Origin of the sequence: Streptomyces sp. CHD11, assembly GCF_018638295.1 — a bacterium.
Taxonomy (GTDB): Bacteria; Actinomycetota; Actinomycetes; order Streptomycetales; family Streptomycetaceae; genus Streptomyces.
In genome coordinates, this window is the sequence record NZ_JABTTS010000003.1 from 1 (window position 1) to 226,039 (window position 226,039).

194 protein-coding genes, 35 pseudogenes and 2 riboswitches (1 of these 231 cut by a window edge) are annotated in these 226,039 nt (G+C 69.2%); of the genes and pseudogenes, 114 read left to right on the forward strand and 115 right to left on the reverse strand.

Features of this window, described 5'->3' with window-relative positions:
• Positions 1 to 78: 78 nt before the first annotated feature.
• The 7 genes and pseudogenes from HTV45_RS03560 to HTV45_RS03595 form a co-directional block, all read left to right on the forward strand.
• Positions 79 to 284, forward strand: a pseudogene (locus tag HTV45_RS03560) (transposase); the annotation flags it as partial.
• 248 nt (positions 285 to 532) lie between these two features.
• Positions 533 to 1,825: a helix-turn-helix domain-containing protein gene (locus tag HTV45_RS03565; protein ID WP_215204116.1), complete on the forward strand. Its 1,293-nt coding sequence runs from the start codon at positions 533 to 535 to the stop codon at positions 1,823 to 1,825.
• A 12-nt stretch (positions 1,826 to 1,837) separates the two neighbouring features.
• Positions 1,838 to 2,593, forward strand: coding sequence for a TIR domain-containing protein (locus HTV45_RS03570; RefSeq protein ID WP_215204117.1), 756 nt, complete (start codon positions 1,838 to 1,840; stop codon positions 2,591 to 2,593).
• Positions 2,590 to 4,572 (forward strand): hypothetical protein, encoded by a 1,983-nt coding sequence (locus tag HTV45_RS03575; protein WP_215204118.1) that lies wholly within the window; start codon positions 2,590 to 2,592, stop codon positions 4,570 to 4,572. Before HTV45_RS03570 ends, HTV45_RS03575 begins: the two co-directional genes overlap by 4 nt.
• On the forward strand, positions 4,569 to 5,603 hold the full coding sequence (locus tag HTV45_RS33895; protein WP_251691216.1) for a hypothetical protein: 1,035 nt from the start codon (positions 4,569 to 4,571) through the stop codon (positions 5,601 to 5,603). Before HTV45_RS03575 ends, HTV45_RS33895 begins: the two co-directional genes overlap by 4 nt.
• Before the next feature lie 48 nt (positions 5,604 to 5,651).
• Positions 5,652 to 6,095: a hypothetical protein gene (locus HTV45_RS03590; protein ID WP_215204119.1), complete on the forward strand. Its 444-nt coding sequence runs from the start codon at positions 5,652 to 5,654 to the stop codon at positions 6,093 to 6,095.
• A gap of 74 nt (positions 6,096 to 6,169) precedes the next feature.
• The gene (locus HTV45_RS03595; RefSeq protein WP_215204120.1) at positions 6,170 to 6,421 is read left to right on the forward strand and encodes a hypothetical protein; all 252 of its coding nucleotides are present in this window, start codon (positions 6,170 to 6,172) and stop codon (positions 6,419 to 6,421) included.
• Between the two features lie 940 nt (positions 6,422 to 7,361).
• On the opposite strand, the gene HTV45_RS03600 is transcribed toward HTV45_RS03595, so the two are convergent.
• Positions 7,362 to 7,682: a hypothetical protein gene (locus tag HTV45_RS03600; RefSeq protein ID WP_215204121.1), complete on the reverse strand. Its 321-nt coding sequence runs from the start codon at positions 7,680 to 7,682 to the stop codon at positions 7,362 to 7,364.
• Positions 7,683 to 7,836: 154 nt separating this feature from the next.
• Here HTV45_RS03600 and HTV45_RS03605 point away from each other — a divergent pair, with 154 nt between their 5' ends.
• Positions 7,837 to 8,319: a hypothetical protein gene (locus HTV45_RS03605; protein ID WP_308309098.1), complete on the forward strand. Its 483-nt coding sequence runs from the start codon at positions 7,837 to 7,839 to the stop codon at positions 8,317 to 8,319.
• Here HTV45_RS03605 and HTV45_RS03610 read toward each other — a convergent pair.
• From HTV45_RS03610 to HTV45_RS03620, 3 genes and pseudogenes are all read right to left on the reverse strand, one after another.
• Positions 8,311 to 9,139: pseudogene (locus HTV45_RS03610) on the reverse strand (IS5 family transposase). The gene HTV45_RS03605 and the pseudogene HTV45_RS03610 overlap by 9 nt on opposite strands.
• A 402-nt stretch (positions 9,140 to 9,541) precedes the next feature.
• Complete coding sequence (locus tag HTV45_RS03615; RefSeq protein WP_215204122.1) at positions 9,542 to 10,474, reverse strand: hypothetical protein; 933 nt, start codon at positions 10,472 to 10,474, stop codon at positions 9,542 to 9,544.
• Positions 10,475 to 10,477: 3 nt separating this feature from the next.
• A complete protein-coding gene (locus HTV45_RS03620) occupies positions 10,478 to 10,834 on the reverse strand; it encodes a hypothetical protein (protein ID WP_215204123.1) in 357 nt (118 codons plus the stop codon).
• A 210-nt stretch (positions 10,835 to 11,044) separates the two neighbouring features.
• Here HTV45_RS03620 and HTV45_RS03625 point away from each other — a divergent pair, with 210 nt between their 5' ends.
• Positions 11,045 to 15,049: a CHAT domain-containing protein gene (locus tag HTV45_RS03625; protein ID WP_215204124.1), complete on the forward strand. Its 4,005-nt coding sequence runs from the start codon at positions 11,045 to 11,047 to the stop codon at positions 15,047 to 15,049.
• A gap of 186 nt (positions 15,050 to 15,235) precedes the next feature.
• Here the strand turns inward: HTV45_RS03625 and HTV45_RS03630 are convergent, their stop codons facing one another.
• Complete coding sequence (locus tag HTV45_RS03630) at positions 15,236 to 15,877, reverse strand: hypothetical protein (protein WP_215204125.1); 642 nt, start codon at positions 15,875 to 15,877, stop codon at positions 15,236 to 15,238.
• Here HTV45_RS03630 and HTV45_RS03635 point away from each other — a divergent pair.
• A pseudogene (locus tag HTV45_RS03635) lies at positions 15,877 to 16,035 on the forward strand (IS701 family transposase); the annotation flags it as partial. The gene HTV45_RS03630 and the pseudogene HTV45_RS03635 overlap by 1 nt on opposite strands.
• Before the next feature lie 308 nt (positions 16,036 to 16,343).
• Positions 16,344 to 16,505: a hypothetical protein gene (locus tag HTV45_RS03640; RefSeq protein ID WP_215204126.1), complete on the forward strand. Its 162-nt coding sequence runs from the start codon at positions 16,344 to 16,346 to the stop codon at positions 16,503 to 16,505.
• A gap of 76 nt (positions 16,506 to 16,581) precedes the next feature.
• Here the strand turns inward: HTV45_RS03640 and HTV45_RS03645 are convergent, their stop codons facing one another.
• Together HTV45_RS03645 and HTV45_RS03650 are read right to left on the reverse strand one after the other, a co-directional pair.
• On the reverse strand, positions 16,582 to 16,974 hold the full coding sequence (locus HTV45_RS03645) for a hypothetical protein (RefSeq protein WP_215204127.1): 393 nt from the start codon (positions 16,972 to 16,974) through the stop codon (positions 16,582 to 16,584).
• Between the two features lie 4 nt (positions 16,975 to 16,978).
• Positions 16,979 to 17,278 carry a hypothetical protein gene (locus HTV45_RS03650; protein ID WP_215204128.1) on the reverse strand — a complete coding sequence of 100 codons (300 nt, stop codon included), beginning with the start codon at positions 17,276 to 17,278 and terminating at the stop codon, positions 16,979 to 16,981.
• Between the two features lie 318 nt (positions 17,279 to 17,596).
• On the opposite strand from HTV45_RS03650, the pseudogene HTV45_RS33905 reads away from it, so the two are divergent.
• Both HTV45_RS33905 and HTV45_RS03655 read left to right on the forward strand, forming a co-directional pair.
• A pseudogene (locus HTV45_RS33905) lies at positions 17,597 to 17,795 on the forward strand (IS5/IS1182 family transposase); the annotation flags it as partial.
• Between the two features lie 426 nt (positions 17,796 to 18,221).
• Entirely contained in the window at positions 18,222 to 20,219 is a 1,998-nt protein-coding gene (locus tag HTV45_RS03655) for a polyprenyl synthetase family protein (protein ID WP_308309099.1), read from the forward strand.
• Between the two features lie 59 nt (positions 20,220 to 20,278).
• Here HTV45_RS03655 and HTV45_RS03660 read toward each other — a convergent pair whose 3' ends face one another.
• Both HTV45_RS03660 and HTV45_RS03665 read right to left on the reverse strand, forming a co-directional pair.
• Positions 20,279 to 21,094, reverse strand: a complete 816-nt coding sequence (locus tag HTV45_RS03660; RefSeq protein ID WP_215204129.1) for an ABC transporter permease — start codon at positions 21,092 to 21,094, stop codon at positions 20,279 to 20,281.
• 8 nt (positions 21,095 to 21,102) lie between these two features.
• Positions 21,103 to 21,708 carry an ABC transporter ATP-binding protein gene (locus HTV45_RS03665; protein ID WP_215204130.1) on the reverse strand — a complete coding sequence of 202 codons (606 nt, stop codon included), beginning with the start codon at positions 21,706 to 21,708 and terminating at the stop codon, positions 21,103 to 21,105.
• Between the two features lie 372 nt (positions 21,709 to 22,080).
• Between HTV45_RS03665 and HTV45_RS03670 the strand changes: the two genes are divergently transcribed.
• The gene (locus tag HTV45_RS03670; RefSeq protein ID WP_308309169.1) at positions 22,081 to 22,629 is read left to right on the forward strand and encodes a transposase family protein; all 549 of its coding nucleotides are present in this window, start codon (positions 22,081 to 22,083) and stop codon (positions 22,627 to 22,629) included.
• Between the two features lie 256 nt (positions 22,630 to 22,885).
• Here HTV45_RS03670 and HTV45_RS03675 read toward each other — a convergent pair whose 3' ends face one another.
• Positions 22,886 to 23,356, reverse strand: coding sequence for a hypothetical protein (locus tag HTV45_RS03675; RefSeq protein ID WP_215204131.1), 471 nt, complete (start codon positions 23,354 to 23,356; stop codon positions 22,886 to 22,888).
• Positions 23,353 to 24,603, reverse strand: coding sequence for an IS256 family transposase (locus tag HTV45_RS03680; protein ID WP_215204132.1), 1,251 nt, complete (start codon positions 24,601 to 24,603; stop codon positions 23,353 to 23,355). Before HTV45_RS03680 ends, HTV45_RS03675 begins: the two co-directional genes overlap by 4 nt.
• Positions 24,604 to 25,020: 417 nt before the next feature.
• Between HTV45_RS03680 and HTV45_RS03685 the strand changes: the two genes are divergently transcribed.
• Positions 25,021 to 26,013 (forward strand): IS110 family transposase, encoded by a 993-nt coding sequence (locus tag HTV45_RS03685; RefSeq protein ID WP_215204133.1) that lies wholly within the window; start codon positions 25,021 to 25,023, stop codon positions 26,011 to 26,013.
• Positions 26,014 to 26,252: 239 nt separating this feature from the next.
• On the forward strand, positions 26,253 to 26,618 hold the full coding sequence (locus HTV45_RS03690; protein ID WP_215204134.1) for a DUF6221 family protein: 366 nt from the start codon (positions 26,253 to 26,255) through the stop codon (positions 26,616 to 26,618).
• 118 nt (positions 26,619 to 26,736) lie between these two features.
• Here the strand turns inward: HTV45_RS03690 and HTV45_RS03695 are convergent.
• A pseudogene (locus HTV45_RS03695) lies at positions 26,737 to 26,952 on the reverse strand (IS630 family transposase); the annotation flags it as partial.
• Positions 26,953 to 27,602: 650 nt separating this feature from the next.
• Here HTV45_RS03695 and HTV45_RS03700 point away from each other — a divergent pair.
• Positions 27,603 to 28,667 carry an ISL3 family transposase gene (locus HTV45_RS03700; RefSeq protein WP_251691270.1) on the forward strand — a complete coding sequence of 355 codons (1,065 nt, stop codon included), beginning with the start codon at positions 27,603 to 27,605 and terminating at the stop codon, positions 28,665 to 28,667.
• 30 nt (positions 28,668 to 28,697) lie between these two features.
• Here HTV45_RS03700 and HTV45_RS03705 read toward each other — a convergent pair.
• Positions 28,698 to 29,336 (reverse strand): annotated as a pseudogene (locus tag HTV45_RS03705) (transposase); the annotation flags it as partial.
• Positions 29,337 to 29,455: 119 nt separating this feature from the next.
• Positions 29,456 to 30,061: a TetR/AcrR family transcriptional regulator gene (locus tag HTV45_RS03710; protein ID WP_251691218.1), complete on the reverse strand. Its 606-nt coding sequence runs from the start codon at positions 30,059 to 30,061 to the stop codon at positions 29,456 to 29,458.
• 87 nt (positions 30,062 to 30,148) lie between these two features.
• Between HTV45_RS03710 and HTV45_RS03715 the strand changes: the two genes are divergently transcribed.
• Complete coding sequence (locus HTV45_RS03715; protein ID WP_215204136.1) at positions 30,149 to 31,081, forward strand: zinc-binding dehydrogenase; 933 nt, start codon at positions 30,149 to 30,151, stop codon at positions 31,079 to 31,081.
• A 382-nt stretch (positions 31,082 to 31,463) separates the two neighbouring features.
• On the opposite strand, the gene HTV45_RS35165 is transcribed toward HTV45_RS03715, so the two are convergent.
• The 5 genes from HTV45_RS35165 to HTV45_RS03740 form a co-directional block, all read right to left on the reverse strand.
• The gene (locus tag HTV45_RS35165) at positions 31,464 to 31,796 is read right to left on the reverse strand and encodes a TetR-like C-terminal domain-containing protein (protein WP_215204137.1); all 333 of its coding nucleotides are present in this window, start codon (positions 31,794 to 31,796) and stop codon (positions 31,464 to 31,466) included.
• Between the two features lie 147 nt (positions 31,797 to 31,943).
• On the reverse strand, positions 31,944 to 32,780 hold the full coding sequence (locus HTV45_RS03725) for an alpha/beta fold hydrolase (RefSeq protein WP_215204138.1): 837 nt from the start codon (positions 32,778 to 32,780) through the stop codon (positions 31,944 to 31,946).
• Between the two features lie 687 nt (positions 32,781 to 33,467).
• Complete coding sequence (locus HTV45_RS03730) at positions 33,468 to 34,424, reverse strand: DUF5996 family protein (RefSeq protein WP_215204139.1); 957 nt, start codon at positions 34,422 to 34,424, stop codon at positions 33,468 to 33,470.
• 30 nt (positions 34,425 to 34,454) lie between these two features.
• The gene (locus HTV45_RS03735) at positions 34,455 to 35,180 is read right to left on the reverse strand and encodes a flavodoxin family protein (RefSeq protein WP_215204140.1); all 726 of its coding nucleotides are present in this window, start codon (positions 35,178 to 35,180) and stop codon (positions 34,455 to 34,457) included.
• Positions 35,181 to 35,417: 237 nt separating this feature from the next.
• On the reverse strand, positions 35,418 to 35,705 hold the full coding sequence (locus HTV45_RS03740) for a hypothetical protein (RefSeq protein WP_215204141.1): 288 nt from the start codon (positions 35,703 to 35,705) through the stop codon (positions 35,418 to 35,420).
• Between the two features lie 225 nt (positions 35,706 to 35,930).
• Here HTV45_RS03740 and HTV45_RS35170 point away from each other — a divergent pair.
• From HTV45_RS35170 to HTV45_RS35175, 6 genes and pseudogenes are all read left to right on the forward strand, one after another.
• Positions 35,931 to 36,314: pseudogene (locus tag HTV45_RS35170) on the forward strand (NAD(P)H-binding protein); the annotation flags it as partial.
• Positions 36,315 to 37,837: 1,523 nt separating this feature from the next.
• A complete protein-coding gene (locus HTV45_RS03750; RefSeq protein WP_215204143.1) occupies positions 37,838 to 39,607 on the forward strand; it encodes a carboxylesterase/lipase family protein in 1,770 nt (589 codons plus the stop codon).
• 911 nt (positions 39,608 to 40,518) lie between these two features.
• Entirely contained in the window at positions 40,519 to 42,258 is a 1,740-nt protein-coding gene (locus tag HTV45_RS03755) for a pyruvate dehydrogenase (protein ID WP_215204144.1), read from the forward strand.
• Positions 42,259 to 42,442: 184 nt separating this feature from the next.
• Positions 42,443 to 43,066, forward strand: coding sequence for a hemerythrin domain-containing protein (locus HTV45_RS03760; protein ID WP_215204145.1), 624 nt, complete (start codon positions 42,443 to 42,445; stop codon positions 43,064 to 43,066).
• Positions 43,063 to 44,049 carry a hypothetical protein gene (locus tag HTV45_RS03765; protein WP_215204146.1) on the forward strand — a complete coding sequence of 329 codons (987 nt, stop codon included), beginning with the start codon at positions 43,063 to 43,065 and terminating at the stop codon, positions 44,047 to 44,049. The genes HTV45_RS03760 and HTV45_RS03765 overlap by 4 nt, the downstream gene beginning before the upstream one ends.
• A 141-nt stretch (positions 44,050 to 44,190) precedes the next feature.
• A pseudogene (locus HTV45_RS35175) lies at positions 44,191 to 44,316 on the forward strand (TetR family transcriptional regulator); the annotation flags it as partial.
• Between the two features lie 478 nt (positions 44,317 to 44,794).
• Here HTV45_RS35175 and HTV45_RS34765 read toward each other — a convergent pair.
• From HTV45_RS34765 to HTV45_RS03805, 6 genes and pseudogenes are all read right to left on the reverse strand, one after another.
• Positions 44,795 to 45,408: pseudogene (locus tag HTV45_RS34765) on the reverse strand (DNA-binding response regulator); the annotation flags it as partial.
• A gap of 61 nt (positions 45,409 to 45,469) precedes the next feature.
• Entirely contained in the window at positions 45,470 to 45,682 is a 213-nt protein-coding gene (locus HTV45_RS03785) for a hypothetical protein (RefSeq protein WP_215204147.1), read from the reverse strand.
• Positions 45,679 to 46,965, reverse strand: coding sequence for a sensor histidine kinase (locus HTV45_RS03790; RefSeq protein ID WP_251691226.1), 1,287 nt, complete (start codon positions 46,963 to 46,965; stop codon positions 45,679 to 45,681). Before HTV45_RS03790 ends, HTV45_RS03785 begins: the two co-directional genes overlap by 4 nt.
• A 482-nt stretch (positions 46,966 to 47,447) precedes the next feature.
• On the reverse strand, positions 47,448 to 47,597 hold the full coding sequence (locus HTV45_RS03795; RefSeq protein WP_215204148.1) for a hypothetical protein: 150 nt from the start codon (positions 47,595 to 47,597) through the stop codon (positions 47,448 to 47,450).
• Positions 47,598 to 47,803: 206 nt separating this feature from the next.
• A complete protein-coding gene (locus HTV45_RS03800; protein WP_215204149.1) occupies positions 47,804 to 48,523 on the reverse strand; it encodes an ABC transporter permease in 720 nt (239 codons plus the stop codon).
• 84 nt (positions 48,524 to 48,607) lie between these two features.
• Positions 48,608 to 49,495, reverse strand: a complete 888-nt coding sequence (locus tag HTV45_RS03805) for an ABC transporter ATP-binding protein (RefSeq protein ID WP_215204150.1) — start codon at positions 49,493 to 49,495, stop codon at positions 48,608 to 48,610.
• Positions 49,496 to 49,697: 202 nt separating this feature from the next.
• On the opposite strand from HTV45_RS03805, the gene HTV45_RS03810 reads away from it, so the two are divergent.
• The 5 genes and pseudogenes from HTV45_RS03810 to HTV45_RS35180 all read left to right on the forward strand — a co-directional run.
• The gene (locus HTV45_RS03810; protein WP_215204151.1) at positions 49,698 to 49,916 is read left to right on the forward strand and encodes a hypothetical protein; all 219 of its coding nucleotides are present in this window, start codon (positions 49,698 to 49,700) and stop codon (positions 49,914 to 49,916) included.
• A gap of 80 nt (positions 49,917 to 49,996) precedes the next feature.
• The gene (locus tag HTV45_RS03815) at positions 49,997 to 51,052 is read left to right on the forward strand and encodes a sensor histidine kinase (protein ID WP_215204152.1); all 1,056 of its coding nucleotides are present in this window, start codon (positions 49,997 to 49,999) and stop codon (positions 51,050 to 51,052) included.
• On the forward strand, positions 51,049 to 51,651 hold the full coding sequence (locus HTV45_RS03820; RefSeq protein ID WP_215204153.1) for a response regulator transcription factor: 603 nt from the start codon (positions 51,049 to 51,051) through the stop codon (positions 51,649 to 51,651). Before HTV45_RS03815 ends, HTV45_RS03820 begins: the two co-directional genes overlap by 4 nt.
• Before the next feature lie 155 nt (positions 51,652 to 51,806).
• Positions 51,807 to 51,934 (forward strand): annotated as a pseudogene (locus HTV45_RS03825) (IS5/IS1182 family transposase); the annotation flags it as partial.
• Between the two features lie 59 nt (positions 51,935 to 51,993).
• Positions 51,994 to 52,314 (forward strand): annotated as a pseudogene (locus HTV45_RS35180) (transposase); the annotation flags it as partial.
• Positions 52,315 to 52,684: 370 nt separating this feature from the next.
• Here HTV45_RS35180 and HTV45_RS03835 read toward each other — a convergent pair.
• The 8 genes and pseudogenes from HTV45_RS03835 to HTV45_RS03870 all read right to left on the reverse strand — a co-directional run bounded on the left by HTV45_RS03835 (position 52,685) and on the right by HTV45_RS03870 (position 57,982).
• Positions 52,685 to 53,022, reverse strand: a pseudogene (locus HTV45_RS03835) (GNAT family N-acetyltransferase).
• A 22-nt stretch (positions 53,023 to 53,044) separates the two neighbouring features.
• Positions 53,045 to 53,218: pseudogene (locus tag HTV45_RS03840) on the reverse strand (pirin family protein); the annotation flags it as partial.
• Positions 53,219 to 53,490: 272 nt separating this feature from the next.
• Positions 53,491 to 53,688 (reverse strand): annotated as a pseudogene (locus HTV45_RS03845) (IS630 family transposase); the annotation flags it as partial.
• A gap of 83 nt (positions 53,689 to 53,771) precedes the next feature.
• The gene (locus HTV45_RS03850) at positions 53,772 to 54,353 is read right to left on the reverse strand and encodes a hypothetical protein (RefSeq protein ID WP_215204155.1); all 582 of its coding nucleotides are present in this window, start codon (positions 54,351 to 54,353) and stop codon (positions 53,772 to 53,774) included.
• Between the two features lie 14 nt (positions 54,354 to 54,367).
• Positions 54,368 to 55,756, reverse strand: a complete 1,389-nt coding sequence (locus HTV45_RS03855; protein ID WP_215204156.1) for a hypothetical protein — start codon at positions 55,754 to 55,756, stop codon at positions 54,368 to 54,370.
• Positions 55,753 to 56,598: an ABC transporter ATP-binding protein gene (locus tag HTV45_RS03860; RefSeq protein ID WP_215204157.1), complete on the reverse strand. Its 846-nt coding sequence runs from the start codon at positions 56,596 to 56,598 to the stop codon at positions 55,753 to 55,755. The genes HTV45_RS03855 and HTV45_RS03860 overlap by 4 nt, the downstream gene beginning before the upstream one ends.
• Complete coding sequence (locus HTV45_RS03865) at positions 56,595 to 57,425, reverse strand: zf-HC2 domain-containing protein (protein ID WP_215204158.1); 831 nt, start codon at positions 57,423 to 57,425, stop codon at positions 56,595 to 56,597. The genes HTV45_RS03860 and HTV45_RS03865 overlap by 4 nt, the downstream gene beginning before the upstream one ends.
• Positions 57,422 to 57,982, reverse strand: a complete 561-nt coding sequence (locus HTV45_RS03870) for an RNA polymerase sigma factor (RefSeq protein WP_308309106.1) — start codon at positions 57,980 to 57,982, stop codon at positions 57,422 to 57,424. The genes HTV45_RS03865 and HTV45_RS03870 overlap by 4 nt, the downstream gene beginning before the upstream one ends.
• A 194-nt stretch (positions 57,983 to 58,176) precedes the next feature.
• On the opposite strand from HTV45_RS03870, the gene HTV45_RS35185 reads away from it, so the two are divergent.
• The 3 genes and pseudogenes from HTV45_RS35185 to HTV45_RS33925 form a co-directional block, all read left to right on the forward strand.
• Positions 58,177 to 58,500 (forward strand): transposase family protein, encoded by a 324-nt coding sequence (locus HTV45_RS35185; RefSeq protein WP_368860776.1) that lies wholly within the window; start codon positions 58,177 to 58,179, stop codon positions 58,498 to 58,500.
• Positions 58,467 to 58,865: pseudogene (locus HTV45_RS03875) on the forward strand (transposase); the annotation flags it as partial. The gene HTV45_RS35185 and the pseudogene HTV45_RS03875, both read left to right, overlap by 34 nt.
• 125 nt (positions 58,866 to 58,990) lie before the next feature.
• Positions 58,991 to 59,378: pseudogene (locus HTV45_RS33925) on the forward strand (transposase); the annotation flags it as partial.
• A 163-nt stretch (positions 59,379 to 59,541) separates the two neighbouring features.
• Here HTV45_RS33925 and HTV45_RS03880 read toward each other — a convergent pair.
• Genes HTV45_RS03880 through HTV45_RS03895 form a run of 4 tightly spaced genes read right to left on the reverse strand, consistent with a single transcriptional unit; the run spans position 59,542 to position 62,792 of the window.
• A complete protein-coding gene (locus HTV45_RS03880; RefSeq protein WP_215204159.1) occupies positions 59,542 to 59,931 on the reverse strand; it encodes a (2Fe-2S) ferredoxin domain-containing protein in 390 nt (129 codons plus the stop codon).
• On the reverse strand, positions 59,912 to 60,733 hold the full coding sequence (locus HTV45_RS03885; protein ID WP_215204160.1) for an ABC transporter ATP-binding protein: 822 nt from the start codon (positions 60,731 to 60,733) through the stop codon (positions 59,912 to 59,914). The genes HTV45_RS03880 and HTV45_RS03885 overlap by 20 nt, the downstream gene beginning before the upstream one ends.
• Entirely contained in the window at positions 60,730 to 61,743 is a 1,014-nt protein-coding gene (locus HTV45_RS03890; RefSeq protein ID WP_215204161.1) for an iron ABC transporter permease, read from the reverse strand. The genes HTV45_RS03885 and HTV45_RS03890 overlap by 4 nt, the downstream gene beginning before the upstream one ends.
• Positions 61,740 to 62,792, reverse strand: coding sequence for an ABC transporter substrate-binding protein (locus tag HTV45_RS03895; RefSeq protein WP_215204162.1), 1,053 nt, complete (start codon positions 62,790 to 62,792; stop codon positions 61,740 to 61,742). Before HTV45_RS03895 ends, HTV45_RS03890 begins: the two co-directional genes overlap by 4 nt.
• A gap of 53 nt (positions 62,793 to 62,845) precedes the next feature.
• A riboswitch (cobalamin riboswitch) is annotated at positions 62,846 to 63,024 on the reverse strand.
• Positions 63,025 to 63,071: 47 nt separating this feature from the next.
• Between HTV45_RS03895 and HTV45_RS03900 the strand changes: the two are divergent.
• Positions 63,072 to 63,383: pseudogene (locus HTV45_RS03900) on the forward strand (3-hydroxyacyl-CoA dehydrogenase family protein); the annotation flags it as partial.
• Positions 63,384 to 63,556: 173 nt separating this feature from the next.
• A riboswitch (cobalamin riboswitch) is annotated at positions 63,557 to 63,780 on the forward strand.
• A 162-nt stretch (positions 63,781 to 63,942) separates the two neighbouring features.
• Entirely contained in the window at positions 63,943 to 66,261 is a 2,319-nt protein-coding gene (gene metE / locus HTV45_RS03905) for a 5-methyltetrahydropteroyltriglutamate--homocysteine S-methyltransferase (RefSeq protein WP_215204163.1), read from the forward strand.
• Between the two features lie 162 nt (positions 66,262 to 66,423).
• On the opposite strand, the gene HTV45_RS03910 is transcribed toward metE, so the two are convergent.
• The 8 genes and pseudogenes from HTV45_RS03910 to HTV45_RS03935 form a co-directional block, all read right to left on the reverse strand.
• The gene (locus HTV45_RS03910; RefSeq protein ID WP_215204164.1) at positions 66,424 to 67,062 is read right to left on the reverse strand and encodes a hypothetical protein; all 639 of its coding nucleotides are present in this window, start codon (positions 67,060 to 67,062) and stop codon (positions 66,424 to 66,426) included.
• Between the two features lie 221 nt (positions 67,063 to 67,283).
• Positions 67,284 to 67,451, reverse strand: a pseudogene (locus tag HTV45_RS03915) (transposase); the annotation flags it as partial.
• Between the two features lie 311 nt (positions 67,452 to 67,762).
• A pseudogene (locus HTV45_RS33930) lies at positions 67,763 to 67,870 on the reverse strand (IS30 family transposase); the annotation flags it as partial.
• 388 nt (positions 67,871 to 68,258) lie between these two features.
• Positions 68,259 to 68,585, reverse strand: a complete 327-nt coding sequence (locus HTV45_RS35190) for a DUF6420 family protein (RefSeq protein WP_368860777.1) — start codon at positions 68,583 to 68,585, stop codon at positions 68,259 to 68,261.
• 271 nt (positions 68,586 to 68,856) lie between these two features.
• Positions 68,857 to 69,234: a fic family toxin-antitoxin system, toxin component gene (locus HTV45_RS03920; RefSeq protein WP_215204165.1), complete on the reverse strand. Its 378-nt coding sequence runs from the start codon at positions 69,232 to 69,234 to the stop codon at positions 68,857 to 68,859.
• Positions 69,234 to 69,473: a hypothetical protein gene (locus tag HTV45_RS03925; protein ID WP_215204166.1), complete on the reverse strand. Its 240-nt coding sequence runs from the start codon at positions 69,471 to 69,473 to the stop codon at positions 69,234 to 69,236. The genes HTV45_RS03920 and HTV45_RS03925 overlap by 1 nt, the downstream gene beginning before the upstream one ends.
• 293 nt (positions 69,474 to 69,766) lie before the next feature.
• Positions 69,767 to 70,312 carry a hypothetical protein gene (locus tag HTV45_RS03930; protein ID WP_251691228.1) on the reverse strand — a complete coding sequence of 182 codons (546 nt, stop codon included), beginning with the start codon at positions 70,310 to 70,312 and terminating at the stop codon, positions 69,767 to 69,769.
• A gap of 514 nt (positions 70,313 to 70,826) precedes the next feature.
• A complete protein-coding gene (locus HTV45_RS03935) occupies positions 70,827 to 71,735 on the reverse strand; it encodes a LysR family transcriptional regulator (RefSeq protein ID WP_215204167.1) in 909 nt (302 codons plus the stop codon).
• Between the two features lie 148 nt (positions 71,736 to 71,883).
• Between HTV45_RS03935 and HTV45_RS03940 the strand changes: the two genes are divergently transcribed.
• Positions 71,884 to 72,894, forward strand: a complete 1,011-nt coding sequence (locus HTV45_RS03940) for an aldo/keto reductase (protein WP_215204168.1) — start codon at positions 71,884 to 71,886, stop codon at positions 72,892 to 72,894.
• A 29-nt stretch (positions 72,895 to 72,923) separates the two neighbouring features.
• Entirely contained in the window at positions 72,924 to 73,337 is a 414-nt protein-coding gene (locus tag HTV45_RS03945; RefSeq protein WP_215204169.1) for an SRPBCC family protein, read from the forward strand.
• A gap of 1,109 nt (positions 73,338 to 74,446) precedes the next feature.
• On the opposite strand, the gene HTV45_RS03950 is transcribed toward HTV45_RS03945, so the two are convergent.
• The 3 genes and pseudogenes from HTV45_RS03950 to arsB form a co-directional block, all read right to left on the reverse strand.
• A complete protein-coding gene (locus HTV45_RS03950; RefSeq protein WP_215204170.1) occupies positions 74,447 to 75,010 on the reverse strand; it encodes a snapalysin family zinc-dependent metalloprotease in 564 nt (187 codons plus the stop codon).
• A 152-nt stretch (positions 75,011 to 75,162) separates the two neighbouring features.
• Positions 75,163 to 76,219 (reverse strand): annotated as a pseudogene (locus HTV45_RS03955) (ArsO family NAD(P)H-dependent flavin-containing monooxygenase).
• A pseudogene (gene arsB, locus HTV45_RS03960) lies at positions 76,216 to 77,022 on the reverse strand (ACR3 family arsenite efflux transporter); the annotation flags it as partial. The pseudogenes arsB and HTV45_RS03955, both read right to left, overlap by 4 nt.
• Between arsB and HTV45_RS03965 the strand changes: the two are divergent.
• Both HTV45_RS03965 and HTV45_RS03970 read left to right on the forward strand, forming a co-directional pair.
• Positions 77,018 to 79,054 carry a DEAD/DEAH box helicase gene (locus HTV45_RS03965; RefSeq protein WP_251691230.1) on the forward strand — a complete coding sequence of 679 codons (2,037 nt, stop codon included), beginning with the start codon at positions 77,018 to 77,020 and terminating at the stop codon, positions 79,052 to 79,054. The pseudogene arsB and the gene HTV45_RS03965 overlap by 5 nt on opposite strands.
• A gap of 345 nt (positions 79,055 to 79,399) precedes the next feature.
• Entirely contained in the window at positions 79,400 to 82,423 is a 3,024-nt protein-coding gene (locus tag HTV45_RS03970; RefSeq protein ID WP_215204171.1) for an NACHT domain-containing NTPase, read from the forward strand.
• A gap of 125 nt (positions 82,424 to 82,548) precedes the next feature.
• On the opposite strand, the pseudogene HTV45_RS33935 reads toward HTV45_RS03970, so the two are convergent.
• A pseudogene (locus HTV45_RS33935) lies at positions 82,549 to 83,066 on the reverse strand (transposase); the annotation flags it as partial.
• Positions 83,067 to 83,253: 187 nt separating this feature from the next.
• Between HTV45_RS33935 and HTV45_RS03975 the strand changes: the two are divergent.
• On the forward strand, positions 83,254 to 84,210 hold the full coding sequence (locus HTV45_RS03975) for an IS481 family transposase (RefSeq protein WP_215204172.1): 957 nt from the start codon (positions 83,254 to 83,256) through the stop codon (positions 84,208 to 84,210).
• A 96-nt stretch (positions 84,211 to 84,306) separates the two neighbouring features.
• The gene (locus HTV45_RS03980) at positions 84,307 to 85,185 is read left to right on the forward strand and encodes a MerR family transcriptional regulator (RefSeq protein WP_215204173.1); all 879 of its coding nucleotides are present in this window, start codon (positions 84,307 to 84,309) and stop codon (positions 85,183 to 85,185) included.
• A 217-nt stretch (positions 85,186 to 85,402) separates the two neighbouring features.
• Here HTV45_RS03980 and HTV45_RS03985 read toward each other — a convergent pair.
• From HTV45_RS03985 to HTV45_RS03995, 3 genes and pseudogenes are all read right to left on the reverse strand, one after another.
• Positions 85,403 to 86,757, reverse strand: a pseudogene (locus HTV45_RS03985) (NF041680 family putative transposase); the annotation flags it as partial.
• 498 nt (positions 86,758 to 87,255) lie between these two features.
• Positions 87,256 to 87,489: a hypothetical protein gene (locus HTV45_RS33940; RefSeq protein ID WP_251691232.1), complete on the reverse strand. Its 234-nt coding sequence runs from the start codon at positions 87,487 to 87,489 to the stop codon at positions 87,256 to 87,258.
• A gap of 72 nt (positions 87,490 to 87,561) precedes the next feature.
• Positions 87,562 to 88,164, reverse strand: coding sequence for an ABATE domain-containing protein (locus tag HTV45_RS03995; protein ID WP_215204174.1), 603 nt, complete (start codon positions 88,162 to 88,164; stop codon positions 87,562 to 87,564).
• Positions 88,165 to 88,257: 93 nt separating this feature from the next.
• Here HTV45_RS03995 and HTV45_RS04000 point away from each other — a divergent pair, with 93 nt between their 5' ends.
• Positions 88,258 to 89,049, forward strand: coding sequence for an MBL fold metallo-hydrolase (locus HTV45_RS04000; RefSeq protein WP_215204175.1), 792 nt, complete (start codon positions 88,258 to 88,260; stop codon positions 89,047 to 89,049).
• On the opposite strand, the pseudogene HTV45_RS33945 reads toward HTV45_RS04000, so the two are convergent.
• Positions 89,050 to 89,268: pseudogene (locus tag HTV45_RS33945) on the reverse strand (HAD family hydrolase); the annotation flags it as partial.
• A gap of 357 nt (positions 89,269 to 89,625) precedes the next feature.
• Here HTV45_RS33945 and HTV45_RS04005 point away from each other — a divergent pair.
• From HTV45_RS04005 to HTV45_RS04015, 3 genes are all read left to right on the forward strand, one after another.
• Positions 89,626 to 90,462: an AraC family transcriptional regulator gene (locus tag HTV45_RS04005; RefSeq protein ID WP_215204176.1), complete on the forward strand. Its 837-nt coding sequence runs from the start codon at positions 89,626 to 89,628 to the stop codon at positions 90,460 to 90,462.
• A gap of 83 nt (positions 90,463 to 90,545) precedes the next feature.
• Positions 90,546 to 90,998: a cupin domain-containing protein gene (locus tag HTV45_RS04010; RefSeq protein WP_215204177.1), complete on the forward strand. Its 453-nt coding sequence runs from the start codon at positions 90,546 to 90,548 to the stop codon at positions 90,996 to 90,998.
• Complete coding sequence (locus HTV45_RS04015; protein ID WP_215204178.1) at positions 90,995 to 91,714, forward strand: GDSL-type esterase/lipase family protein; 720 nt, start codon at positions 90,995 to 90,997, stop codon at positions 91,712 to 91,714. The genes HTV45_RS04010 and HTV45_RS04015 overlap by 4 nt, the downstream gene beginning before the upstream one ends.
• A 633-nt stretch (positions 91,715 to 92,347) precedes the next feature.
• Here the strand turns inward: HTV45_RS04015 and HTV45_RS34965 are convergent.
• Positions 92,348 to 92,488 (reverse strand): hypothetical protein, encoded by a 141-nt coding sequence (locus HTV45_RS34965; protein ID WP_308309111.1) that lies wholly within the window; start codon positions 92,486 to 92,488, stop codon positions 92,348 to 92,350.
• A 1,738-nt stretch (positions 92,489 to 94,226) separates the two neighbouring features.
• Between HTV45_RS34965 and HTV45_RS04025 the strand changes: the two genes are divergently transcribed.
• From HTV45_RS04025 to HTV45_RS04055, 7 genes are all read left to right on the forward strand, one after another.
• Positions 94,227 to 95,327 (forward strand): ATP-binding protein, encoded by a 1,101-nt coding sequence (locus HTV45_RS04025; RefSeq protein WP_308309112.1) that lies wholly within the window; start codon positions 94,227 to 94,229, stop codon positions 95,325 to 95,327.
• Between the two features lie 20 nt (positions 95,328 to 95,347).
• Complete coding sequence (locus tag HTV45_RS04030) at positions 95,348 to 96,169, forward strand: roadblock/LC7 domain-containing protein (protein WP_215204463.1); 822 nt, start codon at positions 95,348 to 95,350, stop codon at positions 96,167 to 96,169.
• Entirely contained in the window at positions 96,162 to 96,548 is a 387-nt protein-coding gene (locus HTV45_RS04035) for a DUF742 domain-containing protein (RefSeq protein WP_215204180.1), read from the forward strand. Before HTV45_RS04030 ends, HTV45_RS04035 begins: the two co-directional genes overlap by 8 nt.
• 5 nt (positions 96,549 to 96,553) lie before the next feature.
• Positions 96,554 to 97,114 (forward strand): ATP/GTP-binding protein, encoded by a 561-nt coding sequence (locus tag HTV45_RS04040; protein ID WP_215204181.1) that lies wholly within the window; start codon positions 96,554 to 96,556, stop codon positions 97,112 to 97,114.
• A gap of 11 nt (positions 97,115 to 97,125) precedes the next feature.
• Entirely contained in the window at positions 97,126 to 98,499 is a 1,374-nt protein-coding gene (locus tag HTV45_RS04045; RefSeq protein WP_215204182.1) for a cytochrome P450, read from the forward strand.
• An 89-nt stretch (positions 98,500 to 98,588) separates the two neighbouring features.
• Positions 98,589 to 99,836, forward strand: a complete 1,248-nt coding sequence (locus HTV45_RS04050) for a cytochrome P450 (RefSeq protein WP_215204183.1) — start codon at positions 98,589 to 98,591, stop codon at positions 99,834 to 99,836.
• Positions 99,833 to 100,648, forward strand: a complete 816-nt coding sequence (locus HTV45_RS04055) for an enoyl-CoA hydratase/isomerase family protein (RefSeq protein WP_215204184.1) — start codon at positions 99,833 to 99,835, stop codon at positions 100,646 to 100,648. Before HTV45_RS04050 ends, HTV45_RS04055 begins: the two co-directional genes overlap by 4 nt.
• Positions 100,649 to 101,292: 644 nt before the next feature.
• On the opposite strand, the gene HTV45_RS04060 is transcribed toward HTV45_RS04055, so the two are convergent.
• The 3 genes and pseudogenes from HTV45_RS04060 to HTV45_RS33950 all read right to left on the reverse strand — a co-directional run.
• The gene (locus HTV45_RS04060) at positions 101,293 to 103,017 is read right to left on the reverse strand and encodes an acyl-CoA dehydrogenase family protein (protein WP_215204185.1); all 1,725 of its coding nucleotides are present in this window, start codon (positions 103,015 to 103,017) and stop codon (positions 101,293 to 101,295) included.
• Between the two features lie 89 nt (positions 103,018 to 103,106).
• A complete protein-coding gene (locus HTV45_RS04065; RefSeq protein WP_215204186.1) occupies positions 103,107 to 103,664 on the reverse strand; it encodes a PadR family transcriptional regulator in 558 nt (185 codons plus the stop codon).
• A 314-nt stretch (positions 103,665 to 103,978) separates the two neighbouring features.
• Positions 103,979 to 104,122: pseudogene (locus HTV45_RS33950) on the reverse strand (RNA-guided endonuclease TnpB family protein); the annotation flags it as partial.
• Between the two features lie 239 nt (positions 104,123 to 104,361).
• Here HTV45_RS33950 and HTV45_RS04070 point away from each other — a divergent pair.
• Entirely contained in the window at positions 104,362 to 105,174 is an 813-nt protein-coding gene (locus tag HTV45_RS04070) for a MerR family transcriptional regulator (RefSeq protein WP_215204187.1), read from the forward strand.
• 16 nt (positions 105,175 to 105,190) lie between these two features.
• On the opposite strand, the gene HTV45_RS04075 is transcribed toward HTV45_RS04070, so the two are convergent.
• A protein-coding gene (locus tag HTV45_RS04075) for an IS5 family transposase (protein ID WP_215204188.1) occupies positions 105,191 to 106,053 on the reverse strand; the annotation gives its coding sequence in 2 pieces (ribosomal slippage) (positions 105,191 to 105,516 and positions 105,516 to 106,053; 864 coding nt in all).
• Positions 106,054 to 106,192: 139 nt separating this feature from the next.
• Here HTV45_RS04075 and HTV45_RS04080 point away from each other — a divergent pair.
• The 3 genes from HTV45_RS04080 to HTV45_RS34770 all read left to right on the forward strand — a co-directional run bounded on the left by HTV45_RS04080 (position 106,193) and on the right by HTV45_RS34770 (position 108,699).
• On the forward strand, positions 106,193 to 107,239 hold the full coding sequence (locus tag HTV45_RS04080; protein ID WP_215204189.1) for an SPFH domain-containing protein: 1,047 nt from the start codon (positions 106,193 to 106,195) through the stop codon (positions 107,237 to 107,239).
• Entirely contained in the window at positions 107,236 to 108,135 is a 900-nt protein-coding gene (locus tag HTV45_RS04085; RefSeq protein WP_215204190.1) for a hypothetical protein, read from the forward strand. Before HTV45_RS04080 ends, HTV45_RS04085 begins: the two co-directional genes overlap by 4 nt.
• A gap of 429 nt (positions 108,136 to 108,564) precedes the next feature.
• Complete coding sequence (locus HTV45_RS34770) at positions 108,565 to 108,699, forward strand: hypothetical protein (protein WP_285899613.1); 135 nt, start codon at positions 108,565 to 108,567, stop codon at positions 108,697 to 108,699.
• Positions 108,700 to 108,874: 175 nt separating this feature from the next.
• On the opposite strand, the pseudogene HTV45_RS34970 reads toward HTV45_RS34770, so the two are convergent.
• Positions 108,875 to 109,114: pseudogene (locus HTV45_RS34970) on the reverse strand (hypothetical protein); the annotation flags it as partial.
• A 90-nt stretch (positions 109,115 to 109,204) separates the two neighbouring features.
• Between HTV45_RS34970 and HTV45_RS04090 the strand changes: the two are divergent.
• Positions 109,205 to 110,611 carry a S9 family peptidase gene (locus HTV45_RS04090; protein WP_215204191.1) on the forward strand — a complete coding sequence of 469 codons (1,407 nt, stop codon included), beginning with the start codon at positions 109,205 to 109,207 and terminating at the stop codon, positions 110,609 to 110,611.
• Between the two features lie 118 nt (positions 110,612 to 110,729).
• Positions 110,730 to 110,918 carry a hypothetical protein gene (locus HTV45_RS04095; RefSeq protein WP_215204192.1) on the forward strand — a complete coding sequence of 63 codons (189 nt, stop codon included), beginning with the start codon at positions 110,730 to 110,732 and terminating at the stop codon, positions 110,916 to 110,918.
• 103 nt (positions 110,919 to 111,021) lie between these two features.
• On the opposite strand, the pseudogene HTV45_RS33960 reads toward HTV45_RS04095, so the two are convergent.
• A pseudogene (locus HTV45_RS33960) lies at positions 111,022 to 111,176 on the reverse strand (IS5/IS1182 family transposase); the annotation flags it as partial.
• A 339-nt stretch (positions 111,177 to 111,515) separates the two neighbouring features.
• Positions 111,516 to 111,737 carry a hypothetical protein gene (locus HTV45_RS04100; RefSeq protein WP_251691234.1) on the reverse strand — a complete coding sequence of 74 codons (222 nt, stop codon included), beginning with the start codon at positions 111,735 to 111,737 and terminating at the stop codon, positions 111,516 to 111,518.
• A gap of 439 nt (positions 111,738 to 112,176) precedes the next feature.
• Between HTV45_RS04100 and HTV45_RS04105 the strand changes: the two genes are divergently transcribed.
• Positions 112,177 to 113,784, forward strand: a complete 1,608-nt coding sequence (locus tag HTV45_RS04105; RefSeq protein ID WP_215204194.1) for an alpha/beta hydrolase — start codon at positions 112,177 to 112,179, stop codon at positions 113,782 to 113,784.
• Between the two features lie 424 nt (positions 113,785 to 114,208).
• Here the strand turns inward: HTV45_RS04105 and HTV45_RS04110 are convergent, their stop codons facing one another.
• Positions 114,209 to 115,609 carry an SMI1/KNR4 family protein gene (locus tag HTV45_RS04110; protein WP_215204464.1) on the reverse strand — a complete coding sequence of 467 codons (1,401 nt, stop codon included), beginning with the start codon at positions 115,607 to 115,609 and terminating at the stop codon, positions 114,209 to 114,211.
• Positions 115,610 to 115,995: 386 nt separating this feature from the next.
• Between HTV45_RS04110 and HTV45_RS04115 the strand changes: the two genes are divergently transcribed.
• Positions 115,996 to 116,901 (forward strand): tetratricopeptide repeat protein, encoded by a 906-nt coding sequence (locus HTV45_RS04115; protein WP_251691235.1) that lies wholly within the window; start codon positions 115,996 to 115,998, stop codon positions 116,899 to 116,901.
• A 605-nt stretch (positions 116,902 to 117,506) separates the two neighbouring features.
• Complete coding sequence (locus HTV45_RS04120; protein WP_215204195.1) at positions 117,507 to 118,277, forward strand: isocitrate lyase/phosphoenolpyruvate mutase family protein; 771 nt, start codon at positions 117,507 to 117,509, stop codon at positions 118,275 to 118,277.
• A 235-nt stretch (positions 118,278 to 118,512) separates the two neighbouring features.
• Here the strand turns inward: HTV45_RS04120 and HTV45_RS04125 are convergent.
• A pseudogene (locus tag HTV45_RS04125) lies at positions 118,513 to 119,096 on the reverse strand (MerR family transcriptional regulator); the annotation flags it as partial.
• A gap of 105 nt (positions 119,097 to 119,201) precedes the next feature.
• Between HTV45_RS04125 and HTV45_RS04130 the strand changes: the two are divergent.
• The 3 genes and pseudogenes from HTV45_RS04130 to HTV45_RS33965 all read left to right on the forward strand — a co-directional run.
• Complete coding sequence (locus tag HTV45_RS04130) at positions 119,202 to 119,807, forward strand: dihydrofolate reductase family protein (protein WP_215204196.1); 606 nt, start codon at positions 119,202 to 119,204, stop codon at positions 119,805 to 119,807.
• Between the two features lie 135 nt (positions 119,808 to 119,942).
• Positions 119,943 to 120,572 (forward strand): class I SAM-dependent methyltransferase, encoded by a 630-nt coding sequence (locus HTV45_RS04135; RefSeq protein WP_215204197.1) that lies wholly within the window; start codon positions 119,943 to 119,945, stop codon positions 120,570 to 120,572.
• Positions 120,573 to 120,575: 3 nt separating this feature from the next.
• Positions 120,576 to 120,788 (forward strand): annotated as a pseudogene (locus HTV45_RS33965) (phosphotyrosine protein phosphatase); the annotation flags it as partial.
• Between the two features lie 347 nt (positions 120,789 to 121,135).
• On the opposite strand, the pseudogene HTV45_RS33970 reads toward HTV45_RS33965, so the two are convergent.
• Positions 121,136 to 121,297: pseudogene (locus HTV45_RS33970) on the reverse strand (IS630 family transposase); the annotation flags it as partial.
• Positions 121,298 to 121,418: 121 nt separating this feature from the next.
• On the opposite strand from HTV45_RS33970, the pseudogene HTV45_RS33975 reads away from it, so the two are divergent.
• From HTV45_RS33975 to HTV45_RS04150, 4 genes and pseudogenes are all read left to right on the forward strand, one after another.
• Positions 121,419 to 121,646, forward strand: a pseudogene (locus tag HTV45_RS33975) (HNH endonuclease); the annotation flags it as partial.
• A gap of 401 nt (positions 121,647 to 122,047) precedes the next feature.
• Positions 122,048 to 122,767, forward strand: a complete 720-nt coding sequence (gene uppS, locus HTV45_RS04140; protein WP_215204466.1) for a polyprenyl diphosphate synthase — start codon at positions 122,048 to 122,050, stop codon at positions 122,765 to 122,767.
• Positions 122,764 to 124,233, forward strand: a complete 1,470-nt coding sequence (locus HTV45_RS04145; RefSeq protein WP_215204198.1) for an oxygenase MpaB family protein — start codon at positions 122,764 to 122,766, stop codon at positions 124,231 to 124,233. Before uppS ends, HTV45_RS04145 begins: the two co-directional genes overlap by 4 nt.
• Before the next feature lie 322 nt (positions 124,234 to 124,555).
• Positions 124,556 to 125,077 (forward strand): hypothetical protein, encoded by a 522-nt coding sequence (locus HTV45_RS04150; protein ID WP_215204199.1) that lies wholly within the window; start codon positions 124,556 to 124,558, stop codon positions 125,075 to 125,077.
• 246 nt (positions 125,078 to 125,323) lie between these two features.
• Here HTV45_RS04150 and HTV45_RS04155 read toward each other — a convergent pair whose 3' ends face one another.
• On the reverse strand, positions 125,324 to 126,463 hold the full coding sequence (locus HTV45_RS04155) for a CdaR family transcriptional regulator (protein WP_215204200.1): 1,140 nt from the start codon (positions 126,461 to 126,463) through the stop codon (positions 125,324 to 125,326).
• Positions 126,464 to 126,549: 86 nt separating this feature from the next.
• On the opposite strand from HTV45_RS04155, the gene HTV45_RS04160 reads away from it, so the two are divergent.
• The 6 genes and pseudogenes from HTV45_RS04160 (at position 126,550) to HTV45_RS04180 (ending at position 135,745) form a co-directional block, all read left to right on the forward strand.
• On the forward strand, positions 126,550 to 127,605 hold the full coding sequence (locus HTV45_RS04160; RefSeq protein WP_215204201.1) for a ferredoxin reductase: 1,056 nt from the start codon (positions 126,550 to 126,552) through the stop codon (positions 127,603 to 127,605).
• A gap of 7 nt (positions 127,606 to 127,612) precedes the next feature.
• Positions 127,613 to 128,731 carry an acyl-CoA desaturase gene (locus tag HTV45_RS04165; RefSeq protein ID WP_215204202.1) on the forward strand — a complete coding sequence of 373 codons (1,119 nt, stop codon included), beginning with the start codon at positions 127,613 to 127,615 and terminating at the stop codon, positions 128,729 to 128,731.
• A gap of 1,642 nt (positions 128,732 to 130,373) precedes the next feature.
• Complete coding sequence (locus tag HTV45_RS04170) at positions 130,374 to 132,422, forward strand: TerD family protein (protein WP_215204467.1); 2,049 nt, start codon at positions 130,374 to 130,376, stop codon at positions 132,420 to 132,422.
• A 259-nt stretch (positions 132,423 to 132,681) separates the two neighbouring features.
• A pseudogene (locus HTV45_RS33980) lies at positions 132,682 to 133,077 on the forward strand (hypothetical protein); the annotation flags it as partial.
• A gap of 342 nt (positions 133,078 to 133,419) precedes the next feature.
• On the forward strand, positions 133,420 to 134,250 hold the full coding sequence (locus tag HTV45_RS04175) for an AraC family transcriptional regulator (protein WP_215204203.1): 831 nt from the start codon (positions 133,420 to 133,422) through the stop codon (positions 134,248 to 134,250).
• Between the two features lie 67 nt (positions 134,251 to 134,317).
• Positions 134,318 to 135,745, forward strand: coding sequence for a tryptophanase (locus HTV45_RS04180; protein WP_215204204.1), 1,428 nt, complete (start codon positions 134,318 to 134,320; stop codon positions 135,743 to 135,745).
• A 78-nt stretch (positions 135,746 to 135,823) separates the two neighbouring features.
• Here HTV45_RS04180 and HTV45_RS04185 read toward each other — a convergent pair whose 3' ends face one another.
• From HTV45_RS04185 to HTV45_RS04205, 5 genes are all read right to left on the reverse strand, one after another.
• On the reverse strand, positions 135,824 to 136,381 hold the full coding sequence (locus tag HTV45_RS04185) for an XRE family transcriptional regulator (RefSeq protein WP_215204205.1): 558 nt from the start codon (positions 136,379 to 136,381) through the stop codon (positions 135,824 to 135,826).
• Positions 136,382 to 136,393: 12 nt separating this feature from the next.
• The gene (locus tag HTV45_RS04190; RefSeq protein ID WP_215204206.1) at positions 136,394 to 138,625 is read right to left on the reverse strand and encodes a DNA-binding transcriptional regulator; all 2,232 of its coding nucleotides are present in this window, start codon (positions 138,623 to 138,625) and stop codon (positions 136,394 to 136,396) included.
• A gap of 347 nt (positions 138,626 to 138,972) precedes the next feature.
• Positions 138,973 to 139,680: an ABC transporter ATP-binding protein gene (locus tag HTV45_RS04195; RefSeq protein WP_215204207.1), complete on the reverse strand. Its 708-nt coding sequence runs from the start codon at positions 139,678 to 139,680 to the stop codon at positions 138,973 to 138,975.
• Between the two features lie 6 nt (positions 139,681 to 139,686).
• A complete protein-coding gene (locus HTV45_RS04200; protein WP_215204208.1) occupies positions 139,687 to 141,069 on the reverse strand; it encodes an ABC transporter permease in 1,383 nt (460 codons plus the stop codon).
• A 73-nt stretch (positions 141,070 to 141,142) separates the two neighbouring features.
• Entirely contained in the window at positions 141,143 to 142,429 is a 1,287-nt protein-coding gene (locus tag HTV45_RS04205; protein ID WP_215204209.1) for an ABC transporter permease, read from the reverse strand.
• Between the two features lie 171 nt (positions 142,430 to 142,600).
• Here HTV45_RS04205 and HTV45_RS04210 point away from each other — a divergent pair, with 171 nt between their 5' ends.
• Both HTV45_RS04210 and HTV45_RS04215 read left to right on the forward strand, forming a co-directional pair.
• Positions 142,601 to 143,263 (forward strand): response regulator transcription factor, encoded by a 663-nt coding sequence (locus HTV45_RS04210; protein ID WP_215204210.1) that lies wholly within the window; start codon positions 142,601 to 142,603, stop codon positions 143,261 to 143,263.
• Positions 143,254 to 144,495, forward strand: coding sequence for a HAMP domain-containing sensor histidine kinase (locus HTV45_RS04215; RefSeq protein WP_215204211.1), 1,242 nt, complete (start codon positions 143,254 to 143,256; stop codon positions 144,493 to 144,495). Before HTV45_RS04210 ends, HTV45_RS04215 begins: the two co-directional genes overlap by 10 nt.
• A gap of 163 nt (positions 144,496 to 144,658) precedes the next feature.
• Here HTV45_RS04215 and HTV45_RS04220 read toward each other — a convergent pair whose 3' ends face one another.
• The 5 genes from HTV45_RS04220 to ureA all read right to left on the reverse strand — a co-directional run bounded on the left by HTV45_RS04220 (position 144,659) and on the right by ureA (position 149,546).
• A complete protein-coding gene (locus HTV45_RS04220; protein ID WP_308309170.1) occupies positions 144,659 to 145,444 on the reverse strand; it encodes an urease accessory protein UreD in 786 nt (261 codons plus the stop codon).
• A 119-nt stretch (positions 145,445 to 145,563) separates the two neighbouring features.
• A complete protein-coding gene (gene ureG / locus HTV45_RS04225) occupies positions 145,564 to 146,262 on the reverse strand; it encodes an urease accessory protein UreG (protein ID WP_215204212.1) in 699 nt (232 codons plus the stop codon).
• 50 nt (positions 146,263 to 146,312) lie between these two features.
• Complete coding sequence (locus HTV45_RS04230) at positions 146,313 to 146,987, reverse strand: urease accessory protein UreF (protein ID WP_215204213.1); 675 nt, start codon at positions 146,985 to 146,987, stop codon at positions 146,313 to 146,315.
• 74 nt (positions 146,988 to 147,061) lie between these two features.
• Positions 147,062 to 148,900, reverse strand: coding sequence for an urease subunit alpha (locus tag HTV45_RS04235; protein ID WP_215204214.1), 1,839 nt, complete (start codon positions 148,898 to 148,900; stop codon positions 147,062 to 147,064).
• Complete coding sequence (gene ureA, locus HTV45_RS04240; RefSeq protein ID WP_215204215.1) at positions 148,884 to 149,546, reverse strand: urease subunit gamma; 663 nt, start codon at positions 149,544 to 149,546, stop codon at positions 148,884 to 148,886. The genes HTV45_RS04235 and ureA overlap by 17 nt, the downstream gene beginning before the upstream one ends.
• 636 nt (positions 149,547 to 150,182) lie before the next feature.
• Here ureA and HTV45_RS04245 point away from each other — a divergent pair.
• On the forward strand, positions 150,183 to 151,052 hold the full coding sequence (locus HTV45_RS04245; protein ID WP_215204216.1) for a triacylglycerol lipase: 870 nt from the start codon (positions 150,183 to 150,185) through the stop codon (positions 151,050 to 151,052).
• Between the two features lie 469 nt (positions 151,053 to 151,521).
• On the opposite strand, the gene HTV45_RS04250 is transcribed toward HTV45_RS04245, so the two are convergent.
• The 4 genes from HTV45_RS04250 to HTV45_RS04265 all read right to left on the reverse strand — a co-directional run bounded on the left by HTV45_RS04250 (position 151,522) and on the right by HTV45_RS04265 (position 155,666).
• A complete protein-coding gene (locus tag HTV45_RS04250; protein WP_215204217.1) occupies positions 151,522 to 152,208 on the reverse strand; it encodes a response regulator transcription factor in 687 nt (228 codons plus the stop codon).
• Positions 152,209 to 152,213: 5 nt separating this feature from the next.
• The gene (locus HTV45_RS04255; protein ID WP_215204218.1) at positions 152,214 to 153,431 is read right to left on the reverse strand and encodes a sensor histidine kinase; all 1,218 of its coding nucleotides are present in this window, start codon (positions 153,429 to 153,431) and stop codon (positions 152,214 to 152,216) included.
• Positions 153,432 to 153,459: 28 nt separating this feature from the next.
• Positions 153,460 to 154,338, reverse strand: a complete 879-nt coding sequence (locus HTV45_RS04260) for a CPBP family intramembrane glutamic endopeptidase (protein WP_215204219.1) — start codon at positions 154,336 to 154,338, stop codon at positions 153,460 to 153,462.
• A 362-nt stretch (positions 154,339 to 154,700) separates the two neighbouring features.
• The gene (locus HTV45_RS04265) at positions 154,701 to 155,666 is read right to left on the reverse strand and encodes an NAD(P)-dependent alcohol dehydrogenase (protein ID WP_215204220.1); all 966 of its coding nucleotides are present in this window, start codon (positions 155,664 to 155,666) and stop codon (positions 154,701 to 154,703) included.
• Between the two features lie 102 nt (positions 155,667 to 155,768).
• Between HTV45_RS04265 and HTV45_RS04270 the strand changes: the two genes are divergently transcribed.
• Positions 155,769 to 156,443 (forward strand): TetR/AcrR family transcriptional regulator, encoded by a 675-nt coding sequence (locus HTV45_RS04270; RefSeq protein ID WP_215204221.1) that lies wholly within the window; start codon positions 155,769 to 155,771, stop codon positions 156,441 to 156,443.
• 120 nt (positions 156,444 to 156,563) lie between these two features.
• On the opposite strand, the gene HTV45_RS04275 is transcribed toward HTV45_RS04270, so the two are convergent.
• Positions 156,564 to 157,658, reverse strand: a complete 1,095-nt coding sequence (locus HTV45_RS04275) for a winged helix DNA-binding domain-containing protein (protein WP_215204222.1) — start codon at positions 157,656 to 157,658, stop codon at positions 156,564 to 156,566.
• 198 nt (positions 157,659 to 157,856) lie between these two features.
• On the reverse strand, positions 157,857 to 158,279 hold the full coding sequence (locus HTV45_RS04280) for a VOC family protein (protein WP_215204223.1): 423 nt from the start codon (positions 158,277 to 158,279) through the stop codon (positions 157,857 to 157,859).
• A gap of 156 nt (positions 158,280 to 158,435) precedes the next feature.
• On the opposite strand from HTV45_RS04280, the gene HTV45_RS04285 reads away from it, so the two are divergent.
• On the forward strand, positions 158,436 to 159,425 hold the full coding sequence (locus HTV45_RS04285) for a YafY family protein (RefSeq protein WP_215204224.1): 990 nt from the start codon (positions 158,436 to 158,438) through the stop codon (positions 159,423 to 159,425).
• Positions 159,426 to 159,520: 95 nt separating this feature from the next.
• Here HTV45_RS04285 and HTV45_RS04290 read toward each other — a convergent pair whose 3' ends face one another.
• Together HTV45_RS04290 and HTV45_RS04295 are read right to left on the reverse strand one after the other, a co-directional pair.
• Complete coding sequence (locus tag HTV45_RS04290) at positions 159,521 to 159,859, reverse strand: GNAT family N-acetyltransferase (RefSeq protein WP_215204225.1); 339 nt, start codon at positions 159,857 to 159,859, stop codon at positions 159,521 to 159,523.
• 21 nt (positions 159,860 to 159,880) lie between these two features.
• Positions 159,881 to 160,870 (reverse strand): pirin family protein, encoded by a 990-nt coding sequence (locus HTV45_RS04295; RefSeq protein ID WP_215204226.1) that lies wholly within the window; start codon positions 160,868 to 160,870, stop codon positions 159,881 to 159,883.
• Positions 160,871 to 160,987: 117 nt separating this feature from the next.
• Between HTV45_RS04295 and HTV45_RS04300 the strand changes: the two genes are divergently transcribed.
• Positions 160,988 to 161,476: a carboxymuconolactone decarboxylase family protein gene (locus HTV45_RS04300; RefSeq protein ID WP_308309120.1), complete on the forward strand. Its 489-nt coding sequence runs from the start codon at positions 160,988 to 160,990 to the stop codon at positions 161,474 to 161,476.
• A gap of 294 nt (positions 161,477 to 161,770) precedes the next feature.
• On the opposite strand, the gene HTV45_RS04305 is transcribed toward HTV45_RS04300, so the two are convergent.
• Both HTV45_RS04305 and HTV45_RS04310 read right to left on the reverse strand, forming a co-directional pair.
• Positions 161,771 to 162,181, reverse strand: a complete 411-nt coding sequence (locus tag HTV45_RS04305; protein WP_215204228.1) for a (4Fe-4S)-binding protein — start codon at positions 162,179 to 162,181, stop codon at positions 161,771 to 161,773.
• A 32-nt stretch (positions 162,182 to 162,213) separates the two neighbouring features.
• Positions 162,214 to 162,522, reverse strand: a complete 309-nt coding sequence (locus tag HTV45_RS04310; protein ID WP_215204229.1) for a GNAT family N-acetyltransferase — start codon at positions 162,520 to 162,522, stop codon at positions 162,214 to 162,216.
• A 210-nt stretch (positions 162,523 to 162,732) separates the two neighbouring features.
• Between HTV45_RS04310 and HTV45_RS04315 the strand changes: the two genes are divergently transcribed.
• Positions 162,733 to 163,200 carry a MarR family winged helix-turn-helix transcriptional regulator gene (locus HTV45_RS04315; RefSeq protein ID WP_215204230.1) on the forward strand — a complete coding sequence of 156 codons (468 nt, stop codon included), beginning with the start codon at positions 162,733 to 162,735 and terminating at the stop codon, positions 163,198 to 163,200.
• Here the strand turns inward: HTV45_RS04315 and HTV45_RS04320 are convergent.
• The gene (locus HTV45_RS04320; RefSeq protein WP_215204231.1) at positions 163,197 to 163,592 is read right to left on the reverse strand and encodes a nuclear transport factor 2 family protein; all 396 of its coding nucleotides are present in this window, start codon (positions 163,590 to 163,592) and stop codon (positions 163,197 to 163,199) included. The two genes, HTV45_RS04315 and HTV45_RS04320, sit on opposite strands and share 4 nt — an antisense overlap.
• Before the next feature lie 452 nt (positions 163,593 to 164,044).
• On the opposite strand from HTV45_RS04320, the gene HTV45_RS04325 reads away from it, so the two are divergent.
• The 4 genes from HTV45_RS04325 to HTV45_RS04340 all read left to right on the forward strand — a co-directional run bounded on the left by HTV45_RS04325 (position 164,045) and on the right by HTV45_RS04340 (position 168,251).
• The gene (locus HTV45_RS04325) at positions 164,045 to 165,115 is read left to right on the forward strand and encodes an LLM class flavin-dependent oxidoreductase (RefSeq protein WP_215204469.1); all 1,071 of its coding nucleotides are present in this window, start codon (positions 164,045 to 164,047) and stop codon (positions 165,113 to 165,115) included.
• Positions 165,112 to 165,780 carry an NADPH-dependent F420 reductase gene (locus HTV45_RS04330; protein ID WP_215204232.1) on the forward strand — a complete coding sequence of 223 codons (669 nt, stop codon included), beginning with the start codon at positions 165,112 to 165,114 and terminating at the stop codon, positions 165,778 to 165,780. Before HTV45_RS04325 ends, HTV45_RS04330 begins: the two co-directional genes overlap by 4 nt.
• A gap of 302 nt (positions 165,781 to 166,082) precedes the next feature.
• Positions 166,083 to 167,399: a glutaminase gene (locus tag HTV45_RS04335; protein WP_215204233.1), complete on the forward strand. Its 1,317-nt coding sequence runs from the start codon at positions 166,083 to 166,085 to the stop codon at positions 167,397 to 167,399.
• 105 nt (positions 167,400 to 167,504) lie between these two features.
• Complete coding sequence (locus HTV45_RS04340) at positions 167,505 to 168,251, forward strand: GPP34 family phosphoprotein (RefSeq protein ID WP_215204234.1); 747 nt, start codon at positions 167,505 to 167,507, stop codon at positions 168,249 to 168,251.
• Between the two features lie 487 nt (positions 168,252 to 168,738).
• Here HTV45_RS04340 and HTV45_RS04345 read toward each other — a convergent pair whose 3' ends face one another.
• Positions 168,739 to 169,395, reverse strand: coding sequence for a hydrolase (locus HTV45_RS04345; protein ID WP_215204235.1), 657 nt, complete (start codon positions 169,393 to 169,395; stop codon positions 168,739 to 168,741).
• Positions 169,396 to 169,904: 509 nt separating this feature from the next.
• Between HTV45_RS04345 and HTV45_RS04350 the strand changes: the two genes are divergently transcribed.
• The gene (locus HTV45_RS04350) at positions 169,905 to 172,688 is read left to right on the forward strand and encodes a SpoIIE family protein phosphatase (protein ID WP_215204236.1); all 2,784 of its coding nucleotides are present in this window, start codon (positions 169,905 to 169,907) and stop codon (positions 172,686 to 172,688) included.
• Positions 172,689 to 172,744: 56 nt separating this feature from the next.
• On the opposite strand, the gene HTV45_RS04355 is transcribed toward HTV45_RS04350, so the two are convergent.
• The 5 genes from HTV45_RS04355 to HTV45_RS04375 form a co-directional block, all read right to left on the reverse strand.
• Positions 172,745 to 173,623, reverse strand: coding sequence for an ABC transporter substrate-binding protein (locus HTV45_RS04355; RefSeq protein WP_251691238.1), 879 nt, complete (start codon positions 173,621 to 173,623; stop codon positions 172,745 to 172,747).
• 103 nt (positions 173,624 to 173,726) lie between these two features.
• Complete coding sequence (locus HTV45_RS04360; protein ID WP_215204238.1) at positions 173,727 to 174,779, reverse strand: PP2C family protein-serine/threonine phosphatase; 1,053 nt, start codon at positions 174,777 to 174,779, stop codon at positions 173,727 to 173,729.
• A 284-nt stretch (positions 174,780 to 175,063) separates the two neighbouring features.
• Positions 175,064 to 176,152 (reverse strand): polyprenyl synthetase family protein, encoded by a 1,089-nt coding sequence (locus HTV45_RS04365; protein WP_215204239.1) that lies wholly within the window; start codon positions 176,150 to 176,152, stop codon positions 175,064 to 175,066.
• A 193-nt stretch (positions 176,153 to 176,345) separates the two neighbouring features.
• The gene (locus HTV45_RS04370) at positions 176,346 to 176,936 is read right to left on the reverse strand and encodes a dihydrofolate reductase family protein (protein WP_215204240.1); all 591 of its coding nucleotides are present in this window, start codon (positions 176,934 to 176,936) and stop codon (positions 176,346 to 176,348) included.
• Positions 176,937 to 177,018: 82 nt separating this feature from the next.
• Positions 177,019 to 177,252: a hypothetical protein gene (locus HTV45_RS04375; RefSeq protein WP_308309126.1), complete on the reverse strand. Its 234-nt coding sequence runs from the start codon at positions 177,250 to 177,252 to the stop codon at positions 177,019 to 177,021.
• Positions 177,253 to 177,446: 194 nt separating this feature from the next.
• Here HTV45_RS04375 and HTV45_RS04380 point away from each other — a divergent pair, with 194 nt between their 5' ends.
• The 4 genes and pseudogenes from HTV45_RS04380 to HTV45_RS04390 all read left to right on the forward strand — a co-directional run.
• A complete protein-coding gene (locus HTV45_RS04380; protein ID WP_215204241.1) occupies positions 177,447 to 178,094 on the forward strand; it encodes a TetR/AcrR family transcriptional regulator in 648 nt (215 codons plus the stop codon).
• A gap of 184 nt (positions 178,095 to 178,278) precedes the next feature.
• Complete coding sequence (locus HTV45_RS33985) at positions 178,279 to 178,710, forward strand: hypothetical protein (protein WP_251691240.1); 432 nt, start codon at positions 178,279 to 178,281, stop codon at positions 178,708 to 178,710.
• Between the two features lie 15 nt (positions 178,711 to 178,725).
• The gene (locus tag HTV45_RS33990) at positions 178,726 to 178,962 is read left to right on the forward strand and encodes a hypothetical protein (protein ID WP_215203467.1); all 237 of its coding nucleotides are present in this window, start codon (positions 178,726 to 178,728) and stop codon (positions 178,960 to 178,962) included.
• Positions 178,963 to 179,005: 43 nt separating this feature from the next.
• Positions 179,006 to 179,224 (forward strand): annotated as a pseudogene (locus tag HTV45_RS04390) (GMC oxidoreductase); the annotation flags it as partial.
• Between the two features lie 177 nt (positions 179,225 to 179,401).
• On the opposite strand, the gene HTV45_RS04395 reads toward HTV45_RS04390, so the two are convergent.
• The 7 genes from HTV45_RS04395 to HTV45_RS04425 all read right to left on the reverse strand — a co-directional run bounded on the left by HTV45_RS04395 (position 179,402) and on the right by HTV45_RS04425 (position 185,440).
• Positions 179,402 to 179,935, reverse strand: coding sequence for a GNAT family N-acetyltransferase (locus HTV45_RS04395; RefSeq protein ID WP_215204242.1), 534 nt, complete (start codon positions 179,933 to 179,935; stop codon positions 179,402 to 179,404).
• A 240-nt stretch (positions 179,936 to 180,175) separates the two neighbouring features.
• Positions 180,176 to 180,517 (reverse strand): STAS domain-containing protein, encoded by a 342-nt coding sequence (locus HTV45_RS04400; protein WP_215204243.1) that lies wholly within the window; start codon positions 180,515 to 180,517, stop codon positions 180,176 to 180,178.
• 230 nt (positions 180,518 to 180,747) lie between these two features.
• On the reverse strand, positions 180,748 to 182,091 hold the full coding sequence (locus tag HTV45_RS04405) for an APC family permease (protein ID WP_215204244.1): 1,344 nt from the start codon (positions 182,089 to 182,091) through the stop codon (positions 180,748 to 180,750).
• A 187-nt stretch (positions 182,092 to 182,278) separates the two neighbouring features.
• Complete coding sequence (locus HTV45_RS04410) at positions 182,279 to 182,632, reverse strand: STAS domain-containing protein (protein ID WP_215204245.1); 354 nt, start codon at positions 182,630 to 182,632, stop codon at positions 182,279 to 182,281.
• Complete coding sequence (locus HTV45_RS04415) at positions 182,629 to 183,897, reverse strand: PP2C family protein-serine/threonine phosphatase (protein WP_215204246.1); 1,269 nt, start codon at positions 183,895 to 183,897, stop codon at positions 182,629 to 182,631. Before HTV45_RS04415 ends, HTV45_RS04410 begins: the two co-directional genes overlap by 4 nt.
• Positions 183,897 to 184,709: an alpha/beta fold hydrolase gene (locus HTV45_RS04420; RefSeq protein WP_215204247.1), complete on the reverse strand. Its 813-nt coding sequence runs from the start codon at positions 184,707 to 184,709 to the stop codon at positions 183,897 to 183,899. The genes HTV45_RS04415 and HTV45_RS04420 overlap by 1 nt, the downstream gene beginning before the upstream one ends.
• Before the next feature lie 197 nt (positions 184,710 to 184,906).
• Positions 184,907 to 185,440 (reverse strand): 2'-5' RNA ligase family protein, encoded by a 534-nt coding sequence (locus HTV45_RS04425; RefSeq protein ID WP_215204248.1) that lies wholly within the window; start codon positions 185,438 to 185,440, stop codon positions 184,907 to 184,909.
• A 224-nt stretch (positions 185,441 to 185,664) separates the two neighbouring features.
• Between HTV45_RS04425 and HTV45_RS04430 the strand changes: the two genes are divergently transcribed.
• From HTV45_RS04430 to HTV45_RS04445, 4 genes are all read left to right on the forward strand, one after another.
• Complete coding sequence (locus tag HTV45_RS04430; protein ID WP_215204249.1) at positions 185,665 to 185,874, forward strand: DUF2945 domain-containing protein; 210 nt, start codon at positions 185,665 to 185,667, stop codon at positions 185,872 to 185,874.
• A gap of 56 nt (positions 185,875 to 185,930) precedes the next feature.
• Positions 185,931 to 186,458 carry a DUF488 family protein gene (locus tag HTV45_RS04435; RefSeq protein WP_215204250.1) on the forward strand — a complete coding sequence of 176 codons (528 nt, stop codon included), beginning with the start codon at positions 185,931 to 185,933 and terminating at the stop codon, positions 186,456 to 186,458.
• A 487-nt stretch (positions 186,459 to 186,945) separates the two neighbouring features.
• A complete protein-coding gene (locus tag HTV45_RS04440) occupies positions 186,946 to 188,661 on the forward strand; it encodes a VanW family protein (protein WP_251691242.1) in 1,716 nt (571 codons plus the stop codon).
• A gap of 49 nt (positions 188,662 to 188,710) precedes the next feature.
• Complete coding sequence (locus tag HTV45_RS04445) at positions 188,711 to 189,601, forward strand: TIGR03620 family F420-dependent LLM class oxidoreductase (protein WP_215204252.1); 891 nt, start codon at positions 188,711 to 188,713, stop codon at positions 189,599 to 189,601.
• Between the two features lie 15 nt (positions 189,602 to 189,616).
• Here HTV45_RS04445 and HTV45_RS04450 read toward each other — a convergent pair whose 3' ends face one another.
• Positions 189,617 to 190,285: a helix-turn-helix domain-containing protein gene (locus HTV45_RS04450; protein WP_251691243.1), complete on the reverse strand. Its 669-nt coding sequence runs from the start codon at positions 190,283 to 190,285 to the stop codon at positions 189,617 to 189,619.
• A 237-nt stretch (positions 190,286 to 190,522) separates the two neighbouring features.
• On the opposite strand from HTV45_RS04450, the gene HTV45_RS04455 reads away from it, so the two are divergent.
• From HTV45_RS04455 to HTV45_RS04465, 3 genes are all read left to right on the forward strand, one after another.
• Complete coding sequence (locus HTV45_RS04455; protein ID WP_215204253.1) at positions 190,523 to 190,861, forward strand: hypothetical protein; 339 nt, start codon at positions 190,523 to 190,525, stop codon at positions 190,859 to 190,861.
• 134 nt (positions 190,862 to 190,995) lie between these two features.
• Positions 190,996 to 193,497: a discoidin domain-containing protein gene (locus HTV45_RS04460; protein ID WP_215204254.1), complete on the forward strand. Its 2,502-nt coding sequence runs from the start codon at positions 190,996 to 190,998 to the stop codon at positions 193,495 to 193,497.
• Between the two features lie 188 nt (positions 193,498 to 193,685).
• Positions 193,686 to 196,970: a GH92 family glycosyl hydrolase gene (locus HTV45_RS04465; RefSeq protein WP_215204255.1), complete on the forward strand. Its 3,285-nt coding sequence runs from the start codon at positions 193,686 to 193,688 to the stop codon at positions 196,968 to 196,970.
• Between the two features lie 385 nt (positions 196,971 to 197,355).
• On the opposite strand, the gene HTV45_RS04470 is transcribed toward HTV45_RS04465, so the two are convergent.
• From HTV45_RS04470 to HTV45_RS04480, 3 genes are all read right to left on the reverse strand, one after another.
• Positions 197,356 to 198,183, reverse strand: coding sequence for a phosphotransferase enzyme family protein (locus HTV45_RS04470; RefSeq protein ID WP_215204256.1), 828 nt, complete (start codon positions 198,181 to 198,183; stop codon positions 197,356 to 197,358).
• A 249-nt stretch (positions 198,184 to 198,432) separates the two neighbouring features.
• A complete protein-coding gene (locus HTV45_RS04475) occupies positions 198,433 to 198,903 on the reverse strand; it encodes a hypothetical protein (RefSeq protein ID WP_251691321.1) in 471 nt (156 codons plus the stop codon).
• Between the two features lie 674 nt (positions 198,904 to 199,577).
• Positions 199,578 to 200,411 (reverse strand): alpha/beta fold hydrolase, encoded by an 834-nt coding sequence (locus HTV45_RS04480; RefSeq protein WP_215204258.1) that lies wholly within the window; start codon positions 200,409 to 200,411, stop codon positions 199,578 to 199,580.
• Between the two features lie 109 nt (positions 200,412 to 200,520).
• Between HTV45_RS04480 and HTV45_RS04485 the strand changes: the two genes are divergently transcribed.
• Positions 200,521 to 201,123 (forward strand): TetR/AcrR family transcriptional regulator, encoded by a 603-nt coding sequence (locus HTV45_RS04485; protein ID WP_215204259.1) that lies wholly within the window; start codon positions 200,521 to 200,523, stop codon positions 201,121 to 201,123.
• 74 nt (positions 201,124 to 201,197) lie between these two features.
• Positions 201,198 to 201,553 (forward strand): annotated as a pseudogene (locus HTV45_RS33995) (helix-turn-helix domain-containing protein); the annotation flags it as partial.
• 89 nt (positions 201,554 to 201,642) lie between these two features.
• Here HTV45_RS33995 and HTV45_RS04490 read toward each other — a convergent pair.
• Together HTV45_RS04490 and HTV45_RS04495 are read right to left on the reverse strand one after the other, a co-directional pair.
• Positions 201,643 to 202,482, reverse strand: a complete 840-nt coding sequence (locus tag HTV45_RS04490) for an endonuclease/exonuclease/phosphatase family protein (RefSeq protein WP_215204260.1) — start codon at positions 202,480 to 202,482, stop codon at positions 201,643 to 201,645.
• Between the two features lie 242 nt (positions 202,483 to 202,724).
• Entirely contained in the window at positions 202,725 to 202,892 is a 168-nt protein-coding gene (locus HTV45_RS04495) for a hypothetical protein (RefSeq protein ID WP_181007202.1), read from the reverse strand.
• Positions 202,893 to 203,163: 271 nt separating this feature from the next.
• Between HTV45_RS04495 and HTV45_RS34000 the strand changes: the two are divergent.
• The 5 genes and pseudogenes from HTV45_RS34000 to HTV45_RS04515 all read left to right on the forward strand — a co-directional run.
• A pseudogene (locus HTV45_RS34000) lies at positions 203,164 to 203,360 on the forward strand (alpha/beta fold hydrolase); the annotation flags it as partial.
• A 257-nt stretch (positions 203,361 to 203,617) separates the two neighbouring features.
• Positions 203,618 to 204,334 (forward strand): two-component system response regulator CseB, encoded by a 717-nt coding sequence (gene cseB, locus HTV45_RS04500; protein ID WP_215204261.1) that lies wholly within the window; start codon positions 203,618 to 203,620, stop codon positions 204,332 to 204,334.
• Positions 204,335 to 204,349: 15 nt separating this feature from the next.
• Entirely contained in the window at positions 204,350 to 205,627 is a 1,278-nt protein-coding gene (locus HTV45_RS04505; RefSeq protein ID WP_215204262.1) for a HAMP domain-containing sensor histidine kinase, read from the forward strand.
• 159 nt (positions 205,628 to 205,786) lie between these two features.
• Positions 205,787 to 206,761, forward strand: a complete 975-nt coding sequence (locus tag HTV45_RS04510; RefSeq protein WP_215204263.1) for a D-alanyl-D-alanine carboxypeptidase family protein — start codon at positions 205,787 to 205,789, stop codon at positions 206,759 to 206,761.
• 6 nt (positions 206,762 to 206,767) lie between these two features.
• A complete protein-coding gene (locus HTV45_RS04515; RefSeq protein ID WP_215204264.1) occupies positions 206,768 to 207,832 on the forward strand; it encodes an endonuclease/exonuclease/phosphatase family protein in 1,065 nt (354 codons plus the stop codon).
• Positions 207,833 to 207,894: 62 nt separating this feature from the next.
• On the opposite strand, the gene gap is transcribed toward HTV45_RS04515, so the two are convergent.
• The 3 genes from gap to HTV45_RS04530 all read right to left on the reverse strand — a co-directional run bounded on the left by gap (position 207,895) and on the right by HTV45_RS04530 (position 211,961).
• Positions 207,895 to 208,893: a type I glyceraldehyde-3-phosphate dehydrogenase gene (gene gap / locus HTV45_RS04520; RefSeq protein ID WP_215204265.1), complete on the reverse strand. Its 999-nt coding sequence runs from the start codon at positions 208,891 to 208,893 to the stop codon at positions 207,895 to 207,897.
• 110 nt (positions 208,894 to 209,003) lie between these two features.
• On the reverse strand, positions 209,004 to 209,960 hold the full coding sequence (locus tag HTV45_RS04525; RefSeq protein WP_215204266.1) for a GlxA family transcriptional regulator: 957 nt from the start codon (positions 209,958 to 209,960) through the stop codon (positions 209,004 to 209,006).
• Positions 209,961 to 210,242: 282 nt separating this feature from the next.
• A complete protein-coding gene (locus HTV45_RS04530; RefSeq protein ID WP_215204267.1) occupies positions 210,243 to 211,961 on the reverse strand; it encodes a SpoIIE family protein phosphatase in 1,719 nt (572 codons plus the stop codon).
• 326 nt (positions 211,962 to 212,287) lie between these two features.
• On the opposite strand from HTV45_RS04530, the gene HTV45_RS04535 reads away from it, so the two are divergent.
• The 5 genes from HTV45_RS04535 to HTV45_RS04555 all read left to right on the forward strand — a co-directional run bounded on the left by HTV45_RS04535 (position 212,288) and on the right by HTV45_RS04555 (position 216,519).
• On the forward strand, positions 212,288 to 213,259 hold the full coding sequence (locus HTV45_RS04535) for an alpha/beta fold hydrolase (RefSeq protein ID WP_215204268.1): 972 nt from the start codon (positions 212,288 to 212,290) through the stop codon (positions 213,257 to 213,259).
• Between the two features lie 159 nt (positions 213,260 to 213,418).
• Complete coding sequence (locus HTV45_RS04540) at positions 213,419 to 214,045, forward strand: cyclopropane-fatty-acyl-phospholipid synthase family protein (RefSeq protein ID WP_215204269.1); 627 nt, start codon at positions 213,419 to 213,421, stop codon at positions 214,043 to 214,045.
• Positions 214,046 to 214,072: 27 nt separating this feature from the next.
• Positions 214,073 to 214,573, forward strand: a complete 501-nt coding sequence (locus tag HTV45_RS04545) for a DinB family protein (protein WP_215204270.1) — start codon at positions 214,073 to 214,075, stop codon at positions 214,571 to 214,573.
• Positions 214,574 to 214,845: 272 nt separating this feature from the next.
• Positions 214,846 to 215,364 (forward strand): lytic polysaccharide monooxygenase auxiliary activity family 9 protein, encoded by a 519-nt coding sequence (locus HTV45_RS04550; protein ID WP_215204271.1) that lies wholly within the window; start codon positions 214,846 to 214,848, stop codon positions 215,362 to 215,364.
• Positions 215,365 to 215,616: 252 nt separating this feature from the next.
• Entirely contained in the window at positions 215,617 to 216,519 is a 903-nt protein-coding gene (locus tag HTV45_RS04555) for an NAD-dependent protein deacetylase (protein ID WP_215204272.1), read from the forward strand.
• Positions 216,520 to 216,684: 165 nt separating this feature from the next.
• On the opposite strand, the gene HTV45_RS04560 is transcribed toward HTV45_RS04555, so the two are convergent.
• From HTV45_RS04560 to HTV45_RS04570, 3 genes are all read right to left on the reverse strand, one after another.
• Positions 216,685 to 217,170 carry a VOC family protein gene (locus HTV45_RS04560; RefSeq protein WP_215204273.1) on the reverse strand — a complete coding sequence of 162 codons (486 nt, stop codon included), beginning with the start codon at positions 217,168 to 217,170 and terminating at the stop codon, positions 216,685 to 216,687.
• A 111-nt stretch (positions 217,171 to 217,281) separates the two neighbouring features.
• Positions 217,282 to 217,437: a hypothetical protein gene (locus HTV45_RS04565; protein WP_215204274.1), complete on the reverse strand. Its 156-nt coding sequence runs from the start codon at positions 217,435 to 217,437 to the stop codon at positions 217,282 to 217,284.
• A 190-nt stretch (positions 217,438 to 217,627) separates the two neighbouring features.
• Positions 217,628 to 217,999, reverse strand: coding sequence for a helix-turn-helix domain-containing protein (locus HTV45_RS04570; RefSeq protein ID WP_215204275.1), 372 nt, complete (start codon positions 217,997 to 217,999; stop codon positions 217,628 to 217,630).
• A gap of 79 nt (positions 218,000 to 218,078) precedes the next feature.
• On the opposite strand from HTV45_RS04570, the gene HTV45_RS04575 reads away from it, so the two are divergent.
• The 5 genes from HTV45_RS04575 to HTV45_RS04595 all read left to right on the forward strand — a co-directional run bounded on the left by HTV45_RS04575 (position 218,079) and on the right by HTV45_RS04595 (position 220,594).
• Positions 218,079 to 218,489, forward strand: a complete 411-nt coding sequence (locus HTV45_RS04575) for a RidA family protein (RefSeq protein WP_215204276.1) — start codon at positions 218,079 to 218,081, stop codon at positions 218,487 to 218,489.
• Positions 218,490 to 218,624: 135 nt separating this feature from the next.
• Positions 218,625 to 218,975: a hypothetical protein gene (locus HTV45_RS04580; protein ID WP_215204277.1), complete on the forward strand. Its 351-nt coding sequence runs from the start codon at positions 218,625 to 218,627 to the stop codon at positions 218,973 to 218,975.
• Positions 218,972 to 219,586, forward strand: coding sequence for a class F sortase (locus tag HTV45_RS04585; RefSeq protein WP_215204278.1), 615 nt, complete (start codon positions 218,972 to 218,974; stop codon positions 219,584 to 219,586). The genes HTV45_RS04580 and HTV45_RS04585 overlap by 4 nt, the downstream gene beginning before the upstream one ends.
• Before the next feature lie 101 nt (positions 219,587 to 219,687).
• The gene (locus HTV45_RS04590) at positions 219,688 to 220,179 is read left to right on the forward strand and encodes an RNA polymerase sigma factor (protein ID WP_215204279.1); all 492 of its coding nucleotides are present in this window, start codon (positions 219,688 to 219,690) and stop codon (positions 220,177 to 220,179) included.
• On the forward strand, positions 220,163 to 220,594 hold the full coding sequence (locus HTV45_RS04595) for a hypothetical protein (RefSeq protein WP_215204280.1): 432 nt from the start codon (positions 220,163 to 220,165) through the stop codon (positions 220,592 to 220,594). The genes HTV45_RS04590 and HTV45_RS04595 overlap by 17 nt, the downstream gene beginning before the upstream one ends.
• 143 nt (positions 220,595 to 220,737) lie before the next feature.
• Here the strand turns inward: HTV45_RS04595 and HTV45_RS04600 are convergent, their stop codons facing one another.
• From HTV45_RS04600 to HTV45_RS04615, 4 genes are all read right to left on the reverse strand, one after another.
• A complete protein-coding gene (locus tag HTV45_RS04600; protein ID WP_215204281.1) occupies positions 220,738 to 222,177 on the reverse strand; it encodes a GH1 family beta-glucosidase in 1,440 nt (479 codons plus the stop codon).
• A 76-nt stretch (positions 222,178 to 222,253) separates the two neighbouring features.
• Positions 222,254 to 223,174, reverse strand: a complete 921-nt coding sequence (locus HTV45_RS04605) for a carbohydrate ABC transporter permease (protein WP_215204282.1) — start codon at positions 223,172 to 223,174, stop codon at positions 222,254 to 222,256.
• Positions 223,175 to 223,186: 12 nt separating this feature from the next.
• Entirely contained in the window at positions 223,187 to 224,182 is a 996-nt protein-coding gene (locus tag HTV45_RS04610; protein WP_215204283.1) for a carbohydrate ABC transporter permease, read from the reverse strand.
• Positions 224,183 to 224,270: 88 nt separating this feature from the next.
• Positions 224,271 to 225,578, reverse strand: a complete 1,308-nt coding sequence (locus HTV45_RS04615; RefSeq protein ID WP_215204284.1) for an ABC transporter substrate-binding protein — start codon at positions 225,576 to 225,578, stop codon at positions 224,271 to 224,273.
• A 302-nt stretch (positions 225,579 to 225,880) separates the two neighbouring features.
• On the opposite strand from HTV45_RS04615, the gene HTV45_RS04620 reads away from it, so the two are divergent.
• Positions 225,881 to 226,039 carry the start of a LacI family DNA-binding transcriptional regulator gene (locus tag HTV45_RS04620; RefSeq protein WP_215204285.1) on the forward strand. The gene runs 855 nt beyond the window's last position, so the window shows 159 of its 1,014 coding nt (coding positions 1-159); it begins with the start codon at positions 225,881 to 225,883; its stop codon lies beyond the right edge, outside the window.

Genomic DNA, 226,039 nt, shown 5'->3' on the forward strand with positions numbered 1-226,039 from the left:
GCGGGACGACGTGGCCCCCCGGCGCCGGGCCAGAGGTCCGTTCCAGCGACTCATCCGGCTTCCTCCCACAGTCTGTTCACGCGGTCGGTCGACGACCTGGTCGAGGCCCTCGGCGCGGAGACCGGGATATCCAAGAGTGAGGTCTCGCGGTCTGCCAGGACCTGGACGGCCCGCTGACCGCGCTCCGTGCCCGGCCCCTGGACCACGTCCGATTCCCGTACGTCTATCTGGACGCGACCTACTGCAAGGCGAGGGTCGAGCACCAGATCGCCTCCCACGCCGTCGTTCGACCAGACCAACGACCACACCGATAGTCACATGATCAACAACTTCTGTTAGGACCTCTTAAATCCGCTCCGCGCCAGGCCTGGCTGGCGCCCGATCTGGCGGTCCCTCTCGTCGCGAGTAGCGCCTCCCGTCTGCGGAGAGGAAACGGGAAACAGTGCCATTTACCTTGTCCGTCCAGTCAGGGGTGCCGCACTCTTTCTTGCAGCACCCCTCTGCACCTGGATGGACGGTCCTGGAGGTTTCCATGCCACAGCCGTCCATCGAGTTCGGCGCAGAGCTGAGGAAGCGGCGCTTGGGCGCCGGATTGAGTCTCACAGCACTATCCGCGGTCGTGCACTACAGCAAGGCACAGTTGAGCAAGGTCGAGCGAGGCATCAAAGCGCCCAGCCGTGATCTGGCTCGGTTGTGCGACGCCGCCCTCCACGCCAGCGGAGCGCTGATCGCTCTGGTCGCCCCGCCCGCTACTGACGTACCGAAGGAACCGGCTCCCTACGGGGTCAACGAGGAGGAGTGGGTGATGCAACTGTCACCGGATGGTTCGAGCGGCTTTCAGCCCGCAGGTCGGCGGCAGGTCGTTAGCGCCGGGGCAGCCTCGCTGATGAACTGGCGTACGGGCGGCCAGAGCCGCGTATCGCAGAGTGGGGGCGTGGGGATGCTGGATGCATCCCGTTCGCTGTTCACGCACTACCGGCGGCTCGGTCAGAGCGTTGAGCCCGGCTTCCTGCTGCCCGGGCTGATAGCGCAGACCCATACGCTGCGGGAGTTGTCCGCACACGTGGATTCCCGCACCCGCCAGGAGTTGCTGGCGCTGGGCTCCCGGTATGCCGAGTACGTCGGCTGGCTGGTACAGGAGACGGGTGACGAGCAGGCGGCGCTGTGGTGGACGCAGCGCGCGGTAGACCTTGCTGCAGCCGGTGGCGACCGGGCACTGGCCGGGTATGCACTGGTCCGGCGGGCACTGGTCACGCTGTATCAGGACGATGCCGAGCAGACCGTTGCTCTGGCACGTCGGGCGCAGAGCGGCACGCTCCCGCCGCGGATCCGGGGTCTTGCCGCGCAGCGCGAGGCGCAGGGGCACGCTCTCGCCGGCGACGGTGAGGCGTGCTTACGCGCTCTGGACCGGGCCCGGACACTGCTGGCCCGCCAGAAGAGCGAGGGCGACGCTCCCGTCATCGGCAGCATGCATCTGCCTGACTCGGTCGGCATGATCACCGGGTGGTGTCTGTTCGACCTCGGCCAGATGCGGAAGGCGGCCGAGGAATTGGACCGCCAACTTGCGCTGGTGTCGCCTGATGCGGTGCGTACGCAGGTGCGTTACGGCGTACGCCGGGCGCTGGCTTATGCGTCGCACGGTGAGATCGACCACGCGTGCGCATTGTCGGCGCCGCTGCTCGATGGAGTGGAGGCTGTCCGGTCCGCGACCGTGACGATCGACCTCCGTCGCCTCTCGCGCGTCTTGGCCCGCCAGTCCGGCCACGCCCTGGTGCGCCGGCTGGAGCCACGCCTGGCAGTGCTATCCCGACTCCCTGTCTCCTGAGAGGAACCTGGCATGCCCGACGTGTTCATCAACTACCGCACGGGGGACGGCAATGACATCGCCGCCCTGATCGACAACGAGCTTGCCAACCGTTTCGGCAAGGACCGGGCGTTTCGCGCCTCGAGGTCCATCCCTCCGGGCTCCACCTACCCCGACGCCCTCCTCATGAGCGTGCGCCGCAGCGCACTGGTGCTGGCGATCATCGGGGCCGACTGGCTCAACTTCCAGTCCAGGCTGCGCGACCCGGAGGACTGGGTCCGCAAGGAGATTGTGGAGGCGTTCAACTGCGGAGTGCCGGTGGTGCCCGTCCTCGCAGGCAGGGGGACGGAACGCCTGCGCAAGGAAAGACTGCCGGACGAGCTGGTGAGGCTGGCCGAACTGCAGTCCGTGCGGCTGGACACACAGAACAGCGAGGCGGACCTGAAGCGCCTGGGCGACCTGGTAGCCGAGATGGTTCCCGGGCTGTACGACCTCGAGCACGCCGGGGTACCGGCGCCTGGCCCCGGCTCCGTCTCCAATTCGGCCGGCGCCGTCAGCGGAACGGCCGTGCAGAGCCGTGACTTCACCGGGGATGTCGGCAATACCGTGATCAAGGGGTCGACCGGTCCCGTGCATTCCGGCCAGGGAAGCATCTACCAGGACTCGCGCCATGTTTCGGGTGATCGGCACTACTCGGGCGACGGTATGACGAGTATCGAGGGTGATCAGCGTGGTGACATCCGCCACCGGTTCGGTGACTCGGGCCAGCCCGAGGACGACGAGCGGTGAGCGATACGTTCACCACGCGCGTCGAGCAGCCCGGCGGGCCGGTGCACGCTGGCTCGGGTGACTTTTACAGCTACACCGTCAATGTGGGCCTTGGTGACCAGGAGGCGCCCGGCCGAAGTCCGCGCCGCATCGCAGATGACCAGCTCCGCCTTGTTCGGCAGCAGTTCGTCGACCCCGCCGGGATGGGCATGGCACGCCGGGTGCGCGACGGCAGCAGTACCGTGATCCTGCACGGCGCTCCTGGCAGCGGCAGGACCGCGGCAGCCTGCGTCCTGCTGTACGAGGTTCACCAGGGCGCCGGTATCTTCCGCGAGCTTCTGCCCGGGGAGGAGGAGGGGGCCCTCACCGATCCCAGTCTGGTCGGCGTCGGTGACCGGCTGCTGCTGAACCTTGCCGAGGCGGACGTCTCCCAGTGGGCTCAGACGCGCAGGGACCTGTCTGCTCTGCGCAAGGCCGTGCAGGAACAGCAGGCGCATCTGGTGGTCGTCATGCCGCATGATGGCGCCTTGGAGTCTCACCTCCAGCCCTACCGAGCCGATATTGCGCGCCCGCCGGCCATGGAGGTCTTCCGTCGGCATCTGCGGCTCCACCAGATGCCGTACGAGGAGTACCTGGTTCCCGCCCCGGCGCTAGATGAATTCCTGGCAGAACAGCCGCCGATGGAGGAGATCGCGCACTTCGCCGACCGCGTGCGCCGAGCTCGTGCCGCGTCTCCGGTTCGTGGTGGGTTCGCCGCTTGGTGCGAGCAGTCCCGCGACGCACGCACGCAGTGGCGCAAGGAGGTCGCCGAACTCGTCTCGACGAAGTGCGCCGCCCAACAGCGGGCGCTGGTGTTTGCCGCCGCCATGCTCCACGGCGCGCATGCTGACCTCGTCCACCGCGGCGCCGCACTCCTGCTCAGCACCCTCAATACGCCTCGGGACGGGGCCCCTTTACTCGAAGGCAAAGACCTGGCCGAGCGCTTGGCGGAGATCGGTGCAGCAGCCGGGCCGGATGGCCGCGTACGGTTCGCCAGGCTGGACTACGACGCCGCGGTCCGCGCCCACTTCTGGGACCACATGCCTGACCTGCGGCACCTGTTCAGCACCTGGACCGCCCAGAGTGCGGAGCTGGACGATCCGCACATCACTTCGGACCTACGCAAGCGACTGGTGGGCCGACTCGCCGACCAGTACTTGCGCACCGGACGGGGAATCGATTTGGCATTCCTGGCGGAGGAGTGGAGCGCTGCGCCCACGAGCCGTGCCCGGCTGGAGGCCGCTGTCAACACATTGGCCTGCGGTCTATACGACCCGCGGTACAGCCGAAGCCTGCGGATGCTCGTCTACAACTGGTGTAAGGGGAAGCAACTGACGGGGAACCTCGCGCATGTTCTCCTACGCACCTGCACTGACGTGATCGCCCCCACTCACCCTGACCAGGCCGTGACCCGCTTACATCACCTGGCCCGCCGGGAACGCGGCGCCACCCCCGCTCTCGATGCCTTGTGCCGCCTGGCAGCGACCAGTGCCCGACTTCGCCGCCGCATGCTCGACCGCCTCACCTGTCATTCGGCCGCACCAACCGTCGACGCCCGCCTCTTCCTGCGGATCTGCGACCCCGTGGCACTCACGGACCCAACTGGCGCACTTCGCCCGCTCATCGACGAAAAGGGCGTCCAGGACTGCGTGGTAGCAGGCTGGGCGGAGGCACTCGCCCGACTACCGCAGCCGCACTGGCAGCCGTACGCCGAACGATGGCTGCACAGAGCCTGCACTGCCGACAAATATCGCGACCGGCTGCTCGCTCTGTTGGTCGATGCCGCAGGCCGAAACGGCAGCACCCTCGCAGCGCTGTACTCGGCCGCCCGCGCCGCAGAGCCCGCCGCCCCGGGTGGACGGGCATCCGGCGCCGCAACCACCGAACACCTACTCCAGAAGATCTCCACGGCCCAGGGCCTACGCCCGCCGGCCGCACCGCCCAGGGGGACCACACGATGACCACTGGCCGCAAGACGACGATCGTTTTCCTCACCGTCCTGTGTGCCCTACTGCTGACCATCCTCGGCCTGGTGCAGGAATGGCCCACATGGGCGTGGGCCGCCCTGGCCTTCGCCGTCATCGGCGCTCCTGCGGCAGCCTTCAAGGTCGCAACGATGCGCCGCGGTTCTCTACCCTCCGACTTCACGAACTTCCTCCCCGCCGCCCCGATCGAGCGTAGGGAACACCACGTCAGCCGCGTCGCACTGCCCAGTAAATGGACCGACTACGACTTCGTGTTCTCCGCCACCGTACGGTGGCACCCTCTCGAAACCCACGGCGACGACCCCGTCCTCAACCCGGCAGGCCTCGCCGTCGAAGCGGTGCTGGACCGCGCCCGCACACTCACCGAACAGCGGGAGCCCGGCCGGGCCTCACTCGTCCAGCACGAACTGAGCGGTGCCCTCAGCAGAATGCGCCCGGACCACACCGGCCACCTCCAAGTCATGGCAGAAAACGTCACGCTCACCTTGCACGAACCCGACCAGGAACGGCTGGCCAAACTCGCTGAGATCCGCAAGGACAAGGCTGTCTGGGAACACCAGCGCACATACGAGCAGAGCAAGCGCGAATATCTGGGAGACGACGTACTCAAGGACACTGGCAGCGCGGTGGTCTGGTGGCTGGCCAAGAACGACAACCACATAGAGAAGACCGTGGCAGACCTCGGTCTCCTTGCCCAGCTCACATCCGCAGCCAACGACGCCGATATCCCCGAGCGGCTTCAGGACCGCATCCCCACGTCCAGCGAGACCTCCACGCCTGCCGAACGGGAACCGACAGCTTCTGACCACTTCGATGCCTTCCTCACCGGCATGGGCTTCACCATCGGAGATGACCGACGGGGAATGCTCACCAAGCAGATCGCCGACATCATCAGAACGCAGGACAAACACGAGACGGCTGATGAACTGCTGCGCCGCTACGACCCGCCAGCAGCCTTCACTTCCAACGCGGACGACCAGCCAGAAGAGCCAGAACACCCCAGATGACGCAGACGGCCGAATACTCGAAAGCCCAGATCTACTTGAAGGAGAACCATGGACAGCGAGTTGGCCGCGTTGACCGCGTCAGGAGCGACCACCCTGGTCTCACTCATGGTCACCGATTCCTGGACGTACGCCCGCGAACTCCTGCGGCGGTTCCTCTCACGCAACGATCCAGGCAACTCCACGATCGCCGATCTGGACGTCGCGCGGGGCAGGCTCCTCGCCTCCCAGTCCACTGGCCATCCACACGAGGCCGCCGAGACCCTCGAACAGTGGGACGCATACCTACGACACCTGTTGGAGGCCCGCGCCGTCTCCAGCGCCGAACTGCGCGAACTGCTCACGTCGTTGCAGCACCTCCAGAGCGGAGCGGCGCGGCCGGGCACCGTACGCAACCACGTCAAAGGCGGTGTACACCACGGCCCAGTCATCCAATCAGGCCGGATCACCGGACTGACCATCCACGGCCACAACCCCGACCCGCCACAGGACTGAGTTCTGCACACACAGGCTGTCGTGGGCGATCCGTGAGGCAGAGGGAAGCGGTAGCTACCGGCACCGTGGACGGAGTGGAGCTGGTGCGTCCGCCGCCCAACTCAGCTCCGTACCGCACCTTCCGTGAGTACCTGGTCGAAGTTCAGGAAAGAGGGTCGCCCTCCGGCCAGCAGGCCATTTATGGACAGCCGTCGCAGGAGTTGTCAGCGGTCACGCTTTTACCCACGATCTACATGATCAGCGTCATGCAATTCGGCTCTGGCGCTGATCTTGTGACTGGTTGCCCGGCCATTGTAAGCGGCTGGGAAACTGGGCAACTGCCGTGACGATGGCTGATGGGGCCCGGTGGGGTTGTGATCTTCGGTTGGCGGAAGCCACCCGGAGTCCCCCTGAGGCTGTGCCGACACGATGAACCCCGACGACACTCCCGCACGGCTCCGACTCGACTGTGCTCTGGACTGCTTGGACGTCACTTTTCGCGGAATGACCGCCCCCAGCGATGAGACCCAGTGTGACTGCCACTGGGGCAGCGAAGAAGAGCTTGCGCAATTGAAGATCCCGGACGTGGTGCTCGACCCGGACCTTCTGCGTCGCACCTGGGATGCCCCCGACTGGAACGACCACGGCGCGGTGCTGCGCCGTATCCTGCCTCAATTCGCCAGGGCGCTGGTCAGTGCCCTCGTGGAGCCCATGTTTGGCATGCACGAGGTCGGACGTTCGTTCATTCGCGGCCACTGGCGGCATGGCCTGAGCACCAGAGCGCGGCGGTGCGGGAGTTCCTGCGTGCCTGGTGGGCTCACACTCTCGCCGCATCGGAGCCGGCCGTCCCCGTGCATGAGGTCCTCGCGCTGTGCGCCGAGGCATCTGCCACGCTCAGCCCTTGGCTCAACACCTGGGAGGCACTCGAAGACCGCGTTGCCGACCGGCACCTGACCGAAGCGGCTGCCCACTGGGAGTACGACCTTCTGGGCGATCAACTTCCATGGGACGCGTGGGACAACGCAGATGACCTGCGCACCGACCTCGCGGCCTGGTTGGTCCGTCACGCCCCTACGCGGCTTCAAGCCCAGGACGCTCCCGAGGAACTGCTTCACCGCTACGACTCATCGGACTCACCGGCCCCGTCCGCTGGGAGGACCCACACTGGCCCAACCACCGCTATTGAGCCGGCTTCACGGCGCAGCCTTCCCTGGTATCAAGGCCGTCTTGACCTGCTGGAGCAGCCTCAGGGCGTGAGGAGTACACGCTTGCGGAGGAAGTCAAGGTTTACTCGTCCACATCCTTGCATTTTGAGTAGTTTCGTCCTTGTGGCCAGCCCTTCGACCTGGCCGGAGCTCCAGGGGTGGAGGGTCCGGCGGTGACGGCGTCGATGTCGCGGCTCAGCCCGTTGATCAGGGAGTGGAGAGCGGGCAGGTCATCGGCGAGGACGCGCTCCATCCAGGCGGGCGGTTGGTCGCCCCGCAGGTCACGCATCATGGCGGCGAAGTCGCGGACGTGGTGGGTGACGGCGTCGAGTTCGGGGCAGTTGGTCCGGAGCTCCTTGAGGTCGGCGGCATCCTGGGCGGTCAGGTTGCCGGGGTCGGTCATGATCCAGCGGACGATGCGGCGGGGCCGTGGAGCCGGGCGGTGTGTGGGTGGCGTGGCGGTGACGGCCTTGAACGGGCGGAGGTAGCGGCGGACGGTCTAAGACGTCGTTTCTAATGGTGGTTCTTTGGGGCCCGAGCTGTGCAGGGATACTGCGGTGGTGCTGTTGACGTGGATCGCTGAGGTGGCGGACGAGCCCCTGGTACTGGAGCCTGCTGACCGACGGATGGAGTGGGAGAGCAACACCTGGTCGCTGGGTGCGACAGACGAGGACAGGACGTCGTTGTCCGTCTCCAAGGTGGTGGCTGCCTTCGAGCGGACTGCTTCTGCCACCCGGGGGCGCGTTCGCGAACTGGGCTTTCCCGGGGTGGCGACGTTCTATGTGTGGCATGACAAGCAGGCCGGGCAGCTCCGGTGCGCAACCGGTTCTGTGCCCCCGGATGTGTTGCCGTTCGGCGGTACCTATGTGGCTTCCGAGGACCTCGGTCCGGTCGTCGAGGGGTTTCTGGCCGACAACGAGCCGGGCGTCATCGCCTGGTCGGAACTGGACGACGTGCAGAGTCCTGCGGAGCAGACCGAGACCGAGCCGGAGGTCATGCCTTTCCGTGTCTGGATCTACAGCGTCGGAGCCTCACACTGACTGGTTCTGCCCGTCCATGCGGACGAGTCTGCGGTGGCAGATGAGGGCCGCGGCTATGCCGGCGAAGGCAAGGAAGTGTTCAGCCTTGCGTTCGTAACGGCGGTGGAGTCGGCGGCAGCCGGCCAGGACACTGTCCTCTCGACGACCCATCGGTGGCGCCCGAGTCGCTGTGAGGACTCGATCCCTTTGCGGGCGATGCGGTGGCGGATGCCGCGTGTGCGGAGCCATCTGCGCCGGTGGTCATAGTCGTATCCTTTGTCGGCGTGCAGCTTCGCCGGACGGCGACGACGGGGTCCGCGGTGGGAACGAATGGGCGGGATACCCCGCACTAGCGGCTCAAGCCCCTGGCTATCGTGCGTGTTGGCGGCCGAGATGCCCATCGACAGTGGCAGTCCGTTCCGGTCCGTGACCAGGTGGATCTTCGATCCCAGCTTGCCGCGATCGGTCGGATTCGGTCCCGTCAGAGGCCCCCTTTTGCAGCCCGGAGGCTGACAGAGTCGATCGCGCGCCGCGACCAGTCGACCTCGCCGCGGGCGCCGAGTTCGTCGAGGATGACGCGGTGGAGCCGGGCCCAGACGCGGGCTCGGCTCCACTGAGCGAAGCGTCGGTACACCGTCGGCCAACTCGGTCCGAACACCGGTGGGGGCTGCCGCCAGGTGCAGCCTGACGTGGCCACGAAAATGATCGCGGCCAGGGCCTCGCGGTCACCGGCCCGCCGCCGGCCCCCGCCCTGCGGACGTATCACCGCCGTCGGCGGCACCACCCGCCGAAACAGCGCCCACAATTCGTCTGGCACCAGCCGCTCAACCAGATCCGTCATGCTTACGGTTCAACGAACGATCACGCCATAAGAGACGACGCCTAAGACCGTGTCCTATGTGGTGAGTCAGACGAGTCGTTTGTAGCAGCATAGCCAGACTGCCGCGCCTCGGCGTCGTCGGCCGAGCGCTCGAATCGCGCCCGTGTATTCGGTGCGAGGCCGTAGCAGTCCCGTCCGCTCTTCGCGAAGGCCGGCATCGTGCAGAAACCGACGAGGCCGGGGTTGGCGGCCCGTGCCATCCGTGCGCTCAGCAGTGGGACCTCGACAACCGGATGGGGGCGGACCGACACCCCGTACTCCTTGGGAGTCTCGCGGGCCCGTACACCCGCGAGACTGCCCACTCCCATGATCACCGGCAGCAGTACGCCAAGATCCCCGACATAGTCAGGCTGTGCCAGGAGGCTACGGCAGTCGGGGTGTGCTTGGCACCAGAAGACGGGTCAGGGCGTCACCGGCCTCAGCAGTGAGAGGGCCGGTGGCGTCCAAGCCGAGTCGGTCGGCGAGGTCACGGGCGTGGACGCGAGTAGCGGCCTCCAGCAGCGTGGCGTAGGTGTCAGTGGCGGTGCGGGTGCGCCGCCAACTGGTCAGGGTGAGGGTGGCGGTCACCGCTGCGGCAGGCCACCACCAGATGGTGAGGGGCAGATAGAGCAGGGCCCAGGCGGCCAGGACCATGGCTCGGGCGAGGGCCTGGCGGCTGGCGTTGATCTCGACGCGGTTCTCCTCGGGCAGGAGCAGCCATATGTGTGGCCAGGCCGCGGCGAAGTCGAGGTGGTGGTCGCGATCCATGCGCACAGCCACGGCATGGATGCGGTCCCCGCTCCAGGAGGGACGGTCGGGGTATTCGGGGGCCACACGGGTCATCGCCGCGTAGGCGGCGCGGCGTTGGGCCGGATCCAGCCGTTCACCGCGGGTACGGACGAGGGCGGCTTCTTCTCGGTGACGATGCCAGTCCGAGGCTGCCGCGCGCCAGAGGCGCTGTCGTCGGACGGTAAGGCGGTGGGCGAGGCGGCGCAGCACGGGCGGCCAGGTGTACCAGTCGGCGGCCAGGTGCAGTCGTTCCACCAACGATCCGATGCCTTGGGCGACGATCCCGGCGGTGGCCGACCCGGCCAGCACGGCGGCCAGCAGCACTGCCTGGCCCCCGAGAGTGGTGGCGACGGAGGTCTGGGCCCAGACGGTGATCCGGTCGGTGAGGCGGCCGACGTCGAGGGCGTGGCGGTGACCCAGGGTATGCGCAACCGTGGCCGCGGCGAGGTACAGGGTGCCAGGCAGCACCAGCAGGGAGATCCACCGCTCGGCGAGCCTCTTGCCCAGCTCTGTCAGCAGGCTGCCCATGGTCTACAGCCGCTCCCGGCGGAGTGCCGCACCGCTGATCGCGCAGTGCGGTACCGAGGCGGGCCCATCCGGCCACCAATAGCGCGCGCAACGGTCGGCCGGGCACACGTATGCGGTCTCGCCCCCGTAGCTGCCTGACGAGGTGCCGCTGATCCCCGCTGGACGCAGGCTGCGCACGCCGGTGCCCGCGTCGGCGTAGCCATACAGTCCCAGGGCGTCGCCATCGGCCCGCAATGCGGCATGCAGTACCTCCAGCGCGTCGGCTATCTGGCCATCGGCCTGCACGGCGGCGAGCAGGCCTTCCAGGGGGCCGTCGCTCCCGTCCGAACTGGTGAGCAAGTCCCTACGGATCAGCTCCATGTTGACGCATACGATGGCTAGTTGCTCAGCTGTGCGCCGAGCCGTTCCACTGGGGTCGCCGACCACTCGTCCTCCGTTGTTCCGTCGGTCACCGTTCTTCCGCCGCTGCGGGTCCGGTGGGGAGCGTAGTCGAGTAACTGACCATGCGCTGCATGGGTTTGAGGATCTAACATCGCTCCCGGTCGGGTGATCACACAGGGGTGACGTGGTATGGACTTGCTGGCCGCAGTACGGGCGCGTGTGCAGCGGATTCGCGAGACCGGCGATCTCTTGCCGGCGCTGGAACGGCAAGGAGTACGTGAAGCCCGGCAGCTCGCCGGTGTCCTCCAGGGCCACGACGGCGACCTGAACGTCCGCTTCACGCTCGGCTGGTTTCACTGGTATCGCTACCAGGCCCTGCTCGAAACGCAGGGTCATGCGGACCCGGAGCTCGAAACCGCCGTCGATGTGTTCACACGGTGTTTCACCGCGGGAACGGAGGGCCTGCCGGAGCCGTTGCTGCCCCTTCTCGCCGATGCGGTGATCCCCGATGCTCGTCGGGTCCTCGAGCATGCACAGGATTCACTCGAACCGGAAGAGGTCTTTGCCGCCGCGGCGATGTGGCAGCGAATCAGTGGGGCCACACCCACGGAACACCCCAAACGCGCGGCAACGCTGACCAGTCTGGGGTGGGCTCTGCATCTCACATTCGGTCAGACACAGTCGCTGACGGACTTGAATGCAGCCATTGATGCTGACCGGGAGGCGGTGCTCTCCACACCGGGTGATGACCCCGACTGTGCGGAGCGTCTGGGCCATCTGGGGCGAGGGCTGGGCGGCCGGTTCAATGTGACCGGGTTGATCTCGGACATCGACGCGGCTGTCGACTGCTACCAGGAGGCTGTGCTCGCCACTCCTCCGGACCACCCTGCCCGCGCGGACCGTCTGTACAGCCTGGGGCTCGCGCTGGACACCCGGTTCGCGTGCACGGGGGTACCAGCGGACCAGGACGCGGCTGTCGGTCTCTTCCTGGAGGCTGTGGAGGCCACTCCTGGCTGCGACCCTTCCCGCGCGGAGCGCTCGTACAGCCTGGGGCTCGCATTGATTGTCCGGCTCGGTCGGACCCAGGTGATCGAGGATGCCTCCCTGGCCATCGACCATCTTCTGGAGGCTGTGGAGGCCACTCCTGCTGACGATGCCGACCGCGCGGACCGTCTGTACAACCTGGGGCTCGCGTGGGAAGCCCGGTTCGATGAGGCAGGAGCGGTGGCGGATCTGAACGCGGCCCTCGACTGCTACACGGAGGCGGTGCATGCCGCCGCGATGGAGGACCCTGATCGCGCAACGTACCAGTACAGCGTGGCGATCGCGTATATGTCCCGGTTCGATGTGACGGGGGTGACAGCTGACCTGGACGCTGCTATCGACCTATTGCAGGGGCTCGTGCAGGAAGCCGACGGCGACAACCCTGAGCGGGCGACGTACCTTTCGGGGCTGGCCGGTGCGCTTTCCACCCGATTCCGTCATACCGGGGAGATGGCACACCTGGATGCGGCCGTCGACTACCACCAGATGGCCCTGCGCACGCCGGCTGTCGCGGATGACGACCGGGCGCTGCACCTGGACAACCTGGGGTTCACGCTTGTCGTCCGCTTCTGGCGGACCGGGGATGTGCAGGATTTGGATGCGGCCATCGACTGCCACCGGAAATCCGTGGCGACCACTGCCCCGGATGGCATGCAGCTCCCAAATCGTCTTGACAGCCTGGGAGTGGCGTTGTGTGCGCGCTTCCGTCGATTCGGGTCGACGGTAGACCTGGATGCGGCCACCGAGTATCACCGCGAAGCGGTGCAGGCCACACCTGCCGACTATCCCAAGCGCGCGGCGTACCTGGCCAACCTGGGGGACGCGTTGCGTGCGCGCTTCGGCCGGTTCGGGTCGGCGGCGGACCTGGATGCGGCCATCGAGTATCACCGCGAAGCGGTGCAGGCCACACCTGCCGACTATCCCAAGCGCGCGGCGTACCTGGCCGACCTGGGTAACGCGTTGCGTGCGCGCTTCGGCCGGTTCGGGTCGGCGGTAGACCTGGATGCGGCCATCGAGTATCACCGCGAAGCGGTGCAGGCCACACCTGCCGACCATGCCGCGTACGCGGGCTCCCTGTCGAACCTCGCGAACGCGCTAAGTGACCGCTTCAAGGAGGACGGGGCGACGGCCGACCTGGACTTGGCTGTCGGTCTTTTCCGGGAGGCTGTGCAGGCTACCCCCGCCGACCACCCCGAACGGGCAACGTACCTGTCGAACCTGGGCAACTCGCTGCGCGACCGCTTCGAGGAAAGTGGTGCGTTGATGGATCTGGACGCGGCCATCGAGTGCCATCGCGAAGCCGTGCACGCCGGCCCCGCCAATCATGCCGGGCGTTCGGTATCGCTGTTCAACTTCGGGATCGCCCTGCAAGACCGATTCCGGCAGACCGGAAACGCGGCAGACCTGGACACAGCTGTGTCCGCCTGGACCGAGGTGGCGGAAGCCGAGCCGGCCGTACCCTGGATCCGCGTCAAAGCAGCGTGGCTCGCGGCGGGTCTGCTGGCGGCGCACGACACGGGGCGGGCAGCGGATCTGGCGGAGGCTGCGGTGCGACTCATGCCCGCGGTCACACCGCGCCGGCTCGCGCAGGGTGACGTACACCATGCACTGATCCAATTCGCCGGACTCGCTGATGATGCCGCCGCCCTGGCGCTCTCCGACACGGCGGGGAGCGCCAGCGAGCGTGCGACGCGAGCTCTGCGACTACTGGAAGCGGGACGTGCCACGATCCTCAGCACGGCGCTGGACGCCCGCAGCGACCTGACCGAACTACGCGAACGGCACCCGGAACTCGCGGAACGGTTCAGCGCACTACGTGATCAGCTCGATCAGCCCGAAGACACGTTTGCCCCAGGCAAGGAAACCAAGGAAGAGCCCTCGGCAAGGCGGGATCGCCTGTCACAGGACCGACATCGCCTGGCAGCGGACTTCACCGCGACCCTGGCTGAAATCCGCGGTCTTGACGGCTTCCATTCCTTCGCTAGCCCACCCACAGTCGAGGAGCTCCTGGCCGAGACCTGGCAGGGACCGGTGGTGGCATTCGTCATCAGTGGACACGGAAGCGCTGCTCTGCTCCTGACCTCCACGGCCATTACCCATCTCGAACTTCCGCAGCTCACCGTTGACACCGTGATCGAGAAGGTCACCTCTTTCCAGGACGCACTGTCGATGGCGATATCGGGCGAAGGCAAACCCCGACGGCAGCAAGGGCAGGCTCAAGTGGTCACCGTGCTGGAGTGGCTGTGGGACAGCGCCATGGAACCGGTGCTGGACGCTCTTGGTCACACCGGCCAACTGGCAGCCGACGACGGATGGCCCCGGATCTGGTGGGCACCAGGTGGACTGCTGGGGCAGCTGCCACTCCATGCTGCCGGCCACCACACTGCCCCACCTGGCGACCGACGCAGTGTCATGGACCGGGTCATCTCCTCCTACACCCCCACCGTGCGCGCGTTGCGCTCTGCCCGCGAGCACATCCGGCGCTCGACAACGGCGCCGTCGGCGTCCGCCCGGGGGCTGATCGTCTCCATGCCCACCACCCCTGGCCTTCCCCACGAAGGCCGACTGGACTTCATCCGCGACGAGGTCGCCACAGTGCAGGGGCATCTGTCCGAATGCGTACTCTTGGAGGAAAGCGGCACCGGTGGAGAAATCCCTGAGTCTCGACTGCCCACCAAGGCAAATGTCCTGTCGGAACTGCGGAGTTGCTCGATCGTGCACTTCGCATGTCACGGAGACAGTCATCCCATCGACCCGTCCCAGAGCCTGCTCCTCCTCCACGACCACGCTGATGATCCGTTCACCATTGCCAGCCTCGGCGCCGTTCAACTCGGTGGGGCAGAGCTGGCCTATCTGTCCGCCTGCCGTACAGCGGCCATCGATGTCCCCGCGTTGGCCAACGAAGCCATCCACCTGACTACTGCCTTTCAGCTTGCTGGCTTTCCCCAGGTCATCGGCTCCCTCTGGGAAATCAATGACGAGAGCGCGGTCATCGTGGCCGACAGCTTCTACACCCAGCTGCACACCAGCGACAACGTACTCGATACACGTAGGGCCGCCGAGGCGCTGCACAATGCGGTACGAGCGGTGCGGGACGCAAATCCGCGCATCCCGTCATTCTGGGCTGCCTACCTTCACAGCGGTGCCTGACCTTATTCTTAGTACTCCCGCAGCACTTTGACGTTTTCCCTGTTCAGGGGCGGTTCGGGCGAGTGTCGTGGGCCGGGTGCCGGCCCGTGTTCTCTTTCCCGAACCGCCCCTCGATCGTGTGCAGCCGCCGCTGATACTGGCAGCGGCGGGCGACGGCTTGGCGTCGTCTGTGCCACTGTGACGATCTCAGTGCGCGTGCCCTGATGAGGGACTGATGAGCGCGTGTGGCGGGCGGGTGGCCAGTTGCCAGGAGCCGCCGAACTTCTGCCACGGTGAGGGGCGCGAGGCAGGAACCGTTTCTGCTGCCCCTTTTGCCGCGGCGTCGGCGGCCATGACCACCAGGAAGGCGTGGGCCAGCATGGCCAGGGTGACGTGCCGCATCCAGCCGGTGTAGCGGCGGACCTCGTACTGGTCGAGGCCGCACTCGTTCTTGGCAGCCTGGAAGGCTTCCTCGATGGCCCAACGTGTTCCGGCGACACGGACCAGGTACTCGACCGTGGTGCCGAGCGGTGCGTAGGCGAGGTAGTAGGCGATCTCCTGGGGCTTGATGACGCTGCGGCGCGCCAGTGCCCACCGCTGGTGGGTGGGCAGTTCGTCGTCGAAGTCCTCGATGGAGGTGATCTGCAGGGCGGCCCAGTGGTAGACGCGCGGGCCCTTGGCGCCGTCACCGCACGAACGTCTCTCCCACGCTTCGTCGGGAGCCTGGGAGAACGCAGGCCGCCACCGCCCGCTCCAGCATCGCCTTGGCCAGGGCGGCTTGGTGGCGAACGCGACGTTCTCGCCGATCCGCGCGTCCGCCCGGTGCTCGGCGTCTTCCGTCCAGGACATGCTTCCAGGCCGCCAAGAACGAGGCCGGCCTGGATCATTATCAGGTCCGCCACTACCGGGCCTGGTACCGACACATCACCCTGGCCATGGCAGCCGCCGCCCGCCTGACCGCACTCCGCGTCACCACCGGTGAAAAGGGGGAGGCAACCGCGACCTGATACGACTGAGCGTGAAGGGAATCCGCCGCCTGCTCGCCATGGTCGTTCACACCGTCCGACAGGGAGCCGGACACATCCTGCACTGGTCCCGCTGGCGCCGCCGTCACCAGCACCGAGCCCGCGTCAGCCACTACCGCCGCCGCGGCCACCGGCCGCCATAGCCGCCGTGCCGTCTATGAGTACGCATCGCACAGAAAGGGGCAGTACCGACGTGCCCGATTCCCCCTCTGGTCGCTCATGACCCACGGCGAGCACGTGCTCGCTCCGACACCCATCTGCAACCAGCAAGTCCCACAAACACAGAGGAAATGGCGAACGAGCGTCGATGCAGTCTGGTCACGCATCCTCACCGCACTACAGAACCCACCGACGACCAGCTGACTTCCGCACTCAAGGAGTACGCCGCCTACCTCAACCCGATCATCGATCGCGGCGAAATGCCGCCCGCCGACGACAGCCCCTGGACCTAAAATAAGATCGAAGCGGTGCCGGTCTTGATCTGAGTAAGTGATTCCCGCGAACACGCTTGCCCATTAGCCTCTGATGCTATCTATTCAGCTTGATGCCCCACTCTATGGCTTCATTCTCTGTTTGAATGATCACCTGGGTTAGTTCCTCTTTGCGAGCCGCCTCGATGTTCGGGTTGGCCAGCGCGGCTTTGGCCACCTCTAGCCGCGCTCTTGCTCTCTTTCGCTTAGTCATGCGATCAAGGGTAATCAGCACCCACTCGAAGATCGCAGACAAGACAACGGCAAAAAGGGGGCACAGGTAGAGGAATGCTTTTCCTGCGAGCGTCTCGCCGTCGTTGGCGTCAATTAGGGCGGCCAAGCCGACTCCGGCTCCAGCACCCGCCAGTGATGCCTTCAGAGAGTCGGAATTGAATGCCGAAGGAGCGGAGGAGGGGAAGACACCGCTTGATCTCTGCGGCGGAATCGTCACGGTCTCAGGACTCCCCGCGCTTCTTGGGGTCATCCAGTAGACTCAAGACCCGGTCGATGTCCTTCTCGTTCGCAGGATCCAGCAAGATGGGCTCCTCCCGGCGCTTAACTGCGCTATCGCCAGTGAACACCGCACCAATCTGACCGCCTGCCGCAATGGATGTCCGTCCATCGGCATGGCGAACAGTCACACTATCGGCCTGTTTTCCTGCACGTAACTTGCGGATCATTTCCAATCCGATAGGAATGAATCCCGCCACTGCACCAGCCGCCCCTAAGATCGTAAAGAGGGCTTCCGTCTCCACTTTGTCCCCTTCCCCACATGTCAAGGGTTCCTCACTCAGATACTAGCGGTCACGGTGGGTGTGGGGGCAGTGGCTGTAAGTTGTCGACTAGATCCTGCTTCGCGCGAGGGGCGGGCCTCAAGGCGGGCCCGCTCTCGATCTAGCCTCTGAGCTGTGACGGGCGTGGGATAGTGCCAACTTCCGCTGACCAGTGCCATGTCAGCAACACCGAACGCGCCGAAGTCCTCGGACCGTTCCTCCACGCCTACACCTACCATCGCTGCCACACCGCACTCGAAGGCCAACCGCCCATCAGCCGCGTCAACAACGCTGCGAGGCAATCACCTAGCGATGATCAACGGGATGCTGTGTGAGTTGCCGACGGGTTCCTCGGGACGGGGTCGGCCGGAGCGTTATGGGCCGGCGAGAGGTTCGCCCGCTGGGAAGCGGACGGCACGCTACCCGCCTGCTTCAGGAACTCCAGGTCAGGGACGACTCGGTCGGGTCGGTGGAGTGGGTGATGTCGGTCGCCTCCACCGAACCGACCGGGCCCCTCACGCTGACGCTCATGGAAGCGGGTGGCGGCGGAGACGGACTGGAGATGCGCCATGCTCGGCGGTCGGCCGGTTCCGCAGGGGGAAGTGGCCGCGCTACGCGGAGAGGTTGGAGAAGGCCTCACTGGCCAAAGTCATAGATCAGTAGATTCAGGTAGTTCATGCGATTAGGTGGTTTAAGTCGGGACTGTGCGCACACTGCGACAGGCTTCTGTTTCCTGGTGGCGAGACGCGGGGTGGTCACAACGGGAACGGATACTGCGACGTCCTGCTGCCGCATGTCGGCTGTCCTCCGCTCGTTGAACACCGACCAGTGTCAGGAGCACAGAATGCCACCCTCTGGGATTGACCGGGCCGTTTTTCCGTGTCTGGAGGCGGACTTGAACAGGGTCCGTGACGCTCTGGGACCGGTGCGTATCCAGGGCCGGCCCGAACTCGACGCGCTCACTCAGGAAGGGCCCGGTACGTCCCGTGGCCTGGTCCGTCCCGCCCTTGCTCTGCTCTCGTACTACGTTCTTGCGGATCCATCGGTGCCGGCCGATGACCAAGCCGTGCGTGCCGCCGCAGCCGTCGAACTGCTGCACCTGGGCGCGCTCTACCACGATGACGTCGTGGACCATGCTCACGAGCGCCGGGGCCGCCCCAGCGCCAACGCGCTGTGGGGTGAGCACCTCGCAATCCTCGCCGGGGACTGCGTGATGCTCACCGGCCTCAACATGCTGGCGCAGCTCGGTCAGCGTGAAGTCATCGCCGGGACGATGGCGAACGAGCGGATGTGCGCCGGCATGGTGATGGAGGCGGCCGACCTGCATTCGGCCTCGCGCAGCGAGCAGGCATACTTCGACGCGATCGACGGCAAGACGGCACAACTGTTCGCCCTGGCCTGCCGGATGGGCGCAATGCAGGCGAACAGGGAGAGCGGCCGACAGGACAGCCGGCAGGAGGACCGGGAGGAGGCTCTGGCCGGTTTCGGCTGGCAGTTCGGGCGCGCCTATCAGCTGCGCGATGACATCCTCGATCTGACGTCCACGGCCGAGGAGCTAGGCAAGCCCGTCAACACGGATCTGTCCGAGGGCGTCTACACCCTGCCGGTGATCCGCGCGGCTTCCCGCGACCGCGACCTCGGCCGCCTTCTGGGCAAGGAGCTGACACAGAAGGAGGCCGCACGGGCCCGGGACCTCGTTCTCGCCTCAGGGGCTGTGCAGGAGGCACAGGAGGTGGCCGAGGCGCACATGGCCAGGGCCATTCATGAGCTCTCCCGCCTTGCCGATCGCGCCCATGCACTTGATGGGCTGACGGCCTACGCGCAGGCCGTACTCGACCGGCCGGCTGCTTCCCGCCCCATGACCGTTCCCCGCCAGGTCCGGCAGGCACCCCAGCCGCAGGACAGCACGCAGGCTCGGCAGGTCACGCAGTGGATGAAGGACTGGCTCGTGGACACCGGCATCGCCGCCACCCCGGCCGAGGCCGATCACCACCGGCTGACGGGCTCTCTGTCGATGATCGAGCGGGTCCTTCCCCGGGTGGCGGAGGGAGCCACCAACGCCGATGGCAGCGACGATGGCCTCCTCGAGAGGAAGCGGACCAGCGCAGCCTTGGGCACGGTGTTCGCTGTGTGGGACGACCTGTTCGAGGATCCGCAGCTGACGGACCCGCAAGACGTCACCGCACTGAGGGAAGGACTGGTGGCGACACTGCGCCAGGACCCGGGCAAACCCTGGACACCTGGCGCGATCCCGACGTCTTGGGCTCAGTTGTGGCCACGCCTGTGCAAAGGCAGGACGGTGCGATGGCAGGAGGAGTTGCTCGACAATGTCGAGGAATGGCTCCACGCCTGCGAGCGTGAGACGCACCACCGCATCAGCGGTTACATCCCCTCACCGGCGGACTGGCTGTCGTTGCGGAGGTCGACCGGTGGATTCGAGGTCGGCATGGCGTGCTCGGAGATCGTGCAGAACCGGGAGATGCCGTCGGCGGTGCGCAGCCACCGCATGGTTCGACGCCTTGAGGACCTCGGCTTCTTCGTCATCTTCGCTGAGAACGACATGGCGGGAGTGGACCAGGACGAGGCAGACCAGGTCCCCTACAACCTCGTCCGGGCGATCCGTCACGAGTTGGGGTGCAGCCGCGCGGAAGCCATCGGGCGTGTGGAGCGCCAGGTGGCGGAGAAACGTGCCCAGTTCAACGCGGTCTTCACGTACGTGCCCGTCCTCTTCCGCACGTTGCCCGGCCTCTCCGGTCAGGGCAACCGGTATGCGTCGATCTACGACATGCTGAAACTGTTCCTCGATATGCGGCAGGACGAGTCTGAGAGGTACCAGCCGCAGACCACGGCCGCGGGACCGGACTTGAAGCGTCTGCGTCGTGAGATCAGCCGGTACGCCGTCCCGGCCTCGTCCACGCGTTAAACGCCGGGGGAGAGACACTCGGCGTCCCTGCGCGGGTTGCTTGCGCGGGGACGCCGCCCTTATCGATTTGCCGACTTCTTCAACGGAACCAGGTCGGTATCGGCCTGCCGGCCGATCTGCACGGTGGCTGTAAGAGCTGACCTCGTGCGCCGGTGGAAGGCCAGCAGCCCGAGGAGGCCGACGGCGGTGAACCAGGCCAGCTGAACGGTGAAGTCCACTGCGGACACGGTGGAGGAAAAACCCGCGGCTGTCGCGGCCTGCATGGCACCGTAGGAGGGCAGCCAGCGCACCATGTCGCTGTTCGCTCCGCCGCTGGCGAGGGGATTTTGCAAGCCCAGGTCCACAACACTGATCATCACAATGGCGAACATGCCCTCCACCTCCCGGCGCAGGAGCGTGCCGAGGGCGACGCCCAGCGCGCCGTAGGTCATCGCCGTGCAAAACAGCGCCGCGCCGAGCAGCACGGGTTGCCTGGGCGACCAGAAGCAGCAGATGACCGCGGTGGCGTAGGAACAGACCACCACTGACGCGATGACCAGGCAGGCGACCTTCGCTAGCCCCAGGGGAACCCGGTGGAACCCGGCCATGGACAGACGCCGGTCGAAGGCCCCACTGCTGAAGGTCGCCGCGAACATCATGAACCCGGTGATCAGCGTGACCCCGTTCAGCGCCCCGGTGATCTGGGTGATCTTGTCACCCCCGGCGGTCAGCACGTGACCGGTGCCGTACAGCCGGAACTGCACCGCCTCCTTGGCGATGGCCCAGCCCGTCATCATGACCCACACCGGCAAAAACACCGCCACGAGCAGCATGGCGAACCGGTTCCTGGCGTGCTCCACCAGGCCATATCGCATGGCGATCTTGAACAGCCGCATCCCGCGCCTCACCGCACGTCCTCCTGCCGTCCGTGCAGCACACCGTCCCGCAACCGCCACACCTGATCGAGCCGATCGGTGTCGTAGGCCAGATGCGAGACGACGAGGACCGATCGGCCTGCCACACGCAGGTCTCCGACCAGATCCCAAAAACGCAGGTACGTCTCCCAGTCGAAGCCCTGGTACGGCTCGTCCAGCAGCAGCACCTGCGGGTCGTGCATCACCGCGAGCGTCAGGTTCAGCTTCTGCCGCGTGCCGCCACTGAGCGTCCCCACCAGGACGCCGGCGTACTGGTCGAAACCCAGGATCTCCATGACCTCCTCGGCCCGCCGCAGATCCGTAACGTCATAGGCCGCAGCGAAGAAGTCCAGGTGCTGGCGCACCGTGAACGCGTCGTTGAGCACCACCTGCTGAGGGCAGTACCCGAACCGCCCACCGTGCCGGACCACGCCCCGGTCCGGTCGCAGCTCCCCCGAAAGGATCTGCAACAGCGTCGACTTGCCCGCCCCGTTCTCGCCGACGATACCCACCACCGACCCCGCGGGCAGCGCCACGTCGATACCGCGCAGTACCCTCCGAACGCCGTAGGAATGATGGACTCCCTCTGCCTCCATCAACGCCCCTCCCTCAGCCCCGCTGCAGGCCAGATAGATGTCCCACAACTGCCAACGAACCAACGGCCGCAAAGAAACGTGTCAAGGCGGGACCGGCTGTCACAGGAAGATGCTTGTGACGAGGGGATGGGCGGAGCGGAGCGCAGTACGCGCCGGAGACCGGGGAGCACTCACCGGCATTGCGCGCCAGGCGAAAATCATCACACGGATCACCAGCTCCCAGGGCGGCCCGCAGCAGATGATCACAACTGATCGCTCCGCAGAGTGACCACAGGGCAACATCGGCGGCATTTGCTGATAAGCATGCTGATTTGCTAACTGAAGAAGGTCGCCAGGCAGGGCGGGGAGGTAGTCCTGATCGACGGCACCCTCATCGCCACCCAGCGCCGCACCGGGAAGGCCGACCGGCGGAACTACTCCGGCAAGCACCACCATCACGGCCTGCATTTCCTCGCCCTGACCGACGAGCGGGGCCAGCTGATCTGGATATCCGCCGCCCGGCCCGGCCGCACCCACGACAACACCGCCGCCCGCCAGGACCACGTCCTGGCCCACCTGCGCGCCGCCAGCCTCGGAGCGTTGGCAGACCTCGGCTTCCGCGGCCTGGACAACGACGTACTCGATCCCGTGCTCGTCACCGGCTTCCACGCCAGCCGCACCCACAAGCTAACTTCCGGCCAGAAGACCGCCAACCGCGCCCGCGCCATCGGACACGCACCCGTCGAACACGGCTTCGCCCACCTCAAGAACTGGCGGATCCTCACCAAGCTCCGCACCAGTCCCGCTCGCACCACCGTCCTCCTGCGCGACCTGCTCGTTCTGACGAATCTCGAAGTCAACCGCTGGACGCACGATCTACTCCGCCGACAGCCGCCCACGACCAGCACGAGCACCCGTGAGCCGGTCACACCATCCCTTTGACCTGCGGCTTCAAGTTGGCGGAGGCTCAGTGCACGGCATCGTCGGCGGGCGCACGCAGCGGTGCCTCCGATGCACCGCACCGAGCGCACTGATACCGGGGTGTTCCGCACTCCCCCACCGGGTGGAGCGCACCGAGTGGACCGCCCGATCACCGCTATCCCGGGCGCACTCATGCTTGCTCTGCCGTCCTTCGTCGTACGAGGCGTGGTTGAACCGCGTGGAGTAATAGTCAAGAGTTGTGGATCAGCTAACCTGTTCAGCGGTTGCTCTGTGCTTTGAGGCTCGTCCTGGCGGTGTTGCGGATCCGTTTGGTACGACCGCTCTCGGCGAGGAGCCGTAGTGCTTCGATACTCGAGGTGGCAGTGATTTTGCGCTGGAGCCAGTCGGATGACTCCAGCAGGGCCGTCGGGTGCCAGGGCTGCCCGAGCCTGATGGCCCGGAAGAGGGCCCATTCCTGCAGGCGCCGAGCGAGTAGTGGGTGTCGCACGGTGGCTTGGGCTATCGCCTTGGCCCACGGTTCGAAGGCGGGGCCGCGGTGGAGCTCGGCGGCTCGACGGTCCAGGTGCCGCAGAATGGCGGACTGGGCCATCGTCTGGTCCGGATCGGTGAGGACCTTCGTGATCAGGGCGGTTTCCTCGGTATCGGTGACCTGCACGAGTTTGCTCAGGAAGGCCGCGAAGCGCAGGTGCTCGGCTGGTTCGTCCTGCGGAGTGTCGTAGGGGTTCATGCGGCCAGCTCCTGCCGTTCGACCAGGACGCCGTTTTCGAACCGGGCTCCGGCGCGGATCAGGGGCACGAGGTGGGCGCCGGTAATCGCCCTCCAGCGGGCTTGGGCAGACCCGACGAGCTTGAACACCATCGCGAGGGCCGCGACTGGGCTGCCGGCGCCGCGAGTGACCTTGGTCCGGAGCTTGACAGTGGAGAACGTGGACTCGATGGGGTTCGTGGTCCGCAGGTGGATCCAGTGCTCTGCCAAGAAGTCATAGAACGCCAGCAGTTCCTCGGCGTCGTCGGTAATCTTCGCGACGGCCTTGGGCCACTTGGCGCCGTAGGTCTTCGCGAACGCCTCGATCGCCCGCTCGGCGTGGGCGCGGTCCTCGGCGTTGTAGATCTCCTGCATGGCCTTCGTCGCGCCGGGTTGTGCGGACTTCGGCAGACAGCTCGAGACATTGCGGGCCTTGTGAACCCAGCACCGCTGGTGCCGGGCTGCGGGGAACACCCCGACCAGCGCGTTCCACAGGCCCATGGCGCCGTCGCCGACGACCAGCTCGGGGTCGCGGACGCCGCGTCGGCGGCAGTCCCGCAGCAGGTCGGCCCACGACTCGGTGGACTCCCGCAACCCCTCGGCCAGCGCGATCAGCTCTTTCGTGCCATCCAGGCGCACGCCGAGCAGGACCAGCACGCACGAGTGTGCCTGCCCGAGCCGGACCTTGGGGCGCACGCCGTCCGCCCACACGTAGACGAAGTCGCGGTCGGACAGGTCACGCTGCTGGAAGTCGGCGTGATCGTCGCTCCACTGCCTCGTCAGCCGGGTCACGGTCGCCGCCGACAGGCCGGCCGCACCACCGAGGAACTGCTCGAGCGCGGGCACGAAGTCGCCGGAGGACAGTCCATGCAGGTAGAGCAACGGCAGTACCTCGGAGATCTTCGGGGACTTGCGGCACCACGGCGGCAGGATCTTCGAGGAGAACCGCTTGCGCTCGCCGGTGGCCTCATCGACGCGGCGGTCGTTGACCCGCGGTGCCCTGACCTCGACCGGCCCGGCCGCGGTGACCACCGTCCGGGGCCGGTGGTGGCCGTTGCGGACCACCAGCCGCCGCCCGTGTTCGTCGGTCTCGGCCGCCAACTCGGCTATGTACTGGTTGACTTCCGCTTCCAGCGCGGCGGCGAGCATCCGGCGGGCGCCCTCGCGCACGATCTCATCGATCAAGGAGCCGGCCTGCGTGGAGCCGTCGTCAGTGACTACGCTGAGCACGGGCGTGCCTTCCCGACCCGCGCTGCGAACGCGGGCCTACTCGGTGACCATCAGGATCATTCGGGAAGGTACGCCCTTTGCGTCCCTCCCGGAACCGATCCACAAGTCCTGAGCATTGCTCAACCGCGTGTGCTGCCCGGACAGACGGACGAGACAGTGAAGAGGCCCGACGGCCAAGCTCCTGACTTGTTGAATCGACCCCAGACGCTCGGTCTGCAGCCGTAGCGTCCAGGGTGTCGGTCGGCACGGGCCCGCAGTGCTCCTTGCCGCCCTCGGGCTGGCTCACTGATAGCGTGCCGCCGCCGGCCGACACCCGCGGTGTGGCTCGACAGAGGCATGAAGGTGACACGGTGACTTCAAGTCAGGGTGCCCACCGCACTCCCCTTCCTGTCTCATCGAGTGCGAGGGCAGCAGCCTGTGATCCTGATCGGTGTCGATCCCCACAAGTCGTCCCACACCGCCGTCGCCGTCGACATTGCCGGCCATCAGGTGGCCCAGCGCCGGTTCGTCGTCAACGCCGGAACCTTCCGCCAGCTGATGCGCTGGTGCGAGCAGTGGCCCGACCGTCGTTTCGCGGTCGAGGGCGCCGGCGGCCTGGGCCGCTCCCTCGCCCAGCAGCTGGCCGCCGCGGGCGGGAACGTGGTCGACGTGCCCTCCACCCTGTCGGCCCGGGCCCGACTGCTGGCCACCGGCGGAGACCGCAAGACCGACGCGAAGGACGCCCTCCACGTCGCCCAGGTCGCCCTCTTCCGCCACGACCTGCGACCCGTGGTCCCCGAAGACCAGACCACGATCCTGCGGCTGCTGACCGAGCGCCGGGACGACCTGGTCCACGAGCGCACCCGCGTCCTCAACCGGCTCCACGCCGTCCTGCGTGATCTTCTGCCCGGCGGAGCCCCCACCGGCCTGTCGGCCGACAAGGCCGCCGCCTTGATGAAGGGCGTCCGGCCGGTCACGGCCACCGACAACTGCCGCCGGGACATAGCCCGTGATCTGCTGGCCGACCTGCGCAGACTGGACCGGCAGGTCAAGGGCAATGAATCCGAGATGCGCGAGGCCGTCGCCGCGACCCGCACGACGCTGACCACCCTGCCGGGCCTGGGCACCGTGCTGGCCGCGAAGGTCCTCGGCCACATCGGGGACGTCGGCCGGTTCCCCACCGAGCACCACTTCGCCAGCTACACCGGCAGCGCGCCCCTGGACGCCTCCAGCGGCAACAACGTCCGACACCGGCTCAACACCGGCGGCAACCGCGCGCTGAACTCGGTGCTGCACACGATCGCCGTCTGCCAGATCCGCGACGGCGGGCGCGGGCAGGACTCCTCCGCAAGATCAGTGAGGGGAAGACCCCTTCGGAGGCCCGCCGGGCCCTCAAGCGACGCCTGTCCAACGTGGTCTACCGGATCATGAAACGAGATCAACGGAGCCACCTCGCTCAGGCCGCTTGACACACAGAGGCGCTATGAGGTCACGGACGCCCGCGAGTACACCCAGTGGCATCACCCGCGGGCCGACGATTCAACCCACAGACAGCCGAAGCGCCAGTCAGACCAAGAGTCAGACCCCCGAGCGATGCCGCTTACATCCTCACTGTCAGACCTATCCGACATGATGCTCTTTTCAGCTATGCGCCGAGAGGGCCACAACCGATGAGAAGTGATGAAGTCGCGGACCTGGCGAACTTCCTCCGGGCTCGTATTGACGAGGACGAAGCTGCGGCACAGTCCGTGAAGCGCGACACGGCCGAGGACACAACAGGATTGAAAGCTCAGGTTCTCGCCGACGTCACCGCCAAACGAGGCGTCCTACGCTTTGTGGAGCGTATGCAGCAGGACGCCGAACACGTCGATTTCCTTGTTCACGGTCCTGCCATGATCGTGCTCTCTGCGACTACCTTCCCACTCCGCCACCTTGCTGCGGCATACGCCGCCCACCCCGACTTCCGCCCCGAGTGGGAGCCGAACGAGGAGGAGGTCGAGCCGGACCTGCTATTCAGTCGTTCTGACTGGGCATAGACCGAACGGCAGGCCTCGCAGCATCCGGACAGCCGCTATCTGCCAGCGCAGAGGCAGCCGACTCATCGTTAGGGAGAGGGTGAGCGCGACGGCGGCCACCAGACGGTCGCGCCTCGGCGTAGTCATGGCTGCGGTGTTCGGGAACGCCGGGCATCATCGACGGAACCGGCTCCGGCTGAGGGCGGTCGAACGCTTGAATCTGCGACTTCTCGTCCACGCAAAGCCCAAGGGTCTTCTCCGGCGGGTCAAGGTAGAGGCCGACGATGTCGCGGACCTCGTCAACGAACAGCGGCTCGGTGGACAGCTTGAACGTCTGCGAGCAGTGCGGAGCCAGGCACCTTCTTACGGACCAGAGCACTGCTGCGAGCTGTGCTCTGATGGCTTCATGCGACCTGAGCATTGTCTGACCAGGAACCGCATAGAGGTGTGGCACGAGCCTGCGCTGCCGTCGGGGCCAGAGCGGGTCAGGTTCTGGTCGGTGCTGCGCGGTTCGATCCTGCCGATCCTCGTCTGGACTGGCGTCGCGTGCTTCGCGTACTTCGTCTACAACCCGCTTCCTGGGTGGGGCCTTCGCGCTGTTGTTCATCGCTGGGTTCGGGCTCCGCCGCAGGGCAAGGCACTCGGTTCGCTGCAGCGCCTACGGTGCATTGGGCGGAGTACTTGACAAATCCATGGCCGGGTTCTGAGCGTTGCAGCGGAGAGGGCCCGTCGTCATGTTGAGCGTGCTGACCGATGCCCCGTGCCAGGATCGAGCCCCTGTTGCCTGACCGGACTCCTCGCAGAGGAGAAAGGTGGCGTGATCACCGGCAGGTGATCGATGCAATCGCCTGGTAGTGGCTTCGTTCACTTCAAGCGGTTCTGGCTCGCTTTCCGTGGTGCGCGCACGCTGAGTCACGGCTGGTGCTCCGATCAGGCTTCGGGAGGTTGCTTGAAAATGATCAGGGCCGATCTTGGTGTGGTCGACAGTGCGGCGTCGTGGAAGAGATGTCGCCCCGCCTGGAGGGCCTGCTGTTACCGTCCATCGCGGACGTGTCGGTGCTGTCGCTGGACGTGAGTCACGAGGCGGTACGCATCGACCTCTGCAGTACGGCGGCCGGGGCGGCATGCCCGGACTGCGGGAGCGAGTCGACCCGGGTGCACAGCTCTTACCTGCGATTTCCTGCGGACGTACCGAGTGGCGGACGGCGGGTGCTCCTCCGACTGCGAGTCCGGCGGTTCTTCTGTCCGGAGTCGTCCTGTGCTCGGCGGACGTTCGCTGAGCAACTGCCGGGACTGACCCGGCGGCACAGCCGGTGGACGGAGCGGCTGCGGTCGATTCTCGCCGCGGTGGGTCTCGCCCTCGCCGGCCGGGCCGGCGCCCGGATGGCACGGGCCTTCGGAGTGCCCATCAGCCGCAGCGCGGTGTTGCGGCTGCTGGAAGCTTTGCCCGAACCGGATGTCCCGGCCCCGCGGGTGGTTGGTGTCGATGAGTACGCCACACGCAAAGGACGGGTCTACGGCACGGTGCTCGTTGACGTCGAGTCCCGCCGGCCGGTGGATCTGCTGCCTGACCGGAAGGCGTCCAGCCTGGCCGCATGGCTCGCGAAGCGACCCGGCATCGAGATCGTCTGCCGGGACCGCGCACCGTTCTTCGCGGAAGGTGCCACAACCGGGGCACCACAGGCGACGCAGGTCGCCGACCGCTGGCATTTGTGGCACAACCTCGGGGAGGCCGCTGAGCGGGCTGTCACCCGACACCGCCAGTGTCTTCGCGTCCTGCTCCCCGATCCTGAGGGGAAGGCGGACGAACCCGCGCCGCCCGAGGAGAAGGCAGTCGATCCGACGCGGCTGCCCCATCGTCTGCACCTGAGGCGCGCCTTCGGTCCCACTGGCCTCTACGAAGATCACTCACCGTGCACGCGTCACGGAAAGCGAGCCAGAACCTTCCAGCGGTTCTGGCTCGCCATCTGTGACACGTGCACGGTGGGTGACCTCCGCCGGGAGACCAGGGCAACCGAATGGGTTTCAGGTGCGGTCGTTGGTCATCACGTCGGCCGCTCTGCGCCGTAACGGGACATGAACTGCGACTGAACGGTCGGCCAGGAGGTGGGCCATGCGTGGGGCGTCGTATCCGGCATCGAAGACGATGAGGATGTCGCGGTCGCCGAGGTGCCAGCGGCCCATGTCGATGAGGTCTTCGACCACGCGGCGGACCTGGGCGGCGGTGACCTCGGCGACGTCGCCCTCGGGCCCGAGCCGGAGGGCGTCCAGGAGCTGACACCAGGAGGTCCGGCCCGTCTCCAAGGAGGCGACGAAGGAGTACGGCCAGCCGGGGATGAACTGCTCGGAGGACCGGCCGTTGCGTCCGTAGACGTGGCAGAACAGGCGGTCGGCGCTGGTCGGTGCGTCCGGACGGAGCCAGTGGCTGAGGTCGACCGCGAAGACCAGGCGCCCGTCGGCGGCCTGCGGCATGGGCAGACCGGCCAGCACCTGACGAAGGCGGGGCACGTCGACGTTCCCGCGGTTCAACGCCTCCTATATTGCGTCGTGGTCGCGCCGGTGCTCGGCCACCAGCGTGAGGTCCACCAGCGAGGTCACCGGACCGTCCGCACACAGCAACGCGTCCACGAGCTCGAACAGTTCGTCCCCGCGCGCGGTCAGGCAGTCGAATAAGTCGTCCCGGAAGCGTGACGCTTGCGCGAACGCTTCCCCGGGACCGGTGTCAGGCAACAGGCTCACCTTCACGGCCTTCGTCTTGATCGGTGCACCTTGGTCGGAGCACATGATCAGGGTCGAAGGCCGCCCCAGCGTCCGGCGAACGCCCAGGTGAGCAGGCAAGTTCGAGGCCCATTTCGACCTCAGGCCATGAAAGACAAGCTGAGGGCGGAGTTCATGGATGCGCAGGTCCGGCGCAAGAGTGCGGGCAGTTCGCCCGGTGTGCAGTCGGGCAGCCATTCGTCCAGAGCGCAGCGCCAAGCGGCCACGAAGAACTCGATGAGGAGCCGCAGCTCGAGACGACTGTGTCCGTCGAGACGGCGCGCGATCTCGGCCTGAGTTTCGGCGCAGTGCCGCAGCGTGTACCCGTCGAGTGCGGGCGAGTCGGCGATCAACCTGAGCGTGAGCGGGAAGCGCCGGTACCAGTCCTCATCCATGCGCTCCAGAGTGGTCAGCATGGCGTCGAGGAACACGTCGGCCAGCGGCCCGGACTTCTTGATGCCGTCCAAGACTTCCAGGTAAACGTCCCAGAGCTGCGTGACGGCGGTGAGTGCCACGTCCTCCTTGGAGCGGAAGTTGCGGAAGAAGGTCCGCCGGGACACCTCCACCTGATCCAGCAGCGCGTCCAGCGGAGTGCTGTCGAATCCGCGTTCGCCGAAGAGCGTGACGGCGGTGTCGACCAATGCCTGGCGAGTACGGAGCTTCTTACGTTCGCGCAGAGTGGCGGGCTGTTCGGAGGTGGTCACCATGAGTACTCTACCAAGCACGCCGAGATCGCGCATATGCTCTACTGGAGCAAACGCCACACTGTGGCATTTAGTGAAAGGGATCTTCCCGTGCGCGCACTCGTCGTCGACCACACCTGCCCCGGGCACCTGTCACTGACGGATATCCCCGCCCCGCGGCCCGCCGGCCACGAGGCGCTCGTGCGGGTCGAGTCGGTATCGCTGAACTTCGGTGAGGTCCATGAGGCGACCCGTCCACGGATGCCGGGCGGCACCGTGCTCGGCTGGGACGCAGCCGGCGTGGTCGTCCAGGCGGCCGCCGACGGCTCCGGCCCGGCCGAGGGCGAGAGGGTCGTCACCCTCGGCGAGGCCGGCTGGGCCGAGCAGCGAGCCGTACCCGCTGCCCGGCTCGGCACCGCACCGCAGGACGCCGACCCCGGCGCATTGAGTACCGTCCCCGTCGCCGGACTGAGCGCCCTGCACGTGCTGCGCCGGATGGGATCGCTGCTCGGTCGCCGCGTGATGGTCACCGGTGCTTCCGGCGGCGTCGGCCGCTACGCCGTCCAGCTGGCCGCCCGCGCGGGCGCGCACGTCGTCGCCATCAGCCGGAACCCGGCCCAGGCGGACGGACTGCGAGCCCTGGGCGCCCACGAGGTCCACCCCGAGCCGGCCGCCGCGCGGCAGCCCGTGTCTGCCGTTCTCGACAACGTCGGCGGACAGTACCTCGTCGACGCCTTCGCCACCCTGTCGGCCGGTGGCATCCTCTACAGCGTGGGCCGCTCCTCCGAGGCCGACGTGGTGCTGTCACCTGATGCCCTGCTGGGCGACGGAGGACGGCACGACCGAGCGATCCGCACCTTCTTCCTCCTCGGCGACCCCACCACCGACTTCTCCGCCGATCTGACCTGGCTGGCCGGAGAGATCGCCGCAGGCCACCTCGATCCGGGCATCAGCTGGCGCGGCCCCTGGACTCGCCACTCCGAGGCAGTACAGGCTCTACTCGGTCGGCGCCTCCACGGCAAAGCCGTCCTCGATCTCGAGTAACCGGGACGAAAGTAGATCTTGGACTGTGAGTGGTCACGGTTCATGGTGAAGACCGCTCGTGGGCCGCGGTCCTGTCGACCGGCGAGTACCGCAGCGGCCTCATAGACGGCTGCCTCGCCGAGACCGGCCTTACCATCAGACCCGCCTGAGCAACGAAGCGACATCACGAGTTCAACCTCAGTAGTAGCTGGCAACTCGTGAAGTACGCCGGCCACGCCAACAAGCACGGCCTGCAGCACCTGCTCTCCCACAGCCGCTGGGACGCCGCCGGCTCCCGCAAACGGTGCCTCGGACAACGACTCGACCGGAGTCCTCCGCTTCACAGGTGGCTGCGGGATGGACGGGGTGGGGACAGCGGGCGTCTCATTCCTTGGAGGAGTAATCAAGGTCGGCCTGGAAGCCAGCGATCAGGGTGTCGAAAACTTCGCGGGACGTCGCGCGGTATCCCGGAGCCGTCGGCGCCCTCAGGGGTGACGAATCCGTGTAGTGCTGATCGCAGCGCCCGCGCGGCGTCGACCACGCGCGCGTCGGGCAGGCCGAAACCGGCGAGAACATCGAGCAGAACCTCCAACGCTTCTTCACTCACACCGCGGTCCTCCTCGTCGTCGGCTACCGGAGCAGGGACAGCGGCGGCGTTGCGGCCGGGATGTTCCAGGGCCCAGCGACGGTAGCCGCCGGAAAACGCCCAAACCGCGTCCGGGCCGGAACGGCCCACGGAATCCCGGGCCAGCTGATGGGCGAACTCGCGCTTGGCCCGGACGGAGATGCCGTGCCGCAGTTCCTGCAGCGATCCGACATGCTGATACAGGGAGGGCGGGCCGTACGCCGAGCCTGTCGGCCAGCGAACACACGGAGGCCCGCCCTAGGCACGAGCGTGTGCTTCCAGGAATGCCAGCATCAGGGAAACCGTCTCCTCGGGGCACTGATCGTGCGGGTAGTGGCCAGCTCCCTCGACCACCGCAAGCTCTCCGACCCCGGCCGGCATCGCAGCCACGATCGCCTCGCCCTCGGCGCGCGGATCTACCCAGTCGGGGTCGAGCGAGCCCTGCACGATCAGGGCAGGACACCGTACGTTGCCCAACTGGGCGCCGGCATCGGTCGGTGCTGACCGCCCCATCTTCTGCATCGCGCGCATGCGGCCGGGCTCGCCCAGCATTGCCTTGATGCGAGCCAGCCGGTCTGTCCAGTCGGCTGGCTTGGAGCCCGGGTAGGCATGGTCGAGGTAGCGGAACCACAGGGCCACGCTGCCGAACAGGCCGGCGCCGAGCAACCGGAAAGCACCCGTGCGGTAGCTCTTCGAGCGGAGGTCGCCAAGCTTGATCGACTGGGCGCGCGTGAAGGGGCACAGCTCGATGATGCCCTTGACCAGACCGGCATCCTGGGCGGCTGCGATGGTGGCGGCGCCTCCGGAGATCGAGTGGCCGACCAAGACGGCCGGACCGCTGTCGATGTGGCGAATCACCGCGAGCAGATCGCCCGCAATATCGGTGCGCGAGCAGGAAGGCCATTGCGCGCTCGACTCGCCACATCCCCGCAGGTCAACCGCGACCACTAGATACCCCGCTGCCACCAAACGCGGCAGGACGAACCTGTACGCCGCGCGGCTGTCCCCCATGCCGTGGGCCAGAACGACCAGCGGGCCTGCCCCGGCGGTCTCGTACGCGATGGTGCCACCCGGGACGGACACAAACTCACCCATGACATTTCCCTGCTCCTTGAGCGCAACAGTTGCAATTGAATTCGATCAGCTACAGGCGGCTGTCGGGGACGCCTTGGTATGCGAGCCGCTTCCGGCGGGTGAAGAATGACCCCCACTGCGTCAGTCGATGTTGGTTGTCCGCGTATTCGTTTGAGTGGCCCTGGCAAGAATTTCGCGATGCTGGGGTGTGCCACCGTGCGCCGAAACTGACCAGATGCCGTACCTCGCATTTGCTTGCTCCCGTCGTCGTAGCTCACCGGTTCGTCGAGCAGGTCGAGACGGTGACAGTGGCGTATGACGTCTACCGTGGTGTCCGCCAGATCGGCCAACTGGCGAGTGCTCCACGGCATGTCACATCCCTCCCGGATCTGAACAGCGTTCCTGTCTCGCTGTTTATGAGTCGAGCCCGTCTCCGGCCTTCCGCGAACCTGGAGTCCACGGCTTGGCTTGGAGACCGATTGAATCGTGAATGGAGAATCGGAGTCGCCGGAACCGTAGACCTTTTCGTCGGCCATGGCGAGGGCTGCGCCGAGGTTCACAATGAACTGGAAGTCTGTAGCTCTTGGATTCGCTTACGCACGCGAATTCACCACCCGCTGCGAAAATGCGATGCCGCACGCGTCCTACCTTTTCTAATCGTTGTATGAAACAGGTCAGGCAAGCCCGGCGGACAAGCGGCGGTGCGGATCACTGGGGGACCCAGCGCGGTGTAGCGGTTCCGTCCCACCGGAACGGGTCGTCCTCGAGTGCGGAGCGGTCCCACTCCCCAAGCACGGCGGCGGCTTCGTACGTGGCGTGGAAGAACTCGGCGACCGCGCGGTCGGGATCGGGGGCAGAGCGGACGGCCTCGTAGGGAAGGAGGAACTGCTTGAACTCGGAACTGAAGTGGGCGCCTTCGGGTCCGACCGGGTAGTCGGCGAATCCGTCCGGGGCAGGATAGGCATAGGCGTAAAAGGCGCCTTCCTCTCCCCCACCAGGCCAGAACCCGCAGCTCGACAGCTCTCGGGAGTAGCCTTCGACCATGACCCAGTCCCCGCAGTTGGGAGCGCCACCGGGGTGCGGAGGGGCCTCCCGACCGGAGAAGCGGGTGCAGGCGAGGTCCATCGCTCCCCAGAAGAAATGCACCGGGCTGACCTTGCCGACGAAGTGCGACCGGAACTCGCCCATGACCCGGTTCGCCTGTAGCAGCTGTCGCCAGAACAGGGCAGCCGCTTCAGCGTCATAGGAGGCGTGGTCGTGATCCTCGGCGAAGGGGATCGCCGGCTCTACCTCGTTCGGGTGCGGATGGATCGGGGCCTCGATCTCAAGAGCGTCGAGCGCGTGCACAATCTGGGCGTAGAACTCGGCGACCGGCATGGGCCGGAGCGGAAAGCCCCGCACGCCACCGTCGCTGCTGTGGACTTCGAGCCGGTGGCCGACGAAGTCGAACGCGACCTCGAAGGCGCCGGCGCGGTACGGGACGGTCGAGGTCGTCAACCCGCGGGGACTGACGTAGAGCGTGACCTGCCACCAGTGGTTGACCAACGGAGCGTGGGCCATTCGGATCTTGCCCACGATCTGTGTCCACATGTGCAGAGTGTCGCGGGTGGCGGTCCAGTCCGAAACCCGAAGGCTCGGCCAGCTGGTCGCGGCTGGTGCGGTCATCACTTCTCACGTCCAATCGCTTCGAGGGGCTCAGCGGTGTTCGGGATTGGCGTTGTCGGGGCGGCAGCCGGCGTCCCAGGCCGAGCGCTGGTTGCCGTAGGCGGGGATACCGCCGGTGTCACGGATCATCGACGCGAGGTGGAGCAAGTTGTACGTCATGAATGAGATGTTGCGGTTGGCGAAGTCGTTGTCCGGGCCGCCAGAACCCTCGTCAAGGTAAGACGGGCCGGGACCGACCTCGCCCAGCCATCCCGCGTCGGCCTGGGGCGGTACCGTAAAGCCGATGTGCTGCAGGCTGTAGAGGATGCTCATCGCGCAGTGCTTGAGGCCGTCCTCGTTGCCCGTGATCAGGCAGCCGCCGACGCGTCCGTAGTAGGCGTACTGCCCCTCCTCATTGAGCACGCCTGAATACCCGTAGAGCCGTTCGATCACCTGGCGGGTCACCGAGCTGTTGTCACCGAGCCAGATCGGTCCGCCGATGACCATGATGTCGGCGGCGAGGATTCGGGGGAGCAGTGCGGGCCACTCGTCGGTGTCCCATCCGTGCTCAGTCATGTCCGGGCGGACGCCGGTGGCGATGTCATGGTCGACGGCGCGGATCTGGTCCACGCTCACGCCGTTCGCCTGCATGATCGCCACACTGCGGTCGATCACGCCTTGGGTGTGGCTGCGGTCAGGAGAGCGCTTCAGGGTGCAGTTGATGTACATCGCGCTCAGGCTTGTGAAATCGGGCTTGGCATGGGCGGGTACGTTCATCAAAGGTGATCCTCCTGAGTGTTCCACGTGCCGTCGCACCCGTGAGTCGGACTTGTTTTCGGGACGGCGGTATGACGACAAGTGCGCAGCAGTAACGGAATATGACGAAAGGGAGCAAACTGGCACACGTCCTCCTTCCGGAGGATAACCGCACCGACGACACGACGAGGTGCTGCCCGGCCCCGGAATCGGCCGATTCCGGGGCCGAGGACTCCCAGGAACCGAGTCTGCGACACCTCATGAAAGCCCGGAACTGTCATCGAAGGAACAGGGCTCACGGCACGCGTGTGCGCTGCACGCGCGGCGGTGCGTCCTGTTCATGTCAGAGTTCGCTTCTGACTGCAGGACCGTTCTGGACGCGTCGAACAGCTCGGCGACCCTGGCGAAGGCGATCGCGCTGTTCACGGTCATCGCGGGTTCGTGGCTCAGCAGGTCGACGAACTGGTACGACTGGTGGTCGACCAGGGCCACCGCGCTCTCCGGTGTCAGAAGTACGTCGAGGCCGGCCTTCGCTTCCCTGCTCATGGGCCCTCGCCGGTGCTTGCTCGGCAAACCGAGACGGGAGGCCGTCGACGCCGCCACGGGGAGATGGGCGTACACGCGCACGCTTCCGGGGCTGCCCGGCCGATCACCGACCCAAGCTGGTCGGTCGCGCTCCACCCTAGGCGGACTGTGTACTGCATGACCTACAGTAGCATCGGAGATTGACACGTCAACTAGATTGGTTTCCGAGCGCAAGGAGCACCCACAGTGGACGTTTCCCTCCTCGGCGTCACCGGCGGCGGAGGTAGTTTGCTCCCGCGGAAACTGCGGTCGCGGGGAGACGCCCTCCGCGAGCTCGTCCGTAGGGACGACCAGCGAGCCGAACTCGCGAAGCAAGGGGTGGACGCGCGCCTCGGCGACCTCCCCAGCATGACCATGGAAGAGCTGGGGGAAACCTTCCGAGGTGTCGACGCGATCGCCTTCAGTGCCGGATCGAACGGCAGTAGCACGGAGGTCACCCGGGCCGTCGACAGCGACGGCGTCACGAAAGCAATCGAGCCGGCGTACCTGGCCGGTGTCGAACGCATCGCACAAGTCTCAGTACTGGCGGCGTCCCGGCGGGGACCCGCCCTCGGAGAGGAAGTCGAGCACTACTTCGCCGTGAAGAAGGTCGCGGACACGCTCAGCCGCAGCGGGCTGAACTGGCTGATCCCGCCGCTCGCCGCTCCTCGGCGGTCCGGGAACCGGCACCGTCTCCCTGAGGTCGGCGGAGTTCCACGGCCAGATCACTCGCGACGACGTGCCCGGCACCCTCGCCGCACTGCCGCACGAGCATCGAGCAGGCCGGCAGATCCGCGAACTCGACGGGGGCCCCACACCGATCGAGGAGGCGGACCGGGCCAATGTCGGGCAGTCACAAGCGCCATGAGCCGTCTGCCGACAGGAGCGCCAAGTCCCCTACGCGTGTTCCGGCCGACCGTCCAGGTTGGCGATGATCCTTTCGGCGAGCGTGCGCAGTTGCGCACCCTCGGTCGAATGAGGCCGGAGAGCGCGGTATCGCGGGCGAAGACAGACTACAGCGACAGGACTTCAGTGGCTGCGGGGGATACCGGCATCGCACTGTGCCTTCCGCTCGAGTTCGACTTCCACCAGGTACGAGCGGATCACCAGCAACTGCCCGTACTCCCGCTGCGCCTGCGACACGCCTGGCGCGCCGGGCCTCGGCAAATGACAGGGCCCCCTCCCTCACTCGGTGGCGGCGATGCGAGATCGGACAATCGGTCATTCACCTCTCGCGGCGCGCCAATCGGCGAAGCCCTCGTATTATGGAATTCGCCAAGTGGCTGCGAGTTCAAACCTGTCTGCATGACTTACTCTCGGAAGAGAATCCTTGATATGCCTCGTCGGCAAATGTTCCCTGTGACCAGTGGCGCGATAGCGGAATGGCGAACATCGGCCCCACCGACACGGTCCGCATTGGAATTCATGGAGCTGGCCCCCGGGCACGCTCCTCACGTCGGCGTGAACCATAGCAACAAAATCGCTATGCCAAACTGAGCTAATGTTGGTCGACCCTTGAGTTCACTGAAGACCCCGATCGGTCGCCACAGGGGCGGCGACTGGAGACCATTCAGGTCCTGAGAATGTCAGAGCAGCTGCCCCGCCGCCATCGGATGCACTCCGCCATCTTCCGAACTAGTCACGGGAGAACGCTCCTCAGTGGGAAAACACGACCCGGCAGAGTATCACCCTCATATGTGCCGAGAACCGACCTCTCGGTTCGAGGGAGGAGCACTGGCTTACGGCGTGCGAGTTTCCCCCTGACATGACAGCACTCGCAATCAGGGCATGTGATCGACAGGGCGCGCATCCGGCCGGAGAGTATTCCGCCCAACGCCGGTCAACACCACCAAAATGGGAGTGCTGCGAGACACGGGCGCCCCCGAGGCCGCGCAGTGACTGCAAGATTGGCATTGATCCAGCCGTGTCCCGGGAATCCGGCTGGAAGAAATTACGAACACCGGCAAACATCGAGAAATGAGACAGCGGTGGAAATGGGAAGAAGACGGTGGGCAACCTACGCCGCTCGGGCCCGCTCCGGCGATCGCCCGCGCGTGCCGCGCGGATCGAGGCGTTCTGCCTGGAGGTGGGTTCCCTTTCTTCCACTGAGCGCGGTGGTCTTCGCGATCGCGTGGCTCAACCGCACACCGTGGTGGGGGTGGGGGCTGGTCGTCGCCTGCCTCGTCGCGCTCGGTCTCACCACACACTGGTGGCTTCGGGGCCCCGCCCTGCTCAGGGTGGGGGCGTGGCTACTCGCGGGAGCTTTCGTATGCACCACTGCCATACTCGCCTACCCCTCGGCTGAGAACCGCGCGGCCGGGGGCGTCGATCCTCGGCCGTCTCGGACCGTTCTCACGGAGGAGGGCCCTGTCAGGGGGGTTCTCAACGACGAGCGCGACGTCGAGGTCTTCGCCGGGATTCCCTACGCCCGGCCTCCCATCGGCGACCGACGTTGGCGCCCGCCGCAGCCCCCCGAACCGCGCTCGGATCTACTCATCGCCGACGAGTTCTCCGACGTTCCTGTCCAAGGCACGTCCACCTTCTTCACCCGCGCGCTGTCGCAGGTGGTGGAAGCGCCGCTGGAGGACACACTCCTCAATCCGTATCCGGTGAGTGAGGACAGCCTGTATCTCAATGTCTGGCGCAGCACAAGACCCTCAGCGGCGAGGCTTCCTGTCATCGTCTACATCCCCGGCGGCGGATTCGCCACCGGCTCGGGTGCCCTGCCGCTCTACGACGGCGAGTCGCTGGCGTCTAGAGGCGAGGTGATCACCGTCACGATCAACTACCGTCTCGGCGTGCTCGGCTTCCTGTCACACCCCGAGCTCGCGGAGGAGTCGCAGGTCGGCGCCTCGGGCAACTACGGGCTGCTCGACCAGATAGCCGCCCTTCGATGGCTCCGCCAGAACATCGCAGCGTTCGGCGGCGACCCGGATCGTGTAACGATCGCTGGTGAGTCGGCGGGCGGTGAGAGCGTCTGCGTCCTCGGCGCGACGCCGCGTGCGAAGGGTCTCGTGGACGGCGTCATCGGCAGCAGCGGAGCCTGCATGGGGACCCACGGCAACACCGACCGAGGCGATCAGTACGACACCCGGCGGGCGGCGGAAGAAGCAGGGCGGAACCTCAGCGAGCGGCTTGGGGGCGCCACCGTGGAGGAGATGCGCCGCATGCCTGCGGACCGGGTCGTGGAAGCGGCCAAGTCCCTGAATAGTCACTGGCGCCCGTCCGTCGACGGCCACGTCCTCGACCGGGCGCCCGTGGACATCTACGCGGCGGGCGATCAGTTGGACGTGCCGACCCTTGTCGGAAGCAACGCGGACGAGGCCTCTCTCGGTCTGCTGAGCCCTCCGGACACCGACGTCAACGACTACCTACGAGCGGTGCGCGAAGAGCACGGTGCGGACGCTGAGCTGTTCCTCCGTCTCTACCCTGGCGAGACCGAGAAACAGGTACGCGATTCCATCCTCCAGGCCGAAACCGACAAGATCATGACCCGCGCCATACGCCGATGGGCGATGCTGCAGACGCGCTCGGGTCACGCCGATGCCTACACCTACCACTTCGCGCATGTCCCTCCGGAGGACGGTCTGCGGAAGTTCGGCGCCTACCACGGGGCGGAGGTGATGTACGCGTACGACAATCTCGGCAAGGACGGCGACGCCGCGTACGACAAGCGCGACTTCACCCTGCGTGACCAGATGAGCGGCTACTGGATCAACTTCGCGCGTACGGGGGATCCGAACGGGCCGGGGCTCCCGAACTGGCCCACCTTTCAGGAGGAGATGGACAAGGTCATGAGGTTCGACGCCGGCAGCGCCGTGGCGCCCCGGACGCGACCGGATGCTGTCGACTTCTGGCTGCGCTACGAAGGACCCCTTGCGTAGTGCTCCACCGTCTGCCGGGGTGGGAGGGCCTCCCGATCAGCGGAGCCGGTCGCCGAGCCATTGCAGGAGATCGGGCGTCACGGGATCCGTGCCAGCGGCGTACTCGTCACTCCTCCTGGCTGCTGCCGGCGACCGCAGGAAGGACATTGTGAGCCAGCGCGTCCACGACCTCCTGGCAGGTATAGGCCTTGGCCAGCGCCACTGTCAGGGCCGTGGTTCGGGACGCGCGCTCCTCTGTCCGGACGCTCCCTCCGGAAATCGCGCGAAGTACCGTCGGGACCGCTGGCGCGGCGTCCGTCAGCCCGTGGCGCGGCCGTGATGCGTTCCTGCGCCCAGGCGGAGACGGCACAGAGGAAGTCCCAGTGTCCAAGGGTCGGGCGAGTGCCTGTCGTCACGACGGTCAGGGCTCCGACCGGACGGTCTCCGTTCAGGACGGGAACGACCGCAAGCCCCGTGCCCGGCGGCTCCTCTCCCCCAGCCATTCCTACCGCGTGGCCGAAGCGATGGTGAGGCGTCCATACGCGGCGGACCTGCCGTACGGCCTCCGCCGGCGCCTGCTCGCCTTCCTCGCCGAGCGTCTCCCAGGCCCGGGCATCGACAGGAGTCAGCCCCGACGTGGTCACCAGCTGCAGTGTGGAGGGGATCCGCGAAGGTGCACCGCACCGCCGAGGCCACCCGGCTCCGCAACGGCGTGCAGCAACGCGAGCCGGAGAATCTCGGTCCGCTCAGTGTCCCGTTCGACGCCTTCCAGCAACGCACGCCGAGCCCTCAACCCTTGCAGCGTAGGCGTCAACCCCTGTTTGCGCCCTTCCGGCGACCCGACCACGCGACCATGAAGTAGATGCATCAACTATATTCGTGGGCGACAGTCACACGAGACAGGTGTGCGGTGCGAGGGGAGAAGTCCGGCAATGCGGAATCTGACCGTGGCCCAGCAGATGGTGGACGTCCTGCGCCAGGCGGGCGTGGAGCGGATCTACGGTGTGGTGGGTGACAGCCTGAACTCGGTGGTCGACGCGGTGCGCCGTACCGACGGCATCGAGTGGGTCCATGTCCGGAACGAGGAGGCCGCCGCCTTCGCCGCGGCGGCAGAGGCGCAGCTGACCGGCAGACTCGCGGTGTGTGCGGGCAGCTGTGGCCCGGGGAACACACACCTGATCCAGGGACTGTACGACGCGCACCGTTCGGGTGCGCCCGTCCTCGCCCTGGCCTCGCACATCCCGTCCCACCAGATCGGTACAGGCTTCTTCCAGGAGACCCATCCCGAGAGGCTGTTCACCGATTGCAGCGACTACTGCGAGATGATCAGCTCTGCCGGCCAGATGCCCCGGGTTCTGCGGATCGCCATGCAACGCGCGCTGGGCAACGGCGGGGTGTCGGTCCTGGTCGTACCGGGTGACGTCGCTCACGACAAGGCGACCCGTCCGACGGGAAGCAGCGACCTGGTCACCGAGCGCGGCAGGGTCGCCGCGCCCGTCTCCCAGGTGCGAAAGCTGGCCGAGAAGCTGAACGCGGCTCGGAAGGTGATGCTCTTCTGCGGGGCGGGAGTGCGGGACGCCCACGCCGAGGTCATGGCGCTCGCCGAGAAGTCCGCCGCTCCCGTGGGACACAGCCTGCGGGGCAAGGAATGGATCCAGTTCGACAACGCCTACGACGTCGGCATGAGCGGCCTGCTGGGCTACGGCGCCTGCTTCGACGCGATGCACGAAGCCGATCTGGTCGTGCTGCTCGGAACCGACTTCCCCTACAACGACTTCCTGCCCCAGGCGCGGACCGTGCAGATCGACCACGACGCCGGCCGGCTCGGCCGTCGCACGCTCTTGGAACTCGGTGTCCACGGCGACGTGCGGGAGACGTTGCGGGCCGTGCTCCCTCTGGTCGAAACCAAACTGGACCGTACCTATCTGGACCGGATGCTGCGCAAGCACGCCAGGTCCCTGGAAACGGTGGTCTCCGCCTACACCCACGACGTCGAGCGGCACATACCGATCCATCCCGAATTCGCGGCATCCGTGCTGGACGAACTCGCGGACGACGATGCGGTATTCACCGTGGACACCGGTATGTCCAACGTGTGGGCAGCACGCTATTTGACCCCCAACGGGCGCCGCCGGATGATCGGATCGTTCCTCCACGGCACGATGGCCAACGCGCTGCCGCACGCCATCGGCGCACAGTTCGCCGACGCCGGCCGCCAGGTGATCTCGATATCAGGTGACGGTGGACTCGGCATGCTGATGGGCGAGTTGCTCACCGTGAAGCTGCACGATCTGCCGGTGAAGACGGTCGTGTTCAACAACTCCTCGCTCGGCATGGTGAAGCTGGAGATGCTGGTCGAGGGACTGCCCGAGCACGGGACAGACCACGAACCGGTGGACTACGCGGCGATCGCCCGCGGTGTGGGCATCGAGGCGATCCGCATCGAGCACCCCGGGGACGTCGCCGGCGGACTCAAGCGGGCTCTGGCCCATGACGGACCGTTCCTGGTCGACCTGGTGACCGACCCCAACGCCCTGTCGATCCCGCCGCACATATCGGCTGCCCAAGTCAGGGGAATCGCCTTCGCCGCGGGCCGGACCGTGCTCGACGGGGGCGTCGGCAGGATGCTCGACCTGGCCCGTGCCAACCTGCGCAACCTTCCCCACCCCTGAAACATGGCACTTCGTTACCCCGGTGCGTACGTGCCGCGGGAGTGTACGGGCCCCTGTGCGACCCGACGGGCCCTCCGCAGTTGCAGGTCCGACCATCCAGATCCCTTTTAGAGAGGTTGCACTGGTGGAAAAATGTTCCGGACACAATCCAGGAGCGGTCACAGAGACGCGCCTGACGCACGAGATGCATCGTCTGGCGACCGGCCTTCTCGTCGATGCCGTCGACCGTGACTCGGTACCCACGGAGAGCCTGGCGCTGTTCAGGGACTTTGTGGTGGCGAACCTGCGGCATCACCATGAGACCGAGGACGCGTGGCTGTGGCCGCTGATCCTTTCGGCCGCGCCGGGGACAGCCCGGCTGCTCGACGAACTGAGCAGGGAGCACCAATACCTGGAAGCAGCACTCGACCGTCTCGCGCAAGCAGAGATCCACGGACCGACAGCCGGCGATGACACCGCCTCGCCGGCTGGGCGGCCCTCGAGCGGATCCCGCACCGCCCTTCGAGCGGCAGCCCTTGAGGTGCGGGACAGCGTCCGGGGCCACCTCGCGCACGAGGAACCCGTCCTGTTCCCCGCGCTTCGTGATCACGTCACTCGGGACCAGTGGGACGACTTCTCCCGTCGCGTGATCGCATCCTCCCCCACGGTGGCCGGGCATCTCACGATCGGACTGTTCGAAGAGGCTGGCACGCCGGAGGAGGTGCGGTCGGCGTTGGTGAACCTGCCGGACGGCCTGCGCTCACTGATACCGGCGATGAGCAGCCAAGCGGCCGCCGACCTGCGTGTACTGCGAGGACTCGACTCATGACGTCGACTCCCCTCCCTTGGCCGGACACGGCCCACGAGGTGTTCTCCGGAGACCTGAACGTCGCGGTCGCGTACATCACCCCTGCCGGCGGCGCGGTCGTCGTCACCGTCTCCCCTCTGGGTCTCACCGACAGAACGGCGGGGCGGATCGGATTCACGACCTCGCTCGGCTTTCCCAGGAAGCTGGAACGAATTCTCCACAACCCCCGTGTCGCCCTGGCCTACCACGCACGCCAGCACGGATTCGCCCGGCAGTGGGACTACGTCCTCGCCCAGGGCGACGCCTTGGTGCAGATGCACCCCTCCGAGCAGCGGCTCGACGACCTGACGAAGGCGTCCGAACGCTTCTTCGGCTCGGAGTGGACGGGCAGCGCCTGGGGCTGGATAATGCGCGAGTACCAGCGGGAACGGGTCTTCGTCGACGTCGACGTCACCAGGGTCGCCACATGGCCGGACCTGGCCGCCTCCGGGCCGAGGCTGGTCAGCGGCCCCGCCTGGCCGGGCCATCCCGCAGCGCAGCAGGCACCCCGGAACGGAACGGCACCTCGAGTCGACGTCAGCAAACTGGCGCGGAAAATACGGCCTCTTGCGTACCGACTGTTGGCCTACCGAGGGGCCGATGGTTACCCCGTCGTGGTACCCGTCGAGATCGTTGGGCATGACGCAACGGGGTTCCGGCTTCTGGCGGCGCCGGAGCTGCTTCCACCCGGCGAGAGGCGGGCGGGATTCCTCGCACACTCATACCGGCCGCAGAACGTTGGGCTGAGCATGACCACACTCACTGGCTGGCTGACGGCCGGGAGCGGGGCGGAGGCCCGCTACGCCCCCCACACCTCCACCGGACTGGCGGCACCGCCGAACAGGACGGTCCAGGCCCTGGCAAGTGGGCTCCTGGCCAAGCACGGTGTATGGCGGGCCCGACGTGACGGCACCCGCGACCGGCTGTTGAGGCTTGCCGACCAGCAAAGCCGGCCGGAGGGCTGACTCCTTCCCAGTCCGGCGTCCCGATCAACCCTTTGTCCGTGTCGTAGAAGGGACCGGCTGTCAGTAGCAGTTGCACGGCGGACGGGTGAAACGGTGGCCGAGGGGCGACAGACACGCAACGCCGAGCGCACGCGGCGTGCGGTGCTCGACGCGTCGGCGCAGGTGGTTCTGGAGAAGGGTGCCGCCGTCACGCTAGCCCAGGTCGCGACAGCCGCCGGAGTATCAAGAAGTGGTTTGATCCATCGTTTCGGCAGCAGGAACCAGCTGATCGCCGCGCTCGTGGCGGATGCGCACGAACGCTTCCGGGAGGTGGTTCTCGGCCATCTCGACCTGTCCGAGAACCACCCCAACAAGATGCTCCGCGCCTACGTGCGCGCCCTGTGCGCGGGAAGCGCCGAGGTGACGGCCAACCGCGACTTCACGTCGGCACCGATGTGGAGCGGCCTGTACACGATCTCCGCGGTCGCTCCGGTCATGGAGGAGAACGCCGCCTGGTGGGACACGCAACTCGCCCTCGACGGGCTGAGCGCCGAGCGCATCCTGATCGTGCGCCGGGCCGCGGAGGGGATCGCCCTGGCCGCCGTCCACGGAGAGCAGGACGAGGCGAGCATCGCGACGGCTTGCTACCTCCTACTCGAACTGGCCAGCGAGGGCACTTTCCGCGCTGCTCCGATGTGCATGCGCAAGTCGATAGGAGTGACGTTGACCTCGCGCCGGTGTTTTCGCCGCGGTGCCGGGCTTCCCACAGCCAGCCGCGTTCATCCGCGACACGCACCACGGGGTCGGTTCTCCGCCCCGAGTTTGGTGGCCGCCGGCGAGGTAGTTCCGCACCGTGCCCTGTGACAGTGCGGCACGCTCAGCGATCTCCGGGACGGGCGCTCCGTGGGCAGCCAGTTCCAGGACCTCAGCTTCCCGCGCGATGAGCGGAGAGTCGCCGGCGGAGACGGCGTCGGCGGCCGGCCCCGGTTTTGCGTAATGGTTCCGGTGTGCACGGACCTGTTGACCTCGGCCAACCGCTGCGCACTCACGGTCTTCGGCACGAAGCCGCGGACCCGGCGGGCAGCACTCGCTTCAGATACCCCGGCAGGCCGTGACTCGTCACGATCAAGGTGGGGCACCGGCAGCTGGAACCGCTGCGATGTAGCCGCACACACCCTCCGCACCCGGCATAGGTCGAGCATCGCGATGTCCTGGCCGGTGTGCGAGTGCCATGGTCGGCGCCCCGGGCCCGGTGGCCGGCGACCTCGCCTACGACCGTCAGTCGTCCTTCGAAGGCAGCAGGGTCTCCATCGCACCACGGATCAGGTGCTCGTCATCGGCGAGTAGCACCCGCAGCGGCGATGTGTCCGCTGTCTGCATGTCCAGAGCCTCCTGGCCTTCGCCGTTCACATGTCCACCTCCCCCAGCGGTACCGATGCCGTCAGCCCGAAGGCGCCCGCTCGCCGAGTTCCGGCTCCGGGGTGCCGGCCAGGGCGGCCATCCGTTCGTTCAGGCTGGCGACGAGCGTCAAGTCGTCCTCGAGGGATGGCATGGCGGCCATCGTGTTGCGGATAGGGTGCTCGTCATCCGTGAGCGGCAGCGGCGGTGCGCCCGCGGCCTGTGTGTCCGGCCGATCCTCGTCTTCGCTGCTCACACTGTCACCTCGTCCAGCGCTACCTCTGCCGTCAGCCGGAACGTACCTTGCTCGCCGAACTCCGCCTGCAGCGTGCCGTGCAGGGCTCTCAGGCGCTCGCGCAGGCCTGGGAGCCCGGAGCGGGTGGTGCCCGGCGGCTCTATAAGGGCGCCGTCGCTCTCGACGGTAAGCACTGCGCGTTGCCCGGCTGCCGCTGGGGTGACCGCCAGCGTGATCGCGCACCACTGGGCGTTCCCGTGCCGCAGCACGTTGGTCGTTGCCTCGCGCACCCCCCAGCCCAAGGCCGACTGGACGGCACTCGGCAGCTCCGGTTGGTCCGCCCCGGTGATGGAGCAGCGCACTCCCGCAGCCTCGAGCACGCCCGCTGCACCCAGGAGTTCGACCCGTAGATCGACCTTCCGGTATCCACGGACGACCCCGCGTGCTTCGCCCTGCGCATCCTGCGCAAGGCGCTGCACCTCGACCATCTGGTCAACAGCCTCCGGCCGGCCCCGCCGTGCCATCTGCACGGCCAGCTCGCTCTTGAGCACTATCACCGTGAGGTTCCTTCCCATCACATCGTGTAGATCGCGTCTGAACCGCAGTCGTTCCTCGGCCACCGCAAGCCGTGTTTCGGTGTCTTTGGCTTGCTTCAGCTCCCACATGAGTGAGAGCGACCACGCGCTGGACCGGCCGACGGATGCCGACAGCAGAAAGCCGATCAGCATGATCACGGGTGCCAGCGCGAGATCTGCACCTCGCTCGCCCGCCACAGCCAGAACAGCTGCGCCCATAAGCACCGCTGCCCCGTACAGCACGGCGAAGACCCGCACCGACGCCATCATGGCGAGCGGGATGGTGAACGGAACTGGGGCGAACAGCAAGGCCATCTGCTCCGCCTCGGCTTCCAGCCCCACCAACGCCTCGAAGCCGGCGAAAGTGGCCATGAGGAGCACCAGCAGCCCTCCGCACAAGTACAGGCGGGTCCAGGGGGCAGGGCCTCGGTGTATGTAGCAGTTCAGCGCCTGTCGGACCGCGCTGATGCTGGCGCCGGCCAGCGCCGATGCGATGGCTGTAACCAGTCCGGCCAGTACGAGCGGGACCGGCTGGGCCGGCACCGCGAGAAGTACGGGGATGCAGACCCACACCAGGAGCACGAGGCAGGACGTCACGTAAAGGGTGCCGCGGCTGTAGAGATCCACTTTCTCGAACCTGGTCCGCCGCCGCCATCCGTCTATGGGCCTGATCGTCCCGCCGGCACCTCGCTTCTCGTGCTTCGTGGCGAGTTGGACCTTCATCGGCATGACCGTTCCCCGTGCTTCAGGCTGAGCTCGTCGAGCAGACGACCTGTCCCCGGTGAGGCTGACAGGGTCTCCGGCCACAGCCATGCGTCCTCGGTCTCGTGGTGATGCCGCAGGTTCGCCACCTCGAAGTCCCGGAAGAGTGCACGACTCTCCGCAGGTATCGAGTCACGTTTCGCGGCGCCGAGAAGACTGTTTGCCAGACGGTGCGTCTCGTGACTGTGACGCGTCTTCATGATCACTCTGGACTCGCGCCCCAAAGGTTCTTCCACTGATAGGACCCTTCTTGCAACGGATGTTGCAGGTCGGATTCGCTTGTTGCCGGGGCCTGCCGGTTCGCCGGCAGGGCCCCGCTCAGCGCGGTGTGACGCCCGTGCCAGGGCAACGAAGCGCACGCCAGCCTGCCGTTATCGACATGCTGCCGTCCGAAAATCTCGTCCTGCTTTCGTCGGCAGGCAGCCGCATCTGCTCAGCCGGCCGGCGGCCTAGGACAGGTGCTCGGCCCGAGCCTTGCCGGTGAGAGCGTCACCGGCGAACACCATGGTGCGGACGGTGTACCGGTTGAGTGAGCCAAACACCGGCACGGCGTCACCAGCCTGTTCGCCGCCTTCCAACATCACCCACGGCGCTGCCATATCGGAACGCCACCGACGCCACCGGGCTGTCGAACTGTGGCCTGCGCCAACTCGCCTTCACCCCACCGGCTCCTCCTGGATGAACCAGACCGAGCGGGTCAACCTGCTGACCGACAAACTCACCCGCCGCGGCGTCCACACCTCCGTGAAGGAACGCGAACCCACGGCCCTTCATCTGCACCGAGAATGCCGACGAGGATGTGCGGTCAGCGACGTGGTTCCCAGCGGAACATACGGGAGGCGAGCGCGACGGCGACGACGACCCAGAGCAGCGTCGGCAGCAGCAGCGGCAGGGAGTCCGCCACAGGTACGCCGCCGTTCCATGCGTTGAGGACGAGTTCGGTGGCCGAGCCGCCCGGGAGGAGCCGCTTGAGTTCGGTGAGCTCCTGAGTGCCGGTGATCCCCACCCAGGTGGAGACACCGATGGCGCCGAGGCTGACGGGCAGTGTGGTCACCTGGGCGTGCTCAGGGGAGTTCGTCAGTCCCGCCGTGGCCAGGCCCAGGGCAAGCATCATGGCCACTGTGGAACCGACGGCCGCTCCCAGCAGCGGGAGGCTGTCCGGAGCTCCGGTGACCGCGGCCAGTACGGCGAGGATGACGACCACCTGCACGATCGCGAGGACGGTGACCGGGAGCATCAGCCCGATGAGGATCGCGACGTCACTTGCCGGGGTGCTGCGCAGCCGCTTGAGGAAGAGGTTCTGGCGTCGCGAGGCGAGCGTGGTCACCGTCGTCGTGTAGAGCCCGAAGGCTGCCACGGTGAACATCACCACCGCAGCGATGTATCCGAGGCTGCCCAATTCGGCGAAGACGTCGTGTCGGTAGATGAAGAACGCGCACGGCGCAATCGGGATGACAAAACTGGTCAGCAGCACCAGCCGGTTGCGGAAAATTTGGATCAGCTCGCTGAGAGCGATGGAGAGCATCGAGATGATTCATTCCTGTGAGGTTCCGGCGTATGGGGGCGAGGTGCGGCCGCTTCCGGTGGCCGGCCAGACCGCCCTGAGACATCAGTCGCTGCTGATCGCGCGGAAGACGTCGTCAAGTCGGGTCGGTCCGGCCTCGAGGTCGCGCAATACGACGCCGTGGGCGTGCGCCCAGCCGAGCAGGATGTAGAGGTCTTGCGGGAGGTCGAACGTCTCGATCAGGAACCTTCCCCCGTCGTCGCTCGTGACCAGCAACGGCAGCGGCCCGGGGGCGGAGGGTGCCAGGGAGAAGCGAATGGTGGCCGGCAGGGTGCGGGTCAGCTCGGAGACGGTGCCTTCCTGGTGGAAGGTGCCCTTATGCATGACTCCGATGCGATCGGCGTGCTGCTGGGCTTCCTCCAGATAGTGCGTGGTCAGCACGATGGTGGAGCCGTCCTCACGCAGTTTGTCCACGGCTCGCCATAGAGCGTCGCGGGACTGGATGTCGAGTCCGGTGGTGGGCTCGTCGAGGAAGATCAGCTCGGGCCGGCCATAAACGGCGGTGGCGAAGTCCAGGCGCCGCTTCTCACCGCCGGAGAGCTGAGACACTTTAGTGTCGGCCTTGCGCTTCAGGTCGACAATACCGAGCACACGTTCGACCGTGTCGGTGCGACGGGAGAGCTTGCCTATCAGCTGTACGGACTCCTTCACCGTCAGGTCCGGGGAGAACCCGCTCTCCTGCAGCATGATGCCTATCCGGGAGCGAACGGCCCGCCGGTCCCGGGGGCTGCGCCCGAAGACGCGCACGGTACCCGAGTCGGCCGAGCGGTGGCCTTCCACCGTCTCCAGGGTGGAAGTCTTGCCGGCCCCGTTGGTGCCGAGCAGCGCGTAGACCTCTCCCTTTTCCACCTGGAAGGACAGGTCTTTCACGGCGTGGAAGCCACCGTACGTGAGGTTGAGCCGGTCAACATCGATGACGGGTGTCGAGGTCATGCTCCGATTGCACTCCATGCCGCGACAGGCCGGCAGTGGCGTGGTGTCACGACCAGTCCGTGACATTTCCAAGGGCGAGGACATGACGTGATGTCACTGGTGGCATCGGTGGAAGCAGGCTGACGCTGTCAAACGCATCTCGTTGCCGACCCGGACATCACCCGCTGTCCGCACTCAAACACTCGATTCCAGAGAGACCGCCATGAACACACGGCCCCTGCACCTCCTGCTGGCGGCCGATACCGCCGTCATCGCCACGGCCTGCGTCGCCTTTGCCCTCCGTCACCTCGGCACCGGCCTTTACCCTGATGCCATGGAGTCATGGATCGAGGATCACCAGTGGCTCAGGTGGGCGGCTGCGGGCATCCTCGCGCCAGACGCCGTGGTGATCCCTGTGCTCGGCCTGTGGACCCTGCGGTGAGGCCGCAGGGTAGCAGCGCCGGGATGATCGGGCGTCGCGTGGAGACACGCGAACGGTTGCGTCGGCTCAACGCTTCCGCGATGGCAGTCGTCACCCTCGCGGTAGGCACGCTGGTGGTCGCGGTCGATGCCCGGACCTGGTTGGACGCGGTCGTCCTGAGCACCGGCGTGATCGCCGCCTTCGTCGCCTCCATACGGTGGACGGCAGTCGGCATCCCGCGCGTCGTCCTCCCATGCCTGATCGTCACAGCCGCGGTATGGATCGTTGGCTCGCTGGCGCTGGACGCACACGCCGCCTTCTACGGAATTTCCGTCGTCGGCTCGCTCTACGCCCCCAAGCTGCCGCGCCATCGCGTCCTGGCCGCCATCGGGCTGGCCGCCTTCGTCGCCCTCGTGGGCGCGGCAGGACTGCTGGTCGCGCCGGACGACACGACGAATGTGCTGCTCCTGTACGTCTTGGTCCCGGCGGGAGTCACCGTAGTGGTGACCGGCACCATGTTCGCCGGCCAGGTCTTCTACGACCTCGTCGAGGAACTGGAGGACTCGAGGGAACGAGAGGCGGAACTGGCCGTCGTCAAGGAAAGGATGCGGTTCGCCAGCGATCTGCACGACATCCAGGGGCACACCCTGCACGTGGTCAAACTCAAGATCACGCTGGCCGAGAGGCTGCTGGGAACCGACATCGGACGCGCCGGGGTGGAGCTGAGGGAGGTGCACGCCCTCGTCGGCGACACGATCACCCAAACCAAGGACCTCGCCTACGGGCAACGGCGGCTCAACCTCTACGCCGAGCTGGAGAACGCCAAGAACCTCTTCGAGGCCGCCGGTATCTACGTCCGGGTGGAGCGGGAAACGGAAGTCGCCGCGCGGGTCGGCGAGCTGCTCGGCCAGGTGCTGCGAGAGACAACGACCAACATTCTGCGCCACGCGCAGGCCACCTACGTGAAGATCACGCTCTCGAAGTCGGGCATCGCCGTTCTCAACGACGGCGTGGGTCCCGCGCCCCTGTCCGGTCTCAGCGGACTGTCCACGCTCAGGGAGCGCGTAGCCGACAACGGAGGTGAGCTGATCGTGGAGAAAGGTGACGGGCGCTTCCTCACGCGCGCGCAGTTCCCTGACGGGAGGAGCGACCGATGACGACCGTGGTACTGGCCGACGACGAGGCACTGCTGCGCAAAGCGCTGGCGACGCTGCTCGCCCTGGAAGGCGGGATCACGGTGCTCGCCGAAGCACATGACGGCGAGTCCGCTGTCCGAGAAACACTCGAACACTTGCCTGACGTGCTCGTCATCGACCTCGAGATGCCCGGGGTCGACGGCCTGGAAGCGGTCGCCGAGATCCGCCGTACCCGGCCAGATCAGGTGATCCTCATGCTGACTCGCCACGCCCGCCCCGGGGTCCTGCGCAAAGCCCTGAAACTAGGTGTTCAGGGCTTCGTCAGCAAGTCGGCCGAGCCCGCGCATATCACGTCCGTGATTGCCACCCTGCACGCCGGTAAACGGTGGATCGACCCCGACGTCTCCGCGCGCGCCGTGGTGGACGACTCTCCCCTCACCGATCGCGAGATCGATGTCCTGCGCGTCACCCGCGACGGCTACTCCGTCGCCGATATCGCCGCCCGTCTGCACCTGGCGGAGGGGACTGTCCGCAACTACCTGTCGAACGCGATGCAGAAGACCCAGACCCGCACCCGTCACGAGGCGGCCCGCTATGCGTGGACACACGACTGGTTGTAGCGGGCCGTTCTGGCGGCGGGCGTCGCGCATCGGCCTACCGAGCTTGTACGCGGTTGGCGGTGAAACGTCGAACCTGGACGGTTGATCGTGGTCAGGTAGTGGGGAAGTCGACTCGAGCGGTGATCAACAGCACTCACCGGATGGCCCTCGCCCACGCCGACGCGGCCGGCGACATCGACTGGCTGGTCCGGATCGACTCCACCATCGTCCGCGCCCACCGGCAGACGAACCAGACGATCACGCCCTCGACCGATCCCGAGGCGGGCTGACCACCAGGATCCACCTTGCCTGCGACGGCAAGGGCCGCCCGGCTCGCGATCCCGGTGACGCCCGGCAACCAACCACGCCAGTGTCTGCGCACGCCCTCTGCTGGCACGGATCCGTGTTTCCCACCCCGGCCCCGGCTGGCCGCGCTGCAGGCCCGACCATGTCATCGCAGACAAGGGTTACAGCTCCCGCGGCTTCCGCGCCTACCTGCGAAACCGCGGCATCGCCCACACCATCCCCGAGAAGACCGACCAGCGAAGGAACCGGCTGAGGCGCGGTGGCCCCGGCGGCCGACCGCCAGGGTCCGACCGTAAGACCTACCGGCGGCGCAACACGATCAAGCACTCCAGCAGTTCCTATTTCCCTACGAGGCGTCCGCTGCGCGCCGGACCCTGACCGCGCCGTCGCCGAGTTCCTCCACACCACCTGCGAAGCCGCCGCCGCGCGCGGACGATGGGATCGCTCCGCATGGGAGACAACCCCTTCGGCGGGATGGCACTTCTACGCCTCGTTGGGCTCCGGGGTAAGCAAAGTCGAGGAGACGTCCGCCCCGACTGGCCGTTCTCCCCGTTCGCGTGGGCGGTCTGCTGCGAACAGAATGGCGGATCGGGTGAGCGGGCCGACGCCGAGGCATGAAGGGGGCTTCTTGGCGGCACGCGGACGTCGAGACCAGCGAAAGGCACTGCTGGCGAAGTGTCGCGTGACCGTGGTTGTTGGTCCAGTCCGTCCGCTCCTGGCCACGACTACCTCGGCGGTCGGATGGGCCTCAGCCGAGCTGCGCCTTCGGCCACCGCAGGACATCACGTGTGACCGGGTCGGTGATGTCCGCGAACTCATCGTGCCTCTTGAGGAACTTGGCGACGTATGGGCAGACCGGGACGATCCGCATGCCGGATGCGCGCACGTCAACGAGTGCCTGCTGGACCAGCTGTGAGCCCAGTCCCTGGCCGGCGAAGGCCTCGTCGATCTCCGTGTGGAAGAAGACGCGCTGCACGTTCAGGTCACGGTAGGCGGTCAGACCGGCGCGTCGGCCGTCGACCAGGATCTCGTACCGTGATCGGCGTCCGCACGCTCGACGACCGTGGTGGTGGAGGACTCGCTCATGGTGTGCCTTTCGTGAGGGAGGTCAGAGGTCCGGCGGGTTCCGGCGCGGTGTGATGACGGCGTTCGGCAGGGCCGGTGCGGGGAGGCGACCGCCGGGAAAGTCCTCGATGACGCCGCAGCGGTCGGAGGAGGCTTCCCAGTCCTCGCGGACTTTCACGATGTCCTCGTGGCTGCGGCCGATGAAGTTCCACCACATAGCGAACTCCATCAGCGTTACCGCACGTCAGCGACGTCCGGCATGCCTGACGGTCAGCAAACTGTCAACATCAGTCATGGGTGTCGGTCGGCCATGAGGCGGGATTCGCTGGTTCGTGGGACGGGTCGTTCTTCACGGAGTGTGAGCATCCGCGGTCGCGGTGGTCGAAGTGCCCGCACCCCTACAAGATCCGGTATCGGTCGGCGGCCGGGAAGCAGCTGGAGGAGTCAGGGTTCGCGCCCCAGGACGATGTCCTCGAGCGCTTGACGGAAGTGGATCACGTCTCTGACGGTGTCCTCGTCAGCCTGCACCAGCTGGGCGATCACCGGCACCCGGTTCCCGCCGGCCGAAGCCAGCAGCATCATCGCCCGCCGATAACGCACCGAACCGGTGCTGCCCCGGCGCACGATCTGCTGCAGCCTCTGCCCCTCCTGGTCGGTCAGTCTGCACAAACGGACGGGATCAGCCATCGCGCCTCCAGCGATCGGATCAGACGTCACCGCACATCCAACCGCCAGAACCACCGACCCGGCTAACGTATGCGGTCACAGCACTAGCGCCTCGGCCCCGCGACGGCGTAGGCAGCGGTGCCCACTACCGCGAGAAGCAGGGCCGTCCACATACCCGCGGTCGTGCCGGACGGCAGCAGCATCCAGGTGGCCACCTGCATCGGTGTGTTTGTCGGCGGCGGGGCGAAGATGGCGACCGAGAGCCAGGCGAACGGCAGCGTCCAGGCGTACTGGCCGCCCGCGAGCGCCGCGCCCAGGGCGGCCAGTCCCAGCAGGCCCGCGCTGTCCCGGACGACGAACGCGGCGGTGGCCATGGGCCCGCCCGGGATCTGCACCGTCAACAGCACCGCGGCGACGATCGCGCCCGCGAGCAGCACGTGTGCCGCTCTGCGGGGCACCCAGCGGATCGCCGCCGTCCGGTCCAGCGCGGGGTCCTGCCCGCTGAGCCCGACCGAGACGGCCATCGCCCCGGCGGCGAGGACGAGTACGGGCAGCCCCTGATCGGTGGGTCCGTCGCCCTCACGCCCGTCCCGGGTGAGTACCGCCACCGTGACCGCGCTGGCGACCACCGCGGCGAGCGACGCGGGGATCTGCCGGGAGCGGGCGTACAGCGTCAGCCACCTCACCGGAACAGACGGGATCACCGGGAAGTACCGCCCGTCAGCGCGTCGAGAGGTTCGCCCTCGCAGGACAGCGCGGCGGCGCGCATCGCGCTGATCCGTGCGAGCTGTTCGTCCTGCGGCAGGGCTTTGAGTTTCCTCCATACCGGGCGGGCCTCGGCCATCTGCTCAGCCGCGGAGCGGCCGGTGCCGTCGAGCGGTTCGAGGTCGTCGGTGACCCAGCCCGCCGCGATACTCAACGCGGCGGCGTCACCGTAACCCTCCCAGCCGACGGGGGTGCATCCCGGCACCATGCCCCGAGCGATCAGGGCCCGGGTCAGCTCCCTGCCCTTCGCGGTGGCGATCACGGCGTCGTCGAAGTCGAGGAGCACGGTCTCGCGGAACCACCGCGGCTCTGAGCCCTCGGGCAGTACGGTGGCGATCTCCTGGACGGAGATCGGTGCTTGACCGCCCAGGGCGGCGTGCAGCAGGCGCAGCGCCTCCTTGCCGGGACCCGCGAGACGGGCGAGCCGTGCCTCCTGCGTCTTCGTCACACACACCGGGCCGTCGCACACCAGCTCCGCGGCGGACTTGTCGACGACGTACATCCGGCCCGGGTCGGAGGGCAGCACGAGAAGGGCGATCATCAGGCCCGCCAGGACGGGTGCCAGCGCGGTCAGCCGGGCCCGCGGGGTCGCGGCGATCAGCAGGGCGAAGCCGGTCGCGGCCATACCCAGCAACCAGGCCGTCTGCCCGAGGTGCACGGACGCGGAGAGTGTGACGAGCGCGTCGCGCACCTCCTCCACCGTCGGTGACAGCAGCGAGACCTGGTTCGGCTCCGTGACCGGGACCCCGCTCGCCGTGACCGTCTCCGTGTGGCCCAGGGACGAGTGCATCAGGACCGTGAACACGAAGGCGCCCATGGCCACCGCGGGCGGGGTGAGCGCGGAGGGCAGGGCCCGCCCGGCCCCCATGCCCAGCACGGCCCCGGCGACGAGGAAGAGAGTCCCCACCAGTGAGATCGGCAGCCAACCGGCATGTGTGTAAGCGGAGTTGCTCCACACCTGGACGGCGCCCACGAGGACGAGGAGCGCGAAGCCCGAGGCGAGCGTGAGCGCCGTCGTGCCCGCCAGCACTGCGGCCCGGTGCCGGGCGGGCCGCGGTGTGCTGGTCAGCAGCTCGTACATCTTCGAGCGGTGGTCGCGCAGGCCCTGCAGCGCGCCGAGTCCCACGGCCAGCGGCCACAGGTAGAACAGCAGGGAGCGGGTCCACATGGCCATGGAAGTCCACTGGGCCGTCCATGCCGTGGTGCCCCTCCACCACGCGGCGTCCACCAGGTACAGGAACGCCAGCGCCGGAACCAGGACCACCACGCCGGCCCACGGGGCGACGGAGCGCGTCAGCTCGATGCGCAGGACACGGAGGATCACCAACTGCCCCTTTCCTGGAGGGGGTTGTGCAACAGTGCCGAGTAGCCGCGCTCCAGGGGGCTGTCGCCCACGTGCTCGGGGCCGCCGGCCGCCGCCAGTTCGTCCGGGGTGCCCTGGAAGACCAGCCGGCCCTCGGCGAAGAGCACCACGTCGATGCAGGCGGCGGCGACGTCCTCCACCAGGTGGGTCGAGACGAGCACACAGGTGTCCGTGCCCAGTTCCTGCAGCAGGTCGCGGAAGCGCAGCCGCTGCGCCGGGTCCAGTCCGACCGTCGGCTCGTCGAGGAGCAGCACCGTCGGGTCGTTGACGATGGCCTGGGCGATTCCGACGCGCCGCACCATGCCGCCCGACAGGGCCTTCATCCTGTCGTCGGCGCGGTCCGCCAGGCCCACCCGCTCCACGGCGCGCTGCACCGCAGCGGGGATGTCCGCCTTCGGCACCTCCTTCAGCCACGCCATGTACTCCACGAACTCGCGCACCGTGAAACGCTTGTAGTAGCCGAACTCCTGGGGCAGGTAGCCGATCCGGCGGCGCAGCGCACGGTGCTCGCCCCGGCCGTTCACGGACTCCCCGAACATCTCGAGGGTGCCCTCGGTGGGGCGCAGCACGGTGGCCAGCGTACGGATGAGAGTGGTCTTGCCCGCCCCGTTGGGACCGAGCAGGCCGTGTACGCCGGTACCGAGCCGCAGGTCGAGGCCGTCCACGGCCATCCGTTTCCTGCCGACCCTGACCTTGAGCCCGGCGGCCTGGATCTCCCAGGCGTAGGCCGTCGGCGCTAGATCGGCCGCGTTGACCGCGGGCGTCACGTGGGGTTCCTCTCCTTGGGCTTTCGTGTTGTTCATCGATGTGTTCCGAGCACGGTGTACGCGCTTCTGCGGGCGATCACGACCGCGATACCGAGTACGAGGACGAGGCCCCACGCGGGCAGACCGTCCGGCCGCAGGACGAAGGCCGTCCGGCTGGTCGCCACGGTCGGTGCCATGACCACGCCGGCCCACACGGCGGCCAGCGCGACGGCGGCGCGGGTCACACCGACGATCCCGCCGAGCGCCAGCGTCGCCGCGGTGAAGGCCAGGCAGGGCAGCAGCCACTGGGCCACCATCACGCCGGTCACCCACCCGCACACCAGCAGTACGGGGACGACCACGCCGAGTCCGGACGCGGTGCGCCGCAGCACCAGTTGGAGCCCTGCCCTGGGCGTCGAGGCCGTCAGCTCGTACGCCGGGTCCAGTCCCCGGGCCCAGGACGCCGCGACACCCAGCACGGGCAGGACCGGCGCGAACAGCAGCACCATCGACACCTCGCCCGTACCGGTGCCGACCACGTCGAGCAGCAGCGCCAGCAGCGTCACGCCCACCACCATGGCCAGCCATGGCACCATCGCGGGCGTCATCCACCGTGACAGCCGCGCCGGCCGCACCGCCTGCCGGAACCGTCCGCGCCGCATCGTGGCGGTGACCGTCAGCCGGGGCTCCAGGCCGGACCACACCGTGTCGACCAGCGACACCACTGCGGGCACCTCGGCGGTGACCACGGCGGACAGCCGGTCACGGCACACCCGGCACGCCTCCAAGTGGGCCTCCACGGCCCACACTTCGTCGGCGGCGAGGTCCGTACCGCCGCGCGCGAACCCCTCGATGATCCGCCCCGACGCGTGTTCCCCGCTCATACCAGCGCCCTCCGCATCGCCGTCCGGGCCCGGCGGGCACGGGTCTTGACCGTGCCCTCGGGCAGCCCTAGCAGGACCGCGGTCTCCCGGACGGAGAGCCCATCGAGCACCATGGCCTGCAGTACCTGTCTCAACTCCGGCGCGAGGCAGCGCAGCGCGTCCCCGACCTCACCGCCGACGGTCGCCGCCAGTGCCTCCTCATCGGCCGCGGGCGCCGCGGCCGGCACGGCGGCAGCCGGCGGGGGCTCCGCGTGGTGGGCCCTGCGCCGGAAAGCGTCGACCAGGCGCCGCACCGCGATGGTCCACAGCCAACCGGTGGCGGTCCCGCCGACCGCGGCCCCGGCGAACGCGCCTGCCGCGCGCCACACCGCCAGATAGGTCTCCTGCATGACCTCCGCGACGATCTGCTCGTCCACGCATCGGCGGCGCAGGCGCACCGCCAACCACGGCGACGTACGCCGGTACAACTCCTCGAATGCGGCACGGTCGCCCTTCGCCACCAGCCGGACGAGACGCTCCTCGTCCACCTCGTGCAGCGGTGCCCTGGCTGATCTCACACCTGCTAGACGCCCGGTCCACGGATCAGGTTTTCCCTTCGCGGTGATCCCCGTCACAGACGGGGTACCGTCGGCGGCTCTCTTGCCGACGACTGGGGGTAGGACCTGCCACGGACGCACGGCCGGGCGAGATCTCGTCGGTCAAGGCGACCGACACGGTACTCAGGGTCGACGCCCGTGCGACCGCAGAACAGGTGGCCTGCCCCACGTGTGGATGCTGGGCTGGACAAATACATGGCACCTACCTGCGTTACCCTCGCGGTCCGCCGACAGCAGGCAGACTCGTCGTGGTGTCGTTGCGGGTGCGACGGATCGTCCGCGAAGAGGAATCGTGCCAGCGAAAGACCTTCACCGAGCAAGTCTCCGGCCTCACCTGCGCGTTCGGGCGACGGACCGAGCGGCTGCGGTCGACACTGGTGCCGGTCTGCCTTGCCCTCGCGGGCCGGGTCGGCGCCCGGATGGCGGACACTTTCAGAGGGCGTTTACTCCCGGACAGTGGGGTGACGCCCCACAGTTGATCAACGTTATGGATCGTGTTCGAGTCCCTCGCCCAGCTGGCGGTCACCCGCGAACGCGACCGGACCACGTGTGTGGCGATAAGGCGTACAGCTCTCGTCGAAACCGCCGCTACCTGCGTCGACGCCAGATCAAACACACCATCCCTGAGCCGACGAATCAGAAGGTCAACCGCCAACGGCGCTGTAGCCACGGTGGGCGGCCGACCGGCTTCGACAGCACTGCCTACAAAAGGAGGAACGAAGTCGAGCGTTGCTTCAACGTGCTCAAGGGCTCCAGAGCCGTGGCGACTCGCTACGACAAGAGGGCCTACGTCTTCCACGGCACGGTCACTCTTGCGGCGATTCGATTGTGGCTCCGCTACTGATGTCAGCCATCGCAGCGGATGCCCCGGTGGTTGCCTCAGTCGTCGGCGGCGACGATGAGCGTGATCCGCCCAGCCGAGCGGTCGATGAGCACGAACTCGTGGAAGTAGTCGTGCACGCGTCACACTTCCGCCACTTCAAGCAGGCCCTCGGCTGGACCGCACCGAAGATCCGCACCCCCCGAGGCAGCCGGCCGACGGATCTGGCTCATCATCGCCGCCCACACCCAGCTGCGGCTTGCCCGGCCGCTGGCAGCCGACCCGCGCCGACCCTGGGAGAAACCCAGCCCGCCGGACAGACTCACCCCCGCCCGCGTCCGCCGCGACTTCCGACACATCCGCCCGGCGACCGCCTGCCCGGTCCTGGCACCGAAACCCTCCCGGCCCGGCCCCGGACGACCACCAGGCCGCAAACACCCGACCCAGCCCCGCCACGACGTGCACACACCCCGCAAAACACACCCGACGCAACGACAAAGGAAGAAGTCGACGACCCCACGGCCCCGGCGCACAGGTTATAGATCAAGTTGGGCAACCCATGTGTCGACTTCCGACTTGTCGAGTTCCCTACCCCGTGCCTATCGCATTCCGATGCTCATGTTGGGCGACGACGCTGACGGGAAACCCTCGCAGAGCTCACCAGCGCCAGTGATTGACCGTCAACGGACTGTCTTCACGCTCATCGCGTCCTCCGGGACGGAGTGAGGGCGTACAGATCAAGAATGTCGGGGCAGGCGGCGATGCCGGGGCCGCCAGCCTGTACCCAGGCGGCGATGTCCTCGGTGGCGTCGGGGTCGTTGACGAGGCCGAGCCAGACCGGACGAGCGCCGGCAGCCCGTGCGGCGGCGGAGGGCTGAACGACGATGACGTTGGCGTGTTCACACACGTCGAGGCAGTCAGAGACCCGTACAGGGACCTTCTCGGCCAAGTGCGCGAGCTGCCGGTCGTGATCGACGCCGGTGATTTTCGGGGTTCCGCAGCAGCAGTCCCGGCAGACGACGACGTGGCACGGCGCCGGTTCGGCAGAGGTGTGCTCCGTGTCAGCTGCTTCAGGGCGCTGTCGAGGCATCGCCCGTCACACTCCTCTTCGGGGGAAATTCATCCTGGGCAGCCGGGCGCAGGAAGCGGATCACGGGGTGGCCGGGGTCGTGGCCGACCTCGGCGCGGACGCCGTAGACCTGCTCGATGAGGACAGGCGACAGGACCTCGGCGGGGGTGCCCTCTGTGACCGCGCGGCCGTCGTGCAGGACGAGGAGGCGGTCGCAGTACATCGCGGCAAGGTTGAGATCGTGCAGGGCGATCACGGTGGTGACCGGCAACCCGGCGATCAGTTCCAGGAGATCGAGCTGGTGCTGGATGTCGAGATGGTTGGTGGGTTCGTCGAGGAGAAGTTCGCGAGGTTCCTGGGCGAGGGCGCGGGCGATCTGGGCACGCTGGCGTTCGCCGCCGGAGAGGGTGTGCCAGGACTGTCCGGCCCGGTCGGTCAGCCCGGTGCGTTGCAGGGCCTTGGTGACGGCTTCCGCGTCCGCCGCCGTCGGCGGGGTCCAGGCGCGGCGGTGTGGGATGCGGCCCAGGGCGGCGACGTCGCGGACGGTCAGTTCGGTCTGGGTGTCGGCGTGCTGTTCGACGGTGGCGATACGGCGGGCGGTGGCGCGGCGGCCGACCTCGGTGAGCGGGCGCCCGTCCAGTGTCACGACTCCGGCGGTGGGCGTCAGGACCCCGGCCAGCATTTTCAACAGTGTTGACTTCCCTGAACCGTTGGGGCCGAGCAGGCCGACGGTCTCGCCGGGGCGCAGGGTGAGGGTGACGCCGTCGACGACGACTTTGTCGTCGATGCGCCGTACGACGCGGTCCGCATGCAGGCTGGTCATGCTCGTCTCCGTCCGCGGTAGAGGATGGCGACGAACGCCGGTACTCCGATGAGGGACGTGACCACGCCCACCGGGACCTCCTGGGGGTCGAGGACGGTACGGGCGAGGGTGTCCACCCAGACGAGGAAGACGGCTCCGGTCAGTGCGGTGACCGGCAGGAGACGGGCGTGCCCGGAGCCGGTGAGGGCGCGGGTGGCGTGCGGGAGGACCAGGCCGACGAAGCCGATCGCGCCGGCGCAGCTGACCAATACGGCGGTGAGCAGCGCGGTCGCGCAGAGCAGGACCAGGCGGGTTCGGGTGACCGGGACCCCGAGTCCGGCGGCGGCCTCCTCACCGAAGGCGAACGCGTCGAGCGTACGGGCGTACCCGAGGCAGATGACGAGGACCACCGACAACACGATGGTGCAGAGCAGCACCTGCCCCCAGTCGGCCCCGGTGAGTGAACCCAGCAGCCAGAACAGCACACCCCGGGTGGTTTCCGCGTCCGCCGAGGTGAGGACGATGAACGAGGTCAGCGCGGAGAACATCTGCATGGCCGCCACCCCGGACAGCACGACCCGGTCGGTGCTGGCGCCGAGGGTGTGGCTGAGCAGCAGCACCAGCGCGAAGGAGAGCAGCGCCCCCAGGAAGGCGCCCGCCGACAGGGACACCACTCCGCCGCCCACCCCCAGCACGACCACGGCGACCGCTCCGGTGGACGCGCCGGAGGAGACACCGAGGACGAAGGGATCGGCCAGCGGATTGCGCAGCAGCGACTGCATCACCGCCCCGCATACGGCGAGCCCGGCGCCGCACACGGCGGCGAGGAGGGCGCGCGGCATCCGCAGGTTCCACACGATGCCGTCCCGCAGCGGCGCCAACGTGCTCTCGCCGAAACCGAGATGGGCCGCGACGGCAGCCCACACGTCGCCGGTGGAGATGTCGGCCGGTCCGATCGTCACAGCCATGGCGATCGACACAAGCAGCGCCGCCAGTCCGCCGCCCGTCAGCAGCAGGGTACGGATGCTCACTTGGCGAGCCCGAAGTCGCGCAACCCGGCTGCCACCTTCTCGATCCCCTCGATCGTACGGATGGACGGGTTCATCGCCTGCCCGCTCAGCAGGACGTATCGCTTCTCCTTCACCGCGGTCAGATTGCGGGTGGCGGGGTTGGTCTCCAGGAAGCGGATCTTGGCCTGGGCGGTCTCGGCGGTCTGCTGCTTGCGGGTCAGGTCCCCGATCACGATGACGTCGGGGTCGCGGTCCGCGACGGTCTCCCAGCCGATCTGGGGCCATTCGTCGTGGGTGTCGGAGAAGGCGTTCTTCGCGCCGACAGCGCGGGTGATGGCACCGGGGGCGCCGCAGCAGCCGGCCAGGTAGGGCGACTGGGAGTTGGCGAACCAGTACATGAGGGAAACCTCGGAGGCGGGCAGCCCGTCAGTCGCCTTGCGCACCCGCTCCTTCAGCTCGGTGACGAGCTGCTCGCCGCGCTCCTCGATACGGAAGGCCCGTGCCAGGTCGCGTATCTCGCCGTACACGGTGTCGAGGGTGAGCGGCTCGCTGCGCGATCCGTCGCCGCCGCTGTCGTTGTCCTTGCCCGCCGAGCAGTCGGACGGCGAGACGTAGGTGGGCACGCCCAGCTTCTCGAACTGCTCGCGGGTGGCGACTCCGCCCTTGCCGAGGGTGGAGACGAACGAGGCGGTGATGAAGTCGGGTTCGGCGTCCAGGACCTTCTCGAACGAGGGCGCGTTGTCGGCGAGGCGCGGCACGGAGGTGTTGGCCTTCTTCAACCCCTTCATCACCGGGTCGGTCCAGGTTGCCGTACCGGCGATGCGGTCGGCGAGGCCGAGGGAGAGCAGGATCTCCGTGGTGCCCTGGTTGAGGGAGACGGCCCGCTTCGGCTCCGACTTCAGGGTGACCTTGTGGCCGCAGTTGTCGAGGGTCACCGGGTAGCCGGCAGCAGAGGTCGTCTCCGACTTGGCGTCGTTGTCGCCGGAGGATCCGCAGGCGGTGAGCAGTAGGGCGGACGCGAAGAGAAGCGCGGGAGTGCGGTGAAGGGCGGGGGTGCGGAGCACAGGCATGCCTCTTGGGTCGGGGCTCGTACGCGGAGCCTGGCCTACGGACGTACCTCCGCGCGGTGCGCGGAGGTGCCAGCAGGTCTTCGGACTCGGGTTCGTCCGGTCGGGGCGCCTTCCCGGTCTCCCAGTGGCGTTCTGTGCCCCGCCCGTCCCCCTTACCGCTGCGCGTCAGTTCCGGATTTGCACCGGATTCCCTGGCCTCGGGTGTGGCTCGACTGGCCCGAGGAGGCTATCAAGTCCGTCGTACGGTCAGACCATGCGATCGGTCACGGGGGACGGCATGAACGTGCTGGGGTCGCCGTCAACGCCCTGCTCGTCCCCTACCTGCTGGCCGCCGTCCGCATGGCCGAATCCGGCTTCGACACCGCAGCCGACATCGACACCGGCATGGAGCTGGGCTGCGCCCACCCCATGGGCCCGGCGAACCTGATCGGCCTGGACACCGTCGCCTCGATCGCCGAGTCCCTTCACGACGAGTTCCGCGAACCCCTCCACGCGCCGCCGCCGCTGCTCCAGGCGGTACTGCTGGGCCGCAAGAGTGGCCGGGGATTCCACGTATACGGCCAACTGAGCATCCTGGCGCGACCGGGCTGAGGGGCACGGACGCGCCGTCGGCCGAGGGATCCGGCGGCTGTTCGCAGGGGAACAGCGGGAAGCGCGCGGGTGCGGCGCTTCCCGCGCTCGGAACACTCCAAGCGCGCCGAGGGCGTGTGACTCCTCACCATCCGAATGCCGGACCTGGTCCGCCGAGCCGGAGGACTGCCCGTAGGCTGACGGGTGCAGCTGGTTCGCCCCGTCCGCCAGGCGGGATGCGTCGTAAGAGGGAACCCGGTGGGAATCCGGGACTGCCCCGCAGCGGTGAGCGGGAACGACCGCCGTCATACGCACTGGACCCGGTGAACAGGGTCTGGGAAGCGACGGCTAGTAGGTGCCTCACACGAGTGAGACGTGCCCGTGAGTCCGAAGACCTGCCCGTTGCCCGCGTACGAACCACTCGTGCACGGATATCCCGGTGACCTCGTGGGCGGGTCGGCGTGCATATCGGACGGACGACCGCGCTGGCCGCGCGAGGTCGAAAGCGTCCGGTTCGTCACCCCTTCGCGCTCGCGTCCCGTCCCGGGATCCAGGGAGATATCTCGCGAAGGAGATTTCCGTGACAGCGAAGTCCGCAGCCGCGGCAGCACGGGCAACCGTGTACGGCTACCCCCGCCAGGGACAGCAGCGGGAACTGAAGGAGGCCATCGAGGGCTACTGGAAGGGCCGCGTCACCGCCCACGCCCTCCATGCCACCGCCGCCGAACTGCGCGCCGCCAACTGGCACCAGCTCGCCGGCGCCGGGATCGACGAGGTCCCCACCGGCGACTTCTCGTACTACGACCACGTCCTCGACACCACCGTCATGGTCGGCGCCATCCCCGAACGCCACCGTGCCGCCGTCGAAGCCGACGCGCTGGACGGCTTCTTCGCCATGGCCCGCGGCACCCAGGACGTGGCACCGCTGGAGATGACGAAGTGGTTCGACACCAATTACCACTACCTCGTCCCCGAGTTGGGACCCGACACCGTTTTCACCGCGAACTCCACCAAGCAGGTCGCCGAGCTGACGGAAGCACTCACCCTGGGCCTGACCGCGCGGCCCGTCCTGGTCGGCCCCATCACCTACCTGCTGCTGGCCAAGCCCGCACCCGGCGTGGCCGCCGACTTCGAGCCGCTCACCCTTCTCGACCGGCTGCTGCCGGTGTACGCCGAGGTCCTCGCCGACCTGCGCGCGGCTGGCGCGGAGTGGGTACAACTGGACGAGCCCGCGCTCGTCCAGGACCGAACCCCGGCCGAACTGAACATAGCTGCCCGCGCCTACCGCGAACTCGGCACCCTGACCGACCGGCCCAAGCTCCTGGTCGCCTCCTACTTCGACCGGCTCGGCGACGCACTGCCGGTGCTGGCCAAGGCCCCCGTCGACGGCCTCGCCCTGGACTTCACCGAGACCGCAGCCGCCAACCTCGACGTCCTCGCGGCCGTGGGCGGACTGCCCGGCAAGCGCCTTGTCGCCGGGGTCGTCAACGGCCGCAACATCTGGATCAACGACCTGGCCAAGTCCCTGGCCACTGTCGGCACCCTGCTCGGGCTGGCAGACCGGGTCGACGTGGCCGCTTCCTGCTCCCTGCTCCACGTCCCTCTCGACACGGCTGCCGAGCGGGACATCGAGCCGCAGATCCTGCGCTGGCTCGCCTTCGCCCGCCAAAAGACGGCCGAGGTCGTCACTCTGGCCAAGGGCCTCGCCCAGGGCACCGACGCGATCACGGGCGAGCTGGCCGCGAACCGCGCCGACCTCGCCGCCCGCGCGAACTCCCCCATCACCCACGACCCCGCCGTCCGGGCTCGCGCAGCCGTCGTCACGGACACCGACGCCCGTCGCTCCCCGCCCTACGCCGAGCGAACCGCCGCCCAGCGGGCCCATCTCGGCCTGCCCCTGCTGCCGACTACCACCATCGGTTCCTTTCCGCAGACGATCGAACTGCGCACCGCCCGCGCCGATCTCCGCGCGGGCCGGATTGACACCGCGGGCTACGAGGAGCGCATCAAGGCGGAGATCCAGGACGTGATCTCCTTCCAGGAGAATGCCGGCCTCGACGTCCTCGTCCACGGCGAGCCCGAGCGCAACGACATGGTGCAGTACTTCGCCGAGCAGCTCACCGGCTATCTGGCCACGCAGCACGGCTGGGTCCAGTCCTACGGCACCCGGTACGTGCGCCCGCCGATCCTGGCGGGCGACATCTCGCGGCCCGAGCCGATGACGGTGCGCTGGACGGCGTACGCCCGGTCCCTGACCTCGCGTCCGGTCAAGGGCATGCTCACGGGTCCGGTCACCATGCTGGCCTGGTCGTTCGTACGCGATGACCAGCCGCTCGGCGAGACGGCCCGGCAGGTCGCCCTCGCCCTGCGCGATGAGGTGAGCGATCTGGAGGCGGCCGGGACTTCGGTGATCCAGGTGGATGAGCCGGCACTGCGGGAGACGCTGCCCCTGCGCGCCGCCGACCACGCCGCGTACCTCGACTGGGCCACGGAAGCCTTTCGCATCAGCACCAGCGCGGTGCGACCGGACACCCAGATCCACACGCACATGTGCTACGCCGAGTTCGGCGACATCTTCCAGGCCATCGACGACCTCGACGCGGACGTCATCAGCCTGGAGGCCGCCCGCTCCCACATGCAGGTCGCCCGCGAACTCGCCGACCACGGCTACCCCCGCGAGGCGGGACCGGGCGTCTACGACATTCACTCGCCCCGCGTTCCGAGAGCCGAAGAAGCGGCCGAACTGCTGCGCACCGGCCTCAAGGCCATTCCCGCCGAACGGCTGTGGGTCAACCCCGACTGCGGCCTGAAGACCCGCGGCTGGCCCGAGACCCGCGCCTCCCTGGAAAACCTGGTCGCCGCCGCCCGCACGGTCCGTGAGGAACTCCCCGCGTCCTGACGCCAAGCCGGCCGGCCGGCCGGGGGAGGAAGCACGTGCCGACCTCTCCCGGCCCCGGGCACGAGAGAAGAGCGCCAGCACATGGCTCTCGGTATCCACGTCCGGCTTCGAGGTTCCGCTGCAGCAGGCTTGGGACGCCGGTCTGCGGCGGACTCCGCAGCATCACCTCCCGGTGAGGCCCGCGTGCCGTTTCCACGGGTAGCTGTCCCAGACTTCGTCCAGGATGGCGTTGCGGCCGAGGTTCTGACCTGTGAGCGCAGGGCCCAGGGAGTACGTGGACTGGAGCGCGTCCGCCTGCCGTTCAAGGAGAACCCGATTTGCCGACGTGTCTCGCAGGGTGACGAGGTGTTCGAGTTCCGCAACGCTGCAGACCGTGACTGACGTACCTGTATCTGGCTGTCCTTCACGTTGGAAGGGTGCGTTGGCTGTGTGGAACGGTTCCATGGTCACAACCAAACCGTGCACAGGCCGGTCCACGGGTATGTGGGTGAAGTTCGGGTGCCTGCTGGTGATCAGGGCCGCGGTGACTTCGACCTGCTGGCGGGCGTGCTTGAGCTGGCGCAGGGCTGCATTGGTTCTGTCGAGTACACCGAGGCGTAGCTGGGTGGGACGGGTCGGCTTCACTTCGACGAGGAGGACCAGGTCGTCGAAGACGACGATCCAGTCGACGCTGCGACGCTCGTCGCGATAAATGATCTCGGCGTGCACCGTGGCGTCGGGGAGCTGGCGCAACTGGCGTCCGGTGTATTGCTCGAAGAGGTCTCCGAGATCCTGGGCGAAGGGGCTCCCGAAGCGGGCCATGCCGAGGTAGTACAGGCCAAGGGGGCCGCCCTTGCGAGCAATGAGGTGAGTTAGCCTCGATCTTGCATGACGGTCCGCCGACGGAGTTGGTGGGCCGTTTCATTTTCGTGGCTGGTGAAGGGCAGGCCGGGGTCCCGGGTGTCGCCTCGGGTGGGCGCCGGGTTCCACTGCTCCGGACTGAGCTGGTGTTCTCGTAGGGGCGGGAAAGTCGCTGTTCCATCGGGGTTGGGCAGGAGGGCGAGTCGTTCGAGTGCGCCTGTGATCTCGCTGGTCCAGGGCCAGTGTCGGGTGAGGCGGAGGATGCGGCGTCGGCCGGTGGTGACGAGCTGGGCGGCTGCGGAGAACAGGCGGAACCGCAGGCGGCGGGGTTCCCAGAGCCGGGCCCTCCCATGATCAGAACAGCTCCCAGAGGGCCCATACCGTAGAGCATGGGGAAGTCCTTGCCGAGTTCGGTGATGAGGAAGGCCAGCCTGCGAGGGCGAGGATCAGGAAGGGACGCCTGATGACGTGACGGCAAATGATGGCCCGTCGACGCCATGCTCCCTGCGCTTCGGTGAGGCGTGTCCAGCCTGACGTGACATGACGTCAGCGTAGTCGGTGCACCAGCCGTCAGGCAGATGCGCGTTCGCGAGAGGCCCTTGAAGGACAAGGAGATGCCTTGCCCCCGGCTGGCTCGCTCTCAGGCAGCCGCAGCCTTAATTTGGGTCAGTTCACGGCGAAGTTCTGTGCGGCATTGGGTGTAAAGGGCCTGGTAGATCGTCTCGTGGCTCAGGTGCATGTCTGGCCGTTGATCGAAGCATCTGCGCAGAGCGTGGCAGATCTCCCCTCACCCTGCGGGCTCTGCTCAGCGGCGAGCCCCATGCAACCCAGGGCGAGAGCCCCAGTGCGCGATCGCTGTCGCGGGCGGCACCTGGATCTGGGCCCGGTGCGCTTCTGCCACCCTCGCGTCACCGTCGATGAGGAAGACGGCCGGCGGGCACTGACCGCGCTGGAGAGCGGGCACGGCGAAGGGTGCGAGGTCACCGTACGGCCCGTCGATGGCAAGTGTTTCCGGCTCCTGCGGCAGGACGCCACGCCCGCCACCGGGTGGGAGCCCGGTGGCGCTGGGCCTGTCCGGATTCTCCGAGCCCCGCTGAGGCCCTGCACGAGAACGATGCCGAAGGCTCTTGCTGTCGCATGCGGACGGGTGTTGTCCCTTACGGTCGTACTGCCTGGAGTGGGCCGTCAGCCACCGTCGCGGGCAATCCACGGGCGGATGCCGGTCTGGACTGGCTCGGCCGCTTCCTCGAGCATGGCGCCGTTGAGGCCGTCGAGGTGCCGTCCAGCGTGGTCCGGTGGTGTGCGGCGGTGCGCTGCACGGTCAGCCGCCCGCCACCGGGAGTGAGGGAACGTTCGGCGTCCAGCAGCCCGTGCGGGCGCGCCAGGGGCAGGCCGCTCTCTCTGCCGTGCAGGAGGGGCAGGCCGTCGTACTCGCTGTACGGGCCTGCGACGCCGCGGTTTTCGGCCGTCGTGCGGTCCTTCATTCAGCCGGGCGGGCGGTAGGACATGAGGTGCTGGCCTCTTGAGCCCGGAGCGCTGAGAGTCGCCGTCCTGCACCCTGTCGCCAAGCGCTGCGCCTACGAGCGCGTCGGCCCCAGCCGCGACGCCAGCACGGCCGGGCAGGACGGTGAACTGTACGGTTCCCTCGGATGGTGTCCCGGCCCAAGCCGGGCACCTCGGTACAAGGACCGGAGCCACTTTGCGCGGGCGGCACCTGTCCCGGCGTTCCGGGAGACGGCGCCGGTCCTGCGGGCGTCAGGTGGTGGTGGGCCAGGTCCGCAGCAGGGCGGCGATCTTCCCGGCGGTGCAGGCCGGGTCCAGGAGCAGGTCCTTGAGAGCGAGGGCGTCGGCGCGGGCGGGTTTGACGGTGATCCCGGCGGCATCGAGGTACATGACGCCGGTGGCGGCGGCGACGGCAAGATTGGAGCGTTCCAGCCAGCGGCAGCGGCCCAGGGTGTGCACCAGGGCGGCGGCCTTGGCGTAGGGGCCGTCGTAGACGGGCTGCTCGAACAGTTCGGCCCGGTGGCGGGCGACCGCTGAGACCGGGACGCCGTAGTCGTCGGGGGCTGGGTCGTTGACCCCGGCGGCCTCGGCGACCTGCAGAATCCAGGGGACGTCGATGTGCAGGTCCATCAGGCGGCGCGCGCTCCCCGGGGCGTGTGCTGGGCGTCTTCGGCTTCGTCGAAGAGTGCCTGATGATCGGTCAGGAATCGGGCGGCGGCGTCGACCGCGCGGGTGCGCAGGCCGCTGGCGTCGTCCTGCACCAGGCGGGCAAGATAGTCCCCGATACTCAGTCCCAGGTCGGCGGCGCGCTTCTTCGCGAGTTCCGCGACATCCTCGTCCACGCGTGCGCCCAATTGTGTCTTCGCCATACCCGTATGGTAACAGCTGTTACCACGATGTTCGGGCGGCCGTGCCGCAGCGGCGGCCCCGACGACGGTCGCCAGGCGGCCGCCGCGGTCGAGAACCGCCCCGGCGCACCAGGTGCCGGGGCCATCCGCCGGGCACGGGTCGCCGCCCAGTCCGACCGGGTCGTACTCGGCCCTCTTCTGGCTCGGCCGCTCCCCCGTGGGCGAGCCGAGACGAGTCCTACATCAGAACGGCCGGACTGGCGTCCTCGGCCGTCCAGTCCCCCGCGAACAGGGCGGCAACCAGGTGTACGTGCTCATCGGGGAGTCGGCCGGAGCGGTGCTTCGTGCGGGCTTTGGCGAGTCAGGCGCCGATCTTGACGGTGTCGCCGTCGACGCGGATGGCCTCGCGGGCGGCGGGGTCGCGGCCTTCGCGATGGAGGAAGAGCTCCAAGAGCTGGACGGTCTCCTCGAGGTGCGGCGGGCGGGGCTATAAGGGGGTTGATGTCGAGGGTGAGGCCAAGGGCGGTCATCAGCTGCTGGCCGTCGGCGAGGGCCGGCCAGGTGGTGAGCTGGCGGGCCAGCCAGGGGCCGATCTTCACGCCGCCGAGGTGGGTGTCGCGCGTCAGGGCGGCGGGGTCGGCGCCGGAGGCGAGGTGGGCGCGCAGCAGGTGGTACTTGCGGTGCCGGTCTGCACTGTGCGGCAGGCGCCAATCGGGGGCGAGGGCGGTAAGGGCCTCGGCGTGGGGCGGGTCGAGGGTGTTCTTGGTGGCGCGGGCGGTGAGATGGCCGTGGGTGCGCAGGTAGTCGGCGGCTGCGGCAAGGCGGGCGCGCCAGGCGGCGTCGTGCTGGTCCCAGATCATGTTCCTCGGCACCGAGGGGTTCGCCGCCCCGGAACTGTCCAGGACCCCATGAAGTTACGCCGTCCAGCGACATCTACGGCGTCGGCAGAGGCATCGCCTGGGCCCTCACCGGCACACTGCCGGAGACCAACCTGCCGCTGCTGTCTCCTCCCGGCCCGTGGCGCCCCGTCGGGCGCGCGGCCACCCATCCGGATGCGCAACGCCGCCCCCAGACCGTCAGCGAGCTGCTCGTCGAGCGGGAGGTGACCAATCACCGCTCATGCCTACCACGCGGCAGGCCAACAGCGCCTGCGTACCGCCTCCGAGGCCCTCCTGATGGATCTCATTCCGGAACGATCAGTAAGACGCGACCCGTATCGCTCCGACGACTGCGGTGTGGACGGTGAACCGAAACCACGACCCACGATGCCGCGCCGTCCGGTGAGCGCGCGAGCGAGACGGGTCGGCGCGCTGCCACGTGCCTCGCGCGGCAGCAACGGCGGCGGCCATGAATCGGCGAGATCAAGGACAGCCGCTACTTGGCTGGCTGTGCGATGCCGGTACGCAGGACGGTGGTGCGGAACAAGGTCACCAGAGGTCTCAGGTCGACCCGGTGCCACGCAGCCCACAGCTGGACGCTTGTCTCGTGCCAGGGAAGCTCGCGCACCGCGACCTCCTCAGTGGTGGCGCGGACCATGCTCTTCTGCACGAAGGCGAGTCCGAGGCCAGAGGCGACCAGACCGAGTGCGGTCAAGGGCTCAGCCGCGTCGAAACGGATGTCGGGCCTGAAGCCGGCCGCCGTGCAGGCGGCAACGAACGTGTCCCGCCAGGCGGGGTCCTGGGCGTTCTCGACTGCGATCCACGGCTGACCGTCGAGGTCCCCGGGGGTCACTTTTTCCTGGTCCGCGAGAGGATGCCCGGCGGGCATGGCGAGCAGCAGCGGGTCCTCGAGCAGGGGGGCGGCCAGCAGGTCGGGATCGTCCCCGCTGGGAGGTGCATGGACGAGGGCGATGTCGAGGCTGCGCTGCCGCAGGCCTTCGAACTGCTCGGCCGGCGGAAGGTTGTACAGAGCGATGTGAACACCGGGGCGTTCACTGTGCACAGCGCGTAGCGCGCCGGGCAGGATGCCGGTGTGCATGGCGTCCGCCACGTAGCCGATGCACAGGCCGCCTTCATCTCCACGGCCCAGCCGACGGCCCAGGTTCTCCAGGCGGTCCGCATGCTGCAGCAGTGCGCGGGCTTCGGCCAGGAAGACCTTGCCGTCACGAGTCAGCCGGATTCTTTGCTGGCTGCGCTCGAACAGGGTGAGGCCGAGGTTCTGCTCGAGCTGAACGATCTGCCGACTGAGTGGCGACTGGGACATATGCAGCCGCTCGGCGGCTTGGCCGACGTGTTCGGTCTCGGCGACGGCTACGAAGTAGCGGAGTTGCCGCAGGTCAAGCATGTAAGACCTCTAAGGACTCAAGTGTGTCGAAGTAAGTCTTGGACAGTCTTAAGTGTAGATCCTAGCCTCGGACACGTCAGCCGACGGAGCGCGCAGAAGGCGCGAAGAGAACACATCCGTCGCCGTTCGTACAGCAAGGATCTGCACCATGTCCATCACGTCCTTCCTGCCCGGCCGCCTGGGCTTCGGCACCGCACCGCTGGGCAACATGTTCCGGGCCATACCCGACGAGGAAGCCGCGGCCACCGTGGACGCTGCCTGGGACAACGGCATCCGCTACTTCGACACCGCGCCCTTCTACGGCGCGGGTCTGTCCGAGATCCGGCTCGGAGACGCGCTGGCCCGCCGCCCCCGCGAGGAGTTCGTCCTGAGCACGAAGGTCGGCCGCGTCATCCTCGACGAGATCGAAGATCCGTCCGCCCGCGACCTGGGCGAGAAGGGCGGACTGTTCGAACACGGACGCCCCAACAAGATCGTCAACGACTACTCGGCCGACGCCACGCTGCGCTCCGTCGAAGACAGCCTCAAGCGGCTGAGGACCGACCGCCTCGACATCGTGTGGGTACACGACGTCGCACAGGACTTCTACGGCGACGAGTGGCTCGCCGCGTACGAGACGGCCCGCACCGGCGCATTCCGGGTGCTGCAGAGGCTGCGCGACGAAGGCGTCATCAAGGCCTGGGGCCTTGGCGTCAACCGGGTCGAGCCCTTGGAGCTGACGCTGGACCTCGAGGAGCCCAAGCCGGACGCGTTCCTCCTCGCCGGCCGCTACACGTTGCTTGACCACGAGCGCGCCCTGCAGCGGCTGCTGCCGGCCGCGAGGACCCAGAACGTCGACATCGTCGTCGGTGGACCGTACAGCTCCGGCGTGCTGGCCGGCGGGCGGCACTTCGAGTACCAGAAGGCCCCCGCCTCGGTCATCACCAGGGTGGAGCGCATCAAGGCACTCGCAGGGCAGCACGGCGTGGGCACCAAGGCGGCAGCGCTGCAGTTCTCCCTTGCTCACCCCGCGGTCGCCGCGGCCATTCCCGGCGCCTCCCGGCCCAGCCGCATCGCTGAGGACGTCGCGGCACTCGGCCAGAAGGTCCCGGCGGCCTTCTGGGCAGCTTTGCGCACGGAAGGACTGATCACTCAGGACGCCCCCGTACCCAGCGCCTGACCACTACGTCACCCGAACAGGAGACGACCATGGCAACTACGACCGCAGCCATCGACATCCCGGTGCCCGCCGACCGCGTCTGGCAGCTCATCGGCGGCTTCGACTCCCTGCCTGACTGGCTGCCCTACATTCCCGCGAGCACGCTCGGCGAAGGCGGCCGCGTCCGCAGCCTCACGAACGAGGAAGGCGGTGTCATCGTCGAACGCCTCGAAGCGTTCGACAACCAGGCGCGTACCTACAGCTACTCCATTCTGCAGGCCCCATTCCCTGTCACCGGTTACCGCTCCACCCTCACCGTGCACGAGAAGCCCGGCGGGCAAAGCCGTGTGGAGTGGTCCGGCACCTTCACCCCGGCCGGTGCAAGCGAACAAGAAGCGATCGCTCTGTTCCACGGCATCTACACCGAAGGGCTGGCCGCACTGAAGAAGACACTCAAGGCGTGAACACGGACGCGGGATGCCCGGTGGCGCCGCCCGGCTCCGCAAGAAGTCTGTCCGGCGTCAATGGGCCCTGCGCGAGGGAGCCTTGCAGCTTCCGACCGCTGCCTGTCGTGCTGGTTCTGTCCGGCCGAAGCTGCGGGTTCCCCACAGCAACCTGCAGGCCACCGTTGCGCCTGACCGCCACGGCCTGCGCAAGCAACGGCTCACACGCCGGACAGGCACTTCGGGAGAACGGGAAAGGCCCACCCCGTGGCGCTGCGTTGCGTGAACGCGCTCGGAGCGAGAAAGCGGGGTGCCCGCGGCGGAGCGCCCGCGACTCCTACAACTGCCCGAACACCAGCGATACAACAAGGAGACCCACATGACCAGTCCTTCGACTCCGGCCAGCCACCGCACAAAGGGTCTTTGCCGACCACGGGCGCCGACTCGGCACAGGAGATCTGGACGGCATCAGTGCCAATTACGTGCGCGATGCGGTTTTCATCACTTCCCAGGGCATCCTGCGGGGGCGGGAAGGCGTCAGGAAGGGCATCGGCGCACTGTTGGCCGATCTGCGCGATGCAAATGGGAGCTGAATCCGCAAATCGCCGGTGAGGTTCTCTTCCTGGAGTGGTCGGCTACCAGCCCGACGGCGCGCATGAGGGACGGCGTCGACACCTTCGTCTTCCGACATGGCTACATCCAGGCGCAGACCGTCCGTTGCACCCTGGTCGCCGGCGACTGACCAGCAGTTGGCCAGACCACCGAGTCTGGTCACCGCTGTACCGATGGCCGGCGGCGCTGCCAATGCCGGATCCTGCCACCCACTGGCCGCCCCTCCCCCGCAGCGGACGCGTTCCCGGAGGACTGCGCCACTTCCGCGAACGGCACCGTCCACTCCGTGACCGGCTGACCTCCGAGCATTACCAGGTCAACGCGCAGCCGTTGTGCCGAGTTCACGGTCGCTCCCCCATGCCTCCCCGCGCCTCGCGGCCGGCGTGCGACTGCGCCCAGCCAGGGGCAGCCACGGTTGCCGCACAGGCACATCCGTCCGCTCCGCTGGATCACCTGGTATCGAGCCCTCGGCCGGTGCCGGTGTGCGGGGGCGGGCCGTCCCCGCACACCGGCATGGGTCAGTCCACGGTCACCACATTGCGCGGGGCCTCCGCCAGGCCGGCGGACAGGGCGCCGAACCTGCTCTCGACCGCTGACTTCTCGGCCGCGTTCGGGTACGGGTTCTTGCACGATACGCCGGCGCTGCTCCCCGACATCAGGCTCGTGCAGGGACCGGGTTTGCGGTCCGGCAGGCCCAGGATGTGGCCGAGTTCGTGCGACGAGATGCGGACCGTGTCGTACCCCTGGTTGACCGCCTGCCGTCCGATGTACACGGTTCCGTTGCCGAGCGAGGTGGTCAGGGCCCGGGGCCAGCCGTTGTCGGCCAGGATCCGGATGTTGGCGCGTTGTCCGGCGGCGGCCGGGCGCAGTTCGACTGCCTCCACGCTGGCGTTCCAGATCGCCGCACCCCGATCGACGGCGGCCCTGAACTCCGCCGAGGCACTGGCGTCATAGGTCACGACGCGAGCCGCCTGGGACTGGTCGGCAGGGCCTGTTGATGCCGCGTAGGCCTGGCCGCCGACCAGAGTGCAGGTCATCGTGAGGGCGGCGCTGAGGACATGGGCGAGCGGGCGTGAGTACATGGTCGACCTCCTGCGAGACGGGTGGCGTGCACATGTCACGTGCTTGTTGGACTGTCTGCCCGTGTCCGGCAGGCCCCAATCCGTTAATTCGACACCGCCGGTCGGCCGGTCCTCTTCACCAGTTCACGCTCAGTAGGCTTACGGGTCAGCCTTCAAGTGAGCAGGCTGGCGACCTCGCGGACGGCGTCCCGGGCGGTGCGGCCGACGCCGATGAGGGTGGCCGAGGCCGGGCCGGTCCAGTCGCCGTAGCCGAGCAGGTGCAGCCGCGGCTCGCCGAGGGCACGTGTCCCGTCGGTGGGGATGCGTCCGCGCGGACCCCGCAGGTTCAGCGGGGCAAGATGGGCCAGTGCCGGGCGGAAGCCGGTGCACCAGACGATCACGTCCGCGTCGCTCTGGCTACCGTCGGCCCACCGTACACCGGTAGCGGTGAGCTGGGCGAACATCGGCTTGGCGGTCAGGAGTCCGGCGTCGCGGGCTTCGCGTACGGGCGGCACGGCCACGATGTCGCCGAGCGAAGCGACTCCGCCGGTGTCGGTGAGGCCGGCGTCCAGGGCGCGGCGGCGGGCGGTGGCGACATCGAACAGGGCACGGCCGTCGATGTCGTCCGGCAGGAACCGCGGCGGGCGCTGGGTCACCCACGTCACGTCGACTTGGCCGTCCAGGGCGAGGTCGGCGGCGATCTGGGCGCCGGAGTTGCCGCCACCGACCACGACGACACGCTGGTCGGCGAAGTCGGCAGGACAGCGGTAGTTCACCGTGTGCAGCAGCCGGCCGGTGAGGGTCCGGTGGCCGGGGACGGCGGGCAGGAGGGGCCGCGACCAGGTGCCCGTGGCACTGATGACCGCACGGGCCCGCCAGGTGCCGGAATCCGCCTCGATCAGGAGCCCGTCGCCGTCACGGCGTACGGCGTCCACGCGGGCGCCGTGCTGGACGGGCAGGTCGTAGCGCTTCCTGTAGTCGGCCAGGTAGTCCACCACGTGCCCGGCACCCGGATACGTCTCGCCCGCCTGGGCGGGCATAAGGCGGCCGGGCAGCGAGGAATGCTCGGCCGGGGAGAACAAGCGAGTCCCACATGTGCTGCCAGGACCCGCCCGGCGCCGCCTCCGCATCCAGGATCACGAAGTCGAGACCCTGGCGACGCAGGTGGTAGCCGGCGGCGAGCCCTGCCTGGCCGCCGCCGACCACTACCACATCCGTCTGCTGGGTCACGGGGCCGTCGTCACCATGTCGGCGGCGAACTTCCTTCGCCAGGCGAGCGCGATGTAGACCAGGCCGATCAGCACCGGCACTTCGATGAGCGGGCCGACGACACCGGACAGGGCCTGGCCCGAGGTGACGCCGAAGGTGGCGATGGCGACCGCGATGGCCAGCTCGAAGTTGTTGCCCGCCGCGGTGAAGGCGAGGGTCGCGGTGCGGTCGTAGGCCAGGCCCAGGCTCTTGCCGAGCAGGAACGTGCCGAAGAACGTCACGGCGAAGTACACCAGCAGCGGCAGCGCGATCCGGACGACGTCCAGCGGCTGCGACGTGATGGTCTTTCCCTGCAACGCGAAGAGGATGACGATCGTGAACAGCAGCCCGTACAGCGCCCACGGCCCGATCCTCGGCAGGAACCGCTGCTCGTAGTCGGTGCGGCCGAGCTTCTTCTCGCCGAGGCGGCGGGTGAGGAAGCCGGCCAGCAGCGGGATGCCGAGGAAGATGACGACGTTCAGCGCGATCTTCCACATGGAGATGTCCAGGTGCTCGCCGTCGCCGAGGCCCAGCCAGCCGGGCAGCAGACCGAGGTAGAACCAGCCGAGCAGGCCGAAGGCGAGGACCTGGAAGACGGAGTTCAACGCGACGAGGACGGCGGCGGCCTCACGGTCGCCACAGGCGAGGTCGTTCCAGATGATGACCATGGCGATACAGCGGGCCAGGCCGACGATGATCAGGCCGGTGCGGTATTCCGGCAGGTCCGGCAGGAAGATCCATGCGAGCGCGAACATGACCGCCGGGCCGACGATCCAGTTGATGACCGGCCGGATCGGGAAGCCGTGGGCGGTGGTCCACGACAACCAGAAGATCCCAGCCCTGCGGCGCCTGTATATGACGGCCACGCCCCGGCTGTGGCAGCTCGGGGACGAGGACGAAGCCGGTGCACCGGGCGAGCTGGTCGCGAGCATGGACGACGACCCCACGGGTCCCTTCGGCAGCAGGGCGTTCACTTTGACGCTCTCGGAGGCCATCGACCGGGGCATCTGTGCCCCCTACCAGGTTGTATGCGTCGATGTCACCGATACCGCGCTCCAGGCTGCGCAGCTCCTGGGCGCCGAAAGCCGCTCTGCAGAGGTCCGTGGGGCCCGGCTCGCCGCTCTGCAGACGGCCCTGGTGAAGGCGTCCGCCGAGGAGAATCTCCGGCACACGCTCGTCTTCCACCACGTCGTCAAGGAAGCCGAGGCGTTCGCGGTCGGCCTTCCCGACGTCGCCGCGCAACTGCACGCATCCGACCCCGCGCTGTACCCCAAGACGATCTGGGCGGACTGGCTGTGCGGGGACCACAATCCCCTCCACCGCCGTCGGCTGCTGGGCGAGTTCGCCGCCGGCATCGCCACGGACGGCACCGTCGTGGAGAAGTGCTTCCTGAGCTCGGTGAAGGTCCTGGGCGAAGGCGTAGATATCCGAAATTGTGACTCTGTGTACTTCGCGGATGTGCGCGGGTCGATGCCGGACCTGGTCCAGGCCGTAGGCCGGGCGCTGCGGATGCAGCCTGGCGAGGGCAAGATGGCCTCGCTCGTGGTGCCGGTCCTACTCGGGCCGGGCGAGACGGCGGACAGCATGCTCACGTCCCGGGCGTTCGGCGGGCTCGCCAAGCTTTTGGAGGCGCTGCGGGCGCACGACGCCCGTGTCGTGGAGCAGCTCGCCGAGCAGCAGCCGCAAAGCCGCGTGAGGGGCGTGCAGAGCCGTAGCAGAGTGGCAGGCGAGGAAACCGGGAGCGACCGGAGCGACCGTGACGTGTCGGTGCCGGCCCGGGCCCTGCTGAAGTTCTCCACACCGCGTGATCCGGCGCAGTTGGCCGCGTTCATCAACCTGCGCGTCCTCAACCCCGAGCACGAGCACTGGCGGCGCGGCGTGGAGGCGGCCGTCATCTACGCCCGCGAGCACGGCGATCTGAACGTGCCGTTCACGTTCCGCGTGCCTGCCGTCGACGACCAGGAGGCGGAAGCCACGGGGTGGCCGGCCTCGCTCGCCGATTTCCCGCTGGGACAGTGGACCGCCGACGCGCGCCGGTTCTACGCCCGCGGCGACATGGACGAGGACCGCATCGCGCAGCTGGAGAAACTCGGCATGATCTGGTCGCACTTCGACGTCGCCTGGGAGGAGGGCCTGTCCGCCGCGCGCGGGTGGGCCGCCGAACACGGGCACCTCCTGACCCCGCTGAACGCCACCTACCAGGGGTACCGGGTGGGCATCTGGCTGAAGAATCAGCGGGCCGCCGCCCGGAAGGCACAGGAGATCGAGCAGCAGGCCGAGGACCTGCCCGTGGGCTCCGTCGCCGGGGCGCTCTCGGACGAGCGACGCGAACAGCTCGAGGACATTGACCCGTCCTGGTGCCCGGCCTGGCCCGTGGAGTGGCAGCGCGCCTTCCATCTCGTCCGGTTCCACCTCGATGCCGGCGGAACCCTGCCCACGAAACCGGGCGACGTCGTGCACCAGGGCGAAGACCTCGGCCGGTGGGTCCGCACGGTTCGATACGGCTGGGACAAGCTGACCACCGTGCAGCAGTGGCTGTGCGAACAGGTCCTCGGAATCGAGCCCGCCACCGAGGACGAGAAGCCGCCCCCGCGCCGCACACAGGCCGACAAGTGGGCCTTGAACTACCAGGCCGCCCGCCAGTTCTACGAGCGTGAGGGGCACCTTCGAGTGCCAAGGAAGCACATCGAACGGATCGTCGGCGAGGAGCGGGAGCACAAACTGGGGGCCTGGATCGGGAATCAGCGCAGCCGGGCGGCGACACTGATGCCGGAGCGGATGGAACAGCTGTCCGCAATCGGCATGCGCTGGGCGTAACGCACCCACGCAACAGTGAGCTGGGCAGAACGTCTGCACGGCCCACAGCTGTGTGGTCTCACCGGCGGGTCGTGTACATGTGCAGGACCCTGTCGAGCGCCGCGGACCGGTCCGGGTGCCCGAGGACGACCTACTCGCAGGTGTCCGCGAGATGCTGGTTGCCGCTCTTCACTCGGCTGCCACGCAACCTGCCGGTGATTCCGCCAAGGTACCAGCGGAAGCCACTGAATGCCCGTGCCACTGACCTTTCCGCGTCCTTCGCATGCTCACGGCTGCGCAAACTCCCTATGCTGCAAAAGCCTTTACGAGGGGGACGAGTCCCCATGGTGTCGACGCGGAGGTTCGATGGATCCGGCCAGCATCGGTACAGCCGCTCGTATCGCCTCGTCGGTCGCGCGACCGATCATCGCCAGACTCTTCGTCAAGGAAGGGCTGGGCGCCGGGCTCGTCGACAAGCCGGTACGTGTGTCGCAGTTGGTGTGTTGGGGCGAGAAGCGCAAGTTGAACCAGCTCGACATGTGGAAGATCGCCCGCGAGTTAGTCAAGGTGGCCATCGAGGCGAACCCCCATGAGCCGCCTATTGCGTCCGATGAACGCGAAGCCCTGGCGGACGCCCTCGCGGCGACGCTCAGCGCTCTGGGAGACCTGGAAATGGACGACGTCCAGGCAGTCCGGCTCGGTCAGGAGGCACTGGCGCGTCGCTTGAAAAGAGAACGTCCGGACGCCACCAGCGACCTGTCTGCTGACGCCACCGTCCTGTACGACAGCCTCGTCGATCTGAGCTGTCTGCACATCCTGCATTTCTTCACCCAGCGCTCGACCTTCGTCGCCAGTGCGCTAGTCGCGCAGGCCCGCCTGCTCGATGAGACCCTGCGCGCGCTGGACGCACTGGTGGACCGGATACCTCGTCCCGGCAGCGCTGATCAAGAATTCGAGATCCGCTATCTCGCCCACATCGAACGCAAATACGGCAAGCTCAATATTTTCGGCCTTGACCTCAGCGACCCCAGTCGGGCCCGCTGGCCACTGGACACCGCATACCTGAACCTGGAACTGGCCTCGCAGCATGCCGGAAGCTCACCGTCAGCGAACCGCCAGCGCGTGGAGGAAGCCCTCTCCGGTTGTACCCGGGCGATGCTGCGTGGGACGGCGGGGTCAGGCAAGACCACCCTGCTGCAGTGGATGACCGTATCCGCCGCACAGGGGACCTTCCCCGACGGGTTGGCAGGACTGCGGGGCCGAGTGCCATTCATGCTTCCCCTGCGCGCACTGGTCCAGCAGCCGGGCTTGCCACGCCCCGAGCAGTTCCTCGGCGCGGCTGGCAGCATCCTGCACGGATTGCAACCCGAACACTGGGCCGACCGAGTGCTGGCGAGCGGCCGGGGCATGGTTCTCATCGACGGCGTGGACGAGGTTTCAGAGAGCGAACGCCCCAGCGTACGACGCTGGTTGCACGAGCTCGTCGACCACTATCCTAGGACGTTCTTCCTCGTCACCTCCCGCCCATCCGCCGTGGACACGCACTGGCTCGCGGAGCTCGACTTCGCCGAGTTCAACCTTCTCCCGATGACCCGCCACGACGTCGACCGCTTCGTCGAACGGTGGCACGAGGCTGTCCTGACCACGCTCGATGAACCCGATGAACGACAGGCAGTGGAACGCTGTCGTGACGCATTGAGCACCACACTTCGGCAGAAGTACGACCTGTACCGGCTGGCCACCAACCCCTTGATGTGTGCGCTCGTCTGTGCCCTGCACCGCGACCGGCTCACCCATCTGCCCGAGCGCCGCATGGAGCTTTACGCAGCCGCACTGACCATGCTGCTTGTGCGCCGCGACAAGGAACGCGAGATCGCTGCGCCGCAGGGGCTGGCACCAACGGAGGAGGCCCAGGTCCAGCTGCTCCAGCGGATCGCATACTGGTTGATCCGCAACGGACGCTCGGAAGCAGCCCAGACCACCGCGGTCCGCATCATCCGCGAGAAGCTGCCGGCCATGCCGCACCTGGCACCACCCGACCGCGCCGAGGACGTCTTCAGCTTCCTGCTGCTGCGCAGTGGGCTCCTGCGCGAGCCGTCAGCCGGCATGGTGGACTTCATCCACCGCACATTCCAGGACTATCTCGGAGCCAAGGCAGCTGTCGAGACCGAGGACCTCGACCTGCTGGCCGAGTCCGGCCGTGACGACCAGTGGGACGACGTAATCCGCCTTGCCATCGGCCATGCCCGAGACAGCGAACGCGCCTATCTGCTGCGGAAGCTGATCGAGCTAGGAGACCTGACCGCCGACTCGCGGCTGCGCCGACGTTACCACCTGCTGGCCGCGGCCGCACTGGAACACGCCACCACCCTAGACCCGGCCGTCCGCGCTGCGGTGAACCTGCGGGCGTCCGCCCTCATCCCCCCGGCCACCGCGGTGGACGCAGAGGAACTCGCCACCGCCGGCGACATCGTCCTGGACTTCCTGCCCGGCCCTGACCGGTTGGCTCCGGAACAAGCCCGGGCGACGGTGATGACCATCGCACGGATCGGCGGCGAGGCCGCGCTGGACCAACTCGCCCACTTCAAGCGGGTAGCCGACCGCGACGTACGTCAGGAGGTTGCCCTGTCGTGGCCGTACTTCGATGCCCGCGCCTTCGCCCAGGAAATCCTCGATGGGCTGCCGCTGGACGACCTCACATTGCACCTGACCGATCCCGAACAGATCACCTGCCTGCGATTGCTGGACCGTATTCCGCATCTCTTCCTCAGAGGACAGATGCTGACGACCGAACTCGTGGATGTCCTGGCTCCGGAGAGGGCCCATTCGCTGTCGGTCGCGCCGTCGAGCGCCGTCTCCATCACGCTGCCCTCGCTTGCCCCGCTGAGTGGCCTGAGCCGACTCACGATCGAGTCATGCGACGTCATCACGGACCTGACCATGCTCGGTGAGAATTCAGCCGTGGAGCTGTCCCTGTACCGGCTGCCGGACGGTGTGAATCTCTCGTTCCTTGCGTCGGCCGCAAATCTGAGATCCCTGACACTGTCTTCTTTGCACAGCATCCCTCTCCCCACCGAGCCGTTGTATCAGGTCACCTCGCTCACGCTAGAAGGTGTCCTGACCGAAACGCAGATACCGGACTTCGCGGAGGCCTTTCCCTCGCTGACCTCACTCACCCTGCACCTGACGTGCCAGAGCTATCAGTCGGCTGTCGACCTGGCGCCGCTGCAGAAGGTGCCGCGCGCGCAGATCAACGTCACCCTCGTGGACGGCGGAAAGGTGCATGGTCTTGAGTTGCTACCCGCCGAGCGCGTCGTCGTGCGGCACGAGGGACGGGGCAGGCAGGAAGGCCGAAGCTGGACCGGTCGGCTACGGCGGTTCCGCACATAGATCGATGCGGGAATTCTCATGTCATGACACTGAATCTTCTCGCTTGATACCAACAAATTACTACCTGACCAGCCATAACTGATGACATCCAGTGACCCTGACCGCGTGATGTCGTCATGATGGTTGCGCAGGCCGGTTCCGGTGAGGCAGCTGTCGAGGACGTCGTGTCGGTACTGGAGCTGGCGTAGGCCGCGCCGGACTGCGGTGATCAGGTCGTTCAGGTCGGCGGACGACCGGTTGGCTGTGGTGGTGCGCCGCGGCACGGACCAGATGCCCTCGACCGGATCGAGGTCGGGTGCGTAGGGCCGCAGCTGGAAGACGGTGAGCCAGTCACGGTCGGCAATGTAGCGACGCATTCCGGCGGTGAGGTGAGGTGGGTGTTGAGATTGTCCCAGACCAGCACGATCGGGCCGCCGAGCTGCTGATGGGCACTCTGGACGAGGTCGCGGTAGTCCTTCAAGGAGAGGCTTTTACGCCCGTCGGGGCAAGCCTCCGGGCAGGGCCAATAGATCAGCCGGGAGGGTTCGCCAGCCTTGTAGCAGGCCAGGGCGGCAACCGATAAGCGGCAGCAGGAGCAGCCCGCACGCGGATCACCGGGGTGGGGGCCGCGGCGGGACCAGGTGCGGGTGGTCGGCGGCGTCATCGAGAAGCCGGCCTCGTCTTCGAAGACGAGCCGGGCGTCGAGCGTCGCCAGTTTCGTCGTTCTTGACCGGTCCCGACGGCAGCTAGGTGTATTGATCACGAGCGTTGTTAACGCTGGCGGGGCTTGAACATGGCGAAGACCTCCGGTGTGGTGGAGCTGTCTAGGACTGCACCGCACGGAGGTCTTCGTGTCCCACCGTAATGCCCGGCTGACCGTTCACGGCAGGCGGCTGCTCATCGAGCGTGTCCGCACCGGCCGCCCTGTCGCGCACATCGCAGCGGAGATGGGCATCTCGCGCGTCACGGCCCACAAGTGGGTCCGCCGCTGGAGGTCCGAAGGCGAGCAAGGGCTGCACGACCGCTCCAGCCGTCCCCGCACCACGCCGCACCGCACCCCGGCAACCACCGAGACCCAGGTGTGCCGTCTGCGCCAGGACCGAAAGCTCGGCCCCGCCCGCATCGGCCCGATCCTGGGGCTGCCCGCCTCAACGACTCACCGGATCCTGGTCCGCCACGGTCTGAACCGCCTGGCCTTCCTGGACCGGCCCACCGGAGAGATCATCCGCCGCTACGAGCGCGACCGGCCCGGCGAACTCGTCCACGTCGACGTCAAGAAGCTCGGCCGGATCCCCGACGGCGGCGGCCACAAGGTCCTGGGCCGCCAGGCCGGCCGTGCCACCCGCAGTGGCATGGGCTTCGACTACATCCACTCCGCCGTCGACGACCACACCCGCCTCGCCTACAGCGAGATCCACGGCGATGAGAAGGCCGCCACCTGCGCGGCCTTCCTCCGCCGGGCCGCCGCCTTCTTCACCGCACACGGCATCGACCACATCGAGCGGGTCCTGACCGACAACGCCTGGCCCTACCGCAAGAACTTCGCCTGGCGCGACGCCCTGGCCGACCTCGGCGCGACCGGCAAACTCACCCGCGCCTACCGTCCGCAGACCAACGGCAAGGTCGAACGCTTCAACCGCACCCTGCTCGACGAATGGGCCTACCTACGGCCCTACACCAGCAACACCGAACGAACAGCAGCCCTGGCAGACTTCCTGCACACCTACAACCACCACCGATGCCACACCGCACTCAGCGACCACCCACCGATCAACCGCGTAAACAACGCTCCGGGTCAATACAGCTAGGGCCTGGCCCAGGTGGCACCTGGATGGGGTTGTTGCACATGCCGTAGCGGCATGTGGTGGGGTCGGGGCACCACAGCACGAAAGGCTCTGTCTGCGATGTATCCCTCCCTCACGCCTCCCCGGCAGGTCAAGATCGGTGATGCAGCCGCGTTCGCCGGGATCACCCCACGCGCCATCCGCCATTACCACGAGATCGGTCTGCTGCCGGAGCCCGAGCGCGGCGGGGACGGCCGCCGCCGCTACGGCTATGACGACATGACCCGCCTGCTGTGGATCCGCAAGATGGCTGATGCTGGTATCAGCCTGGACGACATGCGGGCCGCCTTCGGTGAAGCCCGGGACGAAGCCCTGGACCAAGCCTCAGATATCGAGTCGGTCCTGAGCAGGCTGGAGGAAACCTTGGCGGCGCAGGAGACCGCCATCAAACGTCGGCGCGCGGCTGTCCAGCGCCTGCAGGCGGTGGGCAGCCCTCTGGGGCTGCTCTCGGAACTGGTCACGGACCGGCTCAGTCACCTGCCCCCGGGCGCGTTGCGCCCCTCCGATCTGGACGCCCTGCTGGTCACGGAACGGATCTTCGGGCCGCTGGGCGCCGCCATCCAGGCCAGCACGTTCATCGTGCTGGCCACCCACCCCGACCTGCGGGCCGAGGAGGACCGCCTTGAGGCGGCCGAGACCGCCCTCGACGACGGCGTCGAACCCGACGACCCGCGCGTCGACGAGCTCGCCGTACAGCGATGCGCTCACCAAATGGCCCTGAACCACGCCATCGAGGCAGCTGGTCTTGACGCGGCCGAGGAGAAGATCTTCGAGATCTACGACGCCGACCTGAAAGGGGAGGAGGGCACAGAGATGAGTGCCGCCGCAGCGATCACCAAGATGCCTTACGACTTCTCTCCTGCCCGGATGCGCTGCATGGAACTCGCCGGACGACTCTTCGGCGAGGCACTTGCCGACGCCCACCCCGCGGACAGCTGATCGCCTGTGTGGCACTGACGTGGCCCGACAACCGGTCGCGTTCATCCACATGTGACCGATCGGGTCAGACGTCGAGCCCGGGCCGTAACCAAGAGTGACATCACAACTGGCCGTACGTGGGGATTCCGACCTGGCCGCTGCCCCCGGGGCATGCTGAGGCCATGAGCGCTGACCCGCGGATCAGCACCCTGGCGACGGACGTGGCTCGCCTCTGCCCGGCGGGGTGCTTGTTCTTGGCGCCGGGTGGCCGGCCGGGGCCGATTTCTCGGGGTTTGGGAACACGGGTCGGCAGGCGAGGTGAACGCGGATGTCCCGAAACCCTCGGCGGACCCGGGCCGGGGTGAGCCGGTCGGAGGTGGTGAGAGTCTCCCCGGGCCAGCGGAGATCGGCGGCGAGGGGCCGGGTGAGCCGGAGCTGAGTGTGGGCGACGATCAGGATCCAGGTCCAGCGGTCCGCGGCTTCGGGAGTGCGAAGTTTCGGGGTGGTCCATCCGAGGGTCTGCTTCGCGAAGCGGAAGGTGTGCTCCAGGTCGGAGCGGCGGAGAAACGCCTGCCAGAGGCGGTCCACGTCGTCCGGGGTGGCACCGGTCTTGGAGGACCATAACCACACCGGCGGGGCATCCCGGTCCTTCGACAGATGCTCGACCTTCAACCGCATCAACGTACCCTCGACCAAGGGCAGTTCGCGTTCGTGGTCGAGCCATGAGGAGCAGTGGGTGAGCTGCGGGTGGACCCGGTCCCATGCCTGGGTTCCAGCCTTGCCGTAGTTGATGGTATCGGTGACCGTTGTGAACGCGGGCTCGGGCCAGGTGTCCGGCTTGGTGAAGCGGAACTCCGGACCGTGCTTGGGCGGCCGGCCGTTGACACCGTGCATCCTCAGCGGCTTCGGCAGGCGCGTGACGCGGTCGGAGCGGACCCGGCCGACCATCTCGACCGGCAGGTCGCGCAGGACCCAGGCCAGGCGGGTGACGTCGTAGCCGGCGTCGAAGACGATCACGATGGCCGGGTCCCCGGCCTGCCACTGGCCTGCGGCAATGAGCCGTTCAACGACTCCTCGGAGCTGGGCGGCGGTGACCGCGGTCGCATCGTCCGCGGGGCCGAGCCGAACCGCGTCCAGGATCGCAGTCCAAGAGGTGGCACCCGGCTCCAGCACGGCCACGAAGGAGTAGGGCCAGCCCGGAATGAACTGCGACGCTGTCCTCGCGCGACCGTAGACGTGGCAAAACAGCCGCTCTGCTGAACATGGTGCATCCGAACGGAGCCATGGCGACACGTCGACCGCCAGGACCAGGCGCCCGCCCTCGAAACGCGGCAGCGACAGCCCGGCCAGCACCGTCTAAGGCCGGTCGGCGTCGATCCGGCCGTGGCTCAGGCCGCCATACATCGCTCCGTGCCCGCGACGAAGCTCGGGCAGCAGCGTCAGGTCCACCGGGGACTTCACCGCCCCGTCCGCACACAGCACCGCGTCCGCCAGCTCGAACAACTCGTCGCGCCGGGCCGTCAGACACTCGTAGTCACCCCGGAAGCGTGACGCTTCCCTTCGGACAGCATCAGGCAGCGGACTCACCCTCACGGCCTTCGTCGTGGTCACGTGCACCTTGGTCGGAGCACATGATCAGACGAGGGCCGCCCCCACGTCCGGCGAATCCCCATGCGAGCGAATCCGTTCGAGACGCCATTCGAGCCCGTGGCACCATGTACCGCATGACGACGAACCGAAAGGTCCATGCCGCGTAGACGGCCAGGACAGATCCGTGCTGGCGCCCCCGCCAGCCACCTGACAACCGGTGCAAGGCCAGTTATCGACGGCCTGTCTTCGCGTGCACTGTCCGAAATCGCCCGTCTCGAGCACACCCGCAACTATCTGCAGTCAGGCGATGTCAGTACAGCTGTGGGCCTGTGGAAGAACTACGTCCACCAGCCCGAGCGCGATCTGTGGCACGACTACGAGTGGGGCAACGTGCACTGGTACTGCTGCGGCAACCCCCTCGAAGCCCGAGCCCTCCTCGCCACCGTGATGCAGGCCATATCACCCCGAAGTGCCCGCGAACTGCGAAAGACTGTCAGCCGGTCAGACGCCGTCCGGGACCGTCCATCCCATGCCCGCCCTATGACGCGGACGGTAGATAAAGAACAAGCTGAAGTCGGCGTGGGCCTGTTCGACGGCTTCGGGATACGCCTCGCGCTTGGCGTGGTCGGCGAGCGCCCGGTAGATGCTGGCGACGGAGGGGTTGTGGCCCTTGCGCTTGCCGGTGGGGATGATCAGGTCGGGCTGAATCTCAAGTGCCCGGCTGTCGGTTGGCAATCTGAAGCAGCCTGCTGAAGGTGTTTCGCGTGGCCACCGGGCGGTCCGCAGGAGGGCCCTGGGGGTGGTGCGTCAGCCTGAGGCGCCGCTGCGCCGGGCGTAGGCGCGAGCGGCACGGGCACGGTCGCCGCAGCGTGTGGAGCACCAGTGGCGTCGGCCGTGGGTGCGCAGGAGGAACCGGTCACAGGGGGCTGATCCGCAGGCGGCGAGGATGTCGGGGCCGGTGAGCAGGTCGGCGGCGTCGGCGGCGAGGGTCGCCAGTGCGTGGTTGACGGCCTGGTCGGTGGGGTGCGCCTGAACGCGGCGCAGCCCCCGGGCTCCGTCCCAGGCGAGGAGGGGGACGGTGGGCACGGCCGTGAGGGCCTCGTTCACCGCGCGCAAGGACTCCTCGGGCGGCGTGGTGGTGTCGACGCGGGCGGCGATCAGGGCGCGAATGTGGGCGCGCAGCGTGCGCATCCGCTGCGCGCACACCTCGTACAGCTGCACGTCCGGGGTGGTCAGGTCGTGGGCGGCGAGCCAGCGCATGGCGGATTCCGGGGCGGCGAGCAGGTCGTAGCTCTGGCCGACGGGCAGGGTGGCGGCGGTGTCGGCGAAGTCCAGGGAGCAGTACCGGTCGGCACCCGGTGCCGGGGGAAGAGCGGTCGGTGCCACCTCGGGGGCCAGGGTGTCGTCCATGCCTCTCATGGTAGCGCTTGCGTTTTTCCGTGATGCCTGCCTAGCCTGGCATCACGTCAACCGCAGGTTTTTTTCGTGAGAAACGGAGACGTGATGTCCCAACTCAACGCCAATCAGTTCCCGATCCGCACGTTCGGCGGTCCGACCGCCCTGTTCGAGTACGGCGGCCTGCGCTTCCTGACCGACCCGACCTTCGACGGCCCCGGCGACTACGCCTCGCCCGGTGGCCCGACCCTGACCAAGACCGCCCCCTCCACCACCACACCCGCCGATCTCGGCCCCATCGACGTGGTCCTGCTCTCCCACGACGAGCACGCCGACAACCTCGATACCTCCGGCCGGGCCCTGCTCGCCGACGTCCCCCTCACCCTCACCACCCCCGGCGGCGGCAAGCGCCTCGGGCACAAGGCCAAGGGCCTGGCCGACTGGGAGACGGTCGAGCTGGAGCGCCCGGGCGGCGGCACCACCACTGTGACCGGAGTCCCTGCCATCCACGGCCCCGGCGCGCGTGAGGAGATCGAGCCCTTCACCGGCCAGGTCGTCGGCTTCGTCCTGACCGGCGAGGGCCTGCCGACGGTCTACGTCAGCGGCGACAACGCCTCGCTCGACGCGGTCAGGGAGATCGCCGACCGCTTCGCCCCGATCGACACCGCCCTCCTGTTCGCCGGAGCACCCCGCTTCCCCATGCTCTTCGACGGCCGACCGGTCGTCCTGGACAGCGCCCAGGCCGCCGAGGCCACTCGGATTCTTGACGCCCGCCGTGTCGTCCCCGCCCACCACGACAGCTGGGTCCACTTCACCGAGGGTCGGGACGAGCTGGAGGCAGCCTTCGCCGCCGCGGGCCTGACCGACCGCCTGGATCAGGACTGGGCGCAGCGCGCCTGAGCCCGAACCGCCAATCAGGTCCGCCGGGATGTCCAGGCCCCGCAGCAGATCCCCCGCGCGTACGGTCTGGCTCCCGGCGATAACCACGCGAACGCCCAGCTGCCGCAGTGCGGACAATGCCGGGCGGACGTCGTCGTACAGGTCGCCCTCATCCAGGTCTTCCCCGCGGCCGGCGGCTTCACGGGCCTGGTACTCGGCAGCGACATCGATTCCCGGCCTCGGACGCGACAGTCACCGCTGACCGTTCCTCACCGGCGTCTCCCGCACCCGACTGGAAGGCAGGATCAGCGACCCGCAGGCGATGACCGTCCAGCAGCCCCTGGCATTGAAGGAGTAGTACCGGCCTTCCCAGTCCGAGCTCAAGATCGCCCGAGCATCGCCAGTGAGCGGCACAGGTTCCGCAGGTCGGCGATGGAAGGGAGCTGGCGAGCTACGTGATAGACAGTTACGTGCTCGTTCAACCGGATATCTCTGGCACCCAAAATCTCTGAGTAGCAGCGCCGGAGTCCGGTAGGTCAACTCGCGACGGTTGAAACGCGAGCTCACCAGCAGACCCCCGGTTCGTACACTACGAGGGTGGAAGACCATACGGCCACCAGGATCTACGCACGTCCGGCGCCCGCCTTACGGCGGTACGTCGGCTCGTATGTCGGTTTCGATCTTCGTGGGTTCCCCGCGGGGGTGCACTGCGGTCCGCCGGGCCGCGTGCTGACTGCGGTGATCAGTCTGTCCGACCCTTTGGAGGTGGCGGCGGGCGTCGACGACGGGTCACCGGTCACCCGGTTCGGCAGCGTGGCCGGCGGCCTGATGCGCCGGTCCGTTGCGATCCACCACGACGGACGCCAGGAAGGCGTGCAGGTGTCGCTGACACCGCTCGGGGCCCGGGCTGTCTACGGCATGCCTGCCGCTGATCTCGCCCACCAACTGGTCCCACTCGACGAGCTTCTCGGAGCGCTCGGTGTCGAGCTGGTCGACCGGCTCCGCGCGGCCACGACATGGGCCGCGCGGTTCGCTGCGCTGGACGAGTTGCTCTTACGAGCCGCCGGCCGCGGCGCCGACGGCGACCCCGCGTCCCGGGTGCGCCCCGAGGTGGCCGAGGCCTGGCGCCGCCTCTTGGCTGCGCGGGGCCGCGTCCAGGTCGGGGGGGTCGCCGCAGAACTGGGCTGGAGCCGTCGGTACCTCACCGAGCGGTTTCGCGGTGAGGTGGGCCTGTCGCCGAAGACCTTCGCCCGGGTTTTGCGCTTCGAGCACGCGCACGAACTGGCCACCATGCACGACCCGCTTCCGTGGGCCGATGTGGCGGCCGTCTCCGGCTACGCCGACCAGGCTCATCTCGTCCGCGACTGGACTGAGTTCACGGGCCGATCGCCGACAGCATGGCGTCGCGGCGAAGTCCTGCTCGGGATGGGGTAGTCGCCGGCACGTGGCTCAGCACGTCGGCTTCCGTTCCCTTTCCTTCAAGACCGCCCTATCGCTGTCCTGTGACCATTGTCGGCATGAGACTCGTCGATCATGAACCCAACGCCATCAACCTGCGGACCACCCCCGTGCACCTCGGGCTGGGGTCGAGAGCGAAACCCATCGAGGGCTTCGCCTGGGACCCGGAGGTACTCCATGCCTACAGCGCGGCGGTTGCGGCGGACGGCGCCGAGGGCCGAATGGTGACGATCTTCGACGGCGACGGCCTCGGCGACCATTGGGAGCGCCACCCCGCCGGGGACGAACTGGTCGTCTGCCTCAGCGGGTCGGTGACGGTCATCCGCGATGTGGACGGGGGGCCCGACCGGGTTGTGCTCGGGCCAGGCGAGGCCACCGTTAACCCGGCCGGGACGTGGCACGCGGTCGACATGGCGGGACCGGCGTCCATCCTGACCATCACCGCCGGCCTCGGCACCGACCACCGTCCCCGGACCGAGCGCGCCGGCACGTCCGGCCCGCGAACACCGTGACGATCCGTGTCGCGTGCCTCGGCGACAGCCTCACGCGCGCGCAGCTCAGCGTCGACTACCTGGACCTTCTCGAACGACGCCGGCCTCCCGGTGACGTACGGCTCGCCCGCTTCGGCGTCAACGGCGACTTCGCCCACAACCTCTCGCGGCGCCTCGATGCCGTCGTCGCGGACCCGCCCGACGTCATCACCGTGCTGATCGGTACCAACGACGCCCGAGCGAGCCTCGCCGGCTACCCCGTCGAGCGGGCCATGAAGCGCAAACAACTCCCCGAGCGCCCGTCGGCCGGCTGGTTCCAGCAATGCCTGGGAGCCGTCGTCGAACGGCTGCGAACGCAGACCGACGCGATGATCGCTCTGCTGTCCCTCCCGGTCCTCGGCCAACAACTCGACGGAGCCGCGGCGCGGGCATCACAGGCGTACAGCCGCATGATCGCCGAGGCCGCCACCACCAACAAGGCGACCTACCTCCCGCTCCACGAACGCCAGAGGGAGGAACTACGCCAGGCGCACCCGTCGCCGATCCCCTACCGGGACCCGACGCCCGCAGCGAGCGTCAGCGTCCTCGTCCGGCGCGCCTTGCTGCGCCGCAGCCTCGACACGATCTCGCAGCGCCGGGGTCTCGTGCTCACGACCGACCACATCCATCAGAACAGCCGCGGCGCCGCCCTTGTCGCCGAGGTCATCGACACCTGGCTCCCGAGCCGGAGCGCGTAGCCGGTTCCGGCGGCGGCCCCCTTCTTGGGTATTTGGTTCCCACCCCTACGGGGCAGGCAACAACGACCGGACCATCTCGAACGCTCTCGGCTATGACGACAGACCCATCACCCCCTGTGCGGCGAGCGGCTCCGGTCGCCGGGACGCACCTGAGAGGCCGGCCGCGGTGGGGGGACGGGTAGGCCTGGGCGGCGCACAGCCGGGCAGCGATGACCGCGCCGACCGAAGTGCGCACCGGGTGGGACAGGGGCCGGCCGGTGATGATCTGCCGCAGCTGTTCGGTGCTCCAGCCGGCGTCCAGCATGACGGTGGCCACGCCGCCCTGATCGGTCAGTGCCTTGCCCGTCAGCAGCAGTCAGGGACGGCTCGCTCCGATCTCCAGCAGCAGAGAATCCCCGGATGCATGTGATCGGTCGGCTGCGTGGGAGACGGGTTCGGCAGGTCCGTCCGTCCGGGAGTGCGCGTGGCAGCAGCGTGTCGGCACGGACGCAGGGGCCTGGTGTTCTGCTGGTTGGTCTTCTTGCCCATGGTGTTTTTGGTGGGGTGATCAGCCAACGTAGGTTTTTCCACCGGTGGTTGACCGGACTCTGGTTGTGCGCTGGGGTTGTGCACGGCGGGCAGGTCGGTGATGCCCTACGCGGCCGCGCCCAGGGTGCCGTCGGGACGACGCCGGCGTTTCCGCAGCAGGAAGCCGTGCCTCTTCAGCTCCTTCGGTCCGCTCTTGACGGCTGCCTCGCCGTCGCGGCCGCGGCACGCCAGGTCGGCGACGGTCATGCGCCAGCCGTCGCGATGTGCTGACGAGCCCGAATAGCCCCTCCGCCTTGAACGACAACCGGTGATCACGGAACAGGCCGTTGGCGATCTGGGTGAACTGATCCGCTGCCATCACCCCATGCCGCACCCCCGCCCCGAAACGGCTCACCGCGCTCCCCTATGCACCGGGAACGCACCGCCGTTGAGATTCTGCGGCCGGCGTGGCGCCGGAGTACGACCGGGACCGCCGGATGGAACGGTGAACGGCCTTCATGCCGTCGGCCCACCCGGCACCCTCGACCGGATGGCCGACCACCAACCCCGACCAACAGTCACGACCGGACAACATTCGCACTCGGACGCCGTACTCGGTCACCTGGCCAGGCGCACCACCATCCTCACCACCCGACCATGCTCCCGACCGTGTCGGCCCCGGTGCCTTGGACTGCTGCGCAATGAGCCTGAAGGCCTGCGCAATCGACGTGCGCAGCCGGGACGCCTGCGCAATCGGATCGGCCCGCTTGAGCGGGCTCTTGAGAGACCGTTCGATCCGCCGGCGCTCCTCTGTGCGCAACCGTGCGGTCCTCTGCGGCCGACTCCCCCACCCGGCGAACTCAGCCGCACCCAGCCTGCCTGGGGCTGTGGTTGGACTCATGGTCGGGCCGACCACGAGACCAACACGGGGTCGGTGTCCCGTTCGTGACCGTGGTCGGGGTCTCATGGTCGGTGGTCTGGTCGGTGTCGACGGGTTCTCTCTAGGACGATCGCCTCTCCCCGGGCTCCCTCAGCCTCCACCTCGCCGAGCAACGCTTCAGCCCCGGCAAAGCCCGCTCCCTCGCCGCCGTGTACCGGCCCGCAGTGATCCTGCGCATGGTCGCCGCGCTCATCACACCGGCGCAGGCAAACAGATCACCGCCTGCGTACCCCTCCAACAGGCGCGTTCTCCCGACAGTCCCGGCCAGTACTACTTCGACGGAGCGCCCGACGGCACCCTGGGATAGAAGCCCGGCGACCGCGGCTTCGCCCGCACCGCGGACAGACCCACAGGGCACGCGGCACGACCGCACCCGGCCAGCGCCGACGGTGGCCGGTGCGGTCGTGCCGGAGCGGAGCTTCTGAGCGACGTCGCGCAGTTCAAAGGTCGGCTGCAGGACATGCCGACCGCCGGCCAAGCTCCACCGGAAGGCGGGGGGCAACCGATCGCTCTACTGCCCACACGGAGGTTACGGAGCATGACTGCCACCAGCATCAGCCTGCCCCGGCCCGCACCGGTCCCGGTCACCATCGGCCTGGCGTCCACCCACAGAGGCCACCGGCACCCTGCCCGTGTCGTTTCTCCACTCCCCCGATCCCGAGGATGGTCCCTCCGCCGTTACTGGGCACCGGCTGACCGCTTCTACGGCAGGCTCCCATGGCCACAGCCCGCCCTGCCCTGCGGCGCCGGACGTGCCCCCAACGCCCCTTATCAACCAATGGCGTTGATCGTGTGAAGTTCGGAGGAGCGGCTTCCAGGCGCCACGGTATGCGGTGATAGCATTCCGGCGTCTGCGACCTTGATCCACTTATGTTCAGCACCCAGTTCCACCAGCGCGCTGAGCATCAACCCTGCTGCAGTGCTCCGGACGGGTTGCGGATCCTTGCGAGGCGTACCTGTCGACGCCTGCACCACGCGCCGTGAAAGGTTTCCATGACTCAAGACGTGCTTCTTTGGTGCCTGGTTGCGATAGCGGTGATATCCATAGCCGCGGTCGTAGCGCTCGTGCTCCGCAGCAGAGGCGTACTGAGGAGGAAGAAGGAGTCCGAGGACGAGCTGCAGACGCAGCTGCAGTACAGCCAGATAGAACTGGCCCGGGTCCGGGCCGAGTTGTTGCAGCTCAAGAACGAGCAGGACGGTGTCATCCGCGAGGCGGAGACGACCGCCGAGGAGAACACCAAGGCGGTCCTCAAGGGTGCCGCTCGCTTCCTGCAGAGCCTCGCGGCCGAGCAGACGACGCTGCTGGACAGCGTCCAGCGCGAGTACGGCGGCCACCCGGTCCTCACCGACCTGATGGACATCACTCACGCCAACGCCCAGATGGCCCGCAAGGCCCAGGGCATCGCGGTCATGTGCGGTGCGCCTCTGGGCCGGCGCAACCAGCCGGCCAGTGTCTACGACGTCGTCCGCAGCGCCCAGGGCCAGATCCGCAACTTCCAGCGGGTGGAGATCATGCAGCCGAGCGGCATCGCGCTGAAGGCCTCCGCTGTCGCGCCGGTCGCCCTCGCTGTCGCCGAACTGCTTGACAACGCTGCCAGCTTCTCGCAGGCGGACGCTCCGATCGAGGTCACGTTCCGCCAGGTGCAGCAGAACCTGTGCATCGTCATCGACGACGCCGGCGTCGGCATGGGTGACGAGGAGCGGCAGCGGGCGACCGCGCTGCTCGCCGGCGACGACGTGCCCCGGCTCTCGCAACTGGGCACGCAACCGAAGTTCGGTTTCCCGGTGATCGGGCTGATCGCCCGTCAGTACGGCTTCAAGGTCGACGTCACCGGCGTGTCCCGATATGGCGGCGTCCGCGCCGTCGTCCTGCTGCCCGAGGAGCTGTGGACCATGGAGGAAGCCCCGTCGGCCCCCGACACGGCGCCCGTCAGCAGCATCCGGCCGATGGAGACCCGCAGTCCGGCGCGCACGGCCAACGGCCTGCCCAAGCGCGGGCCCCGAGTGGCGTCCATCGGTGACTCGCCGTCGACGGACCAGCCGCCGAGGCGTACCGTCCGGCGCCGCGGCACCGGGAGCCTGGGCGCACTGCAGCGCGGTGCCCAGACCGGACGTGATGCGGCCTCCCTCGACGCCCCCATGTCTGAAGGGTCCGACAACGCATGAGTACAACCGACCTGTCGTGGATGGTCCAGGACATCGTGAGCAACGTGCCCAAGGCACGGCACGCCGTGGTGCTGTCCGCGGACGGCATCCCGCGCGGCTCCACGGACGGTCTGACCGCCAAGGACGTGGGCACGGTCTCCGCGGCCATGGCCGGGATGCAGTCCCTCAGCCGGGCCACCGCCCACTTCGCCGGCTCCTCGCAGACCCGGGAGTGGATCCAGACCGTCATCGAGTTCCAGCACGGCTGGGTGTTCCTGATCGGAGCCGGCCAGGGGGCCTACCTGGCTGCCGCCGCCGAACCCGATGTCGACATGGAGCAGCTGTCGTTCCGGATGAACCGGCTGGTGGCCCGGCTGGGCAACAACCTCACGGCCCCACCGCGGGTGACCGCCTCCGACGCGGCTGCGGCAGGCCCACAGGCTTCGCACGGGCAGGCGGACAGGGCCATCGCGGTACTCGACCAGCTGGACAGGGTGGTGGCCTCGGTGCCGAACGCCCTGCACGCGCTGTTGCTCGGCGCGGACGGTCTGCCCCGGGGCGCGAGCGCGGGGATCGACAGGGACCTCGCGGACACGATCTCGGCCGCCATGACGGGGATTCACGCCTACAGCCGGGCGACCGCGCCCTTCGCGGGCGGGGCGCGGGACGACGAGTGGAGCCAGACGGTCATCGAGTTCCAGCACGGCTGGGTCTTCCTGATCGCGGCGGGCGAGGGTGCCTTCCTGGCAGCCGCCGCCGAACACGACTGTGACATCGAGGAGTTCACCGCCCGACTGAGCGATGCGATGCCCGCCCAGGCCTCGTCTCGCGCCAGGTGGAGAGAAGGGGTCGGCGATGCATGAGGACCCGTCCGAAGAACTGGAGCTGACGGCCCCGTTAGTCCCCTTCTTCGTCATGGCGAAAGGGCGCGTGCTGCCCCGGGAGAGCGAGTACGAGCACACCACCATGATCTCGGCCCAGGCCGCGGCGGCCGCCGCGGTGCGCACCCTGGATCCGGAGGCACATGTGGTGATGAACCTGCTCGCCGACGGATACCTGTCGGTGGCCGAGGTCGCCGCCCATACGCAGCTGCCCCTGGGCATCGTGCGCATCCTGCTGGCCCAGATGGCCGAGGACGGGCTGATCCACGTGCGCGGCCCGGTGCCCCATGCCGAGCGCCATGACCCCGCCCTGCTCACCGCCGTGCTCCATGGCCTGGAGCGCATACGAACCGGAGCGTAAGTACCGTGTATCTGGATCCCAAGGTCTCCCGCTCCGTGAAGGTCCTGGTCGTAGGCCACTTCGCGGTGGGGAAGACCACCTACATCGGAAGTGTCTCCGAGATCGAGCCGCTGCAGACCGAGGAGGAGATCACCGAGGCCAGCGAGGGCTGCGACGACCTCTCCGAGACGCCGGACAAGACGACCACGACCGTCGCGATGGACTTCGGACGTCTGACCCTGAGCGACGATCTGGTGCTCTACATCTTCGGAACGCCGGGGCAGGAACGGTTCAAGCAGATGTGGGAAGGCCTGTCGAGGGGAGCGCTGGGAGCGCTCGTCCTGGTCGACCCGGAGCGGCTGGGAGAGACCTTCCCCATTCTCGACCTCGTCGAGGACTTCGGCCTGCCCTACGTCGTGGGGGTCAACACCTTCGACGGCCGGTCCCGCTTCCAGCTGTCCGAGGTGTGCGAAGCACTCGACATCTCCGAGGACACACCGGTCATCGACTGCGACGTCCGCGACCAGGACTCCTCGATGCAGGCCCTCATCACCCTCGTGAAGCACCTCTTGTCCTCACTCGGCTAGGAGCCACCGCCATGCAACAGCCCCTCGAGACGGCCGGGACACCCTCCGGTCACCCGGCACCCGGCAACGTGCCGCTGTACGGCCCCGAATTCGGCTCCGACCCCGAGCGCACCTACGACCAGTTGCGCTCGACGGGGCACAGCGCTCCTGTCGACATCGCCCCAGGCGTCCAGGTCGAACTGGTGACGAGCTACGACGCGAGCCTGTACATCCTGCAGAACCCGAACCTGTTCGTCCGCGACTCGCGACGCTGGCACGCCCTCAACGAGGGGCGGATACCGGAGGACAGCCCGGCCAGGCCCATGATGGGCTACCGCCCCAACGCCCTGTTCAGCGACGGTGCCGCCCACGCCCGGCTGCGTCAGGCGGTCACGGACAGTCTCGCCACCGTCGACCAGGGGCGGCTCATCCGCCTGACCCAGCAGTCCGCCGACTACCTGATCAGCCGGTTCAGCTCCGAGCCGCTCGGACAGGCGGAGTTGATGGCGGCGTACGCACAGCCGTTGCCGCTGCTGATCTTCGGTGACCTGTTCGGCTGCCCGCCGGAACTCGGCGACCGGGTCATCGCCGGGATCACCGGCATCTTCCAGGGCACTCCCGGCGCCGACGAGATCCTGGCCGGAGCACTCGCGGAGCTGATCGCCCTCAAGCGCCGCCAGCCCGGCGAGGACCTCACCACCAAGCTGATGGTGCACTCCGCCCGGCTGAGCGACGAGGAGGTACTGCACCAGCTCGTGACGCTGCTGTCCGGTGGCACCGCTCCCCTGGCGGCGGCCATCGGCACAAGCGTCGCGCTGTACCTCAGCGACGACTGGCCGACCGGGCTCCCCGCGGAGGACGCGGTAGTCAAGACACTGTGGAACTACGCCCCGATCGCCAACTACGCCGGCCACTACCCCACCCAGGACATCGAGTTGGGTGACCGGACGCTGCGAGCGGGCGACCCGGTGCTGATCTCCTTCGCAGCGGCCAACAACGATCCCAAGCTGACCTCGCACCGTGAGCAGCTCAGCCCCAAGGCCCACCTCGCCTTCGGTGCCGGCCCGCACGCGTGCCCGGCCAAGGACCCAGCGTTCATGATCACTGCCACGGCCGTGGAGTCCCTGCTCAACCGGCTGCCCGACGTCGAGATGCGCGTCCCGTTCGACGAACTCGCCTGGGTGCCGGTCCCGTGGAGCCGCTCACTGGTCACCGTGCCCATCCGATACAGCCCCCGCAGCGTGCCCCAGGCCGCCAACTCTCCTCACACGTCCGCCCCGACGGCCCGAACCGCACCCTCGGCCGCCGGCGTCCCCCAGGCACACGCGGTACATCGCCCGACCCATGCCGCACGCCCGAAGGGCGGGTTGTTCAGCCGTTTCCGCGCCTGGATGAATGGGGAGTGACGCAAGTAACCATACAAGAACACAGTGTTGTTGTATGGCTCATGTGACGGTCGGGTACGGATAGCGGCTGGCAGAAAGGAGCCGCTATCGTGGGAAGTGCCACGACTCCGTCCACGGACCGTCGGGCCACCGTCTCTCTGTTCTCCCGTCTTCGGACGGCCGACGGACAGGCCGACCCCTTCCCCTTCTACGAAGAACTCAGGGCGCGCGGTGCAGTCAGCCCCGCGCCCTGGGGCGGGTTACTGGTCACGAGTTACCCCATCTGTGAGCAGGTACTCCGCAGCGGCACCTGGCTCGAACCGGACGCCCGGTGGCGGGAACAGCAGGATGCGCGCACCCGCTGGAGCGCCCCCTCCTCCCGGGAGATCAGCCGAACCCTGCCCGCGCTCAACCCTCCGGAGCACACCCGCGTGCGCCGGTCGGCCGGCACCTTCGACCGCGGCACCATCGACCGCATCGGCAGCAGGGTGGCACGCATCGTCGACCGGCTGCTGGGCGGCCTGTACGAGCGCATACAGGCGGGAGAGGCGGACTTCGCGGCGCTGGTGAGCGAGGAACTCCCCGTCGCCACGATAGGTGACTGGCTCCGGCTGCCCAGCGCCGACTGGCCCCGCCTGCGAGAACTGACCCACGACCAGGTCTTCACTCAGGAACTGCTGCCCAATGCCAGCCAGTTGGCGTGCTCCGATGCCGCCATGGCCGAACTGCGCACCTACTTTCTCGGCTTGGTGCGGGAACGGCGCAGACATCCCGGCGACGACCCGGTCTCCCGCTGGATCGACACCTGGGACCAGATCGAACCCGACCAGGACCAGGCCGACGAAGCGGTCTACTTCCTCGCCTTGTTCGTCCTGCTGGCAGCCCTGGAGACCACGTCGACCCTGCTGTCGACGATGACACTCCGTCTGGTCGAGGATCCCGGCCGCTGGACGAGCCTCGTCCAGCGGCCGGACCTCGTGCCCTCCTTTGTGGAGGAGTCCCTGCGCCACGACCCTCCCACCCATGTCATCAGCCGCGTCGCCGCCCAGGACACCTTCCTGGCAGGCACCGAGGTGGCGGCCGGAGAGATGGTCCACCTCATGGTCGGCGCGGCCCACCGCGACCCCGAGCAGTACTCCCACCCCGGCGTGTTCGACCTGGAACGCAACCCCTCGCACCTGGCTTTCAGCTGGGGCATCCACTACTGCCTCGGAGCGCCCCTGGCCCGCCTGGAAGCACAGACCCTGCTCCGCCACACGATCACTCGTCTGCCGAGACTCACCCTGGTGCGCCGCCCCGCGCAGGCACCCCGGGTGGCGTTCAGACGCCTGCTGAATCTGGATGTAGCACTGGCATGAACCCGCTTCGCACCCCCACCGCCGTGTCCACCGCCGCCCCCGAGTCCCCGCCTCCGGTCGACACCTCCCCCGCACCCGCCCCCTTGTCCCTCACCCGGACCGGCGCCGTCCTCCACGTCCAGCTCAACCCCGACGCACAGGACGACGTCCTGAGCACGGCGGTGCTGGACGCCCTCATCGCCGTCCTCGACGGCCTGCACGACCAGCCGGACCTCCGCATCCTGGTGCTCTCCTCCCTGGGCAGCGACTTCTGCCTGGGAGCCGACCGGCAGGAGTACCAGGAGAGCCTGGCCGCGGACCCCGCGGGGAACGCGCTGCTGCGCATCGCGGACAAGGCGCAGCGCCTGTGCCAGGCCCTGGAGAACACCCACGTCGTCACCATCGCCCGGCTCCACGGCAGGGTGGTCGGCGCCGGCCTCGCCCTCGCCGCCTACTGCGACCTGCGCGCGGGCGCCGACACCTGTCGGTTCCGGATGCCCGAGCTGGGCCTCGGGCTCGCACCCGCCTGGGGCGGAGCCATGGGACGCCTGATCACGGAAGCAGGTGCGGCCCGCATACGCGAACTCATGCTCACTTGCGAAAACTTCGACGCCCGGACCGCTCATCGTCTGGGGCTCCTCCACAAGGTCGCCCCGCTGGACGCCCTGGACCACACGATCACCTCCTGGACCAGACCGCTGGCCCGGCGCTCACCCCAGGCCCTCGCCCTGACCAAGCGCATGCTGACCGGCTACTCGAAGGCCGCCCGCGTCGCCGACCCCGCTCTGCTGGACTCCCACCTCCTGGCCGCCCAGCTGACCCGGCCCCACTGACCCGCACCCCGCGCACCCGGCCCTTCTCGTACGCACCGGCGCCAGCACGTCGTACGAGGGGGGCCGCCGCTGTGTCCGGCGCGTCCCGAACCCTGTCGACCGGGCGATCCTCACCCACCCGCTGCGGAGAACGCCGTGCGGCCGGATGGAGCAAGCCCGTCGAGCAGGCCGACGCGGTCCCGGCGGCTGAGGGTGCCCCTGCCCACCGAGTCCTCCAGCCCACTCATGCCACTCATGCCCGTCCCCCGCATGGAGACACGTCCCCGTACCGGTGCCGGACCTCACTCCCGCCGCCCACCAGACCATCGCCCCGGACAACGGCCTCAACAGCTGGAACATGAGCGGGGAGCAGTGGCAGGCGGGCTCAGCCGTCTGACGCCCCCTCCGGACACGGAGCCGAACTCACCCCGCACCCCCTTCCCCGCGCGGGCGGCCGCGGCAAGGATGACGAGGCGCCAGCCCACGCGATCGCGTAACGGAGTTCCGGCGGCGGGATCACCGTCACCCGGCGGCTTCGGAGGTGTCGAGGGCAACGCCCGCCGGGACGTCCGTGGCCCGGCGGGCACAGGTGGCGAAACCTCCGTAGCGGTCCGCGGGGCAGCCCGCCAGACGGACCGTCCGGACGCCCGAGGCCGCGTACGGCCTCAGGGCCTCATCTCGTACGCGCCCGACAACGCCTCGACGCGCTGCCAGACGCTCTCCGAACGTGCCGCGTCGACGGCCGGACGGCGGACCGCGTCGAGTGCCCAGCGCTGCTGCTCCTCGGTGGCGGAGTCCTTGCCGTGCAGTTCGATGGCGTGGGTGGAGAAGTCCCTTACGAGGACGGCGAACAACTCGTCGAGCACGTCCTCGGCAAGGCCCGTGAGGGCCGCCTGCTCCAGGATCAGCTGGCCGTGGACTACGAGCGCGAAGAGCAGGCCGACGGCGAGGAGGAGGTCGAGGTCGCGGCTCTGCTCCTCGTCGGGAGCGGCCGTGCGCACGAACTCGCACAGTGCGTCGGCCTGTTCGCGGAAGCGTGCGACGTTGGGCAGGTGGGCGTACGCGTCGTAGGCCGGTCGCCAGTCGTGGAAGCGGACCGCGCCGAGCCCGCGGGCGGCACCCTGGCGGAAGAGGAAGCCGTCGTCGGCCGCGTCGAGGCGGGTGGGGACGGGCTCGTAGGCGGCCGGGTCGAGGAGGTGGTTGCGCAGGAACTTGAGGATCAGCGCCAGGTTGACGTGGACAGTGCCCTCCAGCTTCGGCAGGCCCCGAATCTCGACGGCCGCCTGGGCGAAGTACTTGTCCTTCTCGAAGCCCTTGGCGGCGATGACGTCCCACATGAGGTCGATGACCTTCTCGCCCTCTGTGGTCACCTTCATCTTCGTCATCGGGTTGAAGAGGAGGTAACGGCGGTCGTCGGGGCCGGCGGTGCGGAAGTAGTCGACGGCTCGGTCGCTGAACAGCTTCATGCCGACGAGCCGGACGTACGCGTCGGTCAACTCGCGTCGCACGTGCGGAAAGGCGGTGACGGGGCGGCCGTAGAGGATGCGGTTCTGTGCGTGGGTGACGGCCTCGTACATCGCGTGCTCGCAGATGCCGATCGAGGCGGTGCACAGGTTGAATTTGCCTACGTTGACGGTGTTGAGGGCGGCGTCGAACGCGGCGCGGCCGGTGTGCAGGACGTCCTGCGGGGTCACGGGGTAGTCCTCGAGGCGGAACTCGCTGACGTACTTGGAGGAGTCGACGACGTTCTTGACCAGGTGGTACGCAGGGTGGCGGCTGTCGGCGGCGAAGAAGACGTAGCCGTCGGGTCCCTCGACGTCGGTGCGGCGGCCGAAGACGGAGACGAGGCCCGCGGAGTTGCCGTTGCCGATGTAGTACTTGGAGCCGGTGGCGCGGAAGCCGCCCGTGCCATCGGGCTCCAGGAGCATGTCGGTGGAGTAGATGTCGGCGCCGTGGGCCTTTTCGGAGAGACCGAAGGCGAACACCTCGCCCTGCGTGAGGAGTTCGGTGGCACGGGCGCGGGCGGCGGGGTTGTCGCTCTGCCAGACGGGGCCGAGGCCGAGGATGGTGACCTGCCAGGCGTACCAGTAGTCGAGGCCGTAGAAGCCGAGGATCTCGTTGAGGGCGGCGATGCGGGCGGTGTCCCAGCGTTTGCCGCTCTCGCCGTCCGCGGCTGCGGAAGCGGGGGTGAGGAAGGTCGCGAAGAGCCCTTCCTTCGCGGCGAAGGCGAGGAAGTCGCCGAGCCAGGCGCGCGTTCGGTAGTCCTCGATCAGCCGGCGCTTGCCCCGCTCCTCGAACCAGTCGACGGTCGCGCGCAGCAGCCTGCGGGTTTCCGGGTCGAAGTGTGCGGGGTCGTAGGTGCGCGGGTTGAAGAGCAGCGCGTCGGCCATGAGTGCCGCCTTTCGGCTGGGAGGGGTGCGGGTGAGTGTCCGTGTTCGCATGCGGGTGCGGGTGCGGGTGCTGGGGTGTGCCCGGCCGGTCAGTAGTCCGTGTCGAACCGGGCCAGGGTGGCGAGGACATCGTCGAGCCAGGCGATCATCATCCGCTCGTACGCGATGCCGCCGCGCAGCACGGCGTGCTGGAGCTCCCGCTCGGCGTCGAGCCGGCTGTCCGGCGGGGGTTCGCCGAAGTCGCGGGCTTCGCCGGTGAGGTAGTGGGCGAGGCGGTCTGTGTGCGCCTGCCGGTGCCGCTCGACCTGGCTGATCAAAGCGGTCGGATCGTCGAAGGCGGCGCCCCGTACCTTCACTGCGAGATCGTGGCGGACGCTTTCGGGCTCGGTGGGTTCGTTCAGCCACGCGGAGAGCGCGCACCGTCCGCGCCCTGCGACGGAGTACTCCTTCTTGTCCGGACGGCCGTACTGCGCAACGTCTCTGGCCTCGACCCAGCCGTCGCTCTCCATACGCTTGAGCACGCGGTAGATCTGCTGGTGGGTAGCAGTCCAGAAGTACCCGATGGACCGGTCGAACCGCCGGGCCAGTTCATAGCCGGAGCCCGGCTTCTCCAGCAGGGAAACTAGGATCGCGTGCTCGAGCGCCATACCTATGATCTTCCTATGCACCTTGTTGCATAGCAACGTCGGCGCGGTGAGACGCGGCTCACGTACAACCGGTCAGGCGGCGCGACTCCCTCGTCGTCCGATGCGCCTCGTCCGGGTCTTGTCCGGTGGGAGTGCCGTTCGTCTGCACCTCAGCAGGTGTGCGTTGCTCGTGCGCTCTCACCCGTGGCCACGCCATGCCGCACGATCAGCCATCGGCCCAGCCTCACAATGAAGTGCCTACGCCGGTCCGGGGTCGGCTCCGCCTGCTTCAGGAGTGACCTCTTGGCTTCTCCCCTTCGTGGACGAGGGGATTCTCACGGCTCACGTCGTGAGGGTTTCTGCTTCGGTGCCGACTGCCCGCCCGGAGTGCTCCACTGGGGTCTTACACCAGTTCCACAGACTGTCACGGCCAGCCCGGCCGCCAGAGGGTTCTTCGCCGCGTTCACGTCCCTGTAGTTGCCGGGGGGATCGGCTCCAGGTCCCGCCGGTTTCGTTGATCAGCCGGGTGCGGTCTTGTCGTGATAGCCGAGTTCCTTCGCGATAGCGAGGGCACCCCTGTGCCGTGAACATCACCGCACAGCCTACGGCCCAGCCAGGCCGTGTCTCTTTGGCCGGCGTCCGTCCAGGCCCTGGTGCGCGGTACTGCGAAGATGGGGTTGACTCTCACACTGTGTCAGCCAGTGGAGTGGCCGATGTCATGTTCAGCATTGGAGCTTTCGCTAAGTACGGCGGCGTATCGGTGCGCATGCTGCGCCACTATGACGCCGTGGGGTTGTTGCGCCCTGCCCACGTCGACCCGCACACCGGCTACCGGTCCTACGAAGCCGGCCAACTGGCCCGGCTCAACCGTGTGATCGCGCTCAAGGAGCTTGGCCTCACGCTGGATCAGGTGCGTGCCATCCTCGACGGTGAACTGGAGGCGGGTGAGTTGCGCGGGATGCTGCGGTTGCGTCGGGCTGAGCTGGAATCGGCCATGGCGGCCGACGCGGCGCGGATGGCGCAGGTCGAGGCGAGGCTTCGGATGATCGAGAGTGAGGGACAGATGTCGTCTGACGACGTGGTGATCAAACGGATCCCGGCGACGCGTGTGGCTGAGCTAACGGCCGTTGTGGAGAGCCTCGAGCCGCAACTCATCACCCCGGTGATCACCTCGCTCTACGCGGAGTTGTGGAGCCGGATGCAGGCCGCCGGGCTCCGGGCGAGCGGTGCGGCCGTCGCATATTACGAGAACCCTGAGGGGCCGGTGACCGTGCACGCGTCCATCCCCGTCGACTGTGAGCCGGCCCCGGCGCACGACTTCTCCGTGGTGGATCTACCGGAGGTGGATGCCGCGACACTGGTGCACAAAGGGCCGGCAGAGCAGGTGATCCCCAGCGTTCAGGCGCTCGCTCGTTGGATCGACACCAATGGCTACACGTCGATGGGCCCCGCCCGTGAAATCACTCTCTCCTGCCCGCACTGTAACGACCACGCGGTGACCGAGTTGCAAGAGCCGGTCGCCCGCCGCTGAAGTACCCTCGTCGCGCTCAGGTACGGCACCAGATGGGGATGGCGGCGAAATGGAGTGCGGTCTGGCAGGCGATGGCGAGTTTGTCGCATCGCGTGGCCGGGCCGCGCCACTGCTTGAGGCGGTTGATGCAGCGTTCGGCGGCGTTCCGCTGCTTGCATGCCTCCACGTCGGAGCCGGGCGGGCATCCGCCTCGGCGGCCCAGCCGCAGGCGGTGCCCAACCTGGTCGGAGGGCTGCGGAATGACGGCACGGATCCCCCGCTGTCGCAGGTGGGCGCGGATAGCGCGGGACGAGTAGGCCCGGTCCGCCAGAACTGCAGTGGGGCGAGTGCGGGGCCTGCCCGGCCTGTTCCGGGCACCCGGATGCGGGCCATGACAGCCGCAAAGGCCGGTGCGTCACCGGCTTGTCCTGCGGTGATGCCGAAGGCCAGGGGTCGTGCGCGGCCGTCTGCGGCCAGATGGACCTTTGTGCTCAGCCCGCCGCGGGAGCGTCCGACCCGGTGATCGGTCGGCTCGCCGCGGCGGGCTGCCCTCTTTTTCAGCGTTCCAGCGGCGGGCTGGCGGGCACGGATGACGGTGGAGTCCACGGACACCGTCCAGCCGATGCTGTCATCGGCGTCCGCCTCGGCCAGGACAGCAGCCGCGAAGATCTTCGTCGACGTGCCGTCGACGGCCCATCTGAGCACCCGTTTGTGAGTGGTCTGGTACGAGCCGAGCTCGTCAGGAAGGTCCCGCCAGGGCGAACAAGTGCGGTACTTCCACGCGATGGCTTCGAGCGTGCGGCGATGGCCAGCCCACTGCCGCCCGCGGACCGGGTCAGCCGGCATCAGCGACTTGATCCGGTCCCACATCACATCAGTGATCACTGATCGGACGGACACATCCGATCAACTGACCAACCGACCAAAAGGGCACGGTCCAGCCCGGCAGGACGGCTCGGAGGGAAGGTCTCTCCATTACGTCACCTTGACGACAAGGCGAGGGGGTGGATATCGTCACAAGGACGAAAAGGAGGGCTTCATGGCCGACATCACCACGCGCCTCGGCTGGCGTCACCTGCGCTCGTCGCCCACCGCCCATGTGCGGTACCACCGGCGCGGCCGGCTGGTCCACGACGGCCCGGGGCTGAGCTTCTGGTTCCGGGCACTGACCGCCTCGCTCTCCGAGGTACCCGTCGACGACCGGGAACTGGCCGTCGCGTTCCACGCGCGCACCTCGGACTTCCAGGACATCGGCGTCCAGGCGACCGTCACCTACCGGATCCACGACCCGGCGACGGCCGCCACCCGTCTGGACTTCGCCATCGACCCGGACACCGGCGCCTGGCGCGGCGCGCCCCTGGAGCAGATCGCCACCCTGCTCACCGAGTCCGCCCAGCAGCACGCCCTCGACGCGCTCGCCCGCACCACCCTGGCGTCGGCTCTCGCGGACGGCGTGGCCACGGTCCGCGAGCGGGTGGGCAGCGGGTTGGCCGCCGAGCCCCGCCTGCCCGCCACCGGCATCGAGGTGGTCGCCGTGCGCGTGGTGGCCATCCGGCCCGAGCCGGAGGTGGAGCGCGCACTGCGCACACCGGCCAGGGAGCAGATCCAGCAGGAAGCGGACCGCGCCACCTACGAGCGGCGCGCGGTGGCGGTCGAACGCGAACGCACCATCGCGGAGAACGAGCTGGCCAGCAAGATCGAACTCGCTCGCCGCGAGGAGCAACTGGTCGAGCAGAACGGCACCAACGCACGCCGCCGGGCCGAGGAGAACGCAGCGGCCGACGCCGTACTGGCGCAGGCCGAGGCCTCGCGTACGGTGCGGCTCGCCCACGCGGAGGCCGAGGCCACGGAGCGCACCGGCGCGTCGCGTGCCGAGGCACAGGCCGCCTGGCTGCGGGTACACGCCGACGCCGGCCCGGCGATCCTGCACGCGCTGGCGGTGACCCGGCTCGCCGAGAACCTGCCGCGCATCGACAGTCTCACTCTGTCGCCGGACGTCCTCACCGGGCTGCTGACCAGGCTCGGCACGGCGACGCCCGGTGCGCCCGGCACCGGGGACGGGCCCGTGGTGGGGGCACGGCCGTGAGTCTCGCTCCCCGCGCCGTGCTCGTCCACCGGACCACCGAGTACGAGGAACTGCTCGCCCGGCACGGCACCCGCGGGCAGGCGGAGTTCTTCCTCGCCTCGCGGGGCAGGAGCATCACCGAGGTGGCCGAACGCCATCACCGGGCAGCGCGGGCTGTCGCCGACGTGGCGGCCGCGGTGCCGCTGACCTGGCGGCGGGCCCGCGTCGAGCGGGCAGATCTTGACCGGTTCCTCTTCGGTCCGGAGGACGTCGTGGTGGTCGTGGGGCAGGACGGCCTCGTCGCCAACACGGCGAAGTACCTGTCGGGGCAGCCGGTGGCCGGGATCGACACCGATCCCGGACGTAACCCGGGTGTGCTCGTGCGTCACCGGCCCGCAGACGCGGGCAGGCTGCTGCGCTCCGCCGTCCTGCCGGGCCCGGCGGCGGACGAGCTGGCGATGGTGGAGGCGGTCGCGGACGACACGCAGCGGCTGGTCGCCCTCAACGAGATCTTCCTCGGGCCGGCGGCCCATCAGACCGCCCGCTACCGGGTCGGCCCCGACCACGAAGGCACCGCCCCGGAGGCGCAGGCGTCATCGGGCATCGTCGTCGGCACCGGGACCGGGGCGACGGGCTGGCTGCGCTCACTGTGGCTGGAGCGGGGCAGCACCCTCGTGCTGCCCGCCCCGTCCGAGCGGCGTCTGCTGTGGTTCGTACGCGAGGCGTGGCCGTCGCCGGCGACGGGGACCGCCCGGGTGGCGGGCGCCCTGTCCGCCGCCGAGCGGCTGCGGCTCACGGTCGAGTGCGACCGTCTCGTCGTCTTCGGCGACGGCATGGAGTCGGACGCGCTCTCACTCACCTGGGGCCAGACTGTGCGGGTGGGGGTCTGCGACACGGCACTGCGCCTGCTGGTCTGACCGGCCCCGGGTGGCTGTGCCACCGAGGTGACACCAGTAGTCACGGTGAGGTAGTTCGACCCACACATCGGACGGTCCGACCACGGCACGCCTGTCCGTTCAGACGCAGTCCTGCGACGGCGCAGGCGTAGGTCACGGCACTGTGCTGGTAGAGGTAGGAGGCCGGCACCTCCTCGAAGGTGTCCTGCTCGTCCGGTTCTCAGCCCGGGTGCAGGTTCCGGCTCCCGACCGACGGTGTCGTCGCGGGCGATGCTGCCCCGGTTATCTCTCTTGTGATTGGCGTACATGCCGTGGCAGACCGTGCGGGCGGACAACCGGGCCGGCACGCCCGGCATCTACGGCGCGTATCCCCCAGGCTGTGTGACAGTGGCCTGGGGAGTCGTCAACACTCGACGGTTATAGGCAGGTTGTGCCAGGTTGTGCCACCCAATGACCGCATGCGCCGGAGCAGAAGCGTTGGCGGCGCCGTTCGTCCGCGACCGCGAGTACCGCGAGTACCGCGAGTACCGCGAGTACCGCGAGTACCGCGAGTACCGCGAGTACCGCGAGTACCGCGACCAGTAGTCGGAACGCCTTGCGTCGTTCGCCGACAGTGCTGCAGCCGGCGATCTTCCCCGTTGCTGGCCGATCGGGGCCGCAGGTGATCAGGACCGCAGGGGTGTGCGCCGGGCGCAGCCCGCCCGGCACGTCGGATGCTCTCAGGTCCGTCTTCGGTCACGGCGCGCGCCTGCACGCAGTGACGGCGCGGGAACAGGAGTACCTCGGCCTGCTCTTTCGGGCCGTGGGCGTCGAAACAGTCGATGCGCTGTGACATCGGGCGCAGGCCTTGGGCGAGTTCGTTGAGGATGATGTCCCGCTCAGTCATGATCGCCGTCGCCTGCCGCACGGGGCCGATACCGACGTACTGAGGGCGGTGCAGCCGTCTCGCCCACGACGACAGGGGGGCCTGCCGCTGGCGGTCAAGCAGATCTCGGACCATCCGAGGTCGGAGTTCTTCCGATCCGCCGACCGGAGCAACGGGCGACCCGGCCGGTGGAGGGCCCGCCAGACCCCGCTTACGTTCGCAGACATGACGAACGCATCGACCGACCGCGCGTCCGCGCTCAGCCGCCGCGCCGCCCTCACCGGCCTGATAGGCGGGGCCGGGGCGGCCGTCCTGGCCGGTTGTGCCGGCTCCGAGGGGGTCAGGCCCGCGAACGCGCCCGGCAGAGACGGCACCGCGCGGCCGACGGCCCCCGACAGCACCCCGACCCCCGGGGCCATGACCCTCTTCGACGACCCCGCCTTCAACTTCAACGGTCTCCTGGCGCTCGGTGGAGCCGGCTCCGGCAGCGCCGAGGTCGGCGAGGTCCTCACCGCCGTGAACACCATCAACCGGGCCGGCCTCTCCTCGCAGACGTACGTCCGCACGTTCCACGAACTCGGCGACCGCCTCATGGGCCCGACTCCGGGCAGCAGGCCCGACGACGCCACGAGGCGCTCCCGCGCGCTGCGCGCCGCCCAGTACTACGGCCAGGCCCTGTTCTTCGTCCTCGGCTCGGACCACCCGGGCAACGAGGAGGACCTGTACCGGGCGGGCCGGCGGGCCTGGGAGACGTTCTGCGACCTGTGCGACCCGCAGCCGGTGCGCGCGCAGATCCCGTACGGCGACATCACCCTGCCGGTGTGGTTCTTCCGACCGGAGCCGTCCGACCACTGCCGCCCGACTGTCATCCTGACCAACGGCAGCGACGGACAGAACGTCGACATGTGGACCTACGGCGTCGGCGCCGCCCTGGAGCGCGGCTGGAACGCCCTGGTCTACGACGGCCCCGGGCAGGGGCAGTTGCTCTTCGTGGACCGGGTGGTCTTCACCCCCACCTGGGAGGAGGTCGTGTCCCCGCTGATCGACTGGCTGGAGACCCGGCCCGACGTGGAGACCCGGCGGATCGCGCTCACCGGCCTGAGCATGGGCGGCGACCTGGCACCCCGGGCCGCCGCCTTCGAGGACCGCATCGCCGCGCTGGTCGCCATGCCGGGCTGCGTCGACCCGTGGCTGGGCTTCCCCCCGGAGCTGCGGCAGATTTTCACCCCGGACAAGGAGGAGACCAACCGGATCTGGAACGAGGAAGTCGTCCCCGAGCTGACCCCGGACGAGGCGGCCACGCTGCGGAAACGCTTCGAACCGTTCTCGGTGGAGGCGATGCTCGCGGCCCGCCAGGGCAGGACCTTCACCGACTTCTGGACACCCGCCCGCCGGATCACGTCGCTGGACATCACCGATGTCGTCCCACGCATCACCATGCCCACACTCGTCCTCGACTACGAAGACGAGCAGTTCTACCCCGGCCAGCCCCGACAGATGTACGAAGCCCTGCGCGGGCCCAAGAACTACGTGAAGCTCACCGCCGCCGTCGGCGCCCAGCTCCACTGCTCCCCGATGGCCCCGCAGCTGCACTGCGAGGTCGTCTTCGACTGGCTCCAGCAGGTGCTCTGAGCGGGCCCTCGCCCCGGAGGAGGACCATCTTCGCGGGGGCAGGGAGCAGTGGAACCAGGCCGTGCGCGCAATCGCCGCCGAGGGACCATTCCCACGGGGGCGGGGAACAGGCCAGTCAGTGGGATGGGACAGCTGCTTCACAGACCACTGTCCCGTCTGCTCTGAGTACCCGGAGTTCATCGCGAACTGCACCGTCTCGATCTTCGAGCCCTTCGCCACCTCGAACACGATCCAGCTCAACGCCTTCTCGTCCTCCGGCAGGTTCACGTCCGACGACACCGCCGGCTATGTCGTCGACCATCTCTGATGTTGCTAGGGCGTGTGTCGGAAGTGCTCTAGCTGGGCTCGTGCGCGAGGCTGACCGGTGGGCCGTGAGCGAGGTCAGCAACCGTGATGGCCGAGGACCACAGTCACTCGTTCATGGCCGCGACGAGGACGGCCGCCTCGTAGCGGACCGCGAGCTTGTCGTATCGGGTGGCGGCTGCGCGGTTCCTCTTGAGGCGGTTGATCACGCACTCCACCGCATGAAGCTCGCGGCAGTCGAGGGCCTCCCACCGGCGCCGCCCACAAGTCTCACGCGGCCAGCTGACACCCGTCGGATTCGCGACCGTCATGACCACGCCGGCCCTCCAGGCAGCGATGCCGACTCCGTCGGCGTCCTCGGTCACACGCCAGGTCAGGAGTCCGATGGCTGTACACAGCACACAGCGTCGGCCGGTAGATCCAGGCTCTCCATCGCGTGCCCGGCATGGTCCATGAGGGCGGGGTATGGCGAACTGAGCGCCGCGGCAGTGGGTCTACCTTCTCGAGTCCCGTCCACTTGTGCGATCTCCGCGGCCGCGAGGGGGCTTTGGCCCAGGTGCAGCAAGGTGGCAGGAGACAGGGAGCGGGCCGACTGACGTGGTCAGGCAGCCGGGCGGTCGGTGATGGCCGGCAGGGTCGTTGTCCTGATCCGGCGGTAGGTCACAAAGCCGTTCACGGTCACCCCCGTCCAGATGAGGGTGCTGACCAGAGGCCACCACAGGTCCCGTCCCCCTTCACCCTGAGTGAGGTTGACGACCCAGCTGACAGCCCAGCCGACAGCGAGAACAAGTGCCGCCCACCTGGCCCACCGCCAGATCTGCATCGTTCCTCGTGCGCGGGATTTCTGTGAGTTCTGATCATCCTGTCGGAGTCGTGTGCCATCCATGACTATCCGCCTACCCCCTGCTCGCCCCTTGCCTCCCGTGCCTTGGGAGAGGGCCGAAAACGAACGGCCTCACCGCGCGCAGGCGGTGGTCCTGGCCTACTGGGCGGGGTTGGCTGGGGACGGCGACCGAGTCTGACGGCCGCGTGATGCCGTGTCGCGCGGCATGCCGGCAGCAGCGGCTCGTTCCCGCCCACGGCTCATCCGACAGGCGCCACGGCGGCCGCTCCATCCTCAGGGCCGGCCCTGCATCCCCCGAGCGAGCTACCTGTTGCGTCCTCTCCGGGGTGACGTGCGCCATCGGCGGTCTCTTGTTGACTCGAACCGTCAGCACAACGGCCGGACAAGGCCTACCAGACCGGTAGCTAAGGACAACACCATGACCACGACACGCAGTTCCGCACAGCACCGTCTCCCCAGAGGCCGCCGAATTGCCGCAGCTCTGCTGGTTTCCACACTGGCAGGAACCGCACTGGTCGCGTGTACTGCCGACGCCAAGGGCTCGAAACCGGCCAAGGTCTCCGGCAAGAGCGCCGGCGAGACCGCGGGCAACACCAAGATCACCTGGGGTGAGTGCCCGGCCCTGGCCGGGGGACAGACCCGTGACCCCGACCTGACCTGTGGAACGTTGGAAGTGCCACTCGACTACCAGGACCCGGGCGGCACGAAGATAGACGTGGCGGTCTCCCGGCTGTCCACCGCACAGCCCGCGAAGCGACGTGGCGTTCTTGTGCTGAACCCCGGCGGGCCGGCCCTGGGCGGTCTCGGCATGCCCGAAACCATGGCATCCGCACTGCCGAAGTCCGTGCTGGACCGCTACGACCTGATCGGTTTCGACCCGCGCGGCGTCGCACACAGCACCCCACAGAGCTGCGGTCTGCAGGACCCCGGCGTGCCCGGGCTCTTCCCCTATCCCGCCGCGGACGGCTCGATCACCGAGAACGTGGCCCTCGCCGAAGCCGTCGCCAAGCAGTGCGCCGACACCGTGGGCGAGAAGCTGCGGCACTACAACACCGCCAACACCGCCCGCGACATGGACGCCATCCGCCAGGCGCTCGGTGAGAAGAAGATCTCCTACTGGGGCCAGTCCTACGGCACCTACCTCGGCGCCGTCTACCGCACCCTCTTCCAGAACCACACCGACCGGATGGTCCTGGAAGGCAACGTCGACCCCACCAAGGTATGGGCCGACCAGGTGGCGGACACCTGGGGCAAGGGCATGGCCGACCGGTTCCCCGATGCCGCCCAAGTCGCCGCGGCCCAGGCCGGCACCCTTGAACTGGGCACGAACGTCGAGGAGGTGACCGACACCTATCTCGCCCTCGCCGACCGGCTCGACCACACGCCGGCAGCGATTCCCGGCACACCGGTGTCACTGGACGGGGCACTGCTGCGGAACATGACCTACGCCCTGCTTCTGCACGACGACACCCTTCCCGTGCTCGCCAAGTTCTGGAAGGCCGCCGACAACCTGTCCCACGGCACCACCACAGCCGCCGACACCGCGGTCCTCAAGGAGGTGTTCGCCCAGACGCCCACGTCCCCGGACATCCCCGCGGACAACCAGGCCACCATGTTCCTGGCTCTCACCTGCGGTGACGCCGAGTGGCCGCACGACGTCGACGGCTATGCCGCCCGTACCGCCTCCGACCGTGCGAAGTGGCCGCTCACCGCGGGCATGCCCGCCAACATCTGGGCATGCGCCTACTGGGACAAGCCGGCTGAGCCGACGGTCGAGGTCGTGAAGGGCGGCCCTCGCGACACCCTGATCCTGCAGAACCGCCGGGACAACGCCACCCCGTGGGAAGGCGGCGTCGGACTGCACAAGTCCCTCGGCGACGGCTCCGCCTTCGTCGGCGTCGACAACGGCGGGCACTCCGTCTACGGCGAAGGTTCCGCCTGCGCCGACAAGGCCACCGTCGACTTCCTGGCCACCGGCCACCTGCCGGACAAGGACGTCTACTGCACCGACGTCACCGAGAAGTAACCCGCCGGAACACGGTGCTTTCATGTCCGGCCATCTGTCCGTTCGGAGCCGCCTCGAAGGGGCCGACAGCAGTCGCCCCAGCCATCGCGGGGATGGGCCGGGAACCGCTGCACCGACATTCGGCACGGCCCCGGAGCTGCGGCGTGTTACACAAGGCCGTGATCAGGCAGGTCGGAGCGGGGCCTGTGCCCTCCTGGGCCCGCGTGCGCCGGGTTCGGTGTCTTCGCACGGAGCGGCGGTCGCGACCGGAAGCGCATGTTGTGCCGCTGCTGACACGGTCCGGCTCGGCCCGGGACCATCCGTCGAGCGACCGGGGATCCCGGGTCCGGCGCAGGACCTCGCTCGACCGGGGGTACTGCTCCACTGGCTCGACGTGACCAGGAGGGCCCTGGGACGGCGGGGCCTCCCATTTCCGCGGGGTGCCTCATGAGGCCGCCTCCTCCAGCACCGTGATGCCGGCGATCGGAGGCCGACCGTACAGGGCGAGGATCTCGTTGGCGAGGGCGATGGTCCGCAACGGATTGTCCCGCTGCCGATGGGCCTCGATGTCCGCGGCGAGAAGCCCGGTGGGAACAGCCCCCGCGTCCAGCAGGACACGCCACTCCGCGGGCGGGAGTTCCAGATACTCGAGGTGGGTGAGCCGGGCGATCTCACAGGGATCGGCGAGAGTACCGGGATAGGCGGACAGGGTCCGCAGACGTGGCAGGCCGAGGACGGGGGCGAGACTGAGGGGCTCCTTCTCCCAGACCCCGATGCTGAGGACCTCCAGACCGGGGTGGGCGGCAGCCTCGATGCTGGGGATGGAGGCGCGATTGACGTAGGCGACGAGCGGAGGCTTTTCGGTCCTTCGGACCGGCCGGCCGTCGAAGTGACGGTGGACGACCATGTCGGTGAGGGAGTCGGCGACCAGCCCGGCACCGATGCTCCCCTCGTGACCAATGATGATCACCTGCCCGACGTGCCCCTCCGGCCCCGGTGTGAGGTCGACCGCGATACGGTCCCCGCCGCCGTTGTCACCGAAGACAATCCAGCCCGGCGAGCCGACGAGCCCCTGAACGGCGTCCTCCGGGCCCGTCTCGACCGCCTCCATGGCACCGAACCGCCACAGCACATGCCGGGAAGCCGCGTCGGCGACGTACACCTCGCTCAGGGGAAGGAGTTCGCAGCCGATGGTGTCGTACGGCTCCTGGTAGTCGTCCCAGTCCTCGTACCGGCCCCGGACGACCTGGTACAGGGCCCTCAACTCGGCGGGCAGCGGCACGCCCAGACGCGCCTCGGCCACTGCGATCTCATCCTTGGAGGCGCCCACCGCGTCCGGGAGCCGTTCTCGAAGAGTGCGTTGCAGCAGTTCCACATCCGCGGACGGAGCCGGTACCGCGCCCGGCACCGGCTCGGGCAGGCGGCGCACCGGCTCGGGCAGAGCCCCGTCCTGGAGGAGAAGCGTGCCAGGGTGCGCGGTCGCGACACCCGGCTCCGCGGACGAGCCCAGGTCGATCAGATGCAGCCGGACACCACCGGGAGCGGAAGATGCCTCCACGACGAAAGAGACACCTTCGCTACCGTCCTCCTTGAGCGCTTCCACGATCCGGCCCACGGCATCGAACTGCTCTTGATCGTCGGACACCTGTGAGGCGCGCCCCGGCTGCGGCGGCCGGTGCGGCAACGGAACGCTCCATGCCCCGGGACTGATCTGCCCCGCCACATGCCCGCCGGGCACGGAAAGCGTTTCCGTGTGGGCGGCGCGCAGGAGCCGCAGCAGGGGTTGCCAGGTAGTGAAGTCATAAAGCAACACGAGAAGGACCCTCCTGAAAGTGTGCTCGCCAATTCTGGATCACGGACGAAACACCGACAACATAAAGGCCCTCCCCAAGACGGAAGCGAACTGAAGGGAAGCAGACCTCCCTTCGCTCTGCGGTCCGGCGCCAGCAACGACGGGTCTCCGCCCGGACTCCGGCCCCCGTCGCCCGGATCCTGGACCGCCCGTCTATCGATGAGCGGACGGCCGGCAGCCTGCGGAGGGCGCCGAGGAAGACCACAGCCGCACAGCAGGGCGCTGTTACCGACAGATCAACAGCGGTGCCGCCGCCCAACGGAAGGACTCACAGAACCTTTGGCCACGGGTATTCTCTGGCAATGTCGAATCAGTCAGTGGCGGCGGGAGTCAGTCTCGCTGGTGTGATGGCGCACTGCGGCGGAAGCCCGGTGGGCGCCATGGAACTTCTGGTGGGAGTCATAGCATCGGCACCGGCGGCTCCGGAACCCTATGCGGCGCTTGCCGAGTTGTGGCAGGACCGACGCTCGGAACTGACGGAGAGCCTCGTAGAGGGCGGCTCCTTGAGCGCTCTGCCGGCGCAGGCGTACTTCTTGTTCCTCGAAGGGGACATGGACGACGCGGTGATGGCCCTTGGCTCGGTCACGGGTGCGCGGCCCGACGTGGCATGGGGCGCTGCACCCTGGTTCGGCGATGTGGGCTTTCTCGGCGCGGTGAGTGCCGAGGCGCTGGCCGAGGCATGTCTGCGGACGTTGGACTACGGCCACGACCTGGACACCGATGAGATGCGGGAGCAATTCGCCCCCTGGTTCCATGCCCTTGACGTGGTCTCCGAACGCCATCCCGTACCGGAAGCGCTGGCCGCCATGGCCCGACTGCCCCGGGCCTGCGGTCAGTACGAACTTGCCTTCGGTCTGTGCGACCGCGCCGATGCCGTCGATCGGGTCATGTGGACCGCAGTCGCCCGAGCGACCACCTGGCGCGTGATGCGCGACCTGGAGCAGGCAGCTGCGGCCTTCGAATGCGCCTTGCACCTGGACTCCGCCAACTGGTCCATTTACCTGGACCTGGCGGACGTGCGCGCCGAGCAGGGCGACTTCGCCGCAGCCGCGAGCCTCGTCGAACAGGCCCTGAAATACGAACCTCACGACGTTTCCCTGCGCGCGGCGAGCGCCGCCTACCGGACACGCCTTACCGGCTCGTCCGACGATCTGAAGGCCCTGATCGCCCTGGCGCCGGAGCTCCCGCACACCACCTACCGGAACCTGCTGATCGATTACGCGTGTGCGGGGCCGAAGCTGCCCCGGAGACTTGTTGCCAAGGCACACCGCATCCGTAAGCACTGAAATACCTAGGGTTCCGACCGGTGCCAGTCGTGAGCACCTCCCCGTTCCCGGTAGCTGTCCGGGCGATCAGGCCCTCGTTATGAGTCGGCGGAGGGACGTGATGTGCACTGTGCAGATGAGCCGCACGGCGGCGGTCGCGCTCGTGCAGCAGATCACGGACGCGGCCTACACCTCGGTTGCGCCTCTTGCACCGCTTCCCGCCGAAGCCGGTCGGTCGTCCGCCGCGTGAGCCACTGGACAGTTGGGCGGCCTGGCTGTCGGGTCGGTCTTCACCGGGGTCGTGTGCCGGAAGCCCCGGTGCCGCTGGCACTCGCAACGCGGCTCGAGCTGTTCCGCCGGCTGTCGTACTACAACCTGCGTCGTTGGCATACCGCGCTCGGTTACTTCATACCAGCCGAGTTCGAACAGCAACTGATCACGTCACGTACGCTGCCACTCGTCGGGTGAACCCTGCTGTCCACACCCGGGGACCAACCTCAACGGATCGCTGCCCCATGCCAACAGCAGATCGAGCCGTTGGTGGGTCACCAGGAATTCGACTTCCCGACACCGGGCGATGCCCGTCCGGGCGTTGTCAGCGGCGATCCCAGGGTAGCGTCGCAGGCATGGCCTTTCACACCACCGTTGAGCGCGCTCAACGCCTCAAGCAGTTGCACGCCCAGTACAAGCCGCTCGTGTTGCCGACCGTCTGGGACGTCTGGTCCGCGCGCACGGCAGTCGCCGCCGGGTTCCCCGCGCTGACGATCGGCAGCCACCCCCTCGCCGACTCCCGGGGCGCAGACGACCATGAGGGGCAGACCTTCGAGGAGGTACTCGCCGCCGTCAGGCCGATCATCGCGGCGGTCGACGTCCCTGTGTCTGTGGACCTGGAGGCCGGGTACGGGCAGAAGCCCGCGGATCTCGTCGCCGGCCTCATCGAGGTCGGCGGCGTCGGTCTCAATATCGAGGACACCGTCCACTCGGACAGTGGCCGCGTGCGCAGCACGCAGGAGCACGCGAGCTACGTCGCCGGTCTGCGCACAGCGGCTGACGACGCGGGGGTCCCGGTCTGGGTGAACGGACGCACCGACCTCTTCGTGCACGCGCAGGATGCCTCCGACGTCCTCGACGAGGCGATCGACCGACTGCGGGCCTTGGAAAAGGCCGGCGCCGACAGTGTCTACCCGGTGGGTATTCAGGACGACGACGACCTGCTCGCGGCGGTGACCGGAGCCGTCACCGTTCCAGTGAACTCCACTGCCCATCCCGTCAGGCACGATCTCGAGCGATTCCACCGTCTCGGCGTGGGCAGGATCACGTCCGGCCCGCTGCTGCAACTCGCCATGGCGGACACGATGAAGGACATGCTCATGCCGTGGGCACCCCTGACGGGTTGACCCGGACAATGGGGTTGGCCGCCGGAGTCCTTCACCTTGCGGCGGGGGTGACGCGCCTCCGGGATCCGGTAGCGCTGAACCGAGGGCCCGAGCGGCTGTTGCCGGCCTTCGGGCGGTGCGTCCCGTTGTTCCGTGAGCCTGGGTGTCGGCGACTCTGCCGGGACTGTGGCCGGGTCGTGTCCAAGCACAGTGCCTCGCCCTTCACTGAGCCCTGTTTCAGGTAGCGGGTGAGCCCGCGGGCGGAGAGTTCTTCGGCCAGTTCCATACAGCGCAGGCGGGCTGGGGAGAAGTCGTAGGGCATCTTGCCGGTGGCTTCGAGCACGCTCATGGAGTCGGCCTCCCGTCTGCCAGAGCTGAGGTCGCCCTCACCGTCATCGGCGGTGGCCGGGTGCGAAGTGTCCCAGGCGTCGAAGAGGTCATCGTCGTCCTTGCCCAGGCCGGACTCCTCGATGACGGCCTGCAGGGCGCTTTCGAAGGCGTGTCGCTCGGCAGCCACTTGAGCCACCCGTGGATCATCGACGGCGACACTGTCGTCGAGTGCCTCCTCGGCGTCATCGATGCGGTCGGAATCCGCCCGCAATGTGGGATGCGTGGCCAGGACGACGAAGCGGGTGGCCTGGACGACCGCGCCGAGCGGGCCGAAGATCCGCTCGGTGACCAGCAGATTGTCCAGGTCTGCCTGACGCAGGAAGCCTCGGACAGGCTCTTGAGGCGTTCGGTGACGACGTCGGAGAGCAGGCCCATCCGGCTGCCTTCGGTGCGCATCCGCTGCACAGCGGTCCGTTGCCGCCGCAGTTCCGCCTCCTGCTGAGGGACAGATCGGCTGCTGCGTCGTGGGGTCTTCTCGTTGCTCCACGGCGCGGCCGATGAGTTTGTGGCTCCCGGTCGGTCCAAACTCTTGACACCCTAGGAAGGGAGACCGCCATGCCGGAGCTTCTCGTCGACTTCATCACCACCCTCGACGGCTACGCATCGGGCCAGGGATGGCCCGGGTTCTGGGGCCTGGAGGGCCCGGAATACCTCGCTTGGCTCGGCGAGCAGCCCCAGGCCACCTACCTCATGGGAGCCAACACCTACCGCCTGATGTCGGGCTTCGCCGCAGGTGAGGTACCGGATGGCCAGGACGAGTTCAGGCCCGAAGAAGAGGCGTCTGTCGACGAGCTCACGCGAGCGTCCAAGGTGGTGTTCTCCTCCTCGCTCGAGGAACCACTGACATGGGCCAACTCCACACTCGTCCGCGACGACGCTGTCGATGCCGTCCGCGCCATGAAGTCGGGGGGCTCGGGGCTCCTCAGCACGATCGGCAGCCTCAGCCTGTGCCGGGCCCTGCTACGCGCCGGGCTGGTCGACCGCTTCCGGGTCGTGATGTTCCCGGTGATCACCGGGGCCACGGGCGAGGAACGCATCTATGACGGCTATCCGGACGTTGCCCTCGAGATGATCGAGCACCGCACCTTCGACGGCCGCATCCAGCTGGTCGAGTACAAGCCCCGCGTGCTTGAGCACCCACCGCTCGGCGTCCCTGCGTGACGTCGCCCCGTCCGTCCGTCGGTCTGGACGGCCGCCAGACCGACGGAGGGGAGCAAGACCGGATTCGTCCTGAGCGAAAGGCCGGTGTCGGGCTGGAGAGCGGCTGCGAACGGTGTGGGTGTTAGCTTCCTTGCCGTGCTGAATCACCAGGATGAGACCAGGGCGGCCTATGACGGGGTTGTCGAGCTGTATGCGTCGATGTTCGCCAATCGGTTGGAGACACATCCCTTCGCGCGGAACATGATCGGCACGTTCGCGGAGCTCGTGCGTGCCACGGAACACCTGCGGGTGGCCGACGTCGGGTGCGGACCTGGTCATCTGACGGCCATGCTGCACGACTTGGGACTGGACGCCTTCGGGCTCGACCTCTCCCCGGCCATGGTCGACCACGCCCGGCGGGCCCAGCCGGCGCTGCGGTTCGAGGAAGCGCACATGGAGGCCCTGCCGGTCGAGGACGGCACGCTCGGCGGAGTGCTGGCCCACTATTCGATGATCCATACTCCTCCTGGCGAATTGCCCGCCCTGCTCGCGGAGCAGGTGCGTGTCCTGGCACCAGGTGGCCTGCTACTGGTGTCCTTCTTCGGAACCGAGGGACCTGATCCGGTCCGCTTCGACCACAAGGTGGCGCCTGCCTATAGCTGGCCGGCGGACAGATTCGTCGGGCTGCTGGCCGAGGCCGGGCTCGTTACGTTCGCCCGGCTGCTCCACGATCCAGCGTCCGAGCGGGGCTTCCTCGACACCCATGTGCTGGCCCGCCGCCCGTAGGGCGTCAGCACCCATGACGTGGTCCGCGAGTCAGGCGTCTGCATCACCATGGGCCGCGGCGGTACCTGCCCCGTCTTCCCCGGCCAGCGCCACCTGGACTGGAAACTCGACGACCCGGCCGGCCAGGGCGTCGAACCCGTCCGCCCCATTCGCGACGAGTTCAAGACTCTCGTCGCGGGTCTGATCGCTGAGATCGCCCCGGCGATGCCGGAGGCGAGGGTATGGCGAGACGCGCGACGTCCTCATTCGACCCCTGCTGACGCACGAATACCACAGCCTTGGAATACCTGCCTGTAACCAACTGCACGCCCCGACCTCTCCTCCAAGGACGTCCCATCCCTCGCGGCGCTGTAGCTGTGCTGACATGCCGTGGTCTGGGCCGTACAAAGCGCTCGGGGCAATCGTCGGGAGACAGCGACAGGTGCCGTAGTGGGCGTCAACAGGCCCCAGCAGCACCGCCATTCCGGTCCGGCCCGACCGGCTTCCGGTCTCCTCCGGCCCGGATTCGCCGGGACGGCTGTGCCGGGCGACTACTGAGGTTGAACTCGCGGTGTCGCCCGCGGTCAGGGTTTGATGATCAGGCCGGTCTCGGCGAGGCAGCCGTCTATGAGGTGACCGCGGTACTGGATGTGCCGTAGGCCGCGTCGGATGCGCCGGACGAGGTGTTCGGGGGTGAAGAAGGCGACATTGGAGAGCCAGCCGCGTCGCAGGAGGGACCAGATTCCTGGTTCTTGTGCCTCACTTCGTGATCACCAGCAGCGAGGCACAGCGGATCGGAGCACCTGTGGCACATGTGACTCAGTCCCTGGACGGCCATGCAGATGACCCGGACCGAAGTCGTCATCAACGAGAGCGTCGGACCCGGACATCGACCGCGTGGTCCCTGCCGAGGCCCTGAGGCTCTGGCGCCGCCTGGACCGGCCGGCGCCGCAAGACCTACGCCAACGACCAGGGCTCCGCAGGATCCCAGGTCGCGGTCACCGCCCGCCCCAACCGGTCTCCAGAGCCGACCAGGATCCCGCCGAACGGGTCCCACCCGCCGCCGACGTGCACTGCGGCTACACCGCCGCATGGGCCGCCACCCATCCGGCACGCGATGTCGGCGGGAGCACCCCGGACGGCCGCACCGACAGCCAGGTCGCGGTACGCCGCGGCCGGGGTCGCGGCACGCCCGGTCCAGGGAGAAGACCGCCGATGCCGAAGGAAATCGTGCAGATGAGCCAAGGGTGACCGGCTCCCGTTCGGCCGCTCAGGGCTCTTCCCTTCCGCCAGACTCCTGGAGAGGGACGCTCCGGTGGGGCGCGTATGGGCGATACGGGGTGGGCGTGACCGAGCGCGGTAGGGACGACCGTGCCGCTTCGGGCGAGACGGGGCTGGGTGTGACGGACCACGGCGTTCAGCGCGCACGCTCGGCGACGGGGAACCGCCCGGGTGAGCGACAGGACAACGACGAGCAGCGGCACGTCGATGGGCCGGTGCGCGGGGTGCCGCGGCACGTGGCCTGCGTGATGGACGGCAATGGCCGTTGGGCTCAGCAGCGCTCGCTTCCCCGGACGGCGGGCCATCGGGCTGCGGAGACCACCGTCATCGACATCATCGAGGCGGCCCGGGGAGCCGGCGTCGAGTGGCTCAGCCTGTATGCCTTCTCCACCGAGAACTGGAACCGTCCTGGTTGCGAGGTCGACTACCTGATGCGCCTGGTCCGTCGGGTGGTGCGCAAACACGCGCCGCTGCTGCTCGCCCGCGGCATCCGCTGTCGCTTCCTCGGGGCCGCGGACTCACGCGTTCCCCGTGAACTGACTCGGGATTTCGAGGATCTGGCGACGCTGACCGCCGACAACCAGGGGATGACGCTGACCGTAGCCTTCGACCACGGCGGACGCCGGGACATCGTGGAGGCCGCCAGGTCGCTGATCCGCAGCGGGACGCCGGCCGAGGAGGTGACCGAGCGGCTCTTCGCGGCCCACCTGCCGTTCCCCGACACCCCCGACGTGGACCTCGTCATCCGCACCTCCGGCGAGCAGCGCATCTCGAACTTCATGCTCTGGCAGGTCGCCTACGCCGAGTGGGTCTTCCCCGAGGCGCTCTGGCCGGACTTCCGGGCGCCCGACTTCCTCGCCTGCCTGCACACCTACCGGCGCCGTGACCGCCGCTTCGGCGGCGTGCCGCGCCAGACGAACGGAGACCTGTCATGACGACCGGAACCACCACGGCGGCCGACGAACCATCCCTGTTCGGCCCGGAGTCGCAGTTCCGCGCCTTCTTCGACGACCCACGCTGGGCGCTGGCCGTGATCCGCGCCACCGTGCTGGAGGCCGCCCACCCGCAGATCGGTGCCGCCCTCGCCGACAACTCCACCTTCGTCGCCCACCCCTGGCGCCGGCTGCGCAACACCTTCCTCAGCATGCGGCGCATGTTCGACGCCGATCCGGCGGTACGCGAACGGGAGGCCGCCCGCCTCAACAGGCTGCATGCCCGCATGAGCGGCTCCGACGCCCGCGGCCGCGCCTACGACGCCATGGACCGCGCGACCCGCGCCTGGGTGGTCGCCACCCTCTTCGAAAGCGCCGTCACCATGTGCCGGCTGAGCGGCCAGCCGCTCGACCAGGACACCATGGAGCGCATGTACGCCGAGTACCGCCTGTTCCTCGCCGCGCTCGACGGCGACGCCGGGGAACTCCCCGAAGACCTCGGCGACTTCTGGCGGTACTTCGACAGGGTCGTCGAGGACGAACTGGAGAACACCGAGGCGGCACGCGTCATCCTCTACCGGCTCTTCGACCACCTGCCCGCCCCCGCGCTGCTGGCCGGCGCACCGACAGTGTGGGCGGCCGGCCGGGCCGTCGTCGGTCCGCTCCTCGGCGCGATCACCGTCGCCTCGCTCCCCGAACCGTACCGGCGCAGGGCCGGCCTGCCCGAGATGCCCGGTGCCCCGACCCTCATGCAGGGCGCCTACCTGGCCGCCGGGCTCACCCGTTTCCTGCCCGAGGGCTGGATCAACGTCGACACCATCATCGAGGCCCTCTCCGTCCCACCCGGCAGCGACGACCCCCGCGCCCGGACCGTGACCGCGCTGCGCGCCCGTATGAAGCGGGCATCGGCCCTGCTCCGCCTCCTCACACCGCTGAGCGACGAGACCGGCCCCGACCCGGTCCCGGCCGCCTCACCGGCTACGGGCGAGGGTCGGCGCTCGGCGGCGGAGTTCTTCCGTCAGGTGCTGGACCAGACCGGCGACGGCCACCTCGACTGGCCTGACCTCGCCGCCATGGCACGCGAACTGGCCACCCGCCTCGACCTGGACGAACCCGCGGAGACTCGGCTCTACGACGCCTTCGCCGCCTGGTGGCGTGAACTCCAGGCCGCCCTCGACGCGGACGGCGACGGGCGGGTCAGCGCCGACGAGTACGCTGCCGCCGTGCCGTCCCTCGCCGGTCCCGCGCTCATCCGCGTCGCCGAGGTGCTCTTCGACGCCACCGACAAGGACGGCAGCGGGACCATCGACGCGGACGAGCACAGGACACTCTTCCGCACCGCCTTCCACCGCGACCTCACCACCACCGACGGCACCTACGACCGCAGTGCGTTCGTCGGTGACTTCCTTTCCTTCATGTCAGGCCGCCGCAGGAACACCCCGTTCGACCCCCTGCTCTCCGATGCCTGACGAACCCGTAGGAGGCGCCGCCACCGGGGGCCGGCACACCGCCCCTGGTGCAGGGCGCAAAGCGGGGCTCGGTCATGCCTCGGCCGGCAACAACGGCTGTCGGGGGTGCAGGGGGCCACATACACACGCCGGTACAACCGGACGTGCACGGCGAAGTGCTTGCTCCGCCGATGGCGGGGAGCCTTCATCGGTGCGCTTCGGCGGGGAGCACAGGCATCCCCCGCGCGGTGGAGACGGAGGTACGGGTCTCCTTCCGGGGTCGCTCCGGGGCCCGTCCTCAGGGGCGATGGCGGGGAGACGGCTCGCCGGGACGATAGGGCGCATGACGACCACGCAACTCCCCACCAGCCTTCCGCCCCCGTCCCGTTGGGCCGTTCGTGCCGCCCACGCCGTCGCGTTGGTCACCCTGCCGTCCGGGGTCTGGCGCCTGCTCCTGGCGGCAGGTTTCACCGCCGGGTACACCGAGGCCGGGTACGAGGCGATGGGTTTCACCGGTTGGGGCGCGGTGTACGTGGTCGGGCTCACTGTGGGCGGAGAGTTGCTCGCGCTGCTCACTCTCGGGCTGGTCCGGCCATGGGGTGAGGTGTTGCCGCAGTGGGTCCCCCTCGTCGGCGGACGCCGGCCGAATCCGCGTGCCGTTACCGTGACGGCGGGTCTCGGCGCCGCGGCGCTGACACTGATCCTCATCCGGTTCGCCTTCTGGTGGACCTTCCCCCATCCGGACATGACCCCTCTCGGCAGCACGATCGCCGGAATCCTCTATCTGCCGCTGGTCGCCTGGGGGCCGCTCCTTGCTGCCGTCGCCCTCGACCATCACCGGCGACATCGCGCCGCAGGACTCTGACCGGTCCGGCGTCCCCGGCTCCGGCTCCGGCTTCGGCTTCGGCTTCGGCTTCGGCTTCGGCTTCGGCTTCGGCTTCGGCCCAAGGCTGCACGTCCCGCTGTGCCACGTCCGCGTGTACGTGGCTGTGCGGATTCGCCCGTACTCCGACAACGGCTCGGCCGAGCGAGCGCGGTTCGTCCGACAGGATCCGCGGCCGCGGCTGTCTCTTCCCTACGACATACGCAAACGACCAACCGGGAGTACGTGTCAGCTGATCCGGAGACCGACCGCCAGGGTCAGTTCAAGGGACCGGTGTGGCGATGCGAGGTCCGGAAACAGCTCCCGCAGCTGCGACATCCGGTACCGGACTGTCTGGGGATGGACGAACAACTCCGCCGCCACCTCGTCCCGCCTGCCCTGGTGCAGCAGCCACGCCCGCAACGTCTCCTCCAGCCGCCGTGCGGTCGCGACGGGCAGGGTCCGCAACGGTGCGAGGGCTCGGGTACGCAGGTCTGTGAACGCGTCCATGTCGGCGCTCAGCACCAGCTCCGGCAGGTGCTCCTCGGTGTCGCGAATCTCGCAGGAGAGGGAGCGGGCGCGTACGGCTCGTGCGTACGAGGCGGACGCACGAGTCCATGGCCGGGCCGGGCCGACCACGGCGGTGCGGTCGGTGAGCTGCCGCAGGAGATGTGATCGGTCGGCATCGGGGACGAGTAGCACACCGGTGGAATCCGGCAGATCGTCGAGGACGAGGGTGCTCGGGTCGAGCGTGCGGTAGGCAGGGCGAGCCTGTGCGGCGGGCAGCAGGACCGCGGTCAGCGAGACAGGAGGCTGCCACCCGGCCCTCTGGGCAGAGGCCAGCAGCACGTCCGGGCTCGCGTCGGCGAGGAGGTCACGGGCCAGGAGTTCCAGGTGGCGCTCGTGGGCCCTCCCCCGGGCTGCCAGTTCGTCGGCGTGGCCCGCGGCGCTCGCGGCGGAGAGCTCGTCGATGTAGGCGAAGGTCAGTTCGGCGAACTTGGCGACCTCGGCGGCGGGCAGACCTGCGGGTACGGCACCCGCGGCCAGGCACCGCCAGGCCACGCGGGCGCCGACACGGTAGGCGCTGAGCAGGGCGTCCATGGAACGACCGTCGCGCACCTCGCCGCGGCCCAGCTCGTAGGCTGCGTCACCGGCGTCGCCGCCTGTGGCGTTCCCGCTCGCGAGGTCCAGGTAGTGGCCCAGGGCGGTGCGGACGGCTCGGCGGATGGTGCCGCCCATGCGGCCCGAAAGGGCGTTGGCGTAGGGAGGGACCTCGTCGATGATCGCCTGGACGACCTCGTCGGCGGTGGTCTTCAGCGCGGCCCGAAGTGCGGTGACCGTCGTCTCGTCCAGGGCCAGTTCGCTGGCCCTCCGGATTGCATGGCTCACGTTCTGTTCCCTGCGAACAATCTAGCCGATCAGATTTACGTCCTGCGGTCAGGACTTTACGCCTAGAGGCGCAGCAAGCTGGAGTCATGACGAGTGCAGCCCTCCGCAGCAGGGCGTGGAAACTGCTCGAGATGGTCACGACGCCGCTGCTGCCGTCGGACTACCTCGACCTGGTCAGCCCGCTGCGTGCGGGCGCTGACCTACGTGGGCGCATCGAGGCCGTGCACCCCGAGACGCGTGACGCCGCGACTGTCGTGATCAGGCCGGGACGGGGCTGGCGCGGCCACACAGCCGGTCAGTACGTGCGGATCGGGGTCGACGTCGACGGGGTGCGCCTGTGGCGTGCCTACTCCATCACCTCGCCGACAAACCGCCGGGACGGCCGCGTCACGATCACCGTGAAGGCGATCCCGGACGGCAAGGTCAGCAACCACCTGGTCCGCGGGGCGAGACCGGGCACGCTGATCCAGCTCGACCAGCCGACCGGTGACTTCGTGCTGCCGCGGGTGAAACCCGCCAAGGTGCTCTACCTGACGGCCGGCAGCGGCATCACGCCCGTGATGGGCATGCTGCGCGACACCGGGTTCGACGACGTCGTCATGGTCCACTGCGCGCCACGGCCGCAGGACGTGATCTTCCGCAGCGAACTGCACGGCCTGGTCGCGGACAAGAAGCTGCGGCTCACCGAGGTGCACACCGACACGGACGGCATGCTCGACATCGCCCGTCTCGACGAACTCGTGCCCGACTGGACCGAGCGCGAGACCTGGGCCTGCGGGCCCGCCGGTCTGCTCGACGCCGCCGAAAAGCACTGGGCCGAACACGGCGTCCCCGAGCGCCTGCACACCGAACGCTTCCGCCCCAGCATCGTCGTCGCCGGCAACGGCGGCGAGGTCACGTTCAGCGTCACCGGCAAGACCGTCGACGCGGACGGTGCCACGCCGTTGCTGGACATCGGCGAGGAGGCCGGCGTACTCATGCCCTCCGGGTGCCGCATGGGCATCTGCTTCGGCTGCGTCACGCCGCTCAAGGCGGGCGCCATCCGCGACCTGCGCACCGGCGAGATCACCGAGGCCGAGCCGGGCGTCCTCATCCAGACCTGCGTGTCCGCCGCGGCGGGCCCCTGCGACATCGAACGGTAGGAGCACCTTGACCGCCATCGACCCCACCGCCCACCTGACCGCGGAGCAGATCGAGGAGCTGGGCCGCGAGCTCGACGCGATCCGCGACGAGGTGATCGCCGACCGCGGCGACAAGGACGCCGCCTACATCCGCAAGGTCATCTCGGCCCAGCGCAAGCTTGAGCTGGTCAGCAGGGGCGTGCTGCTGTTCTCGATCTTCCCGCCCGCGTGGCTGCTCGGCACCGCCGGGCTGTCCGTGGCGAAGATCATGGACAACATGGAGATCGGCCACAACATCCTGCACGGCCAGTGGGACTGGATGCGGGATCCGAAGATCCACTCCACCACCTGGGAGTGGGATCATGTCTCGCCGTCCGAGCAGTGGAAGCACTCGCACAACGAGCTGCACCACACGTACACCAACGTGATCGGCAAGGACAACGACCTCGGCTACGGCATCATGCGCGTCGACGAGGACCAGAGGTGGCACCCGTTCCACCTCGGCCAGCCGCTGTGGAACTTCATCAACGCCTGCTTCTTCGAGTACGGCATCGCGGCGTACGACCTGGAGCTCGGCAAGAACCTGCACAAGCGCCGCCGCAAGAATCCGGAGTTCCGCGCGCGGGCCAGGGCCGTGGGCCGCAAGATACGCAAGCAGGTGCTCAAGGACTACGTGATCCACCCGCTGCTGTCAGGCCCGTCGTTCCTCCCCACGCTCGCCGCCACCTTCACCGCCAACGTGGTCCGCAACGTCTGGACCCACTCGGTGATCATGTGCGGGCACTTCCCCGAGGGCGTACAGGTCTTCGAACGCCGATCGATCAACGGTGAGACGCGCGGCCAGTGGTACCTCCGCCAGATGATGGGCTCGGCGAACATCAGCGGCAGCAAGGCCATGCACTTCATGACCGGCAACCTGTCGCACCAGATCGAGCACCACCTGTTCCCGGACCTGCCGAGCAACCGGTACGCCGAGGTCGCGGTGAAGGTGCGCGCGCTGTTCGACAAGTACGAGCTGGAATACGTCACCGGCCCGCTGCCCAAGCAGGTGTTCTCCGCGTGGCACAAGGTCTTCCGGCTCTCGCTGCCGAACAAGAAGCCCAAGGTCAAAACGCCGGACCGCGAGCAGGAACTCGTCGCCGCCTGATTTCCGGTACCGGGTCGGATCTCTCGGCCGTACCGGCGGCACCGCCGGGACCGGTGAGCTCCGTCGCGAACGGTGGGCGACCGCGACGTCAGGCCGTAGGGCACGGGACCCGGGGCAGCCAGTTGGTACCTGGACGTGCGCCGGGAGCTCGGCACCCAGCCCTCCGCAAGGTGCTGTAGTGCACAGACCGCCATGGTCGGGCCGGTAGTCGGGGCGCACACTCGGTTTGCCGACATGCAGGCGGGGTGGAAGGCGAGGGCTGTGGCACGGACACTGCCGGAACCGGTATCGCCGCCCCTGTGCCCGACCCCGCGCCGCTGCCGAAGTGGGCGGGTGAGCCGCAGCGGGACGGGGGCGGGCCCTGGTCAGTTACGGACTGATCTGATCGCGGCGGCCAAGGGTGGGAGCATCAGGCCGTCGGCCATGGTCTCCCCTCAGTACGGTTCACCGGCCCCGCCCTCGCCTGAACGGACGGTTGCCGTCAGCGTGTTCGTGGACTGGGCGCCGAGCCTGCCGTAGACGGGCGAGAAGGTCGGCCTGCCCACTCCCTCGGGGAAGAACCGGCAGTGGGCAGGGGACGGTTGCTGAGCTCATGGCCCCTTATCGGGATCGTCCGTTCCCTGGTGAGCCGGCGCCGGTCGAGAACGCGGCGAAGATGTCGAGGAGGCGAAGACGCCGGGAGCGAAGCCGGGCCTTGGCCCCGGTTCCTGGGCACGGGCTATGCGGCTTGCGTCAGCGTAGGTGACGTCGCTCGGAAGGTGCTCTCGTAGGCGATCGGACTGCGGTGTCCGAGGCGGGAGTGACCGCGTCGGGTGTTGTGACGGTGCAGCCGCGGCGGAAGGCGTCGAGGCGGGCCTCGACCTCGGTGGACCAGTGCTTTCAACCCTGAAGCGTCTCGCGTTCGAACGTCGCTTTGGAGGACTCGGCGAGCGCGTTGTCCGCGCTGGAGCCGATCGCGCTCATGGACTGGTGGACGCCGGCCTGACGGGCAGGCGTCGGCGAAGGCCCGCTGGTGTACCGGGCTCCGTGGTCGGCGTGCAGGACCGCCCCGGCGAGGCCGTCGCGAGTACGTTCGGCGGCGGACAGGGCGTCCTTTGATCGGCAGCGACCTGCCGGATCTCGCTACGGGCCACGCCTGGTACAACGCGACCGCGTCTGCCTTGAACTGCGGCGGATAGTTCTTCATGACCACGCCTGGACGAGCGGTGAATGGACGGGTTCCCGTCAGTTCGTCACATGCAGACAGAGGGCAGCGGAGACCTCGACGCGGGTGGCCGTAGCCGCAGCTCGCTTCAGCAAGGCCTGCGGCGGTCTCGACCTCTCGCCCAGAGGACACTCACGACAAGGCCGGGGCCGGACATCGCCGGTGGTGGTGCGGCGCCCTTGGCAGTGGGCCGAACGTCCCGGTGGGCCTCATCGACGCCGCAGACGCCGGTCTTCTGTACAACAGGACACTGCAGTCGTGCGGGGAAGCAGGCACGGCTCAGCGCCGGACATCACTGTTACACACCTACTTCACATAACCTCCATGATCGAGCTCGGTGCGTATTACAGTTTTCTTCGCGCGACCGTCGTCTTGTGTCGCGCGAAAGACAGATGGGCTGGGATCTTTCGCATGCCCAGGTGCGCCGTTGGGGGCTTTATGCAGGAAATGATCATGGGTTCGAATGTGGCCCTGGCGGACCTGAGTGAGGACGTCGGATCAGTGATCGTCAGTCTGGGCTGGGTCAGTCCGACTGGTGAGGGCGACGCGGATGTGTCGGTCCTGCTGCTGGACGCGAATGGCAAGGTGCGCAGCGACAGCGACTTCTACTTCTACAATCATCCGGTGGCCGCTGACGGAAGCGTGCAGCTTCTGGGCAAGACGCCGACGGCGGACGGCAGTGAGGACCGGATCAGCTTCGACCTCACCGCCGTGTCGTCCGGGATCGACCGGATCGTCGTCGCCGCGAGCAGGTATGGCGAAGCCCGCTTCGGTGAGCTGGAGGATGTGAGGATCACGCTGGCCGACGCGGCCGGCGAGAGCCTCCTGCGGTTTGCCGTCGACGATGCCGGCTCGGTGACGGCGGTCATCTTCGGCGAGCTGTACCGGCGGGGTGAGGGATGGAAGTTCCGTGCCGTCGGACAGGGCTACGAAACCGGTCTCGCGGGGCTGGCGACGGACTTCGGCGTGGACATCGAGGACGACGCGGCCACGGAAACGGACGCGGAGCTCGGCGCCGCGGAAGCCGATGAGCAGGTGGATGGGGCGGCTTCGGCGGCGGCCGAGGAGCCGGCCGGGCAGGCGCCGCTGGATGCCATCCCCGCTCCTCGCCTGCCTGAGGGCGAGGCCGATGGGCCGAGGAAGCCAGCCGCCCGCCCTCGCACCGCTAAGAAGAAGGTCACACTGCCCAAAACGGTCAAGAAGACCCTGGCGGAGAACGACTCCTGGAGGCAAGCCAGGCTTTTCCCGGTGTCCGTGCTCAAGAGCGACCGGGACCGTGAGATGCGCGCCACCTCGGTATTGCTGTCGGTGATGGCGCAGGTGCCGGAGTTCAGCAGGAGGCTCACCGCGGGATTCGGTGCTCCGGCGGGTCGTATGGAGACGTTCACGGAGGTCTCACTGCCGCACGGCGACAATCCGCGGCGCCCGGACGGGGTGATCCGGGTGGAGCGGGCCGGCAAGTTGTGGACCGCGCTGGTCGAGACGAAAACCAACGGCAACGCGCTCAAGGCCGATCAGGTGCAGGCGTACATGGACATCGCCGCGCGCCGCGGCTACGAGGCCGTGATCACGCTGACGAACGACGTCGCTCTGGAGGGCAGCCCGCTGGTCGACGTCAAGATCGACAAGCGGCGCAAGCACAAGGTCGCCCTCTGGCACCTGTCCTGGGCAGAAGTCACCCAGCAGGCGCAGATGCTGATCAGGCATGAGGGAGTGGGCAACGCCGCGCACGCCTGGTTGCTCCAAGAACTGCTGCACTACCTGCAGCACGAGAACTCCGGTTGCCACGGCTTCCAGAACATGGGCCCGGCTTGGGTTCCCGTGCGCAACGGGATCGACGATGAAACCCTCTGCCAGGGCGACGCCCGTGCCCTGGAGGTGGTGGAGAACTGGGAGCGGCTCATCCGCCAGGTTTGCCTCAGGTTGGGCGGCGAACTCGGGCAGAAGGTCCTCCCCGTCCAGCGCGCCAAGCGCGGAACGGACCCCAAGGAGCGCCGAAACCGCCTCGCCGACCAGCTCTGCTTGAACGGACGGCTCCGGGCGGAGCTGCGCATCGACGGCATCCCCGGCGTCCTGACCGTGAGCGCCGACCTGCGCACCGGCAAACTCCGCACCGGCATCGACATCCCGGCCCCCGAGCAGGGCTACCCCCTGAGCTGGGCCAAACGACTCGTCCGGCGCCTGGCCGAGGCACCGGCGGACCTGCACGTCGAAACCCTCCTCGACAGCGAGACCGGAGGCCCACGCGGAACCCTGGAACGGCTGCGCCCCGAACCGGCGGACCTGCTGCCCAAGGACAACGCCAAGATCACCGGGTTCCGCTTGTCCCTGCTCAAGAGTATGGGAAGCGGCCGCGGCAACGCCGAGACCGGTTTCATCCGCAGCGTCGACGACGCCGTGGACCGCTTCTACACAACCGTCGTCGTCCACCTGGACACCCCGACAACACGCCGGACGTCCTCCAAGGAGCGCGTGACAGCGGAATGACGCCCGGGCGCAGGCGGCGGCTATACCGTCTGCGCCCGCCGCGAGCCCGTCCTCTTGCAGGAGCCCACACCCCACCCGACCACCGCAAGAGGGTGCTTCGCACAACCCGGCGCCGAACCGCCGGTTTCCGCCCGGTCGTTCAGTCCGAGCCGGCAGGCGATCGAACCGCCCCTGCCGGGGCCGGGGGCTCAGGGGCCGGCCCGGCAGGGCCTGAAGTGTGGCGCCACAGGGGCTGTTCAGGTCACGTACGCTCGGACCCGTGCCCCGTCATCCGAAGAAGCCTCGTCGGCTGATTGCCGACGGGCGCGCGTATCTGTGGACGCTGCGTCACCGCCACAGCGTGGCGGACGGTGCCAGGTCATGTTGTGAGACTCTCACCCTGTACCCGCAGCCGGCCGGTGTCGGCGGCCCACTGCGCATCGTCTTCACCGAAGGACCGGGCCGGTACGTGCCGGGCGGCGCTCCTCTGGGCTCCGGAGACGTGGGATACATCCGTGGCGCCTCCCTGAACCTGCACGAACCCGGCGCCGTCCGGGCCCTGCTCGACGCGGCTGCCACCCGCGGGTGGCAGCCGGAGGGGCGACGCGTGGTGGAGTTCGACGGCTGGTCCCTCCTGGAGGCGGCAGCCGCCACGCAGGCCGGGGCCACCGGCCCCGCGGTAGCCGAAGAGTGGCCTTCGGCAGCCCTCGGACCAGTCCCCTCGGACACCGGTCGGATATGCGTCCACTGGTGGCGAACCCGACTCTGGTCGCGACCCCGCCTGCGGTTCCACTTCACCCGCGCCATGCCCCGGACGGACATCCGTTGCCTTCGCCGACGCCCGGGGCGGCGACGGCAATGCCGCTCGCTCGGTCTGTCCGGCCCCTTTGATCCGTCAGTTCGCGCCCACTGTCACCTCCTGATCACCAACTCGAATCAGGATTTTTCTTCAATGCTCCGCTGTCGGCAGGTGGCATCCTGACTTTCGGCAGAAAGCCGCTGAACACGATGGATGAACATGACGAGGCAAGCCACAAGCAAGATCGACTACTTCAGGTCGGCCGCGAGCGGCGTCGAGTTCCTCCTCGGCCGACTGGACGGGTACCGGTACTCCCCGCACGTGCACGACACCTTTGTCGTCGCGGCACTCTCCCGCGGCGTCGGTGCGCTTTCGATCGGCGGCTGGCCCTACAGCCCACGGGTGGCACAGTTGATCTTCTGCAACCCCTTCGAGGTCCATGACGGCGCGGCCCGCGGCAGCAGTCTGAGCTACCGGGCGAGTTATCCGTCAGAATCCCTCCTGCACGGCATCGCCGCTGAGAACGCGGCGGCGCCCGTGCGCGGGGCCGTCCGCTTCATCACCGAGCCGGTGGTGGACGATCCTGTGGGCGCGGCCATGTTCCTCCAGGCGCACGAGAGTTCGCGGCGCGGTGGATGCGCACTCGAGGCGGAGGAGCGCCTCTTCTCGACGTACGCGTACTGCCTTTCGCGTTACGCGGGCGTCCACTTCGCGGAAGCCGGGCAGGAGGACGGTTCCATCGATCGTGCCGTGACACTGCTGTGCGACGACTACGCCGCCAAAGTGACGCTCTCTGACCTCGTCGATGAGGCAGGCGTGCCACGGCAGCGACTGATCAGCGCGTTTCGCCGCCGGACGGGACTCACGCCGCACGCCTTTCTTCTCAATCGGCGGATCATCGCCGCGAAGCAGCTCCTGCGCCATGGCGAGAAGGCGTCCGCCGTGGCGGCGAGAACCGGTTTCAGCGACCAAGCCCACCTGATCAGGACCTTCAAAGCGCGCATGGGTGTGACACCCGGTGCCTACCAGCAGGCCGTTCGCGAAGGGTGACGTGGCTGCCGCCATCCCCCTCCTTCCCCCCAACGCCCTCACCGTCCCCTTCCTTGGAGTACGCATCATGTCCAAGCGCCTGCCGGAACCGTTTCGCATCAAGGTCGTCGAACCGATCCGGATGACGACGCAACGCCACCGCGAGGAGGCACTGCACCGCGCCGGCCTCAACCTCTTCTCTCTCAGCAGCGACGACGTCTACATCGACCTCCTCACCGACAGCGGCACCGGAGCCCTGAGCGATCGGCAGTGGGGAGGACTCGTCACGGGCGACGAGGCGTATGCGGGCAGCAGGAGCTTTCACCGGCTGCAAGAGACCATCTCCCGGATCCTCGGTTTTCCCCTGACCATTCCCACCCATCAGGGGCGGGCAGCCGAGAACATCCTCTTCCCCGAACTGGTCGCGCGCTGTGGGTCGCCCTCGCCGGTGTTCATATCCAACTTCCATTTCGAGACGACCAAGGCGCACGTGGAGCTCGCCGGTGGGCGGACCGTCAACACCTTGACCCCCGACGCACTGGACACCGGCGCATACCATCCGTGGAAAGGGAACTTCGACATTCCGGCGCTCACCTCGGCCATCGAGCAGCACGGCGCCGCGAACGTGGCCGGTGTCATCGCCACGATCACCTGCAACACCTCCGGCGGACAGCCCATGTCGGTCGCCAACCTGCGCGAGGTGTCGTCCCACTGCCGCGACCTGGGCATTCCTGTCATCCTCGACATCGCACGCTTCGCCGAGAACGCCTGGTTCGTCAGGCACCGCGAGAAGGAGTTCAAGGACAGCGCCATATCCCACATCGTGGCGGAGATCATGGCCTGCGGGGACATCCTCGTCGCATCCGCCAAGAAGGACGGCCTGGTGAACATCGGCGGCTTCTGCGCCTTCCGCGAGGACGGCGAACTGTACCGACGGGCACAGCAGCGCTGCCTGCTGACAGAGGGCTTCATCACCTACGGAGGGCTGGCGGGCCGCGACATGGAAGCACTCGCCATCGGCCTGGAGGAGGCCATCGATCCCGACTACCTCACCTACCGGATCGGACAGGTGGCCTACCTGGGTGAGCGTCTGCGCACAGCCGGCATCCCGATTCAGCACCCCACGGGAGGCCACGCGGTCTTCGTCGACGCCGGGGCCATGCTGCCCCACCTGCCCTACGACCAGTTCCCCGGGCACGCCCTCGCCTGCGCTTTGTACCTGGAAGCGGGCGTCAGGTCGGTAGAGATCGGGTCGCTGCTGCTCGGCCGCGACCCGGACACCGGCGTACAGGAGAAGGCACCACTGGAACTGCTGCGGCTCACCATTCCGCGCCGCGCCTACACCAACGACCACATGGACTACGTGGCCGACGCGCTGATCGAGGTGGCGGTCAGGTCCGCCACGATCCACGGCGTCCGCTTCGACTACGAGCCGCCTGTGATGCGCAACTTCACCGGCCGCTACCGCTGGGTCCGACCAGCCCCGCTGCACGCGACAGCGGCCACGCCAGCATGATCACCGGGTATCGCGTTCGTCACGCCCAGTACGGATCACCACGCCATCAGGGCACGGGGGCTCTCGGCGACGCAGCCTCTACAGGTCGAACTCCAGGTGCTCGATGTCCGTGAACCGGATCTCTTCCAGGCTTCCGGCACGGTGGCCGCCGTCCTGAAAGTACACCTCTCTGAGTCCTTCCGCGGCGATCTGTCGGAGCTGCGGGTCGCCGGCGCCGGCCTGCTGGGCCTCGAAGAGGCGGGCGGCGTACTGGGGCGGGAGCGCGACGGTCAGATGCCGGAGCCGGTCCTCGTCCGTGGAGCCGATCGGCGCGGTGTAGCCGAGGCGGGCGCGGGTGTCGATGACGATGCCGTCGGTGGTCGCTGCCCTGCGCCGGGCTCTGGCACGGATCTGCGGCTGCCACCGCTTGTTCACTTCTCGGTCCAGGCGTGCGGCGAGGTCCGGGCGGGGCTTCTTGATCTGGTTCTTCACGTACCGCTCGACGGTGCGCTGGGAGATGCGCAGCATCTGGGCGACCGCCTTGGTGCCTTTGAGCTGTCTGACCAGGTAGCGCATCTGCGCGGGCGCGGTCTTGGGCGCCGGGCGGGTGAAGGATTTCTGTACCGCGGCGTCGAGGCCGTCCCCGAACAGGCTCATCGTGGCCTTCTCCTACTCTCCGTTGTCGAGGCCGGTGACGGTGCCGTCCTTGATGTAGCGGGCGAGGTTGAGTCCGGGGGCGTTGAACCGTTCGCGGACCCCTTCGCCCCACAGGACGCTCTGGGTGCCTTCGTGTTTGACCAGGCCGGGGTTGACGCCGAGCTTGAAGCCGCCGGGCAGCGGCCTACCGTCCCGGTAGGGAAGGAAGTCCAGCGGCGAGGGTCCGCCCGCTGCGTAGACGACGCAGTCGGACAGGACCGCGACCGGGTACTGGCCGGTGAACGCCGCATGCTTGATGATCTTGCGGTGCAGGTTGATGCGGGTACGGGAGATGACCGCCGCCCGGATGTCGGGCCGCCACGTCGGGCGGGACAGCGCGTGCCACGGCTGCCCGGGCCGCCAGCCCTCGCCCCGGGGTCGTTCGCGCAGTTTGCCCAGGCCGCCCTTGACGGTCGCCTTGATCGCCGAGGCGGCGATCGCCAGCTCGGGGTCGCGTTCCCGATAGCCGTCCATCGCGGCGAGGAAGTCGGCCGGGGCCATGTCGGTGTGGACGCCGAGGTCGGCCATCGTGGCGAGGTAGGCGTCGCGCAGCCGCTGGTACCAGTTGTCCAGGTAGCGGCCGTTGTCGTACCGGACGTACGCCTCCAGCGGACGCACCTCGTAGCCCAGTTCCACCGCGTACGCCACGGTGGGCGTCGCGTACCAGGCCGGCCCCCCGGGGCGCTCGCCCTTCGGTGTGAAAGGGCTGGGCAGCAGACTCGCGTCGAGGTCCGCCCACTTGTCCTTGCCGGCCTTCACCCTGGACAGGTCGACGTGGGAGAGGTCCGCCAGCCATGAGCCGGGCAGCTTCGGGTCGAACACGGGCCGGTTGACGTGAGTGGGTGCGCCGAGGCCGACGACCAGGCCGTTCGCGCCCGCAGCGAAGGCCATGTTCACGTCGATGCCGACCAGATGCCGCAGGGTGCACTCGGCATCCGTCATCGGCCGCGCCCAGTCGTAGGCCTCCTCGAACAGCTTCTCCGCCGGGCCGCGGACGTGGAAGCGCGGCAAGTCTTCGAGGAGCGGGTGCCCGTCCGGGGCCTCGCACGGTGCGCAGTCCACCGGATCCTTGCCGAGCGAGCCCGGATTGTGCTCGGAGTGCCGCTTGCCGTCGGCATCCGGCTCGGAGGCCCGCGTCGGCGGGTGCAGCGCGGTCATCAACTCGAGGCCGGTCACGGCGGTCGATCCGCGCGGGGTCATCACCCGCGACGCGTATACGCCGAGGACGCGGGTGAGCTGTGCCGGCGCGAGCTGTGCGGCGTGCCCCCAGTGGCGGGCGTCGAGGGCGTTCCAGGAGGGGACGCACAGCTGGACGCAGTTGCGCTCCGAGCCCTGTGCCGGGCGGTAGATCCGCGCCCACGGCCCGAGCCCGCGCTTGGTCAGTCTCCAGTCGGCGCGGTGCAGTTGCCTGACGACCTTGTGGTCTTCCGGGACCCGCCCGGCGAGCCGCTCCTCATCGGTGAGCGCGGCCGGCAGACCGTAGCGCTTCAGCGCGGCTTCGGTGAGTACGAGCAGCGGATCGGCGTCCTTGCCGGGGCCGGACAACTTCGGCTGCCCGAGCTTCGCCTCCTTGAGCGTCCAGTCCACCAGGGCCGGGATGGACTTGGAAGGCACGTCCAGGACCAGGCCGCCGGTGCAGTACGCCAGCACCTGGCCGTCGACGACGTCGACGACGGCGAGCGGTCCGTTCTCGAAGCCCGGGTCGGTGCGGTCCGCCGGGGCTCCGGCCGGGGCCGTCTTCCGCGTGCCCGAGCTGCGCCACGTCGACGTGTTTGTGGTGCTGCCCGCCGGACGCGGTGCAGCCCGCTCAACAGTGGCGGACGCGGGGGCGGTCCGGGTGTCCTCGTTCTCAGGCGTGGCCGCAGCGGCCGGGGCCGGGCCTGTGGGCAGAGTCCGTGTCTCCACCAGGTCGGGCCGGCCGGTGAACATGGCCGGCGCCGGGTCCGGGACGGCGGCGGGCGCCGGGTAGAGCTCGGCGAGCTTGTTCAGCAGCCGCGCGTAGGCTTCCCGTTCGGGGCCGCGCGGCTCCACGGGTTTCTTGACCGACTCCCAGCCGGACACCGTCGCCCGGCGTACCTTCAGCACGGCGGACACTTCGTCCAGTGTCAGCCCGTGAGCCTGGCGCAGCCGCTTGCGCTCCTCCGCCGGCGGCAGCGGGGAGCGGGACGCGACCAGCGCGTCGACCGCGTCGAACAACTCGGACATGGAACACCTCCAGGGTGCACCTTACCGAGCAACCGTACGGATGGCGCACCCATCACGTACATGGCGCGCACGTCCTACGTCGGCAGACGTTGGCAGACCTTTCTGGCGGCGTCTGGTGGGCAGGACGGTCAGGGACTTCGATACGCGGTCCTGCCGTACCACCGCCGACCTCAGTTGCCCACGCGACCCGGCGGAGCGGGCGGCGCAGGAGTACCCGGCGAACCAGGCGAGCCAGCCGTCCGGCAGGTCGGGGGCGGGCCCCTGGGGGATCCGCCCGAGCCCTCTGGTGCAGGCGGTGAGGGCTCGGGTGAAGAGCACAGCGGGTGCTGCCGGCAGCGCACGTGTCGTCATCGGGCGTTCACCTGTTCCGTGAGCTTGCCCTTGCGCAGACTGAGAATGCGGTCGGACTGGGCGGCCAGGTGCTGGGAGTGGGTGACGACGACCACGCACTTGCCCTGCTCGTGAGCGAGTTCGCGGAAGGTGTCGATGATGCCCTGGGCGGTGTCCTCGTCGAGGTTTCCGGTGGGTTCGTCGGCGAAGAGGATGTCGACGTCACAGGCGAGGGCGCGGGCGATGGCGACCCGCTGCTGCTGGCCGCCGGAGAGCTGCAGCACGTTGCGAGTGGCCGTCGCCTTGTCGAGACCGGTCCTCTCCAGCAGGTGCAGGGCGCGGGCCTTGCGGCTTCCGGTCGCGGGTCCGGCCCCGGTGATCTCCATGGCGGTGGTGACGTTCTGGAGGGCGGTCATGTAGGTGAGGAGGTTGTACTGCTGGAAGATCGTGGCGGCGTGCTTGTTGCGGTAGCGGCCGAGACCGAGCTGGGTGAGGTCCTGCCCGTCGAAGCTGATCGTGCCCCTGGTGGGGGCGTCGAGGCCGCCGGCGAGGCTGAGCAGAGTGGTCTTGCCGCTGCCCGAGGGGCCCAGGACGGTGTAGAAGGTGCCGCGTTCGAAGGCGTAGTCGATGCTCTTGAGGACCGTGGTCCTGCGGCGCCGGCCGGAGTAGGTGTGGCTGACGTCGGCGAGGCGCAGGACGGGCGGGGCGGCGGTGGCGTTGGTCATGGTGGGTCACTTGCCTTTCGTGAGGATGGTACGGGGGCTGAGGCGCAGCACGGCGCCGGCCGGGACGGCGGTGGCCAGCAGGCCGACGCCGAGCCCCGCACCGCCGACGGTGGCGAGGTCCGACGGGTCGAGAGCCACCGTGATGCTGTCGATGGGGTCGGCGTTCTCGACGGGCTTGTCGTTCGGGTCGATGCCCTGATCAACACCGGTGCTGCCGGGGGCCGGGGGCTGCCAGGAGTCGATCTTCCGCTCGGAGGCGGAGGCTTCCCTGCCCAGCAGCGCCTCGCCCGCGCTCTGCGTGAGGCTGGGGGCGAACAAGGAACTCAGGCCGATGGCGACGGCGGCGACCGCGAGGTTTTCCAGGGCCTGTTGGGCGATGAGCTTGCCCTTCTTCTCGCCCATCGCCAGCAGGACGCCGTACTCCTTGCGGCGCTGCTTGACGGCGAGGTTGGCCAGGAGGGCCAGGACGGCCGCGCCGGCGATGCCCATGAGCCACATGGCGATGGAGGCGGTGGAGCGGATGCTCTTCAGTGGGCCCGTCATCTGCTGAACGGCCTTGTCGTTGGCGGCCAGTTCGAAGCCGTCGAGCTCGGCGCCCGCGATCCGCTTCGCCTCGTCCTTGAAGGCGTCCTGCACGTCGGCGTCCTGAAGGAGGAAGGTCGCCTTGCCGACCTGGAGCGACCCGTTCACTTCGGGCGTGAGTGCGGACATGCCGCCCACCGTTCCGTACAGCATGTTCGCCGGGTTGATGCCGTACTCGGTGTCGGGTTCGGTGCTGGGGCGCGGGTCGCGGTAGACACCGGCCACGGTGTAGTCGGCCTTGGTCTTTCCGTCGTTGCCGGTCAGGGTGATCCTGTCGCCGGCCTTGAGGCCGTTCTTCCTGCCCAGCCGCTCCTCGATCAGGAGTTGCTTCCTGTCCTGGTCGGCGGCGGTGAGGTGCTTGCCGGAGAGGAGGGTGAACTCGCCGCTGCGGAAGTCCGGCAACAGAGACGTGTCGAGCACGCCCATGCCCACGGTGCCGCCGGGGCCCATGGGGTCTTTCGGTCCGCCGTGGACCAGTTCGGTGCTGCCCGTGAGGAGGGCGCGGTCCCACACCGAGTAGGTGTACTTCTGCACCTGGGACAGAGCCCCGAGCCTGTCCACGGTCGCCGCGTCGATGCGCGGGGCCTGAATGGTGCCGCCGTCACCGCCCAACTGCCCCATGTCCATCTGCAGGTTGACCTCGGCGCCCACGGTACGTCTGGCGTCCCGCTCGGCTCGGGCAGTCGCATCGTTGATCAGGACACCTGCCAGCACCATCACGGAGATGACGAGGAAGGTGGCGAGGGTGATCAGGGTGCGGCCCTTGCGGGCCCACAGGCTGAGCCCTGCGCGTTTGACGAAGTTCATGTCTGGCTCTCTTGGTCCGGGCCGGTGGGTGGCACTTCGGTGGTGACGACCGGTCGTGCGGTCGGTGGCCGGGCTATTGGGTCTCGTCGAGGATGGAGCGGGGGTGCAGGCGGAGAATGCCGATGCCCGGAATAACGGTGGAGACCAGGGAGATCCCGAGTCCGATGCCGGTGACGTTGCCGATGGTGGCCGGCTCGACCCGCACCGTGGGCGGATCGATCTCGGCCTCCGGCGCACGGGCCTCTGGAGCCGGCTTGTCGTCCTGGCGGCCGAGGAGTACGTCGCCCACGGGCTGTCCGGCGAGCGAGCCGGCCAGCGTGGCGAGCGCGACGGCGGGGAGGAGCACAGCCGCCACCTCCACGGTGTGCTGGCCGATGAGCTTCCATTTCTTCTCGCCCATCGCGAGAAGCACCCCGAGCTCGGCACGCCGCTCACGCATCTGCAACGTCACGATGAGCCCGAGAATCAGCGCACCGGCCGACGCGATCACCCAGACGACCAGCCCGGCGAAGGTGCCGACCTGCTGGATCGGACGGACCTGGTTCCTGTACGCCTTGTCATTGACGCGGAATGTGAAGCTGCCCTCGCCAAGAAGCCGCTCGGCCTCGGCGTGCAACTGCTCGGCCTGGTCCGGGGAACCGATCCTGTACACCGCCTCGCTGACCGTCGCCGTGCCGGTGGCGAGTTCCTGCGCCGTGCCCACCGGTACGTACAGCGCGTTGCCGGGCAGTTCGTGCGGCGGCGTCCACCCCGGCGGATCCCGCGTCGGGTCCTGGAAGACACCGACGACCTTCAGGACCGCCGTGCGCTCGCCGTCCGGCGACCGCACCCGGACAGTGTCACCCACCTCGAGGCTGTTCTCCTCGGCCAGCCGCTGCTCGATCACCGCGACACCGTGGCCGGCGTCCTCGGAGGCGATGCCGCGCCCCGCCGTGATCTTCGCCGAACCGTACGAGAAGGGCAGCAGCATGCCCGAGTCACGGACTCCGTTCACGGCCAGAGGGTCTTGTTCCGCTCTGCGTTCCTTCGCCCCGGTTCCGGTGCCGCCCGGCTTGGGTGCGTCCGACGTCAGCGGTGCGAAACCCCGAGCCCTGGCGCGCACCGGAAGCTCCGCGTTGTAGCGGTTCACCAGGTCGAAGGCGCCCAGCCGGTCGGCGAGGGGCGGGGTGAGCCCCTTCTTCCTGACCGTGACGTCGACGCCGATGGTGCGTTGCGCACCGGCTTCCTGACGGGCGGCGGCGGCCTGCAGCAGGAAGCCTCCGAGGAGCAGGGCGCAGAGGACGACGAAGATCGCCAGCAAGGCGGCGGTCTTCGACTTCCTGGCACCGAGGCTCATCCCGGCGCGCTTGACGAAGTTCATGCCCTGGACTCAAGCAGCCCGCTGTTTGCAGCGGGATAAGCACGTTACAGCGGTATAAGGACCCGCAGGGCCCTGGTCTTCGTCGAGGGCGGCGGATTCGCCCGGCCGGCTCGGAGTGCACCGCCACGCGCCCTTATCCAGCTGTAATCGCCATCTTGGTTTCATGGGGGCATGAGAGTCCTGGTAGCCGAGGACCACCGTGTTCTCGCCCGCACCATCGCCACGGGTCTGCGCCGCCAGGCGATGGCCGTCGACATCGCTGTCAGCGGCGACGAGGCCGAGCGGATGTGTCTGCTCACCGCCTACGACGTGCTGATCCTCGACCGCGACCTGCCGGTCATGACCGGCGACGAGGTATGCAGGCGGCTCCGGGAACTGCAGGCCCCTCCGCGGATCCTGATGCTGACCGCGGCCGGCGAGCTCGCGGACAAAGTCTACGGTCTCACCGCGCTCGGCGCCGACGACTATCTCGTCAAGCCCTTCGACTTCGCCGAACTCGTCGCCCGTGTAAGGGCCCTGAGTCGCCGAGCGACCGAGCCTCCCGCCGCTGTGCTGCGCTTCGGGAGCATCGTCCTGGACGAGACACGGCGCGAAGTGTCCGTGGACGGCCGCCCGCTGGAGCTGACCCCGAAGGAGTTCGCGGTCCTGCACCTGCTCCTCGCGGCCGGTGACACACCGGTGCCGCACGACGAGCTCGTCCGCATCGTCTGGGACGAGCACCTCGACCCACGCACCAGCGCGGCCCGCGCCACCGTCAGCAGGCTACGCGGCAAACTCGGCGACCCCGGTCTGATCTCCGCCGACAAGGGAGGGGGATACCGGCTGTGCGATTGAACCCGCAGGCACTGCTGAGACGGCTGCCTTTCCGCGCCCGCCTGGCCACGGCCATCTCCGGACTCTTTCTGCTCGCCGGCATCGCGCTGCTCGCCTTGGTGGTGCTGCTCGCGCGCTACGGAACGGCCCAGCAGGTCCAGGGACTGTCGATCACGTACGGAGATGTGCAGAGCGGTCCTGCGACACCCTTCGAGCCCGTGCGCCCCGCCAGGCCGGATCCCCTCTCCACGGCTCCGAGTGACTTCGCCATGATCCAGAAGATCGACCAGACCGTGCAGGCCGTTCAGGACACCGCGCTGCGTCAGATGGTGCTCTGGTCCGCCGTCGGAGTCCTCGTGATGGCACTGCTTGCGGGACTGCTCGGCTGGTGGCTCGCGGGACGGGCACTGTATCCCGTGGCCTCCATGACCGAGGCGGCCCGCCGCATCAGCGAACAGAACCTGCACCAGCGCCTGGCGCTCACGGGCTCCGACGACGAACTCCACCGCCTCGCCGACACCTTCGACACCATGCTCGACCGGCTGGAGCGAGCCTTCGAGAGCCAGCGCCGCTTCGTCGCCAACGCCTCCCACGAGCTCAAGACGCCCCTCGCCGCCCAGCGCGCCACCCTCCAGGTCGGCCTCGCCGACCCCCTCCCCGAGAGCCTCGCCGGCGTCCGCGAGGACCTGCTGGCCACCAACCGCGAGGCCGAACAGCTGATCAACGCACTCCTGCTGCTCGCCCGCAGCGATCGTGGCCTGAACGAGACCGAGAGCGTGGACCTGGCGGTCACCGCCCGGCTGGTGACGGCCGAACTCACCCCGCAGGCATCGGCCCACGGCGTGCACCTCGACCTCAGCGCCGACACCGCACTGGTGGTCCGCGGCGACGCCGTCCTGCTGCGCCATCTGCTGACGAACCTGATCCGCAACGCCATCCAGTACAACCATCCCGACGGCGAGGTCCGGGTGCGACTCGATGTCGCCACCGTGACGGTGACCAACACAGGCGTCCACGTGCCCGCCGAGCGGGTCCCCGGCCTGTTCGAGCCCTTCCGCCGCCTCGACGCGGACCGCACCGCCACCACCGGTCACGGCCTGGGGCTGTCCATCGCCGCCTCCATCGCCTGCGCCCACCACGCCACACTGACGGCGCGTCCGGGCGCCGAGGGCGGGCTCGCCCTCACCTTGCGCTTTCCCCGAGCGCCCGCAACGGCAGGAGCACCAGCGCCGCATCCCGCCGATCGCCGGTGATCTTTCTCTCCTGTCCGACCGGGTCGCGGACCGTCCCGGCGATTTCGGCGCCACCTGCGACAGCGACAGCGCCGCCCTCGCGGACGTCGTTCCGCACGTCCGTCATCATCGGCGCTGGTGCCACGCCAGCGTCCTGCGGTCGGTGTTCACGCTGTTCACGGCTCTAGTGCGCGCCCTCGGCCGGTGACCTCGGTGTCTCGTAGGCGTAGCTGAGGGCGGTGTCCAGGAGATGGCGCAGCTGGGCGGGTGTGGGGGCCACCGCGGTGGCGATGAGGGCATGGGGGTCGGCGAGGGGAGTCAGGACCGCGTGTCCCTGTGCGGGGTCGTCGCCGATGACGTGCGGTTCCTGGGGTGTGTCCAGCTTCGGGTCGACGAGGAGGAGTTGTCCGGTGGCGCGGTGCGTTCCGAGGATGGCGGGGCCGTCCCATGCCGGTGCGGGGTCGCCGTAGGCGGTGTGCTGGTCGAGGAGCGGTCGTCCGCCGCGGTGGACGGTCAGACGGGTGGTGAGGTGACCCGGTACTTCGCCCGAACGGCCGAGGAGTTGTTCTTCTCGCATGAGCAGGTGGGAGGTCGGGACCAGATCGACGGCGAAGGTCTGGTGCAGGGTGCTGCCCCGGGTACTGATCAGGGGCTCGGGCAGCCAGTGCAGCGTCGCGTGATCGCCCACCCTGATCCGGAGGTCGTAGGTGGCTGAGGCCGTGGTGGGGCCGCGCAGGGCGATGGTGGCGGCTGCGCTGGTCACTTCCAGCCCGGCGCGGGTCTCGACGGTGATGTCGAGGGCGAGCCGGTCTCCGCCGAGCGGCGCGCTCATCGCGCCGAGCACACGGACGCGTGCCGTGTCTGCGCGGGCGCGTAGCCGGCGCAGGTGGAAGGGGCCGTCGTGGTGCAGGAGCGGGACTGTCGTGGTGCGGCCGTTGTGGGTGGCCCTGATTCGGGCTGTGGCTGCGATTCCGGACGGGTGGGCGGGGGTGGGTTCGGCGGAGCGCCGGCCGTGGGGCGCACCGTCGGCTTCGAGGGGTTCGTCGGCCGGAGCCGGGACCACGGTCGGTGCGTACGCGTCGGTGACGTTCACCGGGTGGATCCGGCGGCGTGCCAGGCGGCGAGGCAGCCGGTGACCCAGTCGGCGACCGGGCGGACACCGTCCGGTGCGGTAAGGCTGGTGAAGGCGTACGGCAGGTCCCCGCGCTGTTTGCGGGTGTCGGCCCTCATGGTGTCCAGGTCGGCGCCGACGTAGGGGGCCAGGTCGGTCTTGTTGACGACGAGGAGGTCGGCGGCGGTGATGCCCGGGCCGCCCTTGCGGGGGATGTCGTCGCCGCTGGCCACGTCGATGACGAAGACCTGGGTGTCGACGAGTCCGCGGGAAAAAGTCGCGGTGAGGTTGTCTCCGCCGGACTCGATGAGGATCAGGTCGAGCGGGTGCAGGGTCTGTTCAAGGTGCTCGACCGCTTCGAGGTTGGCGGAGATGTCGTCGCGGATGGCGGTGTGCGGGCAGGCACCGGTTTCCACGGCGGTGATCCGTTCCGGTGGCAGGACGGCCTCGCGGCGGAGGAAGGCGGCGTCTTCCTGGGTGTAGATGTCGTTGGTGACCACGGCGATGGAGAGCCGGTCGCGCAGGACGCGGCACAGTGCGGCCACGGTCGCGGTCTTGCCCGAGCCGACAGGCCCGCCGAAGCCGATGCGCAGGGCTCGGCGGCTGCCGTCGGTGAGCAGCGGTTCGGCGCTGTGGGTGTGGCGGTGCGGCATGGTCACGGGGTGGTCGAGATGCACAGGGACGCTCCAGGCAACGGTCTGGTCTGGTCTGGTCTGGTCGGGTCGGGTCAGGAGGCGAAGAGGCGGACGGTCCAGGCGGCGTGCTGTTCACCGGTGATGTCCAGCAGAGGGGCGGAGGCGGCGGGCAGGGCGGCTACTCCCTTGGCGGCCGTTTTCCGCCCCGCGTCGGCCGCGGTGTCGGAGACGGTGTCGAGTTCATGGGCGAGCCGCGCCAGGACGGCGGTGGCGTCGAACGGATCCAGGCTCAGCAGACGCACCGCGGCGGCGGCCGGGCCGCCGACGCTCTCGTAGACGGCGGCCCGGGCGGCGTCGAGCGGGGTGAGCCCGGCGGCGCGGGCGGTGACGCCGAGCACGACCGGCTGGTGAGCGCCCTCGGGCCGGTGGTGGGCGAGATGGTCGAGGTCGGCACTGGGCCAGGTGGCCCGGGCCGCGCGCATCAGCTGCCGGCCCAACCGGCGTGCGACGCGGCGCAACGCCGGCACGGGGGTGCGGGTGTCCGCGGCCTCGTCCAGTTCGAGGGCGTCGTATCCGGTGGCGGCCGCTGCGGCGAGGCCTGCCGCGACCAGGCCGGCGGTGTGCAGCCGCCCCCGGCAGAACGCCTCCAGGCTCGCGGTGTCACGGACGCGGCCGGAGGCGACGGCGGCCTCCATACCGCCGGAATGGGCGTGTCCGCCGGCTGGGAAGCGGCCGTCGGCCAGGACGAGCAGGGCAGTGCGGCTCATGGAGTCGCGGGACCGCCTTTCGGGAGGGGTGCCGGAGGTGGCCGCACGGGTGCGCGACAGCCCGGCCGCCGGGATCAGAACAGGAAGTAGCGCTGCGCCAGGGGAAGTTCCGTGGCGTAGGTGCGTCCGACCTCCTGTCCGTCGATAGTGGTCCGGACGTCGGAGGTGGTGGCGCCGCCGATGGTGACGTCGAAGGTGTCGGGGTCGATGTCGATCTTCGGGACACCGTCGTTGTGGATCATGTCGGCCTTGGTGACCTGCCGGGTGGAGCGGATCGCGCGCAGGGGCTTGAGCAGCCCCGTTTCGGTGAGTTCGCCGTCGAGGGCGGCTTCGGCCACGAAGTTGAAGGAGTTCGCCGCCGGGGCGCGGCCCTGGAAGCCCCAGACGGGGCGCGGCAGATAGGGCTGAGGGGTGGGGATGGAGGCGTTGGCGTCGCCGATCTGAGCGTAGGAGATCTGGCCGCCCTTGATCACCATGTGGGGCTTGACGCCGAAGAACTTCGGTTCCCACAGCACCAGATCGGCGAGTTTGCCGGTTTCGACGGAGCCGACCTCGTGGTCGATGCCGTGGGTGATGGCCGGATTGATCGTGTATTTGGCGACGTAGCGGCGGGCGCGGAAGTTGTCCGCGTGCGCGTCGTCCTCGCGCAGGTGGCCGTAACGGGACTTCATGACGTGCGCCGTCTGCCAGGTCCGCATGATCATCTCGCCGATGCGGCCCATGGCCTGGGCGTCGGAGGACATCATCGAGATGGCGCCCATGTCGTGCAGCAGGTCTTCGGCAGCCATGGTGGAGGGCCGGATCCGGGAATCGGCGAACGCCATGTCCGCGTCGACCTCCGGATTGAGGTGATGGCACACGATCATCATGTCGACGTGCTCCTTCACGGTGTTCACGGTGAAGGGCCGGGTCGGGTTCGTCGACGCGGGCAGCACGTTCGGCTTGCCGGCGAGGCTGATCATGTCGGGGGCGTGACCGCCGCCGGCTCCTTCGATGTGGAAGATGTGCAGGCTGCGGTACTTGGCCTTCTTGGCTCCGCGGTCCTCCTTGGTGGCGGCGAAGGTGCTCTGCACGAAGCCGGACTCGTTCAGCGAGTCGGCGTGCAGCGCGACCTGGACGCCGGTCTCCTCGCATACGGTCAGCGCGGCGTCGATCACTGCCGGGGTGGCACCCCAGTCCTCGTGGATCTTGAAGCCGAGGGCACCGGCCGCGACCTGGTCGTGCAGCGACTTCTTCGATACGGTGCTGCCCTTGGCGAGCAGGCCGATGTTCACCGGGAAGGCATCGAGCGCTGCGAAAGTCCGCTGGATGTGCCACTTGCCAGGCGTGACGGTGGTGGCTGTGCTGCCCTCGGCCGGGCCGGTGCCTCCGCCGATCAGCGTCGTGACTCCCGACGCCACCGCCTCGTGGATCTGCTCCGGGCACAGGAAGTGCACGTGGGTGTCGACACCGCCCGCGGTCAGGATGCGTCCCTTGCCGGAGATCACCTCCGTCTCGGGGCCTACGACGAAGGCCGACGCGCGCGGGTGGTCGTTGCGGGGCGGCGTCATGGTCTCCGGGTTGTACGCCTTGCCGATGGCCCGGATACGGCCGTCACGTAACCCGACATCGGCCTTGACCACCCCCCAGTGGTCCAGGATCAGCGCACCGGTGATCACGGTGTCCACCGGTTCGCGGGGGTCGTCCCGGGGGATGTGCGACTGTCCCATCGACTCACGGATCACCTTGCCCCCGCCGAAGACCATCTCGTCGCCACTGCGCCCCGGACCGCCGCACCAGTCCGCGTCGATGCGCAGGACGAGATTGGTGTCGGCGAGCCGGACCCGGTCGCCGGCGGTCGGCCCGTACAGGTCGGCGTAACGGGAACGCAGCAGTGGGTCCCAGGGTTTGTCCTTCTCAGCCTTGTCCGGCATCGAGGTGCTTCTCCTCTTCGCTCTTGTCGGCCTGGAGCCCGTGGACGATCCGCTCGCCGGCGATCGGCACCAGCATCACGGTGCGCTTGTCGCCGGGTTCGAATCGTTCGGAGGTACCGGACGGGATGTGCAGCCGCATTCCGTGGGCGGCCTCACGGCGGAACTTGAGTCCCGCGTTGGCCTCGGCGAAGTGGAAGTGGGATCCCACCTGGATCGGACGGTCCTTGGGGTTGCGCACCACCAGCGGCAAGGGCGTCGCGGCGTCGTTGAAGGCCACCCGGTGTTCGTCCTCGTCCGGCAGCAGTTCCGGCTTGCCGGGATGAACCTCCACCGTGGTGAACGCCTCGTCGAACGGCTTGCTGATGGTCACCAGCTTGGTCCCGTCCGGGAACGTCGCCTCGACCTGAACGTTGTCGACCATCTCCGGCACACCGTCCATGACCTCGCTGCGCTGCAGCACATGGCGCCCTGACTCCATCACCGCGTCGACCGTCGCCCCGGCCCGTGCCTCCTCGTGCACATGTGCCGTCAACAGCGCCATGACTTCGGGATAGTTCAGCAGCAGACCGCGTTCGCGGCGTCGCTGGGCGACCTCGGCCGCCACGTGGATCATCAGACGTTCCTGTTCGTGCGGAGTCAGATGCACGCTGTTCCTCCTCTCCTCGTTCGTCGCTCAACAGCGCGGCCTGTACGACGAAGTGGACGGCAGGCGCCGCCCGTCGTACCTGTCGCAGACCGAGTCTGAGAGACAGGCGGAACCAAGGGACAGCCCAATGCCCTGGTCGGCCCGGATGGAGTGAACCGGGGTCACAGGGCGCATGTGAGGGGGCGCGACACCCGCGTGCGGGACTCATGCCGGGGAACAGCCCGCCTCGATCAGGTGATTCCAGGTGATTCGGAGCGCCCGCCCTCGACCCCCGAGGGATCGGCCGTATGTCCCGCGGTTGTCTCCCCCGGGGGGTCAGGAACGCACCGCTCAACCTGTGCCACGGAGCGAGGGAGACGGGTGGTGTGCGGGACACCGCGCCGCGTTGTCACGCGTTCGAGTGACATGCCCGTCAAGAGTCCTGCCGCATAGTCTTCGGATCCGGAACACCCGGGGGAAGTTCCGGGTGTCACTCGAGGTTCGGAAGGCCCCGCCCACCGGCGCGGCCCGTGATCCACCACGTTCACTCCGGTCGGACATCCGGTGCCTACGAGTTCCCCCCTGATGATCTGGAGGGGCACGGCCATGAAAAGATCCCGAAGCACAATCACGCTGTTCCTCAGCGCAGTTCTCGCCATGGCGATCGCATTCGCGGCGGCTGCCCCGGCGAACGCCGCGCCGAAGCGGTCGAACGGCCGCAGCGCGGTGATCTTCGTGCACGGGTTCGATGGCACAGGCGCAGCAGCGACCAACTGCCAGGAGTACTGGGCGAGCGCGATCAACTACTTCCAGTCGAAGAAGTACACGAACGCCCAGCTGAGGACGTACAGCTACTACCCGAAGAAGTCGGGATCGAATGGCTGCACCTGGAGGTACACGAACTCGGACGGCAAGTACGGTTCGCGCAGGACGAGCCTCACGGCGATCGCCAAGAACTTCGCCAACCGCGTCTACAACTCCTACTCCAGCGCCCCGTCCGGCGGCCAGAAGGTCGACGTGGTCGCGCGTTCCATGGGCGGCCTGGTGGTCCGCTCCGCGCTGTACCACGTCAAGAAGGGCACTGCCGGCTTCCCGCCGTACCTCTATATCGAGGACGTCGTGACACTTGGCTCTCCGCACGACGGGGCGAGCGGCGTTCAGCTCGCCCTGTGCAAAGCGGCCTACAACTCTCCACAGCAGTGCAAGCAGATGACCAAGGGCAGCAGTTTCCTCAAGGGCCTTCCCCAGACCCCCAGCAAATCGGCCATGGGAACCGACTGGACGGCGATCTCGTCTCACGACGACTCGACGGTCTCCGGGAATTCCGGAGCGTGGATCAACGCACAGCACAAGGCCCAGTTCGACGGCAGCGGCGACAATCAGATCAGTCACACCGCCTTGAAGAGCCACAAGAACGGCACGTTCCGCGCGCGAGTGAAGGACGGTGGTGCGTGGTCGTCCTATGGCCAGAGGGTGGCGCCGGTGGTGATGGCGCACAAGGCCGTGCTCAACAGGTCCGAGTACTGACCCGGAGGTTGCGTGACGGTCCGCCGACGGTGTCGGTGGGCCGTTCTCGTGTCACCGGCCGCCCGGCGACTCGTGTGCGCGGCGGCGAGCCGGTGCTGCCACTCGGTGTGGCGGAGCTGGTGTACGGCCCCGACCTGTCGGGGCACACCTCGGTCGCGGGCGTCGGCGAGGAAGGCCATGAGGTCGTACGGCAGCCGCGGGCGCAGAGCGAGGCAGCAGCGGGCCATGGTGCTGTGCCCCCGGGCGGCCTGCCGGATACCGATGGCCGGCCCGGTCAGGACGTCGGGACAGCTGGGCGGAGATGACACCCGCGACGGTGACCGCCGAGCGGATCGGCGGGACCCGCGGTCCGACCATGCTCCAGCACCGGATCCGGGAGCCGCGGCCGGCCTGTCGATCTGCGGCTTCGCGTTGCTCTGTGAGCCGGGCTAGGCCGGCGCGCCTGCCCCGGGCGCACGCTCGTGCCGGTTCACGCGGACGCCAGTCCCACCCGGTAGGCGAGGACGACGGCCTGAACACGGTCACGCAGGGCGAGTTTGGCCAGGATGCGCGACACGTAGGTTTTGACGGTTTCGGGCGTGATGAACATCGCCGCGGCGATCTCCGCGTTCGACATCCCCTCGGCGATCAGCTGGAGCACTTCCAGTTCGCGGGGGGTCAGCGCACGCACGATGTCCTGTCTGGCCGGCCGGGAGGTGTCGGCCGGCCGCAGATGCTGGGCGAAGTGGCCGATGAGGTGGCGGGTGACGGCGGGTGCCAGCAGGGACTCGCCCCGGGCGACGGTCCGGATACCGTTGACCAGCTCTGCCGGAGGCGAGTCCTTGAGGAGGAAGCCGCTCGCGCCGGCGCGCAACGCGTCGTAGACGTAGGCGTCGACGTTGAACGTGGTGACGACCAGTACCTTCGGTGCGCCCTCGGTATCGGGACCGGCCAGCTGCCGCGTCGCCTGGATGCCGTCGAGCAGCGGCATCCGGATGTCCATCACGACCACGTCGGGGCGCAGCCGCAGCGCGGACTGAACCGCCTCGTGGCCGTTCTCGGCCTCTCCGACGACCTCCATGTCGGGCTGCGAGGAGAAGATGGTGACGTAGCCGGTCCGCACCAGCGCCTGGTCGTCGCAGACGAGCACACGAATCGGTGGCGGCGCGTCGTTCATGGGACTCACTTCCGAAGGGGGTCGGTCGGGATCGTGGCACGGACCCCGAACCCGCCTCCGGGCCGGGGACCGGCCTCCAGTTCACCACCGAGCATCCGCACCCGTGCACGCAGCCCGGCCAGCCCGCGCCCGCCCGCAGGGTCCGGCTTCCGCGTGGCCGGTGCGGCGGCGGGCCCGTCGGTGGTCACCTCGATCCCGATGTGCTGCTCGCCGTGGCGGAGCAGGATGCGTGTCGGCTTCCCGCCCGCGTACTTCATGGCGTTGGTGAGTGCCTCCTGCACCACCCGGTACGCGGCCAGCTCCACGTCCACGTTCTGCGCGGGCCGCTCGCCCTGCTCGCTGAACTCGACCGGCTGACCCGACCTGCGGGCCTGCTCGACCAGGTCCCCCACCCGCCCCAGGGCGGGTGCCCGGCCCGCCCCCGCCGGGTCCGCGGACGCCGACTCGCCGGTCGCCTCCAGGACACCGAGCAGGTACCGCAGTTCCGTCAGCGCCCGACGGCCGGTGTCACTGACGGCCGTCAGCCCTTCGCCGGCGCGTTCCGGAGCGGACGTGAGCACGAACTGCGCCGCGTCGGCCTGGACCACCATGGCCGTCACGTGGTGGGTGACCACGTCGTGCAGTTCGCGGGCGATCCGCGCCCGCTCACCGGCCGTGGCCACCTCGGCAGCCAGCCGCCGCCGCTCCGCCTCCTCCGCCCGCCGCGTGCGCACCATGCTCCCCACCAGCCAGACCGCGGCCAGAGCCAGGGAGAACGCGAGATAGTCCGGTACCGACAGCGGTGAGCCGCGGCCGTCCAGGACGACGGCCAGCACGGCGTATCCCGTACTCGCCACGACGACCAGGCCGTGGCGGAAGCGGACCTGGTGGGCCCCGGCGGAGTACAGGGCCAGATACAGCCCCATGCTCGCGAACGTCGTCGCGAAGCCCATCGCCTGGTGCACGGCGAACGCGCCCGCGACGACGGCCAGACAGGCCGCGGGCCACCTGCGGCGGACCGCCAGCGGCAGGCTCTGGGCCAGGACCAGCCCGACACTCAGTAGGTTCGCCGGCCGCTCGGGCAGATCGCCGATCTGCGCACCGATCTTTGACAGGGTCGGCACGAAGGCCAGCAGGGTGAGGGCCAGGGCGAGGACGCCGTCCTTGAGGAGAGCATCCCGCTCCCGCCACCGGTCGCGTGACACCCGGAGCATCGGGAAGCTCCAGGGCGCCTGACGGGACATCACTTCAGTTTCCTCCAGTCGGCCTGTCTCAACGGTTCGCGGATCGGCGGGCCTTGATGCCGCCGTCGCGGTGGGCACGGACGAGCATCACAACGGCGATGGCCACGCCGATGAGGACGGGCATGATCGATGCCTCCAGACCGAAGCCGCCACCGGTCAGAAGGGCGGAGCCGTGGACGTCGACGGTGAACAGACCCTCGGGGGCGTGTCCGGAGACCGGAATGCCGAGCAGCTGCTGCGTGAGGTTCCACGCGAAGTGCAGCCCCACGACGAACCAGATGTTACGCCGCCACAGGAAGGCGGCTCCCAGCAGGACGCCCGCCTCCAGAGCGATCGCCACTCCGCTCCACGCGTTCGCAGCCGGGGCTCCCAGGTGCGCGACACCGAAGAACAGCGAGGTGATCACGATGGCGGCCCAACTGCCCCACAACTTCTCCAGAGCCTGCAGGGCGAGACCACGGAACAGCAACTCCTCGGTGACCGCAGCGCCGACCTGGACCGCGACCGCGGTCCAGACGACCGACATGAAGCCGTCACCCGCCCAGGAGAACGAATAGCCTCCGAACGCCGTGATCAGGAGAACGGAGACGAGGATGAAGCCCAGGCCGATCCCGCCGCCCAGCAGCACCTCCCGGCCGGCCCCGAGCCGGGCGATTTCCGGCGTTGAGCGTTGTGCGGCATGGCGCATGACCAGCCAGTACACGGCCACCGCGGCGACCGCGCCCAGCACCGGCACCGGTCCGGGACCGGTCGCCGTCAGACCCGAGACGAGGCCGACGCCGACCATGCCCGTCAGCATCCAGCCGAGCGGGGAGCGCGCGATCCGGCCCCAACGGCCTCCGAGTCCCTCGCGGTCCCCTTCCGGGCCGGATCCCGTGTCGTGCGGTGTGACGGACGCCGTGCCCATGGTGGCCTTCCCTTCGGTGGTCGCACTCGTGGCGACCTGACGACCACGCTAGGAAGGCGCCGCCGTCCGCGAATCACCCGCGTATGGACAGCTCCTGTAGCTCTCACGGGGGATGCGCCACCCTCGTCCGCCGCTCAGCACGCGCAGCCGCGCGGCACAGTCGGGGCGCGGACAGGACCGGACGCCGTGCGAGGGGCGGGAACCGAAGGCCGCGGCGGCGGGAATCGGGTGGGGAGACAGCGTCGACCGGTCCGCACCGCACCGCACCGGTAGGACGGTCCCGCCGCTCTTCTCCGGACGGAACGGCCTGGAGCAGGAGCCGTCCGGGACCGGGAACGGCGGCCGCTGCGTGGTTCGGGGTTCTAGGCGACCCTGATCACGTACTTGCCCTGTACGCCGCCCGCCTCCAGCTCCTGGTGTGCCGTCGCTGTCTCCTCCAGCGGGAAGACGGTGTCCACCGCAGGGCGCAGCTTCCCCTCGACCACATGGCGGGCGAGGTCGTCCAACTGCCCTTGCCGGGGATTGCCGCTGAAGACGCGCACCCGTCCACGCCCGTGGATCACGCTGGCCGCGATATAGCCGAGTGATGCGGCGGGCCGGTTCAGGTCGAAGGCGATGGTGACCATGCGCCCTCCGGGATCCAGTAGGCGTCGGAAGGCCCGCAGGTCGGTCCCCACGGTGTCCAGGACCACGTCGAAACGTCCCAGCTGCGCAGGGCGGACGCTCCGGTGGTCCACTGCCTCGTGAGCCCCGAGCCCGCGGACGAATTCGAGGTTGGCGGCGCGTGCGAGGGCCGTGACCTCTGCGCCGTAGGCCCGTCCGAGCTGGACGGCCGCATGGCCGACGCCGCCCGCCCCGCCCCGCACGAGCAGTCGTTCACCGGGGCGCAGCGCGGCTTTGTCCCGCAGTGCGGTGACGGCGGTGGTGGCCACCGGCAGCGCGGCGGCGTCGACCAGGTCCAGTCCGTCGGGGACCTGGCCGACCCGGTCGGCCGGCACGGTCACGTACTCGGCGGCGCTGCCGAATCCGGAGGTGCGGCCCAGGACCCCCCAGACGCGGTCGCCGACCGTGAGCCGCGTGACTCCGTCGCCCTGCGCGGCGACCTCGCCGGTGAAGTCCAAGCCGACGCGCTGGGGGAACCTCCGGCCGGTCACGAGGCGGAGGCGGCCGGCGCGGGCTGCCAGTTCTCCGCCGTTGACACTGAGCGCGTGCACCTTCACGAGGACCTCGCCGGGGGCCGGTTCGGGGCGCGGCACCGGGCCCAGGTACAGCACCTCGGGGCCGCCGTAGCGGTCGTAGAGCACTGCATTCATCATGTGGTTCTTCATCGTTGCGCCTCTGCTGCCGTGATCGAACGAGGTGTGACACCGACGGTAGGCTGCTAAGCGGACGCAATCGTCCGTTTGGACCGGAAGCGAGAGACAGTGACGATGGAATCCTCTCGGATCACACCCCAGGGCGGAGTGCGGGCGGACGCCCGGCGCAACCGGGAGCGGGTCCTGGCCGCCGCCCGCGCGGTCTTCGCCGAGCACGGGATCGACGCGCCGATGGCCACCGTGGCCCGCCGGGCCGGAGTCGGCGTAGCGACGCTGTACCGGCATTTCCCGACCCGGGACGCACTGGTGAGGGGGGCGTTCAGGCAGCAGATGGAGACCTGCTCGCGGGCGCTCACCGATGCCCTGGCCGCCCCGGACCCCTGGCAGGGCCTCCAGCATCTGGTCGAGACCGTCTGCGAACTGCAGCGGGAGGAAGGGGGGTTCCCTGCCGCGTTTCTCGCCGCCTCTCCGGAAAGCGGCGCGGAACACGCGCGGTCCCGGGAACAGGCGGAGCGGGACATCATGACTCTCGTCCGCAGAGCTCAGGCCACGGGCGCGCTGCGGGCCGATTTCCATCCTTCCGACCTCGCCGTGATCCTGTTGGCCCACTGCGGTCTGGTGGCCGCGCTACCGGACGACCCGGCGGCCTCCCGACGCCTGGTGGCCTACCTGCTCCAGTCGTTCCGTGCCGACGCGGTGGGCCGGCCGCTGCCTCCGCCGGCTGCTCTGACACTGCAGAGTCTCCCGCTCACGACTGCGGGCCTCCAGGGGCGACGGCCCAGAGCCTGACGTGGAGCGGCAGTTGCCCGCAGGGACGGCCGGCCCGGCGAACGTCTCCCGCGTGCCGGAACGGGCCATGCCCGGCAACGGAGGCGTGCTCACTGACAACACCGCGGTGGAGTGGCGCGGTCAGAGATCGGTGTCGAGTCGGATGTGCTCGATGCCCTCGTCCAGGAAGGTGGCCAGGTCCTGGGCTTCAGCATGGACGGCTCGCTGCTCCGGGGCGGTGAGCGGACGGAGAGGGCTGATGCGAAGCCGGTTCTCGCGAACGGTCCAGGTGGCGGTGACCCGCCCGTCGACGAGGACCGTGCGGTGGCCTTCGACGGAGAGACCGAGGTGGGCGGCGTCGATGATGCGGCCGCGGTCGCGGTAGCCGAGGATGGCGTTGTCGAAGGCCGGGAGGAACCTGACGGGGGCGGGGGTGTCGGGGTGGGGGCGGGGTGCGTCGGGCAGGTCGAGCAGTTCGCGGCCGTGTTCGTCGCGGAAGGCGACGAGTTCATCCCGGGCGGCTTTGATGGCGGCGGGAAGACCGGCGAGGCCGCACCAGGCACGGAGGTCCGAACTGGTGGCGGGCCCGTAGGCGGCGAGGTAGCGGTGCAGCAACTGCTGTCCGACGGGGTCGTTGTCGCCGGTGGGCAGGGGGTCGATGTCCCGTTCCAGCCAGGTGGCCAACGGCAGGTTGACCACGCCCGCTCTCCGCTGCCACAGGCCGCGGGGCGGGAGTTGGGCCATGGGGATGAGGGCGGCGACGAGCAGTTCGCCCAGGACACGGCGTGGCGGGCCGGGCCAGCGGTCTTCGAGGGCCTGCACGAGTTCGCGCAGGGTGCGGGGCTGCCGGTCGGCCATCACCGCGCGGCCCGCGGCGGCGACCTCGTCCATGTCGATGCCGGCCAGCTCGCTCCGGTAGGTGCCCAGTACCCGCTGCCGGAGCATGGTGTCGTGGCGGGCCCGCCAGGCGAGCGCGTCGCCCGCGGTGACGAGGTGGACGGTGCGGCGCATCAGGTGGGTGCGCACCACCGTGCGGCCGGTCAGTGCGTCGTCCAGTTGCCCGGGCCGCAAGCCGGCCAGGCGGGACCAGAGTCCGGCGAAGGGTTCCTGGGGTTCTTGCGCCTGCAGGCCGCACAGGTGGGCCACCGTTTCGTGCACGGACGTGTCGGTGCGGGTGAGCAGGTGCTGGCGGGCCAGGGTGGCGCGGTTGAGGGCGCGGCTGTCGAGGACGGTCATGGTGTGTCTCAGGCCGCCGCTCGCTCGTGGGGCGGGCGTCGGCGCGCTCCGTACGCTCGGGGTGGCCCGGTCCTTCCCAGCTTACGCATCCGCACGTGACCCGCTTTCTTCCGTTCCTTCGGTGTACTCGGTGCCTGCGCCGTCCGGGCCGCCGGGGGTGGGCGGCCCGGACGGCGCAGTCCTGTCGGGCCGGCTGGATCAGCTGTTGTACGGGGCGGTGACGTCCAGCACCCAGGTGACGCCGAAGCGGTCGGTGAGCATGCCGTACAGGGGCGCCCACGGTGCGGGCTCCAGCGCACGTACGACGGCGGAGCCCTCGGCGAGCTTGTCCCACAGGGCGGTGATCTCTTCGGCGTCGTCACCGCGTACGGAGACGAAGAACGGGTTCGCGCCCTGGTTCCACGGCAGTTGCGAGGGCACGTCGTAGGCCATGACATGGAAGCCGTTGTCGCCGGCCACCTCGCCCCACATCACCCAGTCCGCCTCGTTCTCGTTCTGTACGGCGCCCGCGTCCTTGTAGGTGACCGCGACGGTGCGTCCGCCGAAGACGGACCGGTAGAAGCCGAGTGCCTCGCGCGCGGTGCCCCGGAAGTTCAGGTGAGTGGTGGTTGTGACGGACATGGTCTGCTCCTTGCCTCGACGCAGCGTGCGCCGCCGACCCGTCCAGTGCGGGTGGCGACCGCGTGACCAGGAGTGATGCCTCCTGATCGGCTTGTACGCCACCTTGGCAGGAGTACCGGACAGGGCGTGTCCTCTACTTCCGCGATGATGGATTCCATGCAGAAGACGTCCTCCCGGCTGCTCGCGCTGCTCTCGCTGCTCCAGACCCACCGTGACTGGTCCGGCGGGGATCTCGCCCGGCGTCTGGACGTCACCTCGCGCACCGTGCGCCGCGACATCGACCGGCTGCGCGATCTCGGCTACCCGATCACCACCGTGAAAGGACCGGCCGGCGGATACCGGCTGGAGGCCGGCACCCGGATGCCGCCTCTGCTGTTCGACGACGGCCAGGCTGTCGCGCTGGCCGTCGCGCTGCAGACCGCGGCCGCCGGCACCGCCGTCGCCGAAGACGCCGCCCGCGCACTGGCCACCCTCCGCCAGGTCATGCCACCCCACCTGCGCCACCGCATCGATCTGCTGCACGTCACCGCCGTCCGGCCGCCCGCTGCCGGCGCCACCGCCGAGGTGGATCCTCAGGTCCTGCTGGAGCTCAGCCAGGTCATCCACGCCCGCCAGGAACTGCGCTTCGACCACACCCCGGGCCCGGGCGCCGCCTCCGGCGTCTCGCGCCGCGCGGAGCCCCACCACCTGGTCACCTGGCGCCATCGCTGGTACCTCGTGGCCTTCGACCTCGACCGCGACGACTGGCGCACCTTCCGCGTGGACCGCATCCGGCCCCGCACACCCACCGGCCCCCGCTTCACCCCGCGCGCACTCCCCGGCGGCGACGTCTCCACGTTCATCACCAGCCGGTTCCGCGGCAATGACGGCACCACCACCGAATGGCCCTGCCGAGGCGAGGTCATCCTGCCTCTCCCGGCCGCCGAGGTCGCCCCCTTCGCCCAGGACGCCATCGTCGAGGAACTCGGCCCCGACCGCTGCCGGCTCACCCTCGGCTCCTGGTCCTGGACCGGACTCGCCGCCACCCTCGGTCACTTCGACACCGACGTCACCGTCGTCGGTCCACCGCAGCTGGCCGCCGCGTTCGCCGACCTCGCCGCCCGATACACCCGCGTCGCGGGATCGCGGAGCGGTCCGCCGCCGTGAGGAGCGCCCTCGCCGCGACCCTTCTCTTTCGCGGGAGGTCGTCGACGGGGCGCGGCCGGGCGGCGCCCCTGTCGCACGGGCTCCGTGGGGACCGCTCAGGCGAGCTGCGCCTTCAGCCACCGCAGGACGTCACGTGTGACCGGGTCGGTGATGTCCGCGAACTCGTCGTGGCGTTCGAGGAACTTCGCGACGTAGGGGCAGACCGGGACGATGCGCAATCCGGCCGCGCGCACGTCGGTGAGTGCCTGCTGGACCAGCTGTGAGGCCAGCCCTTGGCCGGCGAACGCCTCGTCGATCTCCGTATGGAAGAAGACCCGCTGCGTGCCCAGGTCACGGTACTCGGTCAGACCCGCACGCTGGCCGTCGACCAGGATCTCGTACTGGTGATCGGCGTCCACACGCTCGACGACCGCAGGGGTGGAGGACTCGCTCATGGTGTGCCTTTCGCAAGGGGGTCAGCGGACCGGCGGGTTCCGGCGCGGTGTGATGACGGCGTGTGGCAGGGCCGGGGCGGGAAGACGGCCGCCTGGAAAGTCGTCGATGACGCCGAAGCGGTCGGAGGAGGCTTCCCAGTCCTCGCGGGCTTTCACGATGTCCTCGTGGCTGCGGCCGATGAAGTTCCACCACATGACGATCTCCTCTCCGAAGGGAGGTCCTCCGAGGAGGACGGTCCGGGCGGGGGCATCGGACTCGTTCACCATCGTCAGGGTGTCCACGCCGCGCGGGACGTAGCCGAGTTCGGCAGGCCGCAGCACGGTGTCGATCAGGCGGACGTGTCCGCCGTCCACGAGGAGACCGTGCTCGAAGGTCGCGTCCACGGCGAGAGTGATCGCCGCACGGGGTTCGATGACGATCTCGGCGCCGAGCAGCGGCGTGAACGCCCGGACCGGGGAGGTCCGGCCGGCGAGCGAGCCCAGAAAGACCCTGATCTGAGCCCCGTCGATCTGCGCGGGGTCGGGCACGTAGTGCTGGAAGTCGCGGGCGGTGTCACGGTGTTCTTCGGGAAGCGCGACCCACAACTGGACGCCGTGGAGGACGGTGGTCTGCGGGGTGGAGACCTCTGAGTGTGCGATGCCGTATCCGCCGGTCATGAGGTTCATCTCGCCGGGCCGGATCAGGGCATGGCTGCCGAGGGTGTCGCGATGCTCGACCTCTCCGCTGAACAGCCAGCTCACCGTCTGCAGACCGGTGTGCGGATGCGGGGGCAGGTCCATGCCTCCCGACGCGGCGACATCGTGCGGACCGTAGTGATCGGCGAAGCACCAGGCGCCGATGAGCGTGCGCTCCCGCTGGGGCAGCGTCCGCCGCACGCGTATCGCTCGTGGACCGCCGAGGGGGACCTCTCGAGCCGACAGGACATCGACCCGGGGGGACCCGGTCGGCCGGTCACGTTCGGCGAACTCTCCGCAGCGCACAGCCGCGGCATCGGTTTCCGCGTTGCTCATCGGGAGCACCTCCTGCCCGTTCTGGTTGTCACATCAACTAGGATGCCACGGAGACAGGCCGATGGCCACAGCACCCGGAGACAGGCCACTGTGAGCGTGACCCGAAGGAGCCCCGTCGTGAGCGACCACACCCACAACCCCCCGGCCCGAAGGGTCTTCATCGACAAACAGAGTCCCCAGGCCTTCCGCGCCTTGACACAGGTCTCGGAAGCGGTGCGAACGACAGCCTCCGAGGCCGGACTCGACCGCACCGCCGTGGAACTGATCAACCTCCGCGTGTCCCAGCTCAACGGCTGCGCCTACTGCCTCGACGTGCACACCCGAGCGGCCCTGCGCGCCGGCGAATCACCGCAGAGACTCGGAGTCCTGAGCGCATGGCGGGACACCGGCCTGTTCACTCCCCCGGAGCGCGCCGTCCTCGCACTGGCCGAAGCCACAACCGATCCGGCGAACGCCTCGAAGCAGACGTCCGCATACGAGGCCGCCCGACAGGTCCTCTCCGCGGACCAGATCTCGGCCGCGATCTGGGTGGCGGTCACCATCAACGCGTTCAATCGCGTGTCGATCATGAGCAAGCACCCCGTACCGCCGCGTCGCGACCGCTAGGGCCACTTTCCCGGATCGTGGCGGTCACCGGATGGCGCTCCCAGCTCCCGCGTCCGGGAAGTCGGGCGCCCCAAAGGGCGGGGGCAGCAACCAGCTCTTCGACGAAGATCCCTCTGTGGCCGCGGCGGAGCTGCTGGGTGAGAACCCCTACCGGGAGGCCTGGAACCGACGCTCGCCGGACGAGGGGATGGCGGCAGCACGTCACAGGTGCCGCAGCCGGAGCACCGCACGGCCAGGGAGATGGGCTCGGCTCCCGGGTCCTGGGGTATCACCCGCGGGAGGCGGGCACGGCCCTCACCGACCGCAGGGCCCCGCGTGGTCACAGTACGGCTGGAGACCGCTCTGACCGCAGCCGCACAGTATGGCCCTGGTCTCGGCGCGTGCGCCGTGCGGCGTGTCCACGCTGAGCTGCCCGCGCACGGCCAGTTGCCCGGCGGCGCTTCGGGTGATCGTGGTGGGCTGTTCGGGGGTTTCCGTCCCGCCCGACACGAGTTCGTACTGGAGCGCGCCCGAGGGACAGCGCCGGACGATCTCCGCCAGGCGCTCGGCCGTGGCCCTGTCCGGCTGGATCCACGGTCGCTTCGTCGGGTCGAACACCTCGGGCAGCCCCTGGACGCATTCGGCGGCGTGGAGGCAGCGCCTCGCCTCGAAGGTCACCGTGATCGATTCCGTTTGATAGGTCTTCTGTTCGGCTTCGCCGCTCATGCCCGCCTCCCGCTCCCGTCGTGCTCGGCTCGTCAGTCGGTGACCTTGCTGCGGGACTGGTACAGCAGGTCCTGGTACTCGGGGTGCCTGCTGATCCAGCCCGCGATGAAGGGACAGGTGGCCAGCACCCGCAGGTTCGCGGCACGCGCCTCGTCGAGGGCCGTGCGGGCCAGCGCGGACCCGACTCCCGCGCCCTCGTACTCCGCCTCGACCTCGGTGTGCACGAACGCCACGAGTTCCGCCGTACGGATGTACTCCGCGACGCCCGCCACCTTGGACTCTCCATCGACACGGGCCTCATAGCGCTTCGCCTCGGGCACGTCTCTCACTTCTACCGTCATGTGTCCTCCTCGTGCCTCTGATCCCGCCGGCTCGGCAGAATCCCGTCAGCCAGGACATCAGCCTAGCCCTACGATGTTGACGCATCAACTGAAACCTCCGCGGGACGTCCGCGGTGCAGCGCGGGATGCCGGACTCCGGACCTGCGGGAAACACGGCTCACACCGGCACGTTCGGTAGATGAGCTGTCAACGATTTCGTAGACTGACCTCATGGACGCACAGCCGCGCTGGCTCGACCCGGAGCAGAAGGCCGCCTGGGACAGCTTCATCCGCATGCAGGAGAAACTCATCGGACGGCTTTCCCGACGCGTCCAGGCCGACTCCGGGATGTCGGCGGCCGACTACATCGTGCTCGTCAGCCTCACCGAGAGAGGCAACGGCCGGATGCGCTTCCTGGATCTCGCCAAACTCGTGGAGTGGGAGAAGAGCCGGATGTCCCACCAGGTCACGCGGATGGCGAAACGCGGGCTCGTAGCGAGGGAGGAGTGTCCCGACGACGGACGCGGAGCGTTCATCGTGGCCACCCCGGCCGGCTACCGGGCGATCGAAGAGGCCGCGCCCCAGCACGTCGAGCACGTCCGCCGCCTCTTCATCGATGCCCTGACCCCGAACCAGCTCAACACGCTCGGCCAGATCTCCCAGCGCGTCCTGGACCACATGGAGAAGCAGCCTGACTAGACCATGGCGTTGCCGTTGGCTGATTCTTCCGGAGGGACGATGTCCTGGACGACGTCCCAGTGCTCCACGATGCGTCCGTCGTCCAGCCGGAAGATGTCGACGATGACCACGGGGTCCGGGGCCCAGCCGTGGACGATGCTGTGGGTGAAGACCAGATCGCCCTGGGCGGCGATCCGCTGCGGCTCCCAGGAGAAGCCCTCCAGGTTCGGAACGACCTGGCGCAGGGTGTCGAGCCCATTGGGCATCCGCGGGCTGTGCTGAATGTAGGGCTCGGCCCAGTACCGGTCTATCGCGGTGAGGTCCTTGTCGGCGAACAACTCCCGCATGGCGGTGAGGACGATGTCGACGTTGCTCTGCGCCTGATCGTCCTGCGCTGCGGCGTACTGGGCCATGGTCGGGCCTCCTCGATCGTTCCGGTGAAGTGGTGGAGCTTGCCGTCGACGTCACGTGGGGGGATACAGCGTCCCGTTTTCTCGAAGTCCTCCAGATGCGTCACCGTGGCTCCGCCCGCCTCGGTCCAGGAGTTCAGGTAGACGCCCTCGCCGGCGAGTCGAGATTCAGCCTGCGGTCGGCCGGCAGTCACGGATCGCCGAATGCCCCGGCGGTGGAGCTCCGCGGATCGGCGTACGTCCGGGACACCGACCTCACGCCATGATCTAGTTGACATGTAAACCATAGAGTGCCATGGTTTACATGTCAACTAGATCAGCGGGAGTGACCTGGCCCGGAACCCGACGGGCGGGAAAGTCGCGCGGGCCGCCCGGGACGGACGTTCCGTCCGGCCGTCGCCATACACGCACCGCCCTGCCCCGACACAACGAAAGCGTTGAGCGAAGTGAACACGATGGATGTGTCGCAGATCGAGTTCGGTATCGACAGCTTCGGAGACCGGCCCCGGAACGACCAGGGTGCGATCGTCTCGCACGCCCAGGCGATCCGCGCGGCGGTGACCGAAGCGGTCCTCGCCGACCAGGTCGGTATCGACGTTGTCGCGCTGGGGGAACACCATCGTCCCGAGTACGCGATCTCCAGCCCTGAGACAGTGCTGGCGGGCATCGCGACAGCCACGAAGCGGATCCGGCTCGCCTCGGGCGTGACGGTGCTGTCCTCGGACGACCCCGTGCGCGTGTTCCAGCGGTTCGCCACGGTCGACGCGCTCTCCAACGGCCGCGCCGAGGTGATCCTGGGACGCGGTTCCTTCACCGAGTCGTTCCCCCTGTTCGGGTACGACCTCAAGGACTACGAGGTGCTGTTCGAGGAGAAGATCGACCTCTTCCATCGGCTCCTCGACGAGAAGCCGGTCACCTGGGAAGGCACTACTCGCGCCGCCCTGCACCATGCGGACGTGTACCCGAAGACGGATTCGGGACGTCTCAGCACATGGGTAGGGGTGGGCGGGACACCGCAGTCCGTGATCCGCACCGCTCAGTACGGCTTCCGGCTCATGCTGGCCATCATCGGCGGCGTACCCGACCGGTTCGCTCCGTACGTGGACCTGTACCGGCGTGCCAGCCAGGAGTTCGGCACGACCGCACAGCCGATCGGGACGCATTCGCCCGGCTTCGTCGCCTCCACCGACGAAGAGGCCAAGGAACTGTTCTACCCCGGGTACAAGGAGATCCGTGACCGGATCGGGGGGCAGCGCGGCTGGCCGCCGCTCCGCCGGGAGGAGTTCGACGCCGAGGTGGACCGAGGGTCGCTGTACGTCGGCTCGGTCGAGACGGTCGCGGTCAAGATCGCCCGCGCCATCAGGGTGTTGAACGCGGGCCGGTTCGACATGATCTACTCCGCCGCCGGCACCGTGTCAGCCTCCGCACGTCTGCGTTCGGTCGAGCTGTACGGCACCCAGGTCATCCCCCGGGTCCGCGAGCTTCTGGCCGAGCAGCCGGCGGCCACGGCGGGAGCGACGCGATGACCAACCCGGTCACCACCATCGGGATCCTGGGAGCCGGTAAGGTCGGCACCGTCCTGGCGCGCCTGGCGGCCGCCGCCGGCTATCGAGTCCTGATCTCCGGGTCCGGTGACCCCTCCAGGATCGCGCTCACCGCCAGAATCCTCACTCCCGGGGCAACCGCCGTGCGGTCGGCCCAGGCCGCGGACGCCGCCGACGTGGTGATCCTGGCGCTCCCGCTCGGCAAACACCGTGACCTCCCGGTTTCGCAACTGGAAGGCAAACTGGTCATCGACGCGATGAACCACTGGTGGGAGGTCGATGGTCCCCGCGACGCGCTCCTCCCGCCCGACACGACGTCGAGCGAAGTCGTGCAGCGGTTCCTGACGGCCGCGCGTGTCGTGAAAGCCCTCAACCACATGGGCTACCACGACCTCGAGGACGGGGCTCGTCCAGCCGGCGGCCGCGGACGCAAGGCCATCGCGATCGCCGGTGACTCGCCCGAGGATCTCGCCGTCGTGTCCGCGCTGGTCGACACCCTCGGGTTCGACCCACTCATCATCGGCGACCTCGCAGCGGGCGTCCGGCTCGAGCCAGGAAACCCCGCCTTCGGAGCACACGTCGACGCCGACCGGCTTCGCGTACTCACCGCCGCCCCTGCTCCGACAGAGCTTCTTGAGCACTCCTAGCGGGGCGCCGGTGCATGTCCGAGACGGTCGCCCTCGATACCGCCGAATCGATCAGCTCTTGCGCATGTCCGCGCCGACGGGGACGGGGCGGCCAATTCATCGCTGACAGTGGGGCGTTCCGCCGAGGTACACCAAGAACAGAGGAGTGATCACGCGCGCCGCGCCCGGCGGGGCGTCAGGTCATCTCCCCGGGATACATCGACACTGTGACGCAGTGACACGCCGCCAGGTGCCGCTCGTTGGCAGGGCGGACGGAACGCGGTTCTCGCAGCGTGAAGACAGCCATGATGCATGGAGGACGAATGCGGCCCATTATTCCCGACTATCTGGCCGAGGCGTTGAGCGACGTGGAGCCGGACACGTCCGGGGAGCCGGCGGGATACATCCCCGAGCTCGCAGCGGCGAACCCCGAGCGCCTCGGTGCGGCCTTCGCCATGATCGACGGAGAGGTCTACGGCGCCGGTGACATCGATACCGAGTTCACCATTCAATCGATCTCCAAGCCGTTCGTCTATGCGTTGGCGCTGTCCGATCGTGGATTCGACCCTGTGCTCGCCAAAGTCGGTGTCGAGCCGTCCGGAGAGGCGTTCAACGAAATCTCGCTCGAGAGCGACACGGGGCGCCCTCTCAACCCCATGATCAACGCCGGCGCGATCACCGTGCACTCGCTGGCCGGCACCGAGGACCTGAAACCGAGCGAGCGTGTGGAACGCGTGCTCCACGGTCTCTCGGCGTTCGCCGGTCGCCGGCTGAAGACGGATGAGGCGGTTTGTGTGTCGGAGATGGAGCACGCGCACCGCAACCTCGCCATTGCCCATATGCTCCGCAACCACAACGTCCTCACCGAGGACCCAAGGGTCATCGTGGACGGCTACACCCGCCAGTGTTCGGTGCTCGTCACCACGCGAGATCTCGCCATGATGGCCGCGACGTTGGCCAACCGCGGGACGAACCCGCTCTCGGGCGAGCAGGTGGTGCCGGAACCGGTGGTGCGTCACGTGCTGAGCGTCATGTTCAGCTGTGGAATGTATGACGCCGCTGGTGACTGGGCGACCCAGGTCGGCATCCCGGCGAAGAGCGGGGTGGCCGGAGGCCTGATCGGCGCGCTCCCCGGACAGATCGGCATCGCCACGTTCTCGCCACGGCTCGATGGTCACGGGAACAGCGTTCGCGGGGTCTCACTGTTCGAACGCTTCTCTTCCGACATGGGTCTGCACGTGATGGAGGTGCCGGCCGCCGCGCGTGCCGTCGTGCGGTCCCACCATGTCGTCGGCAGCGGACCGAACGCGCTCCGGGTTCTGCAGCTGCAAGGGGGCATCGGCTTTGCCGGGGCCGAGCGAGTTGTTCAGGAAGCCATGGCCATTCCCCCTGCGGACATCAGGGTGGCTTTGGACCTGGCAAGGGTCCACTCGATCGACGACGTGGCACGGCGCGTGCTGCTGGAGGTCGCGCGCCGGCTGACACTGAGTGGTCACGAGGTCTACCTGGTCGACCCGGAATCGGTCATGCCCGATCCCTATCCCGGCGATGACGGCCGAGTCACGCTCGTGGACCATGTGGACCATGTGGACCGCGCCGACCTGCACGCCACGTTCGCGGGAGGAGGCCAGAGCGGTTGATCACGCAGGAAGCAATCCGCACCGCAGCGCGCCGCACCCGGCCCGCCTCCGGTGACACGCCGTTGACCGTACGTGCTCCGGGCAGTCAGGAGAGGAACGCGACACATGACCGAACAGCCTGACGAACCATCCACCGAGGCCGGGACAGAGACACCCTGGACCGCGACCGGTCCGGACTCCCCGACCCTGCCCGAGGACCTCCTGCTGCTGCTTTTCCAACCCGAGTCCGGAGTCGTCGCCGGCGAGACCACTCTCTTCTACGTGCTCGCCGGAGCCGTGCTCGCGGACCTCGCCCTTCACGGATCCGTAGCCGTGACGACGACCCGGGCCGGGGCCGTCACCGTGGAAGCCGTCCGGGACAAGCCGCCGCCGTCGGACGAGATCCTCCTCTCGGCCTGGGAGTATGTGTCGGACAGACCACGCGGCGTGCAGACGGTGCTCCCCGCGATCGGTCCGGGACTCCGTCACCCCCTGCTGGAACGCCTCATCGCCCGTGGCGACATTCGCAGGGACAGTCGCAAGGTGCTCGGCTTCTTCAGGACGACCGTCCTCAAGGACAGCCGGAACGGGCGCCGGGCCGGCCTTCTCGAAGAAGTCCGCCACGTCCTCGTCGACCGTGCGGAGCCGACGGCTCGCACCGCCGCACTGGCGGCTCTGATCTGGGCCGGCGGCACGCTCCCCCAGTTCGATCCGCAGATCCCCTGGACCTCGGCGGTGATCGACCGGGCCCGGGAGCTGGAACGCGGCAACTGGGGTGCCGGAGCCGCCGGCGAGGCGGTCGCACGCACCATGACCGCGGTCATCGTCAACAGCGTCATCAGCACGACCGCCGTGGCGTCGTCGCATCAGTGAGTGTCTCGGAATGGCCGCTGGGTCCCGTCGGTGACTCCGCTCGTCGTCACTCGTGACCCGTGAGCGTGTCGTCAGGAACGGACGTTTGCACGGACCGCCTCCTCGTTGGGTGTGGGCCCCGTGTTGAGTCCGAGGATCCGCCGACCGATCCGGGGCTCGTGGAGGAGTCCCGGCGCGGGGATTCCGGACCGCGTCGACTCCCCCTCGGTTGATGCCCGTCCCCGGGTCGACGGGCCGGGCCGCCGGAGCATCCGGCGGCCCGGTCTCGGCAGGCCGCTATGGGCCGCCGTCGCTCGGCGGTGAGATCCACGTCGTACGCGCCGTCGTACCGGACGAACTCCCCGGGGCGGCCGAGGAGGCCGCCCCGGCTATTGGCGTCCTGGCGCCGGACGTCATGGGCCGGAGGGGCCGACCGGGCGTTGTCCGCGAGAAACGGGCCGACGACAGGCGGTAGCCGAAACGGATCAGCGCCGGGGCGGCGGCGATGTCAGGCCTCTTCTCCCGTGGGCGTGGCCAGGAGCTGCATCTCCCAGGCGAAGGCCACACCGCTGGCACCGCCGTGCTGTGCCTGGACCTCGGCGGCACCCTGCACGGTCTTCTCGCGGGCCCAGTCCCGCTGCCACTCGCCCAGCACGGCCATCCAGGTGACCGGGACCACGCCCGCCTGGATCATGCGCTGCACCGCCATGTCGTGGGCCTCCTTCGAGACACCGCCCGACGCGTCGGTGACGACGAAGACCTCGAAGCCCTCGCCCGCCGCCTGTATCGCCGGCATGGCCACACAGATCTCCGTCCAGAGGCCGGCAATGATCAGCTTCTTGCGCCCGGTCGCCTTGACGGCATCCACGACACGCTCGTCCTGCCAGGTGTTGATGAGGGTCCTGTTGATCGGCTTCTGCTCCGGGAACACATCCTGCAGACCCTGGAGAAGAAGGCCGCCGCGGTCCTCCAGGACGGTTGTCAGGATGGTCGGAACGTCGAACACCTTGGCTGCCTTGGCGAGCCCGACGACGTTGTTGATGACCATCGTCGGTTCATGGCTGTGCAGGTTGGCGAACTGGAACGGCTGATGGTCGATGAGGGTGAGCACACTTTCCTCGGGCGTCAGCAGCGCGCCGAGTCCGGCCTTGTTCTCAGTACTCACGGGATTCCCTTCTGAAGCCTTGCGTCCGCGGGTCTCCGGCAGTTCCCGGCATCTCGATGCCCCGCAGTGAGGCAGATACGTGACGGCCGGGCCGGCGACCCCCACCATTTGGTTGACGCATCACCTACGCTAGAGGTCGGTAATTGATGCGTCAACTAGCTTTGGTCCGTGGGGCGTTCAGGCGGGCTCACGGTTCTTCGAGCCGGGAGGCCGCCCGAACCTGGTCATGAGGATGGGGAGCACGGGCCGGCCAGGCGCCGTGATCGGTGGCCTGCGTCCGTCAGTGAGCAGCGCTCCGGGTGCCGGCCGCCGTGAGTTCCCTGCCAGGGGCGGGTCCCCTGTGTCCCGGTTCGGTTCGCTCCGGGGTGGGTCGGGCCGCCGGGTGCGGGGCAGGGCTGTCGTGCGCCGGCCGTCGACGGGTCCAGGCGGGAAAACCCCTGCTCACCGCGGCATCGCCCGGCGGGTCGTCCTGAGCCGCGCCCGCCGGGCCGGTCACTGATACTGGAAAGATGGGCAAGCTTCGGCAGTACGCCTCGGCAAGCCGACGGGACGACCGAACGCCGCCGAAGGTCGGCCCGCCGGAAGCCGGCCCGGAGGCACGTCACCGTGCGGCCGGCGGGCGCGTCCTGTCCCTGCTGAGGCCGCGCAGCGTCGCCGGTCAGGTCTTCCTGCTGCAACTGGTGGTCGTCCTGCTGCTCATCGCCACGGCCGTGGTGGCGCTGGTGATCCAGGACCGCAACCGCGCGGTCCAGGAGGCCGGCGACCGGTCGCTGGTGGCGGCCGAGTCGTTCGCACAGGCGCCGGGCACGGCGGAGGCGATGCGGAGCGATGATCCGACCGCGGCACTCCAGCCCCATGCGGAGGCAGTACGCAAGAAGACCGGCGTCGACTACGTCGTGGCGCTGAGCCCCTACGGCTTCCGCTGGACCCACCCGGACCCGGACCAGATCGGGGAGCACGTCTCGGCCTCCTACGGCGCGGCGCTCGAAGGTGAACCCCACCAGACCACCTTCGACAGCAGCCTGGGCAAGGCGGTCGACTCGACGGTGGCCGTCTTCGACGAGCAGGGGACCGCGGTCGGCCTCGTCACCGTAGGGGTCACGGTGGACCAGGTGACCAGTACGGTGCAGGGCCAGCTGCCGGTGATCTTCGCCGCCGGCGGTGTCGCGCTGCTGCTGGCGGCGGGCGGGTCGGCACTGGTCAGCGGGCGCTTGCGGCGCCAGACCCGCGGTCTGTTGCCGCACGAGATGACCCGTATGTACGAGCATCACGACGCGGTGCTGCACGCGGTCCGTGAAGGCGTCATCATTCTGGACCGTGACGGAAGGCTGCTGCTGGTCAACGACGAGGCGCGCCGGCTGCTCGCTCTGCCACCGGAGGCCGAGGGCGAGCCGGTCACCGCACTCGGACTGAGCCCGGCCCTGGCGGAGCTGCTGGAATCGGGCCGGCCGGTCACGGACAAGGTCTTCCTCGCCGGGGACCGCCTGCTCGCGGTCAACCTGCGCCCGGTCGGCCCGAAGGGGGGTCTCGTGGCCACGCTGCGGGACACCACGGAGCTGCGGGCTCTGGCGGGCCGGGCGGAGGTGGCCGGCGGGCGCCTGCAACTGCTTTATGAGGCCAGCACGCGGATCGGCACCACGCTCGACATGGAGCGCACCGCCGAGGAGCTGACCGAGGTGGCGGTCCCGCGCTTCGCCGACTTCGCCACCGTCGAGTTGGTCGAGCCCGTACTGCTGGGTGGTGAACCGACGGGGGCCCGGATGGAGATGCGCCGGATCGCAGCCGCGGGCATCCGGGAGGAAGCACCCCTCAACCCCGTCGGGTCGCCCTTGCACTACGTGCCCGACAACCCCGTGTCCGTCGGTATGACCACCGGTCGCCCGGTCCTGGTACCGCGCCTGGCGATGGCCGACGAGTGGCGCGCCCAAGATCCGGAGCAGACCCGGAAGGTCATCGAATACGGCATCCATTCCATGATCTCGGTGCCGCTGCAGGCCCGAGGGCAACTGCTCGGCGTCGTGGAGTTCTGGCGTTCGGAGCAGGACCCCTTCGAGCCGGACGACCTCTCCCCCGCCGAGGAACTCGCCGCCCGCGCGGCCGTGTGCATCGACAACGCACGCCGCTACACCCGCGAGCACACCACGGCCGTCACCCTCCAGCGCAGCCTGCTGCCCCGCGCGTTCCCCGAGCTGTCCGCGCTGGAGGTCGGACACCGGTACCTTCCCGCCCAGCAGGCGGGCGTCGGAGGCGACTGGTACGACGTCATCCCGCTGCCGGGAGCCCGGGTGGCCCTGGTGGTCGGCGACGTCGTCGGACACGGACTGCACGCCGCCGCGACCATGGGCCGCCTGAGGACCGCGGTGCACAACTTCGCCTCCCTCGACCTGCCTCCGGACGAGCTTCTCGCCCATCTGGACGACGTGATCACCCAGATCGACCAGGACGCGGCAGCCGTGGGGAATTCCGAGACCGTCACCGGTGCCACCTGCCTGTACGCCGTCTACGATCCGGTGTCCGGGCGGTGTGTTCTCGCCCGGGCCGGTCATCCCGGTCCGGCACTGGTGGCGCCCGACGGCTCCGTGTCCTTCCCCGACATTCCCGTCGCCCCGCCGCTCGGCGTGGGAGGGGGTCTCCCGGTCGAGACGGCCGAACTGCGGCTGGCCGCCGACAGCCGGCTCGTCCTCTACACCGACGGGCTGGTCGAGGCCCGAGGCCGGGACATCGACGTCGGACTCGACATGCTGAGGCAGGCTCTGGTCCATACGGGCGGCGCCACCCCGGACGAAACCTGTCAGGCGGTGCTCGACGCCGTGCCGCGCACCGGGCCGAGTGACGACATCGCCTTGCTCGTCGCACGCACCCGGCTGCTCGACCCGTCCCAGGTCGGGGAGTGGGAGGTGCCCGAGGACCCCGCCGCCGTCTCCCGGATCCGCGCCGAGGCCACCGGCAGGCTGGAGTCCTGGGGGCTCGGCGAGGCCGCCTTCACGACCGAGCTGATCCTCAGCGAACTGGTCACGAACGCCATCCGTTACGGGGCGAGCCCCATCAGTCTGCGGCTCCTGCACGACAGCGGCAGCGTGATCTGCGAGGTCCGTGACGGCACCAGCACCTCCCCGCACCTGCGCCGGGCGGCCATCACCGACGAAGGAGGCCGTGGCCTGTTTCTCGTGGCTCAGCTGTCGCGCCGCTGGGGCACCCGGTACACCGACAGAGGAAAGATCATCTGGGCTGAACAGTCACTCGACGCCGGTGCGACCGGGGACCTGAGCGGTCTCCTGATGGCGGACCTGTGAGGCGGGACGGACACCGGAGCGTCGCTCACCCCCGCCAGGGCGCACGCTCGGCGCGCTCAGGGGCTGCCGTCGACGGTGAGGTACGGGATTTTCACCGGGTCCTGGCCGAAGGCGGCCCCGAGGTAGACGGCCGACAGTTTGGCGAGCGTTCCGTCGTCGATCAGCTGTCTGATGATGCGGTCCAGTACCTCTTTTTCGGATGATCCCCTCGGGTACAGGGCTCCGTAGCTCTGGCCGGTCCGGTACTGGCCCACGAGACGCACCCTGTCCCCCATCTTCTGGGGATACGCCAGCAGGATCGTCGTGTCGTGGACGACCGCGTCGATCCGCCCCTCCTCCAGCGCCTCGACCATCTCCGGGTCGTTGGGGAAGGCGGTCACGGGCTTCGCCGGTTGGATGCGGTTCTCCACGAACTTCTCGCCCGTGGTGCCCTCGGCCACCCCGATGCGGACGTCGCGGATGTTGTCCTCGTCGCTCTCCTCGCCGTCCCTGATCAGCAATCCCAGGGTGGAGGAGAGGTACGGCGGGGAGAAATCGGCGACCTTGCGGCGTTCCGGGGTGATCGTGATCTGTGCCAGGGCCAGGTCGAAGTCCTTGGTCCGGCCGGACACGACCTCCGGGAAAGGGGCGTCCTCCACGGTGACCCGGTCGAGTCCGGACCGGTAGGCGATGTTGGCCGCCATACAGTACTCGTAGCCGCTCGTGACGGAGTCCGGTGTGTCGCCGTTCCACCAGCCGGGCGCGGGCAGGGTCGTCCTCACCGTGAGGGCGCCCGCGGTCTCGGGTGACAGGTCGAACTCCCCGTAATCTCCGGAGACCGAGCAGTCACCGTACTTGACGTTCGGCGACTCCGACCCGCTCTGGTCGCAAGCCGAAGCCGCGACGATGAGCGCCACACTGACAGCCCTGGAGACGATCGCTGCCGCGGCGCGCATCATTGCACCTCCGGTAGGTACATACTCCTGGAGTCACCATAAATCACCACGCACCATACGGCTGCCGGAGCCACTGTCCGACGCAGGCCCGTGACGGCTGGAGCTACTGCTCCAGTGCGCCGGTGCGCAGGCGGCGCACGGCGAGGGCCGCGATGTCGTCGTCGAGCCTTCCGTTCGCGTAGCGGAGCAGGTCCGCGTGGAGCCGGTCCAGCAGCTCACGGGGTGGCGCCGGGTTGTGCCGGCGCGCCCAGTCCGCGAGCGGGAAGAACGCGCCGGCCCGGTCGCGCGTCTCCGTCACCCCGTCGGTGTAGAGCAGCATCTGGTCGCCCGGCAGGAAGGCGGCGGTGTCCACGTTGTAGTGGTCTCCCAGGAGGGCCGAGAGATTGAGGGGCGTGGAGGCGAGGGTGGGCTCCAGAACCTGGATCTCCCCGCCGCGCAGGAACACCGGGGGCGGGTGTCCGCAGTTGAGGATCCTGACGTGCCCGCCGCCGTACGGGATCTCGGCGATCAGGGCGGTGGCGAAGTGCTCGGCCTGGTCATCAGCGGGGACACTGGCGCTGTAGCGGGACGTGGTGGTCTGGATCCGTCGGATGACGGCCTCGAGGTCGGGCTGGTCGTACGCGTTCTCCCGGAAGCAGTTGATCACGGCGGAGGCTGCCCCCACCGCCGACAGACCCTTGCCGCGCACGTCGCCGATGAGCAGACGGACTCCGTACTGCGTGTCGGCGGCCTCGTAGAAGTCGCCTCCGATGCGGGCCTGCTCCTGGGCCGCCACGTACAGCGACTCGATCTCGACATTCTGAACTCGGTGCGGCAGCGTCCGCAGCAACACCTTCTGGGCCGCGTCGGCGACGAGCCGGACCTGGAAAAGCGTCTCCTCGCGCTGCAGTCGCAGATGGCTCGCGTACGCGGCGGCCAGGGTGACGGCGACGATCGCGGCGGCCGTGTACGGCGTCCCCAGATCGGAGTAGAAGAAGCTGAGGCCGATCATGACCAGCAGACAGAACGTGCCCAGCAGGACCGTCGGGAGCACGGGCCACAGTGCGGCGGCGAGGGCGGGTGCCGCGGGCAGCAGGCGGCTGAAGGCGATCTCCCTCGGTGTGGAGGCCGCCAGGCCGGTGATGAGGATGGTGACGATAAGTGGCGCCAGCAGCATGACCTCCCGCTGGCCGCCCTTCCGACGATGGCGGTTCCGGAGCCTTCCTGAGCGGATCACAAAAGGATCCTATCCGGACGATACGGGCATCCGTCACGGCGGGCGCGGTGGCCGGCCTTTCGGGGCCCGGCACCTCCCGCCCCCGGCGCGACGTTCGGCGCGGAGCCATGTCCCTGTTGATGTGCACCGGTTGAGGTACATGGCGGGTCCGCGGGCGTCGCGTCAGGAAGGAGGATGGTCGTTGGTGTTCCGCGGGCACCGCCGTCCGGCGCTGCCCGCGGGTGTCATCGGACGCGTTCCATGGCCCACCGCGGAAGATTCTCGAAGAACGCGACCGCCTCCGGCCGCCACCTCGAGCGCCAGCCGGCCGCCTCGGTCGAGGCCAGCTCGGCACAGCGCCGCATGTCCGTGCGCATCTTCGCCGGCACCCCCCGGCGCTGGGCGATCTCGTGGACGGTCCGGATGGTCAGGTCGGTGCAGTCCGGATCACCGAGGGCGGACTCCACCACGGCCGTCTCGGCATCGGTGGCGGCCTCCAGGATGGCGTGGACGGTGTAGTTGCGCCGCCCGGCCCGGATGTCGGCCCCCACCGGCTTGCCCATGGTCTGCGCGTCTCCGAACAGGTCGAGGTAGTCGTCACGCATCTGGCCGCCGATCCCCACCAGCCGGGCGTAGCGGCGCAGTTCCTCCTCGAACAGGGCCGGCTGCCCGCCCGCCGCGAGCAGCCCCAACTGCATCGGGGCAAGTACGGAGTAACGAGCGGTCTTGTAGTCGGCCACGCAGTGCAGTGCTTCCTCGTCCATGGCCGGGGCGAAGTCGCGCTCGAGGTCGATGATCTGTCCCATGAAGGTGTCTGACGCCGCCCTGGTCTGCACGTCGACCATGGCCTGCCGGATCGCGGTGGGAGCCCTGGCTTCCAGCAGGACCCGCAGCGACAGGGCGAGCGCGAGGTCGCCCGCGAGGATGGCGAGGCCGAGGGCCGCCTGCGGATGGCCGGGGAACCTCTTCCGGTACGCGTAGTAGGTGGAGAGGCCGTCGCGGCGGGTGGGGCTGTCGTCGATGATGTCGTCGTGGATCAGACCGTGCGTCTGCAGCAACTCGACACTCAGCGCGGCGTCGTCCAGTGCCTCGACCGGCTCCGCGGTCACCAGGCCGGCGGCCTCGTGGACCAGCGCCACCCGCGTCCGCTTGCCCCCACGCAACGACAGGTCCCGCAGCAGCTGCAGGCACTCGGGGGTGAACCGGCTGAACGCCGGGATCTCGAGATCGGTGCCGAGAGTGTGGAAGTACTCCTCGAGCAGCGTGCTGAAACGGTTCTCGTAGTCGGCGAGACGCGCCCGGACCCGCGCCGTCAGGACAGCGGCATCAGTCACAGGGAAGACCTCCGGGTGGGGAAGGGCTGCGGACAGGCACGGAGCACTCCGGAAGGCCGCTGGACCCACGGCTGCCTGAGCGGACACCTGGGTGCGCTCACTGCCCGCCCGTGGTCCCCCACGGCGGCTGAGGGGGACGGGGAAGCTCCGGGAGTCCAGGAGCCAGGGCAGTGATCATCGTCTGGTCGGCCGCTCAGCTGCGGGTGTAGGTGAGGAAGGCTGCCCCGCCCTCCAGGACGACATGGTCCGTCAGGTTCCAGACGCGCGGATCGAACGCGGCTGTGCGGCCGAAGAGGGGGATGCCGGTGCCGATGGTCAAGGGGCCCAGTTTGACGATCAGCTGGTCGATCTCGGTGTAGAGGGCGCCCGCCAGTTCTCCCCCGCCGATCAGCCACAGGTCCTTGCCGTCCTCCTCCTTCAGCTCCCGTACCTTCGCCACCGGGTCGCTCGCGACCAGTTCCACGGCCGGGTCGGGGCTCTCGGTCATGGTGGTGGAGAACACCAGATGCCGCAGGTGCGGATAGGCGTCGGTGATGCCGGCCCGGAGACCGATCTCATAGGTTCTGCGTCCCTCGAGGACGGTGTCGAAGTGCGTGCCCCCAGCGGTGACGGACAGGGCCTTCCTGGCCGGGGCGGGCAGGGTCTCGGGGTACTCCTCGGCCAGGTACCGGACGTAGTCGGCTGGGACCGGCCAGAAGCCGTCGGGTCCTGTGGGGTCGGCGCCGTCGGGCCCGGCGATGAAGCCGTCGAGAGTGGTGGCGATGTAGTACACGAGCTTGCGCACGGAGGGGTCCCTCGGGGTTCGGGTGACGGGTGGAGGGGGCGGATCCAGTGACGAGATCGGGATTCCGCGCGTCGGGATGGGATCAGCCGCGCTCGGGCACAGCCCACTCGACGAACCGGATGATCAGGCCGTTGGGGTCGGTGACCTGGAACAGGCGCTCGCCCCACGGTTCCTGACGCCACGGCATGGTGACCCGGACTCCTGCCTCACGCATCCGCATTTCCTGCTCCTGCAGACCGGAGGCGAGCGCGAAGGCCGGGATCAGACCACTGACGCGCTGCTCACACTGCTCCTGCGAAGTGGTGACGTCGTCCACGGTCAGCGAAACGGTGGAGTGAACTGCACGGAACTCCCTGGATGGGGTGGAGGACGGGCTCAGGGGCCACGCATGCAGTTCAGCACAGACGCACCCCTCCGCCATCCGGCCGACGAAAACTTACGACGAACGTAAATTTATCCTGAGCCATCTTTGCCGTCAACATAAAAATACTACGAGGCTAAGATTGCGCCATGGCAACCCGGACGCCGGCCACCCCAGCCGGACTTCGCGAGACGAAGAAGCAGGAGACCAGACAGCTCATCTCCGACCACGCGACACAGCTTTTCATGGACCAGGGCTTCGAGCAGACGACCATCGCCGAAATCGCCGCCGCCGCCCGCGTCGCCAAGAAGACCGTCACGAACTACTTCCCCCGCAAGGAAGACCTGGCACTGGAGCATCAGGAGCAGTTCGCCGCCTCACCGGCCCGGGCCGTAGCCGCCCGGCACCCCGGGGAATCAGCGCTGGCCGCGCTGCGCCGCGCATTCGCCGACTCCGTCGCCGCCCGGGACCCGGTCGCCGGATTCTCCGGCCAGGAGTCCGCCCGCATGATCGCCGACAGCCCCACCTTGAGCACCTGTGTGCGCGGCCTGCACGACCGGCGCGCACACCACCTCGCTCAGGCGCTCGGCGAGGCAACCGGAACTCCACCGGACGACATCACCGTCCGGACCGTCGCCGGGCTCCTCAACACCGTCCACCGCGTACTGTTCCACCGCATCCAGGAGCTGACTCTCGCCGGACACCCCGACGACCGGATCGCCCGGACCATCACCGCCGAAGCCGCTCGAGCCTTCGACCTACTGGAACCGGCCCTGTCCGACTACGCCACCGCCTAGCTCACAGGTGAACAGCAGTTGGTACGCGGATGTATACCGGAGCGCCGCCCGGACGCATGGCCGTCCGCCTGCACCCGCCACCCGAACCGGCGACTGACCCTGCCGCAGGCAGGGCTGTCAGTCGTGTGACGGTGAGACAGACTGGGCCCGCCTCAGCACGCGACTATCCCTGGGAGCACAGCAGATGAGCAACAGCGTACTGACCATGTTCGGCGGGCCGAGACAAGTCGGCGGCCAGGGTCAGACGAAGGTGACGGACCTGGTCAGCTTCTCCGACACCTCGGGGCCGGCACCCTCGGCCGTGTACGTGGAGCGCGAACTGCCGCCGGGAGGGGCCTCCGCCTACCTGGCCGCCCGGCGTGGCGGGGCCCGTTCGTTCGCCCTCTGGGCCGACGATCAGCGCCGGGAGCGGGTGGCCGCCGTGGTGCCCCTGTCGGCCGGCGGCGGCGTCGCGAGGTTCCAGGTGCTCGGCGCCCACGGCGAGCTCATCGGCACGCTGACGCGCGAGAAGGCGCTTCGCGGAAGGGGCCTGCGCACCCGCTGGACCGTGCACCAGCCCGACGGCCCGGAAGCGGTGAAATTCAAGGGGCGGATCATATGGTGGTGGATGTGGTAGCTCCTGCTGCCCCTGATGTCACTGGTCCTCGTGATCAGCGTCTTCGACAGCGTGCCCGGCAACGAGGGCGGCTTCGCCCGCGCACCCCGGTGTATCCGGTGGCGTGCGAACGGCCAGGTCCCGCCGGAGTTCAGGTCCAAGGGCGACAAACTACACGTCCACGCACCCGGTGTGGACTGGCGGCTCGGCGCCGCGCTGATCGCCCTGCTGCGCAGCTTCCACGCCGGTGCCTGGGACTCGGTGAAGCAGTGACGAGAGCGCGTCCGGCGGGCGCCGAGCAGATCATGCTGGACGGCATCGCACGCACCTGTCCGACTGCCATCCCACCGGCGCGGTCGCCGCAGGCGCGAGCCCGCAGCACTTTCCGGCCGATACGTCGGGACGGCTGCGCGGCGTATGCGCCGTAATGATCGCGGACGCCTCGGTGCTTCCCAGCTGTCCGCAGGTGGATCCCCAGCTGGCCGTCATGGCGGCGGCCCTCGCGATCGCAGAGGCGCATGTCCGTACGTGCTGACCTGGGCTGAGCATGGTGATCAGGAGCGCACCGGACGCCCGCCGGCCGCAGGCTCGCCGCCGCCGGGCCCGGCCGCTTCGGCGACTCCTCGTGCCATCGGCACGGTCCTCGGCGAAGCGGGGGCCCGGCGCGGCGGCTGTCCGAATCAACCGCCGCCCGTGCGACGGCTCGGCCGGTTCACGCCCGGTACTCGGTGAGGTCGATGGCGTGAACGTGCAGTGGGTAGCCGTACACGGGGTGATTGGTCGCCCGCTCGGTCACCATGCCGAGCTTGCGGATGACGTTCTCGGAAGCGTCGTCCCCCGCCCGGTTGATGCTGATGACACGGTCCAGGCCGCGGTCCTGTAGGGCGAACTCCAGTGTGGCGTGCGCGGCTTCGGAGGCGTATCCCTGGCCCCAGAACGGGGAGCCGATCCGCCAGCTGATCGCCACGGCGGGCATCACCTCCGGCAGGAACTCGGGCACGGACAGCCCCGTGAAGCCGATCAGCTCGCCGGAAGCCAGCAGCTCGACGGCGAACAGTCCGAAGCCTTCCTCGTCCCACTCCTCCTCCCACCGCTCGATGTCCTCGGCCGTGCCGTCCAGGCCGCGCACCGAGCCGTCATCGATCCAGCGCATCACCTGTGGGTCCATGTTGATGTCCGCCATGGGCACGAGGTCGGCGTCGTGCCAGCTACGGAGCAGAAGTCGGGGCGTGCGGATCTCGGTCATGCGCCCATCCTGCCGAACGCGGACGCCTCCTCGTCAATTCGGCGCTCACGCTGCTCCTGGACGGCTCCGCCGCACACGGAGCGGGTCGCGTCGAGCGGGGCCGCGGCGTCGTCTCCCCGCGCTCCGGATGCCCATCGCAAGGCGGAGGAGGGCGGCAGGGCGAAGCCCTGGCAACCGACGACAACGCGGCGAGGCGCGCTGCCAGACCCCGCGAGCCCGGTATGACCCGAACCAGAGGCCCTAGCCGTCGAGCAGGCCGGCCGGAGGTACGTCCGGGAGCAGGTGGGCGAGTTCGAGGGCGGGATTGAGCTCGGCGGCGAGGACCAGCAGCCGCAACGGCTGGGGCGCGAGGTTGGTCACGGTCGTCTTGCGGGGCGGGCTCTCCCCCGACGGCTGTTCGAAGAGCAGGTGGAGGCCTGCGACGTCCATGAACCGGGCGTGTTCCAGGTCCCAGACGAGCTCGGTCACCTGCGGCGGCAGCCCGGCAGCGGCCGCACGGAGCGTGGGCAGGGTGTCGTAGTCGATGTCTCCGTGCACGATGATGCGGGCGGTGGAGCCCTTGATCCGCTTGGTGAGGTGCATGGTGGGCGATCCCCCCTTTTCCGGGGTGGGGAGCCCAAAGGCGAAACGCCCCGTGAGGGGCGAGCCGACGATGGCGGGAGCCGGGAGCCCTGGAAGGGGGCAACACCCGGCACCTGTAGACCGGCACGGGCGGTGCCGGTCGGTCTCGTGTCCGCCCATCGTCGCACACTCCGGTCTCCCGTGACCCCGTAGGGAGGTGATCCTGACCCGCTGCTCCGCGGGCCGCCTGTTCAGCGGTGGTCGGCCCGCCCGGTTCGCCGCGCGACGGTGAGTGCGGCGCACACCGTGCCGACGGCCACGATCGTCAGTCCGCGCAGCCACACCTGGGCCTCGATCTGCGTGGCCAGCACGGCACACGAGGCGATGCCCAGTACCGGCAGTGCGGTCGGGGTCCGGAAGTGGTCGGCTTCGCCCGGGTCCCGGCGCAGGACCAGCACCGCCGTGTTGACCATGAGGAAGACGACCAGCAGAAGCAGCACCAGGGTGGACGCCAGGGTGGCGACACCGCCGGTGAGCGCGAGGAGCATCGCCGGCAGCGAGGTCGCCGCGATCGCGGCCCATGGCGTACGGCGGCCGGGCAGCACCTTGGTCAGCGCGGCGGGCAGCAGGCCGTCCTTGGCCATGCCATAGGCCAGGCGGGAGGACATGATGCCGGTGAGCAGCGCGCCGTTGGCCACGGCGACGAGCGCGATGGCACTGAACAGGCGGGGTGGCACACCACCCGCCTCCTCGACGACCTCCAGCAGCGGCCCGCTCGAACCGGCCAGCCGGGCGGTCGGCACCGCCGCGGACGCGGCCATACCCACCAGGACGTACACGGCTCCCGCGGTGGCGAGGGCGCCGAACAGGGCGCGAGGGTAGGAGCGCCGCGGATCGCGGGTCTCCTCGGCGACGTTCACCGAGGTCTCGAACCCGACGAAGGAGTAGTACGCCAGCACGGCGCCGCTCAGTACCGCCGCGGCGGCGCCCTTCTCCGACGTGCCCAGCTGTGTCAGCCGACCCGCGTCGCCGTCGCCGCGCAGCAGCAGCCACGCGCCGAGGACGACGATGACGGCCAGTCCGCCGACTTCGACGACGGTGGCGACGACGTTGGCACGGGTCGACTCCTTGATGCCCCGTGCGTTGACGAGGGCGAGCAGGGCCAGGAACAGCACGGCCACGAGCCAGACGGGCAGTGTCACGAAGGCCGACAGGTAGTCGCCGCCGAACCCTCGGGCGAGGGCTGCCACGGAGACGACGCCCGCGGCCAGCATGCAGAAGCCCGCGACGAATCCGGCGAACGGCCCGAAGGCGCGCGTCGCGTAGTGGGAGGCGCCGCCCGCCCGCGGATACTTGGTGGCCAGCTCGGCGTAGGAGGCGGCGGTCAGCATCGCCAGCAGCAGCGCGACGACCAGCGGTACCCAGACCGCTCCCCCGGCGTCGGCCGCGATCTGGCCCACCAGGACGTAGACGCCGGCGCCGAGCACGTCGCCCAGAATGAAGAAGTACAGCAGCGGAGTCGTCAGCGCGCGCCTGAGCGCCGTGCCCTCCTGTGCCCCCGTCGCCGACGCCGTGTTCCTGACTGTTCTCGCCATGCCGCCTCATGTCCCCCGTATCGCGGAAGGCACGCTCGGCCGGCGGTCGCCGCACGGATGAACCGTGTCACACCGGCCGCCCGCCCCGGACGATTCCTCGGCCCTGAGCGGTCCTGCCGGACATCGGGGACCATCCCGCGACCGGTGTGCGTGCTTCCTCAGCGGTGGGCCTGCCGGCGGTATGCGGTCAGACGGGCGGTATCCGAGCGGCCACTGCCTCGTGGGCGGTGGGGTAGGTGGCGAAGACCTCGTCCAGACCGACGATGCGGAAGACCCGCCGGACACGGTCGGGGACGGCGGCGAGGGCGATGCCCGCGCCCCTCTGGTGGGCGTAGTTGCGTGCGGCGATCAGTACGGTGATGCCGCTGGAGTCGCAGAAGGTCAGAGCGTCCAGGTCGACGATGAGGTGCTGGCCCGGGCGCAGGTCCAGATGGGGCAGTGCGGCGCGGACCTGGGGGGCGCTGTCGTGGTCGAGGTCGCCGGTCAGTTCGATGACGGGCCCGCTGGTGGCGGTGCGGGTGCTCAGGGTCAGGGCGGTCACTGATGCTCTTCACTGGGGGGTCGGGGCACGTTGATGGCCAGGACGGCGGTGTCGTCGTCCACGCCGGTGCCGAGGGCGTCGAGCAGGTCACTGAGAGCGTGGACCGTTGCGGAGGCGGTACTGGGAGCCAGGGCCTGGGTGAGCTCCAGGAGTGCTTCGTCGCCGTAGCGTCCGCCGGACCGGTCGGTACGGGCTTCGGTGAGGCCGTCGGTGTAGAGGAGCAGGGTGTCGCCTGGCTCGAGTCGCACGGTGGTGGTGGCGATGTGGGCGTCCGGCAGGACCCCGACCAGCTGGCCGCCGTGGGTGGGGAGGTAGTCGGCGCTCCCGTCGGCGCGCATGAGGATGGCCGGGGGGTGGCCGCCGCCGGCCAGGGTGATGTGGAAGGCGCCCTGTTCGTCGAGCGGGGTGAGCAGCCCGAAGATCACCGTGCAGAAGCGCGGGTCGGTGCCGTTGTACTCGTGGTTCAGGACCGTGTTCAGGTTGCCGAGCACGGCGGCGGGATCGGAGTCGTAGACGGCGGCGGCGCGCAGGGTGTAGCGGGCCAGGGAGGTGACCGCGGCGGCGGCGGCGCCCTTGCCGCACACGTCACCGAGGAACAGACCCCAGGTGCCGTGGGCGAGAGGGAACAGATCGTAGAAGTCGCCGCCGACCTCGTCGACGGAGGCGATGTGGTAGTGGGCGGCGACCTCCAGGCCGGGCACGTCGTCCAGGGCCGGGGGAAGCAGGGTGCGCTGCAGTGTGGTGGCCAGGGTCTTGAGGCGGTCGCGCTCGCGGTCCGCTTCCTGCCGGGCGCGCAGCAGTTCGGTCTCGTAGGCGCGCCGGTCACGGGCGTCGGTGACGGTGGTACGGATCAGCAGTGGCTGACCGTCCCGGCCGGTCTTGACGGTGGAGGTCACCAGGACGGGCAGGCGGGAGCCGTCCGCGGCCTTCAGGTCCAGCGCGATGCCGCCGACCTCGCCCTGCATGGACAGCAGGGGCGCGAAGTGGGTCTCGTGGTAGAGCTTGCCGCCGACGGTGAGCAGGTCGGAGAAGCGTCTGTGCCCGACCAGGTCCTCGCGGCGGTAGCCGAGCCAGTCCAGCAGCGTCTTGTTGACCTTGGCGATCTGTCCGTCCAGCAGGGTGGACAGATATCCGCAGGGCGCGTTCTCGTACAGGTCTTCGGCGCTCTCCTCGAGCAGCGCGGTGAGGAGTGTCCGCTCGTCGTCCGGCTCGCCGTCGCCGTCCGAGTCCGTCACGGGGTGGTGACCGTCGCCGGTACCGCGCATCACCGGGCGGTCCCGGCGGCGAAGGCGGCGATCGCCTCAGCGGTCGCCCCGGGCGCGCTCAGCTGCGGGCAGTGCCCCGTCGCGGTCAGCGTGACCAGCTCACTGCCCGGGATCCGGGCGTGGACGAAGGCGCCCACCTCCGGTGGGGCGATCGCGTCGTTGGAGCACTGTGCGATGAGGGTGGGGACCGTGACCGCGGCGAGGTCGTCGCGGTTGTCGGACAGGAAGGTGGCCCGGGCGAAGACCCGGGCGATCTCCGGGTCGGTGCGGCAGAAACTGTTGGTCAGCTCCTGCCCCAGCTCCGGCCGCTCCGGGTTGCCCATGATCACCGGAGCCATCGTCGCCGACCAGCCCAGGTAGTTCGACTCCAGCGAGTGAAGCAGTTCGTCGATGTCCTCTGCGCTGAACCCGCCCCGGTAGCCGGTGGCGGGGTCGTCGATGTAGCGCGGCGAGGGGGTGAGCAGTACCAGACCGGCGAAGCGCTCGGGCTCCTGCGCGGCGGCCAGCACGCCCACCATGGCGCTCACCGAGTGCCCCACGAAGACCACGGGGCCCGCGTCCAGTACACGGCAGATCTCCAGCACGTCCTGCGTGTAGCCGTCGAGGGCCGCGTAGCGCTCCTCGCTCCAGGCCGAGAGATCCGAGCGGCCCGTCCCCACGTGGTCGAAGAGGACCACCCGGAAATCGCGCTCCAGGACCGGCACCACCAGACGCCACATGTTCTGGTCGCAGCCGAACCCGTGCGCGAGCAGGATCACCGGGCCGTCCGTCCGGCCTGTCACCGTCACATGGTTCCTGGCTCGTACGTCCATACGCTCCATCCTCGCACCCCGGCCCTCCCGATGTTCCACGCCGGGCAACCACCCCGCCGACCGGCAGACCGGGACGTACCGGAAGCCTGTCGGAGGACACCTGCGCCCCTGCCCCGGACTCTCACGTTCCCGGGCATGTCCTGCGGAAACGAGTCCGCTCCTCCACTGGAACCCGGCTGTCCACGGGTGACTCCGACTCAGCTGCGGGGCTGCAGCACATCAAGGGCGCCGGTCTCCGTGTCGAAGCTGCGCAGGGTGACGAGCCGGGCCGACAGCGGCGGCGCCGGAAGCAGTGCGGGGACGCGCCGGCCGGCGAAGGCGCCGGCCCGCCGGGTGCGGCCGAGGGTGATGTGAGGGCTCCAGCGCCCGGGTTCGTGGAAGGGGTTGAGGGTGCCGGGCGGGCTGTCCGAGACCACCGCCTCCCACACCCGGCGGTGCAGACCGGCCAGCACGGAGTCGAGGTCCAGCGACCAGGCCAGCACCGAGGTGGGCCGCTCGAAGCGGACCACGCCGGTGAACCGCACCGGCAGCGGCAGCGCGGCCGCCACCTCGGCGAGTTCCCAGCGGATCGGGGCGGTCAGCTCCGGGCAGGCGGCCAGGGTCACATGCGGGCTGTTGGTCGGTGAGCGGTGGCGCGCCTGACTGGGCAGTCCCGCGTCCGCAAGCCGCCGCCAGGCCTCCCGGACCGCCAGCTCCGCCGCCTCGTCCAACAGAAGCTCAACCGTGCGCACCGCCGCAGCCTATCGGCACGTCCGTGGCCGACCTCCGGAGGGCAGGTGGGCACGGCTGCACACGCGTCACCCGTGGTCCCGGCCGGGCGAGGGGCCGACCCGGTGACGGTCCCGCCCCGGCGGTTGGACGTCGTGGCGGGGGGGAACCCGGCACGACATGATCTTCCGGAGCACCCTCGGGGCACCGCGGAGTCCGGCGGGCGGAGAAGACGGAGGGAACCGGGATGACGGACCGATTCGCCGTGGGTGACCACGTGCGCTGGAACTCCGAGGCCGGACACGTCGAGGGCGTCGTCGTCGGGATACACACCCGCGACGTCCGGTACAAGGGGCACACACGTCGTTGCTCGGAAGAGGATCCGCAGTACGAGATCAAGAGCGACAGGACCGACCACATCGCCATGCACAAGGGAAGCGCCCTGACGAAGCTGTAGTCCGTACGGGTCTCCCCGGCGGAAGCGCGGAAGTGCGAGGGTTTCGAGGCAGCGCAATGACGGACCGCGTCCACACGATCGGACATTCGACACGCAGTTTCGACGAGGTGCTCGGCATGCTGCGGGGAAACGGCGTCTCGTGCCTGGTCGATGTCCGGTCGTTCCCTTCGTCCAGGAAGTACCCGCAGTGGAACCGGTCGGCCGTCGTCGACGCCTTGCCACCCGACATCGCATACCGCTGGATCCCCGAGCTGGGTGGCCGCCGTCACACGCCCAAGGGCGTACCCAGCGTGAACGGCGGGTGGCAGGTCAAGGCCTTCCGTGACTACGCCGACTACATGGGCACCGAAGCGTTCACGAAAGGGCTTGCCGAACTCCGGGGACTGGCCCGGCACGGGCGGCCCGCGATCATGTGCAGTGAAGCGGTGCCGTGGCGGTGCCATCGGCGGCTGATCACGGACGCGTTGATCGTCTCCGGTGTGGACGTCGTGCACATCATGTCGGGCACGTCGGCGAAGCCGGCCGTCCTGACACCGCATGCCCGCGTCGACAACGGATCTCTGACCTATCCCCCGCCCCGGTGACGCCCTGTACGCACCTGGTCGGAGGCGTCCGGTCAGCCGCCGGGGCCGGCTGAAGGCGTGTCCCCGTTCTGTGCCTGCCGGGCGCGCTCCGCGAGCACCGGGGCCAGGTCCCGGCCCCCGTCCTCGTCGATGCCGCCGCTGTCCGTGGCGACGGGTGACGGTCGGCGGGTCGCGCACACCCGGCCCCGCGTCACCGTCCCGTTGCCACCCTGTGGAGCGCGACGACGGGACGACGAGAGAGACGTCACAGCCGGGACCGGCCCGGACGGAGCCGCCGCCCCCGTCCGGGCCGGTCCGGGCACGCACCGGGCGCGGTGCGTCCGCTGTGCCGACGGTGATCCAAAAGGACCGACGTGAGCGGGAAATTCCGTTTGGCACCGCATTGTGCGTACCTTTGTCGACTGACCTCGCACCCAGTGCCACGACATCGGGGACACGTCACACCGATCGGAGACTCATGCGCCCTCACATACCGTCCGTCCCCCGGATGGCTGCTGTCCCGCCCGTCGCCTGGGCCGGGGGCGCTCTGACCGTCGGCGTCGGCGGGCTGTACCTCGCCGGACTGCTGCTCACGGGCGGTGAGATCGAGGCGGGCACCACGGTGCGAGGCGTGGACATCGGAGGTCTGTCCCGCACGGAGGCCGCCCAGAGGCTGGAGCGACAACTGCCGGCGACCGGTCCGGCGGAGCTGGCCGTGCGGGTCGGCGACCGCGAGGGCGCGGTCGACGCGCGGCAGGCGGGACTGACCCATGACATCGGGGCCACCCTCGACCGGGCGGCATCCACCGGCGCCGATCCGGTCAGCGTGATCGGCGGGCTGTTCCGCTCGGGCGGTGACATCGAGCCGGTCGTGCGCACCGACCGGGACAAAGCCCGTACAGCCTTGGTGAAGCTGTCGGAGACACTCGACCAGAAGGTCCGTGACGGCGCCGTCTCCTTCACCGACGGGCGGATCGAGCAGACCGCCCCGCGCACCGGGTACGCACTGGACGTGGAGGCCGCGGTCGACACCCTGCGCTCCGCCTTCCGGAGCGGGACGGGGGGTTCGGTGACAACGCTGCCCGCACGCGATGACGAACCGAAGGTCACGTCGGAGGAGGTACGGCGCGCGGTGCGCGAGTTCGCGCGGCCGGCGATGTCCGCTCCGGTCACACTCAGCGCCGCCGGTGAGCGGTTCACCCTCACCCCGGCCGTGCTGGGCAAGCACCTGACACTGCGGCCGGACGCCAACGGCAGACTCACGCCGAAGCTCGACAGCGCGGGCCTGCGTACCGCGCCCGCGGTGGCGGACGCCCTGGACAAGCTGCCCGCCACGCCCCAAAACGCCCGGTTGGGGGCCGACGGCAACTCAGTGGCGGTGACCGCCGACGCCAGGGTCGGCGTGCAGGTCACCGACAAGGCCCTGGGCAAGGCCGTACTGCCCCTGCTCACCGGGTCGGGCACCGCCGCCCGCACCGGCGACGTGGAGACACGAAGGATCCAGCCGGAGATCACCCGGGAGAACGCGTCGCGTCTGGGGCTGACCGAGAAGATGTCCTCCTTCACCGTCGACTTCGAGCCTGCCGCCTACCGCACGACGAACGTGGGCCGGGCGGTGGACCTCATCAACGGCTCCGTCGTCATGCCGGACGAGAACTGGAGCTTCAACCGCACGGTCGGCGAGCGCACCCGGGCCAACGGTTTCGTGGACGGCATCATGATCTACGACGACCAGTACACCAAGGCGCCCGGCGGCGGCGTCTCGGCCGTGGCCACCACGGTCTTCAACGCGATGTTCTTCGCCGGCGTCAAGCCCGTCGAGTACGGCGCCCACTCGTTCTACATCGAGCGCTACCCCGAGGGCCGTGAGGCGACGGTCGCCTGGGGCAGCCTCGACCTGAGGTTCACCAACGACTCCGGCAAGGCGATCTACATCCAGGCCGAGTCCACCGACACGTCGGTGACCATCACCTTCCTCGGCACGAAGAAGTACGACGAGATCACGTCGGCCAAGGGGCCGCGTACCAATCTCCAGCAGCCTGCCGAGAGGGTGAGCACCGACGAGCAGTGCGTGCCACAGACCCCGCTCGAGGGTTTCGACGTCACCGTGGAGCGGGTCTTCCGTGACGGCGGCCGGGAAGTGAGGCGTGAGCCCTTCCGCACGCGCTACACCCCGCGCGACGAGATCCTCTGCGAGGAGGCGCCCTCCGCGGGAAACGGGTGAATTCCCGGCCGGCCGGGAATAGCGGGGAACGTCCTTCGTTGATCACAGCATGACTTCTGAGACGCGCGAGGTTTTCGGACAGGTCGGCATCTGGAGCAGTGCGCTGCACAGGTCGCGGGTGGACGAGGCGGGGAAGGCGGCGATCGCTGACGCGGTCGCCGAGCTCGAAGGACTCGGATTCGGCACACTCTGGATCGGAGGCAGCCCCTCCCCCGGCGACGCGGCGGCCGTCGTGGAGGCCACCCGCACGGTCACCGTGGCCACCGGCATCCTCAGCATCTGGGACCACCCCGCCGAGGAGGTGGCGGCGCGGGTCGCGGCGATCGACGCGCGGGCGCGCGGGCGGTTCGTCCTCGGCCTCGGTGTGAGCCACGGCCCGATGGTGCCGCAGTACGCGAAGCCCTACAGCGCGATGGTGGCCTACCTCGACGCACTGGACGCCGCCGCTCCGCCCGTGCCCGACGGACAGCGGGTCCTCGCGGCGCTCGGCCCGAAGATGCTGAAGCTGGCGGCCGGACGGGCGCGGGGCGCACACCCCTATCTCGTCACCACCGAGCACACGGCGGAGGCACGCGCGGCGCTCGGCCCCGAGGCGCTGCTCGCGCCTGAGCTGTCGGTCGTGCTCGACACCGACCTCGACCGGGCCCGGACGACCGCGCGGAACATGCTGGGGATGTACCTCCGACTGCCCAACTACACCGACAATCTTCTGCGCCTTGGGTTCACGGAGAGTGATTTCGACGGTGGGGGCAGCACCCGTCTCCTCGACGCCCTGTTCGCCCTGGGCGACGCCGAGCGCGTGAGGGCCCGTACGCGCGAGTACCTGGACGCCGGCGCCGACCACGTCGCGCTGCAGGTGCTCACCGCCGACGAGGGTGGTGCCGGCCTGCCGCGCGCCGAATGGCGTCGGCTGGCCGGGGTCTTCTCCGACGAGCTGTAGCGGCAGCTTCAGCGTTCAGCGGGTCTTCCCGGCGGCGGGTGGCGACGCGGCCCCGTCGTCCGCGGACGTACGCGGTTCACGGCCGCCCCGGGGCTCGGGGCGGCTGGTGGGGTCGGTGCGCAGGTGTGCGCGCATCCCCTGGAGACCGAAGAGGATGAGGAGTTCCACCGCGCCTCCGTCGGCGCTGCCCAGCCAGTGCGGTACCGACGTGTCGAACTCGGCCGCCTCCCCCGGTGACAGTGTCAGGTCTCGTTCACCGGCCACGAGCCGCAGGCGGCCGTTGAGCACGTACAGCCACTCGAAGCCTTCGTGGGTCTGCGGGGTCGGTTCGAGCGGTTCCGGCCGGGCCGGAATGATCATCTTGAAGGCGTGCACCCCGCCCGGCCTGCGGGAGAGCGGCACAAAGGTCATCCCGAACCGATGGAGCGGCTTGAGGTGGATCCGCGGGTCGCCGGTTCGCGGAGCACCGACAAGATCGTCCAGCGGGACGTCGTAGGTACGGGCCAGAGGCAGCAGCAGCTCCAGGGTCGCACGACGCTGCCCGCTCTCCAGCCGGGAGAGGGTGCTCTCCGAGACGCCGGTCGTCGCCGCGAGGTCGGCGAGCGTGATTCCACGCTCACGGCGCAGTGCACGCAGCCGTGGCCCCACCGCGTCGAGTACGTCCTCGTCCGTCCTGCGGTCCATCGCGCCATCTTGCCATAACCGCAAGGTTCCGTGCCAGGACAGCCGGGCCCTCGAAGACTGAGTGCAGGCCGGTACGAGGGTTCGCGGGGAGCGGCTGCCCGCGGTCGCGCCGGGGACCGCGGACACGATCCGTTCGGGCGGCGTGGCCAGGCCGATCCTGTCCCCGCCCTGTCCCCGCCGGGGACTCGCCCACGTCGTGTCCGGCCGACCGCCGATACGCCGTCCCGAGGAGACAAAATGATGATCACCACGGCACGGCCGTTTCCGCCACGGCGACGCTTCGGCCGGTACGCACGCACGCCGGCGATCTGCGCGCTCACCCTCCTCCTCACGATCGGCGCGGCGGCCTGTTCCGCTCCGCCGGCCGCCGACGCTCCCTCCCATACCTCCGTCACTCAGGGCGACCCCCGGTTCGAGAAGACCTTCCGCCATGAGTTCGCCGACATCGACGGTGTCCGGATGCACTACGTGGACCGACGAGCCCGTGTCCGTCACACGCACCGCTGCGTCACACGCACTGCGCTTTCTAACGTTGCACAGACCCTTCAGGTACGGCCCCGGCCTGTGGCAGTCTGAGCCGGACGGCCCGTGGCCGACAACGTTGGCAGTGAGCGGCTTCCAGGCGTTCGGGCAGCGTCTGCCCACTCGTCCTCGCGGTCGTCCTCGCGGTCGTTCCCGCGCTCGTTCCCGCAGGCAGAAGGAGTTCTCGCATGGACCTCGATCGTCGGCGGATTCTTCACGGTGGCGCCGCGGTTCTCGGCTCGGTGGCCCTGGGCACCTCGTCGCCGGCCGGCGCGGCCGCACGGGTGAGTGGACCGGGCGGCCCTTCCAGCACGATGCCGGCGGCCGGCGGGCGGCCGGCCGCGACGGCGTTCTACCCGCCGGCCGGCGCCGGAACGGCATTCCTCGACCACCGGGCACTGCTCGGAGATCTGCCGGAGGCCGAGTGGTACGAGGCGAACATCCCCTTCGTCGACCTGCCCGACACCGTCATCCGGGACACCTACTACTACCGCTGGCGCGTGGTCAAGCACGCTCTCAAGTACACCGGAGCGCGGGAGGGCTGGATCCTCTCGGAGTTCCTGGGTCCGGTCGGCTACTCCGCGCCGCACGGCGGAATCGTCGCCGCCGCCGCTCATCACATCCGCGAGGCCCGCTGGCTGCGCGACCACCGCTATCTCGACGACTACATCGGCTACTGGCTGCGCGGCAGCGGCTCGGGCCCCAAGCCCGCCACGGACTTCCTCAACAAGAACACCACCGACTGGGCCCACCAGTACTCCTTCTGGATCGCGGATGCCGTCGTGGCCCGGGCCTCGACGGACGGCAGATGGCAGCACGCAGTGAATCTGCTTCCCGAACTGGACCGCCAGTGGCAGGGATGGGCCCCGCAGTTCGACGAGGAAGCCGGTCTCTACTGGCAGACGCCCGTATGGGACGCGATGGAGTACACCGCGAGTTCCTACCAGAGCGACGATCCGTATCACGGTGGCGACGGATTCCGCCCGACGCTCAACGCCTACCAGTACGGCGACGCCAGGGCGATCGCCGCGCTCCTCCGCCACCGTGGACGCGGGGGCGACGACGCGAGGGCCGACCACTACGACGCCCGCGCCCGAGCTCTGCGGACCCGTCAGGAGCGCCTGTTGTGGGACGAGGAGGACCAGTTCTACAAGCACGTCATGCGTGACGGCAATCCCGGACGGCGCAGACTCGCCGACCGGGAGCAGATCGGATTCCTGCCCTGGTACTTCCACATGGCACCGGCGCGGAACGCGGCGGCGTGGGCGCAACTGCGCGACCCGCAGGGGTTCGCCGCGCCGTTCGGCCCGACGACGGTGGAACGGCGCAGCCCCTGGTTCATGCACGAGGCGCTCGATGGCTGCTGCCGCTGGAACGGTCCGAGCTGGCCGTTCGCCACCAGCCAGACGCTCACCGCCCTGGCCAACCTCCTCATCGACTACCCCGCCCAGTCCCACGTCGACCGCACCGACTACTACGCCGTGCTCCGCGCCTACGCATCGACCCACCGGAAGAACGGCACGCCGTACGTCGCCGAGGCGCACCACCCCGACGAGGACCGCTGGATGTACGACAGCCGCGGACACAGTGAGGACTACCACCACTCCACCTTCAACGACCTGGTCCTCTCCGGACTGTTGGGCATCCGGTCCCGGCCCGGTACCACCGTCGCCGTCGCGCCGCTCGCGCCGCTCGACTGGGATCACTTCGCCGTGGAGAACCTCCCCTACCACGGGCACAACCTCAGCGTGCTCTGGGACCGCGACGGCCGGCGCTACGGACACGGAGCCGGGCTGACCGTGTGGCTGAACGGCCGCCGCGTACATCAGCAGGCCGACCTGACGCCGGTGACGCTGGACGTGGGCGGGACCGTGGAGCACGTCCTGCCCCACGAGGTGGACGACCTGGCCAACGTCGGACAGGAGGGACATCCGCTCGCGCGCGCTTCGTACACCTTCCCCCTCGACAGTCCCGCCAAGGCGATCGACGGGCAGGACCTGCACATCGATACACCGTCGTCACGGTGGACCACCTACGGCAGCCCGAACGGCAGCGACTGGCTCACGGTGGACTTCGGGGTCCCCACACCCGTGTCGGACCTCCGGATCTCGTTCTACGACGACGGCGGCGGTGTCCGCACCCCCGACTCCTTCGAGCTCCACTACCTGGGGCAGGGCGGCACGTGGCATCCCGTGCCCGGTCAACGACGTGTCCCCGAAACGCCCCGACGGGGCGTGCTCCACCGGATTCTCCTGGAGCGGGCCCTCACGACCACCGCCCTGAGGCTCACCGCCGTACGCGCCGACGGTGGTGCGGTGGGGGTGTCCGCCTGGCAGTCCTGGCGCACGGAGGACCCCCGGCTCGACGTCGCCATCGAGACACCGCCGGACGGCCTCGTCCCCGTGGAACCCGGCGAGCCCGTGGAGGTCACGACCACGGTCGGAGCACACGTCACGACCGTCGTCAGCCCGGAACTCCTCGTGCCCGAGGGCTGGAGGGCCGTCCCCCGGAACACCATCCGCCCCACCGCGGTCAAGGCCGGAAGGACGCTGCGCACGCGCTGGCTGGTGACGGCTCCCGCCGGACTCCCTCCGCGCCTGCCGCAGCCCCTGCGCCTGCTGGTCCGGTCGCGTGGCAAGGGGGCGGAGCACTTCGTCACCAGCGTCGTCAACCGGGCACAGGCGGGCTGAGCCCCTCTCAGGGCGGCCGTGGCGATCACGAAGCCGGGGAACACGCCCGCCGTGGCTCACGCGCCCCGCGTACCGGGCGGCGCCACAGGTGTTGACAACGATGTCAGACGCGTGATCCAGTCCGGTTCCATCCAGCCGGGTCACGCCTTTGCGCTGCACCGACGGGTGCGGAACAGGAGACCGTTTCCATGCACAGACCGCTTCGCCGATTGCGCCACCGCGCGTCAACAGTCCTCGCCGCACTGGTTGTTGCGGGCGGTGCCCTGGGCCCGGCTCCGGCCGCCGCGCAGGCGCCCGCTGCCTCCCCTCAACTCACCTCCCTGGTCAACCCGTTCATCGGGACACAGAACTTCGGCAACACCTTTCCGGGCGCGAGTGCCCCGTTCGGCATGGTCCAGGTCAGCCCGGACACCGGCGGCCAGGGGGGCTACGACTACCAGCAGGACAGGATCCACGGATTCAGCCAGACCCATCTGTCCGGCGTCGGCTGCTCCGTCATGGGCGAACTGCCCCTCATGCCGACGACCGGAGCGGTCGACAGCGTCGACCCCGACGCCTACCGCTCGGCCTACTCACACGACGACGAGGACGCCGAGCCCGGCTACTACCGCGTCGGTCTGAAGTCGTACGACATCGACGCAGAGCTGACCGCCACGCCCCGCACGGGATGGCAGCGCTACACCTTCCCCTCGACCGACCGCGCCAACGTCCTGTTCAACACCGGCAAGGCCAACCAGCGGGTCTACAGCTCGCAGGTGCGCGTCGTCGGCGACCGCACCGTCGAGGGACGTGTCGAGGCGGGCAACTTCTGCGCGGGCAAGGACCGGCACACCGTCTACTTCACGGCGGCCTTCGACAGGCCGTTCGCCTCGCACGGCACCTGGCGGGGCAGCACCCGCTCCCCCGGTGAGCGGGAGGCGGCCGGCGAGGGCGGGAACGGTGCGTGGGTGACCTTCGACGCACGTGCCGACCGTGACGTCGTCGTCAAGGTGGGGCTCTCCTACACGGGCGTCGAGGGCGCCAGGAAGAACCTCGAGGCGGAGACGGACGACTCGTACGACTTCGACGCCACCCGTGCGGCACTGCGGGCCACGTGGGAGCGGCAGCTCGCCGCCGTGCGGATCGGCGGCGGGTCCACCGAGCGACAGCGCGCGTTCTACACGGCCCTCTACCACGCGCAACTGCACCCGAACATCGCCGGAGACGTCGACGGCCGGTACGCGGGCTTCGACGGGAAGACCCATACCGCCTCCGGGTTCACGCCGTACCAGAACCTGTCGCTGTGGGACACCCACCGGCCGCAGAACCAGCTGCTGCAGATGCTGCAGCCGAAGGTCGCCCGCGATGTCGCGCTGTCGGTCGTCGCGATCGGACGGGACGGCGGCTGGCTGCCCCGCTGGTCGCTCGCCAACAGCGAGACCAACATCATGACCGGCGACCCGGTGACGCCGTTCCTCGTCGAGGCGTGGTCCAAGGGCCTCCTCGCGGGCCACGAGAGGGAGGCGTACGCGCTGCTCAGGAAGAACGCCCTCAGTACGCCACCGGACGACTCCCCGTACAACGGCCGTGCGGGCATCGACTCCTACCGGGAGCGCGGCTACATACCCAGCGGGCTGGAGCCGGGGAAGGACTGCCCCGACAAGGGCGGCGACAACGACTGCCGTCATCCCGCCTCGGCCACCCTGGAGTACGCGGCGGCGGACGCGTCGCTGGCCCTGATGGCGAAGGGGCTGGGGCACACCGCGGACGCCCGCGTGTTCGCGGCACGCGGGCAGTGGTACCGGAACCTGTGGGATTCCTCCATCGGGCACTTCCGGCCGCGCACGACCGACGGCACCTGGCTGACGCCGTACGACCCCGTCGAGGCGGGCCACCAGTTCCACGAGGGCGGCGCCCACCAGTATCAGTGGCTGGTGCCCCAGGACCCGGCCGGGCTGGTGTCCCTGATGGGCGGCAAGCGGAAGACCGAGAAGCGGCTCGACGCCTTCTTCGCGTACGACAAGCTCCTCGCGGATCCTGCCCGAACCGCTCGGGAGGAGTGGATCTCGGCACCGTACGACTACTACGGAAAGCCGACCTACAACCCGAACAACGAGCCCGATCTGCACGCCCCGTACATGTACCTGTGGGCCGGCGCACCCGCCAAGACGGCCACCGTGATCCGCGCCGCGATGACGCTGTTCACGGACGGACCCGACGGCATGACCGGCAATGACGACCTCGGCACCATGTCGGCCTGGTACGTCTTCTCCTCCCTCGGCCTGTACCCGACGACGAACGGGGGCGGCTTCCTCGCCGTCTCCAGCCCCCAGTTCCCGTCCGCGGTCATCCGGATCGGTGACTACGGGAACGAGCAGGGCGGCACCCTGACCGTCGAGGCACCGGGCACGAGCGACTCCCGGCGGTATGTGAAGCGGGCGCGGTTCGCCGGGAAGGACCTGCGCGCCACCTGGCTGGACTGGGACGCGGTCGCCAGGGGCGGGGACCTCCGCTTCGAGATGGCCGCCGAGCCGTCGGCCTGGGGTACGAAGAAGGGAGCGGAGCCGCCCTCGGTGAACCGCGCGGCTGCCGACTCCCGCCGGCACCTCGACGCGTCGCTCCGGACCGTTTCCGACGTCGTGCCTGCGGCCGACAGCGCGCAACAGGTCCGTCTGCGGCTGGACGTACTGGGCCAGTCCCCCGGCACCCTGCGGGTGGGCGTCGAGGCGAAGGCGCCCCGGGGCTGGACCGTGAAGACCGGCAGACCCTTCCCGCTGGTGTCCGGGCGGCTGCCGGTGCAGCGGACCGCGGCGGTGGACGTGACCGTCCCGGCGGGCACCGCGCCGGGTTCCTACACCGTACGGATCACGGCCGCCGCGCACGGGGTGCCGGACGTGGAACGCGTCGCGGCCATCGAGGTGCGCTCCGCCGCCCGCTGTGCGGCGGACGTCCGTGAGGAATGTGCCGTGGACCTCGGCACAGAGGTGAACCACGACGGCACCGCGACCGTGGCGGCCTCCGACGAGGGCGACTTCGACGGATCGGGGTGGAGCTACGACGGTGATCTGCTGCCGGCGGCGGGACCGGCCGTCCTGGACGGCGTGACCTACCACGCGCCGGATCCGTCCGGGACGGCCGCGAACTTCGTCGAGGCCCGCGGCCAGGCCATGCTGCTCCCGGCCGGGTCGTACGGGACCTTGCACCTGGTCGCCGCGGCCCACCACGGCCCGGTGGCGACCCTGCTCACCGTCCGCTACACCGACGGGACCACCACCGAGGTGCCGGTGACCGTGGGCGACTGGGCGGGAGCGACACCGGAGGGCGGCGCCGTGGCGCTGGAGATGCCGCACCGGATCAAGAGCGGGCAGGGCGTGGACGGCCCGCCGGTGCGGCTGTTCGCCTCCTCCGCGGACCTCGACGCCTCGAGGACGGTGCGCTCTCTCGGCCTGCGCAACGACCCCCGGGTGCAGGTCTACGCGCTCACTCTGAGGTAGCACCTGGCACCTTCGCCTCTCGCCCGGGAGTTCACCCGGTGGCAGCGTGACCGCGTCGGTCACGCTGCCACCGGCGTACGGGCTGCCGGACCGGGCCGGCGATGCGGCAACCGGCGCGCCCGTCGCGTTCTGGCCACAGTGCTCGCCCAGGCGTCGTCCCGCCTCGGTCCGGATGCCCTCGCCTGTCGCCGCTGCGACGGCCGGAGCCCGGTCACCGGCCTCGCCGCCCCAGCCCTGCCGCTCCCACCCGGCCGCGTTCCGCCCGGCACGGACCGCGCGCGTGGTCCGGACGGTTCCCGGCGTACGCGTGCGCCCTCCGGCCGGCCGGAGCCGAGGCGGAAGCCCGGAACAAGCCCCGTCCCGCTGTGACGTCGGGGGCCCGCGCTCAGCGATCGACCGCGGACCTGATCCGGCCGAGCCACTCCCTGCCCAGCCGGCGCCCGTCCGGGAACCGGTCGTCCCGGTCATGGCGCCAGACCGTGATCACCGCCAGCACGAGGAGACGGCAGTCACTCAACTGGTCCGGGTCTGCGCCCGGGTAGTGGGCGCCGGCCTCTTCGGGCGCGTGGGCCAGGTCGAACTCGACGGGTCCACGGCAACACGTCTCGAAGTCGATGAACAGCGGCCCGTGCCGCGTGGCCAGCACGTTGCCGGGGTGCGGCTCGCCGTGCAGCAGCTGCTCGGCGCCGCCGCGCTCGCCGATCCGCCGGGTCAGGTCGCGCAGCGTGTCGCCGAGCAGTTCCCGGTCCGCGCCGGTGAGCGCCGGAGTGCGGGCGGGGTCCGCCACGAGTCGTCGGGCGCGCTCGACCCGGTCCGTGTACCGGGGCGACGGGATGTCGAGATTCCGCATGCCGTCGTGAAGCCGCTCGAGCACGCGGGCGTGGCCGGCCGGTGCGACCTCTTCGGGGACGGGTTCGTAGTAGGTCCACAAGGTGACAGCGAAACCGTCGCGCTCGTGGACGCGTGGCTCGACCCGGGGATCGAGAGCGGCCACGGGGGCCCCGAAGGCGGCGAGCCGCCGGGCGATGTCGATCTCGAACCGCGCCACCTGGTCCGCCATGGGCGCCACCCGGGCCAGGACATCACACGGCAGCAGACGCAGCGTGAGCTTGTTCGAGTCGAGGAGAACGGTCGCATCGTCGGCGGTCAGGCCGAGCGAGGCGGCGGTCGACAGCGCCGCGGCCGTCGCGCGCCGGGCCTCGGATGCCTGCATCGTCGCCCCGGCTCCTCTCCGTACCACCTTCGTGCGCTGTCCGGCGCACCCTAGCAAGTCGCCGTCCACGCCGACGGGTTGCTCGGCCCACGCGGGCCCCTGCCGGCGACGGCGGTTCTGCGCGCCGGTGGCCGCCGTGCGGAACGGAGCCCGGGCGGTTCGACGCGTACCGGCGGGCGCGGGGGGCCCGGCGGCCCGGGGCAGTGCGGGTGTGGCAAGGGCAGGTTCCGGCGACCCGGGCCGGAGCCGCTACTTGATCAGGGCGTTGGCGCCGATGATCACCAGGCCGATGACCATGTCCCCGGTCGCGGCCCGCAGGGACGCCGGCCAGCCGCGGCCCGCGCGACGCGCCGTCCACCCTCCGCCGGCCGCGAGGAGCAAGGTGTTGAGGAGCAGGGCGACGTCCACCGCGTCGCTCTCGCTCCACCAGGAGGGGACAGCGGTCAGCAGCAGTACCACGGTGGGTACGGCCGCCGCGACGACCGGCCACTCCCCGAGCATGGCGCGCAGCCCGACCCGGAGACCGCTGCGCTCGGCCGACATGCGGTGCGCGAGAACGTGGGCGTACCCGTGGGCGGCCGCGGCGGCCACGGCGGTGAACAGGACCCAGAGGGCGTCCGATCCGGGGTCGGTCTGCTCGTCCGGGGAGTCGAGGGCGGCCGCCAGCGCGCTGGCCAGGACGAGTCCGTAGACGCCGCTGAGCAGTCGTGGTTCGGGCAGTTGCCGGCCCGCCGGCGTCGGGCCGGCCGGCCGGGGGAAGCGGTCTGCGGGGTGGTGCGTCACTACGGCCTCCGGTGGGAGGGGCGGGCCAGGGCGGTACGGCACCATGTCCGACGGCCGGGGCGGGACGTACACGTGTGCCGTGTGCCCGGCTCAACTTCCGTGGGGCGCAGAAGCAACGCCCCGCCCCGAAACCCGTGTCGTCCGGCGGGCCCGCGAGTCGCGGCGGCCGGCGCCTCGCGGAACAATGGCTCGCGGGCCGTCTGCCGTACACCGGCCCGGAGAACCACACGGTGAGACGTGATCTCACCTGCCGACGTCACCAAGGAGACGCACATGTCGTCGAAGAGGCGCCGCAAGAAGAAGTCACGCCGCAAGCACGCGGCGAACCACGGGAAGCGGCCGCAGTCCTGATTCCCGGTGGGCTCCCCCGGTCCGCCGACGCGACGCCGGGGCACGACGCCGGTCGTCGATGACGTGTCCCGGCGTCGCGTCGGCGCAGGGGGCGGACCTCCTGCCGCGCGGCCCCGAGCGGTCGCGGCCTGACGGTGACATCCACCGTTCGTCACCGAAGTAGCGGAATGGGTCGTCGGGCCGCTCAGCCCCCGTCCGCCCCGGCGCCCGAGGCCGGCAGGGACCCGATGGCCGTCGGATCAGCGCGGGCGGGGTGGCGGTCAGGGGGCGGACAGGAATGTCCTGATCTCCTCGACCACGCGTTCGGGGGCGTCCTCCATGAGGAAGTGGCCGGCGCCGGGGACGGTGACGAGGTCGGCGTCCGGAATGGCGCCGCTGAGCCGCCGCGCGTAGTGCAGGGGCTGCCACCGGTCCTCCTCGCCCCACAGGACGCGCACGGGCACGGACAGGCCTCCGAGTGCGTCGCTGATCTCCTCGGTGTACTTCGCGTCGTAGTGGCGGACCTGGTGTTCGAAGAACGAGGCACGGCCCAGGGCGGAGCGGTGGGGCGCCAGGTAGGCCTCGAGAACGCCGCCGGTCATGAGCGATCCGTCCGCGACGGTCATCTCGAGCTGGCGGGTCAGCAGATCGTCGAACGCCTCTTGCGACATGCTCATGCAGTCGTCCAGGTGCTCGTCGATGATCCGGCGCCAGGTCGGGGAAGGCCATGAGTCGTAGCTGACCGAGTCGATGACCAGCAGCCGCCGCACACGCTCGGGGTGGGCCACGGCGAAGCGCAGGCCGACGGCGCCGCCGATGTCGTGCGCGACGATGTCGGCCCGTTCGATGTCCAGCGCGTCCAGAAGGTGCGCGAGGAGGTCCGTCTGGGCGGCGACCGAGGTGTCGCGGTTTACCGGCCGCTCGGAGCGGCCGTAGCCGAGCAGGTCGTAGGTGACGGCCCGGAAGCCGTCCGCCTCGATGTGCGGGACGACGTCACGCCATTCGTACGAGTGGGAGGGCGTGCCGTGGATGAAGATCACAGGCATGCCCCGGCCCTGGTCCCGGTAGGCGAGGCGTACCCCGTCGACGACGAGGTCGCTGGTGAGAAGGGTCATGGTGGCTCCATGGAAGGGATGGACGGCACGGGGGAGCCCGGCGGCACGGATGTCCGCCGCGCGACCTATACTAGGTAGACCAGTCTACCTAGTGAAGTCGAGGTGTGAGATGTCCGAGTCGGAGCGGACACCGGCCGCCGGGAGGCGGCGGCCGGCCCGGGAGCGGGTCCTCGCCGCAGCGGCCCGGCGTTTCTACGCCCATGGGGTCACGGCGACCGGGATCGACACGATCACCGCCGACGCCGGTGTGGCGAAGATGAGCCTGTACAACAACTTCCCCTCCAAGGCCGATCTCGTCCTGGCCTACCTGGACGCCCGGCACCAGGAGTGGCTGACGCGGTACCGCGCGCGGCTGGAGCGGGCCGACGGCCCCCGTGACGGCGTACTCGCCGTCTTCGACACCTATGTCGACAGTGCCGAGCCCGTCCGCGGGGACACCTTCCGCGGGTGCGGACTGCTCAACGCCGCCGGGGAGTTGCCCGCCGGGGACGCGGGACGGGCGTTGGTGCGCCGGCAGAAGGAGGAGGTCGAGCGCCTGATGGCCGATCAGGTCGGGATGCTGCTGCCCGGCTGTCCCGAGGCGGCTCGCACCCTGGCGGAACACCTGGCGTTCCTCCTGGAGGGCGCCATGGTGCGGGCCGGCCTGGAAGGCGACAGCGGTCGCCTGCGGCAGGCCCGCACCATGGCGGCCCGTCTGCTGGAGTCGGCCTGACCGGACCCACAGCGAGCGGCACCCCGGCCCGTGACGCAAGGTGAGGTGAGCTGGACGGCCTCGTCCGCGAACGCATGCGCGCCCTGCGGGTCACCCAGGACTGTCCCTGGAGGAGCCGGCCACGCTCCCATGTCAGCCGGTCGACGCTGAGCCGCATCGCGAACGCGGGCAGCGGCGGCTCGCGCTGGATCAGCCGGTCACCCTTGCCCGCGCCCTGGACACGTCACTGGATCAGCTGGTGGAGACCGCCACCGACGACGTCATCTCCGGTCCGGCGATCCTCATGCTGGGGCACAAGCGTCTGCGCGTCGAGACCCACCAGGCCGCCGAGTTCCCCACGGTGCTTCCGCACGCCGTCGCCACCGCCGGCGGCACCTGCGAGATCCCGGGCGTCTTCGACCGCGACGCCCGCCGCAGCCATCGGCGCGACGCGGCAGGGGCACCGGTGACCCGTCCGACTGACTCCTCCCCCTCAGGGCCGCCCGGGGCCGCGCCGGTCGTGCGCGGCCCAGCGGGGCATCACGCCATGTCCACGTCGGTGTGCAGCACGTCGTGGTCCGAGTACGGGGTGGTCCACACACGGTGCCGGAGCGGGGCGACACCGCGCAGGAAGATGTAGTCGAACTTGCTCCGCCAGTCGGTGGTCGGCGTGCAGGCGCCGGTGTCCGAGGGACGGCACCGGGGGTCGGTGTCCTCCGCCAGCGCCCATATGGGGGTCAGTTCGGGGGTGTCCGGCACCGCGTTCAAGTCGCCGAGCACGATGGCGCGCTCGTGCCGGGCGATCGCCGCGGCGAGCACATCCGTCTGCTCGGCCCGGACCGCTTCCTGACGGCGCTCAGCGAGATGGGTGTTGAAGACCCGGACCGGCCGGTCGCCCACCAGGGTGGTGACGGCCATGTAGCCGCGGTCCTCCGATCCGCCGTCGGGGTACTCCTCCTTCACCTGGTCCGTCATCGGTGCCGCCGAGAGGATCGCCTGCCCGTAGCCACCGGGGTTCCACGGAAGTCCCCCGCAGCGGCTCCACTTCTTCAGAACCGCCCCGTACTCGACGTGGTAGACGAGCCCGTAGAGGTTCTCCAGATGGTCCCTGATCCGTGCGACGTCCCGTTCGCACGCCTCCTGCAGTCCGACGACCTGGGGCGCGAACCTGGCGATCTCCGAGGCCCGGTCGGCATTGCTCTCTCCGCAGGGGTTGCACATGTTCCACGTCATGACCCGGTTGGGCACGACGTCCCGCGCGGGACCCACGGGCGGCGCCTCGGCGGAGAAGAGCCCGCTCGGTGCGCTCGGTCCGAGGATCACCATGCAGGCCGCGACCGCCGCGACCGCCAGCAACCGCGTTCCCCTCGCGAACACCATCGCCTCCCTGACGAACCGCCCACGGCATCTGCCGTCTTCCGCACGAGGTTATTTGACGGCCATGCGGAAGGTCACGGCGAGGCCCGCCGGAGAGACGGTGTGCCTCCCGTACGACAGTGGCGCCGGACCACCGGACCGGCGGGGCAGGGCACTTCGGCCGGCGACCGGGACCGGACCGGCTTCGGCGCACCGGGAGCGCGAGGGCCGCCGGTCCGGGCGCCGGCCCTCGCGGGGCAGCCCCGTCAGCGCCTGCGGGACCAGCCGGCCCCGATGCCCGCCACGTGCAGGGCCAAGGCGGTCAACCCCAGCAACATGACGTTCACCGAAGAGAACACGTCGTTGGTGCCGATCTCCGCCGCGTTGATCAGAAACGCGATGAAGAACAGTACCGCCGCGATGATACCGAGCATGAGCGAGCTCCTCTCGTCAGGATGAAGCCCGTATGCCCAGTCATCGCGCCCACAGACGCGCGAATACCTCGGAGAGCGGAATTCTCCGCTCGGGCCGTCGAGTTGGACGTCGGGGACGGCACCGCGAACCGGCTGTCGGCCGGACCGGCGGGAAGACGTGCGTGGCCTCCCCTGTGCGGGTGCGTCCACCGGTGAGCGCCCGGCGGCCTCGTCGTCCCGACGGACGCCACCCGCTCCTGAGAGGAACAGCGACCCTTGACATCCTCCCCCAGGGGAGATCGCCCTCCCTGCTCTGGTGTGCCGGGGCGAGGAGGACACCTGGATTCCCCTGGCGAGGGACAGCAGCTCACCGACCGCATCCCGGGTGCCACGCCCGGACCGATCCCCGGTGCGGGCCACCTCGTCCAGGAGGACGCGCCCACCGAGCTCACAGCGGCTCTCCTCACGTTCCTCCAGCGGCAGGGCTGACACCCCACGCGCATCAGGTGCCGGCCGTCCGGCGCGGATGTTTCCGGGACGCCCGGTTGCGCAGCGGCGGCCGCGCAAACGTGTGTCCGCTACCGCTCGGCTGCGCAGCGGCTGTGTATCTGCTGTGTATCTGCTGTGTATCTGCCCTGACAGGCCGGTACCCGTAGTGGGGCCGTGACCCCGCGTCACCCACGACAAGCCGTCCGACCAGGCATGATGGAGGACCGACCTTCCGGTACCGCGCCCGATGGATCCACATGTCTGATACCTCCCCCGTCCTTCCCGTCACCGTTCTGCTCGTCGAGGACGACGAGGTGATCCGGAGATCCGTGGCCATGGCCCTGGAACGCTACGGCTACCGCGTGGAGGTTGCGGGCGACGGGCTGACGGGGCTCGAGCTCTTCCGCGAGGGTGCGCACGACCTGCTGCTGCTCGACGTGATGCTGCCGGGCCTGGACGGCATCGGGCTGTGCCGCCGGATCAGGGAGACCAGCACGGCCCCGGTGCTGATGATGTCGGCTCGCGGCGACTCCCTCGACGTGGTCTCCGGACTGGAGGCCGGGGCCGACGACTATGTGGTCAAACCCGTCGACACCCCCGTCCTGGTGGCCCGTATCCGTTCGCTGCTCCGCCGGGCCGCCTTCACGCCGGCCGCGCAGACCGAGCGGGCCGGCCCCGCCGGGACGCCCGCCCGGCTGGTCTTCGGCGATCTGGCCATCGATCCCGCGGCCCTGGAGGTCCACCGGGGCGGTGAGGAGGTGGCGTTGGCCCCGACCGAACTGCGCCTGCTCCTCGAGTTCGCGGCACATCCGGGTGTCGTACTGAGCCGCCAGACCCTGCTGCGCAACGTGTGGGACTACGGCTGGGACGGCGACTCCCGGGTCGTCGACCTCTGCGTGCAGCGGCTGCGCAAGAAGATCGGCGCCGACCGCGTCGAAACCGTCCGCGGCTTCGGCTACAAGCTGCGGCGCTGACCCCGGGAACGCCTGATGTCGATCGTGCGCGCACTGCTGAACCTCCGCTCGGTGCACTGGAAGGTCATCGGCCTGGTGGCCCTGGCCTGTACCGCGATGGCCCTCACCGTCGGCCTGCTCGTGCACAGGTCGACACTGGACCGGTCCATGCACGAGGGCGCGGCCAAGGCCATCAGCACACTGGACAGGGAGATCCGGGACGCCCGTACCACCGGTGGGGCTCCGCCGTCGGCGACGCCCGGCGAGCTTCCGGCGTCCCTTCTTCGGCAGGTGGAACGGAACGGCAGCGGAACGCTCTACGAGAACGAGCCCCCGGCACCCGTCTTCTGGGCGGCACGGAGGGAGGGCGGGCAGCTGTACGCGATCCGGACCGACATGACCGCCGACCTGCTCACCCGGCAGGCCCTGGACCGGCACCTGTGGAAGTACTCCCTGCTCACGCTGGGCGTCGTGGTCCCGGTGACGGCGCTGGCCACCGAGGTGCCGGCCAGACGGCTGCGCCGGGTGGCCCGGACGGCGCGCAGCATCGCGGAGGGGGATCTGGACGCACGGACCGCCATGGGTTGTTGGGGCGGTGACGAGATCACCGAGATCTCGGCCACGGTCGACTCCATGGCCGACAGTCTGCAGGAACGCATCACCGGTGAGCAGCGCTTCACCGCCGATGTCGCGCACGAGCTGCGCACACCGCTGATGGGGCTGGTCACCTCCGCCGGTCTGCTCCCCGAGGGTGAGGCGACCGAACTGGTGCGAGACCGGGTCCGGGTGCTGCGGGACCTGGTCGAGGACCTGCTGGAGATCTCCCGTCTCGACGCGGGCGCCGAGCGGTTCCGGCCGCGGGAGGTGGCCCTGGCCGAGCTGGTCGAGGAGTCGGTGGCGAGAACGGGGCTCACCGCGACGGTGAGCGCCGTCGGCGTCCCGGTCGCGCAGACGGACCCGCGCCGACTGGACCGTATCGTCGCCAATCTGGTCGTCAACGCCCACCGGCACGGTGCCCGGCCCGTGGAGATCACCGTCTCCGGCCGGACGATCACCGTACGGGACCACGGACCGGGATTTCCGCCGGATCTCCTCGCGAACGGACCCCAGCGGTTCCGTACGGGCGCGGCCGAACGGGGCCGCGGCCACGGTCTGGGGCTCACGATCGCCCGGGGCCAGGCCACGGTGATCGGGGCGGCCCTGAACCTCATGAACGACCCCGCGGACGGCGGGGCGGTCGCGGTCGTGCGCCTGCCGGCAACGGCTCCCGCGGACCTGTGCGAGGCGGGTCCCAGCGGTTCCGCGCGGCCCTAGACACGCCCCGTCCTCTCCGCCGCGCCGGCCGGCCCGCTGATACACGACGGATGGTTTCCCGAGGGCTCACAGCGCTCCGGCATCCGTCGTCCGGACGCATCGCGCCAGCAGCCTTGCTGCCGTACTCGTCCTGTGCGTCAGCTCCGGAGGTCGCTTCCGATGTTCCTTCCCCCCGCCCGCCGCCCCCGCACCGTGGTCGGTGTGACGGCCCTGCTTCTCCTGGTCGCACTGGGTATCGTCGTCACCCTGGTGTGGCCCGGCCCCGGGGCCGTCCGCGATCACGGTGTCTCCTCCCCCCGTACGGACGCCGGCCGGCCCGCGGCCGGGGAGGGGTCCGACGTGGCGTGGCCGGGGGACGGCCAGAGCGCCGTCGCGCTGGAGGGCAGAGGTTCCCTGGGGGTGCGGGGCGAACGGCGGCCGGTACCGATCGCGAGTCTGACGAAGGTGATGACCGCCCACGTCATCCTCACCGGACATCCGCTGCGACCGGGTGAGCGGGGCCCCCGGATCGAGGTGGACCGGCAGGCCGCCCACGAGGTGGGGGTCGGGGGCGAGTCGACGGTACCCGTCCGGGCCGGCGACCGGTACACCGAACGACAGCTTCTGGAGCTGCTGTTGATCCCATCGGGGAACAACATCGCCCGTCTGCTGGCCCGTTGGGACTCCGGCAGTCAGGAGGCCTTCGTGCTCAAGATGCGGCGGGCCGCGCGCGACCTGGGCATGACCGACACCACCTACACCGGAGCCAGCGGTATCGAGGTGACGACGACGAGCACGGCGGTCGACCAGTTGAGGCTGGCCCGGCAGGTGATGAGGAATCCCGTGTTCCGTGACATCGTGGCCACCCGGACGGTCACCGTCCCCGGCGCGGGTCCGGTCTCCAACACCAATACGCTGCTGGGCACTTCGGGCGTCATCGGTCTCAAGACCGGCTCCAGCACCCCGGCGGGCGGCAATCTCCTGTGGGCCTGCGAGGTCCGCGTCGGTGACCGCGACCTGATGATGCTGGGCGCGGTCCTGCACCAGCGGGCCGGCACCACCGCCGGTGAGGGGCTGCGGGCGGCACTGGACAACAGCCGTGCGCTGATCGACGGGCTGCGCGGCCGGCTGGCCTCCCCCCGGTCGGAGGGCTGAACGAGGATGGCCACGACACGCACCGGCGCCTCGACAGCCCGCGAGGGACAGGCGCTGACCCCGGACGCGGCGGCGGGTCCGCCGGAGGACACCCAGGCGCCGCCGGCACCGCCGTCGTCCGGGCGGTTCCGGCCGCGACGGTCGCCGTACGCGGGAGCCGTGACGACCGGACTCGCCGTCCTTCTCGCCGCGGTGGTGACGGCCCACGACCGGGTGCCCGACACCCCGTGGCACCTGGGAAGTCTGGTCGAGACGCTGTTGCCCTGGACAGCCCTCGCGATCCCCGCACTGACCGCCGCGGCGCTGCTGCGCCGGTCCCGGGTGGCGACGGTGTCCCTGCTCCTGCCGGTCACGGTCTGGCTCACGGTCTTCGGCGGCACCCTCACCGACAAGTCGTCGCCGGGCGGAGATCTCACCGTGGTCAGCCACAACGTCAACCAGGACAATCCCGATCCGGAGGGCACGGTACGCGGCCTGGTCGCGTCCGGGGCGGACGTCCTGGCGCTGGTGGAACTGGGCCCCGCCACGGCACCCGCATACGAGCGTGCCCTGGCCCCCGCCTATCCGTACCACTTCTACGAGGGCACGGTGGGTCTCTGGAGCACCCACCCCCTCCGGGACGCCCACTCGCTGCCGATCATGCCGTGGACCCGGGCGATGCGCGCCACGGTGGAAACCCCGGAAGGCCCCCTGGCCGCCTACGTCGTGCATCTGCCGTCGGTTCGGGTCAACTCCGCCGGATTCACCACGGGCGCACGTGACGAGGCACTCCGCCGTCTCACGGCGGAGTTGCCGGCCGAGGACGCGCGACCCGTCGTCGTCATGGGTGACTTCAACGGCGTCGGCGGGGATCGCGCGCTGCGCCCCCTCACCCGGCACTTCGACGAGGTCCAGTCCACGGCCGGTGCGGGCTTCGGGTTCACCTGGCCGTCACGTTTCCCGATGGTGCGGATCGACCAGATCTTCGTGAAGGGCGCGAAGGCCACCTCGGCCCGGACCCTGCCCGCGACGGCGAGCGACCACCTTCCGGTGGCCGCACGCCTCGACCTCGGCCCCGCAGCTCCGGCGTGACCTCACGCGTGTACCTGCGTCGTTCCACCGCGGCCCTCGTGCCCGGGCAGCGCGCCGCCGGTTCAGCGGGCGGCGAGGAGTGCGAGGGTGTCGATCACACGGTTCGAGAAGCCCCACTCGTTGTCGTACCAGGCGACCACCTTGATGTGCCGGCCGTCCACGCGGGTCAGGGCCGAATCGAAGATCGACGACGCCGGGTTGCCGGTGATGTCGGACGACACCAGCGGGTCCTCCGAGTACTCGAGCACTCCGGCGAGCGGCCCCCGCGCCGCGGCCCGGTACGCGTCCAGTACGTCCTCGCGCGTGACGTCCCGGCCGACGGTCGTGTTGAGCTCGACGATCGAACCCACCGGAACGGGCACCCGGATCGAGTCGCCCGACAGCTTGCCGTCGAGGCCGGGCAGCACGAGACCGATCGCCTTGGCGGCGCCCGTCGTCGTCGGCACGATGTTGACGGCCGCGGCGCGGGCCCGGCGGGCGTCGCGGTGCGGACCGTCCTGCAGGTTCTGCTCCTGGGTGTAGGCGTGCACGGTCGTCATGAATCCGTGCTCGATGCCCGCGAGTTCGTCGAGGACCGCGGCCAGTGGAGCGAGCGCGTTGGTCGTGCACGAGGCGTTGGAGACGATGGTGTGCAGTTCCGGGTCGTAGGCGTCGCTGTTCACGCCGTACGCCAGTGTGATGTCGGCACCGTCCGACGGCGCGCTGACCAGGACCTTCCTCGCGCCGGCGTCGAGGTGGGCCCGAGCAGCCGTGGCGGAGGTGAAGCGACCGGTCGCCTCCAGCACGATGTCGACGCCGAGTTCGGCCCACGGCAGCCGGGCCGGCTCCCGCTCGGCGAGCACCGTCACGCGGTGGCCGTCGACGACGAGAGCGTTCCCGTCGACGGTGACCGGCCGGCCGAGCCGGCCCGCGGTCGTGTCGTAGGCGAGCAGCCGCGCCAGAGTGGCCGGCTCCGTCAGGTCGTTGACGGCCACGACCTCCAGGGTGCTGTCGCGCTCGAGCAGCGCGCGCAGCACGTTGCGTCCGATGCGGCCGAATCCGTTGATCGCGATGCGAGTCATGTGCGGGGTCCCTTCGTGTCGTCCCCTGCCAGGGTCGCGCCCGGTCCGGCCCGGTGGCAGCGGCACGAACGCCACGGTTCGAAAGGATCGCGCCAACCGCGGGCGGGACCCTAGTCGACCCGGGTGAAAGTGCGCCGGTACTCGCTCGGAGTGGTGCCGAGGATCCGCTGGAAGTGCAGGCGCAGATTGGCCCCCGTGCCCAGGCCGACGTCGGCGGCGATCTGTTCGACACTCAGTTGCGAGCGCTCCAGCAACTCGCGGGCCACGTCGATGCGGGCGCGCATCACCCATTGCATCGGTGTGTAGCCCGTGTCCTCGACGAAGCGGCGTGAGAACGTCCGCGGCGACACCGCCGCGTGCCGGGCGAGTTCGCCGAGGGTGAGGGGTTCACCGAGCCGGCGCAGCGCCCATTCGCGGGTGGCGGCGAACCGCTCGCCGAGTTGCTCGGGCAGGCTGCGCGGGACGTACTGGGCCTGGCCGCCGCTGCGATAGGGCGCCGCGACCAGGCGCCGGGCCGCGTGGTGGGAAGCGGCGACGCCGAGGTCGCCGCGCAGGATGTGCAGGCACAGGTCGATGCCGGAGGCGGCGCCGGCCGACGTCAGGACGCTGCCTTCGTCGACGAACAGCACGTTCTCGTCCACCCGGACCGACGGGTGCCGGGCCGCGAGCGCCCGGGTGTAGTGCCAGTGGGTCGTGGCCCGCTTGCCGTCGAGCGCTCCCGTGGCAGCCAGGGTGAAGGCACCCGTGGAGATGGCCGCGAGCCGCGCACCCCGCCGATGGGCGGCGATCAGCGCCTCGACGACGGCCCGCGGCGGGTCCTCGCGGTCCGGGAAGCGATAGCCGGGGATGAAGACGATGTCGGCCCATTCGAGCGTCTCGAGCCCTTGGGCGACGTGGTACGACAGACCGTCGCCACCGGCGACCGGCCCCGGGGCCGCGCCGCACACCCGCACCTCGTACGGCATGCTCGCCCGGGTCGTGAACACCTGGGCGGGAATCCCGACGTCGAGGGGCTTGGCGCCTTCGGAGACGAGGACGGCGACGCGGCGCAGGCGGGAAGCAGGCACGGGGGAAGCGTAGGCGAACCGCGGCGGGGCGGCCCCGGCCCGGGTACGCCGTGGAGGGCCGTCGAGTCGTGAGGGAGGCCGGCAGCCCGCCGCCCACCACCGGTCGCCGGTCGCCGGTCAACCGCCCAGGCAACCGGTACGGAGGATGGTCCGGGCGTTCCGGCCGGAAGGCCGGAGTGTGTCGGGGAGGCACGGCCGGGCACGGTGTGCCGTCCCATGAGGCCAGGGGTGGCGGACTCGCTCCGGTCCTGGTTCCGCCTCCTCCTGTGCAGGGCTCCCGCGTCAGTCCCAGGGCACGCGGAGGGCCAGCAGGGCGACGTCGTCGTCGTTGTCCGCGGGGCGCACCCGGCGGAGCAGCTGATCCGAGAAGGAGGCGAGGGGGCGGTGGGCGAGGGCCGCGGCATGCTGGCGCAAGCGGTCCAGACCGCTGTCGAGGGGCCGGCCGGGCGCCTCGACGAGGCCGTCCGTGTACAGCACCAGGGTGGATCCGGGCGGGAGCAGTGCCGTGGCGTCGGGACGCGGGAGGTTCGTCTGGGTGCCCAGCAGAATGCCGTGCCCGTCGGTGAGATAGGTCGCCAGGCCGTCCCGGCTGACCAGCAGGGGCGGAGGGTGCCCCCCGTTGGTCCAGGACAGCCGCCAGTGATTGTCCTCGGCCGCTTCGATACGGGCGAAGATCAAGGTCACCATGTCGACGTCGGTGATGTGGTGGATGGCCGCGTCGAGCCGCTCGACGATGCGGCTGGGAGGGTCCTGCTGGGACCAGGCATAGGCGCGGAGCATGTTGCGGACCTGTGCCATGCCGGCTGCCGCCTCCAGGTCGTGGCCCACGACGTCGCCGATGGCCAGAGCGGTGGATGTGGGGGACAGCGGGAAGGCGTCGTACCAGTCGCCGCCGACATGTGAGGCGTCGGGTGCGGGAAGGTAGCGGACCGTCATCCGCAGGCCCGGGACACCCGGCATCTGGGGCAGCAGATGGGTCTGCATCGTCTCGGCGACTTTGCGCTGGCGCTGGTAGAGGCGGGCGTTGTCCAGGGCGAGGCCGGCGCGACGCGCGATGTCCTCGATCAGTGGAAGGTCCGCGGAGGCGAAGGTCTCCGGGTTCTCGGCGCGGCCCAGCGTCAGGGCGCCCAGGACGGCGCGTGTGCTGCGGATGGGCGCGATGGCCGCGGTGTGCATTCCGGTGGCCTTGAACAGGCGCCCCTGCTCGGCCGCGATCCCGGAATCCGGTGTCCCCTGGTACGTCTGCGGGCCCGCCAGGGTGGAGGAGACGCCCCGCAGGGCTCTGGAGAGGGGCATGGGGGACTGCTGGGGAATCGGCGGCATCGGACCCTGGAGGTCCTCGTGCCGCACGAGGGTGTCACCGTCGGCGTGGACGACGACCGTCCGCCACACCTCGTCGCGCTCGGCGATCAGGTCGACGATCACCCAGTCGGCCAGCCGGGGCACGACCAGGGCCACCAGCCGGTCCAGCGCCTCGTCGGCGTCGAGGGTGGAGGTCAGCCGGGTGGTGGTCTCGGCCAGCAGGGCCAGCCGCTGCAGTTCCGACAGGGACTGGGACGTCCGCGGCGATGGTGCGAGGGGCGGCTGGGACGGCTCGGGAGTGTGGAAGACCACGAGCGTGCCGGTGCGGTGGTCACCGTAGTCGTACGGAGTGATCAGCCAGGAGATGAGCAGAACGGAGCCGTCGGCGGCCGCGAAGTAGTCCTCGTCGGCCTGGGCGGTGCGTCCGGAGTGGAAGGGCTGCCGCATGGCGCACTGGGTTCTCGGAATGGGCTGCCCGTGCGGTCCGCGGTGCAGCAGGTCGTGCGCGTCCTGCCCGAGGAGTTCCCCGGCGGTCCGGCCCAGCAGCCGCTCGGCCCGGCCGTTGACAGCGACGATGCAGCCCTCCTCGTCGACGACGTAGGCTCCGGCGCCGATGACCTCCAGCGCTCCGGTGAGCGCGGCCGAAGAGGCCGGCACGAGCGCTTCGTGAACGGGCTCCGTGTGTTCCGGCCCTGCCATGGCGTCCTCCTCGCTGAGCGGGCCGGCGCACGCCGCCGGTCATGCCCGGCTGTGTGTGCCTCTCCCGATGGTTCGCCTTCCCCGTATGCCCCTCCGCGGGAACAATCCACGTTACCGGCGCTGTCGCCTCGCTCACCGGTTCGGCCGGCCACCGGTTTCGCCGGAGCCGATGCCCCGTGGGCCCCCGCCCGCCCCCGGAACGCGCTCGCCTCCTTCTCGTGCGATCTCGTGCGATCTTCACACACCTGGATCAACCGGCACTGCGGGGCCGGTCGGCGGCGTGCACTGTCGTCTCATCAGTCATTCCCCTCCACGAAAGAGTGACGATGAAGCGCACACGGCACAGCGCCACCCGGCGGACGCTCTCCCTGGCTCTCCTCCTCCCGGCCACCGCTCTGATAGCCGCCGGCCCCTCGCCGGCCTCCGAGAACGGGGAGGCGGCCGAGCCGCAGCGGAGCGCCAAGCCGACCGTCGTACTCGTGCACGGCTACTGGGCGGACTCCTCGGGCTGGAACGAAGTCGTCGAGAGCCTCCAGGCACAGGGCTATCCGGTAGTGGCCACCGCCAACCCGCTGCGCAGCCTGTCCGGCGACTCCGAGTACCTCGCTGCCCGGCTCGAGGCGATCGAGGGACCGATCGTCCTCGCCGCCCACTCCTACGGCGGCGCTGTCATCACCAACGCCGCGGCCGGCAACCCGAACGTCGAGTCCCTCGTCTACATCGCCGGATTCGCTCCCGCCGAGGGCGAGTCCGCGTTCGAACTGGCGGCCAAGTACCCCGGCAGCCGTGTGACGGACGACCCCACGGCCCCCGTCCCCACCGCCCTGGACGCCGTCCCGCTCGGCGGCGACGCCGCGAACGTCGACCTGTACCTCAAGCCGGACAAGTTCAGCGACGTCTTCCTGAGTGACCGTCTCGAGAAGAGCCGCGCACGCGTACTGGCTGCCTCGCAGCGGCCCGCGACCGCCCTCTCGGGCAGCGAACCGGGCAGGGCCGCGGCGTGGAAGACCATTCCGTCCTGGGCGCTCGTCCCCACCGACGACCGCACGATCGGCACGGACAACCTGCGGTTCATGGCCGAGCGGGCCGGTTCCACGACCGTCGAGATCGACGCCCCGCACGCCGTGCTGGAGACCGACCCGGACGAGGTCACCGACCTGATCCTGCGGGCCGCGCACGACGCACGGCCCGCCCTCGCCGCCACCGGTGCGGCCACGCAGAGCGCGGTACTCGGCGGCACGGCGGTGCTCGCCGTGGCCGCGGGAGCGGCTCTCATGATCCGCGCCCGCCGCGCCTGACGGCGCCCGCCAGGTCGGCCGCACCGCCTCGGCCCGGGGCGTCGGAGCGGCAGCGCCCTCCGGCAGCGGCCCGGGTCCGTCTTGCCGTTCCGGCATGATGGCGTGCCGGAACGCGCAGGGCTGCGGAAGAATCCGGGTTCCCGGCAGAAGGAGCCCCTGATGAGTACCACCGATGCGGCCAGGTTCTGGGACGGCGTCCACACGAACCGTCCGACGGTCGCCGATCCACGGCCGAACGCACGTCTCACCGAAACGGTCGCAGGGCTGCCGGCCGGCGAGGTGCTGGACCTAGGGTGCGGCGCCGGTGGCGACGCGTTGTGGCTCGCCCGCCAGGGCTGGCAGGTGACCGCCGTCGACGTGTCGTCCGTGGCGGTCGAGCGCCTCACCCGGCTTGCGGTCGCCCAGGGCGTGGACGGCCGGATCAGCGCCCGGCGGCACGATCTGCGCGTGTCCTTCCCGGACGGCCTGTTCGACCTCGTGTCCGTCCACTACCTGCACACTCCCCTCGACCTGGACCGGGCAGGCGTGTTGCGGTCGGCGGCACACAGCCTGCGGCCGGGCGGCCGTCTGCTGGTCGTCGACCACGGCTCGACCGCCCCGTGGTCGTGGAGTCGGGATCCCGGAGTCCGGTACCCCACCGCGCGGGAGGTCGCCGCGGACATGGCCCTGGACCCGCGGACGTGGACGGTGGAGAGGGCCGGGGCCCACACCAGGAACGCGACCGGACCGGACGGGCAGACCGCCGAGGTCACCGACCACGTACTGCTCGTCCTCCGCACCGCCTGATCCCGCGCCGCTCCACGAGGAGACCCCATGCCTCCCGCCCCACCCCGCAGAAGCCGCAAGGACACCCCGCCGCCCCGCACGGGACACAGCGAGGCGGAAGTCCTTCGCGGGTTCCTCGACTACCTCCGCGAGTCGGTCGCCACGAAGGTCGAGAGCGCCCCCGAACCGCAGGTCCGCACCCCTGGAGTGCCGTCGGGCACCAACCTGCTCGGTCTGCTCCACCACCTCACGGCCGTCGAGCGGGCGACGTTCCTCGGTGACCGGGTCGCCGACTGGCAGGGAACCTTCCACGTCTCCCCCGAGGACGGTGTGGCGGATGTCGTCGCCCGCTACCGTGAGGCGGTCGCCCGGGCCGACGAGGTGCTCGACGAGTGCGCCGATCTCGCCTCGCCCGTGCCGCGCCCCCGGCCCCACCGTGCTGCCCCCAGCGTGCGCTGGGCACTCACCCACATGATCGAGGAGACCGGACGTCACGCCGGCCAGGCGGACATCCTCCGTGAACTCATCGACGGCGCGACCGGCCGCTGACCACCGCCCGGCATCCACGCCCGTGCGGCCACGCCCCACTCTTGACACGTTCACGCCTACCGCTTGTATGGTCTAGGCCAACAGAACTCACCGCTCCGCTTCCGGAGTTGACCTGCGCGGACCCCGACCACTTCCCCGCGAGGACGGTGAGAGCGCGCCACCTTCGCGCCTCTTGGCCCCACCCACGAGCGGTCGACCCGCCGCGTGCGGTCCCCCACCCATGACCCACGACCACGCGCGCCCGGGGACGATCCGATGTGAAGGAGTTCCCCATGCGTACCAGCAAGAAGACCGCCGCGCTGATCGGCGCGGCTCTCGCCCCCGTGGTCGCCGTCGCTCTGCCCGCCTCGTCGGCGAGCGCGCACGGCTACATCTCCGATCCGCCCAGCCGTCAGGCCCAGTGTGCCGCGGGCACCGTCTCCTGCGGGGACATCACCTACGAACCGCAGAGCGTCGAAGGGCCCAAGGGACTGACCAGTTGCAGCGGTGGCAACAGCCGCTTCGACGAACTGGACGACGACAGCCGGGGCTGGACGGTCACGCCCGTCGCCCGGAACACGACGTTCTCCTGGCGGCTCACGGCCCAGCACGCGACCAGCACCTGGGAGTACTACGCCGGCGGTCAGCGGATCGCGCTGTTCGACGACGGCGGAGCCAAACCCGGGGAGGTGGTGAACCACCAGGTCGACTTCGGCGGTCTCACCGGACAGCAGAAGGTCCTCGCCGTCTGGAACGTGGCCGACACCACCAACGCGTTCTACGCCTGTATCGACGTCAACGTCGGCGGCTGACCACCGGGCCGGGCGGCTCCCGGGGACGGCCACCCCGTCCCCGGGACCGCCGCCCACCGCGCGCACGCGTCGGCCGATCACGCCGGCGCGCCACCCGTCCGGTCCTCCCGCATGCCCCTCCGCCACCGACCGGCGGCAGGTGAGCCGGTACCGCGCACCCGGCCCGCGAACCCTCTGGCCGGCCCCGGCCTCCTGCGCGGGGAGAAGCGACGCGTCCGGCCGGGTGGGGGCCGGGTTCCGTACCCTGGCTGCATGCGCATGCGCCCCACGTTGAGCTGGACCCCCGCCGACGGCCTGCCGCCGGGCACCACGGACCTGGAACCGGTCGCCGACGCGCTGCGCCCCGGCGGTGTGCTGGTATTGACCGGGGCGGGTATCTCCACCGAGTCGGGCATCCCCGACTACCGGGGCGAGGGCGGGAGCCTGACCCGCCACACGCCGATGACCTACCAGGACTTCACCGGCAGCGACCGGGCCCGGCGCCGGTACTGGGCGCGCAGCCACCTCGGCCGGCGCACCTTCGTCCGCGCCCGGCCGAATTCCGGACACCGGGCCGTGGCCGCCTTCGAGCGGCACGGCCTGCTCTCGGGCGTGATCACCCAGAACGTCGACGGTCTGCACCAGGCCGCGGGCAGCCAGGGCGTCGTGGAACTCCACGGTGGCCTGGAGCGGGTCGTCTGCCTCTCCTGCGGCGCCCTGAGCCCGCGCGCCGAACTGGCGGCGCGGCTGGAGGAGGCCAACGCGGGCTTCGCGCCCGTGGCCGCCGGGATCAACCCGGACGGTGACGCCGACCTCAGCGACGAGCAGGTCGGGGACTTCCGGGTGGTGCCCTGCACGGTGTGCGGCGGCATCCTCAAACCGGATGTGGTGTTCTTCGGTGAGAACGTACCGCCGCAGCGGGTCGAGCACTGCCGCGCCCTGGTCAGCGAGGCGTCCGCGCTGCTCGTCCTCGGGTCCTCGCTGACCGTGATGTCCGGGCTGAGGTTCGTCCGCCAGGCCGCCTTGGCCGGCACACCGGTACTGATCGTCAACCGGGACCCCACCCGCGGCGACCGCCACGCCCTCAGCCGGGTCGCGCTCCCCCTGGGAGACGCGCTCGGCACGGTTGCCGAGCGGCTGGGCATTTCTCCCGTCGCCGACCGGACGGTGGCCTGAACAGGGGCGCGGCGGCCGGATCGCCGAAGTCGTCGAGGGCTGCCGGCCCCCGACCGGCACCGGCCGCCCGGCTGCCGCACCAGCCACTCAGCGGTCCGCCGACCCGGGAGGGACCGGGCCGGCCGAGCCGGCCGGGTGCGGTGCGGTCGCCCAGGTGAGGTGAGGTCATCCCGCGGCGGCCAGGCGGCGCCGGAGTTCCTCCTCCGTCACATCCTCCAGATGGGTCAGGAAGACCCACATGTGGCCCGAAGGATCCCTGAGGATGACGGTGCGGTCCCCGTGGAACATGTCCGTCGGCGGCTGGAGGATCTCCGCCCCGGCGGCCGCCGCCCGCTCCGCCAGACGGTCGACGTCCGGCACGAAGACATGCAGCGCGACGGAGGTCCCCCCGCCGAGGGAGACCGGGGCGGCGAAGGCGCCGGCCTCCGCCTCGTCGGTACTGGCGTCCCCCAGCATCAGCACCGACCGGCCGACGGTGATCTCGGCGTGCAGGACCCCGCCGCCCGGAGCATCGACCCTGAAGTCCTCGTGGGCGCCGAACGCCCGCTGGTAGAAGCCGATCGCCGCGGCGGCGTCGTCGACCATGATGTGCGGGATCACGGCATGCCGGTAGCGGTCGGGGATCTCGGTGTGCGCTGTGCGCCCGCCCATGGTGAACCTCCTCGGAACGGCGCCGGCGGTCGGTTCCGCGGCCCTGCGGTGAACGTAGGACCTCAAGTCCGGTTCAGGTCAAGCGTGGAAGGTGCCGCGAACCCGGAGGCGTCAGCTGACCAGCACCCAGAGCAGCAGGGTGAACAGCAGAGCGAACACGAGCAGCGCCGGCGCCCCGAGGATCAGCGCGAACAGCCCCCACCGGGTCCGCCCCGCCGGAACAGCCGTCTCCGTCGACCGGGTTGCCCCGTCCTGTACTGACCCCATACGTCCCACTCCCGTCGAAGCGCTGCCCGTGTACGTCGATTCTGTCAGCCGAACGGCGACCGGATCGCCCGAACGCCCGCACACGAGGCGCAGTTCGGCGGAACGCCGATCAGAGCCGTGAGGCGTCGCCTGCCTCCCACGTCACACCGAGGCCGGCCGACCGGGTCCCGGGCGGGGCACCCATGCGCGTTCACTCCAGGTCGAAGGCGCGGCGGGCTCGTTCGATCTCGGGCAGGTGGGCGGCCGCCCATTCCAGCAGTACCTCGACCGGCGGCCGCATGGTCTTGCCCAGCGGGGTGATCCGGTACTCGACCGCGACGGGGCGGGAACTGAGGAGCACGCGTTCGACGATCCCGTTGCGCTCGAGCCGCCGCAGGGTCGCGGTGAGCGACTTCTGCGTCACGGCCGGAATGGCGCGGCGCAGGTCGTTGAAACGGCAGGGCCGTTCACAGAGTTCACCCAGAACACTCAGCGACCACTTGTCCAGCACCTGGTCGAGCAGTTCCCGGTGCGGTGGCGCGACCTCGAGCGCGCCGTCGTGTCTGTCGTCGGTATCCGTCACGATACTTGGTCTCCTTGAAGTGTCCTGCGTCCACCAGATATCAAATGTATACCTGCAAGCACCAACCGAGGAGACTCCTGTGTCCGTCCGTCGTTTCACCCCCGAAGGCATGATGCGCCCCACGCCGTACGCGCATGTCGCCGTCGGCACCGGCACCCGTCACGTCCATGTGAGCGGCCAGGTGGCCCGTACCGCGGACGGGTCCCCCGTCGCCCCGGGCGACCTGGCCGGGCAGGTCGCGCACGCACTGCGGAACACCGCCACGGGCCTCGCGGGAGCGGGCGCGTCGTTCGACGACGTGCTGCGCCTGACGTTCTATGTCACCGACTGGGCCCCCGAGAAGATCGGTGACTTCATGGCGGGGGTCGAGCAGGTGGCACAGGAGATCGGACTGCCGGTGCCGCTCCCCCCGTCGTCACTGATCGGGGTCGACTACCTCTTCGAGCCCGACGTGCTGGTCGAGGTGGAGGCGACCGCCATCCTCGATTGAGGGCCCGTCGGGACACCTCGAACGCGTCTTTACTCTTTCTTTGCAACGCGGTCCGTCCCCGCATCGTCTCTCCGCACGATCCATCACCCAGCCCGCCGGATCACGTGCGGGCGGACCGAGGAAAGAGAGCGATTCATGCGCCGAACCGTCCTGAGTGCCGCGGCACTCGCGTGCACAGCCGTACTGGCGAGCGCGATGCCCGCGTTCGCCGACGACCCCTCCCCCGTTCCCGACACCAAGGTGGCGGAGAGCGCGACGCCGACCCCGGCCCAGGAAGCGGCCCCGGAGGACGGTGAGCCGGCCCCGGCGGAGGACGCCGGCGGAGTCACCGTCGTACCCAGGGGCGCGCCCGACACCGGTACCGCTCCGGCGTCGGCGGAGTCCGGCGGCGACGGCGCGCTGATCGGCGGGGGTGCCGCCGCGGTGCTCGCCGGCGGGGGTGCGGCGGTCTTCCTCGTTCGGCGTCGGCGGGCGACAGCGGAATGACCCCGCTCTCCAGGCGTGCCTTCGCCACCGCGGCCGCGGGGGCCCTCCTGGCCGGCTGCGGCGGCGGGCACCGGACCGGCGGCGGGGCCGACGGGCGTCCGCGGAGCACGGAGCCGGCCGGGCGGTCGTCCGCGAAGCCGGCGCGCGCCCTGCGGCGTTCGGTTCCGGTCCGGCTCGAGATTCCGGCCATCGCGGTGGACACCCCGGTCATGAGGCTGGGGCTGGCCCCGGACCACACGGTCGAGGTGCCTCCGCTCACGGCCGACGACCGGGCGGGCTGGTACCGGCACTCACCGACGCCCGGCCAGCGCGGTCCGTCGGTGATCCTCGGCCACGTCACGGTCGGCGACCACGGGGACGGCGTCTTCCGCCATCTCGCGCGGTTGCGCCGGGGTGAGCGGATCGTGGCACACCTGGAGAACGGCACCGCGGCGGAGTTCGCCGTCGGCTCGGTCCGGACGGTCGCCAAGGCCGACTTCCCGACCGAGGAGGTCTACGGGGACGTCGACCGTGCGGAGCTGCGGCTCATCACCTGCGGCGGCCCGCGTGTCGGGGACGAGTACCGCGACAACGTGATCGTGTTCGCCACCTTGCGCGCCGCGATCGCCTGACCCGTCACCGGGGTCCCGGGCCGCCGGTCCCGTGCCGGCGGCCCGGGGCCCCTTCCGCGAGCGGTACGACGCCATCGGTGCCGCCACGACCATGGAGAGCGTTGAAACGGTCCCGCGAGCAGGCAGCGTCCGAACTCTTCGCTGCCCTCTATCCGCGTCTCGCCGGCTGGTGCCGCCGGCTGGTCGACGACGACGAGACGGCCCACGAGATCGCCTCGGAGGCGTTCACCAGGCTGTGGTCCCGCTGGACCTCCGTGGCGGAACCCCGCGGCTTCCTCTACGTCACCGCGGCCAACCTGGTACGGGACCACTGGCGCAAACTCGAGCGGGAGCGCCGGACCGTCCACCGGGTGGGCACCGAGGCCGCCGTCCGGCCGCACAACGAACAGTCGGATCCGTCCGTACGCCTGCTCGTGCAGTCGCTGCCGGAACGGCTGCGCGTGCCGATCCTGCTGCACTACTACGCTGACATGCCGATCCGGGAGGTGTCCGCGGTGACCGGACGCAAGGAGGGAACCGTCAAGGCCGATCTCCACGCGGCCCGGGAACTGCTCCGAGCCCACTTGAGGAGAACCCTTGATCACACGCCCTGACGAGGATCCGGAGTTCGGCGCCGACGACCCCCTCACCGTCATACTGCGGCCCGCCTCCGACTCCCTCGGCCCGCCGCCCGGCCGGTTCGAGGCGATCCGGCGCGGCGCGGCGCGGCGCCGGCTGGTCCGTACCGTGGCCGGCGTCGGACTGGTCTGTGCCGCCGGAGCGCTGGTCGTCCTGCCCCTGCAGAACGCGTCGAAGGCCGACAGGCCCGTCTCTCCCACGGTGCCGCTCGCCCCGCCTCCGGTGAGCGACGGCCGCTCCCCCACGCCCAGTCCGCCGGTGGCGCCGGTGGTCACCGAGTCCCCGCATGAGCCCGTGACCTCGGCACCGAGCCAGGTCGTGCCCACCCCCGCCCCGCCGGCGCTGGACCCCCCGGCGGACCCGGACCCGCCGGCCACGGACGCTCCGTAGCGCAGGGCGGCGCGACGGCCGTCCGGGGCCGGCCCCGGGCGTGGGAACGGGTCCGCCCCCGCCCTCCGCGTGTGCGGGGAGCAGGGGCGGACCTGCGGGGCCGTGCCCGCCCGGGGAGGCAGACGGGCACCGCTCCCGGCGGGTCAGGCGCCGGGCAGGACCCCGCTGCGGACGACCTCGGAGTACCAGCGCGCGCTCGCCTTGGGGATGCGGGTGCCGGTCGGGTAGTCCACGTAGACCGCGCCGAAGCGCTTGCTGTAGCCGTAACCCCACTCGAAGTTGTCCAGGAGCGACCACAGGAAGTAGCCGCGCACGTCCGAACCGTCCACGATGGCCTGGTGGACGGCCGCCAGGTGATCCCGCACATAGGCGATCCGGGCCGGGTCGTTGACGTTCCCGGACGGGTCGGCGTAGTCGTCGAACGCCGCGCCGTTCTCCGTGATGATCAGCGGCAGCTTGGGGAAGTCGGACGAGAGCCGGCGCAGCAGGTCGTACAGGCCCGTGGGGTCGACCGCCCAGCCCATCGCGGTGCGTTCGCCGGGCGGCTGGTGGAACGCGACCCTGTCGGCGCCCGGCCAGGGGGTGTGGGCGCTGTTGCCGTGTCCGTCCGAGGCGTGGGTGGCGCTGCCGTCGGCCTCGGAGACGAGGGTGGGCGTGTAGTAGTTGACGCCGAGGAAGTCCAGCGGCTGGTTGATCTGCTGGAGGTCGCCGTCGCGCACGAAGGACCAGTCGGTCAGTTCCGCGGTGTCCTTGAACAGGTCCTCCGGGTACGCGCCCTGCAGCATCGGGCCGGTGAAGACCCGGTTGGCGAGCGCGTCGATCCGGCGGGCCGCGTCCGTGTCGGCGTCGCTGTCGGTGAGCGGCCGCACGTGGTGGATGTTGAGGGTGACCGAGCACTGGGCGGCCGCCGGGAGGCGGTCGCGCAGCGCCTGCACGGCGAGACCGTGGCCCAGGTTGAGGTGGTGGGCGGCGCGCAGGGCGGCGACCGGGTCGGTGCGCCCGGGGGCGTGGACACCGGAGCCGTAGCCCAGGAAGGCGCTGCACCAGGGCTCGTTGAGGGTCGTCCAGGTCTTCACCCGGTCGCCGAGGGCGTCCGCGGCGAGGGCCGCGTACTCGGCGAACCGCTCGGCCGTGACCCGCTCGGGCCAGCCGCCGGCGTCCTCCAGCTCCTGGGGCAGGTCCCAGTGGTAGAGGGTGGCGACGGGCTGGATGCCCTTGTCCAGCAGGTCGTCGACGAGACGCCGGTAGAAGTCCAGGCCCTTCTGCACGGCGGGGCCGCGTCCGGTGGGCTGGATGCGGGGCCAGGCGAGGGAGAACCGGTAGGCCTCCAGGCCGAGTTCGGCCATCAGCGCGACGTCCTCGCGCCAGCGGTGGTAGTGGTCGGTGGCGATGTCACCGGTGTCACCGTTGCGGACCCGGCCGGGGGTGCGTGCGTAGGTGTCCCAGATGGAGGGCGTACGGCCGTCCTCGGCAGCCGCCCCCTCGATCTGGTAGGAGGCGGTGGCCGAGCCCCAGAGGAAGCCCTTGGGGAAGGAACGGGCGGCGTCCGGGGCGGACGCGGTCTGCTGAGCTGCGGTGACCACGTAAGTCCTTTCGGGAGAGGGGGGTTCGCAGGCGAATGCCTGGTGGGGCGTGGTGCGGGCCGGGGGCGTGGCGTGGTCAGCCCTTGACGGCGCCCGCCATGATGCCGCTGACGATCTGGCGGCCGAAGACGACGAACATCAGCAGCAGCGGCAGCGTGCCGAGCAGCGCGCCCGCCATGATCAGTGACTGGTCGCGCACATAGCCGGCGCTGAGCTGGGTGAGGGCGACGGGGACCGTCGGGTTGGTCATGTCGAGCACCACGAACGGCCAGAAGAAGTCGTTCCACGCGTGCACAAAGGTGATCATGAACAGGACCGCCATGGCGGGCCGTGCGACGGGCAGCACGATGCTCCAGAAGATCCGCAGCGAGTGCGCCCCGTCCACGCGTCCGGCCTCGACGAGTTCGTCGGGCAGCGCCTCGGACAGGTACTGCCGCATGAAGAACACACCGACCGCGCTCACCAGCGTGGGGAAGATGACGGCGGGCAGCTGCTGCGACCAGCCGAGCTCGGCCATCATGATGAACAGCGGTACGACGCCGAGCTGCGGCGGCACCGCCATGGTGCCGATCACCAGCAACAGCAGGACGTTACGGCCCTTGAAGCGCAGCTTGGCGAAGGCGAACCCGGCCAGCGTCGCGAACAGCACCGTGGACAGGGCGATCACCGTGGCCACGATCAGGCTGTTGATCATGGCCTTGCCCATGGCCGCCTCGTCCCAGGCCCGGGCGAGGTTACTGAACAGATTCGGGCCCGGCAGGAAGGGTGGTGGCGTCTGGCTGACGCGGGTGTTGTCGGTGGAGGCGGCCACCATCGTCCAGTACAGCGGGAAGATGGACAGCACCGCCATGATGGCGAGCAGGACGTAGGCGAGCGGGCCGGCGTGGTGCTGGCGGCCGGCGCGCTGGCGCAGCAGCCGGCGGCCGCCGCCGGCCGGCTTCTCGGGAGGTGTCTGGTCCGGGGTCTCCGTCCGGACCGGGAGGCTGTGAGTGGTCATGACGACTCCAGGTCAGGACGTGCGGGAACGCAGGCGCTTGATCAGGCGCTGCACCACGAAGGCGAGGACGAGCAGCATGAACATCGCCCAGGCGACGGTCGCGGAGCGGCCCATCTGGTAGTTCTTCCAGCCCTCCTCGTACAGCAGCAGGCCCAGCGTCTGGTACTGGTTGTCCGCGCCTCCGGTGATGCCGTTCGGGCCCTGGCCGAAGATCAGCGGTTCACCGAACAGCTGGGTGGCGCCGATCGTGGAGAGCACGATGGTGAAGACGATGGTGGAGCGGATCCCGGGAATGGTGACGTGCGTGAACTGCTGCCACCGTGAGGCGCCGTCCAGGGAGGCGGCCTCGTACCGGTCGGCGGGGATGGCCTGCATGGCGGCCAGGTAGAGCAGGGCGTTGTAGCCGGTCCAGCGCCAGATGACGATGGTGGAGATCGCCGCCTGGGCGGGCCACTTGTCGGCCTCCCAGTTCACCGGGTCGATACCGACCGAGCCGAGAGCCCAGTTGATCATGCCGAAGTCACGCTCGAAGATCATGGTGAAGACGAGCGCGGCGGCGGCGACCGAGGTGGCGTACGGGACCAGCGAGGCGACGCGGAAGAACAGCGACGCGCGCATGCGGTAGTTGAGCAGGTGCGCCATGCCGAGGGCCATCATCAGCTGCGGCACCGTGGAGATGACGCCGATGGTGATGGTGTTCTGCAACGCGTTCCAGAAGCGTGAGTCACCCCAGAGCTCGACGTAGTTGTCGAGTGCCACCCACTCCATGACGTCGAGGGTGGCGAGTTCCACGTCGTGCAGGGAGATCCACGAAGTGTAGACGAGGGGGTAGAAACTGAAGGCGGCGAAGATGATGAAGAACGGCGCGATGAACGCGAACGGCGCGCCCTTGATGTCCAGTCGGTGCAGCAGCGCGCTGCGCCGCCGGGCTGTTTTCTCGCCTCCGGTCTTACGGGGCGTGCCTGGCGGCTCCTCGCCGGCCGGGGCGTTGGTGGTGGAGGTGGCCACCGGACTTCCTTCCTGAGAGCGGATGTATGAGCCGGGTCCGGGCCCGCCTGCCGGAGGCGGCGGGCCCGGACGACCGAGGGGCGACCGGTCAGCCGACCGCCTTCTCCACACGCTCCATGGTGGTGTCCCACGCCTCGTCACGTGAGGTCCCCTGCTCGATCAGGGCCAGGCCCTGCGAGAAGGTGTCCTTGATGGTGCCGTCCTTGCGGCCGAGGACCTGCTTGTCCGGGATCTCCTGCGCGGCAGTGCCGAAGATCTGGCCGATCGGAGCGTTGCTGAAGTACTCCGACTTGGCGTTCTTCACCGCGTCGCTCTCCAGCGCCTGCTGGGAGGACGGGATGTTGCCGATCTCCGTGAAGATGTGGGCCTGCTGCTCCGGCGCGGTCAGCCAGGCGACGAGCTTCTGGGCCTCTTCCTTCACCGGGCTCTTCTCGACCACGCTGAGGAAGGCTCCGCCCCAGTTGGCTCCCTTGGGCGCGGGGGCGACGTCCCACTTGCCCTTGTTCGCGTCACCGGCCTTCTCGCTGATGTGGCTCAGCATCCAGGCCGGGCACACGGCGGTCGCGAACGTGCCGTTGGCCAGACCCGGGTCCCAACCCGGCTGGAACTGACGCAGCTTGGCGGTGAGCCCTTCCTCACCGGCGTCGGCGGACAGGGCCCAGGCGTCCTTGACGACCGGGTTCTTGTCGTGGATCAGGTCGCCCTTCTCGTTGTAGTACTGCTCGGAGTGGCCGTAGACCATGGCGTTGAACAGGCCGCTGGCCGAGTCCATGAACGCCACGTCACCCCCCTTGTAGCCCTTCTTGAAGGTGCGGCCGGCCTCGACGTACTTGTTCCAGTCGCCTTCCCACAGCTTGCCGACCTCTTCGCGGTCGGTGGGCAGGCCGGCCTTCTCGAAGTAGTCCTTGCGGTAGCAGACGGCCATCGGGCCGATGTCGGTACCCAGGCCCAGCACCTTGCCGTCCGTGGTGCTGATCTGGGACTGCTTCCAGGGCAGGAAGTGGTCGGTGCCCGCTGTCCCGGTGAAGTCGGCGAACTTGTCGGACTGGGTCTCGGTGATCTCCTTGGCCCGGCCGATCTCGATGCCCTGGATGTCCTTCAGACCGTCGCCCGCGGCGAGCCTGGTCTGCAGCGCGGTGTAGTACGTCTGCTCGTCACCGGCGATCTCGGCCTTGATCTCGACATCGGGGTTCTCCTTCTCGTACTGCTCCAGGAGTCCCGTTTCCTTGATGCCCATCACGCCGAACAGGCCCATCGTGATGGTGACCTTGCCGTCCTTCTTGCTCCCGCCGGTGGCCGAATCGCTGCCTCCGCTGCAGCCGACGACGAGTGTCAGCGCGCCGACGGCAGCGGCTGTCGCCACCGCCTTCGTACGCAATGAACCGAGAGTGCCCATGGATCTCCTCCTAGCGACGGCGCTGACACATCGGAGTGACGAGTTTCGCGATGACTACAGCGGCTCTGGTAGAAGTGGGAACGTGCCCATTTCTCGGTGGGCACGTTCCCACCACGCATCGAAGACTCCTGGCTCATGGATGGATCTGTCAATAACTTGAAAACAACTTGTCATCACGAACCGGACACGGAGCCCGGGGGCCGGTCCGGGAACGGTGCGATGCCCGCGGCGGCGTCTGCAAGAATTGCCGCTGGTCACCTCCGCGGCAGGCATCCCCGCCGCGGCCGCCGAGGGGGGAGTACATGACCGGCAACCGCCGTCCCACGATCAAGACGGTCGCCGCCCGGGCCGGCGTCGGCCGCACCACGGTCTCCCGTGTCGTCAACGGTTCGGACCTGGTGAGTGCCGACGCGAGGGCCAGGGTGCTGGCGGCGATAAAAGAGCTCAACTACGTCCCCAAC

Bases quoted from the DNA above. Each gene is read 5' to 3' on its own strand.
- HTV45_RS04585 (WP_215204278.1), top strand. From the start codon at position 218,972: ATGACCCCGCTCTCCAGGCGTGCCTTCGCCACCGCGGCCGCGGGGGCC.
- HTV45_RS03970 (WP_215204171.1), top strand. From the start codon at position 79,400: ATGGATCCGGCCAGCATCGGTACAGCCGCTCGTATCGCCTCGTCGGTC.
- HTV45_RS04605 (WP_215204282.1), bottom strand. From the start codon at position 223,174: ATGACCACTCACAGCCTCCCGGTCCGGACGGAGACCCCGGACCAGACA.
- HTV45_RS03675 (WP_215204131.1), bottom strand. From the start codon at position 23,356: ATGAACCCCTACGACACTCCGCAGGACGAACCAGCCGAGCACCTGCGC.
- HTV45_RS04335 (WP_215204233.1), top strand. From the start codon at position 166,083: ATGCGGCCCATTATTCCCGACTATCTGGCCGAGGCGTTGAGCGACGTG.
- HTV45_RS04465 (WP_215204255.1), top strand. From the start codon at position 193,686: ATGCACAGACCGCTTCGCCGATTGCGCCACCGCGCGTCAACAGTCCTC.
- HTV45_RS03735 (WP_215204140.1), bottom strand. From the start codon at position 35,180: ATGAACGTACCCGCCCATGCCAAGCCCGATTTCACAAGCCTGAGCGCG.
- HTV45_RS04420 (WP_215204247.1), bottom strand. From the start codon at position 184,709: ATGGACGTACGAGCCAGGAACCATGTGACGGTGACAGGCCGGACGGAC.
- HTV45_RS04540 (WP_215204269.1), top strand. From the start codon at position 213,419: ATGAGTACCACCGATGCGGCCAGGTTCTGGGACGGCGTCCACACGAAC.
- HTV45_RS03940 (WP_215204168.1), top strand. From the start codon at position 71,884: ATGTCCATCACGTCCTTCCTGCCCGGCCGCCTGGGCTTCGGCACCGCA.
- HTV45_RS04065 (WP_215204186.1), bottom strand. From the start codon at position 103,664: ATGGCGCTCGAGCACGCGATCCTAGTTTCCCTGCTGGAGAAGCCGGGC.
- HTV45_RS04000 (WP_215204175.1), top strand. From the start codon at position 88,258: ATGTCCCAACTCAACGCCAATCAGTTCCCGATCCGCACGTTCGGCGGT.
- HTV45_RS03810 (WP_215204151.1), top strand. From the start codon at position 49,698: ATGAACACACGGCCCCTGCACCTCCTGCTGGCGGCCGATACCGCCGTC.
- HTV45_RS03710 (WP_251691218.1), bottom strand. From the start codon at position 30,061: ATGGTGACCACCTCCGAACAGCCCGCCACTCTGCGCGAACGTAAGAAG.
- HTV45_RS04195 (WP_215204207.1), bottom strand. From the start codon at position 139,680: ATGACCAACGCCACCGCCGCCCCGCCCGTCCTGCGCCTCGCCGACGTC.
- HTV45_RS04470 (WP_215204256.1), bottom strand. From the start codon at position 198,183: ATGCAGGCATCCGAGGCCCGGCGCGCGACGGCCGCGGCGCTGTCGACC.
- HTV45_RS04545 (WP_215204270.1), top strand. From the start codon at position 214,073: ATGCCTCCCGCCCCACCCCGCAGAAGCCGCAAGGACACCCCGCCGCCC.
- HTV45_RS03615 (WP_215204122.1), bottom strand. From the start codon at position 10,474: ATGGGCAGCCTGCTGACAGAGCTGGGCAAGAGGCTCGCCGAGCGGTGG.
- HTV45_RS04415 (WP_215204246.1), bottom strand. From the start codon at position 183,897: ATGCGCGGTACCGGCGACGGTCACCACCCCGTGACGGACTCGGACGGC.
- HTV45_RS04030 (WP_215204463.1), top strand. From the start codon at position 95,348: ATGGTCCAGGACATCGTGAGCAACGTGCCCAAGGCACGGCACGCCGTG.
- HTV45_RS04250 (WP_215204217.1), bottom strand. From the start codon at position 152,208: ATGAACGACGCGCCGCCACCGATTCGTGTGCTCGTCTGCGACGACCAG.
- HTV45_RS04400 (WP_215204243.1), bottom strand. From the start codon at position 180,517: ATGCACCTCACCAAGCGGATCAAGGGCTCCACCGCCCGCATCATCGTG.
- HTV45_RS04440 (WP_251691242.1), top strand. From the start codon at position 186,946: ATGGCTGCTGTCCCGCCCGTCGCCTGGGCCGGGGGCGCTCTGACCGTC.
- HTV45_RS03910 (WP_215204164.1), bottom strand. From the start codon at position 67,062: ATGGCCCGCTTCGGGAGCCCCTTCGCCCAGGATCTCGGAGACCTCTTC.
- HTV45_RS04105 (WP_215204194.1), top strand. From the start codon at position 112,177: ATGACCACGACACGCAGTTCCGCACAGCACCGTCTCCCCAGAGGCCGC.
- HTV45_RS03885 (WP_215204160.1), bottom strand. From the start codon at position 60,733: ATGACCAGCCTGCATGCGGACCGCGTCGTACGGCGCATCGACGACAAA.
- HTV45_RS03800 (WP_215204149.1), bottom strand. From the start codon at position 48,523: ATGCTCTCCATCGCTCTCAGCGAGCTGATCCAAATTTTCCGCAACCGG.
- HTV45_RS03690 (WP_215204134.1), top strand. From the start codon at position 26,253: ATGAGAAGTGATGAAGTCGCGGACCTGGCGAACTTCCTCCGGGCTCGT.
- HTV45_RS04255 (WP_215204218.1), bottom strand. From the start codon at position 153,431: ATGTCCCGTCAGGCGCCCTGGAGCTTCCCGATGCTCCGGGTGTCACGC.
- HTV45_RS04380 (WP_215204241.1), top strand. From the start codon at position 177,447: ATGGCAACCCGGACGCCGGCCACCCCAGCCGGACTTCGCGAGACGAAG.
- HTV45_RS03935 (WP_215204167.1), bottom strand. From the start codon at position 71,735: ATGCTTGACCTGCGGCAACTCCGCTACTTCGTAGCCGTCGCCGAGACC.
- HTV45_RS04270 (WP_215204221.1), top strand. From the start codon at position 155,769: ATGGAATCCTCTCGGATCACACCCCAGGGCGGAGTGCGGGCGGACGCC.
- HTV45_RS03945 (WP_215204169.1), top strand. From the start codon at position 72,924: ATGGCAACTACGACCGCAGCCATCGACATCCCGGTGCCCGCCGACCGC.
- HTV45_RS04190 (WP_215204206.1), bottom strand. From the start codon at position 138,625: ATGTCCGAGTTGTTCGACGCGGTCGACGCGCTGGTCGCGTCCCGCTCC.
- HTV45_RS34770 (WP_285899613.1), top strand. From the start codon at position 108,565: ATGACCGCATGCGCCGGAGCAGAAGCGTTGGCGGCGCCGTTCGTCCGC.
- HTV45_RS03980 (WP_215204173.1), top strand. From the start codon at position 84,307: ATGTATCCCTCCCTCACGCCTCCCCGGCAGGTCAAGATCGGTGATGCA.
- HTV45_RS03725 (WP_215204138.1), bottom strand. From the start codon at position 32,780: ATGGGTGAGTTTGTGTCCGTCCCGGGTGGCACCATCGCGTACGAGACC.
- HTV45_RS03765 (WP_215204146.1), top strand. From the start codon at position 43,063: ATGACGTCGACTCCCCTCCCTTGGCCGGACACGGCCCACGAGGTGTTC.
- HTV45_RS04480 (WP_215204258.1), bottom strand. From the start codon at position 200,411: ATGACCCTTCTCACCAGCGACCTCGTCGTCGACGGGGTACGCCTCGCC.
- HTV45_RS04205 (WP_215204209.1), bottom strand. From the start codon at position 142,429: ATGAACTTCGTCAAGCGCGCCGGGATGAGCCTCGGTGCCAGGAAGTCG.
- HTV45_RS04245 (WP_215204216.1), top strand. From the start codon at position 150,183: ATGGCGATCGCATTCGCGGCGGCTGCCCCGGCGAACGCCGCGCCGAAG.
- HTV45_RS04100 (WP_251691234.1), bottom strand. From the start codon at position 111,737: ATGCAGATCTGGCGGTGGGCCAGGTGGGCGGCACTTGTTCTCGCTGTC.
- HTV45_RS04320 (WP_215204231.1), bottom strand. From the start codon at position 163,592: ATGGCCCAGTACGCCGCAGCGCAGGACGATCAGGCGCAGAGCAACGTC.
- HTV45_RS03570 (WP_215204117.1), top strand. From the start codon at position 1,838: ATGCCCGACGTGTTCATCAACTACCGCACGGGGGACGGCAATGACATC.
- HTV45_RS04230 (WP_215204213.1), bottom strand. From the start codon at position 146,987: ATGAGCCGCACTGCCCTGCTCGTCCTGGCCGACGGCCGCTTCCCAGCC.
- HTV45_RS03920 (WP_215204165.1), bottom strand. From the start codon at position 69,234: ATGGACCTGCACATCGACGTCCCCTGGATTCTGCAGGTCGCCGAGGCC.
- HTV45_RS04210 (WP_215204210.1), top strand. From the start codon at position 142,601: ATGAGAGTCCTGGTAGCCGAGGACCACCGTGTTCTCGCCCGCACCATC.
- HTV45_RS04120 (WP_215204195.1), top strand. From the start codon at position 117,507: ATGGCCTTTCACACCACCGTTGAGCGCGCTCAACGCCTCAAGCAGTTG.
- HTV45_RS04045 (WP_215204182.1), top strand. From the start codon at position 97,126: ATGCAACAGCCCCTCGAGACGGCCGGGACACCCTCCGGTCACCCGGCA.
- HTV45_RS04160 (WP_215204201.1), top strand. From the start codon at position 126,550: ATGACGAGTGCAGCCCTCCGCAGCAGGGCGTGGAAACTGCTCGAGATG.
- HTV45_RS04265 (WP_215204220.1), bottom strand. From the start codon at position 155,666: ATGAAGAACCACATGATGAATGCAGTGCTCTACGACCGCTACGGCGGC.
- HTV45_RS34965 (WP_308309111.1), bottom strand. From the start codon at position 92,488: ATGACCGTCGCCGACCTGGCGTGCCGCGGCCGCGACGGCGAGGCAGCC.
- HTV45_RS04010 (WP_215204177.1), top strand. From the start codon at position 90,546: ATGAGACTCGTCGATCATGAACCCAACGCCATCAACCTGCGGACCACC.
- HTV45_RS03590 (WP_215204119.1), top strand. From the start codon at position 5,652: ATGGACAGCGAGTTGGCCGCGTTGACCGCGTCAGGAGCGACCACCCTG.
- HTV45_RS04295 (WP_215204226.1), bottom strand. From the start codon at position 160,870: ATGAGCAACGCGGAAACCGATGCCGCGGCTGTGCGCTGCGGAGAGTTC.
- HTV45_RS03965 (WP_251691230.1), top strand. From the start codon at position 77,018: ATGACCGGCCGGATCGGGAAGCCGTGGGCGGTGGTCCACGACAACCAG.
- HTV45_RS04070 (WP_215204187.1), top strand. From the start codon at position 104,362: ATGTTCAGCATTGGAGCTTTCGCTAAGTACGGCGGCGTATCGGTGCGC.
- HTV45_RS03565 (WP_215204116.1), top strand. From the start codon at position 533: ATGCCACAGCCGTCCATCGAGTTCGGCGCAGAGCTGAGGAAGCGGCGC.
- HTV45_RS04490 (WP_215204260.1), bottom strand. From the start codon at position 202,482: ATGGTGTTCGCGAGGGGAACGCGGTTGCTGGCGGTCGCGGCGGTCGCG.
- HTV45_RS03815 (WP_215204152.1), top strand. From the start codon at position 49,997: ATGGCAGTCGTCACCCTCGCGGTAGGCACGCTGGTGGTCGCGGTCGAT.
- HTV45_RS04330 (WP_215204232.1), top strand. From the start codon at position 165,112: ATGACCAACCCGGTCACCACCATCGGGATCCTGGGAGCCGGTAAGGTC.
- HTV45_RS03630 (WP_215204125.1), bottom strand. From the start codon at position 15,877: ATGTCCTGGACGGAAGACGCCGAGCACCGGGCGGACGCGCGGATCGGC.
- HTV45_RS03730 (WP_215204139.1), bottom strand. From the start codon at position 34,424: ATGACCGCACCAGCCGCGACCAGCTGGCCGAGCCTTCGGGTTTCGGAC.
- HTV45_RS03665 (WP_215204130.1), bottom strand. From the start codon at position 21,708: ATGGAGGCAGAGGGAGTCCATCATTCCTACGGCGTTCGGAGGGTACTG.
- gap (WP_215204265.1), bottom strand. From the start codon at position 208,893: ATGACTCGCATCGCGATCAACGGATTCGGCCGCATCGGACGCAACGTG.
- HTV45_RS35190 (WP_368860777.1), bottom strand. From the start codon at position 68,585: ATGAAGGACCGCACGACGGCCGAAAACCGCGGCGTCGCAGGCCCGTAC.
- HTV45_RS04560 (WP_215204273.1), bottom strand. From the start codon at position 217,170: ATGGGCGGGCGCACAGCGCACACCGAGATCCCCGACCGCTACCGGCAT.
- HTV45_RS03625 (WP_215204124.1), top strand. From the start codon at position 11,045: ATGGACTTGCTGGCCGCAGTACGGGCGCGTGTGCAGCGGATTCGCGAG.
- HTV45_RS04170 (WP_215204467.1), top strand. From the start codon at position 130,374: ATGCAGGAAATGATCATGGGTTCGAATGTGGCCCTGGCGGACCTGAGT.
- HTV45_RS04285 (WP_215204224.1), top strand. From the start codon at position 158,436: ATGCAGAAGACGTCCTCCCGGCTGCTCGCGCTGCTCTCGCTGCTCCAG.
- HTV45_RS04325 (WP_215204469.1), top strand. From the start codon at position 164,045: ATGGATGTGTCGCAGATCGAGTTCGGTATCGACAGCTTCGGAGACCGG.
- HTV45_RS04615 (WP_215204284.1), bottom strand. From the start codon at position 225,578: ATGGGCACTCTCGGTTCATTGCGTACGAAGGCGGTGGCGACAGCCGCT.
- HTV45_RS03805 (WP_215204150.1), bottom strand. From the start codon at position 49,495: ATGACCTCGACACCCGTCATCGATGTTGACCGGCTCAACCTCACGTAC.
- HTV45_RS04580 (WP_215204277.1), top strand. From the start codon at position 218,625: ATGCGCCGAACCGTCCTGAGTGCCGCGGCACTCGCGTGCACAGCCGTA.
- HTV45_RS03880 (WP_215204159.1), bottom strand. From the start codon at position 59,931: ATGCCTCGACAGCGCCCTGAAGCAGCTGACACGGAGCACACCTCTGCC.
- cseB (WP_215204261.1), top strand. From the start codon at position 203,618: ATGTCTGATACCTCCCCCGTCCTTCCCGTCACCGTTCTGCTCGTCGAG.
- HTV45_RS03760 (WP_215204145.1), top strand. From the start codon at position 42,443: ATGCATCGTCTGGCGACCGGCCTTCTCGTCGATGCCGTCGACCGTGAC.
- HTV45_RS04175 (WP_215204203.1), top strand. From the start codon at position 133,420: ATGACGAGGCAAGCCACAAGCAAGATCGACTACTTCAGGTCGGCCGCG.
- HTV45_RS04275 (WP_215204222.1), bottom strand. From the start codon at position 157,658: ATGACCGTCCTCGACAGCCGCGCCCTCAACCGCGCCACCCTGGCCCGC.
- HTV45_RS04055 (WP_215204184.1), top strand. From the start codon at position 99,833: ATGAACCCGCTTCGCACCCCCACCGCCGTGTCCACCGCCGCCCCCGAG.
- HTV45_RS04235 (WP_215204214.1), bottom strand. From the start codon at position 148,900: ATGCCGGACAAGGCTGAGAAGGACAAACCCTGGGACCCACTGCTGCGT.
- HTV45_RS04565 (WP_215204274.1), bottom strand. From the start codon at position 217,437: ATGGGGTCAGTACAGGACGGGGCAACCCGGTCGACGGAGACGGCTGTT.
- HTV45_RS03740 (WP_215204141.1), bottom strand. From the start codon at position 35,705: ATGAGCAGGGAAGCGAAGGCCGGCCTCGACGTACTTCTGACACCGGAG.
- HTV45_RS04145 (WP_215204198.1), top strand. From the start codon at position 122,764: ATGACGACCGGAACCACCACGGCGGCCGACGAACCATCCCTGTTCGGC.
- HTV45_RS04505 (WP_215204262.1), top strand. From the start codon at position 204,350: ATGTCGATCGTGCGCGCACTGCTGAACCTCCGCTCGGTGCACTGGAAG.
- HTV45_RS04150 (WP_215204199.1), top strand. From the start codon at position 124,556: ATGACGACCACGCAACTCCCCACCAGCCTTCCGCCCCCGTCCCGTTGG.
- HTV45_RS04060 (WP_215204185.1), bottom strand. From the start codon at position 103,017: ATGGCCGACGCGCTGCTCTTCAACCCGCGCACCTACGACCCCGCACAC.
- HTV45_RS03860 (WP_215204157.1), bottom strand. From the start codon at position 56,598: ATGAACAACACGAAAGCCCAAGGAGAGGAACCCCACGTGACGCCCGCG.
- HTV45_RS04260 (WP_215204219.1), bottom strand. From the start codon at position 154,338: ATGGGCACGGCGTCCGTCACACCGCACGACACGGGATCCGGCCCGGAA.
- HTV45_RS04555 (WP_215204272.1), top strand. From the start codon at position 215,617: ATGCGCATGCGCCCCACGTTGAGCTGGACCCCCGCCGACGGCCTGCCG.
- HTV45_RS03950 (WP_215204170.1), bottom strand. From the start codon at position 75,010: ATGTACTCACGCCCGCTCGCCCATGTCCTCAGCGCCGCCCTCACGATG.
- HTV45_RS03925 (WP_215204166.1), bottom strand. From the start codon at position 69,473: ATGGCGAAGACACAATTGGGCGCACGCGTGGACGAGGATGTCGCGGAA.
- HTV45_RS04510 (WP_215204263.1), top strand. From the start codon at position 205,787: ATGTTCCTTCCCCCCGCCCGCCGCCCCCGCACCGTGGTCGGTGTGACG.
- HTV45_RS03755 (WP_215204144.1), top strand. From the start codon at position 40,519: ATGCGGAATCTGACCGTGGCCCAGCAGATGGTGGACGTCCTGCGCCAG.
- HTV45_RS03795 (WP_215204148.1), bottom strand. From the start codon at position 47,597: ATGGCAGCGCCGTGGGTGATGTTGGAAGGCGGCGAACAGGCTGGTGAC.
- HTV45_RS04360 (WP_215204238.1), bottom strand. From the start codon at position 174,779: ATGCTGCTGGCGCCACTTATCGTCACCATCCTCATCACCGGCCTGGCG.
- HTV45_RS04445 (WP_215204252.1), top strand. From the start codon at position 188,711: ATGACTTCTGAGACGCGCGAGGTTTTCGGACAGGTCGGCATCTGGAGC.
- HTV45_RS04185 (WP_215204205.1), bottom strand. From the start codon at position 136,381: ATGAGCCTGTTCGGGGACGGCCTCGACGCCGCGGTACAGAAATCCTTC.
- HTV45_RS03700 (WP_251691270.1), top strand. From the start codon at position 27,603: ATGTCGCCCCGCCTGGAGGGCCTGCTGTTACCGTCCATCGCGGACGTG.
- HTV45_RS04550 (WP_215204271.1), top strand. From the start codon at position 214,846: ATGCGTACCAGCAAGAAGACCGCCGCGCTGATCGGCGCGGCTCTCGCC.
- HTV45_RS04430 (WP_215204249.1), top strand. From the start codon at position 185,665: ATGACGGACCGATTCGCCGTGGGTGACCACGTGCGCTGGAACTCCGAG.
- HTV45_RS03865 (WP_215204158.1), bottom strand. From the start codon at position 57,425: ATGAGCGGGGAACACGCGTCGGGGCGGATCATCGAGGGGTTCGCGCGC.
- HTV45_RS04355 (WP_251691238.1), bottom strand. From the start codon at position 173,623: ATGCGCGCCGCGGCAGCGATCGTCTCCAGGGCTGTCAGTGTGGCGCTC.
- HTV45_RS04115 (WP_251691235.1), top strand. From the start codon at position 115,996: ATGGAACTTCTGGTGGGAGTCATAGCATCGGCACCGGCGGCTCCGGAA.
- HTV45_RS04305 (WP_215204228.1), bottom strand. From the start codon at position 162,181: ATGAGCGGCGAAGCCGAACAGAAGACCTATCAAACGGAATCGATCACG.
- HTV45_RS04405 (WP_215204244.1), bottom strand. From the start codon at position 182,091: ATGGCGAGAACAGTCAGGAACACGGCGTCGGCGACGGGGGCACAGGAG.
- HTV45_RS04180 (WP_215204204.1), top strand. From the start codon at position 134,318: ATGTCCAAGCGCCTGCCGGAACCGTTTCGCATCAAGGTCGTCGAACCG.
- HTV45_RS33895 (WP_251691216.1), top strand. From the start codon at position 4,569: ATGACCACTGGCCGCAAGACGACGATCGTTTTCCTCACCGTCCTGTGT.
- HTV45_RS04485 (WP_215204259.1), top strand. From the start codon at position 200,521: ATGTCCGAGTCGGAGCGGACACCGGCCGCCGGGAGGCGGCGGCCGGCC.
- HTV45_RS04340 (WP_215204234.1), top strand. From the start codon at position 167,505: ATGACCGAACAGCCTGACGAACCATCCACCGAGGCCGGGACAGAGACA.
- HTV45_RS04315 (WP_215204230.1), top strand. From the start codon at position 162,733: ATGGACGCACAGCCGCGCTGGCTCGACCCGGAGCAGAAGGCCGCCTGG.
- HTV45_RS04450 (WP_251691243.1), bottom strand. From the start codon at position 190,285: ATGGACCGCAGGACGGACGAGGACGTACTCGACGCGGTGGGGCCACGG.
- HTV45_RS04200 (WP_215204208.1), bottom strand. From the start codon at position 141,069: ATGAACTTCGTCAAACGCGCAGGGCTCAGCCTGTGGGCCCGCAAGGGC.
- HTV45_RS03620 (WP_215204123.1), bottom strand. From the start codon at position 10,834: ATGGAGCTGATCCGTAGGGACTTGCTCACCAGTTCGGACGGGAGCGAC.
- HTV45_RS04290 (WP_215204225.1), bottom strand. From the start codon at position 159,859: ATGAGCGAGTCCTCCACCCCTGCGGTCGTCGAGCGTGTGGACGCCGAT.
- HTV45_RS33990 (WP_215203467.1), top strand. From the start codon at position 178,726: ATGTCACTGGTCCTCGTGATCAGCGTCTTCGACAGCGTGCCCGGCAAC.
- HTV45_RS04280 (WP_215204223.1), bottom strand. From the start codon at position 158,279: ATGTCCGTCACAACCACCACTCACCTGAACTTCCGGGGCACCGCGCGC.
- HTV45_RS03930 (WP_251691228.1), bottom strand. From the start codon at position 70,312: ATGATCTGGGACCAGCACGACGCCGCCTGGCGCGCCCGCCTTGCCGCA.
- HTV45_RS04435 (WP_215204250.1), top strand. From the start codon at position 185,931: ATGACGGACCGCGTCCACACGATCGGACATTCGACACGCAGTTTCGAC.
- HTV45_RS04090 (WP_215204191.1), top strand. From the start codon at position 109,205: ATGACGAACGCATCGACCGACCGCGCGTCCGCGCTCAGCCGCCGCGCC.
- HTV45_RS04495 (WP_181007202.1), bottom strand. From the start codon at position 202,892: ATGCTCGGTATCATCGCGGCGGTACTGTTCTTCATCGCGTTTCTGATC.
- HTV45_RS04460 (WP_215204254.1), top strand. From the start codon at position 190,996: ATGGACCTCGATCGTCGGCGGATTCTTCACGGTGGCGCCGCGGTTCTC.
- HTV45_RS04310 (WP_215204229.1), bottom strand. From the start codon at position 162,522: ATGACGGTAGAAGTGAGAGACGTGCCCGAGGCGAAGCGCTATGAGGCC.
- HTV45_RS04530 (WP_215204267.1), bottom strand. From the start codon at position 211,961: ATGGCAGGGCCGGAACACACGGAGCCCGTTCACGAAGCGCTCGTGCCG.
- HTV45_RS03820 (WP_215204153.1), top strand. From the start codon at position 51,049: ATGACGACCGTGGTACTGGCCGACGACGAGGCACTGCTGCGCAAAGCG.
- HTV45_RS03995 (WP_215204174.1), bottom strand. From the start codon at position 88,164: ATGGACGACACCCTGGCCCCCGAGGTGGCACCGACCGCTCTTCCCCCG.
- HTV45_RS04350 (WP_215204236.1), top strand. From the start codon at position 169,905: ATGGGCAAGCTTCGGCAGTACGCCTCGGCAAGCCGACGGGACGACCGA.
- HTV45_RS03790 (WP_251691226.1), bottom strand. From the start codon at position 46,965: ATGCCGATGAAGGTCCAACTCGCCACGAAGCACGAGAAGCGAGGTGCC.
- HTV45_RS33985 (WP_251691240.1), top strand. From the start codon at position 178,279: ATGAGCAACAGCGTACTGACCATGTTCGGCGGGCCGAGACAAGTCGGC.
- HTV45_RS03895 (WP_215204162.1), bottom strand. From the start codon at position 62,792: ATGCCTGTGCTCCGCACCCCCGCCCTTCACCGCACTCCCGCGCTTCTC.
- HTV45_RS04515 (WP_215204264.1), top strand. From the start codon at position 206,768: ATGGCCACGACACGCACCGGCGCCTCGACAGCCCGCGAGGGACAGGCG.
- HTV45_RS03640 (WP_215204126.1), top strand. From the start codon at position 16,344: ATGGCGAACGAGCGTCGATGCAGTCTGGTCACGCATCCTCACCGCACT.
- HTV45_RS04130 (WP_215204196.1), top strand. From the start codon at position 119,202: ATGCCGGAGCTTCTCGTCGACTTCATCACCACCCTCGACGGCTACGCA.
- HTV45_RS03600 (WP_215204121.1), bottom strand. From the start codon at position 7,682: ATGACCGACCCCGGCAACCTGACCGCCCAGGATGCCGCCGACCTCAAG.
- HTV45_RS03660 (WP_215204129.1), bottom strand. From the start codon at position 21,094: ATGCGGCTGTTCAAGATCGCCATGCGATATGGCCTGGTGGAGCACGCC.
- HTV45_RS04455 (WP_215204253.1), top strand. From the start codon at position 190,523: ATGATGATCACCACGGCACGGCCGTTTCCGCCACGGCGACGCTTCGGC.
- HTV45_RS04035 (WP_215204180.1), top strand. From the start codon at position 96,162: ATGCATGAGGACCCGTCCGAAGAACTGGAGCTGACGGCCCCGTTAGTC.
- HTV45_RS04080 (WP_215204189.1), top strand. From the start codon at position 106,193: ATGGCCGACATCACCACGCGCCTCGGCTGGCGTCACCTGCGCTCGTCG.
- HTV45_RS04395 (WP_215204242.1), bottom strand. From the start codon at position 179,935: ATGACCGAGATCCGCACGCCCCGACTTCTGCTCCGTAGCTGGCACGAC.
- HTV45_RS04535 (WP_215204268.1), top strand. From the start codon at position 212,288: ATGAAGCGCACACGGCACAGCGCCACCCGGCGGACGCTCTCCCTGGCT.